The 230,686-nt window shown below is 32.4% G+C and carries 195 protein-coding genes (2 of these 195 running past the window's edge); 96 read left to right on the top strand and 99 right to left on the bottom strand.

Features of this window, described 5'->3' with window-relative positions:
* The 6 genes from AC3IPI_RS23595 to AC3IPI_RS23570 form a co-directional block, all read right to left on the bottom strand.
* Window positions 1-1,434, bottom strand: the 5' portion of a protein-coding gene (locus AC3IPI_RS23595) for a hypothetical protein (protein WP_489156191.1). It extends 45 nt beyond the left edge of the window; only the first 1,434 of its 1,479 coding nucleotides appear in the window; it begins with the start codon at window positions 1,432-1,434; its stop codon lies beyond the left edge, outside the window.
* Between the two features lie 18 nt (window positions 1,435-1,452).
* Window positions 1,453-2,457, bottom strand: coding sequence for a hypothetical protein (locus AC3IPI_RS23590; RefSeq protein ID WP_489156189.1), 1,005 nt, complete (start codon window positions 2,455-2,457; stop codon window positions 1,453-1,455).
* 9 nt (window positions 2,458-2,466) lie between these two features.
* On the bottom strand, window positions 2,467-3,495 hold the full coding sequence (locus AC3IPI_RS23585; RefSeq protein WP_489156187.1) for a hypothetical protein: 1,029 nt from the start codon (window positions 3,493-3,495) through the stop codon (window positions 2,467-2,469).
* A 92-nt stretch (window positions 3,496-3,587) separates the two neighbouring features.
* Entirely contained in the window at window positions 3,588-4,568 is a 981-nt protein-coding gene (locus AC3IPI_RS23580; RefSeq protein WP_489156185.1) for a hypothetical protein, read from the bottom strand.
* Window positions 4,569-4,574: 6 nt separating this feature from the next.
* Entirely contained in the window at window positions 4,575-5,681 is a 1,107-nt protein-coding gene (locus AC3IPI_RS23575) for a hypothetical protein (RefSeq protein ID WP_489156183.1), read from the bottom strand.
* Window positions 5,682-5,687: 6 nt separating this feature from the next.
* Window positions 5,688-6,638 (bottom strand): hypothetical protein, encoded by a 951-nt coding sequence (locus tag AC3IPI_RS23570; RefSeq protein ID WP_489156181.1) that lies wholly within the window; start codon window positions 6,636-6,638, stop codon window positions 5,688-5,690.
* Window positions 6,639-6,922: 284 nt separating this feature from the next.
* Here AC3IPI_RS23570 and AC3IPI_RS23565 point away from each other — a divergent pair, with 284 nt between their 5' ends.
* Both AC3IPI_RS23565 and AC3IPI_RS23560 read left to right on the top strand, forming a co-directional pair.
* Window positions 6,923-8,113, top strand: a complete 1,191-nt coding sequence (locus tag AC3IPI_RS23565) for a DUF5009 domain-containing protein (RefSeq protein WP_489156179.1) — start codon at window positions 6,923-6,925, stop codon at window positions 8,111-8,113.
* Between the two features lie 71 nt (window positions 8,114-8,184).
* The gene (locus tag AC3IPI_RS23560) at window positions 8,185-8,826 is read left to right on the top strand and encodes a DUF4272 domain-containing protein (RefSeq protein WP_489156177.1); all 642 of its coding nucleotides are present in this window, start codon (window positions 8,185-8,187) and stop codon (window positions 8,824-8,826) included.
* Between the two features lie 75 nt (window positions 8,827-8,901).
* Here AC3IPI_RS23560 and AC3IPI_RS23555 read toward each other — a convergent pair whose 3' ends face one another.
* Both AC3IPI_RS23555 and AC3IPI_RS23550 read right to left on the bottom strand, forming a co-directional pair.
* Window positions 8,902-9,291: a hypothetical protein gene (locus AC3IPI_RS23555; RefSeq protein WP_489156175.1), complete on the bottom strand. Its 390-nt coding sequence runs from the start codon at window positions 9,289-9,291 to the stop codon at window positions 8,902-8,904.
* Between the two features lie 20 nt (window positions 9,292-9,311).
* The gene (locus AC3IPI_RS23550) at window positions 9,312-9,896 is read right to left on the bottom strand and encodes a hypothetical protein (protein ID WP_489156173.1); all 585 of its coding nucleotides are present in this window, start codon (window positions 9,894-9,896) and stop codon (window positions 9,312-9,314) included.
* A 314-nt stretch (window positions 9,897-10,210) separates the two neighbouring features.
* On the opposite strand from AC3IPI_RS23550, the gene AC3IPI_RS23545 reads away from it, so the two are divergent.
* From AC3IPI_RS23545 to AC3IPI_RS23475, 15 genes are all read left to right on the top strand, one after another.
* Window positions 10,211-11,422: a hypothetical protein gene (locus AC3IPI_RS23545; RefSeq protein WP_489156171.1), complete on the top strand. Its 1,212-nt coding sequence runs from the start codon at window positions 10,211-10,213 to the stop codon at window positions 11,420-11,422.
* Between the two features lie 26 nt (window positions 11,423-11,448).
* Window positions 11,449-12,612: a glycosyltransferase family 2 protein gene (locus AC3IPI_RS23540; protein WP_489156169.1), complete on the top strand. Its 1,164-nt coding sequence runs from the start codon at window positions 11,449-11,451 to the stop codon at window positions 12,610-12,612.
* A gap of 83 nt (window positions 12,613-12,695) precedes the next feature.
* Entirely contained in the window at window positions 12,696-14,036 is a 1,341-nt protein-coding gene (locus AC3IPI_RS23535) for a dihydrolipoamide acetyltransferase family protein (protein ID WP_489156167.1), read from the top strand.
* 165 nt (window positions 14,037-14,201) lie between these two features.
* On the top strand, window positions 14,202-14,972 hold the full coding sequence (locus tag AC3IPI_RS23530; RefSeq protein ID WP_039119983.1) for a 3'-5' exonuclease: 771 nt from the start codon (window positions 14,202-14,204) through the stop codon (window positions 14,970-14,972).
* A 92-nt stretch (window positions 14,973-15,064) separates the two neighbouring features.
* Window positions 15,065-15,676, top strand: a complete 612-nt coding sequence (locus tag AC3IPI_RS23525; RefSeq protein WP_039111211.1) for a fumarylacetoacetate hydrolase family protein — start codon at window positions 15,065-15,067, stop codon at window positions 15,674-15,676.
* Complete coding sequence (locus tag AC3IPI_RS23520) at window positions 15,676-16,020, top strand: Hpt domain-containing protein (protein ID WP_035625977.1); 345 nt, start codon at window positions 15,676-15,678, stop codon at window positions 16,018-16,020. Before AC3IPI_RS23525 ends, AC3IPI_RS23520 begins: the two co-directional genes overlap by 1 nt.
* 198 nt (window positions 16,021-16,218) lie before the next feature.
* Window positions 16,219-17,472 (top strand): CinA family nicotinamide mononucleotide deamidase-related protein, encoded by a 1,254-nt coding sequence (locus AC3IPI_RS23515; protein ID WP_489156164.1) that lies wholly within the window; start codon window positions 16,219-16,221, stop codon window positions 17,470-17,472.
* A 71-nt stretch (window positions 17,473-17,543) separates the two neighbouring features.
* Complete coding sequence (gene rpmB / locus AC3IPI_RS23510) at window positions 17,544-17,780, top strand: 50S ribosomal protein L28 (RefSeq protein WP_007805815.1); 237 nt, start codon at window positions 17,544-17,546, stop codon at window positions 17,778-17,780.
* 27 nt (window positions 17,781-17,807) lie between these two features.
* On the top strand, window positions 17,808-17,990 hold the full coding sequence (rpmG, locus tag AC3IPI_RS23505; protein WP_017495179.1) for a 50S ribosomal protein L33: 183 nt from the start codon (window positions 17,808-17,810) through the stop codon (window positions 17,988-17,990).
* A 72-nt stretch (window positions 17,991-18,062) separates the two neighbouring features.
* Complete coding sequence (locus AC3IPI_RS23500) at window positions 18,063-18,215, top strand: DUF4295 domain-containing protein (RefSeq protein ID WP_007805819.1); 153 nt, start codon at window positions 18,063-18,065, stop codon at window positions 18,213-18,215.
* A gap of 328 nt (window positions 18,216-18,543) precedes the next feature.
* Window positions 18,544-19,497, top strand: coding sequence for a signal recognition particle-docking protein FtsY (gene ftsY / locus AC3IPI_RS23495; protein ID WP_039111208.1), 954 nt, complete (start codon window positions 18,544-18,546; stop codon window positions 19,495-19,497).
* A gap of 517 nt (window positions 19,498-20,014) precedes the next feature.
* Entirely contained in the window at window positions 20,015-20,458 is a 444-nt protein-coding gene (locus AC3IPI_RS23490; RefSeq protein ID WP_086896004.1) for a lipocalin family protein, read from the top strand.
* A complete protein-coding gene (locus AC3IPI_RS23485; protein ID WP_039111206.1) occupies window positions 20,439-20,735 on the top strand; it encodes a DciA family protein in 297 nt (98 codons plus the stop codon). The genes AC3IPI_RS23490 and AC3IPI_RS23485 overlap by 20 nt, the downstream gene beginning before the upstream one ends.
* Before the next feature lie 17 nt (window positions 20,736-20,752).
* Window positions 20,753-21,226: a hypothetical protein gene (locus tag AC3IPI_RS23480; RefSeq protein WP_039111205.1), complete on the top strand. Its 474-nt coding sequence runs from the start codon at window positions 20,753-20,755 to the stop codon at window positions 21,224-21,226.
* A 304-nt stretch (window positions 21,227-21,530) separates the two neighbouring features.
* Entirely contained in the window at window positions 21,531-22,250 is a 720-nt protein-coding gene (locus AC3IPI_RS23475; protein ID WP_323488961.1) for a hypothetical protein, read from the top strand.
* A 106-nt stretch (window positions 22,251-22,356) separates the two neighbouring features.
* Here AC3IPI_RS23475 and AC3IPI_RS23470 read toward each other — a convergent pair whose 3' ends face one another.
* The 3 genes from AC3IPI_RS23470 to bshC form a co-directional block, all read right to left on the bottom strand.
* The gene (locus AC3IPI_RS23470; protein WP_035625955.1) at window positions 22,357-22,776 is read right to left on the bottom strand and encodes a nucleoside-diphosphate kinase; all 420 of its coding nucleotides are present in this window, start codon (window positions 22,774-22,776) and stop codon (window positions 22,357-22,359) included.
* A 164-nt stretch (window positions 22,777-22,940) separates the two neighbouring features.
* Window positions 22,941-24,212 (bottom strand): acyltransferase family protein, encoded by a 1,272-nt coding sequence (locus tag AC3IPI_RS23465; RefSeq protein ID WP_489156158.1) that lies wholly within the window; start codon window positions 24,210-24,212, stop codon window positions 22,941-22,943.
* A 222-nt stretch (window positions 24,213-24,434) separates the two neighbouring features.
* Window positions 24,435-26,024, bottom strand: coding sequence for a bacillithiol biosynthesis cysteine-adding enzyme BshC (bshC, locus tag AC3IPI_RS23460; protein ID WP_039119974.1), 1,590 nt, complete (start codon window positions 26,022-26,024; stop codon window positions 24,435-24,437).
* 525 nt (window positions 26,025-26,549) lie between these two features.
* Here bshC and AC3IPI_RS23455 point away from each other — a divergent pair.
* From AC3IPI_RS23455 to AC3IPI_RS23425, 7 genes are all read left to right on the top strand, one after another.
* Window positions 26,550-27,827: an MFS transporter gene (locus AC3IPI_RS23455; RefSeq protein ID WP_489156155.1), complete on the top strand. Its 1,278-nt coding sequence runs from the start codon at window positions 26,550-26,552 to the stop codon at window positions 27,825-27,827.
* A gap of 791 nt (window positions 27,828-28,618) precedes the next feature.
* The gene (locus AC3IPI_RS23450) at window positions 28,619-29,395 is read left to right on the top strand and encodes a hypothetical protein (protein WP_086894083.1); all 777 of its coding nucleotides are present in this window, start codon (window positions 28,619-28,621) and stop codon (window positions 29,393-29,395) included.
* An 8-nt stretch (window positions 29,396-29,403) separates the two neighbouring features.
* Window positions 29,404-30,795, top strand: a complete 1,392-nt coding sequence (locus tag AC3IPI_RS23445) for an RtcB family protein (RefSeq protein WP_489156153.1) — start codon at window positions 29,404-29,406, stop codon at window positions 30,793-30,795.
* 14 nt (window positions 30,796-30,809) lie between these two features.
* Window positions 30,810-31,415: a hypothetical protein gene (locus tag AC3IPI_RS23440; RefSeq protein ID WP_489156151.1), complete on the top strand. Its 606-nt coding sequence runs from the start codon at window positions 30,810-30,812 to the stop codon at window positions 31,413-31,415.
* Window positions 31,403-32,092, top strand: coding sequence for a peptide chain release factor H (prfH, locus tag AC3IPI_RS23435; RefSeq protein ID WP_489156149.1), 690 nt, complete (start codon window positions 31,403-31,405; stop codon window positions 32,090-32,092). The genes AC3IPI_RS23440 and prfH overlap by 13 nt, the downstream gene beginning before the upstream one ends.
* Window positions 32,093-32,127: 35 nt before the next feature.
* Complete coding sequence (locus AC3IPI_RS23430; protein WP_489156147.1) at window positions 32,128-32,652, top strand: hypothetical protein; 525 nt, start codon at window positions 32,128-32,130, stop codon at window positions 32,650-32,652.
* 125 nt (window positions 32,653-32,777) lie between these two features.
* Window positions 32,778-35,009, top strand: coding sequence for a B12-binding domain-containing radical SAM protein (locus AC3IPI_RS23425; protein ID WP_489156145.1), 2,232 nt, complete (start codon window positions 32,778-32,780; stop codon window positions 35,007-35,009).
* Between the two features lie 313 nt (window positions 35,010-35,322).
* On the opposite strand, the gene AC3IPI_RS23420 is transcribed toward AC3IPI_RS23425, so the two are convergent.
* Both AC3IPI_RS23420 and AC3IPI_RS23415 read right to left on the bottom strand, forming a co-directional pair.
* Window positions 35,323-36,012 (bottom strand): response regulator transcription factor, encoded by a 690-nt coding sequence (locus AC3IPI_RS23420; RefSeq protein ID WP_086894090.1) that lies wholly within the window; start codon window positions 36,010-36,012, stop codon window positions 35,323-35,325.
* The gene (locus AC3IPI_RS23415; RefSeq protein WP_489156142.1) at window positions 36,009-37,271 is read right to left on the bottom strand and encodes a sensor histidine kinase; all 1,263 of its coding nucleotides are present in this window, start codon (window positions 37,269-37,271) and stop codon (window positions 36,009-36,011) included. Before AC3IPI_RS23415 ends, AC3IPI_RS23420 begins: the two co-directional genes overlap by 4 nt.
* 170 nt (window positions 37,272-37,441) lie before the next feature.
* On the opposite strand from AC3IPI_RS23415, the gene AC3IPI_RS23410 reads away from it, so the two are divergent.
* Window positions 37,442-37,849, top strand: coding sequence for a DUF1573 domain-containing protein (locus AC3IPI_RS23410; protein WP_039111192.1), 408 nt, complete (start codon window positions 37,442-37,444; stop codon window positions 37,847-37,849).
* Between the two features lie 161 nt (window positions 37,850-38,010).
* The gene (locus tag AC3IPI_RS23405) at window positions 38,011-39,591 is read left to right on the top strand and encodes a L,D-transpeptidase family protein (protein ID WP_489156140.1); all 1,581 of its coding nucleotides are present in this window, start codon (window positions 38,011-38,013) and stop codon (window positions 39,589-39,591) included.
* A gap of 105 nt (window positions 39,592-39,696) precedes the next feature.
* Here the strand turns inward: AC3IPI_RS23405 and AC3IPI_RS23400 are convergent, their stop codons facing one another.
* Window positions 39,697-40,203 (bottom strand): C40 family peptidase, encoded by a 507-nt coding sequence (locus AC3IPI_RS23400; protein WP_489156138.1) that lies wholly within the window; start codon window positions 40,201-40,203, stop codon window positions 39,697-39,699.
* 292 nt (window positions 40,204-40,495) lie between these two features.
* Between AC3IPI_RS23400 and AC3IPI_RS23395 the strand changes: the two genes are divergently transcribed.
* Window positions 40,496-41,098, top strand: coding sequence for an HdeD family acid-resistance protein (locus AC3IPI_RS23395; protein WP_489156136.1), 603 nt, complete (start codon window positions 40,496-40,498; stop codon window positions 41,096-41,098).
* Window positions 41,099-41,278: 180 nt separating this feature from the next.
* A complete protein-coding gene (locus AC3IPI_RS23390) occupies window positions 41,279-42,235 on the top strand; it encodes an aldo/keto reductase (RefSeq protein WP_086894096.1) in 957 nt (318 codons plus the stop codon).
* 131 nt (window positions 42,236-42,366) lie between these two features.
* Here the strand turns inward: AC3IPI_RS23390 and pepT are convergent, their stop codons facing one another.
* Together pepT and AC3IPI_RS23380 are read right to left on the bottom strand one after the other, a co-directional pair.
* A complete protein-coding gene (gene pepT / locus AC3IPI_RS23385; RefSeq protein ID WP_086894097.1) occupies window positions 42,367-43,644 on the bottom strand; it encodes a peptidase T in 1,278 nt (425 codons plus the stop codon).
* 125 nt (window positions 43,645-43,769) lie between these two features.
* Window positions 43,770-44,909 carry a formylglycine-generating enzyme family protein gene (locus AC3IPI_RS23380; RefSeq protein ID WP_489156133.1) on the bottom strand — a complete coding sequence of 380 codons (1,140 nt, stop codon included), beginning with the start codon at window positions 44,907-44,909 and terminating at the stop codon, window positions 43,770-43,772.
* A 155-nt stretch (window positions 44,910-45,064) separates the two neighbouring features.
* On the opposite strand from AC3IPI_RS23380, the gene AC3IPI_RS23375 reads away from it, so the two are divergent.
* Window positions 45,065-46,084 carry a quinone-dependent dihydroorotate dehydrogenase gene (locus tag AC3IPI_RS23375; RefSeq protein ID WP_489156131.1) on the top strand — a complete coding sequence of 340 codons (1,020 nt, stop codon included), beginning with the start codon at window positions 45,065-45,067 and terminating at the stop codon, window positions 46,082-46,084.
* On the opposite strand, the gene AC3IPI_RS23370 is transcribed toward AC3IPI_RS23375, so the two are convergent.
* Together AC3IPI_RS23370 and AC3IPI_RS23365 are read right to left on the bottom strand one after the other, a co-directional pair.
* Window positions 46,070-46,783 carry a DUF3307 domain-containing protein gene (locus AC3IPI_RS23370; protein ID WP_039119949.1) on the bottom strand — a complete coding sequence of 238 codons (714 nt, stop codon included), beginning with the start codon at window positions 46,781-46,783 and terminating at the stop codon, window positions 46,070-46,072. The two genes, AC3IPI_RS23375 and AC3IPI_RS23370, sit on opposite strands and share 15 nt — an antisense overlap.
* Window positions 46,780-47,391 (bottom strand): hypothetical protein, encoded by a 612-nt coding sequence (locus AC3IPI_RS23365; RefSeq protein ID WP_039111183.1) that lies wholly within the window; start codon window positions 47,389-47,391, stop codon window positions 46,780-46,782. The genes AC3IPI_RS23370 and AC3IPI_RS23365 overlap by 4 nt, the downstream gene beginning before the upstream one ends.
* 359 nt (window positions 47,392-47,750) lie before the next feature.
* Here AC3IPI_RS23365 and AC3IPI_RS23360 point away from each other — a divergent pair, with 359 nt between their 5' ends.
* The 4 genes from AC3IPI_RS23360 (at window position 47,751) to guaB (ending at window position 52,365) form a co-directional block, all read left to right on the top strand.
* Window positions 47,751-48,617, top strand: a complete 867-nt coding sequence (locus tag AC3IPI_RS23360; protein ID WP_086894101.1) for a hydroxymethylglutaryl-CoA lyase — start codon at window positions 47,751-47,753, stop codon at window positions 48,615-48,617.
* 81 nt (window positions 48,618-48,698) lie between these two features.
* Window positions 48,699-49,250 (top strand): hypothetical protein, encoded by a 552-nt coding sequence (locus AC3IPI_RS23355; protein ID WP_039119946.1) that lies wholly within the window; start codon window positions 48,699-48,701, stop codon window positions 49,248-49,250.
* Window positions 49,247-50,647, top strand: coding sequence for a DUF5723 family protein (locus AC3IPI_RS23350; RefSeq protein ID WP_489156128.1), 1,401 nt, complete (start codon window positions 49,247-49,249; stop codon window positions 50,645-50,647). The genes AC3IPI_RS23355 and AC3IPI_RS23350 overlap by 4 nt, the downstream gene beginning before the upstream one ends.
* A gap of 245 nt (window positions 50,648-50,892) precedes the next feature.
* Window positions 50,893-52,365, top strand: a complete 1,473-nt coding sequence (guaB, locus tag AC3IPI_RS23345; RefSeq protein WP_039111178.1) for an IMP dehydrogenase — start codon at window positions 50,893-50,895, stop codon at window positions 52,363-52,365.
* 575 nt (window positions 52,366-52,940) lie between these two features.
* On the opposite strand, the gene hypE is transcribed toward guaB, so the two are convergent.
* From hypE to AC3IPI_RS23325, 4 genes are read right to left on the bottom strand one after another with little or no spacing between them, the layout of a single operon-like run.
* Window positions 52,941-53,957 (bottom strand): hydrogenase expression/formation protein HypE, encoded by a 1,017-nt coding sequence (gene hypE, locus AC3IPI_RS23340; protein WP_489156126.1) that lies wholly within the window; start codon window positions 53,955-53,957, stop codon window positions 52,941-52,943.
* A gap of 9 nt (window positions 53,958-53,966) precedes the next feature.
* Entirely contained in the window at window positions 53,967-54,203 is a 237-nt protein-coding gene (locus AC3IPI_RS23335) for a HypC/HybG/HupF family hydrogenase formation chaperone (RefSeq protein ID WP_039111175.1), read from the bottom strand.
* A gap of 4 nt (window positions 54,204-54,207) precedes the next feature.
* Window positions 54,208-55,059: a hydrogenase nickel incorporation protein HypB gene (gene hypB / locus AC3IPI_RS23330; RefSeq protein WP_489156124.1), complete on the bottom strand. Its 852-nt coding sequence runs from the start codon at window positions 55,057-55,059 to the stop codon at window positions 54,208-54,210.
* Window positions 55,060-55,065: 6 nt separating this feature from the next.
* Window positions 55,066-55,407, bottom strand: a complete 342-nt coding sequence (locus tag AC3IPI_RS23325) for a hydrogenase maturation nickel metallochaperone HypA/HybF (protein ID WP_489156122.1) — start codon at window positions 55,405-55,407, stop codon at window positions 55,066-55,068.
* Between the two features lie 196 nt (window positions 55,408-55,603).
* Between AC3IPI_RS23325 and AC3IPI_RS23320 the strand changes: the two genes are divergently transcribed.
* The 8 genes from AC3IPI_RS23320 to AC3IPI_RS23285 are packed head-to-tail and all read left to right on the top strand — an operon-like array spanning window position 55,604 to window position 64,503.
* Window positions 55,604-56,731 carry a hydrogenase small subunit gene (locus tag AC3IPI_RS23320; protein ID WP_489156120.1) on the top strand — a complete coding sequence of 376 codons (1,128 nt, stop codon included), beginning with the start codon at window positions 55,604-55,606 and terminating at the stop codon, window positions 56,729-56,731.
* 18 nt (window positions 56,732-56,749) lie between these two features.
* The gene (locus AC3IPI_RS23315; RefSeq protein ID WP_039111171.1) at window positions 56,750-58,486 is read left to right on the top strand and encodes a nickel-dependent hydrogenase large subunit; all 1,737 of its coding nucleotides are present in this window, start codon (window positions 56,750-56,752) and stop codon (window positions 58,484-58,486) included.
* 15 nt (window positions 58,487-58,501) lie between these two features.
* Window positions 58,502-59,269, top strand: coding sequence for a Ni/Fe-hydrogenase, b-type cytochrome subunit (cybH, locus tag AC3IPI_RS23310; RefSeq protein ID WP_039111170.1), 768 nt, complete (start codon window positions 58,502-58,504; stop codon window positions 59,267-59,269).
* Window positions 59,270-59,277: 8 nt separating this feature from the next.
* Window positions 59,278-59,793: a HyaD/HybD family hydrogenase maturation endopeptidase gene (locus AC3IPI_RS23305; RefSeq protein ID WP_240474642.1), complete on the top strand. Its 516-nt coding sequence runs from the start codon at window positions 59,278-59,280 to the stop codon at window positions 59,791-59,793.
* A 3-nt stretch (window positions 59,794-59,796) separates the two neighbouring features.
* Complete coding sequence (gene hypF, locus AC3IPI_RS23300; RefSeq protein WP_489156117.1) at window positions 59,797-62,070, top strand: carbamoyltransferase HypF; 2,274 nt, start codon at window positions 59,797-59,799, stop codon at window positions 62,068-62,070.
* Between the two features lie 3 nt (window positions 62,071-62,073).
* The gene (locus tag AC3IPI_RS23295; protein ID WP_489156115.1) at window positions 62,074-62,700 is read left to right on the top strand and encodes an FKBP-type peptidyl-prolyl cis-trans isomerase; all 627 of its coding nucleotides are present in this window, start codon (window positions 62,074-62,076) and stop codon (window positions 62,698-62,700) included.
* A 1-nt stretch (window position 62,701) separates the two neighbouring features.
* Window positions 62,702-63,778 carry a hydrogenase formation protein HypD gene (gene hypD, locus AC3IPI_RS23290; protein ID WP_489156113.1) on the top strand — a complete coding sequence of 359 codons (1,077 nt, stop codon included), beginning with the start codon at window positions 62,702-62,704 and terminating at the stop codon, window positions 63,776-63,778.
* A gap of 5 nt (window positions 63,779-63,783) precedes the next feature.
* Window positions 63,784-64,503: an urease accessory protein UreH domain-containing protein gene (locus AC3IPI_RS23285; protein WP_489156111.1), complete on the top strand. Its 720-nt coding sequence runs from the start codon at window positions 63,784-63,786 to the stop codon at window positions 64,501-64,503.
* Between the two features lie 10 nt (window positions 64,504-64,513).
* Here AC3IPI_RS23285 and nudK read toward each other — a convergent pair whose 3' ends face one another.
* The 6 genes from nudK to AC3IPI_RS23255 all read right to left on the bottom strand — a co-directional run bounded on the left by nudK (window position 64,514) and on the right by AC3IPI_RS23255 (window position 71,895).
* Window positions 64,514-65,095: a GDP-mannose pyrophosphatase NudK gene (gene nudK / locus AC3IPI_RS23280; protein WP_489156109.1), complete on the bottom strand. Its 582-nt coding sequence runs from the start codon at window positions 65,093-65,095 to the stop codon at window positions 64,514-64,516.
* 57 nt (window positions 65,096-65,152) lie between these two features.
* Complete coding sequence (locus AC3IPI_RS23275) at window positions 65,153-66,424, bottom strand: adenylosuccinate synthase (protein ID WP_039119937.1); 1,272 nt, start codon at window positions 66,422-66,424, stop codon at window positions 65,153-65,155.
* Between the two features lie 106 nt (window positions 66,425-66,530).
* Window positions 66,531-66,986, bottom strand: coding sequence for a Fur family transcriptional regulator (locus AC3IPI_RS23270; protein WP_035618963.1), 456 nt, complete (start codon window positions 66,984-66,986; stop codon window positions 66,531-66,533).
* Between the two features lie 92 nt (window positions 66,987-67,078).
* On the bottom strand, window positions 67,079-69,301 hold the full coding sequence (locus AC3IPI_RS23265) for a RelA/SpoT family protein (RefSeq protein WP_039111166.1): 2,223 nt from the start codon (window positions 69,299-69,301) through the stop codon (window positions 67,079-67,081).
* 241 nt (window positions 69,302-69,542) lie between these two features.
* Complete coding sequence (locus AC3IPI_RS23260; RefSeq protein ID WP_489156106.1) at window positions 69,543-71,087, bottom strand: serine hydrolase; 1,545 nt, start codon at window positions 71,085-71,087, stop codon at window positions 69,543-69,545.
* Window positions 71,088-71,097: 10 nt separating this feature from the next.
* The gene (locus AC3IPI_RS23255) at window positions 71,098-71,895 is read right to left on the bottom strand and encodes a TrmH family RNA methyltransferase (protein ID WP_489156104.1); all 798 of its coding nucleotides are present in this window, start codon (window positions 71,893-71,895) and stop codon (window positions 71,098-71,100) included.
* 178 nt (window positions 71,896-72,073) lie between these two features.
* Here AC3IPI_RS23255 and AC3IPI_RS23250 point away from each other — a divergent pair, with 178 nt between their 5' ends.
* From AC3IPI_RS23250 to AC3IPI_RS23180, 15 genes are all read left to right on the top strand, one after another.
* Entirely contained in the window at window positions 72,074-72,679 is a 606-nt protein-coding gene (locus AC3IPI_RS23250; RefSeq protein WP_039111163.1) for a trimeric intracellular cation channel family protein, read from the top strand.
* 32 nt (window positions 72,680-72,711) lie between these two features.
* Complete coding sequence (locus AC3IPI_RS23245; RefSeq protein WP_489156101.1) at window positions 72,712-73,689, top strand: GNAT family N-acetyltransferase; 978 nt, start codon at window positions 72,712-72,714, stop codon at window positions 73,687-73,689.
* The gene (locus AC3IPI_RS23240; protein ID WP_489156099.1) at window positions 73,686-74,786 is read left to right on the top strand and encodes a DegT/DnrJ/EryC1/StrS family aminotransferase; all 1,101 of its coding nucleotides are present in this window, start codon (window positions 73,686-73,688) and stop codon (window positions 74,784-74,786) included. The genes AC3IPI_RS23245 and AC3IPI_RS23240 overlap by 4 nt, the downstream gene beginning before the upstream one ends.
* 286 nt (window positions 74,787-75,072) lie before the next feature.
* Window positions 75,073-76,068 carry a hypothetical protein gene (locus AC3IPI_RS23235; protein ID WP_489156097.1) on the top strand — a complete coding sequence of 332 codons (996 nt, stop codon included), beginning with the start codon at window positions 75,073-75,075 and terminating at the stop codon, window positions 76,066-76,068.
* Window positions 76,069-76,078: 10 nt separating this feature from the next.
* Window positions 76,079-76,531: a T9SS type A sorting domain-containing protein gene (locus AC3IPI_RS23230; protein WP_489156096.1), complete on the top strand. Its 453-nt coding sequence runs from the start codon at window positions 76,079-76,081 to the stop codon at window positions 76,529-76,531.
* A gap of 7 nt (window positions 76,532-76,538) precedes the next feature.
* Window positions 76,539-83,360 (top strand): RHS repeat-associated core domain-containing protein, encoded by a 6,822-nt coding sequence (locus AC3IPI_RS23225; protein ID WP_489156095.1) that lies wholly within the window; start codon window positions 76,539-76,541, stop codon window positions 83,358-83,360.
* Window positions 83,350-83,877, top strand: a complete 528-nt coding sequence (locus tag AC3IPI_RS23220; RefSeq protein WP_489156093.1) for a hypothetical protein — start codon at window positions 83,350-83,352, stop codon at window positions 83,875-83,877. The genes AC3IPI_RS23225 and AC3IPI_RS23220 overlap by 11 nt, the downstream gene beginning before the upstream one ends.
* Before the next feature lie 76 nt (window positions 83,878-83,953).
* On the top strand, window positions 83,954-84,466 hold the full coding sequence (locus AC3IPI_RS23215) for a hypothetical protein (protein WP_489156091.1): 513 nt from the start codon (window positions 83,954-83,956) through the stop codon (window positions 84,464-84,466).
* A gap of 647 nt (window positions 84,467-85,113) precedes the next feature.
* Window positions 85,114-86,103 (top strand): hypothetical protein, encoded by a 990-nt coding sequence (locus tag AC3IPI_RS23210; RefSeq protein WP_489156089.1) that lies wholly within the window; start codon window positions 85,114-85,116, stop codon window positions 86,101-86,103.
* 153 nt (window positions 86,104-86,256) lie between these two features.
* Window positions 86,257-86,451 carry a DegT/DnrJ/EryC1/StrS family aminotransferase gene (locus AC3IPI_RS23205; RefSeq protein WP_489156087.1) on the top strand — a complete coding sequence of 65 codons (195 nt, stop codon included), beginning with the start codon at window positions 86,257-86,259 and terminating at the stop codon, window positions 86,449-86,451.
* 1 nt (window position 86,452) lies between these two features.
* Window positions 86,453-87,727 carry an O-antigen translocase gene (locus tag AC3IPI_RS23200; RefSeq protein WP_489156085.1) on the top strand — a complete coding sequence of 425 codons (1,275 nt, stop codon included), beginning with the start codon at window positions 86,453-86,455 and terminating at the stop codon, window positions 87,725-87,727.
* Window positions 87,728-87,731: 4 nt separating this feature from the next.
* Window positions 87,732-88,760: a glycosyltransferase family 2 protein gene (locus tag AC3IPI_RS23195; protein ID WP_052250163.1), complete on the top strand. Its 1,029-nt coding sequence runs from the start codon at window positions 87,732-87,734 to the stop codon at window positions 88,758-88,760.
* A 108-nt stretch (window positions 88,761-88,868) separates the two neighbouring features.
* Complete coding sequence (locus AC3IPI_RS23190; RefSeq protein ID WP_489156082.1) at window positions 88,869-89,954, top strand: glycosyltransferase family protein; 1,086 nt, start codon at window positions 88,869-88,871, stop codon at window positions 89,952-89,954.
* A 151-nt stretch (window positions 89,955-90,105) separates the two neighbouring features.
* On the top strand, window positions 90,106-90,933 hold the full coding sequence (locus AC3IPI_RS23185; RefSeq protein ID WP_489156080.1) for a glycosyltransferase family 2 protein: 828 nt from the start codon (window positions 90,106-90,108) through the stop codon (window positions 90,931-90,933).
* Window positions 90,923-91,342 carry a sugar 3,4-ketoisomerase gene (locus AC3IPI_RS23180; RefSeq protein WP_039119924.1) on the top strand — a complete coding sequence of 140 codons (420 nt, stop codon included), beginning with the start codon at window positions 90,923-90,925 and terminating at the stop codon, window positions 91,340-91,342. The genes AC3IPI_RS23185 and AC3IPI_RS23180 overlap by 11 nt, the downstream gene beginning before the upstream one ends.
* Here the strand turns inward: AC3IPI_RS23180 and AC3IPI_RS23175 are convergent.
* The 3 genes from AC3IPI_RS23175 to AC3IPI_RS23165 are packed head-to-tail and all read right to left on the bottom strand — an operon-like array spanning window position 91,329 to window position 93,811.
* Window positions 91,329-92,264, bottom strand: coding sequence for a glycosyltransferase family 2 protein (locus tag AC3IPI_RS23175; RefSeq protein WP_489156078.1), 936 nt, complete (start codon window positions 92,262-92,264; stop codon window positions 91,329-91,331). The genes AC3IPI_RS23180 and AC3IPI_RS23175 overlap by 14 nt on opposite strands.
* Before the next feature lie 6 nt (window positions 92,265-92,270).
* Complete coding sequence (locus AC3IPI_RS23170; RefSeq protein ID WP_489156076.1) at window positions 92,271-93,128, bottom strand: glycosyltransferase family 2 protein; 858 nt, start codon at window positions 93,126-93,128, stop codon at window positions 92,271-92,273.
* Entirely contained in the window at window positions 93,128-93,811 is a 684-nt protein-coding gene (locus AC3IPI_RS23165) for a cell division ATP-binding protein FtsE (protein ID WP_039119235.1), read from the bottom strand. The genes AC3IPI_RS23170 and AC3IPI_RS23165 overlap by 1 nt, the downstream gene beginning before the upstream one ends.
* Window positions 93,812-94,048: 237 nt before the next feature.
* Between AC3IPI_RS23165 and AC3IPI_RS23160 the strand changes: the two genes are divergently transcribed.
* The 8 genes from AC3IPI_RS23160 (at window position 94,049) to secDF (ending at window position 109,786) form a co-directional block, all read left to right on the top strand.
* Window positions 94,049-97,063: a tetratricopeptide repeat protein gene (locus AC3IPI_RS23160; RefSeq protein WP_489156073.1), complete on the top strand. Its 3,015-nt coding sequence runs from the start codon at window positions 94,049-94,051 to the stop codon at window positions 97,061-97,063.
* 88 nt (window positions 97,064-97,151) lie between these two features.
* Window positions 97,152-98,924, top strand: coding sequence for a TonB-dependent receptor (locus AC3IPI_RS23155; RefSeq protein WP_489156071.1), 1,773 nt, complete (start codon window positions 97,152-97,154; stop codon window positions 98,922-98,924).
* Between the two features lie 272 nt (window positions 98,925-99,196).
* Window positions 99,197-99,646: a hypothetical protein gene (locus AC3IPI_RS23150; protein WP_039119238.1), complete on the top strand. Its 450-nt coding sequence runs from the start codon at window positions 99,197-99,199 to the stop codon at window positions 99,644-99,646.
* 223 nt (window positions 99,647-99,869) lie between these two features.
* Window positions 99,870-101,546, top strand: a complete 1,677-nt coding sequence (asnB, locus tag AC3IPI_RS23145) for an asparagine synthase B (RefSeq protein ID WP_489156069.1) — start codon at window positions 99,870-99,872, stop codon at window positions 101,544-101,546.
* A gap of 161 nt (window positions 101,547-101,707) precedes the next feature.
* Window positions 101,708-103,324: an asparagine synthase B gene (gene asnB / locus AC3IPI_RS23140; protein WP_039111146.1), complete on the top strand. Its 1,617-nt coding sequence runs from the start codon at window positions 101,708-101,710 to the stop codon at window positions 103,322-103,324.
* A gap of 257 nt (window positions 103,325-103,581) precedes the next feature.
* On the top strand, window positions 103,582-105,525 hold the full coding sequence (gene gyrB, locus AC3IPI_RS23135; protein ID WP_039111145.1) for a DNA topoisomerase (ATP-hydrolyzing) subunit B: 1,944 nt from the start codon (window positions 103,582-103,584) through the stop codon (window positions 105,523-105,525).
* A 122-nt stretch (window positions 105,526-105,647) separates the two neighbouring features.
* Window positions 105,648-106,583 (top strand): malate dehydrogenase, encoded by a 936-nt coding sequence (gene mdh, locus AC3IPI_RS23130; protein ID WP_039119242.1) that lies wholly within the window; start codon window positions 105,648-105,650, stop codon window positions 106,581-106,583.
* A 224-nt stretch (window positions 106,584-106,807) separates the two neighbouring features.
* On the top strand, window positions 106,808-109,786 hold the full coding sequence (gene secDF / locus AC3IPI_RS23125) for a protein translocase subunit SecDF (protein WP_489156066.1): 2,979 nt from the start codon (window positions 106,808-106,810) through the stop codon (window positions 109,784-109,786).
* Between the two features lie 481 nt (window positions 109,787-110,267).
* Here the strand turns inward: secDF and lgt are convergent, their stop codons facing one another.
* The 6 genes from lgt to AC3IPI_RS23095 all read right to left on the bottom strand — a co-directional run bounded on the left by lgt (window position 110,268) and on the right by AC3IPI_RS23095 (window position 122,908).
* Window positions 110,268-111,197 (bottom strand): prolipoprotein diacylglyceryl transferase, encoded by a 930-nt coding sequence (lgt, locus tag AC3IPI_RS23120; protein WP_489156064.1) that lies wholly within the window; start codon window positions 111,195-111,197, stop codon window positions 110,268-110,270.
* A gap of 63 nt (window positions 111,198-111,260) precedes the next feature.
* Window positions 111,261-111,509 carry a membrane protein insertion efficiency factor YidD gene (gene yidD / locus AC3IPI_RS23115; protein ID WP_082001743.1) on the bottom strand — a complete coding sequence of 83 codons (249 nt, stop codon included), beginning with the start codon at window positions 111,507-111,509 and terminating at the stop codon, window positions 111,261-111,263.
* Between the two features lie 83 nt (window positions 111,510-111,592).
* Window positions 111,593-113,074 (bottom strand): cysteine--tRNA ligase, encoded by a 1,482-nt coding sequence (gene cysS, locus AC3IPI_RS23110; RefSeq protein ID WP_489156061.1) that lies wholly within the window; start codon window positions 113,072-113,074, stop codon window positions 111,593-111,595.
* 137 nt (window positions 113,075-113,211) lie between these two features.
* Complete coding sequence (gene folE / locus AC3IPI_RS23105; protein ID WP_039111141.1) at window positions 113,212-113,883, bottom strand: GTP cyclohydrolase I FolE; 672 nt, start codon at window positions 113,881-113,883, stop codon at window positions 113,212-113,214.
* Between the two features lie 412 nt (window positions 113,884-114,295).
* Complete coding sequence (locus tag AC3IPI_RS23100; RefSeq protein WP_489156058.1) at window positions 114,296-121,390, bottom strand: T9SS type A sorting domain-containing protein; 7,095 nt, start codon at window positions 121,388-121,390, stop codon at window positions 114,296-114,298.
* Window positions 121,391-121,711: 321 nt separating this feature from the next.
* Window positions 121,712-122,908, bottom strand: coding sequence for a pyridoxal phosphate-dependent aminotransferase (locus AC3IPI_RS23095; protein ID WP_039111139.1), 1,197 nt, complete (start codon window positions 122,906-122,908; stop codon window positions 121,712-121,714).
* Between the two features lie 121 nt (window positions 122,909-123,029).
* On the opposite strand from AC3IPI_RS23095, the gene AC3IPI_RS23090 reads away from it, so the two are divergent.
* The 4 genes from AC3IPI_RS23090 (at window position 123,030) to AC3IPI_RS23075 (ending at window position 130,239) form a co-directional block, all read left to right on the top strand.
* A complete protein-coding gene (locus AC3IPI_RS23090; RefSeq protein ID WP_489156056.1) occupies window positions 123,030-124,352 on the top strand; it encodes an aspartyl protease family protein in 1,323 nt (440 codons plus the stop codon).
* Window positions 124,353-124,503: 151 nt separating this feature from the next.
* Window positions 124,504-127,146 carry a T9SS type B sorting domain-containing protein gene (locus AC3IPI_RS23085; protein WP_489156054.1) on the top strand — a complete coding sequence of 881 codons (2,643 nt, stop codon included), beginning with the start codon at window positions 124,504-124,506 and terminating at the stop codon, window positions 127,144-127,146.
* A 23-nt stretch (window positions 127,147-127,169) separates the two neighbouring features.
* On the top strand, window positions 127,170-128,105 hold the full coding sequence (locus AC3IPI_RS23080) for a PorP/SprF family type IX secretion system membrane protein (protein ID WP_489156051.1): 936 nt from the start codon (window positions 127,170-127,172) through the stop codon (window positions 128,103-128,105).
* 10 nt (window positions 128,106-128,115) lie between these two features.
* On the top strand, window positions 128,116-130,239 hold the full coding sequence (locus AC3IPI_RS23075) for an OmpA family protein (RefSeq protein ID WP_489156049.1): 2,124 nt from the start codon (window positions 128,116-128,118) through the stop codon (window positions 130,237-130,239).
* Window positions 130,240-130,702: 463 nt separating this feature from the next.
* Here the strand turns inward: AC3IPI_RS23075 and AC3IPI_RS23070 are convergent, their stop codons facing one another.
* Window positions 130,703-131,086, bottom strand: coding sequence for a DUF1573 domain-containing protein (locus AC3IPI_RS23070; RefSeq protein ID WP_489156047.1), 384 nt, complete (start codon window positions 131,084-131,086; stop codon window positions 130,703-130,705).
* Window positions 131,087-131,326: 240 nt separating this feature from the next.
* Between AC3IPI_RS23070 and AC3IPI_RS23065 the strand changes: the two genes are divergently transcribed.
* The gene (locus tag AC3IPI_RS23065) at window positions 131,327-133,960 is read left to right on the top strand and encodes a valine--tRNA ligase (RefSeq protein WP_489156045.1); all 2,634 of its coding nucleotides are present in this window, start codon (window positions 131,327-131,329) and stop codon (window positions 133,958-133,960) included.
* 357 nt (window positions 133,961-134,317) lie between these two features.
* On the opposite strand, the gene AC3IPI_RS23060 is transcribed toward AC3IPI_RS23065, so the two are convergent.
* From AC3IPI_RS23060 to AC3IPI_RS23045, 4 genes are all read right to left on the bottom strand, one after another.
* Window positions 134,318-135,631 carry an APC family permease gene (locus tag AC3IPI_RS23060; protein ID WP_489156043.1) on the bottom strand — a complete coding sequence of 438 codons (1,314 nt, stop codon included), beginning with the start codon at window positions 135,629-135,631 and terminating at the stop codon, window positions 134,318-134,320.
* A gap of 316 nt (window positions 135,632-135,947) precedes the next feature.
* Entirely contained in the window at window positions 135,948-138,206 is a 2,259-nt protein-coding gene (locus AC3IPI_RS23055; RefSeq protein ID WP_489156041.1) for a TonB-dependent siderophore receptor, read from the bottom strand.
* Window positions 138,207-138,416: 210 nt separating this feature from the next.
* Window positions 138,417-139,139: a DUF4198 domain-containing protein gene (locus tag AC3IPI_RS23050; protein ID WP_489156039.1), complete on the bottom strand. Its 723-nt coding sequence runs from the start codon at window positions 139,137-139,139 to the stop codon at window positions 138,417-138,419.
* A gap of 46 nt (window positions 139,140-139,185) precedes the next feature.
* Window positions 139,186-141,606 (bottom strand): TonB-dependent siderophore receptor, encoded by a 2,421-nt coding sequence (locus tag AC3IPI_RS23045; RefSeq protein WP_489156037.1) that lies wholly within the window; start codon window positions 141,604-141,606, stop codon window positions 139,186-139,188.
* 276 nt (window positions 141,607-141,882) lie between these two features.
* Here AC3IPI_RS23045 and AC3IPI_RS23040 point away from each other — a divergent pair, with 276 nt between their 5' ends.
* A complete protein-coding gene (locus AC3IPI_RS23040) occupies window positions 141,883-143,043 on the top strand; it encodes an MFS transporter (RefSeq protein ID WP_489156035.1) in 1,161 nt (386 codons plus the stop codon).
* 520 nt (window positions 143,044-143,563) lie between these two features.
* On the opposite strand, the gene AC3IPI_RS23035 is transcribed toward AC3IPI_RS23040, so the two are convergent.
* The 5 genes from AC3IPI_RS23035 to AC3IPI_RS23015 all read right to left on the bottom strand — a co-directional run bounded on the left by AC3IPI_RS23035 (window position 143,564) and on the right by AC3IPI_RS23015 (window position 149,197).
* A complete protein-coding gene (locus AC3IPI_RS23035) occupies window positions 143,564-144,013 on the bottom strand; it encodes a DUF4844 domain-containing protein (RefSeq protein ID WP_489156033.1) in 450 nt (149 codons plus the stop codon).
* A gap of 2 nt (window positions 144,014-144,015) precedes the next feature.
* Entirely contained in the window at window positions 144,016-144,492 is a 477-nt protein-coding gene (locus AC3IPI_RS23030) for a DUF6265 family protein (protein WP_086894566.1), read from the bottom strand.
* Between the two features lie 268 nt (window positions 144,493-144,760).
* Entirely contained in the window at window positions 144,761-147,064 is a 2,304-nt protein-coding gene (locus tag AC3IPI_RS23025; RefSeq protein WP_489156030.1) for a type IA DNA topoisomerase, read from the bottom strand.
* Window positions 147,065-147,262: 198 nt separating this feature from the next.
* Window positions 147,263-148,264 (bottom strand): IS110 family transposase, encoded by a 1,002-nt coding sequence (locus tag AC3IPI_RS23020; protein ID WP_489155974.1) that lies wholly within the window; start codon window positions 148,262-148,264, stop codon window positions 147,263-147,265.
* Between the two features lie 333 nt (window positions 148,265-148,597).
* The gene (locus AC3IPI_RS23015) at window positions 148,598-149,197 is read right to left on the bottom strand and encodes an REP-associated tyrosine transposase (protein ID WP_489156028.1); all 600 of its coding nucleotides are present in this window, start codon (window positions 149,195-149,197) and stop codon (window positions 148,598-148,600) included.
* Window positions 149,198-149,497: 300 nt separating this feature from the next.
* On the opposite strand from AC3IPI_RS23015, the gene AC3IPI_RS23010 reads away from it, so the two are divergent.
* Window positions 149,498-150,499 carry an IS110 family transposase gene (locus AC3IPI_RS23010; protein ID WP_489155974.1) on the top strand — a complete coding sequence of 334 codons (1,002 nt, stop codon included), beginning with the start codon at window positions 149,498-149,500 and terminating at the stop codon, window positions 150,497-150,499.
* A 65-nt stretch (window positions 150,500-150,564) separates the two neighbouring features.
* Here AC3IPI_RS23010 and AC3IPI_RS23005 read toward each other — a convergent pair whose 3' ends face one another.
* The 10 genes from AC3IPI_RS23005 to AC3IPI_RS22960 all read right to left on the bottom strand — a co-directional run bounded on the left by AC3IPI_RS23005 (window position 150,565) and on the right by AC3IPI_RS22960 (window position 157,644).
* Complete coding sequence (locus AC3IPI_RS23005; protein ID WP_489156026.1) at window positions 150,565-151,302, bottom strand: XAC2610-related protein; 738 nt, start codon at window positions 151,300-151,302, stop codon at window positions 150,565-150,567.
* A 20-nt stretch (window positions 151,303-151,322) separates the two neighbouring features.
* Window positions 151,323-151,808 (bottom strand): hypothetical protein, encoded by a 486-nt coding sequence (locus AC3IPI_RS23000; protein WP_489156024.1) that lies wholly within the window; start codon window positions 151,806-151,808, stop codon window positions 151,323-151,325.
* Between the two features lie 277 nt (window positions 151,809-152,085).
* Window positions 152,086-153,165: an acyltransferase family protein gene (locus AC3IPI_RS22995; RefSeq protein WP_039111125.1), complete on the bottom strand. Its 1,080-nt coding sequence runs from the start codon at window positions 153,163-153,165 to the stop codon at window positions 152,086-152,088.
* 210 nt (window positions 153,166-153,375) lie between these two features.
* On the bottom strand, window positions 153,376-153,900 hold the full coding sequence (locus tag AC3IPI_RS22990; protein ID WP_489156021.1) for a GNAT family N-acetyltransferase: 525 nt from the start codon (window positions 153,898-153,900) through the stop codon (window positions 153,376-153,378).
* 203 nt (window positions 153,901-154,103) lie between these two features.
* Window positions 154,104-154,262 (bottom strand): hypothetical protein, encoded by a 159-nt coding sequence (locus AC3IPI_RS22985; RefSeq protein WP_165572080.1) that lies wholly within the window; start codon window positions 154,260-154,262, stop codon window positions 154,104-154,106.
* Between the two features lies 1 nt (window position 154,263).
* On the bottom strand, window positions 154,264-154,731 hold the full coding sequence (locus AC3IPI_RS22980; protein ID WP_039111122.1) for a DUF6934 family protein: 468 nt from the start codon (window positions 154,729-154,731) through the stop codon (window positions 154,264-154,266).
* An 80-nt stretch (window positions 154,732-154,811) separates the two neighbouring features.
* Window positions 154,812-155,240, bottom strand: coding sequence for a copper resistance protein NlpE N-terminal domain-containing protein (locus AC3IPI_RS22975; protein WP_039111121.1), 429 nt, complete (start codon window positions 155,238-155,240; stop codon window positions 154,812-154,814).
* 199 nt (window positions 155,241-155,439) lie between these two features.
* On the bottom strand, window positions 155,440-156,513 hold the full coding sequence (locus tag AC3IPI_RS22970) for a serine hydrolase domain-containing protein (RefSeq protein WP_489156018.1): 1,074 nt from the start codon (window positions 156,511-156,513) through the stop codon (window positions 155,440-155,442).
* A 68-nt stretch (window positions 156,514-156,581) separates the two neighbouring features.
* Window positions 156,582-157,019: an ankyrin repeat domain-containing protein gene (locus AC3IPI_RS22965; RefSeq protein ID WP_489156016.1), complete on the bottom strand. Its 438-nt coding sequence runs from the start codon at window positions 157,017-157,019 to the stop codon at window positions 156,582-156,584.
* A gap of 118 nt (window positions 157,020-157,137) precedes the next feature.
* Window positions 157,138-157,644, bottom strand: a complete 507-nt coding sequence (locus tag AC3IPI_RS22960; RefSeq protein ID WP_489156014.1) for a hypothetical protein — start codon at window positions 157,642-157,644, stop codon at window positions 157,138-157,140.
* 219 nt (window positions 157,645-157,863) lie between these two features.
* Here AC3IPI_RS22960 and AC3IPI_RS22955 point away from each other — a divergent pair, with 219 nt between their 5' ends.
* Window positions 157,864-158,202, top strand: coding sequence for a hypothetical protein (locus AC3IPI_RS22955; RefSeq protein ID WP_489156012.1), 339 nt, complete (start codon window positions 157,864-157,866; stop codon window positions 158,200-158,202).
* Window positions 158,203-158,279: 77 nt separating this feature from the next.
* Here the strand turns inward: AC3IPI_RS22955 and AC3IPI_RS22950 are convergent, their stop codons facing one another.
* From AC3IPI_RS22950 to AC3IPI_RS22935, 4 genes are all read right to left on the bottom strand, one after another.
* Entirely contained in the window at window positions 158,280-158,705 is a 426-nt protein-coding gene (locus AC3IPI_RS22950) for a hypothetical protein (RefSeq protein ID WP_489156010.1), read from the bottom strand.
* Window positions 158,706-158,964: 259 nt separating this feature from the next.
* The gene (locus AC3IPI_RS22945; protein ID WP_489156008.1) at window positions 158,965-159,810 is read right to left on the bottom strand and encodes a hypothetical protein; all 846 of its coding nucleotides are present in this window, start codon (window positions 159,808-159,810) and stop codon (window positions 158,965-158,967) included.
* A gap of 215 nt (window positions 159,811-160,025) precedes the next feature.
* Complete coding sequence (locus AC3IPI_RS22940) at window positions 160,026-160,907, bottom strand: DUF6602 domain-containing protein (protein ID WP_489156006.1); 882 nt, start codon at window positions 160,905-160,907, stop codon at window positions 160,026-160,028.
* A 520-nt stretch (window positions 160,908-161,427) separates the two neighbouring features.
* On the bottom strand, window positions 161,428-162,075 hold the full coding sequence (locus AC3IPI_RS22935; RefSeq protein ID WP_489156004.1) for a hypothetical protein: 648 nt from the start codon (window positions 162,073-162,075) through the stop codon (window positions 161,428-161,430).
* 453 nt (window positions 162,076-162,528) lie between these two features.
* Between AC3IPI_RS22935 and prfA the strand changes: the two genes are divergently transcribed.
* Window positions 162,529-163,605: a peptide chain release factor 1 gene (prfA, locus tag AC3IPI_RS22930; RefSeq protein ID WP_489156002.1), complete on the top strand. Its 1,077-nt coding sequence runs from the start codon at window positions 162,529-162,531 to the stop codon at window positions 163,603-163,605.
* Window positions 163,606-163,693: 88 nt separating this feature from the next.
* On the opposite strand, the gene AC3IPI_RS22925 is transcribed toward prfA, so the two are convergent.
* The 12 genes from AC3IPI_RS22925 to AC3IPI_RS22870 all read right to left on the bottom strand — a co-directional run bounded on the left by AC3IPI_RS22925 (window position 163,694) and on the right by AC3IPI_RS22870 (window position 171,737).
* Window positions 163,694-164,530, bottom strand: coding sequence for an IS3 family transposase (locus AC3IPI_RS22925; protein WP_489159212.1), 837 nt, complete (start codon window positions 164,528-164,530; stop codon window positions 163,694-163,696).
* Complete coding sequence (locus AC3IPI_RS22920; RefSeq protein WP_489153903.1) at window positions 164,527-165,045, bottom strand: transposase; 519 nt, start codon at window positions 165,043-165,045, stop codon at window positions 164,527-164,529. Before AC3IPI_RS22920 ends, AC3IPI_RS22925 begins: the two co-directional genes overlap by 4 nt.
* Before the next feature lie 309 nt (window positions 165,046-165,354).
* Window positions 165,355-165,696 (bottom strand): hypothetical protein, encoded by a 342-nt coding sequence (locus tag AC3IPI_RS22915; RefSeq protein WP_039111111.1) that lies wholly within the window; start codon window positions 165,694-165,696, stop codon window positions 165,355-165,357.
* Between the two features lie 32 nt (window positions 165,697-165,728).
* Window positions 165,729-166,082, bottom strand: a complete 354-nt coding sequence (locus AC3IPI_RS22910; protein WP_039111110.1) for a hypothetical protein — start codon at window positions 166,080-166,082, stop codon at window positions 165,729-165,731.
* 39 nt (window positions 166,083-166,121) lie between these two features.
* Entirely contained in the window at window positions 166,122-166,379 is a 258-nt protein-coding gene (locus AC3IPI_RS22905) for a YtxH domain-containing protein (protein ID WP_039111109.1), read from the bottom strand.
* Between the two features lie 37 nt (window positions 166,380-166,416).
* Window positions 166,417-166,569, bottom strand: coding sequence for a lmo0937 family membrane protein (locus AC3IPI_RS22900; protein WP_117590099.1), 153 nt, complete (start codon window positions 166,567-166,569; stop codon window positions 166,417-166,419).
* A gap of 35 nt (window positions 166,570-166,604) precedes the next feature.
* Window positions 166,605-167,258 carry a porin family protein gene (locus tag AC3IPI_RS22895; RefSeq protein WP_489155999.1) on the bottom strand — a complete coding sequence of 218 codons (654 nt, stop codon included), beginning with the start codon at window positions 167,256-167,258 and terminating at the stop codon, window positions 166,605-166,607.
* Window positions 167,259-167,308: 50 nt separating this feature from the next.
* Window positions 167,309-167,809 carry a DUF4142 domain-containing protein gene (locus AC3IPI_RS22890; RefSeq protein WP_489155997.1) on the bottom strand — a complete coding sequence of 167 codons (501 nt, stop codon included), beginning with the start codon at window positions 167,807-167,809 and terminating at the stop codon, window positions 167,309-167,311.
* Window positions 167,810-168,011: 202 nt separating this feature from the next.
* Window positions 168,012-169,799: a CHASE3 domain-containing protein gene (locus AC3IPI_RS22885; RefSeq protein ID WP_489155995.1), complete on the bottom strand. Its 1,788-nt coding sequence runs from the start codon at window positions 169,797-169,799 to the stop codon at window positions 168,012-168,014.
* A 10-nt stretch (window positions 169,800-169,809) separates the two neighbouring features.
* Complete coding sequence (locus AC3IPI_RS22880) at window positions 169,810-170,259, bottom strand: response regulator (protein ID WP_039111106.1); 450 nt, start codon at window positions 170,257-170,259, stop codon at window positions 169,810-169,812.
* Window positions 170,260-170,270: 11 nt separating this feature from the next.
* A complete protein-coding gene (locus tag AC3IPI_RS22875; protein WP_039111105.1) occupies window positions 170,271-170,825 on the bottom strand; it encodes a helix-turn-helix domain-containing protein in 555 nt (184 codons plus the stop codon).
* Between the two features lie 438 nt (window positions 170,826-171,263).
* Window positions 171,264-171,737 carry a Dps family protein gene (locus AC3IPI_RS22870; RefSeq protein WP_039111104.1) on the bottom strand — a complete coding sequence of 158 codons (474 nt, stop codon included), beginning with the start codon at window positions 171,735-171,737 and terminating at the stop codon, window positions 171,264-171,266.
* A 154-nt stretch (window positions 171,738-171,891) separates the two neighbouring features.
* Here AC3IPI_RS22870 and pyrF point away from each other — a divergent pair, with 154 nt between their 5' ends.
* The 3 genes from pyrF to AC3IPI_RS22855 all read left to right on the top strand — a co-directional run bounded on the left by pyrF (window position 171,892) and on the right by AC3IPI_RS22855 (window position 175,528).
* A complete protein-coding gene (pyrF, locus tag AC3IPI_RS22865; protein ID WP_039111103.1) occupies window positions 171,892-172,713 on the top strand; it encodes an orotidine-5'-phosphate decarboxylase in 822 nt (273 codons plus the stop codon).
* A 123-nt stretch (window positions 172,714-172,836) separates the two neighbouring features.
* Window positions 172,837-173,634, top strand: a complete 798-nt coding sequence (locus AC3IPI_RS22860) for an ABC transporter substrate-binding protein (RefSeq protein WP_489155991.1) — start codon at window positions 172,837-172,839, stop codon at window positions 173,632-173,634.
* A gap of 400 nt (window positions 173,635-174,034) precedes the next feature.
* The gene (locus tag AC3IPI_RS22855; protein ID WP_489155989.1) at window positions 174,035-175,528 is read left to right on the top strand and encodes a catalase; all 1,494 of its coding nucleotides are present in this window, start codon (window positions 174,035-174,037) and stop codon (window positions 175,526-175,528) included.
* Between the two features lie 329 nt (window positions 175,529-175,857).
* On the opposite strand, the gene purU is transcribed toward AC3IPI_RS22855, so the two are convergent.
* The 9 genes from purU to AC3IPI_RS22810 form a co-directional block, all read right to left on the bottom strand.
* The gene (purU, locus tag AC3IPI_RS22850; protein WP_039111100.1) at window positions 175,858-176,712 is read right to left on the bottom strand and encodes a formyltetrahydrofolate deformylase; all 855 of its coding nucleotides are present in this window, start codon (window positions 176,710-176,712) and stop codon (window positions 175,858-175,860) included.
* A 132-nt stretch (window positions 176,713-176,844) separates the two neighbouring features.
* Complete coding sequence (locus AC3IPI_RS22845; protein ID WP_086894586.1) at window positions 176,845-177,564, bottom strand: DUF4197 domain-containing protein; 720 nt, start codon at window positions 177,562-177,564, stop codon at window positions 176,845-176,847.
* Between the two features lie 504 nt (window positions 177,565-178,068).
* Complete coding sequence (locus AC3IPI_RS22840; RefSeq protein WP_409417113.1) at window positions 178,069-178,941, bottom strand: hypothetical protein; 873 nt, start codon at window positions 178,939-178,941, stop codon at window positions 178,069-178,071.
* Between the two features lie 23 nt (window positions 178,942-178,964).
* The gene (locus AC3IPI_RS22835) at window positions 178,965-179,321 is read right to left on the bottom strand and encodes a hypothetical protein (protein WP_086894588.1); all 357 of its coding nucleotides are present in this window, start codon (window positions 179,319-179,321) and stop codon (window positions 178,965-178,967) included.
* 93 nt (window positions 179,322-179,414) lie between these two features.
* The gene (locus AC3IPI_RS22830; RefSeq protein WP_489155985.1) at window positions 179,415-180,062 is read right to left on the bottom strand and encodes a hypothetical protein; all 648 of its coding nucleotides are present in this window, start codon (window positions 180,060-180,062) and stop codon (window positions 179,415-179,417) included.
* 250 nt (window positions 180,063-180,312) lie between these two features.
* A complete protein-coding gene (locus tag AC3IPI_RS22825) occupies window positions 180,313-180,879 on the bottom strand; it encodes a PTS ascorbate transporter subunit IIA (RefSeq protein WP_039111095.1) in 567 nt (188 codons plus the stop codon).
* A 16-nt stretch (window positions 180,880-180,895) separates the two neighbouring features.
* The gene (locus tag AC3IPI_RS22820) at window positions 180,896-181,156 is read right to left on the bottom strand and encodes a hypothetical protein (RefSeq protein WP_123912089.1); all 261 of its coding nucleotides are present in this window, start codon (window positions 181,154-181,156) and stop codon (window positions 180,896-180,898) included.
* Between the two features lie 303 nt (window positions 181,157-181,459).
* Window positions 181,460-181,816 carry a hypothetical protein gene (locus AC3IPI_RS22815; RefSeq protein WP_489155982.1) on the bottom strand — a complete coding sequence of 119 codons (357 nt, stop codon included), beginning with the start codon at window positions 181,814-181,816 and terminating at the stop codon, window positions 181,460-181,462.
* Window positions 181,817-182,867: 1,051 nt separating this feature from the next.
* Complete coding sequence (locus tag AC3IPI_RS22810) at window positions 182,868-183,482, bottom strand: WG repeat-containing protein (protein WP_489155980.1); 615 nt, start codon at window positions 183,480-183,482, stop codon at window positions 182,868-182,870.
* Window positions 183,483-183,718: 236 nt separating this feature from the next.
* On the opposite strand from AC3IPI_RS22810, the gene AC3IPI_RS22805 reads away from it, so the two are divergent.
* Both AC3IPI_RS22805 and AC3IPI_RS22800 read left to right on the top strand, forming a co-directional pair.
* Window positions 183,719-187,144: a methylmalonyl-CoA mutase family protein gene (locus AC3IPI_RS22805; protein WP_489155978.1), complete on the top strand. Its 3,426-nt coding sequence runs from the start codon at window positions 183,719-183,721 to the stop codon at window positions 187,142-187,144.
* Window positions 187,145-187,305: 161 nt separating this feature from the next.
* Window positions 187,306-190,017 (top strand): P-loop NTPase fold protein, encoded by a 2,712-nt coding sequence (locus tag AC3IPI_RS22800; RefSeq protein ID WP_489155976.1) that lies wholly within the window; start codon window positions 187,306-187,308, stop codon window positions 190,015-190,017.
* A gap of 135 nt (window positions 190,018-190,152) precedes the next feature.
* On the opposite strand, the gene AC3IPI_RS22795 is transcribed toward AC3IPI_RS22800, so the two are convergent.
* Window positions 190,153-191,154 (bottom strand): IS110 family transposase, encoded by a 1,002-nt coding sequence (locus AC3IPI_RS22795; RefSeq protein ID WP_489155974.1) that lies wholly within the window; start codon window positions 191,152-191,154, stop codon window positions 190,153-190,155.
* A 511-nt stretch (window positions 191,155-191,665) separates the two neighbouring features.
* Here AC3IPI_RS22795 and AC3IPI_RS22790 point away from each other — a divergent pair.
* Entirely contained in the window at window positions 191,666-192,868 is a 1,203-nt protein-coding gene (locus tag AC3IPI_RS22790) for a hypothetical protein (protein ID WP_489155972.1), read from the top strand.
* An 84-nt stretch (window positions 192,869-192,952) separates the two neighbouring features.
* On the opposite strand, the gene AC3IPI_RS22785 is transcribed toward AC3IPI_RS22790, so the two are convergent.
* Together AC3IPI_RS22785 and AC3IPI_RS22780 are read right to left on the bottom strand one after the other, a co-directional pair.
* A complete protein-coding gene (locus AC3IPI_RS22785) occupies window positions 192,953-193,333 on the bottom strand; it encodes a T9SS type A sorting domain-containing protein (protein WP_409417101.1) in 381 nt (126 codons plus the stop codon).
* A gap of 400 nt (window positions 193,334-193,733) precedes the next feature.
* On the bottom strand, window positions 193,734-194,138 hold the full coding sequence (locus AC3IPI_RS22780) for a T9SS type A sorting domain-containing protein (RefSeq protein ID WP_039111083.1): 405 nt from the start codon (window positions 194,136-194,138) through the stop codon (window positions 193,734-193,736).
* A 187-nt stretch (window positions 194,139-194,325) separates the two neighbouring features.
* Here AC3IPI_RS22780 and AC3IPI_RS22775 point away from each other — a divergent pair, with 187 nt between their 5' ends.
* The 4 genes from AC3IPI_RS22775 (at window position 194,326) to AC3IPI_RS22760 (ending at window position 199,668) form a co-directional block, all read left to right on the top strand.
* Entirely contained in the window at window positions 194,326-195,198 is an 873-nt protein-coding gene (locus AC3IPI_RS22775) for an AraC family transcriptional regulator (protein ID WP_489155968.1), read from the top strand.
* Window positions 195,199-195,577: 379 nt separating this feature from the next.
* The gene (locus tag AC3IPI_RS22770) at window positions 195,578-197,617 is read left to right on the top strand and encodes a M13 family metallopeptidase (RefSeq protein WP_489155966.1); all 2,040 of its coding nucleotides are present in this window, start codon (window positions 195,578-195,580) and stop codon (window positions 197,615-197,617) included.
* 505 nt (window positions 197,618-198,122) lie between these two features.
* Window positions 198,123-198,986 (top strand): alpha/beta hydrolase, encoded by an 864-nt coding sequence (locus tag AC3IPI_RS22765; protein ID WP_489155964.1) that lies wholly within the window; start codon window positions 198,123-198,125, stop codon window positions 198,984-198,986.
* A 166-nt stretch (window positions 198,987-199,152) separates the two neighbouring features.
* Window positions 199,153-199,668, top strand: a complete 516-nt coding sequence (locus tag AC3IPI_RS22760; RefSeq protein ID WP_489155962.1) for a hypothetical protein — start codon at window positions 199,153-199,155, stop codon at window positions 199,666-199,668.
* Between the two features lie 191 nt (window positions 199,669-199,859).
* On the opposite strand, the gene AC3IPI_RS22755 is transcribed toward AC3IPI_RS22760, so the two are convergent.
* Together AC3IPI_RS22755 and AC3IPI_RS22750 are read right to left on the bottom strand one after the other, a co-directional pair.
* Entirely contained in the window at window positions 199,860-200,828 is a 969-nt protein-coding gene (locus tag AC3IPI_RS22755) for a TerC family protein (protein ID WP_489155960.1), read from the bottom strand.
* 501 nt (window positions 200,829-201,329) lie between these two features.
* Window positions 201,330-202,346, bottom strand: a complete 1,017-nt coding sequence (locus AC3IPI_RS22750) for a glutamine synthetase beta-grasp domain-containing protein (protein ID WP_039111076.1) — start codon at window positions 202,344-202,346, stop codon at window positions 201,330-201,332.
* 413 nt (window positions 202,347-202,759) lie between these two features.
* On the opposite strand from AC3IPI_RS22750, the gene AC3IPI_RS22745 reads away from it, so the two are divergent.
* The 10 genes from AC3IPI_RS22745 to AC3IPI_RS22700 all read left to right on the top strand — a co-directional run bounded on the left by AC3IPI_RS22745 (window position 202,760) and on the right by AC3IPI_RS22700 (window position 213,408).
* Window positions 202,760-204,949, top strand: a complete 2,190-nt coding sequence (locus AC3IPI_RS22745) for a glutamine synthetase III family protein (RefSeq protein ID WP_489155958.1) — start codon at window positions 202,760-202,762, stop codon at window positions 204,947-204,949.
* Window positions 204,950-205,349: 400 nt separating this feature from the next.
* Window positions 205,350-206,039, top strand: coding sequence for a hypothetical protein (locus tag AC3IPI_RS22740; RefSeq protein ID WP_039117749.1), 690 nt, complete (start codon window positions 205,350-205,352; stop codon window positions 206,037-206,039).
* 110 nt (window positions 206,040-206,149) lie between these two features.
* Complete coding sequence (locus AC3IPI_RS22735; protein WP_086894609.1) at window positions 206,150-206,632, top strand: hypothetical protein; 483 nt, start codon at window positions 206,150-206,152, stop codon at window positions 206,630-206,632.
* A gap of 40 nt (window positions 206,633-206,672) precedes the next feature.
* The gene (locus tag AC3IPI_RS22730) at window positions 206,673-207,371 is read left to right on the top strand and encodes a CsgE family curli-type amyloid fiber assembly protein (RefSeq protein WP_489155955.1); all 699 of its coding nucleotides are present in this window, start codon (window positions 206,673-206,675) and stop codon (window positions 207,369-207,371) included.
* A gap of 82 nt (window positions 207,372-207,453) precedes the next feature.
* The gene (locus AC3IPI_RS22725) at window positions 207,454-207,900 is read left to right on the top strand and encodes a curli assembly protein CsgF (protein WP_039111072.1); all 447 of its coding nucleotides are present in this window, start codon (window positions 207,454-207,456) and stop codon (window positions 207,898-207,900) included.
* A gap of 69 nt (window positions 207,901-207,969) precedes the next feature.
* Window positions 207,970-209,346 (top strand): CsgG/HfaB family protein, encoded by a 1,377-nt coding sequence (locus tag AC3IPI_RS22720; protein WP_489155953.1) that lies wholly within the window; start codon window positions 207,970-207,972, stop codon window positions 209,344-209,346.
* 64 nt (window positions 209,347-209,410) lie between these two features.
* A complete protein-coding gene (locus AC3IPI_RS22715; protein ID WP_489155951.1) occupies window positions 209,411-210,901 on the top strand; it encodes a carboxypeptidase regulatory-like domain-containing protein in 1,491 nt (496 codons plus the stop codon).
* 155 nt (window positions 210,902-211,056) lie between these two features.
* The gene (locus tag AC3IPI_RS22710; RefSeq protein WP_323489053.1) at window positions 211,057-212,235 is read left to right on the top strand and encodes an AIR synthase related protein; all 1,179 of its coding nucleotides are present in this window, start codon (window positions 211,057-211,059) and stop codon (window positions 212,233-212,235) included.
* A gap of 175 nt (window positions 212,236-212,410) precedes the next feature.
* Window positions 212,411-212,767, top strand: a complete 357-nt coding sequence (locus tag AC3IPI_RS22705) for a hypothetical protein (protein WP_039111068.1) — start codon at window positions 212,411-212,413, stop codon at window positions 212,765-212,767.
* 44 nt (window positions 212,768-212,811) lie between these two features.
* Window positions 212,812-213,408, top strand: coding sequence for a GNAT family N-acetyltransferase (locus AC3IPI_RS22700; protein ID WP_086894612.1), 597 nt, complete (start codon window positions 212,812-212,814; stop codon window positions 213,406-213,408).
* Window positions 213,409-213,961: 553 nt separating this feature from the next.
* On the opposite strand, the gene AC3IPI_RS22695 is transcribed toward AC3IPI_RS22700, so the two are convergent.
* Window positions 213,962-214,582, bottom strand: a complete 621-nt coding sequence (locus tag AC3IPI_RS22695; RefSeq protein WP_039111066.1) for a M949_RS01915 family surface polysaccharide biosynthesis protein — start codon at window positions 214,580-214,582, stop codon at window positions 213,962-213,964.
* 291 nt (window positions 214,583-214,873) lie between these two features.
* Here AC3IPI_RS22695 and AC3IPI_RS22690 point away from each other — a divergent pair, with 291 nt between their 5' ends.
* A complete protein-coding gene (locus tag AC3IPI_RS22690; protein WP_489159251.1) occupies window positions 214,874-217,180 on the top strand; it encodes a GH92 family glycosyl hydrolase in 2,307 nt (768 codons plus the stop codon).
* Window positions 217,181-217,885: 705 nt separating this feature from the next.
* Window positions 217,886-218,329, top strand: a complete 444-nt coding sequence (locus tag AC3IPI_RS22685; RefSeq protein WP_489155948.1) for a hypothetical protein — start codon at window positions 217,886-217,888, stop codon at window positions 218,327-218,329.
* Window positions 218,330-218,401: 72 nt separating this feature from the next.
* On the opposite strand, the gene AC3IPI_RS22680 is transcribed toward AC3IPI_RS22685, so the two are convergent.
* The 10 genes from AC3IPI_RS22680 to AC3IPI_RS22635 all read right to left on the bottom strand — a co-directional run bounded on the left by AC3IPI_RS22680 (window position 218,402) and on the right by AC3IPI_RS22635 (window position 227,826).
* Window positions 218,402-219,613, bottom strand: a complete 1,212-nt coding sequence (locus tag AC3IPI_RS22680; protein WP_489155946.1) for a peptidylprolyl isomerase — start codon at window positions 219,611-219,613, stop codon at window positions 218,402-218,404.
* Window positions 219,614-219,652: 39 nt separating this feature from the next.
* Window positions 219,653-220,747, bottom strand: a complete 1,095-nt coding sequence (locus AC3IPI_RS22675; RefSeq protein ID WP_086894615.1) for a peptidylprolyl isomerase — start codon at window positions 220,745-220,747, stop codon at window positions 219,653-219,655.
* A 23-nt stretch (window positions 220,748-220,770) separates the two neighbouring features.
* Window positions 220,771-221,418 (bottom strand): gliding motility-associated peptidyl-prolyl isomerase GldI, encoded by a 648-nt coding sequence (gldI, locus tag AC3IPI_RS22670; protein ID WP_489155943.1) that lies wholly within the window; start codon window positions 221,416-221,418, stop codon window positions 220,771-220,773.
* Window positions 221,419-221,424: 6 nt separating this feature from the next.
* Entirely contained in the window at window positions 221,425-222,429 is a 1,005-nt protein-coding gene (locus AC3IPI_RS22665; protein ID WP_489155941.1) for a DHH family phosphoesterase, read from the bottom strand.
* Window positions 222,430-222,672: 243 nt separating this feature from the next.
* Window positions 222,673-223,899 (bottom strand): voltage-gated chloride channel family protein, encoded by a 1,227-nt coding sequence (locus tag AC3IPI_RS22660; protein WP_489155939.1) that lies wholly within the window; start codon window positions 223,897-223,899, stop codon window positions 222,673-222,675.
* Between the two features lie 208 nt (window positions 223,900-224,107).
* Window positions 224,108-224,494, bottom strand: a complete 387-nt coding sequence (locus AC3IPI_RS22655) for a RidA family protein (protein WP_039111058.1) — start codon at window positions 224,492-224,494, stop codon at window positions 224,108-224,110.
* A gap of 341 nt (window positions 224,495-224,835) precedes the next feature.
* Window positions 224,836-225,753 (bottom strand): phytanoyl-CoA dioxygenase family protein, encoded by a 918-nt coding sequence (locus AC3IPI_RS22650; protein ID WP_489155937.1) that lies wholly within the window; start codon window positions 225,751-225,753, stop codon window positions 224,836-224,838.
* 44 nt (window positions 225,754-225,797) lie between these two features.
* Entirely contained in the window at window positions 225,798-226,310 is a 513-nt protein-coding gene (locus AC3IPI_RS22645) for a hypothetical protein (RefSeq protein ID WP_489155935.1), read from the bottom strand.
* A gap of 297 nt (window positions 226,311-226,607) precedes the next feature.
* Window positions 226,608-226,913 carry a chaperone modulator CbpM gene (locus tag AC3IPI_RS22640; RefSeq protein WP_489155933.1) on the bottom strand — a complete coding sequence of 102 codons (306 nt, stop codon included), beginning with the start codon at window positions 226,911-226,913 and terminating at the stop codon, window positions 226,608-226,610.
* A complete protein-coding gene (locus AC3IPI_RS22635; protein WP_489155931.1) occupies window positions 226,906-227,826 on the bottom strand; it encodes a DnaJ C-terminal domain-containing protein in 921 nt (306 codons plus the stop codon). Before AC3IPI_RS22635 ends, AC3IPI_RS22640 begins: the two co-directional genes overlap by 8 nt.
* 290 nt (window positions 227,827-228,116) lie before the next feature.
* Between AC3IPI_RS22635 and AC3IPI_RS22630 the strand changes: the two genes are divergently transcribed.
* Complete coding sequence (locus AC3IPI_RS22630) at window positions 228,117-228,830, top strand: hypothetical protein (protein ID WP_489155929.1); 714 nt, start codon at window positions 228,117-228,119, stop codon at window positions 228,828-228,830.
* Window positions 228,831-229,774: 944 nt separating this feature from the next.
* On the opposite strand, the gene AC3IPI_RS22625 is transcribed toward AC3IPI_RS22630, so the two are convergent.
* Window positions 229,775-230,686 carry the 3' portion of a sialate O-acetylesterase gene (locus AC3IPI_RS22625; RefSeq protein WP_489155927.1) on the bottom strand. The gene runs 177 nt beyond the window's last position, so the window shows 912 of its 1,089 coding nt (coding positions 178-1,089); the start codon falls outside the window, past its right edge; its stop codon occupies window positions 229,775-229,777.

Below are 230,686 nucleotides of genomic sequence, written 5' to 3'. Positions count from 1 at the left end.
TAATAATTTTTCATTTTGCTTTTCAAGTTCAATGATTTTATTATTTTGAGATTTAATGTTTTTTTCTTGAGCAATACTATAAAGCGTCAATTCTTCAATTTTTTTTAACAAACTCATATTCATTTCGGCAAGCATAAGCCCATTTTTTTCAATTTCTTTTGCCGATGGAATTTCTGGTAAATGACTGTTTTGTTTGATGAATTCTTCTACTTCTTGTAATGATTTTAGCTTGTAGTCGTTTGCGAAGACATAATCGGGTACGGTCATGGGATATGCTAGGTCAATTCTAACTTCTTTAGCATGAATTTTTCCGTTTACGGTAAGTTTTTCGTCGGGGTTTGAAGTTCCAATCCCCACATTGGCATTTGATCCTTTTATTGTTAAAGCATCACTATAGAAACTTTCAAATTCTGATCTGCTTGCAGTTGTTTTTACTTTAAAAGTTAGATTTCCAAAATTAGTATCAGTATCATTTAAAACTATTTTTGCAGTCAAAACATTTCCAGTACTCGAAGTCCTTGTTAGTGCCATTCTAGCATCAAATGGAGTACCATCTCCAGTACCACCATTAATGTTTAGTTTTTCAATAGGATTATTGGTGTGAATACCAATATATGCATTAGCTCCTTTTATAGTTAAGGCATCGGAATAGAAACTTTCAAACTCTGATTTACTAGGAGTTGTTTTTACTTTAAAGATTAGATTTGCAAAATCGGTGTCTACATCACTTAAAGCTATTTTTGCACTTTGGACATTTCCTGTACTTGATACTTTTGTTAATGCCATTCTCGCATCAAACGGAATACCATTTCCAGTACCTCCGTTAATGTTTAGTTTTTCAATAGGATTATTAGTTCCAATACCGATATACGCATTAGCTCCTTTTATGGTTAAGGCATCGGTATAGAAACTTTCATGCTCTGATTTACTAGGAGTTGTTTTTACTTTTAAGATTAGGTTTCCGAAATCGGTATCAACATCACTTAAAATTATTTTTGCACTCTGGACATTTCCTGTGCTAGAAACTTTTGTTAATGCCATTCTCGCATCAAATGAGGCACCATTTCCAGTACCTCCGTTAATGTTAAATTTTTCAATAGGATTATTAGTTCCAATACCTATATTCCCATTAGGTAAAAATGACATAAATTGATTGTCGAAGTCAGTTCCTATAAAACCATTGGTAAAACTAGATGTTCCATTTATTGATTTTCCATTAGCCCCGATTGAAAATAAATGTTGTAAACCGGTTTCATTAGAAACAAAAAAACCTCTACTCCAAGTCCCATTATATCCTGGGAAATTGGTTTTTATATTTACACCCCATGCAGGATCATCTAATCCAATAGCAACATTATTGAATGTTGTGTTTTGTGCATTTATAAATAGTAAATTACTTAATATAAGTAGTCCGGTAAATATTCTCTTTTTCATTTTATAGCTTCGTTAATTTTACTTTGAAGTAGATTCTATTTTTTTTACTTTTTGTTCAAGAATCAAAATTTTGTTATTTTGTTTTTGGATTTCTTTATTCTGCTCAATACTATAAAGCGTCAATTCTTCAATTTTCTTCAGCAAGCTCATATTCATTTCAGCAAGCATAAGCCCATTTTTTTCAATTTCTTTTGCTGATGGAATCTCAGGTAAATGACTATTTTGTTTAATGAATTCTTCTACTTCTTGTAATGATTTTAGTTTGTAGTCATTGGCAAAAACATAATCGGGAACAGTCATAGGATATGCTAAGTCTATTCTAACTTCCTTAGCATGGATTTTTCCGTTTACGGTAAGTTTTTCGTCTGGAACTATTGTTCCAATGCTAATGTTTCCATTAGAATTAATTCTCATGCGTTCTTGTCCAGAAGTTCCCAAAACAATATTTTGATGCATATCTGCTAGGGTTGAGGAACCAGACAATTCAATATATGATTTAGTAACATTATTAGTGCCACCCCCAGCTGACAATCTAAGAAAACCATCATCATAGGCGTTTCCATTGCTACTATAGCCTCTAATTTCACCATTTAACAATGTTCCAGATGTAATTAAAGGCCTGATAGAAGCATTTGTTCTTCCACCATCAATAATTATTGATTCTTTAATTATCAGTTTCTTTGCAGTAAAATCAGAATTGATATTATTAAGATTTCCTGAATGCCAAAGCTCATTCCATGAATTCCAAGTATTGCTATCTCCATTTCTTGTTCTAAAGCTAATATGTTTACCTAAACTATGCTCTGAGCTAATCTGACAATCGTATTGATTTGAAAAACCACCATAACTTATAAGGGCACCATTCCATGGTGTTCCAGCAGTTGAATATGAAAAAGTATAACCTCCTTTGAAACTATCTGCCAGATTAGATTCGGAAATTGCATGCGTTGGATTTAAGGTTTGTGCTTGTACTGAAATTATAGAAGACATTATAATTATAGCACTTAATGTGATTTTTTTCATTTTATATAATTATTTTAATTGATTTTCAAGTCTAAAAAGTCTTTCAGATAAAGATTTAAACCCTTCGTTTTCTTTCTCTAATTTTTCAACTTTTTGTTTGAGATCTAAATTGCTTTTATTCTGTTCAATACTATAAAGTGTCAATTCCTCAATTTTCTTCAATAAACTCATGTTCATTTCGGCAAGCATCAATCCATTTTTTTCAATTTCTTTTGCCGATGGGATTTCTGGTAAATGACTATTTTGTTTGATAAATTCTTCTACTTCTTGTAATGATTTTAGTTTGTAGTCGTTTGCGAAGACATAATCAGGTACAGTCATAGGATATGCCAAGTCAATTTTAATTTCCTTAGCATGGATTTTTCCGTTTACAGTTAGTTTTTCGTCAGGGTTTGTTGTACCGATTCCTACCTTGCCTTGAAAAAATGCTAATGAGGTATAATCTACTTCATTATAGCGTTGTATGAATTCTTGATTGATTCCACTATTGTTCCAAATAGTTTGCAATGTCAAACTATATCCGGGGTTACCAGCAGACCACTTTTGGGAGTTATATCTTCCTTGTGCAGTTACTGGTGAATAAACATCTAGTATCGCTGATGGAGTAGGTGTACCAATCCCTACATTTCCATTTTCTAAAACCGAAACTCCTGAATTACTAAAAGAGGGTAATAATGAACAAACTATCCACCAATCTTTACCTGTAGATTTATAAGTATCAAACTCTGATTGACTTAAAATTACAGAACTGTAAGATGAAAAGTCGTTATTATCAAAAGGTTGATCGAAATAGTTCCCTTTTATTACTGCTTGAGGATGCCATGCATAATTTATTTGATGTATAGCATTATATTCCAAATCATTTACACCATCCCATTTAATTACATTAACTGTAAAACTTTTACCAGGATTTCTAGATGCTACAATTGCATAACCAGTTGCTCTAGCATTTTGTTGTTGTAACGCTGTTAACGTTTGAGCATTTGTATTAAAAATAAAAAACAAACTAATGCATACTATCTTGAATAAATTTTTCATTGATTTTATATTTTATTTGAGAAGAAAGATTAAGAATTGATAATTAAAGGATACTTTCCTTGTCTATTTTGTTTTCAAGATTTATACTAATCTTATCTCTTTATTTTATGAAATGTTTTAATCTCATTTTTCAACATATTCATTTCATTTTTTAAGTCGTCTATATCCATTGCCATTTTTTGAGCATTCTTTTCCTGCTCAATACTATAAAGTGTCAATTCCTCAATTTTTTTCAATAAACTCATATTCATTTCAGCAAGCATAAGCCCATTTTTTTCGATTTCTTTTGCCGATGGAATTTCGGGTAAATGGCTATTTTGTTTGATGAATTCTTCTACTTCTTGTAATGATTTTAGTTTGTAATCATTTGCGAAGACATAATCGGGAACAGTCATAGGACTAGAAAGATCAATCCTAACTTCTTGAGCATGAATTTTTCCATTTACAGTTAGTTTTTCGTTTTGGGCGGTTGTTCCAATGCCAATGTTACCATTAACATCAATATTAAAAAATGGTTTAGTTTGATTATCAGACCAGTTGTAGATAGAAAAACTAGATTCTGTAACCATGTTTGTACCAGAGCTTATTGCCCAAGTTTTACCAGCAGGATTTCGAATAAACAATTTTGTAGTGTTTCGATTTACACTTCCACTTCCAATTGCTATGTCACCGTTAATGTCTAATTTATTTATTGGATTTATTGTTCCAATCCCAACGTTGCCATTTTCATTTTCCATGAGAATTTGTCTCCATGTACCCCATTGTGAATCTAATGGAAATGCATTTCTATAAAAAATTCCTCCATTATTAAAATTAAGTTGATGATTTTTATCCCCCGTATTATCTGTGCTAGTCCACTGTGAAAAGGTTAAGTTAGTTGACCAAACTCCTTGCCCAGGAACGCCTATAATGTCCCTGTTTTTAAAATCTGCTTTTATTCCATTGTAAGAAGCATTTGGTAAATCGTTAACAGATCTTGTGTCACTAATTAAAAGGGAACTTGCTACTTGAGCTTGAATTGTATTGGCTAAAAATAAAGTAACTAATAGTAGAGGTAGAGATATTTTTTTCATGATGTATTATTTTAATTGATTTTCAATTTTAGAAAGTCTTTCAGATAAAGATTTAAACCCTTCGTTTTCTTTTTTTAATATTTCTATTTCTTGAATTGATTTCTCGTCTTGTTTTTCAAGAATTAGAATCTTTTTATTTTGCTCAATCGTATAAAGCGTCAATTCCTCAATTTTTTTCAATAAACTCATATTCATTTCGGCAAGCATAAGACCATTTTTCTCGATTTCCTTTGCCGATGGTATTTCTGGTAAGTGACTGTTTTGTTTTATGAACTCTTCTACTTCTTGTAATGATTTTAGTTTGTAATCATTAGCGAAGACATAATCAGGAACAGTTGTCATAGGACTTAAAAGGTCAATTCTAACTTCCTTAGCATGAATTTTCCCGTTTACAGTAAGTTTTTCATCAGGAACTATTGTTCCAATGCCAATGTTTCCGTCAGTAGTAATTGCTAGTCTGGTTATGTAGCTTAAATCTTGATACTTATCCGACGGATTTGCAGTTTGTATTTGTAAACCTTTAATTCCGGAATCGATATTTGAGAAGAATCTCACACCATATGATTGATTGTGGTTTGTATGATTAATAAATTCTAATCCTCCAGCGCCATTTCCGTATTGACCTAGTTTTATTTCTTCAAAATTATATACCCCAGGGATACTTATTTTGGAGCTTTGGTTATTGTTGAATTCGCCAATTTGTAACTTTTCTAAGGGGTTAATAGTACTTAATCCAATATTACCGTTAGATTGGATTGTTAATTTCGAAGATGAAAGTAATTGTGTTGTTCCTATAGAATATTTTTGATTACCAGATTCATCATATAAAATTCCAGAATTCCAATATTCCGTACCAGTTTGTTTGTATGATGTAATTGCAGGTCTATTAAATCGTCCAGAATTTATTGTTAGGTAAGCTCCTTCTTGTCCAGAATTTTCGATTAAAAAATTAGCAGTTGGTGTTTTAATATGTAATGAAGCAGTTGGTGAGTTTAATCCGATTCCTACAAAGTTATTGTTAGTAGAGTTTCCTTGTATTGTTCCATATATCTGAGCTTGAATTGAGAGTATAGAAGACATTAAAATCAAAGCACTGAGTATAGTTTTGTTCATGATATATTATTTTAATTGATTTTCAATTTTTGAAAGCCTTTCAGATAAAGATTTAAAAGCTTCATTTTCTTTCTTAAGTTTTTCGATTTCTTTATTTGATTTTTTGTTTTCCTCTTTTATTGTCTCATTTTCTTTTTTCATTTCAATCATATACAATGTCATTTCCTCAATCTTTTGTAGTAATTTGATATTCATTTCAGATAGATTGATACCATTTTCCTGCATTTCTTTGGCAGAAGCGATTTCTGGTAAATGTTTGTTTTCTTTAATGAAAGTTTCTACAGAATTCAATGAGGGTAAATCGTAATCATTCTCAAAGACAAAATCGGCTCCAGCATTTACGGTTACTCTTACTTCACGAGAATTGATATCGCCTGCAACAGTTAGTTTTGCTGTTGGGTTTGTAGTTCCGATCCCTACGTTGCCTTCAGGGTTTACAACAAGAGAAGATTTGTTGTTTATTCTATTATATAATTCAAAATTTGGACCTGATAGTATTCCTGTTCCTAGTTCCCAACGATATTGACCCCCACTTACAAATTGAATTGACGCATTATATCCAACATCAGATGATTCTATACGTAAGTGAGTTGTTTGGCTTTTAAGATGTAAATTTACCAAAGGAATTTCAGTTCCAATACCTATATTTCCATTAGGTAAAAAGGACATGAATTGGTTTTTCCAGTCAGTTCCAATAAAACCACTGGTAAAGCTGGAAATACCATTTACTGAATTTCCATTAGCGCCGATTGAAAATAAATGCTGTAAGCCATTTTCATTAGAAATAAAAAAGCCTCTGTTCCAACTTCCAGTAAGCCCTGGAAAATTAGTTTTTATATTTACTCCCCAGTCTGGGACATCTAATCCAATAGCAACATTATTGTATGTTATGTTTTGCGCATTTGCAAGTAGTAAATTACTTAATATAAGTAATCCTGTAAATATTATTTTTTTCATTTTATTATAGTATGTTATTTTAACCTTTAATTTCTTAGTATTTTAAGAGCAATGTCGCAAAGATAACTTTTTGACCCAAACAAAAATCCCCGTTTCTATTGATATTTAACATAAATCAACAAGTTTGTCAGTCTTTTAAATACTCCTTTGATTTCTCCTTGAATATTTTATATTTGTTAATGTTAATACTGTAATGAATTATGAAATCGGCATGATTCGAAATCATAATTCATAAAAAAGAATGACGATACCATATTCCTTTAAAAAACAAATATTATCTGCGTATGAAAATAAAAGAAGATTTATTCAATAAAAGAATTATTTCTATAGATGCTTTTCGTGGAATTACTATTTTTATCATGATTTTTGTCAATGAACTGGCAAGCATAAAGAATGTACCACAATGGATGAAACATATGCCAGCCGATGCTGATGCAATGACCTTTGTCGATTTGGTATTTCCTGCATTTTTATTTATTGTCGGGATGTCTATTCCATTTGCATTTAACGCTAGATTAATTAAAGGCGATACACCTAAAACAATCTGGACACATACTTTAAAAAGAGCATTGGCACTTATTATTATTGGTGTTTATATGGTAAATGCCGAATATGGTTATGATGCCTCCAAGATGGTGATTTCTGCAGCCTTTTGGGGACTTTTGGCGTATTCAATGCCAATTCCTATTTGGAATAAATACGATAAATCATTTCCTAAAGTCACTAAAAATATTTTACAATATGGCGGAATGTTGGTTCTGGTGGCTTTATACTTTTTATACGTTCAGGAAAATGGAGAGATAGGAATCACTCCAAAATGGTGGGGGATTCTAGGACTTATAGGTTGGGCGTATTTAATTACGGTAGTCTATTATTGGCTTGTTAATGGAAAATTGATAGCCATGATTGCGTTTCTTTTTGTTTGTCTTGCGGCAAATATTTTAAATCAAATTGAAGGCTCTTTTGTTCATGAAATAAAATGGATAGGTTTTATTGCTGGACATATGACGCACGCTACACTTGTTTCAGCTGGAGTAGTAATATCTCTTTTGTTTTTTGAAGGAAAAATATCCGAAAAAATCAATTGGAAAATAATAGGCTTTGGAGTGCTGTTTTTTGTACTGGGGTATTTATTGCGACCATACTATGAAGTTTCTAAGGTAAGAGGAACACCTTCTTGGGTATTATATTCTGCGGGTATTTGTACCGTAATCTTTTATTTCTTGTATTGGCTAATGGAAATTAAAAAACAAACAAAATGGAGCAACTTTTTTATGCCAGCAGCTGCAAATCCGCTTCTTATTTATATACTTCCAGGGATAATATATTACTTCAATTTAGCATTCAAAATACATATAATTCCGGATTATTTCCGTGAAGGAACGCCTGGAATTATCTGGTCTTTAGTATTCTCGACGATTATGTTATTTGCCATGCGAATTTTTAATAAATATAAAATTCAGTTGCATTTGTAAAGTTTCAATTGAATCAGTTTGTGTTGAAAGAAATTATTTATATTTTCGGTTATATTTTGAAAAATTACATTATGACTGAAGAACAACGCCGACAAATTAAAATTGATAATGATACAATTATTAAACAAAAAGAATATCGTGTAAATGATTGGTTGCCGATTCTGGATACGCCAAAACTAAGGTCTCTGGAAGAGATTAAGGGAAGAATGTCGGTTATGAATGCTTTGATAAACATCGCGTTTGAGGCTCCAACTTATATTATTAAAGAATGGATAGAGAATCATGATTTAGCTAAATATCTATCAGATTCAGAAAAAAAAATACTAGATAAGGAAAATGATGATTTAACCGAATTTGAAATTAATTCTTTAAGATGGTATCTAGAATCATTGTGGGCTTTTATGTGGGTAACAGAAATGATTCCGGGACTTGAAGCCGAAGAATATATTGGAGATAATATGGCATCGCTATTGCCAAATCTAGAGCAAGGAGATGGCAATGAAAAAATGGAAAGTTTACAGAATTTAAAATCTGAAGTTGAGATTTATACCATGCTTGATTATTATTACCGACTGCATTGGTATTGTGTAGATGAAAGACTAAACGGTCGAGAAGCAAAGCTAAATGGAGGTCTAGTATATGAAAGACGCAAATCGTTGGAATGGATTTACAACCGAGCCGATGATTGGGATAATGTAGAAATGGGAACATAAAATATAGTAAAAGGGAGTTAATGATCACATTAACTCCCTTTTACATTTTACAAAAATCATCTCACAAGAAAAAAATCATCTCACACGTTTAAAAGCAATAGGACCTTCTCTTTTTTTGTTGTCTTTGTAAGTGCCTTCGAGTGTATTACCGTCTTCAGATAATGTCAAGGCATGTGTTCCTTGAGTTGCCCAGCCTTCTATAGGTAAAGTTACATCAACTGTATATTCTATCGTGTTTCCGGTTCTTTTTCCGATGCCACTTTCTACAAATTTTTGTCCTTTCCATTCCAGATAATGTGAGAAAATCACCTTTCCGTTTTGTTCAGAGATAATCACAACTGCATTTTCTAACCCCGAATTAATATCGGCCCAAACACCATTAATGTCGACCTTTTTATTTTGACTATAAGTAAGATTAGAAAAGAACAGTATTAGAAATAAGAATTTTAGAATTTTGATTTTCATAATGTTGAGGTTAGTTAGTTTTATGGATTTAAATTTTGAATCTGTACTTCAGTTATTTCTAATATAGCGCCAGAAACAGGATGATAATTCACAAAATTAAATTTGCAAAGATTATGAATGTTTACAGATTTGCCGTTTAGTTTAAAATCCGTCCAAGGAATTTTTATTGTAGAAAATTTATCGGGAGAAGCAGGTAAATCAGCCATTGCATGAGTTCCTCCATGTATGCATCCATTTCCGGAATCATTCCCTTCGCGAGCTTGGATTTTTATAGGTTGTGATGATTTATAAGTAATACTAACAAAGCTAGAATTGCTAGGTAAATTGGTTGGTTTTCCGTCGTTAGATTCAGATTGAGTAATCATTACATTCAGTTCGATTTCTCCAACAGGCGAGTCGTTTGCTGTAACAAGAATGCGATGTTCTTTTATTCGAGTATTGTTTATTGTTTCCTGATTTTCTTTGGTTGGCCCGGCAATGTACCAAGTGTTTGAGACAACCAAATCAGAATTAGTATGTTGTATAGAAGTTATTTTGCAGCTTAAAAATAAGATTATAATAAAACCAAGTGGTAAAAATCTATTAGTGATTGTTTTATATTCCATAAAGAGAAAGCTATTTTTTGCTAAAATAAATAATTAAAGGTTTAGTATTCAGTTGTAGTCACAGTTTTTAGTAGCAGTATTTAGTAACAGTAGTCGGTTTCAGTTTTCATCTCTCATCTCTCATCTTCCTTTTTTCATCTCACATCTCACATCTCACATCTCACATCTTGCATCTTGCATCTCTCATCCTGCATCTCCTATTTTTCATCTTCACATCCCACATCTTTTTGTAAGAATCTTTATTGATAAATTCGAGAGTAAATGAAATTTTAGTTTTATTTTTGTTAAGAGAGTGTGTTTTAAAACAATTAAAAATGAGTAGCTTACAATTAAAAAGTGTTTTGTCTTTTCTTTTTTTTAGCTGTTTTTGCTATTCGCAAAATGACTCCATCACGTACAAAAAAGATTCTCTCAAACATAATAGCAGAGATATTATCGATGTGTATAAAAGCATATTTTCTAAAAATGATACCGTAAGGCATGATGCCAAAAAGAAGATAGCTTTCTCATTATCTCCAATCCCGGTAGAGGGTAATGGAAATGCCAGAATAATTATTTCGTTTCTGAGTACTTTTTACCTGGGTGATGATCATGAAAAAACTACAATGTCACAAGTTGTTTTTTCACCTTATTTTAGTTTTTCTAATCAATATGTATTTCCAATTCAGTCCTATATATATACTAAGGATGATAAGTATAACTTTACAGGAGATTATCGGTTTATGATTTATCCGCAGCCTACATATGGTTTGGGAGATCATCATCTCGACGACGAAATGTCTATCCTGAATTATAAACAATGGCGTTTTTATGAATATGTAACGAGAAAGGTCAAAGGCAATTTCGGACTCGGATTAGGAGTTTTGTTTGATAGTTATCAAAATATTTCCGAAGATTCTAAGATTGATGGAGAAACTGATTATTTTAAATATATGAGCGGAGATTATTCTGATGATGTTTCCTTTGGAGTTGCAATTCAAGCACTTTATGATTCCAGAATTAATAATATCAATCCAGAACAAGGAACATATCTAGAAGCCAATTTCCGAATGAATACCAATGGAGGTCTTGATAATAAAGGGTGGCAATCCTTATATATAGATGCTCGAAAATACCATTCATTTAGCGATGTAAAACATAAAGTTTTGGCATATAGAGCTTTTTATTGGTCAACAATAGGAGGAGGAGATCCACATTATCTCGACTTACCGAGTATTGGTTGGGACCGACAGCAAAAAACAGGACGAGGTTTTACAAGAAATCGTTTCCGAAGCAATGCATTATTATATTTTGAAACTGAATACAGAACAGATATTTCTGCCGATGGTTTTTGGGGAGCAGTATTTTTTACCAATATTTCATCAGTATCTAAATTTCAGACTTATCAATTTACCAAATGGAATCCTGCAATTGGTACAGGATTGCGCATAAAATGGAACAAACGTAACAATAGTAATCTTGTAATGGATTTTGGAGTTAGTAAAAATGATTGGTCATTACGGTTCGGTTTAGTAGAAAATTTCTAACTTTCGAACTTTCAAGACTATTTTACATGCAATTATCGGTTATTATCCTCAATTATAATGTACGTTATTTTTTAGAACAATGTGTTTTAAGTGTGCAGCAGGCACTTAAAGATATTGATAGCGAGATTATTGTAATAGATAATAATTCTCCAGATGATAGTTGCGACATGATTCGTAGTCGTTTTCCGGATGTAAAATTAATCGCGAACGCCGAAAATTTAGGTTTCCCTAAAGGAAATAATATAGGTGTTTCACAAGCTCAAGGAGATTATATATGCATTTTAAATCCTGATACAGTAGTTGCCGAAGATACATTTACAAAAGTATTGGCTTTCGCCAAAGTACAACAGGATTTAGGAATAGTAGGAGTAAATCTTATTGATGGAGCAGGGAATTTTCTTCCCGAAAGCAAGCGTGGAGTTCCGACACCTTGGGTTGCTTTTACTAAAATAACTAGTTTATATAAGGTTTTTCCAAAGTCTAAGTATTTTAATAGATATTATGCGGAACATTTAAACGAAAACCAAACTGGTAAAGTCGAAATACTGGTAGGTGCTTTTATGGTAATGAAACGAGATTTATATAATGAAGTCGGCGGTTTTGATGAAGATTGTTTCATGTATTCCGATGATATCGATTTATCGTACATGGTTCTTAAAAAAGGCAAGGCTAATTACTATTTAGCTGAAACTACGGTAATTCACTATAAAGGAGAAAGCACTATAAAGGACGAGAAATATATGAAACGCTTTCAGGAAGCGATGAATTTCTTTTATAAAAAACATTTTAAAGTATCTTTTTTGTTTTCACTTTTTATGAAAATTGGAATTATATTTTTTTCTATCGTTAAAATGATTCAGGGAAAAACGACGATAAAAACAATTCCAAAAGAATATTTTTTATACTCCATGAATCATAATTTAAGTGAAAAATTGAGTTCAATTTTGCAAAATAAAGTTACATTTTACGATTTAAAAAAAGAAAAAATGGTAAATTCGTCGCTGATTTACATAGGAAAAGGAGCAGAGGTAATTTTAGATAATCAATACATATCATTCAAGAAATGTATCGATATGATAAAATCTGAAAGGCATAAGAAGATTACTTTTAAAATTTTACCCAAAAACACCACTTTCTTAATCGGAAGTGATTCAAGTAATGATAGAGGTAAAATCGTTAAAATCACATAAAAATTATATTTAATGTAATTTATATTTAAAAATTTCAGTAATTTCGCAATCTGAAAATCAAAATCACCTTTTAGGTTAACAATATGGCAAGATTTGAATTAAAACTTCCTAAAATGGGAGAAAGTGTCGCTGAAGCAACAATCACAAACTGGTTGAAACAAGTTGGAGACAAAATTGAAATGGATGAAGCAGTACTGGAAATCGCTACAGATAAAGTCGATAGCGAAGTGCCAAGTGAAGTTTCTGGTATTTTGATTGAGCAATTGTTTGGCAAAGACGATTTGGTACAAGTAGGGCAAACTATTGCCATCATTGAAACAGAAGAAGGTTCGTCATTTTTAGTTGATAAAGTAACTGAAGAAACGATCGTTCCTACAGAAGTTGTTTTTGTTGAAAAAACAATCGAAGCTGCTAAAGAAGCGGTTGCAACACCTGCAGATTACACTACTTCGGATAAATTCTTTTCACCATTAGTAAAAAATATTGCTAAAGAAGAAAATGTTTCTATTGCAGAGCTAGAAAGTATAAATGGTTCAGGAAAAGATGGTCGAGTGACCAAAGAAGATATATTGGCTTACGTTGTTAATAGAACAAACAAAGTAGAAGTTCCAAAAGTAGAAGTGAAAGTAGCTGTTGAAGTTCCTGTGCCTGCACCAGCGGTGGTAAAAGTACAAGAGCCATTAGTTTCAAAAGCGGCACCAGTTTCTGTAAATGGAGGTGATGAAATCATAGAAATGGACAGAATGCGTAAGCTTATTTCCGGATATATGGTAGCTTCAGTTCAAACTTCAGCACACGTACAATCATTTATTGAAGTTGATGTTACAAATATTGTAAAATGGAGAGATAAAGTTAAAGCTGCTTTTGAGAAAAGAGAAGGTGAGAAATTAACTTTTACCCCAATTATGATGGAAGCAGTTGCAAAAGCATTAAAAGACTTCCCGGGAATGAATATTTCTGTTGATGGGGATTATATCATCAAAAAGAAAAATATAAATTTAGGAATGGCAGCTGCATTACCAAACGGAAACTTAATTGTTCCGGTAATTAAAAATGCAGATCAGTTAAATCTTGTTGGAATGGCAAAAGCTGTTAATGATTTAGGTAATCGTGCAAAAACAGGAAAACTAAAACCAGACGATACACAAGGCGGAACTTATACAGTAACGAATGTGGGGACTTTTGGAAGTGTTTTTGGAACGCCAATTATCAATCAGCCACAAGTAGGGATTCTAGCTCTTGGAGCGATTCGTAAAGTGCCAGCGGTTATCGAAACTCCTGAAGGAGATTTTATCGGAATTCGTCAGAAAATGTTCCTTTCGCACAGTTATGACCACCGTGTTGTAGATGGAGCTTTAGGAGGAAGTTTTGTAAAAAGAGTTGCTGAGTACTTAGAGGCTTTTGATATAGATAGAGATTTCTAGAAAAAATCTATCTTATAAATAATTAACCCTTTTAACGTTTTAAATGTTGAAAGGGTTTTCTTTTTGCAGCATTATTGCATTACAGGTAGTAATCGGCAACTTTCTGAAAAAAACAGGTGAAATTCGTGTTTAAAAATTATATTTGTAAACTTATAAAATTAAAAAATGGAACTGAAACTCAACAAACCAATTTGCTTTTTCGATCTAGAAACTACCGGAATAGACATCGGAAAAGATCGAATAGTAGAAATTTCAATATTTAAAGTTTTTCCAAACGGAAATAAAGAAAGTAAAACTTGGTTGGTGAATCCTACGATTCCAATTCCTCCACAAACTACGGCCGTTCACGGTATTACTGATGAAAAAGTAGCAAATGAACCTACATTTGCAACTCTGGCGCCACAGGTTTACAATATGATAAAAGATAGTGATTTGGCAGGGTTTAACTCCGATCGTTTTGATATTCCGTTATTGGCAGAAGAATTGCTTCGTGCAGGAGTTGATTTTGATATGAAAAATAAATGCTCAGTCGATGTGCAAACTATCTTTCATAAAATGGAAGAAAGAACATTAAGCGCTGCTTTGAAATTTTATTGCGGAAAAAGCCTTGAGAATGCACACTCTGCAGAAGCTGATACAATGGCGACATATGAGATTCTTAAAGCACAATTAGATCGTTATCCAGAATTGGAAAATGATATGAAAGCGTTATCTGAATTTACAACCAGAAAAAAAATAGCCGATTTTGCAGGAATGATTGCTTTTGATAAAGATGATGAAGAAGTTTTTACCTTCGGAAAACATAAAGGAGCAAAAGTAGAGAAGGTTCTGGAAACAGAACCAGGATATTTTAGCTGGATACAAAATGCGGATTTTCCTTTATATACCAAAAAAGTATTGACGGCAATTAAATTAAGAAAATTAAATACTAAATAAGGTTCTGAGAAACTAAGGTTCTAAGGTTCTGAGTTTTTTGTGCTTAGTTTCTTAGCGACTTAGTAGCTTAGTGACTTAGCAACTTAAAAAGAATGAAAATAATCTGTATCGGTAGAAATTATACCAATCATATCGAAGAGTTACAAAACGAACGCCCAACAGAGCCAGTTGTATTTATGAAGCCCGATTCGGCAGTTTTATTAAAGCAACATCCATTTGTAATCCCCGAATTTTCTGAAGATATTCATCACGAAATTGAGCTTATTGTTAAAATTAATAAGGTCGGGAAATATATAGAGCCAAAGTTTGCGCACAAATATTACGACGAGATAAGTGTAGGTATCGACTTTACAGCTAGAGATTTACAAGAAAAACTAAAGCAAAAAGGATTGCCTTGGGAGAAAGCAAAAGCTTTTGATGGTTCGGCTGTAATAGGTGATTTTTTGCCTAAGACGCAATTTAGTTCATTGGAAAATATTACATTTGAATTAACAAATAATTCTAAGACCGTTCAAAAAGGAAACTCTAATATGATGTTGTGGAAAATTGATGAGCTTATTTCATATGTTTCTCAATACTTCACGCTAAAAATTGGAGATATTATTTTTACAGGAACTCCAGAAGGAGTTGCGGCTGTAAAGCCAGATGATGTTTTAGAAGGGTTTTTAGAAGGAAAAAAATTATTCAGAATACAAGTAAAATAATGGCTTTAAAATATAACCTTTCAAAAGTGTACGCACTTTCAGACAACGATCCCGAATTTGTAAACGAAATTCTTAATTTGTTTGTAACCGAAGTTCCTGAGGATTTAAAACAAATTAAAGAAGGGATAAAAAAGAAAGATCATAAGCATGCTTATGCGTATGCACACAAAATAAAGCCTACGCTTGATTTATTAGGGCTTAATGTTGCTTTTGAGGAGATTCTTCAAGTCGAAGCCTGGACAAAGGCTGAGGGTAAAAAGAAAGCCATAGAAGAAACATTTAAAAGCATAAAAAATCAAGTTAAAGAAGCAATCAAAGAAATTAAGAAAGACTTTGATTTGTAAAACTTCATAGATTGCCAGCCTGAATTTTCAGGCTAGGCTATCTTCTCCAAATACAATTTGCTTTGTAAATTAATTATAATACAAGTAAATTGATTTTTTCTTTCTTCCGTTTACTTCGCGATAAAAAGGATTTTCATTGCTATTCCCCACGCAATTCCTTGCGATAAATAATCTAGTAGTAATTTGAATTTTAGATACATGAAAGCAACAATAATTACAATTGGTGACGAAATCTTAATAGGACAAATTGTAGATACAAATTCTGGTTTTATAGCTAAATCTTTAGATAAAATCGGAGTCGAAATTCACGAAATGATTTCGATAAGTGATGATAAGCAGCATATTTTAGACACATTTTCTCAATTACAAAACAAAGTCGATTTGGTAATCGTTACAGGAGGTTTAGGGCCTACAAAAGACGATGTGACCAAAAAAACATTTTGTGATTATTTTGAAGATGAATTGGTTGTTAATCCCGAAGTTCTGGCGCATGTCACAGAACTAATCGAAGGTTTTTATAAGCGACCGATTACCCAAATGAACAAAGATCAGGCGTTAGTTCCTTCTAAATGTACGGTGCTTCATAACCAGATGGGGACGGCACCAGGAATGTGGATGAAGAAAGAAAATACCGTTTTTATTTCGCTTCCGGGAGTTCCTTATGAAATGAAATATTTGGTAGAAAGCGTAATAATTCCAAAAGTTGTAAAAGAATACGAGCGACCATATATTATTCATAAAACGATACTTACATACGGTCAGGGCGAAAGTTTAGTAGCTGAGCGTATCGAGGACTGGGAGAATAATTTGCCTGATTTTATAAAACTAGCTTATTTACCAAATCCAGGAAGAGTGCGTTTGCGACTTTCTGCCCGAGGCACAGATAAAGAAATGCTTGAAGCGGCTATCGAGGCCAATGTGCAATCACTAGATGCAATCATTCATGATATTATTGTAGGCTTCGATGATAATGAAACTCTTGAAGTAGTAATAGGAGAATTACTAACAAAAAAAGGAAAGACAGTTGCGACTGCCGAAAGTTGTACTGGAGGAAAAATCGCATCACTTTTAGCGGCAGTTTCTGGTGCTTCAAGCTACTTTAGAGGTAGTGTTGTGTCCTATGCAACCGAGGTAAAGACTACTGTTTTGGGCGTTCCGGCTGATTTAATAGAAGAAAATTCTGTAGTAAGTGCTGCAGTTGTTTCATCGATGGCTTCAAGCGTAAAACGCATAATGAAAACTGATTACGCAATCGCGACAACTGGGAACGCCGGACCGACAAAAGGAGACTCAAATGCGGAAATTGGTACTATTTTTATTGCAATTGCCACACCAGACGATGTAATAGTCGAAGAATTTAACTTTGGTCAACCACGTGAAAAAGTGATAGATAGGGCTGTAATTAAAAGTTTAGAAATGTTACAGAAAGAAATTTTAAAAAATGTACACTAATTTTTTGTTTCAATCGTTTATTTTTCTTTTCTTTGCACCCTGATTTTGAATAACGATAAAACATAAGTATAATGTCAAGAGTTTGTGACCTTACAGGTAAAAGAGCGATGGTAGGAAATAACGTTTCTCACGCTATGAACAAAACTAAGAGAAAATTTTCTGTGAACTTAGTTAAAAAGCGTTTTTATCTTCCAGAAGAAGATAGATGGATTACTCTTAGAGTAGCAGCATCTACGATAAAAACAATTAATAAAAATGGAATTTCTGCGGTTTTGAAAAAAGCGCAGTCAGAAGGATTTATCAAATAATCTTTTCCAAAATAAATATATAGCAAGATGGCAAAGAAAGGTAATAGAATCCAAGTAATTTTAGAATGTACTGAACACAAGACTTCTGGTGTAGCAGGAACTTCAAGATACATTACAACAAAGAACAAAAAAAATACTCCAGACAGATTAGAGATTAAGAAATTTAATCCAATCTTGAAACGTGTAACAGTTCACAAAGAAATTAAGTAATAATTAGAGATTTTATAAATCTCAATGGTTTTCCATTAGAGCTTTATAAAAACTTCAAATAACATTTGAATCATGGCAAAGAAAACCGTAGCATCGTTACAAACATCTTCTAAGAGATTATCAAAAGCCATCAAAATGGTGAAATCTCCTAAAACTGGTGCATATACATTCGTAGAATCTATTATGGCTCCTGAAGAAGTTGATACTTTCTTGAAAAAGAAATAATTAACAATTACAATATATAGAAAAGCTACTTTCATTCGGAAGTAGCTTTTTTATTTTTTATATTTGTCTCAAAATTTAGAGAAGCCAAACAAAAGTTCTTTTTTTAATCAAAGTTCCTGCTTTTGCTGCGATCTTTTGTTTTATCTCGAGCTTCGGGACCAGAACAAAAGGGTATTGCTACAAACGTAGTTCACTGAACTCCTATAAAATTGGAAAGTATGTGAAGTAATGGGGGTAATTAAAGACACTTTGCTTTTTTAAACTTTAGAATTGTTGTAGATTGTGAGAAAAATCTAAATAATTCGAAAAACTAACAACCTATATAAAAATGAGTTTTTTTAAAAAAATATTTTCTTCCGATAAAAAAGAGACATTAGACAAAGGTCTTGAAAAATCTAAAACCAGTTTCTTCTCTAAATTAAGTAAAGCCGTAGCCGGAAAATCTAAAGTTGATGACGACGTTTTAGATAATTTAGAAGAAATTCTTGTTTCTTCGGATGTTGGAGTAGAGACAACCCTCAAAGTTATTACCCGAATAGAGAAACGTGTAGCAGCCGATAAATATCTTGGTGTCGATGAGTTAAACCAAATCTTGCGAGAAGAGATTGCAGGTTTATTATCAGAGACTAATACAGGCGAAGCGACTGAATTTGTAGTTCCTATACAAACAAAACCATACGTTTTAATGGTTGTTGGAGTAAATGGAGTTGGTAAGACTACTACAATCGGTAAATTAGCTTATCAGTTTAAAAAAGCTGGTTATAAAGTAGTTCTAGGAGCAGCAGATACTTTTCGTGCAGCAGCGATTGATCAATTGCAAATTTGGGCTGATCGTGTAGGTGTGCCAATCGTAAGACAAAATATGGGGAGTGATCCTGCATCTGTAGCTTTTGATACCTTACAATCTGCAGTAGCACAAAATGCCGATATTGTAATTATTGATACAGCAGGTCGTTTGCATAACAAAATCAATTTAATGAACGAATTGACTAAAGTAAAACGTGTAATGCAAAAAGTTGTAGCCGATGCGCCTCATGATGTACTTTTGGTTTTGGATGGTTCTACTGGGCAAAATGCTTTTGAACAAGCTAAGCAGTTTACCGCTGCAACTGAGGTAACGGCTCTGGCTGTAACCAAACTAGATGGTACTGCCAAAGGTGGTGTTGTGATAGGTATTTCGGATCAGTTTAAAATTCCTGTAAAATACATTGGTGTAGGTGAGGGAATTGAAGACTTGCAGGTTTTTAATAAATATGAGTTCGTAGATAGTTTCTTTAAATAGTTTTCAGATGAGTTTTAGTAATATCCCGCCGATTTATTTTTATTTTGGTAGTATCCTGTCTTTTGTTTTATCTAATGTTTTTAGAGAACAAAATCTAACATTGTATTACGTTTTATTAGTAGTAGGTGTTATTTTATTTCTTTTAGGTCTTCTTAGAAGGATCCAAACAAAAAAATAATCTGGCAGCATAATTTTCGATTAAAGGTTTTATGATATAAAACTTTTATAATTAGAATAATGGCTGTTCAATATATAAAAACCAACGAATGCTTTTAGTATTCGTTGGTTTTTTTGTTTTATAAGTAAATCAAAATCTATAAAATAGTTTAATGGGTTTTGGCAATTTTTTCTTCTTTATCAATTATATAAAGTTAACTTTGTAACTCACAAAAATAAAATATTTATAGTACCGTGAAGCTTTAGCCCTGATAGAAGCGGTATCCTTTTTTGTGGATTTTTCTTCCACAAAAAGATATAGCGGATAGCAGGAAATAGCTCCTAAAAAATAAAATTTATAATGAAAAACGTATTTAAAATTCTCTTAGTATCATTTTTGTTTGTTGGATGTCAGCAAAAAATAGAACCTGCAGATATTGCTAAATTAAATGGATATTGGGAGATTGAAAAAGTAGTTTTTGATAAAGGTGAAGATAAAGATTACGGGATGAATGAAAGCTATGACTTTTTTAAGATAGAGGCCGATAATAACGGTATTCGTCAAAAAGTAATGCCACAATTAGACGGAACTTTTATGACAAACGATTTACACGAAACGGTAAAAGTTAGATTTAAAGACGGTAAGGCTTTCTTAGATTATTCGACTCCTTATACAAAATGGACGGAAGAGTTAATTGCTTTAACAGACGATAAATTAGTGCTGCTTAACGCCGAGAAAAAAGAATATCATTATAAAAAAGCAGGACCAATTAATATTATAGATAATGGCAAAAAGACTAAATAATCAGAGTAGTGTTGGGGATATTTTGCAAAGGATTATCCAGGTAAATAAGCTCCAACCCGGAATGGATCAGATTGATGTAAAAGAGGCATGGCGACAACTGATGGGGAATGGTGTAAATAGTTATACCCGAAATGTAGTTTTAAAAGGAAGTACGCTTTATGTAGAGCTTACATCGTCTGTTTTAAGAGAGGAACTCACTCATGGAAAATCAAAAATCATTACGATGATTAATGAGGAATTGCGAAGAGATGTTGTTCGAGATGTAGTTTTGCGTTAAAATTAAAAGTTATTAATATGATAAGTATAAAGTCTAAGTTTAAAACACCTCCAGTTTTTATTGCTATAGTTTCAATTGTTTTGCCGCCTTTGGTTGTTTATTTAAGTTTTACTTCTCCAACAGCAGGAATGTTTTTGCCTATTTTATTTTTACTACTTGTTGTCTTTTTTTGGTTGACAATGTTTAGAACAAGAGCGCATAAATTAACTATTGATGATAGATACATCATTGTTAATCGTTATTTTGGATTAGGAAAATCTAAAGTATATGAAATTAATAATTTAGACGGTTTTATAGTTCTTTTTGAGGTTGGAAAAGAAGGTATGGCAGAGTTCCTTTTTATACTCGAAAATGGTAAAAGAATAGCTTCTATTTCTACTTCTTATCATAGTAACTATAACGAACTAAAAGATGTTTTAAGAGAAAAAATACGAGACTTAGGAGAGAAAGTATATGTCTCTAAGGAGGAAAGTGCAGAAATGCTGAAATAAACAAAACCCGCTTCATTGAAGCGGGTTTTTATTTTACAAAAAATGACTAGGTAATAATCTTCAATCGAGAATGAATCAGATTTATTTAAAAGATGGATGGCAGCAACTGGTGGTAACGACGTAAGTAGTTATGCCAGAAGTGTAGTTTAGTTTTAGATTTTTTTTTGATCTTTGAATGGACTACGAACATTAGATTTTAATCTTGAAATTAAATTAACGTTCCTGTCTTAGAAATGGATTTTTTATGATATATTTGAATTGTAAGTATTTTTTTAATAATTATAAACAATCAAATAGAAAAAAAATGAAGAAAGTATTATTTATTTTAACCGTATTATTTGCTTTAAATAGCTATTCACAAAAGAAAAAGGTGGCGGTTGTTGGTTTTTACACAGACAAAACAATTGATCTTTCTGATTTGGGGCTTAACAGTTTGGCTGCAATAGCTGATTTGGGCAACAATCCAAACTTTAATCTTAGTCCTATTTTAGAGAAATACCATAATGCTTTTTTTAATGTTTATTCTAAACAATTTCCATTTGATTTAATTCCTGAAAATGAAGTGATTCAAAAACAAGAATACATTGATTTTTCTCCTAAATATGCTAAAGATGAAGTAGGAGAGAAAACTATAATAAATTACCCAGGATATAAATATATTTATGAAGGAACGGCTGGTCAAGCAAATGAAGTAGGAACTGCGACTATTTTTAAAGAAATTGCAGATGGTGTTTTATTTACAGAAATACATTTTACTTTAGTAAAAGGATTTGCTGTTGGAGGAACAGGAACCGTTAAAATGAAAGCTTATGCTAGAATCTCTTTGTATGATAAAACCGGAAAGAAAGTATTTGCTATAAATGAAGGGGCAAGCTCTAAAAAAACGGGTGTTATAGTAGGTGGAATTCCTGTTTTAACTCCTGAAAAAGTACTGCCTATGTGCGAAAGTGCTTTAGACGAATTGCTAAAAGATTTAGATCAAAAAATTAGCAAAATAATTAAAAAGAGTGCTGCTAATTTCTAATGTTTTTATAAGTAAAAAAGGAAAACCCGCTTCATTGAAGCGGGTTTTTATTTTAATCTAAGTCAGTCTAAGTAGTCTGAAAATCTAACTATCTAAGTAGTCTAAATTAGAATTGCTCTCTTCCAGCAAAATGGAATGCACCTTCGATAGCAGCATTTTCGTCGCTATCAGAACCGTGAACTGCATTTTCTCCGATAGAAGTTGCGTATGCTTTACGAATTGTTCCTTCAGCAGCTTCAGCAGGGTTTGTAGCTCCGATTAAAGTTCTGAAATCTTCAACAGCGTTGTCTTTTTCTAAAATTGCAGCAACAATTGGTCCACGAGACATAAATTCTACTAATTCTCCGTAGAAAGGTCTTGCAGCGTGAACAGCATAAAATGCTTGAGCATCAGCTACAGTTAATTGAGTTAATTTTAATGAAACGATTTTAAATCCTCCATTAGTAATCATTGCTAAGATATTTCCGATGTGTCCGTTTTGAACTGCATCTGGCTTAATCATTGTAAAAGTTCTATTTGTTGCCATTTTTATTTTTATTAAATTTTGTGCAAAAATAGACTTTTTTTATGAATTGAATTTAATAAATTCATAATTATAACTATCCAGAATACCTTTATGATAATTAATTATGAGTAATGACGTACAGCAGTAGAGACGCACCGCAGTGCGTCTTATACAAGTTTTAAAATTTAAACCTTAAAAATAAGTTTGTTCTTGTAGAAAAGCCATAAAATAAACGTCCAAATTCCAACATAAGTTAGTGCTCCAGCTAAGGAAGCTGTCATTGGATTACTGAAAAAAGGTGCAATCCCAAAGCTATATAAATAATTTAAAAGATTGATTTGTTCGCCTGGACTATGCGGGTTCTCAAACTGAACCATTACTAATCCTTGTGGGATTATTTGCGAGAAGAAAAATACAATCATTGGGTTAACGCCCCAAATTAAAAATATTTTGATTCCTTTTTTTAAGTTTAAAATATCAATAAGGTAATATAATAATGCCAGACAAGTAGTTGCTAGTCCTGCTGTGTATAATGTGTATGTACTTGTCCAAAGTGATTTGTTAATAGGGAAAACGATACTCCAGATTTGAGCAACTATAATTAATGCGATACCTGCGATTGCCATTTTTTTTGCAATTTCAATTTTTGGTATGGCACAGTGTAATAACTGACCTATAAGTAGTCCGATAATTCCGGTTCCGATGGATGGGATAGTACTTAATATACCTTCTGGATCCCAAGTTATGGTTCCGCGATACATATGTCCTTTTAGTAAGATACTATCTAGCCAAGAAGCAAGATTGGTTCCTTTATCAAAATTTGCTTCTCCAATTCCTGGAACTGGTATTAAAGCCATTATTGCCCAATAGACTAATAATAAGATTGTGGCGACTATTATCTGTGTTCTTTGGTTTGATTTTAAGTACAAAAGGGATACTACAAAATATACGATGGCTATACGTTGTAAAACACCTGGTAATCGTACGTTTTGATACGCTTCGATGCCGCTATAGGCCAAGAAGAGATAAATAAACAGGATTGAAAAGGCAAGAATATTTTTTACTTTAGAACTAAAATTTCCCATTAAGGCATAACATACCGCAATAGTTATAATTAATCGACCTATAAGTAACGGAATTCCGTCGAGTCCAAAAAGTTGTATTTTGGCAAAAAAATTAAAGAAGATTCCTAAGCAAAACATTCTTAATGAGCGTACTAGTATTTTGTTGAATGTAGTACTGTCGAAAGTTTTTGTAGGCATTGCAAATGAAATAGCTACTCCCATTATGAAGATGAAAAAAGGGAAAACCAAATCGGTTAGTGTGCAGCCATGCCACTCAGAGTGTAATAGAGGAGGATAAACAGCGTCCCAGCTTCCAGGATTATTGACAATTGTCATTAATAAAATAGTTAATCCTCTGAAGACATCTAGTGAAATCAAGCGCTCTCTGGTCATAATTTTTTTGTAATAGGTTAGTTCTTGTTTTTTAAAGTTAATAATTTGGTTTAGAGAGTAATAATTTCAGAAGTAAGTGGTTATTTGTTTCTTATGATTATTACTTTATTTTTTTCGCCATAGATTTAGAAGATTCTTACAGATTTCTGAATATTCAAAAAAAACATTTTAATCCTTTAAATCTGTGGCTCTTATTTTTTAGTCAATTACAAGTATAGTCATTTATATAGTAATAACATTAAAATTAGATTCTAATGGTTTTAATTCTTTAATAAGAAGGGGGATTAATTCCTCTCCTTTTTCCAGATAAAATTCTGAAAAATTGGCTTGACGTTCCTGCAAGCTTTTATTTGGAAATAGTTCATTTTGCAAGTCGGTAATACGTTGCAAAATGTCATTTAATTTTCTTTTTTGTGCTTTTAAGAGTCTTTTTTCAAGGTTTTCGAGTCCTTTTATTTGTTTAACTTCTTGTGCTTTTACTGCTCCGGTAAACGATTTATCTGTTTGATTTGCTAATTCATAAAGATATTCGAATTGCTTATGCAAAAGTTCTTTTTGAGGCGTTAAATCAATAGAAAATGGTGATAATTCTCTTGTGCTTTTGTTGATTAAACTGTCTTGTTTTGAGAATAAATCGCTCCATGATAAATTTAATTGATCCGCTTTTTTTGCCTGTTTTTCGGTAGCCAAAAGCACGGAATTTCTAATTAAAAGCATCGGAAAAGTAATCTTTGCAGTATCAAAGAATGATTTTAATTCTAACCAATACGCGATTTCTCCACCTCCGCCAATGTAGCATAAATTAGGCAAGATAATTTCTTGATATAACGGACGCATAATTACGTTCGGACTAAATTTTTCGGGATTTCTTTCTAGTAAATCAAAGATTTCTCTTCCTGAAAATTCAATTTTTGTATTGTTAACTTTATATTTTCCGTTTTCAAAAATGATACGTTCGCGTAAATTATCTTCGATATAAAATAAATTGATTTCGCGCGGATTTACCTGAACTGTATAATCTTTCAGTTTTTCGATAGTTTCCTGAACGGCTTTATAGGCAGATTGAGATTCTAATTCTTCTTTTATGTATGGAATAAAAGCACGCTTTAAATTAGCATTGTCTGCATCTAGAATTACTAAGCCTTGTGATGCAAATAAACTATTGGCAAGATAACGTGTTGCATCTGCTAGATTATTGTGTTTTAGATAGGCATCTTTAAATATTTTTTTCAAAACATTGGCATTGATGCTTGAACCTAATTCTAAAGCATATATTTCGAAAAAATCTTCAAGTCCTTTGGTTGATAATCTTCCTACCGGACCTGTACTTTCGGCATTCCATCGGAACTTTTTGCCTTTAAAATTAAAATAATTAATTTCTTCAAAATCATGGTCTTCAGTCGCCATCCAATAAATGGGAACAAAGTTATGCGAAGGATATTTTGCTTTTAATTCGTTGGTAAGATTTATCGTTGAGATTATTTTATACAAGAAATATAAGGGACCGCTAAATAGGTTTAGTTGATGTCCTGTTGTAACTGTAAATGTATTTGGGAGCGCTAAGGCTTTGATATTTTGTTTGGTCGAATCCGAAAGTTCAATTTTGGCATATTGTTCTTTTAAAACCGAAACTAATGGAATTCTGTTGTTATTATCGAAATTTTGTTGCTTTTCGATAATTTGTTTTTCAAAGTTTTCCAGTGTTGGAAAATTATTATATAATGGTTTTAAATCTGATTTTTGTTCTAAATAATCATGTATCAAAGTTGAGAAATATCCTGAGTTTTGGTAGCTGATACAGTCGGTTGGCATAAGTATTGTTTTTTTGATAGCTGTAAATTTAATCAAAATTTGTACTTAAAAATGGATTTAACTATTGCTTATGATTTGAATTTTAAAAATAGTTACAAATCATTGATAATCATGTAAATACTTTCAATATAGGAAAATACTTGTTTTTTAATTTATTTGAAAAATAATTCACAGAATTTGAATGTGTTGATGGGTTTTTTTGGGGTTATGAGGATTATGATTTTTTAAACTAATTTCTTAAAAAATGGGAATTTAATATTTGCTATTTTCAAAAATTAAACCCATTTTTATATCCTATTTTTAACCCGTTGGGTGCAATTCGTAAAAAAAAAAATTTAACACATAGAAACATAGATTTTATGTGTAAAAAAGAGTACAAAAAGAAATATATTTCTTTCACATAACTAGCTATGTGCATTTAAAACAAGTGAAACGCCTTTTTTGTGCGTAGAAGACCTATGTTTCTATGTGTTAAAATTAATTGCACCCAACGGGTCTTATTTTTATAAAAACTATATCAACCACATGAAAAATAATTCTACTAAGGAAAACTCCTTGAAACATGTTCTTTTTGGGAGCTTAATAGGTACGACAATTGAATTTTTTGATTTCTATATTTATGCTAATGCAGCTGTATTGGTGTTTCCGCAATTATTTTTCCCAGGTGCTAGTAGTACTAATTCGACCCTTGAATCTTTGGCAACTTTTTCGATAGCCTTTTTATCAAGACCTATTGGTTCTGCTGTTTTTGGTCATTATGGAGATAAAATAGGACGTAAAGTTACTTTGGTAGTGGCTTTGTTAACCATGGGATTATCAACAATTGCCATTGGATTTTTACCGAGTTATGCAAGTATCGGCATCGCTGCACCGATTTTATTGATGTTATGTCGATTTGGTCAGGGAGTTGGTTTAGGAGGCGAATGGGGTGGTGCTGTTTTATTAGCGATAGAGAATGCACCTCCGAATAAACGTGCCTGGTATGGAATGTTTCCGCAATTAGGAGCGCCTATTGGATTGCTACTTTCAGGAGGAACTTTTTTAATTTTAACAGATACTATGACCAGCGAAGATTTTATGGATTATGGCTGGAGAATTCCGTTTATAGCAAGTTCACTTTTGGTAATTGTTGGATTTTATATTCGTTTAAAAATTAGTGAAACTCCTGCTTTTGAAAACTCTAAATTGGAACAAAAAGAAGTGAAAATCCCATTTTTTACTTTGCTTAAATCATATAAAAATCAATTGATTTTTGGGACATTATCTGCAATTACAACCTTTTTGGTATTTTATTTAATGACGGTTTTTACCTTAAGCTGGGCTACTTCAGATTTAGGTTTTACCAAAAGAGATGCTTTGTTAATACAATTGTTTTCTGTATTATTTTTTGCTGCTTTTATTCCTGTTTCGGCTTTGGTTGCCGATAAAATAGGTCGCAGAAAAATATTAATTTTCACGACTTTAGCTATTGCTGCTTTCGGTTTTTTCTTTTCGTATTTTCTTAATTCAGGAAGTCCTTACATGGTAACAGCTTTCGTTTGTATCGGAATGTCATTGATGGGTTTTACTTATGGCCCATTGGGAACTTTTTTATCTGAATTATTTCCTACGACAGTTCGTTATTCTGGAGCATCTTTAACTTTTAATATGGCAGGTATTTTGGGTGCAGCTTTTGCTCCAATGATTGCAATTTGGTTGGCAACGACTTATGGTTTGAGCTACGTAGGATTTTATCTAACTGCGGCTGCTTTAATATCTTTAGTTTCATTTTTAGTAATTTCTAAGAAAGTACATCAGTTTTAAGAGGAAATCTACTGACACAATTTTTATAGTATTAGTAAACGAAGCTCTTTGGGTGTAATTACTGCATCTTTTCGCTTCGTTTGAGGTGTAAAAATTTAATTTAACACATAGAAACATAGATTTTATGTGTAAAAAAGAACGCAAAAAGAAATATATTTCTTTCACACTAGTTTAGCTATGTGCATTTAAAATAAGTGAAACGCCTTTTTTTTGAGTTTACAAGACCTATGTTCCTATGTGTTAAAATTAATTGTGCCTAACAATCAAATGTTTTGTAAATCTTGTGATAAAGTTATCTAAGTTCAGTTGCTTTTTTAACTATCTAATAGTTTTTGGAGCAAGAATAAGAGAGTTTATTACTAAAATTATTGATTATTTTGATTTTAAAATTTAGTTTAATTTGTTTTAAATCAGTGTTTTAATTTTAAAATAAGAAAATACTTGTTTTAAAATTTGTTTATTTCAAAAAAAAATCACAAAATTTGCATCAGAAAATAAATCATTAACCAAATTAATAACGAAGACAATGTTTGTATTAAACTTTACCTCTCAAAACATCACATCAGGATTAGATTCTGTTGGTATGTGTCTTCGTGGCTTTTCGCAATCATAGCAAATCAATTTTAGATATATGAACAAGCCCGAAGGAAATTAACTTTCGGGCTTTTTTTATTCTAGACACTTCAAAAAATTCCCGATACCCCGAACTCAATTTATCTATTGGAGATAAAATGCTTTTGCCTTGTATTTTCTAATACTTGGCAGGAAAACTATAATTTAAATTTTTTTAAATGGACAATTATCTTTTAGATGATTACATCTTGTGTAGTCGTTTGAAGAAAAAAAAGCAAAAGAAGAGTGCAGTTAAAAAAGATTTTGAGAAACAATTAATTCAGTTAGATAAGTTCGAGGATGAGCTATTGCATAAACGTAGAGCTTTACCATTAGTGCCTTTGGCAACACCTTATCAAAAAGGATGGGAACGCAATTTTGTACTTAGGGAAGATATTGCGAGATCTAAAGAAGCATTGTTCTATAAAACATTATTGGAGAAGATAAATACGGTGCAATATTCTTCTGAGAAATCTTTTAAGAAAAAGAAAAAGAAGAAAAGAAAGCATGTATACGTCGAGAAACTTCAGATTGTAAAAGAATTTTCAGAATCGGAATGGAGAAGTCCAAAACTAACATTAACAGACAAAGAAAAAATACATTTTTATAAAAGGGAACGATGGTGTCCTAATTGTAAACGCTATAAGATCCATTATATATTTGATGAGCCTTGGCGATATGTATTGCGTGTGAGACCAAATATGATAACACATACTAAAATGGTCGATGGTGTTTTGGAAAGTGAAATTGCTAGGATAAGTAATTATATCACGAATCATTTTCTTCGAAATTCAATGATAAAAATTGCACACGGAAGTGTGAACTATTGGAGATGGAATACTAAGAAATTGAAATATCTAAATCCATTGAACAATAAACAGATTCATACCGTAATGGATGAATATTATAAAGAAATAGAATATCTAAATAAAGAGTCATTAGAACTCATAAGATAAAAAATATAATGGGAAATAAACTATCTGGAAAAGACCTGATTAAAATAGGCTTTCCAAAAAATAATAGTATCAACATTGCCTTGGGGCAAATAAACAGATACAGAAAACGAGAAAAAAAAGAGAGTATATTAAACGAAGCCAAAGAAGTTTTACTATCTCCTGAAAAATTTACCGGACATGGTACTTGGGGCAAAGTTGCTGAAGGATTGGTAAATCCGGTACAAGTAAGAATGCATCAGCTTAATAATACAAGAGCACCTTTTTCCATATTTGGAGAAAACGAAATTGATGAGCAAGCTAAATATCAGTTATATGATGCTTTAAAATTGCCAATTTCGGTTGCTGGAGCTTTAATGCCCGATGCACATTCTGGTTACGGACTGCCAATAGGTGGTGTACTGGCAACAGATAATGTTGTGATTCCGTATGGAGTAGGAGTAGATATTGGTTGTAGAATGAGTTTGTCCATTTTTGATATTCCTGCGTCTTTTTTTAAAGGAAAAGACCATCAGTTACAAGCAATCTTAAAAGATAATACCAAGTTTGGAATGTATGAAACACATACCATACGAGCAGATCACGAAGTGTTTAGCCGAAGTGAGTTTCAGGATATTCCGCTTATAAAAAGTTTATTGAGTAAAGCCTACAAGCAACTTGGTACTTCGGGAGGAGGAAACCATTTTGTAGAGTTTGGAATTGCTAAAATTACCAACCCGCTTAATGAATGGAAAATAGGAGTAGGTGAATATTTTGCTGTGCTTTCGCATAGTGGTTCAAGAGGTTTGGGAGCTAATATTGCTAAACATTATACGTACTTGGCAACAAAACAATGTCCGTTACCTAAAAATGTACAGCATCTGGCTTGGTTAGATTTAAATACGCACGACGGACAGGAATATTGGCTGGCTATGAATTTAGCTGGTGATTATGCCAAGGCTTGTCATGATGATATTCACCGCAGAATTGCTAAAGCGATTGGCAAACGTGTGGTTGTAACTATTGAAAATCACCACAATTTTGCTTGGAAAGAAATGGTAAATGGCAAAGAAGCTATTGTACATCGTAAAGGCGCAACTCCAGCTAATGTGGGTGAACTGGGTATTATTCCTGGGTCTATGACTGCACCTGGATTTATTGTTCAGGGCAAGGGAAATACGGAGAGTTTAAACTCTGCATCTCATGGAGCTGGACGACTTTTTTCTCGTAGAAAATGCAAGGAATCGTTTACACAAAGTGAGATTAACAAAGTCTTAAAAGCAAACGACGTAAGCTTGATTGGTGGTAATATAGATGAAGCGCCAATGGCATATAAAGACATTAATAAAGTAATGGCTAATCAAACGGAATTGGTGGATGTGTTAGGCACGTTTACACCAAAAATCGTTAGAATGGACAGATAAAGAAGTTCAAGATTATGGAAAGGTTTAAAGATGAAAATAAATGGTTAGGCAGTTTTGGAAATGAAATTTTGGTAAAATGTCCAAAATGTGCTTCTCAAGCAGTTGTTAGGAGAGCTTTGGAATCTGAACTTTATTATAGAGATAAAAGAATTTTAGAATGTAAAAATTGCTATTATTCTTTAAAAGAAGGGATGGTAAAATACATTGCTTATGTAGATACTTATTGCTGTAATAATGAAGACAAAATAAATTTTGAGTCGCAATTACTGAATGAAAAACCAGAAACAATCAAGCTAAAATGTTCTATATGTAATGAGATTAAAGAGTTTAAGCCTAATATAAAAGAAGTTCCTTTTGTGTTAGATACTGATAAATCATTACAAAGAGTAGGTGCTTTTAATGCTGAAATATGGTATCAGAAAGAATTTGACCAATCAATTTTTTGGGCTTATAATTTGGAACATATCAATTACTTAGAGAGATACATTAAAGCTGATTTGAGAGAAAGAAACAATAACGGAAGTGGTAACGGGACAATGGTTTCCAGACTTCCGAAATTTGTAAAAGAAGCAAAGAACAGAGAAAAACTGTTGAAAATTATAGAGAAATGGAAAAAATAATTCAAATAACATCAGGTCGTGGCCCAGCAGAATGTAGCTGGGTTGTGGCTCAGGTTTTAAAGACTTTTCTGGAAGAAGCCAATGATAATAAAATAAAAACAACATTGCTTCAGAGAGAAACAGGAATTGAAAATGGTACGGTCGAAACGGCTACAATTTTATTAGAGAGTAATAATCTTAATGAGTTTGTAAACTCTTGGATTGGAACAATCCAATGGATAGGGCAGAGTCAATTCAGGAAATTTCATAAACGTAAAAATTGGTTTATCGGGATTTTTGAAATTGATAAAGCTACTACAACGCAAATTTCTGAAAATGATATTCAGTATCAGGCAATGCGTAGTTCGGGTGCAGGAGGACAACATGTAAATAAGGTGAGTTCGGCAGTAAGAGCAACTCATATTCCTACAGGAATTAGCGTTGTGTCGATGGATTCACGGTCGCAGCATCAGAATAAAAAACTAGCCACAGAGAGATTATTACAGAAGTTTAAGGATGAAACTGTAAAGCAGTTTAAAGCCGAATTTCAGGCTCAATGGATGAATCAATTGCAAATTCAGCGAGGAAAACCAATTCGGGTTTTTCAGGGTTCAGATTTTAAAAAACAAAAACAAACAAAAAATTACAAACAGGAAAGGCAAAGATTAAAAAGAGAAGATTATTTAGATAATGATTAATCTCTAAATCTCTGAATTTCTAAACAGAATAAACTATGAAAACAGTAGATAAATATCTTTTTCAGGCATTAGATAGTTATCCATATTCGCTGGAAGAAACCATCGAATCATTGGATTATGCTTTGTCTTATGATGATAAAAATACAATGGCTTTGTGTTTATATGGGCAGGTTTTAAGTGACCAGTTATTTAAATATGAAGAAGCCAAAGAATATTTTCAGCAGGCTATCTCAATTAATATTAATGCAATCGAAGTGTATACTTTTTACATTCATACTTTAATTTTAAATGAAGATTATGAGGAAGCCGTGAAGTTGATTGATTTTGCATTAACAATTAAAGGAATTAATAAAACAGAAATTCTTCTGAAAAAAGTGATGCTTTTTGAAAGTCAACAAGAGTTTAAAAAAGCCTTGAAAGCAATGAAAGAGGCTAAACTTGCAACTTTAAATTCAGCTTATGATTATGGTATTGAAGAAACCGAAAAAAGATTAAATAAAAAATTTGATAAAGATTCTGGAAAAAGTAAGTCAGATAAGAAGAAAAAGAAAAATAAGTAAAGAATAAAGGATGCTGTAATTGGCATCCTTTATTGTTTCTATTCAAAAAAGCAGTAAAAACAACCACCAAATCTTTTTATAAAAAGTCCCTAAATATGCCTTATTTTTGCACAAAACATTTCCCTTTGAAAACTAAGCTTTTTATAATCACTCCTCCTTTTACACAACTGAATACACCGTATCCAGCAACCGCCTATATCAAAGGGTTTCTGAATACTAAAAATATAGAATCGGTTCAGGCAGATTTAGGTATTGAAGTGATTTTAGAATTGTTTTCGAAAGAGGGATTGAAGAATTTGTTTAAAGCTTATGAAGATAAGGCAGAAGCAAGAAGCAAGAATGGGCAAGTGTTGGCTGATGCTGAAAAAATCTCGGATAACTCCAAACGTATTTTTGCTTTACAAGATGAGTATCTTAAAACGATTGATGCTGTTATTGCTTTTTTGCAAGGAAAGAACCCAACATTAGCATTGCAAATTTGTCAGGAAGATTTCTTGCCTGAGGCTTCTCGATTTGTGCAATTGGAAGAACTAGATTGGGCTTTTGGAACAATGGGAACGCAGGATAAAGCAAAACATTTGGCGACATTATATCTTGAAGATATTTCGGATTTTATAGTGGAATGTGTCGATGAGAATTTTGGTTTTAGCCGTTATGCTGAACGTTTAGGTCGAAGCGCCAATTCTTTTGATGAATTATACCAAGCCTTACAACAAGAACCAACTTATATTGACAGGGTTTTAATTTCCATTTTAAAAGAGAGAATAGAATCGGTAAAACCAACTCTATTTTTAATTTCAGTTCCTTTTCCTGGGAATTTATATAGTGCTTTTAGATGTGCACAATGGGTAAAACAGAATCATCCTGAAATTAGAATTTCGATGGGTGGCGGTTTTCCAAATACTGAATTACGTTCGTTATCAGACGCTCGTGTTTTTGAGTTTTTTGACTTTATCACTTTGGATGATGGGGAAGTACCTATTGAATTGATAGTTGATAATTGTGAATTGAAAGTTTCTGATGAGTATAAAAGAACTTTTTTACTCGAAGAAGGGAAAGTTGTTTACAAAAACAATTCGTTGCGACATGATTATAAACAATCTCAGGTTGGAACACCGGATTATTCTGATTTGCTTTTGGATAAGTATATTTCGGTTATCGAAATTGTTAATCCGATGCATCGTATGTGGAGCGACGGACGCTGGAATAAACTCACCATGGCGCACGGTTGTTATTGGGGAAAATGTACGTTTTGTGATATTTCATTAGATTATATAAAGGTTTACGAACCTGTTGCAGCCAGTTTGTTGTGTGACCGAATGGAAGACATGATGAAGCAAACGGGGCAAAATGGTTTTCATTATGTAGATGAAGCTGCTCCGCCTGCACTTATGCGTGCTTTGGCTCTTGAGATTCTTCGAAGAAAATTAGCGGTAACATGGTGGACAAATATTCGTTTCGAGAAAAGTTTCTCTGCCGATTTATGTTTGTTACTGAAAGCTTCGGGATGTATTGCCGTTTCTGGTGGTTTGGAAGTTGCTTCGGATAGATTATTGAAACTAATAGATAAAGGTGTTACGGTTGAGCAAGTGGCAAAAGTTACCCGCAATTTTACCGAAGCAGGTATTATGGTTCATGCCTATTTAATGTATGGATATCCAACGCAAACAGTTCAGGAAACGGTTGATAGTTTGGAAATGGTACGTCAGTTATTTGAAGCTGGAGTTTTACAATCGGGATTTTGGCATCAGTTTGCCATGACAGCACATAGTCCGGTTGGGATGTATCCAGAAAAGTTTGGTGTGGTTAAGGAAACCGAAGCCATTGGAACTTTTGCTAATAATGATATTAATTATACCGATAAAACAGGAATAGATCACGATAAATTCAGTTTTGGATTAAAGAAATCTTTATTCAATTTCATGCACGGAATCTGTTTTGATTATGAACTTCAGGATTGGTTTGATTTTAAAATTCCTAAAACGAAAATTGGATCCGACTTTATTTATGATGCTTTACAGGAATCTGAAGATTTTAATATAAAGCCTACTGCCAAAATTGTTTGGCTGGGAGGAAAGCCTTTTACAGAAGCTTTTACCAAATCTAAAAAAGGAAATTCATGGGAAATGCTAACGCTTACTTTTCATGATAAAAAAGAAAGCTTCAGTGTTCAGACCAATAAAAATGAAGGAGAATGGTTAGTTGAAATACTACAGAAAATTTCTTCTTCTAAAACTAAAACCTATACATTTCAGGAAGTAAAAACTGATTTCGAAACCAATTTTGAGGACTTTGAGTTGTTTTGGTATTCTAAACCTGTAAATACTTTAAGGGAATTTGGATTGTTGGTGTTGTAGTAGATTATTACGCAAAGTTTCACAAAGAGAAAACGTAAAGGGTTATTGTATAAAAGGCCTTCTTCCGTCCCTAAGTTTCGGGATTGGGACGTTCAGGATGATAAAATTGAGATGTTTAGCAAATAGACGAAACAAGTCAGCGTAAGATAGATAACGATTAGTTTTAATCGTTGTGGAATTATATTGAGAAGACGCACTGCGGTGCGTCTCTACAGGCATTGCGTAATAACTGTTGAGTTTTTACTTTTTAATCTTAGTTCCTCAGAACCTCAGTAACTTCCTTTGAACCTTTGTCGCTCTGTCCCTCTGCACCTTAAGAATCAACCTTAAACCTAAACCCAATTCCGTGTAAGTTCTCGATAACAATTCCTTTCTCGTTTACTAATATTTTGCGTAGGCGTGAAATAAAAACATCCAGACTTCGTCCCATAAAATAATCATCATCACCCCAAAGAGAAGTAAGGATTTGTTCCCTTTTTAAAACGGTATTTTTGTTGTCGATAAACAACTTCAGAAGTTCTGACTCGCGTTGTGTAAGACTTGTTTTTTCATTTTCATTGTATAAAATGAAATTTTGAATGTCAAAATGGTATTTCCCAATTTTATAAACCGATTTATCTATGGTGTCATTCTTTTGCGAACGCTTTAAGAAAATTTCAATTTTAAGGAGCAATTCTTCAATACTAAAAGGTTTCACGAGATAATCATCGGCACCCAATCGTAATCCTTTTATTCTGTCCTCTTTTAGTGTTTTTGCCGAAAGGAAAATAATAGGAATATCGGAGTTGATTTTTCGTATTTCGGTAGCGAGTTCAAATCCGTCTATTTTTGGCATCATAATATCCAGAATACAAATATCGAAATTCCCTTTATTAAAGGCTTCCAAACCTAATTCTCCATCACAGCAATGTGTTACCTCATAATTATTTTGTTCCAAATTATCTTTGGTAAGAAACGCCAAGGTTTCATCATCTTCAGTGTAAAGAATTTTGAAAATACTCATTTTTTGTACGGAATTAAGATGGTTATGGTTATCCCTTTTTCGGGATTGTTAATAGCATTGATTTTCCATTGATGCAAGTTGCAAATCTTTTTTACATAATACAAGCCCAATCCAAAACCATTAGATTGCGTACTTTTTTCATTTGGAATCCTATAAAACTTATCGAAGATAAAAGAAATATTTTTGTTAGCAATACCAATTCCGTTATCTATAAAAGCAATTTTTAATAGCTGGTTTTCAGTAGTTAAACGAATTGTGATTTTTGGCTTAGTATCACAATATTTTATGGCATTATCAAGAAGGTTGTAAACAATATTTGTAAAATGAAAAACGTCGGCAACAATATGATAATTTGTGGTAGCAGATTCAATTTTTATGTCAGTTTCGGGATATTTTAGTTTGATGTTTTCTATTGTTTCCTCAATAGCAGGAATAATTGAAATCTCTTTTAATTCGAGCTCCAAAGGAGTGTAATCAGACTTTGCAATGCTCAAAATCTTCTCGATATGATTATTTAATTTACCACTTTGACTGATAATGATTTCGGTATATTTTTCGAGTTTCTTGTCTTCCTTAATCGGATTCTGTTTAATTAAATAATTAGATGCGATTAAAATAGAAGCCAAAGGTGTTTTAAACTCATGGGTCATATTATTAATAAAATCGCGTTGTAACTCAGAGTATTTCTTTTGCTGTAAAAGCGTAAAAATCGAATAGATATAAATTAGTAAAATGACAATAAGCATTATCGAAAGCACAAACCAAAAACGCATGGAGCTGAAGATATAGCTGGTTTCATTAGGAAAACGAACAGCGAAGTAATAGACTAGATTTTTGTGTTTCGGGAAATAAACTGACTGTTTTTCTTTTGAATTTTTGGATAAAGAAACATGATTTCCATAAACCATTTCATTGCTTTGACAATTGTACATAGCATATTCAAAATCGGTTGTAATATTCATTTTTTTGAATTCCGATTTCAAATAAAACTCTAAGATGTCCGGTTCAAAATCATTTTCGATGTTTACAACATAATAGTCATTAGATATTTTTTGGATAGGACTTTGTGCAGGCAATTCGTTACTACTACTTTCATGTAATTTTTTGGCAACTTCAAGTAATGCAATATGTGTTTTCTGATTCAGTTTTTTTTGCTCAAGCATAAAAGCTTCCTTGGTCCATAGTAATTGTGCGACCAATATGCCGATAATTGCTATAAACCCCAGAAGGATAATACTGTTGAGTCTGTTTATTTTCACTTAAATAGAATTTTTAAGGTGTAATATTAATCAAAAATATCTTTAAATATAGCGATTAACAAGTCGTTAACAAACATTTGAGATCGATTAACAGCGTTCCGTTTTTATGTGATTTACATTTGTAATGTTCAAAATATGAAAAACCAAATAATCATTTAAATTTTAAACTTATGAAAATTATCAGACCTTTATTATTAGTATTTACATTAGGATTAATGTCTTTTTCTGCAATTGCTCCAGTGCAATCATTAGTAGAAAATAATGTTGTAGCTGCAGCAGGAATTGCATGGAAAGCTGAAACGATTGATGTGGGACAGATCCCTCAGAATGTACCAAAAGCAATTGATTTTGAATTTAAAAACACAGGAAAAACAGCTGTAGTTATTACAAGTGTTCAAGGTTCTTGTGGATGTACAGCAACAAATTATACAAAAGAACCGATTCTTCCTGGAAAATCGGCAAAAATTACAGCAACATACAATGCTGCTAATAAAGGTGCTTTTTCTAAAACTGTTACAGTTGTAACAAGTGCAGAAACAACACCAAAAGTACTTACTTTGAAAGGGATAGTTTTATAATAAGTAGTTTTATATCTCTGAACTCCAAACAACTCAACTTGTTTGGAGTTTTTTTATGTTTATTTCTGAAGTAATTATAGGTAGATTGTAAAGCAAAGATTAAATTTTTATAAATGGTTTGTTTCTACTAAAACTTTTCTATTTTTATTAAAAAATATATTATGAAAGTTTTGTATCCACTTGTAGCTGTTGCCATTTTTTTGGTTACTATTTCTTGCAATAAAAAGTCAGAAAAGAAAGAGGGAGAGTCAAAAAACACTTCAGAGAAAGTAGTTCCCGAATTAAAAATTACAATAGATAGTTCAAGTATTATTACTTTTTATCAAGCATACCCTAAATTGCTAAAATTCCAGAATGATGTTTTGGCATTATACAAGAAAAATAAGTCTACTCAATTGTGGTTGGATAATAAAGGAGTTGTAGAGTTCGCACATACATTATTTAATAAGTATAATGGATTGGATCAGGAAGGCTTAAAAGCTAATTTTCCTTATAGTGACAAGATTAGTCCTATTTTTGAACATACTTCAGAAAACCAATTATCACAAGTAGATACAGATTTAATGATTACGAATCTATATTTTTATTATGTTCAGAAAGTATCTGGGGTAGATGAAAAAACAACTAAATCATTAGAATGGCTTTTACCTCGTAAAAAAGTGAATTATCAGGTTTTTACAGATTCAATTTATAAAAAATCTACTATAAGTGATGACAAAAAGAACAAAATGTTCAGCCAGTATTACAAACTTCGTGATGCACTACATCAATATAGAGAAATTGAAAAAAAAGGAGGTTGGAAATCAATTGAGGCAGGTGATGATTTTAAAAGTCTAAAAAAAGGAGATTCAGCACTTGCTGTTGCGCAAATTAGAGAGCGATTGTTTATAACTGGTAACCTTAAAGAGGATAATAAGAGTTTAGTTTTTGATGATGTTTTGGTCGAAGGGGTTAAAAATTATCAATCACACAACGGGAATACTGTAAATGGGAAAATTACATTGGAGCATATTGCAGAAATGAATATTCCGGTATCTGACAGGATTAAAACCATAATTGCTAATATGGAGCGTTGTAGATGGATTGATCCTGAACTCGAAAAAGGAAAAGAATATATAGAAGTTAATATTCCGGAGTTTAAATTGTATTTAATTCGTGATAACGAAATTGCTTTTGTATCGGCTGTTGTTGTGGGAAAAATGATGACTCAAACTGTTATTTTTAGCGGAATGATGAGTTATATTGTTTTTAGTCCGTATTGGAATGTCCCTACAAGTATCATTAATTCAGAGATTAAACCAGGAATGGCCAAAGACAAAAATTATTTGGCAAAGAAAAATCTGGAATGGAATAATGGAGCTGTTCGTCAGTTACCAGGAAAAAATAATTCACTTGGTTTAGTGAAGTTTTTATTTCCAAACTCAAATAATATTTATTTGCATGACACTCCTGCAAAAAGTTTGTTCGAAAGAGAAAATAGAGCTTTTAGTCATGGTTGTGTGCGTGTAGCAAAACCAAGAGAGTTTGCAATTGGGTTATTAAAACAAGATCCTAAATGGACTCCTGAGCGAATTGATAAAGCAATGCATACAGGTAAAGAAAGTTGGTATACGCTAAAGAAGAAAATCCCTGTTTATATTGGTTATTTTACCGCTTGGGTAGATCGTGATGGGAATTTGAATTTTTATAAAGACATTTATAAAAGAGATGAAAGTCTTATAAAGCTACTTACAGAAGAATAAGGTTTTGTGTAGAATAGAACGCGAATCTGTGTCATCCGCGTTCTATTCTAGGTAATCCTAAATTAGCACAATTTAATTAGTGAAGATTTGCAACAAAAACGTTATTTAGGGCAATACATTAATACACTTATAGAAGCGCTTGCTATAATGATCGGAGTCCAAATTACTAATGGTTACACTACCAGCTTTGCCAGAAGAGGCATGTATGAATTTTGATTTCATACCATTGGCTTCACAAATGATTCCTACATGCCCAACTATAGTTTTGTTCTTGTAACCGTAAAAAACTAAGACGTCTCCAACTTTAAAGTCTTCGGCTTTTTTAGTAATTCCCAGACTTTTATAACCGCTTGAGCTCCGCGGTACGTTCACATCAAAATGTTTAAAAACATAATTAACAAAACCGGAGCAATCAAAACCTTTATTTGGATTATTCCCTGCATATAAGTAAGGTGTTCCCAGATATTGTTTAGAATATGTAATAATAGAATCTCTATCTATTGCGGTTTGTATTTTCTCAACTTGATTTATTCTAATTTTTTCTTCTTTCTTTATAGTAAAAGAAGAGAATAAAATAGCTGCTGCAAATAATATATAAATTTGGGATTTCATTTTTTTGAGAGGGAAGTAATTTAATTTATAAAGATATGTGGTTACTTTTTAATATCAAAGAAATGCTAGATCAAAGGGTTGGAAAGCATTTTTTGAATAGGATTTATATACTTATTTAAGAGAAGAATTAAAGGCTGCTTTATGAGTTATTTTTTACAAATAGGGGGTTTTATTTCTTATCTTTGAGAGACTTCGTAATAAAATAGCTTAAATATGGCTACTTTATGATGAGGTTAACCATTAAAGGTAAGCTGAAAACTTTATAGAGTAGGCATGATTTAAAAATATACTTATGGAAAATTCTTTATTTAAAAAAGTAAAAAAAGCTATTGATTACTGGTACATTCCATTATTAGTGGGGTTGCTTTTTGTGGGAATCGGAATTTGGTCTTTTATAACTCCCTTAGCAGCTTATTTAACCCTTGCGCTTATCTTTAGTATCTCGTTTTTGGGAAGTGGAATTTTTGAAATTATTTTTGCACTTTCTAACAGAAAAAAAATTGATAATTGGGGTTGGACATTGGCTTCAGGAATTTTAGGATTAGTTGTAGGGATATTATTAATCTCTAATCCGTTAATTTCTATTACGATACTTCCATTATATGTAGGATTTGTAATTTTATTCCGATCTATAATGGCAATAGTTATTGCTTTTGATTTAAAGAGTTATGCCGTACCTGATTGGGGAAATCTTGTAGCTTTAGGAATACTAGGGATTATATTTTCATTTATATTATTGTGGAATCCTATTTTTGCAGGGCTTTCACTAGTATATTGGACCGCTTTTGCTTTTATAGCAATTGGTGTTTTTTATATTTATTTCTCTTTCAAGTTGAAAAAAATACATGATATCCCCGAAAGGTTACATGATTTAGAAGGTAAAATCAATTCATAAAGATTAGTGTTTTTTTGGTTATTAGGAAAACGAACCAAAAGCATAAAACTATAAATCGAAAGTATTTTCAATTAGTATAAATTAATTGTATAATACTTTCGATTTCTTATTTTTACAAAAGTAGAATTTATGTGCTTTGTGATTTTAAATTCTTTAATTTTCAATCTTTAAATCAAAAAAATGAAATACAATAGATGCGGAAAAAGCGGATTGTTATTGCCGCAAATTTCTTTGGGATTATGGCATAATTTCGGTTCGGTAGATAATTTTGAAAATGGTGAAAGCATTATCAAAGAGGCTTTTGATAAAGGAATTACGCATTTTGATTTAGCTAATAATTACGGGCCAGTTCCGGGTTCTGCCGAAGAAAATTTCGGAAAAATATTGTGGCACAATTTTCAAGGAAATATGCGTGATCAAATCGTAGTTTCTACTAAAGCTGGTTATACGATGTGGGACGGACCTTATGGCGATTGGGGTTCTCGTAAATATTTGTTATCAAGTTTAGATCAGAGTTTAAAGCGTATGAAACTCGATTATGTAGATATTTTTTACTCCCACCGTTTTGATCCTGAGACTCCGCTGGAAGAAACGATGATGGCTTTGGATTATGCTGTAAGAAGCGGAAAAGCATTGTACGCTGGAATATCTAATTATAATGCGGAACAAACTCGAGAAGCAACATCAATTTTAAAACAATTAGGTACGCCTTGTTTAATACATCAGGTAAAATATTCGATGTTTGTACGTGAAGCCGAAGCTGGTTTACTAGATGTTCTCGAAGAAAAAGGAGTAGGTTGTATCGCGTTTTCCCCTTTGGCACAAGGACTTTTAACGGATAAATACCTGAAAGGAATTCCAGAGAACTCTAGAGCATCAAATCCGAATGGACATTTGCAACTCGAGGAAGTATCAGAACAAAAAGTGCAAAAGATAATTGCTCTAAATGAAATTGCTCAAAACAGAAATCAATCTTTGGCACAAATGGCATTGGCTTGGTTATTAAAAGATAATCGAATTACATCAGTTTTAATTGGCGCAAGCTCAGTAGGACAGTTAAATAACAATATAGATAGTTTACAAAATCTTGACTTTTCTCAAGAGGAATTAAAAGTAATTGAAACTATTTTAGGATAGGAGTACTGTAGAGATGTATAATTTTTTAGTATTCAGTTGCAGTTTTCAATCTAAAATTAAAAGCAAAAATCCCAATCTAAAAATTTTTAGATTGGGATTTTTTATTGTTTTTTGGCTTAAGCCTAATAAAATTATTTCTTTTTTGCAGGTTTCGCAGGCACATCAAAAATACCTGGAATTGCAGTTAACTCAGCAATTTTTACAATAACGTCAGTTGCTTTTTGCATGCTTTCTACAGGAACGTATTCGTATTTACCATGAAAGTTATGACCACCAGCAAAAATATTAGGGCAAGGCAATCCTTTGTACGATAATTGAGAACCATCAGTTCCACCTCTAATAGGTTTTATTAATGGTTTTATATCTAATTCTCTCATTGCTTTCTCTGCAATATCAACAATATGTTTTACAGGCAAGACCTTTTCTTTCATATTGTAGTATTGGTCATTTATTTCGGCAATTACGATTGGTTCTCCGAATTTTTTGGCAAATTTATGATTGATTTTTTTCGTAATTCTCTCAATCAATTTTTTACGTCTTTCGAACCTTTTTGCGCTATGATCTCTAATGATAAGTTCCAGAACAGTTTCTTCGATACTTCCGGTTAAGTGGTGTACGTGAAAAAATCCTTCATAACCTTTAGTTTCTTGAGGTGTTTCTCCCTTTGGTAATTCATTAATAAACTCATTAGCAATAAGCATCGAGTTAATCATTTTTCCTTTGGCATAACCAGGATGTACACTTTTACCTTTAAACGTAATTTTTGCACCAGCAGCATTAAAGTTTTCATATTCAAGTTCTCCAATTTGGCTTCCGTCCATGGTGTAAGCCCATTCGGCACCAAACTTATCTACGTCAAAATGATGTGCTCCACGACCAATTTCTTCATCGGGTGTAAAACCAACTCTAATTTTTCCGTGTTTAATGTCTGGGTTTTTAATTAGGAATTCCATTGCCGAAACAATTTCTGTAATTCCTGCTTTATCATCGGCACCCAATAAAGTAGTTCCGTCGGTTGTTATTAAGGTTTGCCCTTTATATTGTAATAAATCTTTAAAGTAACTTGGAGATAGAATTATGTTTTGCTCAGCGTTTAATACAATGTCTTTACCGTCATAATTAGGGATAATTTGAGGTTTTACATTAGCTCCCGAAAAATCTGGAGAAGTATCAAAATGTGAGATGAAACCAATAGTAGGAACAGTATGTTCTACATTACTTGGTAAAGTTGCCATTATATAAGCCTTGTCATCTATAGTAACATCTTGCATACCGATGTTTTTTAGCTCTTCGACAAGTTTATTAGCAAGATCCCATTGTTTTGGAGTACTTGGTGTAGTTTGTGAATTTGGATCAGACTCTGTATCAATTGTTACATAACTAATAAATCGATCTATAATATGTTGCATTTCTATTTTTTTAAGCAACAAATATAGACATTTTTTTTAGCTGTCTTATTTTAGATTAAAACATACTATTACAAACAAAAAAGGATTCTATTTAAGTAGAATCCTTTTCGTGTTAATTTTAATTTTTAAATGCTTTTAACGCATCTAAACCCAAGATGATTTGCTGCAGATCGTACTTCGCCTTTTCCTCTTGTACCTACCATATAACGAGTACAATATTGGTCGGTACACAAAAATGAACCACCACGATGTACTTTTTTTAGCTGTCCTGGTTCAGATGGATCATTGCTTGTAGTTGGTCCCTGAGGATTTTTAGCAACATTACCATTTTCTGATAATGATTTGTAATAATCTACGCTATACCAGTCATTAACCCATTCCCATACATTTCCTGCCATATCATATAATCCATATGCATTTGGGGCAAATTGTGCTGTTGGCGCAATCCCTTTAAAGCCATCTTCACCAGTATCACCATCCTTAATCGGGAAATGACCTTGATAGATATTAGCTTGGAATTTTCCTTTAGGTTTTAAAGTATTTCCCCAAGCATATAATTCTCCTGTTTTGCCGCCTCTTGCTGCAAATTCCCATTCAGCTTCGCTAGGAAGTCTTTTTCCTGCCCATTTTGCATAAGCAGTAGCGTCTTCATAAGCGATTTGTACAACAGGGTATTTTTCTTTTCCTTTTATAGTACTTTCTGGTCCCTGAGGATGTCTCCAATCTGTTCCACCTACATAAGACCACCATTGCAGGAAGTTGTTTAAGTTTACAGATGTTGGGGTAGGAGTAAATACGACAGATCCAGTAATTAAATCTTCTTCGTTAGCGGTAGGAAACTCTTCTTTCGTAGGTTTTTGTTCGGCAACGGTTATATATCCAGTTGCTTTTACAAACTGCTCAAATTGTTCATTAGTAACCTCAGTTTCATCCATCCAATATCCATCTATATATACACGATGTATTGGGGCGGCATCTTTGGTAACTCCTTTTATACTACACAAACTTTCGTCGGCAACATTACTTCCCATCGAGAATTCTCCGCCTGGAATCCAAACCATACCTTTTGGAGCTTTGGATGGAGCTGCTTTTTTATTAACGATTGTAGGTTCAAATTTAGATTCTGATGAAACCATTTGAACTTCATTACAATCCTGAGTAGTTTTTTCTGTAGTTGGCTTTATAAATTTTGCATAGCCAAAGCTAATAAATAGAATACCAGCGGCTATTGTCCCAAATAACCAATATTTGTTTATTTTTTTCATTAATTCGACTGTTTTTGTATAGTTTGTGTTTTCAACAATAAAAATACAATAAAAAGTTAAAACTGATCAAATTAAGAAGTTGTTTTTTTATATAAATTGGGTGCATTTTAGCATATAATAGCTAAATTTGCACCCACAAAAACAACAACACACTTATGTACAAATTGCTTATTCGTCCGATACTTTTTAGGTTTGATCCAGAAGAAGTTCATTATTTTACTTTTTCATTTGTTAGATTTATTTCAAAAATACCAGGAGTTTCATCGATTATAAAAGCAATTTATAAAGAAAATGACCCTCGATTAGAGCGAGAAGTTTTTGGGATAAAATTTAGTAATCCCGTTGGTCTTGCAGCAGGATTTGATAAAGATGCTAAACTATATAAAGAACTTACAGATTTTGGTTTCGGATTTATAGAAATAGGAACTGTAACACCAGTAGGACAAGAAGGAAATCCTAAAAAGAGATTATTTCGTTTAAAAGAAGATCAGGCAATTATTAACCGTATGGGATTTAATAATGGTGGTGTTATCGAAGCTGTAGAACGCTTGAAGCAAAATAAAGGAGTTTTAATTGGTGGAAACATTGGGAAAAACAAAATAACCCCAAATGAAAATGCAGTCGATGATTATATCATTTGTTTTGATGCCTTATTTAATCATGTAGATTATTTTGTGGTGAATGTCAGTTCTCCAAACACGCCAAACTTAAGAGCGTTACAAGATAAAGAACCATTGACGCAATTATTGCAAACGTTACAAAATAAAAATCTAACGCATGCAAAACCAAAACCGATATTATTAAAAATTGCTCCAGATTTGACAGATGAGCAATTATTGGATATTATCGATATTATAAAAACGACTCAAATTGCTGGTGTAATCGCAACCAACACTACTATTTCCAGAGATGGATTGCAATCGGTAAATAAAGAAGAAATGGGAGGTTTATCGGGTAAACCTTTAACCCAAAGATCAACTGAAGTAATTCGTTTTCTTTCTGAAAAAAGCAACAAAGCATTTCCTATTATAGGAGTAGGAGGAATTCATACTGCACAAGATGCTATCGAAAAATTAAATGCAGGTGCAAGTCTGGTTCAGTTATACACAGGTTTTATTTACGAAGGTCCAGCTTTGATTAAAGAAATAAACAAAGAGATTTTAAAAGGTTTGTAATAACATAACTTGAGCAATCAAGCCAGTAAGTAATGCAATACCAAAGCTTAAAAGAGTTCCTATAAGAACATATTCAGTCAGTTTACGATCTTTGGCTTCTTTTAAGTCACCAAATCTAAAAATAGATTTTGCTGCCAGTAAAAAACCAATGGCTTCAAAATGTCCGGTGATTATAAAACAAAATACAAATAGACGTTCTAGTATGCCAATGTAATTTCCTGCATTGGCAAGAGAATTGTCGGTTCCATTTTTATTTTCGGGAGTCCAAATCGAGATCAGGTTTCTGATGCAAATAGAAGTTGGTTTTGTTAAAAATAAAACCCCCGTTACTATAATCCAGAATTGACTGTTAAGCCAATGCAAGTATATTCTTTGCTGACTGTATAAAAATGCAATGGCTATCAAAACTATCAAATGTGCAATTTGGTCACCAATAAACCAAGCTCTTTTGGTAGTATCTTTTTGGAAATGAAGTTTTAAAAAATCAATAAAACCATGTGTTATTGCTAATAATAGCGCATACCATCCAAAGGACAATTCACCAACCAGAATCCAGGCTATAATACCATGCAAGGCTATATGTATATATAGGTAAATGCTTTTTTGTTTTTTGGTTTCTTTATCAATAACCCACGAATTAGGCTGAAATATAAAGTCACCAAGTAAGTGTGCCAAAAATAATTTTACAAATAGTATCATAAAGTAAATTCTTTTATTTGTGATCTAAAATATTGGTCTAGATCCATCATTAAATCATATTGTGCACGTTTCTGTCTTCGACTTACGGCTGCTTGGTTAATGCCTAATTTTATCCCGATTCCTTCCTGTGATAATGTCGGATTCTGAATTGCAATTACTATAAATTTAGCAGCAGGAACCAGCCAGTTATCCATAAAAGTAAGACTTAAACGTAACATTAAATTGAGTTTTGTATCAAAATCAAGATTTCCGGATTTTAATGCCAAAGTTGTTTTTTGTTTTTTCAAAGTTTCAAAAAGTTCTCCGGAATTTACAAAAGCAGTTCCGTTACTTTCGGATATTTTCTTTGCTGTATAGGTCTTGTCTCCAAAACCAATACTCATTCTGGCATCCAGTTTTATAGATCTCAAATAGGCTTTTATCAATAAAGTTGCTAATAGAGCTTCTTCAGGATTTTTAATTTCTATCTGGAATTCATCACCACGATAAATCTCCCATTCGCTCGGATTTTTGCCGAATTGAGAAAATAGCTTTTTTAAATTCTCAATCCAATCTTTGGATTTTAGTTGTCTGGAACCTATAATATCCCCTGTGATTACGCTTATCATATTCAAATATAATTAAAAATTAAATAGCTTTTTTGTTTCAATTGGCTACATTTCTTTGGTTTACCTATTATAAAATGTCCCTTCGACTCCGCTCAGGTGGACATATAAAAGTTTGTCAGGCTGAGCGTCCCGATCCCGAAACTTCGGGACGGGAGAAGCCCACATTTATTATAAATGCTCAAATCGATTAACTTTACTCATAGGAGTTTTAATATTACAAATATAAGGAATATTATTTATTATTACGTTTTTGTGTAATATTTGTAATTATTACTTTTTTATGTAATAAAATAAACGAGGAAGATATTTTTTATTTATATAAAAAAGACAGTAACTTAGCATTCAGAAACAGAACTGCTTTGAGTAAAGAAATTAAGATTATCGAATGTCCGCGAGATGCTATGCAAGGCATCAAAACATTTATTCCTACCAAGAATAAAGTTTCTTATATCCAGTCTTTATTGCGAGTAGGTTTTGATACCATTGATTTTGGGAGTTTTGTTTCTCCAAAAGCAATTCCGCAAATGCAAGATACAGCTGAGGTTTTGGCACAACTAGATTTGTCTCAAACTACCAGTAAATTATTAGCAATTATAGCCAATACACAAGGAGCAGAAATAGCTTCGGAGCATAAAGAGATTCAGTATTTAGGATTTCCATTTTCGATTTCCGAGAATTTCCAAATGAGAAATACACATAAAACTATAGCCGAATCTATAATTACGCTTCAGGAAATATTAGAAATTGCTGATAAAAAGAACAAAGAAGTGATTACCTATCTTTCGATGGGATTCGGGAATCCGTATGGTGACCCCTGGAACGTTGAGATTGTTGGGGAGTGGACAGAGAAATTATCCAAAATGGGTGTGAAAACACTCTCACTTTCTGATACCGTAGGAAGTTCAACTCCAGATATTATTACGTATTTATTTTCGAATTTAATTGCACAATATCCTCAAATCGAGTTTGGCGCACATTTGCATACCACACCCAATACTTGGTTCGAAAAAATAGATGCTGCTTTCCTTGCAGGTTGTCGCCGTTTTGATGGAGCGATTCAAGGTTTTGGAGGATGCCCAATGGCTACCGATAAACTAACAGGGAACATGCCAACAGAAAAAATGGTGTCGTATTTTACAGCGCAAAAACAAGATACCAATGTAAGGGCTATGAGTTTTGAAAGTGCTTATAATGAAGCATCTAAATTGTTTGGAGCATATCATTAAATCATTAATGTCTTTTTCTTTTAATTACAACAATTAATCAAAATCGTTGTTCTCATTACATCAAATTAAAATAATTTTGCAATGAAATTATATCAATACAATATGTTTTTCAGGCTCATAATCGTTGCGTTATTGTTTTGTTCGTGCGCTAGTGATTTAGATTTTGACCAAACCAAAGATCTTAAATTAGAGCCTGTTTTTGTTGCTAATTTAACCTACTTTGATGTTAAAGCAAATACATTTGTTGATAATGGAGAAGAACAAGATGTTGTTTTTAACGTACAGGATTTTGATGTGTTTAGGGATAGTTTTTTTAGAGACAATTTAAAGAAAGCCGAGTTCAATTTCGAAATTGATAATACGATTGCTAGAGCCTACATAGTTAATTTTGTTTTTCTTGATGTCGATAATCAGGTGGTTCATCATACCGAAATAGATGTTCCAGCTTATGCAAATACACCAAATATTGTAAAGTATACAGATGTTTTTGAAAATGAGACATTAGATTTATTAAAAAAATCAGTTAAACTAGAAATAGGAATTACCATGCTGCCAGGAACTCCATTAACTCCAGATAGCCCAGGAAGATTAAAATTACGTTCGGGAGCAACTGTTTACTTCGAAATCAAATGAGAAAAATCTATTTAATTTTCTTGTTGGCAATGACTATTTCAGGATTAGCACAGAACAAACAAGTGTTGTATAATTTCTCTTCAATTCCGCAATCGTTGCTTGTAAATCCAGGAACAGATATTTCGTATAAGTATTATTTTGGAGTCCCATTGTTATCTGGTATTTCGGCAAATCTTGGTTCAAGCAGTTTTTCGGCTTATGATTTGTTTGCAAATAACGGAGTCGACTTTAATACCAAGTTGAGAAATGCAGTAAACAAAGCATCCAAAAATGATAAGGTTTCTGTTAATCAGCAAGTCGAATTGTTTTCAGGAGGATTCAAGGTTGGAGGTAGAGAAAGTAAAGCTTACATTTCATTTGGAGTGTATCAAGAAGCTGATTTTTTTATGTATGTACCTAAAGATTTGGCATTATTAGCATTAGACGGAAATAAAAATTATATCGGAAAATCGTTTGATTTAAGTCAGTTAACGGCCAAGGCCGAAGTAATTTCTGTTTTTCATGTTGGATATCATAAAAAAGTAAGTGATAAATTAGTTTTAGGAGGTAGAGCAAAGTTGTATTCTAGCGGATTAAATGCGACTACTACCAAGAATTCAGGATATATTTATACAGGAAACTCTAATACAACAATGTATAATCAAATTATATCTTCTAATTTAGAACTAAGGACCTCTGGAATTGCCGAATTTCGTAAAGATGATTATAATGGAAGCGTAGCTTCGGATATTGCAAAAAACACTTTTTTGGGTGGAAATTTAGGGCTCGGTTTTGATGCAGGAATAACTTATTATCCTAAAAAAAATATTCAGCTCACAGCAAGTGTAATCGATGTTGGTTTTATTCACCATAGCAAAGATGTCGAAACGATTACTTATAAGGGGTATTATCAATATGAAGGAGTAAATCCTAATTTTACGAATCCCGAAAAACCAGAAAATGTATTCGATGAGTTCGAAGCAGCAATTCCGCGTGACACAGTTTATGGTAAATACACTACTTGGCGACCAGTAAAATTTAATGCATCATTTCAGTATTCTTTCGGTGAATCCAGATCCGACGAAGAATGTAATTGTGTATCAAAAGGAGAAACTGAATATCTTAATGGGGTAGGAGCGCAATTATTTGCAATGTCTACACCAAGAACACCATTGGTAGCTTTAACGGCTTTTTATAGACGTACTCTTTTTGAAAATCTTCAAATAAAAGCAACTTACACCATAGATTCTTTTTCTTCAAAAAACATAGGATTTGGACTTTCAACAAATCTGGGTAAGTTCAATTTATACGCCATGGTCGATAATATTCTGGAATACAAGGATATCACAAAAGCCAATAGTGCTACGTTTCAATTTGGACTTAATTTTATTTTCAAAGAAAATTCTGAATACTATTAAGTTATTTTTTATAAGAAGCTAATCCGGCTATTCGCTATAATCTTTATTGTTTTAAAGGAAAACAATAAAGGATTTCCGCTGCTATCCGGGCTAGGAACGAGGTAGATTTCAGGAGCTTTTTTTAATAGAGATTAACTATAGGAATTTATCCCGAAGCGTCGGGACTAAAAATTTCTGAATAGTATAATGTAAAAGTTTTCAATTTATTCACTATATTTGCACGCAATTCAACTAGAAATTGCACCATGATAGCACACAACTCCAAGATTATCGGCGAAGGTTTAACTTACGACGATGTATTATTAGTACCTAACTACTCGAATGTGCTTCCTCGCGAAGTGAGTATCCAATCAAAATTTTCTCGAAACATAACGCTAAACGTTCCAATCGTATCTGCTGCTATGGATACCGTTACCGAAAGTTCAATGGCAATTGCTATGGCGCAAGAAGGTGGAATTGGTGTTTTGCATAAAAACATGACCATCGAGCAACAAGCTGCCAAAGTACGTAAAGTAAAGCGTGCAGAGTCAGGAATGATTATCGATCCAGTTACATTACCATTAAGTTCTACAATTGCAGATGCTAAAATGGCAATGAAAGAATTCGGAATTGGTGGAATCCCAATCGTTGACGAAAACAGAATCCTTAAAGGAATTGTTACCAATCGTGACTTACGTTTCGAAAAAAATGGAACAAGACCAATTGTTGAAGTTATGACAAGTCAAAACTTGGTAACTGTAGCCGAAGGAACTTCATTAGAGCAAGCCGAAGTAGTTTTACAAGGTCATAAAATAGAAAAATTACCAGTTGTTAATGCAAACTATGAACTAGTTGGATTAATCACTTTTAGAGATATTACTAAACTTACCCAAAAACCAATTGCTAATAAAGATGTTTTTGGTCGTTTAAGAGTAGCTGCCGCAATTGGAGTTACTGGTGATGCAGTTCAAAGAGCAGAAGCATTAGTTGCTGCAGGAGTAGATGCCATTATCATTGATACCGCTCACGGACATACAGAAGGTGTTGTAAATACCTTAAAAGAAGTAAAATCAAAATTCCCGCAAATAGATGTAATTGTTGGAAACATTGCAACTCCAGAAGCTGCTAAATATTTAGTAGAAAATGGTGCCGATGGTGTAAAAGTAGGAATCGGACCTGGTTCAATCTGTACAACACGTATCGTAGCAGGAGTTGGATTCCCTCAATTCTCGGCAGTATTAGAAGTTGCTGCAGCAATAAAAGGATCTGGCGTACCAGTAATTGCCGATGGTGGAATACGTTATACAGGAGATATCCCTAAAGCAATTGCTGCTGGAGCCGATTGTGTAATGTTAGGTTCATTACTAGCAGGAACAAAAGAATCTCCAGGTGAAACGATTATCTTCGAAGGAAGAAAATTCAAATCTTACCGCGGAATGGGTTCTGTTGAAGCTATGCAAACGGGATCAAAAGATCGATATTTTCAAGATGTTGAAGACGATGTTAAGAAATTAGTTCCAGAAGGAATTGTAGGTCGTGTTCCTTACAAAGGAGAATTAAACGAAAGTATGCTTCAGTTTATCGGAGGACTTCGTGCAGGAATGGGATATTGCGGTTCAAAAGATATTCCGACATTACAAGAGTCAGGACGTTTTGTTAGAATCACTTCTAGCGGAATCACAGAGAGTCATCCTCATAATGTAACAATTACCAAAGAAGCTCCAAATTACTCAAGATAATCAAGAGATTTCTATATAAAACAAAAGGCATAAGATTTAGTTTCTTATGCCTTTTTTGCGTTTGATGGTTTTTATTAAAAAATAAATAAATCATTGTTTGTCATTTTCGCAAAGAAAATTAAAGAGCTTTACAAAGAATTATTTTACTGCAAAACATCCACAATGGTGTCTTTCTGACGCAAGAAGACATGAGTTTTCAATGTCATTAAGTTAAGTTTTTGAGTTATTTTTTTTTAAAGAAGTAAAGATTAAACATAATATTGTCATTTCGACGGAGGAGAAATCTCAATAAGTAACTCCGCAATGAGAACCCAATTTTTGTAGAGTTTCTCGCGGAGATTTCTCCTCCGTCGAAAAGACAAACCTTTGCTCCCGAAGCCTTAGGATTACATCTTTGTGAGAGATTTATTTGGTAAAGTATTACAATTGTTTCCCTTGCTTAATAACATTGCACAATAGCTTCTGACTAAGATTCTTTCTGGGTCAGAAAGACAAGTTGATGACGGCTACTCTACAGGTTTTAGGATTGACCTCTTTTATTTTAAAAAAGCATCTATTATATCTTAACCTAGGTATTAGCAAATTCGAGGTAATTGTTCCCCAATTAATGGAGATAAAACCCTTTTACCGCCAAATGCACTCTCGGTGATAATTTTTAAAGGATGGTCCTCGGTTATAAAACCTATGCAAGAAGCATGAGGATTCTTTTTTTGTAAAATTGCTAAAGCTCCGTCTTTAATTTCAGCATCAACAATACACACAAATATGCCTTCATTGGCAACATATAAGGGATCTAAACCCAGTAATTCACAGGCACTATTTACTTGATTTTCTACTTTTATATTTTCATCATAAAGATTCACTCCAAAATTGCATTCAGTTACAATTTCGTGTAATACCGATGCTAGACCTCCACGTGTTGCATCTCTTAGAAAATGAATTTTAGCACCATATTTTTCTATCAATTCAAGTGTAATCTCGTTTAAGTTTGTAGTATCACTCAATATATCACTGTCAAACTGAAGACCTTCTCGTTCCGACATGATTGCCATTCCGTGTGATGCTATCGGACCATTTATAAGTATGGCATCGTTTTTAAGAATATTCCCAATTTTTATATTTGCTTTTTCATGTACAATTCCAACTCCAGAAGTATTGATGTAAATTTTATCTCCTTTTCCTCTTTCAACTACTTTAGTGTCTCCGGTAACAATAAAAACGCCAGCTTTGTCGGCAGCCGATTTTATAGATTTAATAATCTGGGTAAATTCATCTAAACTAAAACCTTCTTCAATTATTAATGATAAAGAGAGATATTTAGGAATTGCTCCACACATAGAGAGGTCATTTACGGTTCCGTTTACAGCAAGCTCTCCAATGTTTCCTCCTTTAAAGAAAATGGGAGAAATAACATAACTATCAGTAGAAAAGGCAAAATTTCCTTGTAAATTTATAAAGGCGCCATCATGTCGAACATCTAAAATATCGTTTTTTAAAATCTTTAAAATAACATCATTTAATAATTGCGTCATGTGTTCTCCACCGCTTCCGTGATGTAGATAAATTGCTTCTGAATTTTTAGAATTATTCATTTTTAGAATTTAAATTTCTTCCCCCATTTCCTTTAAAACTGCCATAGTACGTTTGGCTTCTTCTTCGTCTATAATACCTATAGCAGCACCAACATGTACTAAAACATAATCGCCTTCTTTTGCTTCGGGAACAAGCGTTAGATTGACTTCTTTAATAATTCCTTCAAATGAAACGTTTCCAATTCTAAAAGTTTCATCGAGTTGCATTGTTACTTTTTTAAGTTGACCAGGGACTGCTAAGCACATACTGTTATTGGTTTATTGATTGGGTTAAATAGGTATACCATGCTTCTAACCCTTCTCCAGATGTGGCCGAAACTTCAAAGAATTCTAATTGAGGATTTACTTTTCTGGCATATTCTTTTAATTTCTCTAAATCAAATTTTAAATATGGTAATAAATCTATTTTATTGATAATGCATATTTGCGAACCATAAAACATATCAGGATATTTTAAGGGTTTGTCCTCACCTTCGGTCACAGATATAATTACAATACGTTTAGATTCTCCTAAATCAAACATCGCTGGACAAACTAGATTTCCAACATTTTCAATCATCATAATCGAATCTTGTTTAGGTTTCAATTCTTTAACAGCTCTCGAGATCATTTCGCTATCAAGATGACATCCTTTTCCAGTATTTATTTGAATTACAGGAACATTAAGTTTGTGAATCCTGTCAGCATCATTTGTGGTTTGTTGATCCCCTTCGATAACTGAAAAAGTTATTTTACTTTTTAAATCAGTAATTGTTCGTTCCAGTAATGATGTTTTTCCTGATCCAGGAGAACTCACCAGGTTGATTGAGAAAATATTTAAAGCTTCAAAGAAACCTCTGTTTCTCTCGGCAGTTAATTGGTTTTTATGTAAAATATCTTTTTCTAATTGTATAACACTTATCTCGTGATTATGACTATGATGATGGCTGTGGCCATGATTATGGTCATGAGTATGTTCGTGGTCATGTTCATGATCATGTTGTAGTTCATTATCATGATGGTGATGATGAAAATTACTATTGCTAGAATGATTCTGTTTTTCGCCCATTTTAGTATATCTTATTTCATTCTCATCAGAGCTACATCCGCAGGTGGTACACATAATTTTCTATTTTATAATTAATTTTTTAATTTTTAGTTCTTTCCCTTCTAAAATTTCTTTAAAAGGACTGTTGCAATTGGGGCAGGAATCAAATATTTTTTTGATAATAAAGGTGTGATTACATTCTGCACATTTTGCCCTCCCGACAGGTTCTTCAATAAATAATTTGGAACCGTCCAGCACACTGTTATTAGTGCACAATGGCCATACGAAATGAAAAGAATCTATCTCGACGCCAGATAGTTTTCCTATTTCGAGATAAATTTCTAAGACCTTTTTTCCTTTTATTTTCTCTACTTCTTGATGAGCAGTTTTTACAATAGAGGAGACAATAGAAAGTTCATGCATATTGAGTTTGCTTTTAGGACAAAATTTAGGGGTCAATTTAAGTTTATTAAACCTTTCATAACATGATAATTATCATAAAATTGTAGGAAAAATAAAATAAAATTTGAAGTATTGATATTTAATGAAAGTATTGGTCTGCAATGTTGAGTATTCTAAATCAAATAGACCATGAAGTGTTTTAAAAACTAACGTAAGGATGGAGGATAAAGTCAAAAAGAATGAGACTTATTATAATAGTATCGAAAGACAAGGTTATAGTAGGAGAGATTTTTTAAAATTTGTAGCATATATAGGGGCTTATATGGGTGTTGAAAGTTCTGCAATAGGACAGATCACAAAAGCATTAGAAAGGACACCCAGATTACCCGTTATTTGGGAACATTTTCAGGAGTGTACCTGTTGTAGTGAGTCGTTTATTCGTTCGGATCATCCTATTGTTGCCGATATTATTTTAGACAAAATATCATTAGATTATACGCTAACGCTAATGGCCGCTTCTGGGCATCAAGCCGAAGCAGCTAAACAAGCAACAATGAATAAATACAAAGGAGAATACATTCTTTGTGTTGAAGGCTCTATACCTCTTGGTGCCGACGGAAATTATTGTTGTATAGGAGGCCGTAGCGCTGTTGATATACTAAAAGAATCTGCTGCAGGGGCAAAAGCGATAATTGCTTGGGGAAGTTGTGCAACATCTGGTTGTGTACAAGCTGCAAAACCAAATCCTACAGGTGCAGTACCTATAAACAAAATCATTACCGATAAACCAATTATCAATGTTCCGGGATGCCCTCCTATAGGAGAGGTAATGGCTGGTATTATTGTACATATTGTTGCCTTCGGGAAATTGCCAGAACTAGATAATGCAGGTAGACCAAAAGCATTTTATTCTAAAAGAGTCCATGATAGTTGTTATCGCCGACCTTATTTTGACGCAGGATTATTTGTCGAAAATTTTGATGATGAGAATGCAAAAAAAGGATATTGCTTATACAAAGTTGGTTGTAAAGGACCTAGTACCTACAATGCTTGCGGTAATATGAAATGGAATGGAGGGGTAAGCTACCCAATTCAATCCGGACATGGCTGTTTAGGCTGTAGTGCCAAAGATTTCTGGAACGCAGGAAGTTTTTATTCGAGAGACTCCTCTGTATCAGCGGGAGATATAGAAGCAAATGCCGATACAATAGGTAAAATTGCCCTTGGGGGAGTTGCTGCAGGTATTGGGGTTCATGCCATCCTCTCTAATGTATCAAAACGAAAAGAGCTAAATCAAAGAATTAATCAGGCAACTGAAAACGAAAAACACTTAGACGATTTATAATCTATAAAAAAATAAAGAATGGCAGAGAGAATAGTGGTAGACCCAATTACTAGAATAGAAGGACATCTTAGAGCCGAAGTAGAAATTTCGGATGGAACTATACAAGAAGCTTTTTTATCTTCGACTATGGTTAGAGGTCTTGAAAACATTGTAAAAGACAGGAATCCAAAAGACGTTTGGGCTTTTGTACAACGTACTTGTGGGGTTTGTACAGCTTCCCATGCTACCGCATCAATACGGGCTGTTGAAGATGCACTTGGAATTGTAGTTCCTCCAAATGCAGAAATGGTTCGTAATATTATGCTAGGAGCTTTATACTTACATGATCACGTAGTTCATTTTTATCATCTCCACGCATTTGATTGGGTAGATGTAATAAGTGGCTTGAACGCAGATCCTGTAAAAACTTCTCAAATAGCACAATCTATTTCAAATTGGCCAAAAAGTTCACCAGGTTATTTTTCGGATTTACAAAAAAGACTGAAAAAATTTGTAGAGAGTGGTCAATTAGGAATTTTTGCTAATGGTTATTGGGGACATCCACAAATGAAACTACCACCCGAAGTTAATTTAATGGCAACTGCACATTATTTGGAAGCCTTAGAGTGGCAAAAAGAAATTGTGAAAGTGCATGCTATTTTTGGTGGTAAAAATCCACACCCCAATTTTTTAGTTGGAGGAATGGCTTGCTCTATTAACCTTGATGATGCAAGTGGATTAAATGCCGAAAGACTTGCCCACGTAAGACAACTTTTAGAAGAAGGGAAGCAATTTGTAGAACAAGTATATGTTCCAGATGTTCTTGCCATTGCAGGATACTATAAAGACTGGGGGGCTATTGGAGGGTTTCATAATTTTATGTCTTCTAGAGAATTCCCAATGCAGGGGCATAATAATACAAACGATATTAATTTTAAATTCCCGTCGGGAGTTATTTTGAATAAAGATTTATCTAAACTTCATGACTTAGATTTAAGAGATTTAAAAACAGTAGAAGAGTATGTAAATAATTCCTGGTATGATTATGAAGGAGATGGTAATTTAGGAAGACAACCGTGGAGCGGAGAAACCAAAATAAATTACACAGGTCCTAAACCACCTTATACACATTTGAATGTTGATGAAAAATACAGTTTTATCAAAACACCAAGATGGAAAGGTCATGCGATGGAAGTAGGTCCGCTTGCTAGAATGTTAGTTGGATATGCGTCCGGAAGAGAAGAATTTAAAGAAACTATTGATTCTACATTATCAAAATTGCAAGTTCCAGCTGCAGCACTGTTTTCGACTTTAGGAAGAACTGCCGCAAGAGCTTTAGAATCAAAATTAGTGGCAAACTGGAATCTGGAATTTTTTGATACTTTAATTGAGAATATCAAAAAAGGAGATACCAATATCGCAAATACAGAAAAATGGGAAACGTCTACCTGGCCAAAAGAGGCTAAAGGAGTAGGTATTGTCGAAGCACCACGAGGCGCTTTGAGCCATTGGATTGTTATAAAAGATGCAAAAGTGGCTAATTATCAACAAGTAGTTCCTTCGACATGGAACGCTTCTCCCAGAGATCCAAAAGGACAACGATCTCCTTACGAAAGTAGTTTGCTAAATACACCAGTTGCAAATCCAGAATTACCATTAGAAATAATTAGAACGATACATTCATTTGATCCTTGTATCGCTTGTGCAGTTCATTTATACGATGAAAATGGAGACATTATTAAAGAAGTAAACGATATCACAATTTGTAATTCTTAATTTAAATTGTAAAGCATGCCAACAAAAACCAACGATTATAAAAGAGCTTATATATGGCAATTACCCGTGCGTATTTTTCATTGGGTAAATGCTTGGGCTATTACAGGATTAGTCGCAACAGGATTTATTATTGCAAATCCGCCCGGAATTATCTCCAGCAAAGAAGCTACAGAACAATTTTGGTTTGGCTACGTTCGCGAAATCCATTTTATATGTGCCTATCTATTGGTAGCAGTGATGATTTTGAGGGTTTATTTTGCTTTCAAAGGGAATAAATACGCTAATTGGCGTGTATTTCTTCCTTTTAAGAAAGAAGGATTTAAAAGGATGTGGCACGTTATTAAATACGATATTTTTTTGCAAAATGAAGAAACAAATAATTCCCCTACAGGAGCTGTAGGACATAATAGTGTCGCTGCAGCTTCTTATTTGGTTATGTTTTTTATGGGACTTGTTATGATAGCCACTGGGTTTGCAATGTATGCTCCCACATCGACCTGGTTTTTACCAAAAATGTTTGGTTGGGTTGTAAACTTGTTAGGAGGAGATTTTAATGTTAGGACTATTCATCATATTACTACCTGGACTTTTATCTTGTTTGCAATCGTTCATGTTTATTTAGTATTCTTTCATGATTGGTTAGAAGGATTAGGTGAGACATCGGCTATGGTAAGTGGATATAAATTTGTACGAACCGAAAGGGTTAGAAAAGATGAAATTGCCGACGATGTAAAAGAAGTTGTGATAAATACTGGAAATCAAGAAGAAAATAAAAAAATATAAAAGCAAAGATGATTACAGAAAAAGTCAATATGCCATATAAATATGATGAGTTTCACTCTAATGGAAATGAAATTTTAGTACTTGGTATTGGTAATTATTTAATGGGGGATGAGGGGGTTGGAGTACATTTTATTAATAGGATTGAGAAGACCGATTTTCCCGAAAATATCTCTTTTATTGATGGAGGAACAGGAGGATTTACATTAATTCCATGCATCGAGAACCATAAAAAAGTAATTATTGTAGATGCAACAATGGATGGAAAAGAAGAAGGGACTATTACACTCTTAACACCCAGATTTTCTAATGATTTTCCGATTTCTTTAAGTGGTCATAATTTTGGATTAAAGGACATGGTCGAAATTTTGACTATGCTTGATACGATGCCCGAAATTTATTTGTATACAATTACGATTTCTAAAATGGAACCAATGCTTATGGAACTTTCTCCAAAAGTCGATGGAGCGATAAAAGAAGTAACAGAAAAAATTATTCAATTAATTGAAAATTTTAATAAAAACTAAACCTTGAATCATTCTTTTCAAATAATCATTTCTGGACGTGTGCAAGGTGTTGGCTTCCGCCCTTTTGTTTATAATTTAGCTACTGAATTTGGACTGACTGGTTATGTTTCAAATAATGAATTTGGACTGATTATAATAGCAAGTGGAGAGCCCGAAAGAGTATTTGAATTTCACAAAACGATTAAAAAAAAATATCCTAAGAATGCTAAAATAACAGCGATTAAGATTTCAGAATTTACTACAAAAGAAAAATTTGAAAATTTTTATATAAAATCAACAACAGAAAACATTTCGGCAAATTTACCTTTAACACCAGATTTTGCAATTTGCGAAAGTTGTAAAGATGAGGTTATAGATTCTGAGAACAAACGTTATTTTTATCCTTTTACTACTTGTACTCAATGCGGTCCTCGTTACGCTATCACCAGGAAATTCCCTTTTGAAAGAGAAAATACGAGCATGAATGAATTCCGAATGTGCCAAGCATGTTCTGAAGAATATCGTAATCCCAAAGATATTCGTTTTCATTCGCAAACAAGTTCATGTCCCGATTGCGGGGTTCAACTTTCTTTTACTGATAAAGAAAATAAGAAAATTATAGGTACAAATTTGCAAATTTTCAAACGTATTTCAGATGAATTAAAAAAAGGGAAAATTATAGCTGTAAAAAATATTTCGGGATATTTATTACTATGCGATGCTAGGAATTCAGAGGCTATAAAGGAATTAAGAAGTCGGAAAAGACGTTTGAAAAAACCTCTTGCAGTCTTATTTCCAAATTTCAGTCAGGTTGTTGCTAATTTGAATTGTAATAAAATAGAAGAGAAACAATTAAAATCTGTTGAAGCACCTATTGTTATTTTAAATTTAAAAGATCAAAATAATCTGGCAGTAGATGAAATTGCTCCAGAAATGAGAACAATTGGAGCAATGCTTCCTAATTCAGGCATTTTACAATTAATTTCATTTGTTTTTAATGCTCCTTTAATAGCTACTAGTGGTAATTTTCACGGGGCACCAATTTGTACAAACGAAAAAGAGGCTACAACTATTTTAAAACCTATTGCAGATTTTTTTCTCCATCATAATTTAGAGATAGAACATCCTCAAGATGATAGTGTAATTAAATTTTCGGAAAAGAACAAAGTAAAAATAATCCTGAGACGATCCAGAGGTTTTGCTCCAAATTTTAAAACAGATTTTTGTAATGATATCAATCAAAAAATAGTTTGCTTAGGCGGAGATTTGAAAAATACTATTACTATTAGTCCTAACAATCAATGTTATGTTAGCGAATATAATGGAGATTTAAGTAATTATGATGTTTATGATCGATTTGATAAAAAAATAAAAAAGTATCTGCAAATTTTTGATTTCTTGCCAGAGGTTATTATTTGTGATAAACATCCAAATTATCATAACAGTCAAATTATTAGTGATTTTACAGATACAAAAAATCAAAAAGAAATTCTGAAAGTTCAACATCATGAAGCTCATTTTGCAGCAATTTTAGGAGAGAAAAAGCTATGGGGAAGAAAGAATGTTTTAGGTGTTATTTGGGATGGAATGGGTTTTGGAAATGAAAATGAAATTTATGGAGGAGAGTTTCTACGCTACAATGCTAATAAGATTAAAAGAGTTGGTCATTTAGAATATTACCCATGGATTATGGGAGATAAAATGTCAAAAAACCCAAAAATTGCTGCATTTTCTATAAGTGGGAATAATACTTTTTTTCGAAATTTTTTTGATGAAAACGAATTGAAAATTTATAAAAATGAGATAGGGCTCGCAAAAATAAAAACATCCTCTATGGGGAGATTATTCGATGCTGTTGCCTTTACTTTAGGCTTTCTGGATAATATATCATTTGAAGGAGAAGCAGGTTTATATCTTGAAAATTTGGCTCAAAGAGGATATAATAAACCTGTTTTAGAATTAGAAGATTATTTAAAAAATGAGATAATTACCAACCTGGTTCCTGTAAGAAGAATTTTATTGCAAATTATTACAGCTCGTAAAAAGAATGTTGATCTAGAAATTATCGCTCTTAATTTTCATTATACTTTGGTGAAATGTATTGAAAAAGTTGCAAAATTTTCAAAAGCAAAAGAATTAGCATTTAGCGGAGGAGTTTTCCAAAACTCAGTACTTATAGATTTGATTGTTGATCATTTAAAACCAAAATATAAACTTCATTTTCATAAAATAGTTTCTCCCAATGACGAAAATATTTCATTTGGACAACTCAATTACTATTTACATATAAAAAAATAAATCATGGATATTTTAGAATTATTAGGGCATGTTGGTAAAACAGAAGAGAAAGATAAAATCTCTTATTCTGCGGGAGTGGTGATGGCATTAAGTCTAAAAGATATAGGTTTTGACGAAATAAAATACGAAGATTTTGTAGATGGAATGCAATCTGTATTTGGAAAAGCAAGCTCAAAGATTTCTCCTAAACGATCTATCGAGATCTTTAATAATTATGTAGCACTTTTACAAGAAGAATTGAAGATTACGAATGCAGAAATTGGAAAAGAATTTTTGGATAAAAATTCTAAAAAGGCAGGAATAATTTCGCTTTCAAGTGGATTGCAATACGAAGTTTTAGTTGAAGGAAATGGAAGTATTCCTAGAAGAACAGATACTGTAAATGTTATTTATGAAGGCTATTTGCTGAATAAAAATGTTTTTGATTCGACTAAAGAAACTGGTGCGCAGAAAATTAAATTATTGCAGACTATACAAGGTTGGCAAGAAGCATTGCAATTAATGCCAGAAGGCTCTCGCTGGAAAGTTTATATCCCACATCATTTGGCATACGCCGAAATTGGAGCACCTCCGATGATTCAGCCCAATTCAACCTTAGTTTTTATAATTGAACTTTTAAATATTGTTTGACATGAAGTATCTCTCAGAGTACAGAAATCCTGAATTGGTAAAACAGTATATTACCGAATTGCATAAAATAACCACAAAGCCTTGGAATATAATGGAAATTTGTGGTGGACAAACGCATTCATTAGTAAAAAACGGTTTGTTGGATTTATTGCCTTCAAACATAAGAATGATTCATGGGCCTGGTTGCCCTGTATGTGTAACTCCAATTTCTTTAATAGATAAGGCAATAGAATTGATGAAGCAAGATGTAATTTTGTGCTCATTTGGGGATATGACCCGAGTACCAGGTTCTTCTCAAAGTCTGTTGCAAGCTAAGGCTGAAGGGGGAGATTTACGTATTTTATATTCCCCACTGGAGGCGGTAAATATAGCTGCACAAAACCCTGATAGAGAAATTGTATTTTTTGCAGTAGGATTTGAAACGACAGCTCCAAGTATTGCTTTAGCAGTAATTCATGCTCAAAAATTAGACTTGGGTAATTTTAGTTTATTAGTCTCGCATGTACTTGTGCCACCTGCTATGGAGACTATTTTATCTGATGAGTTTTGTACTATTGATGCTTTTTTGGGAGCCGGACATGTGTGTACAATAGTAGGATTGGAAGAATATTATCCCATTTCTGCAAAATATAAAATTCCGATTGTAATTTCTGGATTTGAACCTGCCGATTTGCTTCGGGCTATTTATCATGCTGTACTACAATTAGAAGCGGGAAAATTTGAAGTTGAAAATCAATATACCCGACTAGTAAAAGAAGAAGGGAATATAAAAGCTAAAGAGGTTGTAGACGCTGTTTTTACAATTGGAGATCAAGAGTGGAGAAGTATTGGCGTAATCGAAAATAGTGGATTGGTGATGAGAGAAAACTATAGAAAATATGATGCTAATTCTCGATTTTCGATTAACAGTAGTAATAAAAAGACTGACCAAAATTGTATTGCAGGAGAAATTTTAAGAGGAACTAAAAAACCAAACCAATGCCCCGAATTTGGAAAAAAATGCAAACCGTCTAATCCATTAGGAGCACCAATGGTTTCTTCTGAAGGAGCGTGTGCTGCATATTATAATTATTTGTAGTTGTTATGATTGGAATAATAATAACACTTTATGCAGGATTAGAACATGCTCTTGAAATGGATCATTTATTGGCTGTTAATAATTTAGTAACTAATAGAAAAAATATAAAGAAAGCTGCCAAAGATGGGATGTATTGGGGAATAGGACATACCCTTACCATTTTTGTGATAGGTGTTGTTATGATTGGTTTTAAGGTAATTATAAAGGAAAGTGTTTTTAGTTATCTTGAAGGAACTGTTGGTTTAATGTTGATTATACTAGGTGTTTTTCGTTTGTTTAAGTTATTTAAAAAAAATACCCATACTCATACCTACACGCACTCACATGAACATACCCATAGTAATGGCGTTACCCACACCCATTTGCATTCTCATACATATACCCATTCTCATCCCATAGATTTGTTTGAGCATGAACATCCAGATGAATCTAAGGGATATCGGGCAGCATTTGGTGTAGGATTAATTCATGGATTGGCGGGCAGTGGCGCTTTGGTCGTATTAGTAATCTCTCAGATGAAAACGGTTTTAGAAGGATTAATGTATATCTTAGTTTTTGGATTAGGTTCAATTTTCGGGATGTTTTTAGCCTCTGGATTATTCAGTATTCCTTTTGCTAAAAATGTACTCAAATCTCAAAAACTACAATACGTATTAATCATAATTTCCTCGCTGCTTTGTATTGCTTATGGATTTAAAGTAGTGTATGAAAATTTCTTTGCATAAGGAACAAATATTAAATCAATCCTTTTATCTTGGCGTGTTGCAATAATAAAATTGTTTTGGCATCTTTTATTTCTCCAGTTGCAATCATATTGTAAGCTTCATCAAAAGTCATTTCTAGTACTTCGATGTTTTCATTTTCAATGTCGAGCCCGCCACCGTCACTAACTTTCATGCTTTCGTCATATTCGCCTGTAAATAAATATAGAATTTCGGTTACCGATCCTGGTGACATATAGGTTTCGATTACTTTATCTACATTCTTTAATCGATATCCTGTTTCTTCTTCCGTTTCACGGATGATACATTCTTTAGGATTGTCTTTGTCTAAAAGTCCAGCACAAACTTCAACCATCATTCCAGATTCATTTCCGTTAAGATAAGTTGGCATGCGAAACTGTCTTGTTAGGACTACTGTTTTCTTTTCAGAATTATAAAGTAATATTGCTGCGCCATTCCCTCTGTCATATACTTCTCGGCTATGGGTTTCTTGCTTTCCGTTATTCTTTTGATAATCAAACGTTACTTTGTTTAATACATACCAATTATCAGATAATAATTTAGTCTCAGTTATATTTATTTTAGGATTGCTCATGTGTGAAATATTTTTTTGGCAAAAAAAACGCCCTGGATTTCAGAGCGTTTAATGTTTTTATTTAAGTATCGTTTGTTTTCTGTCTGGACCTACAGAAACAATCTTGATAGGCACTTCGACTTCTTTCTCGATAAACTCGATATATTCTTTTAATTCAATCGGTAATTGATCATAAGTTGTCATTCCAGTTAAATCAGCTTGCCATCCTTTAAACTCTTTGTAAACAGGAGTTACATTTTCTGGCTCAATATTATAAGGGAAATGAGAAATGTTTTGTCCTTTGTAGTTGTATTCAGTACACACTTTTAAAGTTTCGAATCCAGAAAGTACGTCACCTTTCATCATCATTAATTGTGTAACACCATTTACTTGAACAGCATATTTTAAAGCTACTAAGTCTAACCATCCACAACGTCTTTGTCTTCCTGTAACAGATCCAAATTCGTTTCCGATTTTTGCCATTGTAGCTCCAACTTCGTCAAAAAGTTCAGTTGGAAAAGGACCGCTACCTACACGAGTAACATATGCTTTAAAAATTCCGTAAACTTCTTTAATTTTGTTTGGCGCAATACCTAAACCAGTACATGCTCCTGCAGCAGTAGTATTAGATGAAGTTACGAAAGGATATGTTCCAAAATCTACATCAAGTAAAGATCCCTGAGCACCTTCGCATAAAATAGATTTACCTGCTTTCTGAGCTTGGTACATATATTCTTCACTATCAATAAAATCTAATTTTTTTAGTTCTTCGATAGCTTCAAAGAATTCTTTTTCAAGTTCTGCTAAGTTGTATTGAATAGCAACATCATAAAAAGCAATCATAGCTTCATGCTTGTCTGCCAATGCTCTGTAACGTTCTTTAAAATCTTCTAATTCTATATCACCAACACGTAAACCGTTTCTACCAGTTTTGTCCATGTAAGTTGGACCAATTCCTTTTAATGTAGAACCAATTTTTGCTTTTCCTTTTGATGCTTCAGAAGCTGCATCAAGTAAACGGTGTGTTGGCAAAATTAAGTGTGCTTTTCTAGATATAATTAATTTGCTTTTGATGTCTAAATTAAATTTCTCTAGACCTTCAATTTCTTTTTGGAAAACCACTGGGTCAATTACAACTCCATTACCAATAATGTTAATAGACTTTTCATGAAAAATTCCTGATGGAATTGTTCTTAAAACGTGTTTTATTCCGTCGAATTCTAAAGTATGTCCTGCATTTGGTCCACCTTGAAAACGAGCAATAATGTCATAATTAGAGGTAAGAACGTCTACAATTTTCCCTTTACCTTCATCTCCCCATTGTAATCCTAGTAATAAATCTACGGTCATTCTGTTTTTAATTTTAATGTCGAGGCAGTTTTTACCGCCTGCTCAGATTAATTTGTTATCTATTTTTATTTAAATATTTTTGAGAACAATCTTTTTTAGCGATTGTCTATTTCTGTTTTTTGTTTCCGTAAAAATATAAGGAATGATTCGTGATTTCGATATCAAATATTTCTTCGATTGTTTTTTTTATGGTCTGAATTCTAGGGTCGCAAAATTCGATTACCTCACCAGAATCAGTCATAATGATATGATCGTGTTGCTTGTCAAAATACGATTTTTCGTAGTAGGCTTGATTTTGCCCAAATTGATGTTTACGAACCAAAGCACAATCTAATAATAATTCGATTGTATTATATAAAGTGGCTCTACTTACACGATAATTTTTGTTTTTCATTTTGATATACAAGTTTTCAATATCAAAATGTTCTTCACTATCGTATATTTCCTGAAGTATTGCGTAGCGCTCAGGTGTTTTACGATGCCCTTTTTGTTCAAGATATAATGTAAAAACATTTTTTACAATTTCTTGATTTTTGTTGTTGTCAGTTGAAATGAGTGTCATATCCTGCAAAGATAATTTATTATTTTTAAATGAATAAAAGTTTCCTGTTTAAAGTTTCACGTTCAAATGTTTAATCGTGAAAATTCAGACACTTATGTTCTATATTCTCTGGTTACTTTATCTACACCGTCAATTTTTTTGATATTATTAATCATTTTCTTGAGTATAGAATTATTTCGTACGATTACTGCAATCTGACCATGAAAAATCCCTGCATCGGTACTCAAAGAGATGCTCTGAATGTTCACGTTCATGTTGTTAGAAATCACTTTTGTTAATTGGTTTGTAAGTCCTAAAACATCCATTCCTGTAATATTGATAATAGCTTTAAATTCTTCTTGAGATGAATCAATCCATTTAGCAGTCATTATGCGATACGCATAGTTGGATTGCATTCCGATGGCATTAGGACAGTCTTTCTTATGAACTTTTATCCCTTCGTTTATCGTTACAAATCCAAAAACATCATCTCCAGGAATTGGGTTACAGCATGGAGATAATTTATAATCTAGTTTATCGTGCTCAGTTCCAAAAACCAACATATCATAATTACTGCTGATTTCAGGTTTATGAATATCGGTATCAGCTGTATTGCTGTTATTACGTTTTATTTTGTTTTTGAAGAAATTAATAAACGTGTTACCTTTTTGGGCAGCATAATCTTTTAATTGTTGATTTTCGATTGCGCCAACACCAACTCTGTAAAATAAATCTAAACTCGTTTTAAGTTTAAAGAAGTTAACCAACTCGTTTATAACTTGTTCGCTAATCGTAATTTTTAAGTGTTTAAGTTTGCGAGTAAGTAATTCTTTTCCTTCTTCTGCAATCTTTTTGGTGTTTTCGTTTAAAACGTTTTTAATTTTATTTTTAGCTCGGGATGTGGTAACATAATCCAGCCAGTTGACGGTTGGCTTTTGGTTTTGAGAAGTAATAACTTCTACCTGATCACCACTTTTTAATTCGTAGTTAAGAGGAACTAATCGTCCGTTAACACGAGTTCCACGAGTTTTTATTCCTATTTCGGAGTGAATACTAAAAGCAAAATCTAATGAGGTTGCACCTTTTGGCAATGATTTAATTTCTCCTTTTGGAGTAAATACAAAGATTTCTTTTGAATATAAATTCATTTTAAAATCCTCAACAAAATCTACCGCATTGGTTTCGGAATTTTCTAAAGCTTCACGAAGTAAGTTTAACCAAACATCCAAACCACTTTCTTCGGTGGCCCCGTTTTTATATTTGTAATGTGCTGCATATCCTTTTTCTGCAATTTCATCCATACGTTCGCTTCGAACTTGTACTTCGACCCAGCGTCCTTTTGGTCCCATTACTGTTATGTGCAAAGCTTCGTATCCAGTAGATTTTGGTGATGAAATCCAGTCACGTAATCGGCTAGGGCTTGGTCTGTAATGGTCTGTTACGATAGAATATATTTTCCAGGCAAGAAATTTCTCGTCATGGGGATTCGATTTATATACAATTCGAAGTGCAAACTTGTCATAAACTTCGTCGAAGCTTACGTTTTGCGCACGCATTTTTCTTCGAATAGAATAAATAGATTTCGGACGACCTTTTATAATATAATCGATTCCTTCTTCATCCATAGATTTTTTAAGAACATCAGAAATGTCTTTGATGTAAGCATCTTGTTCTTCTTTGGTTTCGCGAATTTTGCTTACAATATCATTGTAAACTTCAGGTTCAGTATATTTTAATCCTAAATCTTCAAGTTTAGTTTTAATGTTGTACAATCCCAATCGATGTGCAAGTGGAGCATAAATGTATAATGTTTCGGATGCAATTTTGGTTTGTTTGTATTCAGCCATCGAATCCATAGTTTGCATATTATGCAAACGGTCGGCTAATTTTATCAAAATTACACGAACATCATCATTTAAGGTAAGGATCATTTTACGGAAGTTTTCCGCTTGCATTGATGCATTTAAATCCCTTTGAACCATCGAAATTTTAGTTAATCCCTCTACAAGTTGTGCAACTTTAGGATTAAATAAACGCTCAATGTCCTGAACAGTCAGTGGAGTATCTTCGACAACATCATGCAATAAGGCAGCAGCAATCGAGGTGGCTCCCAAACCAATTTCGGAAGCTACAATTTTTGCAACAGCAATAGGATGGAAGATATATGCCTCGCCTGATTTTCGTCTTTGTTCTTTATGAGCATCAACAGCAACATCAAAAGCCTTTCGGATTAGTTTTTTATCTGTAGGACTTAAAGTCTGATAACTAATTCGAAGTAATTCTTTGTATTCCTGTGCAATTGCTTTATTCTCTTTTTCAATATCTATCTCTATCATATATTCGCCTGGTTCAATTCCCTAAAAATAAGAATAAGTTTCAATATACACAAGGGAATGAGGTGTTGATTTTAGATTTTAGTATCGAAGTTCCTAGATAAATTTTAGAAAGGACATTAACAGTTTTTATCTAAAAGGAATTATTTAGCAAAGTTTCACAAAGAGACACCAAGCTACGTAAAGTTTATTCTTTTTTTAACCTTTGTTTCCTTGTGTCTCTGTTCCTTTGAATCTATAAAATTTACGGAATTTTAATAAAGTCTAAGTCTTGAAAATCGTAACTGAAATCAGTTAATTCAGAAATTGCTTGCATTTTTAAATTAGTAGCTTTTCCGTTAGAATCATATTTAAAGAAAAGGTGTGCGTCTGCATGAAAATAGGCATTATCCCATTTTACTACATAATTTCCATCTTTATAAAAGAATGCTTCACCTACTAATTGAGGAGAACGTTTGGACGCAAAATATACCTTTCCTTTTTTTTCTGTAATGGTAACTTCTCCAAACCAATTGTCTTTGTAAGTTCCAGTAATTTTGGTAAAATCAGTTTTTAGTTTATCTTTTTTATTTTTAGCAACAACAGCCCAAACTTCATCGGTTACTTTGTCTGCTGTTTCTTCATTTGCTTTCATTTTGTTGCTGTATAATGCAACATAATCTTCAGATTTAATGCCTAAATAGCTGTCTTTTATAGTATTTGTAATTGCAGTAAATGCTGCACCTGATTGCTGATTTGTTAAGACGATAATTCCTAATTGTAGCTCAGGAATTAAAGTTACCTGAGTTACAATGCCTTCTAATCCACCAGTATGAGTAACCTGCTTGTATCCTTTTACATCACTTAGGAACCAGCCTAAACCATATCCGCTAAAATGAGTATTGTATGGAGCTCTGGTTCTTGCTGGGATAATAGTTTGCAACTGCCACATCTCGTCATGTTCTTTTTCTGAAAATAATTGTTTATTGTCAGATCCATATTTACCGTTATTCATTTGCATAATTGCCCATTTGCTCAAGTCATTTACGCTTGAATAAATACCAGCAGCTGCATCAAAAAGTTGATTTTTATATCTGCTAATTACTTTTAATTTTCCGTCAATAGGTACGTGTGGAGCAATAATATTTGTAGAGTCTTTTAAGCGCAAAAATGAAGCTGCACTATGATTCATTTCTAATGGTTTCATGATGCGTTCTTCAACAAAATCGCACCAGCTTTTTCCGCTTACTACATGCACAATTTCGCCGGCAACGATATACAATAAATTGTCATAATCGTATTTGGTTCTAAAGCCTGAAACAGGTTTTAAATACTGTAAGTTTTGGGTAATATCTTGTGCAGTAAAGTCACTACCGTCAGGCCAAATCATTAAATCTCCTGCTCCAAGCCCAAGTCCGCTACGGTGAGTTAATAAATCTCGAATCGTAAATTCCTGCGTCACATATTCATTGTACATCTTAAAATTTGGAAGATATTTTACCACTTTATCATCCCATTTTATCTTTCCTTCATCAACTAACATTGCAAGGGCAGCACTTGTAAAAGCTTTACTGTTAGACGCAATTCCGAAAAGGGTATTTGCATCGACTTTCTCTTTTGTTATGATAGATTTTACACCATAACCTTGAGCCTGTACGATTTTTCCATCCTTAATAATAGCAACAGCAATTCCAGGAACGTTAAATGTTTTTAGAGTGTTTTCTACCAGTGCATCAACTTCTTGATTGGTGATTTGTGCAGAAACCGTAAAACCGAATAATAGTGTTAAAAGTGATAATTTATAGTTCATACTTTAAATTTTATAATTGATTAAAACCTCGTTGTCTTTTTGCTTCAAAAATTAATATGGCTGCTGCAACCGAAACATTCATGCTGTCTATTTCACCTTCCATCGGAATAATGATATTTTGTGTCGCTGCATCTCTCCATTCCTGGGTTAATCCGGTAGCTTCGGTACCAACGACCAAAGCTGTTGGTGTTGTGAAATCCTGAGTGTGGTATGAAGTTGAGTTTTGTAATGTAGCGCAGTAAAAATTGATTTTATTTTCTTTTAAAAAAGTAATAATTTCAGAAGTTGTTCCCGTTGCAATCTGGTTGGTAAATAAGCAACCTACACTTGAGCGAACAATGTTTGGGTTGTATAAATCACTTTTTGGGTTGGCAATAATTACAGCATTCAAATTTGCTGCATCGGCAGTACGTAATAATGCACCAATATTTCCTGGTTTTTCAGGAGCTTCGGCAACAAGAATTAACGGATTATCGGATAATTTTAAATCAGATAATTGCAACGATTTGGTTTTGGCTATAGCCAAAACACCTTCGGTTGTATCTCGATAAGCTAGTTTTTGATAGATTTCTTTATTGATTTCGATTAAATTAACTTGTTTGCCAGTTAATTTATTGATTTCGTTTTCAGAAATTAATTCGGGTAAAAACAAAATCGTTTCTATTTCATAGCCGCCTTTTATGGCCAATGAAATCTCGCGTTTTCCTTCTATTAAAAACGTTCCGGTTTGTTTGCGTGCTTTTGCTTTTTCTTGCAATAACACTAATGATTTTATAAATGGGTTTTGTATCGAAGTAATTTGTTTCAAGGGAAAAAGTGCTGAGTTTGTAAGTGGCTAAGGTAATAAGATTTTTTAAATTTTAAATTCAATACTATTTTTTCAAAATGACTACAATTTATTAATTAGGGTTAGCACCTATTTATAATGTGGATTTCTTTATTTTTGTCAGAATACTAGAATTTCATTTCATTTTAAAAGCATATAAATGTTTAGCTTATTAGATATCATTGGGACAATGGCATTTGCAATGTCTGGCGCGTTGACGGCAATGAATAAAAGATTGGATCCGTTTGGGGTTTTTATAATTGCCTTTGTTACTGCAGTAGGTGGGGGAACAGTGCGTGATGTCTTAATTGGGAGAACACCTGTGGGCTGGATGCTTGATTTAAAGTATGTGTATGTTATTATTTTAGGATTTATTTTATCTGTTATTTTTAGAAAAAAGTTTGATAAACTAAGAACATCATTGTTTTTATTTGATACTATCGGCTTAGGAGTTTTTACGTTAATAGGTCTGGAAAGAGGAATAATTACAGGTTTACACCCTATAATTTGTATTGCACTAGGTACTATGACAGCGTGTTTTGGAGGTGTAACTCGAGATATTTTATGCAATGAGATTCCAGTGATTTTTAGAAGAGAAATTTATGCTACCATTTGTATTCTAGGCGGAATTGTTTTTTTTGCATTGAAAAAATTGAATCTCAATGATGATATTTTGTACCTCGTAACTTGCGTTGTTATTATTATCGTCCGATTAATGGCTGTAAAGTATAAATGGTATTTGCCAGCTTTAGAGCATAAACGCTAAATGATTTCTCTAATGAATTCCAATAATAAATCGTGAAAAACTATACCGTAAAATTATATCAGGAAACAGATTATGAAAAGTGGAATGACTTTATCGGTCAAGCTAAAAATGCTACTTTCTTGTTTCATCGTGATTTTATGGAATATCATAAAGACCGATTCGAGGATTTTTCCTTATTAGTTTTTGAAAATGAAAAATTAGTTTCAGTTTTACCTGCAAATAAAGTCGGTAATGTAGTTTATTCTCATCAAGGATTGACTTATGGTGGTTTGGTTTATGATGAAAAAACTAATCTTGTTTCGGTTATCGAAATTTTTAAAAGTATTTTAATTTTTTTGAATGAAAATACTATTGGAAAATTGCATTTGAAAACTCTTCCTTCGATTTATCATTTAAAACCTGCAGAAGAAATACTATATGCTTTATTTTTAGCTGAAGCAAAATTAGTTCGTCGGGATTCCCTTTCGGTTTTGGATTTATCTCAGGAAAATAAAATATCAAAAATCAGAAAAAGAGGTATTCAAAAAGCCATCTCTAATAACTTAATAATTAAGGAAGAAAATAATTTCGAAGGATTTTGGAATGAAATTCTGATTCCGAATTTAGATAAAAGACATAAAGCAAAACCAGTTCATACTTTAGAAGAAATAACCTCTCTGAAAGTTTTTTTCACGGAGAATATTAGACAGTTTAATGTGTATAAGAATAATGAAATCGTAGCAGGAACAACTGTTTTCGAAAGTAATAACGTGGTACATTGTCAATACATATCTAAGAATGAAAACGATGATAATCTGGGAAGTTTGGATTTCTTATTTGAGTCTTTAATAAAAGAAGTATTTGCAGAAAAAATATTTTTTGATTTTGGGATATCCAATGAAAATCAAGGAAAAAAACTAAATGAAGGATTGTCATATTGGAAAGAAAGTTTTGGTGCAAGTACAATTATTCACGATTTTTATGAAGTAGAAACAATAAATTATGATTTATTAAACAACGTTTTACTATGATTTCCTTTTTAGATTTAAAAAAAATAAATGAGCCGTACAAAAAAGTATTTCAGGAAAAGATGGAAGCAGTTTTGGATAATGGTTGGTATATTTTAGGAAAAGAAGTCAAAGCGTTTGAAGCATCTTTTGCAGATTATTGTGGTGTAAAATATTGTATTGGAGTAGGAAATGGTCTAGATGCATTAACCTTAATCTTTAAAGGATATATTCAGTTAGGAAAACTGCAAAAAGGAGATGAGGTCATTGTTCCAGCAAATACATATATCGCCAGTATTCTAGCTATTTTACAAGCAGATTTAGTTCCTGTTTTGGTCGAGCCAAAATTTGAGACATACAATATTGACCCTGATTTGATTCAGGAAAAAATCACATCTAAAACTAAAGCTATTTTAGTAGTTCATTTATACGGACAATTAGCCGAAATGGATGCAATAAATGAGATCTCAACTAGAAATAATCTTTTAATCGTTGAAGACGCTGCGCAATCGCATGGAGCCGTCAGCAATGAGCTTTCAGCGATGAGCGATCAGAATTCAGCTGTAGCTTACAGTTTTTATCCTGGGAAGAATTTAGGTGCTTTGGGAGATGGTGGAGCAATTACGACGAATGATTCTGAGTTGGCTAAGATTTTGTTTTCGCTTCGTAATTATGGTTCCGAGACAAAATATTATAATGATTTTATAGGTGTAAATTCGAGACTGGATGAATTGCAAGCAGCATTCTTGAATGTAAAATTGCCAAATTTAGATGCAGAAAATGAACGACGCAGAATTATTGCAAAGAGATATTTGACTGAAATAAAAAATAAGAAAATAATTCTACCATTTTGGGATTTCTCAGATAATCATGTATTTCATTTATTTGTTATTAGAACTCAGGACAGGAATGATTTGCAAACTTATTTATTAGATAATAATGTTCAATCGATGATTCATTATCCTGTTCCGCCACATAAGCAAAAAGCATTCCCACAATGGAATGATTTACCTTTTCCTATTACCGAAAAAATTCATAATGAAGTTTTAAGTTTGCCAATAAGCCCAGTTTTGACAGATGATGAAGTAAGTTATATAGTTGATATTTTAAATAAATTCTAGCCTTGAACTTCATTAAAAAATATACTCAGACTGATCTATTTAAAATTTGTTCCTTAAAATAAGTTGAGTGTAATATTAAAAATTGGTATTATAAAACCTTGACAAAAATTATAAAAAACTGAGCTGCTATAGCACAGGTTATAAGTCGTTTTCTTTTTCTATTAGCATTTTTCATTTATTTGAGATATAAAATTAATTAGTTAAGAAAATCTTAATTGTTTTTGTTTTCATGCAATTTTATTTAGTATGTTTGAGAGAATTAATCTACAAACAAAACTACAATAAAATGAAACCAACCTTTACTCTTTTGTCTTTAGGAATTTTTATATTAAGTACTATTACTACAAATGCACAAATTAGTACTTCTACAGGTGGTGCAGGAAGTATTTTACCAAATTCACCAACTTCTAATACTAATGTGGGTATTGGGACTACTAATCCAACATCGACATTAGATGTTAATGGAGAAGTCAAAGCAAAATTAGCTGTATTTACAGGTTTGAGTTTACCTGATGGACAATCTTTTGTAGATTATACTGACAGGAATTACAAATGTCAAATTATTCAAGCTGGGTCTCTTGTTTCTGGATCATCAATAGCTAGAATGTTTAATTATTATGATTTTCCTCAATCTAACTTGGATAGCAAATCCAATTTTATTTTTGGATTAGGCGATAGATTAAACTTTAGTAGATTTAGAATTACAGCTCAAACAGGAGGAAGTACACAAATGATAATGTTTAATAAAAGTCAACAAGAATTTTTGAAGGTTTTTGAAGATGGTAATGATATTGTATATATGCAGTTAGGAAAAGCTAACAGTCGAGTTGTTATTGGAGGATATTCAAATCATCCGAATAGTTTAGACCATAAATTGTTTGTACAAGATGGTAGTGCAAAAATAGAAGGAAATATTTTAACAGATTCTAATGTAGGTATCGGAAGTTCAAGCTTTACGGATGGGAATGACACCTATAGACTCTCAGTAAAAGGAAAGATAAGAGCAGAAGAAATAAAAGTTTACAGCACTTGGGCAGATTATGTTTTTAGTAAAGATTATAAATTGCCTAATTTAAAAGAAGTTGAAAAATTTATAAATAAAAATGGTCATTTACCAAATGTCCCTTCGGCTAAAGAAGTTACAGAAAAAGGATTGGCGCTAGGCGAAATGGTAAAAATACAACAGGAAAAAATAGAAGAACTAACTCTTTATTTAATTCAGCAGAATAAAGATATGGAAGAGTTAAAAGCTCAAATGAAGAAGTTAATAGAGAAGAAATAAAAATTATATCATGAAATATTATTTATCACTAGCCTTGTTAGTATTTGCAATGACAATTAATGCCCAAACAAAAATCACGTTTAATTATGATGCAGCAGGTAATCAAATTTTAAGAGAGCTATGTCTTTCAGGTTGCACGGCTAAACTAATTAAAGATATTCCTAAAGAAATAGAAGCAATTACAGATGAGGATTTACAAAAATTCTCACCAGAAGATGTTATATCATATTATCCAAACCCGGTAAGAGAAGAATTATATCTTAAATGGGAACTAAAAGATGATAATCGTGTTTCATCTATAGTTGTTTATGGTTTAAACGGACAAATACTAAAGACCTACCATAAAACCGAAAAACTAAATACTCAAAATATTTCTTTTCAAAGTTATCCTACTGGTGTGTACGTAGTTGCATTGATTTATACTAGTGGAGATCAAAAAACAATAAAAATTATTAAGCAATAAATTATACATGAAACAATTTTACCTACTCATTTTATTTTTTGTTACTCATTTAGCGTTTTCGCAAAACTTTACAGATACCAAAGGAGAATTACAAATTTCAAGCTCAGGTACAGCTACATATAATTTACCTATAGCTATTCCTCCTAGTATAAAAAATGTAGCTCCTGTAATAAATCTTACCTATAGTAGTGGGATAAAAGGAGGTATTGCTGGGCAAGGTTGGAGTATTAATAGTATCTCTACTATTAGTCGTATGGCAACCAGAAGAGATATTGATGGTTTTGTTGATGGCGTTGATTTTGATACAGACGATAAATTAGCTCTTGATGGGCAACGATTATTATTAAAAACGGGAACGTATTGGGCACCCGGATCAATTTATGAGACAGAATATAAAAGCAATACTAAAATTGAATTAAAAACTGAGGGTACTACAACTCATTTTATTGTAACAGCTCCTGATGGCTCAAGAAGTTGGTATGGTTCTCAAGGTTCTGGAAATTTACAAAACTCTGTTTCAGTAAACTCATGGTATATTGTACGCTATGAAGACCCTAATGGAAATTATATTAATTATAATTACACGACAGTTGCTTATAATAGTACCAATCAATTGTATATTGACAATATTACATTTAGTGGAAATGCTACCACAGGAATTGCAACTCAAAATAAAATAGTTTTCGTTTACAAAGATGCAAAAAGGATAGAAAGAGATTATATTAAAGGAGGTGCGGTATATGCAACTAAAATTTTGGATAACATACAAGTTTATGCAAACAATAGTTTATTTAGAAAATACCAACTTACTCAAATAGCAGATCCTGATTTAGGTTACGAAAGAGTGACTCAAATACAAGAATTTAATGCCCAAAGTGAGCCTTCTAATCCCGTTGTTTTTGAGTATGACAAAACAAATACAACAACAACAAGAATAGAAAAAGAATACACTAACGAACTTGCTTTTGATAAGACAGATCTAGTAGGAGATTTTGATGGAGATGGAAGATTAGATTTTGTAGCCAACAATCAAATTTTTACTAATTTATTTAATGGCAATATAGGAAACGCTCCTATTAGTTTGCCTTTTACAATAGTTCCAAGTAAAGTACTTACAGCAACTACATTAACGGATAATAAAATAAACCAATTTCAATCTATAGTAAAAATAACAGAGTCTGCAGATAATCTGGATTTTGAAATTTATAACTTAAAAAATAATTCTTTTGTAAATGCATATTCTAAGAGTATTACTTTTAATAATAAAAGGATAAATAAACAAGATTCCAGATGTAGTAATATGGAAGGAGAACCTTTTACACTTAAAACTAATAATACCTATTTAGAAGGTGATTTTAATGGAGATGGAGTTTCGGATATACTAATTATTGCTACTAAAAATGAAAGAAAAGTGGTTCGCTCCATTGTTGTTAGAGAGGATGATCCTATACATGCAGGAAGATGCATATATGAAGTTATCGATGATGGTTATGAATATTATCTTTTATCTTTAAACCCGAATAGTTCAAATACATTAGGAACATCAAGTTATACAAAAGTTGAAAGCCCTATTCCTCTTATTGGTGCTGATCAATGGAATAAACAATATGTAATGGATTTGGATGGTGATGGTAAGTCTGATATTCTAACATTAAACAATCAAACCAAAACGTACAAAATATTTAGTTTTAAACAACTTAATGCAGCTCCTTGGGTTAAATTAGAAATCATTGGAGAAGGGAGTATGCCTGATCTTGATTTACGAAAACAAATATTATTTGGAGATTATAATGGGGATGGAAAAACAGACCTTATGATTCCAAATACTTTAGGAGGAGAAGGTCATACCCTATGGCATATTTATTATAGTAATCAAAATCCAGCTGGAGGTGAATTTTTCACTAAAGAATCTCATAATATTGTAGAATATAGACCAGACACAAGTAAAGATGGTTCTGATTACACTACACAGGTGCAGTATAGTAATTATTATGCGATTGATATTAATGGAGATGGAAAATCAGATTTAGTACGTGTTTGGAGGAAGTATTACAAACCAAAATGGACAATTAATGATCATGATACGCAGTGGCAAGTAACTGCGTTTACTAATAATATCGGAAACAGTACTAGTGCAGTAACCTTTCCTTTAACTTATAATTCGGATTTTAAACTTCCAATTGGAGGGTATGTTCATTTCCAATCTAATTCTCCAGACATTCCAATTCCGATAACCTCAAATTATAGATATAATGGAGCAAATACCGAGTTGGTACTTATCAGAGGACATTACAATAGAATCGAATACTATCAATTCAATAAAAATGTCAATACCGATAACAGACTAAAATCGGTAACGGAGGCTAGCGGAAATATCAAGCAAACCATCGAATACAAACCGATGGAAGCTATTGAAAGTGGTTTAGGGGATATATCTAGTGATTTTTATTCTTCCAGTGAAACTGCTCTTTATCCTAATGTAGAAATTATCCGAAATCCAGAAAGCTTTTTAGTTTCTAAACTTACAGCAACAATAAATGGCGTTTCAAAGTATCAGGATTTCAGGTACAGAAGTTATATATCCAATTATAATTATGGTACGGTAGGTTTTGCCAGAACTACCAGAAGTAGCTGGTACGTATCATCATCTGATGCTAAAATATGGACTACTCAATATAATGACCCCAACCTTAGAGGTGCTAATACCATTACTTGGTCAAGTACAAACCCATCAACTGTTTTTGCGACTGTACCATCTGGGTTATTGAGCACTAAAACTAACGTGTTTGCTACCTATTCCAAAGGAGGTGATACACCATCTACTCCATTACCTAGTGACATAAACATTGTAAATCCTGTAACTACAAGTGAAACTACCAAAGCGAGTAATTCGATTACAGCTTCATCTGTTATAAACAATGATCTAAATGTTAATTATCAGGCACAGCAAATAATTTTAAAACCAGGATTTACTGCAAAAGCAATTGGTAATAGTGTGTTTAGAGCCTATCCATTTTCGGAAAGTGAAAACGCACCAACAACAAACAGTAGTGTTTACAATGTATTGTTGACCAAACAAACTACCGAAGATCATCTTGCGGGAGTAAAAAACGAAACCAGTTTTACTTATGATGGCACTGTGGAGAGTACAAATTATTACGGTTTGGAGACACAAAGCATATCGAGACAATATAGCGGAGGAACTTTACAAGGTACAACAATTGTCAATACACAATATGACAACAACCCCACAGGAGTTGGTAACGGGTATTATATAGGAAGACCTAAGAAGGTAAATTCTTCTGCCACTATTTATACAGGAGATACCAGAACATCTGAGGAAAAATATACCTACACAGGAACCAATTTAACCCAAACAGAAAAAAAAGGTCATAATACCTATGCTATAATAGAAGATATGACCTATGATACAGTAGGAAATTTATTGACCAAAAAAGTTAGTGCTCCCGCTGCTCCTATTACTGTTCCGGCACGAACTATTACCGATGAATATGATGCTACGAAACGATTTGTAATTAAAAAAACAGATCATCAGGGATTCGTTACTAGTTATAGTTACAATATACTAGGACAAGTAACTAAATCTATTGATTATATGGGAGTCGTTAGCGATTTTGTATATGATAATTGGGGTAAATTAACCACTAGTACTATTACCAATGCTTCTCAAACACCTCTTGTTACAAACATTGTGTATGAAAAACAGTCAGATGGCGGATATACCACAAAAAGCACAACTAATATGGGGTCTGAAACTATGACCGTATTTGATGTATTAGGAAGAGCAGTTATTAATTTAACTAAAGGTTTTGCTGCGAATTCTCAGGTATCAAAACAGACTGTTTACGATGGATTAGGGAGAAAAACCAAAGAAAGTGAACCTAGCTTATCATCCCCTAACAAATGGACTTCGTATGAATACGATTATTTAATGAGACCAATAAAAGTTACATTACCTACTGATAAAATACAAACAATAAAATACGAAGGATTAAAGACAATTAGTACTGATGATGGAAGAATAACTACAGCTACTGTAGATGCATTGGGTAACAAAATACAAACCACCGATCCCGGAGGTACTATCAATTTTGTTTATTATGCCAATGGGAAACTTAAAGAGTCTAATTACGAAGGAAATAAAGTAGAGATAACCATTGATGGTTGGGGAAATAAAACAGCCATGACCGACCCCAGTGCTGGTACCTATACATACTCTTATGATGCGTTTGGGCAAATGAAAACAGAAACGACACCTAACGGAACTACTTCATTTGTGTATGATGATGCAGGAAAAACAATTGAAAAAACAATTGTAGGCACCAATACCAATAGTAAAACTACTTATGCTTATAATGGTTTAAACCAAATTACAAGCAGTATTTTTACAAACACATTTGAAAGCAGTGTTATTACCAATAACTATGACTATGATAATTATAAAAGAGTATCCAGAACTATCGAAACGACTCCTTATGCTACTTTTACAAAAGAACTAACCTATGACACTTACGGAAGAGCCGATAAAGAAACTTCTATAGCCTTTGCAAGTGGAAAAACAAGTGCTAAAACAGTAAAGAACACCTATCAAAATGGTTTCCCCTGGCAAATAGTCGATGATGCTACTCAGCAAGTATTGTGGCAAACCAATGCTGTAAACGAAAGAGGACAGCTTACTGGTGCTTCTCTAGGAAATGGTATCGTGATTAACAATACGTATGACCAATATGGTTATGCCGAAAAGTTCAAACATGATAAAGCAGGAACAACACCGGTGAATATTATGACGTTAACAACCTCTTTTGAACCCAAAAGAGGTAACCTGACTAACCGAACAAATAATTTATTTAATTGGAATGAGAATTTTAGTTATGACGAATTAGATCGTTTAACAAGTTATTACAATGCACAGGGCGTTCCAGAAACTCAAAATTATGATGCCAAAGGTAAAATTTCTCAAAATAGCGTAGGAACATACAACTATACAGTTACAGGTAAAACATACCAGAATAATTCGATAACGCTGACCCCTGAAGCTTTAACTTATTACCAAAACAGAGGCTCTGGAGCAAACACAGCTCCTAAAATGGGAGTAGAAGTTACTTACAATACTTTTAAAAGTCCTGTAAGAATAAAAGAACTAGGTCGTGATGGAACTTACAACGATTATATAAATTTTGTCTATAATGGTGGTAATGACCGTAGTACTATGTTTTATGGCGGATTACAAGATGATAAATTACAACGTCGCTATTACAAGCATTACTCTGCCGATGGATCGATGGAGATTAAAGAAGATAAAACAACAGGAGCAGTAGAGTTCGTAACCTATATAGGAGGTGATGGCTATTCAGCACCAGTTGTATTAAAATCGGATGATATAAATCCTGCAAATTATTTATATTTACATCGTGATTATCAAGGTAGTATTGTCGCTATTACAGATAATAGTGCAACTATTGTTGAAAAGCGTCTTTATGACGCTTGGGGAGCGATAATCAAAGTACAAAATGGTGCTGGTGTAACTCTGGACGGGTTAACCGTTTTGGATCGTGGGTATACGGGACATGAGCACATACAAAGTATGGGACTCATAAATATGAATGGCCGTTTATACGACCCAAAATTACACCGTTTTTTACAACCAGATAATTACATACAACAAGTAGAAAATACACAAAATTACAATCGGTATGCCTACGTTCTTAATAACCCGTTAAAATATACGGATCCAAGCGGGGAAGAATTTATTACTTTAGGGGCTGCAGTTATTATAGGAGCGGCTATTGCACTCACAACATACACTTTGACTGCTTTACTAGCCGATGTGCCGTTTACTTTAGGCGGTGCTACAAAAGCTACATTTATAGGTGCAGCAAGTGCAGCTGTAACTTTTGGGATTGGTAGTGCAGCAGGAAATCTGTTTAGTAATTTCTTTTCGCAAGCAGCATTTCAAGCAGCAGCACATGGAACTTTTCAAGGAGGAATGACAGCAATTTCAGGAGGTAAGTTCTGGAGTGGTTTTGCTGCTGGAGCCTTAAGTAGCATTGCAGCGAGTGTATGGAGTGGTGGTTCTAGTATGAGTGAGGCTGGAAAAAATGGAGTTGCTTTAGCAAATACTGGTATGAGTGGAATTGGATCAGGTACTGGAAATTTAGGTATGATTGCCTTTGGTACAGTTTCTGGTGGAGCTGGTGCGGCACTTACTGGTGGTAATTTTTGGCAGGGAGCAGTAACAGGATTAGTAGTTTCAGGATTGAATCATTATGTACATATGATACAATTAAAAAGTGAAATTGAGAGTAAATATCCAGAACTCTATAAAACTCTTTCAAAATTAAGATCTTATGTGAAAAATAATTCTGAAGTTTTACAATCTATGTCTGAGACAAGTGGATATAGCAAACCAGAATTATTAAAATTACTTTCGCTAGGTAATCTTGTTAAGTTAGTTAAAGTTGGAGATACAAGTGGAGAATGGGGAATGTTTAAAAGAGCTTGGCCAGGAGATTTTGACCCGTATCATGTCTATATTAATGATAAATTTGTATCTAGCCTAGAAAGTGGTGGTTACAAAAATGATATTACAAAAACGTATGAAAGTCTGAATGGCACATCTTTTTTCGCTGGGGTTACAGTTTTACATGAATTAGTTCATTATGGAAGATTTTGGAATGGTCTTTCAAGCAATATTACTATTGGCAAAATTACTGACTTTGAAGCTGGTCAAATTTTTGAAACTAATGCGTTTCAAGGGATACAAGCAATTAAAGGTTCAACACAAAATGCAACACAAAATGGATGGTAAATTAAAAATGATAATATTGATTGTTTTATTATGGAGCTGTAAAAATAAAAATGATTTAAACAATAATAATCAAGTTGTCTCAGATAATAGTGGTAGAGAATTTATAATTCAAAATATAAATACTTTAATAGACTCTATCGAAAGATTTGATATGAGTAAAATACCACGTTCTGGAAAATTTAAGGATATTAAAATCGAAAAAATTAGAGTTGGTTTACTAGACTCAATTTTAATAAACACTAATCAAATAAATGAACAAGAATTTTTGAGATTTAATTTACATAAAAGTGATTTAATCCATTTTAAATCTGAATATAAAATTAATATTGTTAAGTTAAACAATTATGATGGCAATGTTTTATTTGTAAGCTTTTCTAATTTCAAATTAAGTAATATTGATGCTAGTATTGATGTGAAAAAAATAATAGGTATAAGTATGATTAAAGAACGATATTATTTTGAAAAACAAAATGACATTTGGATCTTAAAAAAGAAAGAACTCATAGGAATGGGTTAACCCAACTAGTGCTGAGAAATTCTTTCCGTGTTCGCAACAATGAAATGTTAAATAAACAATAACAAAAATAAAAGTCATGAAACAAATTATTACCTATCTCCTTTTGATATTATCGTTAACATCTTTTTCGCAACAACTCACTTATAAAAGTGGAGGAACTGTTTATAATTATGAAAACAAAAAAATATCACCCGATGAAGTTCGTAAACTATTGATTAACAATAGTGAAGTATTAGGGCTTTATAATTCAGGACGAAGTAAAAAAACATGGGGAAATGTTCTTTTTTATAGTGGAATAGGACTAGTAGCAACAAACCTAATTATTGGTATGAACACCGACAATAGTACAACATCTTATTCTGGAAACGGGTATTATCCATCTGTAAAATCCGAACGAACAAATATGACCGCAGCCATCATTGGTGGAGCACTAATTGTTGCTTCTATCCCTATTAAAATTGGTTATCCTAAAAAAATCAAATCAGCACTTGCAAAGTATAATAACGGTTTAGTCGAAGATTATAAACCAGCTCCCAAAACAACTTTATTGGCAAGTACAAATCAAATAGGTCTTAGAATCGAATTTTAAAACTATCTAAAAAAGTATAAACACCTGCAATAAAAAATATTACAGGTGTTTAATTAAATATATTTGTCTAATAATCTGTATCGATTATTTAGGACTAGTCAATTACAACAACTTATGGACAAATTTTTGGTTGTACAAATTTTGATGATTTAGTTTTTTTAGATAATGGTCTATTTATTAATAAAAATCATGGAAAAGGCAATTATAAATTGCATTATTCTCTAAGTAGAACAGAAAACTATTAAAATCAGATAATAGATTGATTTATCTCTAATTCCTATCAAATAGATTATACTTTTAAGAGAGTATTAAAATCGATTTTGGATAAGGATTAAAAATACAGTTATAAATCTATTTTAGAATTAAGTGTAAATATGTATTTTCTGGAACGTATATGTAATCCTGTAAACACGGAATGAATTCTGCACTACCATTTGCGATAAAAATAATATCTATATGCTTGAACTATTTTAGGTTTTGGAGGAATTATTACAGTACTGTTTTTAGGGAAGTTCTTTTTATTTGTTAATGTATTCTTTTATTATAAGAAAGAATTTGATTTAGTTAAAAAAATCTTAAAATCAATCCGTTTCATTAGGTTTAATTTGATATTTTTACAAGAACTAATCTACTAAAAAGCACTAAAAATGAAATTACCTTTCACTTTTTTATTTTCTGGAATATTTATATTAAGCAGCATTACTATAACCGCACAGGTTAGTACGGGTACAGGCGGTGGGAGTATCTTACCGAACTCACCAACTTCAAATACTAATGTAGGAATTGGGACAACTAATCCAATTGCTAAGTTAGAGATTAGTGGATTCCCAGCAATTAATAATACTTATACATTTTTGGATCTTAGTGATTTGTATACCAAAAGTATTTTATTAAATATTGGAACTTTAAGAGAAAATTCTGCCTCTGCAGTTGTACAAGGAAAAAGGCTCTTAACTTTTTATGATATACCTCCCTCTAATATTTTATCTAATGCCCAAACAATGTTGGCAATAGAAGATAGAAATGATGCGAATAGATTTAGGCATACTGCAAAAGCCAATGGTGATAGTTCATTCAAACTTAGTGATAGAAATCAAAAAACTGTTTTAGAACTATATGAAAATGATGAAGCTGGAATTTTAACCTTGAATAAACCAGATTCCTACTTTACAATTGGAGGTATGCAAACTTGGCCAGTACCTTATAGACTTATGGTGAAAAATGGCGCTTCAAAATTTGAAGGAGCTGTATATGTCGATACAAATTTAGGTATAGGGACTTCAAACTTTACGGATGGAGCAGATACTTATAGACTATCGGTAAAAGGGAAGATAAGAGCAGAAGAAATAAAAGTTTACAATACTTGGGCTGATTATGTTTTTAATAAAGATTATAAATTACTTAATTTAAAAGAAGTTGAAAAATATATAGCTAAAAATGGCCATTTACCAAATGTGCCTTCTGCTAAAGAAGTTACAGAAAAGGGTTTAGAGCTTGGAGAAATGGCAAAAATACAACAGGAAAAAATAGAAGAGTTAACTCTTTATTTAATTAAGCAAAATAAAGAAATAGAACAGCAAAGTAAAGATATTCAAGAGCTTAAAAATCAAGTAAAGGATTTGTTAGGAAAAAAATAAGCGTCATTATTTAAATTTGATGTTTTTGAAAAACTATATAAATGACTTTATTATGTTTTAATCTAGCTTTAGGGGATTAATTGTTTAGGTTTGGCTGTAGTTGTTGCAGATGGCTCAATGTTTCAAGATTATTAAAAAAAACAAAATATCTTTTTGATATTGATAAAAAATATTGTATTGACTAATTATCTTACTACTTTGCATAAACGAGAGGTTTTCCAGGAATGGAAAAATCTATCTTTCCCTATTACGAATAAGATTCATAACGAAGTTTTAAGTTTACCAATTAGTCCCGTTTTGACTGATGATGAAGTTCTTTTTGTTATTTCAATTTTAAATAAATACTAAATTGAATTTTGTAAAAAAAATAATACAAACAGATCTTTTTAAAATCACTTCTTTAAATAGTTTGAGTGTACTATTAAGACTAGGAACAGGTCTGATTACTTCAAAACTACTTGCTGTTTTTGTTGGTCCAAGTGGAATGGCTTTAATCGGTAATTTGCGTAATTTTATAAGTTCGGCTGAAGGAGTTTCTACATTAGGATTTCAAAACGGTATTGTAAAGTATATTAGCGAAAATGAAAATAATAAAAAAGAGTTAGAAAAGATAATTTTTACTCTAGTAATCAGTTTTTTGGTAGTGACTTCTCTTTTAAGTACACTAATTTTTCTCTTTTCAGATTATTTTTGCTATAAGATTTTTGGAAACAATTTACAATACGCAATAGTTTTAAATGTAGTTGCATTAGTTTTACCTTGGAATGCCATTTCGATATTGTTTTTGTCCATTTTAAATGGATTAGGCAAGTATAATAAAGTAATTTATGCCAATATTAGTGCTAATATTTTATGCACATTACTTTCTTTCGTGTTAATATTTTATTTTAGAACAATTGGAGGATTTTTTTCTATTGTCTTAGTTCCTGTTATTTTAGTTTTTACAACGTCCATTTATTTACCAAAAGAAATTAAAACTTTTAGAAGGTTAAAATTTTATGAATTTGATTTTAAAATTTTAAGGAACTTTTCGTCTTTTTCTTTAATGGTTCTTCCGCCAATAATATTAAGTCCGATTTTTAAATTGAAAACAAGAATTTTTTTGATAAATAATATTGGATTAGATCAAGCCGGATTTTGGGAGGCTATTACAAAAATCTCTAATTTATACTTACTATTCGTTGGTACAATTGTAAGTGTCTACTTTTATCCACAATTAATAAAAGCTAATGGAATAATTGAAACAAAAAAGATACTTAGGAGTTTTTATAAATTCATTCTTCCTATTTTTATTTTAGGTACGTTTTTAGTTTATTTTTCAAGATCTATAATTATTAAAATACTATTTACTGATGAATTTTTACCTGTTTCTGAATTGTTTTTTTTGCAATTAATAGGGGATGTTTTTGGAGTTTGTGGATTGATTTTAGGCTTCTTATTAATTGCACAAAAGAGAACTTTTCACTATATAATTATTGAGGTTTTGGCCATATTTTTTTTATACTTTGCAAGTATATTTTGTATAAAAATTTTCGGTCTTCAAGGGGCTTTAATAGGTCAATGTTTGGAGAGTTTATTGTATTTAATCGTATTAATGGTATATTTTAGAAAATATTTATTTTAAAATTATGATTCAAGATTTGCTAGTAACGATTTTTGTACCAGTATATAATGGGGAGAAATACTTGAACGAAACTTTAACATCGATTAAAAATCAAACCTATAGGAATATAGAAGTTTTATTGGTCGATGATTCTTCGACTGATAGGAGTAAAATTATTTTAGATGGATTTGCTAATAATGACGATAGATTTAAAGTTTTTAGAAAGAAAAACGGGGGAATGGTTTCAGCATCCTGGAACTTTATTATGCCTGAAATAAGAGGTGTTTATGTGTTCTATTCTTCTCAAGATGATATTTTTTCGAAAGATCTTATTGAAAAAATGATCGAAAAACAAAAAGAGACCGATGCAGACAGCATACTTCCAGATATGGAGTTTTATTTTGAGAACAAAAATAATAATAAAAAAATAGTTGGTTTAAACGGTAATAGAGCTGTTATATTGAGTGGAAAAGAAGCCTGTATAGCATCATTAGACTGGACTATTCATGGTTTTCCATTAACCAAAACAAATTTATTGCGAGATGAATTTTTTTTTGAAGATGCTTTTGATACCGACGAGTTTATAAGCCGAAAGCTATTTTTGAAAAGTAACAAAGTTGTTTTTTGTGAAGGAGTGTTTTATTACAGGCAAGATAATTTGGATGCCATAACTAAAACTTTTACTGTTAAAAATTTTTACATTCTAAATACTTTATTCAGAATCTTTAATTTACTTAAGGATAATAACTTTGATAAAAGTCTAATTATAAATACTCAATATTCAATACTTAGCAGTTATATACAATTATCTTCCAGATTTCAATTTTATAATTTTAAAAATGAGATTGATAAAGAAAAAGTAAGATTCTACTTGTCTGATTTTAAAAAAAATAAATTAGATAATTCTTTTTATTTTTTAACTTTTGATTATGCAATATTGTCAATGAGGTTAAGATATGTTTTGTTGGTAATCGTTTTTAAAGTACCTGCTTTTCTCGATCTTTTGATAAATGTTAATGAAAGAAAAATAAGAAAACAATATTATATTCGTTGAATCAATTAAAATTAAGTAAACATTCGTTAGTTTAAAAAAACAACAAAACAAATCTGACTCGTTTATTAAAAGTTATTTTTACTAATTGGAATTAAGAACTAAAAAAACATGAAAATTCTTTTACTAGGTGAGTACAGTGCTCTTCATTCTACATTAGCAGATGGGTTAAGGGTATTAGGGCATGAAGTTACTGTAGCTTCTGATGGATGTAAATGGATGGAAAATGATAGAGATATTGATTTGTTTCGCCCTAGATATGATTTTTATAACTCAATTAAATATCTAAGAAGAATACATAATATTTTCAAAAAATTTAAAGGTTATGATATTGTGCAAATTAAAAACCCTTCGTTTTTAGATTTAAACATAAAAAGAAATCTTCATTTTTATCGGTTTTTGTTAAAAAATAATTCAAAAGTTTTTTTAGGAGCATTTGGGACTGATTATTTTTGGGAGAAATTATGTATAGAAAATAAAACACTTAAATATTCGGATTTATTTGTTGGAGAAAAACCTCTTGATATATATAAGTGTGAGTGGTTAGGAAGTCAATTTCAAGATGCAAATATTGAAGTTGCGGAAACGTGTAATGGCATAATTTCATGTTTGTATGAGTATTATAAAGCATATGAGCCTTATTATAAAAATAAATTAGAATATATTCCTTTGCCTATTAATACTGATTTGCTTCAGTATAAACAAAAAGGAATTCAAGAGGGTAAAATCAAGTTTTTTATTGGTATTCAAAAACTTAAATCTAAATTAAAAGGAACTGATTTATTTCTTGAAGAAGTAATGAAAATTCAGAAAGCTTATCCCAAAGAAGTTGTGGTAAATAAAGTTACTTCCTTACCTTGGATGGAGTATGTGAAAATAATGTCACAATCAGATGTAATATTAGATCAACTCTATTCTTATACTCCTGCAATGAATGGTTTGATTGGCATGGCTAATGGTTTAGTTTTAGTAGGGGGAGGAGAAACAGAAATGTATGAGCTATTAAAAGAAAATAATAATCATCCAATTGTTAACGTATTTCCTTCAAAAGAAGATATTTATACTAAATTAGAAATGCTAATACAAAATAAAAAAGCTATTCCTGAAATTTCAAGTAATAGTAGAAGATTTGTAGAACAGCATCATAATTATATCCAGGTGGCTCAACAATATGTTGATTTTTGGAATAGCAAATAGTAATAATTAAATGAAAAAACTATTTGAAATTCTGTATGGTTTTAATAAGCACAATTTATTTCAGTCAATAGCTCTCTACTTCTTTTCCTATGATTATTGTCTTAAATTTTTATTTCAAAAAAAAGTTATATTTGTGGGTATAAAATAAAAAATGGTAAAGGTTTTTACAGAAAATGATATCGAGATTTTGATTTCTACAATGAATCAGGATAGTCTTGATTTTTTATTTCAAATGTTCCCTTTAAAACACTTTTCCAATTACAATATCCTTGTAATTAATCAGTCTAAAACCGCAAATTTATCATCTGAATTCCCTTCAGTTAGGGTAATTAATAGTTTAGATGTTGGCTTATCAAAGAGTCGGAATTTAGCAATAGAAAATGCAATTGGAAAAATTTTATTAATTGCGGACGATGATGTAATTTATCAAAATAATTTTATCAAAATAATTATTGAAGCATATAATAAATTTAATAAAGCAACAGTAGTTAATTTCTGTGCGATTAAAGAAAAGGGAGTTTGTCTAAAAAAATACCCTAGAGGCTCTAGGTTGCAATTAAATAGTTTGGAAATTTTAAATATCAGTTCTATTGAAATGACTATAAATAAAGAAAAATTAGATTTAATAGGGATTCGATTTGACGAGAATTTTGGTTTGGGAAGTAGTTTTGAAATGGGGGAAGAAGCTGTTTTTTTGTTTGATTTAAAAGATAAAAACCAACAAATAGCTTTTGAAAACCAGGTAATTGTAAAACATAAAGGCTTAACTTCTTCTGATAAAATAGATAGTTTACATAAATATCATATTTATGGGGCAATATTAGGTCGTATTTTAATAACGAATTATATATTTTGGTTAATGAGAAAGATATTCTTTGATATTAAACAAAAAAAATTAAAAATTAGTTTCTTTTTCAAGGCAATTGATAATGCTAATAAAGGTCGAAAAAAGATTGAACTCATTAATTATGGAAAATAGAAATAGTAAAATAAATCTGATTTCACTTCCTAAAATAGAAGACAGGAGAGGGAATTTATCAGTAATAGAAAATGATACAATACCCTTTGAAATTAAAAGAGTTTATTATGTGTATGATATTCCTAGTGGATCAGAGCGTGGTGGACATTCGCATAAAGATTTGCAGGAGTTTTTAGTGGCTTTAAGTGGAAGTTTTGACGTTATTTTGAATGATGGTATTTCAGAAAGAATTGTGGCATTAAACAAACCTAATATTGGGCTGTTAATACCAACGGGGATTTGGAGAGAACTAAAGAATTTTTCTTCAGGAGCAGTATGTTTGGTAGTTGCTTCTGATGTTTATATTGAGGATGATTATATTAGGGATTTTGATGAATTTATGTATTCAAAAAAGACTACTGATAAATAGAAAAATCAAAACCTTTTTTTCTCAAAAGTTTTTTTAATTTTAGTAAAAAGATTAATATATATCTAGGTAAAAAGTATATGAACTTAGTTTTAAAAGAAATGTTTTCTTTTAAAATGTTCTTAAATAATTCTTTAGACTTTTTGTTCTCGCCTGCAATCTTATATTGCAATGCATATTCTATTCTGTAAATGTCAAGATATTTTTTTAGACTCGGATTGCTTTCTTCTTGTTGTTTGTAGTCATTAAAGTTTTTTAATTTTTTTTCAAGTATTGGGGTTTTTGAAAGACTATTTTCGATGTAATGTAAATAAGAGGCTGTAACTTTATTACTAATTGCAACAGGGTATTTTGATGCAATTCGAATCCACATATCAACATCTTGTCCGCTGGATATGTTAGGTTTAAAGCAGCCTATTTCTTTAAATACATATTTAGGGATTGCGATTGAAGATGATGTAGCAATAGGATAAGTTAAACTGGTTTCAAAATAATCAGGAATAATGCCTTCAAAATTGATAGGAGTTCTTTTAAATTTAGGAATGTGATTTTTTCCATTACTAAATACTAATTCATAACGTGAAGCAAAAATACCAACATTTGGAAAATTTTGGATTAAAGTTTTCAATGTTTCCAAATGATTAGGCATCCATAAATCATCTGCATCCAAAAAGGCGATATAATTATATTTTGCTTTTTCAATCCCAAGATTTCTTGCTACAGATGCACCTTGGTTTTGTTGGGTATAAAGCTGTATGCGTTTATCATTAAATTCTAGGACTTTTTCCAAGCTATTGTCTGTAGACCCATCGTTTATAATAATAATTTCATAATCTGTAAAACTTTGATCGAGAACACTTTTTATAGTGTTTTCAATATAATAGGCTTTATTGTATAATGGAATAACAATAGAAAAAAATACCATATCATTTTAGCTTTTTAAATTACAATAATATCCCAATTTGTATAGGTCAAATAAAAATAAAGAAGGTTTTTGAGAAAGAAGGTTTTTTTTTATTCTTGTTTGATTTTTTCTGAAAAGAAAAGCTGTAAAATGATTTGTTTTGAGTTTTTTTAGAAATTTATAAGTTTTAATTATTTTACTTTCGTCAGAAGTGATTTTATTGGAATTATAAAGTAATTGAAGATTCTCTAAAGCTATATTGGTTTTGTTTAGAAATAGGATTGAAGTCTCCAGATTCAAATGATATGTGGGGTTTTCAATGCGTAAAATTTCAAAATTATTTGCTTTTAAAACGGAGAAAAAACACAAATCTTCATAACCATACTTTATAATTGCTTCATCAAAAGGATATTGAAGAAAAACTTCTTTTTGAATTAATAAATTTGAAGTTAGAGTTGATTTGGTCTCTCTTTTCTGTCCATAGATCCATCGTAAATATTGTTCTTTCGGAGGTTTTTTATTTTCATAAATAATTCCACCGAAAAATATTTGTTTTGCTGAATCTGAGATAATATCAATGTATTTTTTTATAAAATGACTTTGCGTAGGAAAAGTATCGCAATCTAAAATCAATAACCAATCATACTTTGCTATGCAAGCTAATGAATTAATGTTTTTGCCTCTGCCAATATTGATATTATTAATATTAAAAAAGCAATTGTTAAGAGTACTGATTTTTTGATTATAAATATTTTGCTCAGAATTAGATCCATCATCCTGACAAATAATTTCAAACTCTATTCCAGATTCCAAGCATTGTTTGTGTAGCTCTGTAACAAGAGGATAAATGTTGTAATTATAAACAGGAATAAGAATAGAAAGCATTACACCGTTCTCTGAACCACTTCAAAAATCCTGGCATCTTCACATTTTAATGTTTTCGAAGGGAATTTCATTAATAATGCATAATCATGAGTTGCCATGATAACAGTTTTTCCAAGTGCATTGATGGTTCTTAAAACTTCAAGAACTTCCGAGCTTGTTTGTGGGTCTAAGTTTCCTGTAGGTTCATCGGCAAGGATAAATTCAGGGTCGTTTAGTAAAGCTCTTGCAATTGCTACACGTTGTTGTTCACCACCAGAAAGTTGGTGTGGCATTTTTTGAGTAAACTCTTTCATACCAACTTTATCAAGAACTTCATCAATTTTGCGTTCCATACCTTCTTTGTCAACCCATCCTGTTGCTTTTAGTACAAAAAGCATATTGTCTTTTACAGTACGGTCTGGAAGTAATTTAAAATCTTGGAATACGATTCCGATTTTACGTCTCAAATATGGAATCTCACTCTCTTTTAAAGTTGCCAAATCAAAATCAACAATATGACCTTCCCCTTCAGTTAAGGGTAAGTCACCATATAAAGTTTTCATGAAACTACTTTTTCCTGAACCTGTTTTTCCGATGATATAAAGAAACTCACCGTGTTTAACTTCTAAATTTACGTGAGATAAAATTTTTCTTCCTTCTTGATAAATAGTTACATCTTTAAGAGACAGTACGGTTTGTGACATGATAAAATTAATTTGAATGGTAAAAGTAATAAGTTAACGGCTGTATTCAAAATAAATTTTCCTCAATTAAGGAAATAGTCCTTTATATGTCTTTATTTAAGACAATAAGTGTGTGGTTGTTGGGTTTTATAAGTGTGTTAAATCATGATAGTTGGTTTTTTGTTTATAATAAATACCAAAACGGTTTCGTTATACCCAGTAGAAAATGATACATTTGAATATTAAATTAAAATCACAATGCATAAACTTTCACGGTTATTTTTTATACTAGTTCTTCTTTTATCGATTAAGGTTTCGGCACAAAAGTCGGCTATTTACACCTACGATCTAAAGGATTTCGACAAAGCACTTTCCTTATATAATGACAAACAATATACATCGGCTCAGATTATTTTTGAAAAAGTAAAAGAAAAAGAGACGAGAGAAGAGGTAAAGGCAGACTGTGCTTATTACATCGCCAATTGCGCCATAAGAACCAATCAGCCAAATGCTGATGAGCTTATGGAGCGTTTTGTAGAGGATTACCCAATAAGTACCAAGCAAAATCAAGCATATATAGAAGTTGCTCATTATTTTTTCGACCAAGCTAATTACCCAAAAGCATTGCAATGGTTTGATCGTGTAGATGAGAACTATATGAGTAAGAGTGATTTGGATAAATTCAACTTCCAAAAAGGATATAGTTACTTTAATTCTAAAAAGAAAAAAGAAGCTACAACCTATTTTAACAAAGTAGTAAATTCTCCTGAATATGGTTCTCAAGCCAAGTATTATCTTGGGTTTATGGCTTATGAAGGTGATGATTACAAAGAAGCTACTAAATATTTTGATGAGGTTTCGGGCGAAGAAAAATACAAAGAGAAACTTTCGTATTATCAAGCTGATATGAACTTTAAGTTAGGTAATTTCCAAAAAGCAATCGATTTGGGACAAAAAGCAATGCCTAAATCTAATGAAATCGAAAAATCGGAATTGAATAAGATTATCGGAGAAAGTTACTTTAATTTAAAAGCGTATGATAAAGCAATTCCGTTTTTAGTACAATATAAAGGTAAAAAGGGAAAATGGAATAATACCGATTTTTATCAATTAGGATATGCTTATTATCAGCAAAAAGATTATGAAAATGCCATTTCACAATTCAATAAAATCATTGAAGGAAAAGACTTCGTGGCACAAAATGCATATTACCACTTAGGTCAGAGTTATTTAAATACCGATAAAAAGCAACAAGCATTAAATGCATTTAAAAATGCTGCCGAAATGGATTTTGATAAAGCAATCCAAGAAGATGCAAGTTTAAATTATGCTAAGCTGAGTTACGAAATCGGGAATTCATACCAAACTGTACCAACAGTTTTACTTGATTTCTTAAAGAAATATCCAAATAACTCCAGTAAATCTGAAGTTGAAAAACTATTAATAGACTCTTATATTTCTTCGAAAAACTACAGTGAAGCACTAACTTTATTAGAGAAAAATAAATCTCCAGAAAATAGATTGGCTTACCAAAAAGTGCTTTTTTACAGAGGTTTAGAACTGTATAATGATAACAATTATCAGGAAGCTTCTAAGATGTTTATTAAGTCTCTTAACGAACAAAAAAGCCCGGAGTTTACGGCTCGTGCAACTTTCTGGAAAGGAGAAACGGAATATCTTAATGAAGATTTTAAAAACGCATTAATCAGTTATAAGCAATTTGCAGGTTTGGCAGTAGCCAAAACAACGCCTGAGTTTAAAAATGTGAATTATAATATTGCTTACACCTATTTTAAATTAAAAGAATATGATAATGCTGCAAATTCATTTCAGGCACAAATCGATAATACCAAAGATGATGCTTCAAGATTACATGATTCATATTTAAGATTAGCCGATTGTCGATTTGTAACTTCTAAGTATACTTCGGCGATGGAAGCTTATACTAAAGTTATGACTTTTAAAGGTGTCGATGCTGATTATGCCTATTTTCAAAAAGCCATTTGTTATGGTTTTATGAATAAAAATGATAAAAAAATCGAAGAACTTAACGGGTTTCTTCAGATGTACAAAAAATCAGAATATCGTGACGATGCCATGTTTGAGCTAGCAAATACGTATGCTGCCGAGAAAAAAACAGAGCAGGCAATTAAAACTTATGATCAATTGGTTGCAGAATTCAAGAATGGAGCTTTCACTGCAAAATCTATTTTGCGCGAGGGATTAATTTACTATAACTCCGATAGAGATCAATTGGCTTTGGTGAAATTTAAAAAAGTAGCTGCCGATTTCCCTAGAACTCCCGAAGCTCTTGAAGCAGTTTCTACAGCGAGATTAATTTATGTAGATAATGGAAAAGTAGATGAATACGCTACTTGGGTACGTACGCTAGATTTTGTAGCTGTTACAGATGCCGATTTGGATAATGATACTTTCGAAGGAGCAATAAAACAATATGAGCAAAATAATAACAAACAAGCTATTGTAGGTTTTAGTAATTACGTAAGCAAATTTCCAAAAGGAATCCATGCGCTTGAGGCGAATTTTAAATTAGCCCAAGCGTATACTACCGAAGGTTCTGAGAGTAAATCGATTCCTAATTATCAATATGTAATCGAGCAACCTCGTAGTGAATATACAGAGCAATCTTTAATGCGTTTAGCGCAGATATTCTTGAAATCTAAAGATTGTGATAAAGCAATTCCGGTTTTATCTCGTATAGAAAACGAAGGAGATTCTTCGCAAAATAAAACATTTGCACAAGCTAATTTGATGAAGTGTTATTATGATAAAAACGATTATAGTAACTCGGTTGTGTATGCAGAAAAAGTATTGCAAAACCCTAAAACGGATGAAAATGTAAAAAGCGATGCGCAAATTATTGTGGCAAGAGCAGCAATTAAATCTGGAGATGAGGATAAAGCTAAAACGGCTTACGCAAAATTAGCTACAACATCCAAAGGAGAATTGGCTGCAGAATCATTGTATTATGATGCTTACTTTAAAAATAAAGAAAATAAATACGATGCGTCGAATGCAACGGTACAAAAACTAGCTAAAAACTATTCATCATTCAAATATTTTGGTGCCAAAGGATTAGTATTAATGGCAAAGAATTTCTATGGCTTAAAAGATAGCTATCAGGCAACTTATATTTTAGAGAATGTAATTCAGAATTTCACTGCTTATCCAGATGTAGTTTCTGAGGCCGAAAAAGAATTAAGTGCTATAAAAGCAGAAGAGTCTAAAACGAATTCATCGATTACAAAGTAGAAAATAGAGCAAAAAGAGTATAGATAATAGAGACAAGAAAAATAGATAAGTCTTTTCTCTTTAATCTTTGCTCTCAAAAAAATAAAATATGAAAATCAATTTCCAAAATAAATATATCGCTTTTCTTTTGCTGCTAACTTCTCAGTTGACTTTAGCGCAGAAAAAAGACGAAACAAAAAAGAAAGAAGAAACAATTGGTACCGAGGAAGTAAATGTGGTAAAAGCATATTCGCCTACAATCTCGGATGCTTTTAAAGTAAAAGAAATTCCTTCATTAAATGATGAAGGGAATGCTGCTAAAGAAACGATTAAATACACCATTTTTTCTTTTCCGGTAGCATCTACTTTTACACCTTCAAAAGGGAATGCTCAACTGGTTGATAAAGCTAAAAAAGAGCATTTGTTTACTAATTATGCTACTGCAGGAGTTGGTAATTACGGTAATTTAAATGCCGAATTATTTGTAGCGCAGGAATTAGGAAACAATGATTATGTAGCAGGAATGTTCAAGCATCAATCTTCGCAAGGAGGTATTAAGGATGTAGATTTAAATGATAAATTTTACGATACATCACTAGATTTAATTTATGGAGTAAAAAATAGAGATATGTCCTGGAATATTGATTTAGGATATCAAAACCAGATTTATAATTGGTATGGTTTACCAGTAGATTTTGGTTCAACATTAACTCCTCAAGACCGTGGAATACTAATTAATGGTATAAGTCCAAAGCATTCGTATAACGGAATTAATCTTGGCGGAAATATCGATTTTAGTGATGGTATTTTTACTAAGGCAAGTATGAAGTACAGTCATTTTTCGGACGGTTTAAAATCTTCTGAAAATAGATTTTATATAAAGCCATCTTTTAAAGTCGAAATAATGGATCAATCTATAAATACAGATGTAATTGTAGATTATGTTGGAGGAAGTTTTGAAAATAATTATGAGAAAACAAACTTACAGCCTATAAAATACGGATTTACCAATTTTGGACTATCACCAAGTTTTGTAATGCAACAAGATGATTGGACGCTTAATTTAGGAGCTAAATTGTTTTATAGTTTAGATAATGAAAATAGTAATAGTAAGATTTTAGTGTATCCAAATGTAACTGCTTCGTATAAAGTAGTTGGGGATTTAATGATTTTTTATGCTGGAGCAGAAGGAAATTTAGAACAAAATACCTATATGGATTTTGTAGATCAAAACCCGTTTTTATCACCAACACTGAATATTAATCCAACGGATATGCAATTTAATATTTTTGCTGGATTAAAAGGGAAACTAGCTAATAATGTAAGTTATAAAGTTCAGGGATCTTATGTAAACGAAAGAAACAAAGCTTTGTTTAAGAGTAATGACTATACAGAAGATATAACTAATGAAAATTACGCTTTCGGAAATTCATTTCAAGTTGTATATGATGATATGACAACAATGCGTTTTTACGGAGAGTTAAAAGCTGATTTCTCAGAGAATGTTTCTTTTGGAATCAACGGAACTTTTAATAGCTACAGTAATGATCATCAGAGCGAGGCTTGGAATTTGCCAACAATGAAATTAAGTGCTAATCTTGATTTTAATATTACCAAACAATGGTACGCAGGATTCAATTTGTTTTATGTAGGAGAAAGAAAAGACGAACAAGTAAATACAAGTTTAGCTATTGATGCTAGCCCGATTACATTAAAAAGTTATTTTGATTTAAATGCTCATGTAGGATATAAGTACAGCGATAGATTAACATTTTATTTAAAAGCAAATAATATTACTAATCAAGCCTACCAGAGATGGTTAAATTACCCAGTTCAAGGTTTTCAGATTATGGGTGGAGCTAATTATAAATTCGATTTTTAGGTTTATTTAACCGCAAAGACTGCAAAGTTTTACGCAAAGTACGTTAGGATTATTTAACCAAAAAAATACAAGATTCGCTAGATCTTTTTTAAGATTTAGCGAATTTTGCTTTTTAATTAATGTTAATCTATATCTAGTAAATAAACTTTCTTTGTGGTCTTTGTGTGAAACTTTGCGTTCTTCGTGGTTAACTCCTCAAAGTTCATATTAAATAAATTCTTTTTTGCGACCTTTGCATAAAACTTCGCGCACTTTGCGGTTAATATTTTATTATGACTTTCAAGCAAAAAATACACGCCTATTATTTACAAATGGTTCAGGATCGAATAGATGTTTTTAAAGACATGATTTCAGCATTGACCGAGGATTCTAAAAATGATGCAAAAGGTTCGGCAGGTGATAAGCACGAAACAGCTTTGTCGATGATGCATATCGAACAGGAAAAGCTAACCAATAAATTAAAAGAAGCGATTAGTCAAAAAGCTATTTTGGATCGAATAGATGCTGAGTCTGTGGCTTCGACTATTATTGTAGGGAGTTTGGTTCAGGCAAACGGTATTTATTTGTATCTAAGTGTTGCTCTGCCAAAAATAACTATCGATGGTATTAATGTAATTGCATTATCTCCTCAATCTCCACTTGGGAGTAAATTAATGGGGAATGCTGTAGGTTTTGAATTTGATATTAATACAACTCATTACATAATAGAGAGTATTTGCTAGGCTTAAACGCTTCAATTATTCGTGACTTACTTTGGTTTAATGTGCTCAAATTAAAATCTATAACCAGCATTCTGTTTTTTGTATATTAAAAATTACATTTTTATTGTAAATAGTTTATTTTGGTTTTAATTTATAACTAAAATAGCTATTTGTGTTTTGTATATGTAACTATTATCGCATATTTGCCTTATCAAAATAAACAAAACATCAAAAATATATAGTTATGTGCGGAATAGTATGTGCCTTTGACCTAAAACAAAAAGCAGAAACCTTAAGACCTCAAGTATTAGAAATGTCAAAAATCATTCGCCACCGCGGACCAGATTGGAGTGGTATTTATAGTAATGATAAGGTAATTTTGTCGCATGAGCGTTTGGCAATTGTAGATCCTGCTTCAGGAAAACAGCCTTTGTTTACTGAAGATAAGAAATTAGTTCTGGCTGCAAATGGCGAAATATACAACCATAGAGAATTACGTAAACAATTTGAAGGGAAATATAACTTTCAAACAGAAAGTGATTGCGAAGTTATCTTAGCACTTTATAAAGAAAAAGGACCTCATTTTTTAGATGAAATGAATGGTATTTTCGGATTTGCAATATATGATGTAGAAAAAGATGAGTATTTTATTGCTCGTGATCATATGGGAATTATTCCGTTATATATTGGATGGGATCAACACGGAACTTTTTACGTAGCTTCAGAATTGAAAGCTTTAGAAGGATATTGTACAAAAATACAGTTGTTTCTTCCAGGACATTATATGACAAGCAAAGACGGCGAATTTGTACAATGGTACAAAAGAGACTGGATGGAGTATGATGCAGTAAAAGACAACGAGACTAGTATTCCTGCGATTAAAGAAGCGTTAGAAGCTGCGGTTCACAGACAATTAATGAGTGATGTTCCTTACGGGGTTTTACTTTCAGGAGGTTTAGATTCGTCTATTACTTCGGCTGTAGCCAAAAAATTTGCGCAAAAACGTATAGAGTCTGATGATACTACAGATGCTTGGTATCCGCAATTACACTCTTTCTCAGTAGGATTAGATGGTTCTCCTGATTTAGCAGCGGCTCAAATCGTAGCAAAACACATCGGAACAATTCACCACGAAATTAAATTCACCATTCAAGAAGGCTTAGATGCAGTTCGTGATGTGATTTATAACCTAGAAACGTATGATGTAACTACAGTCAGAGCATCAACTCCAATGTGGCTAATGGCAAGAGTTATTAAGTCAATGGGGATTAAAATGGTATTGTCTGGTGAAGGTGCAGATGAATTATTTGGAGGGTATTTGTATTTTCATAAAGCGCCAAATGCGAAAGAGTTTCATGAAGAAAACGTTCGTAAACTAGGTAAATTGCATATGTATGACTGTTTGCGCGCAAACAAAAGTTTAGCAGCCTGGGGAATTGAAGGACGTGTACCATTCTTAGATAAAGAATTCATGGATGTTGCCATGCGTATTAATCCACAAGATAAAATGATCAATAAAGAACATCCTATGGAAAAATGGGTTGTTCGTAAAGCTTTTGAAGATATGTTGCCGGAAAGTGTTGCTTGGAGACAAAAAGAGCAGTTTTCTGATGGAGTAGGCTATAGCTGGATTGATACTTTGAAAGAAGTGGTAGCAAAAGAAGTTTCGGATGAACAATTGGCAAATGCGAAATACAAATTCCCTTTGCAAACACCAACTTCTAAAGAAGAGTATTATTACCGATCTATTTTTGCAGAACATTTCCCGAGTGATGCTGCGGCTTTATGTGTACCTCAGGAAGCAAGTGTGGCTTGTAGTACAAAAATTGCATTAGAATGGGATGAAGCATTTAAAAACATGAACGATCCTTCAGGTAGAGCAGTTGCAAGTGTTCATGATGATGCTTATGTTAAAGCATAAAAAGGAGCAATTGTTTTAGAGTGAAATAATATAAAAGAAAACGCTCTCAATTTTGAGGACGTTTTCTTTGTGAATATAAAACTATTGATTCAATGGGGTGAAAAGAAATTTTAACCATATTTGTTATCGCAAAATTTTAAAAGTATTAAAAAGATATAGTTATGTGTGGAATATTAACCATTATTGGAAAAGGAAAAGACCCGCAACTTGTAAAAGAACTTTCAGAAAGAATGTCACATCGTGGTCCAGATGAAAGTGATTTGCATATAATGGAAAAAGGGCATATCATGAGTCATGAACGTCTTTCTATTATAGATTTACATTCGGGAAAACAGCCTATTCAGGGAACATCTTCTGCTTGGATGGTTCATAATGGTGAAATATACAATCATCAGGCTTTAAGAGATGGTGTTTTAAAAGGACATACTTTTAGAACAAAGTCTGATTCAGAAGTAATTGTTCATTTGTATGAAGAGTTTGGTTATGATTTTTGTAACATGCTGGATGGAGATTGGGCTTTTGTAGTGATCGATGGAGATGATTTTATTGCAGGAAGAGATCCGTTAGGAGTAAAGCCTTTGTATTATGGGTTGGATGAAAGAGGAAGAATCTATTTTTCATCAGAAATGAAACCTATTGCAGATCAATGTAAGTCATTTTCGACGTTTCCTCCAGGACATTATTACACACCAAAAACTGGATTTGTAAAATACTATCAACCAGAATATGAAGATTATTTAAAGGCAGATCAAAATTTAGATTTAGACTTAATCAGAGAAACTTTAACAGAGGCAACTCGTAAGCGTTTAATGAGTGATGTACCAATCGGAGTATTACTTTCAGGAGGGTTAGATTCATCTTTAACATCGGCAATTGCTTCAAGATTATTGGCTGAAAGGGGTGAGAAACTACATTCGTTTTCTATCGGATTAGATGCTGATGCTCCAGATGCAAAAGCAGCTAAAAAAGTGGCTGAGTTTTTAGGAACTGAGCACCACGAAATACATTTTACGATAGAGCAAGGGATTGAAATCCTCGATAAATTAGTTTGGCATCTGGAAACTTATGATGTAACATCAATTCGTGCAAGTACGCCAATGTATTTCTTGTCTAAAGCAATTACTGATATGGGAATAAAAGTAGTGCTTTCAGGTGAAGGAGCAGATGAGATTTTTGGAGGATATTTATATTTTAGAAATGCTCCATCTGCTGAAGAATTTCAAAAAGAAACAATCGAAAGAGTTCAGAAATTATTTACTGCCGATTTGTTAAGAGCAGATAAGTCAACAATGGCTCACGGATTAGAGGCTAGAGTTCCGTTTTTAGACAAAGCTTTTCTTGATGTGGCAGTTCGTGTCAAACCAGAAGAAAAACAGCCTAAAACGTACGATGGTAGAGAAAAATATATTTTAAGAAAAGCTTTTGATACACCAGAAGATCCATATTTGCCTGCAGAAGTATTGTGGAGACAAAAAGAACAATTTTCTGATGGAGTAGGTTACAACTGGATTGATCAATTAATAGAGTATTGTTCATCTAAAGTTACAGATGAACAATTGGCTGGAGCAGCTGTTGAGTTTTCTTATAATTCACCAACTACAAAAGAAGCTTATTTTTACAGATCAATATTTCATAAATACTACCCACAGGTTAGTGCAGCGCAAACTGTTAGAAAATGGATTCCAAAATGGCAAGAAAACCAGGATCCAAGTGGTAGAGCAAATGCAGCACACGTAAAAGCCGATACAGAAATTGCTAAATCGGGAGTTGCAGTTTAGTAAAACGAGTTTCATTTTGAGTTAGAAATATTAATTAAGTCAATTAGCAAAATTTCAAAACAACATTTTTAATGTGCGTTTTGGAATTTTGTCGTTTATAAGAGTTAGGGTTTTTGTTTTTTATGCTTTTAAAAACTTGATTTTTTAATAATATGTTAATAACTTAAGTGCTTTAAATGGTATTTTAACGGATATATAATTTGCGTTTTTATATATTTGCGTGTTAGACAAATATTACATTTTTTAGAATAAATTATATGAGCGAAGAAATCAAGAAGAGCAATTATTCAGCAGATAGTATTCAGGCATTAGAGGGAATGGAGCATGTAAGAATGCGTCCATCGATGTATATTGGAGATGTGGGTGTTCGAGGACTACATCATTTGGTTTATGAAGTAGTAGATAACTCTATTGATGAGGCCATGGGAGGGCATTGTGATACCATAGGTGTTGCGATAAACGAAGATGGATCTGTAAGTGTAGAAGATAATGGTCGTGGTATCCCAGTAGATATACATAAAAAAGAAGGTGTATCGGCATTAGAAGTTGTAATGACTAAAATTGGTGCTGGAGGTAAATTTGATAAAGATTCATATAAAGTTTCTGGAGGTTTGCACGGTGTTGGGGTTTCGGTAGTAAATGCCTTGTCAAATCACTTACGTGCAACTGTTCACAGTAGTGACGGAAAGGTATATGAGCAAGAATATGAGAAAGGAAAAGCTTTATATCCAGTTAAACAAATTGGAGAAACTACAAAAAGAGGAACTATTGTAACCTTTTATCCTGACGAAACAATTTTCACACAAACTACAGAGTTCTCATATGATACTTTGTCAGCTCGTATGCGTGAGCTTTCTTTCTTAAACAAAGGAATCACAATTACATTTACTGATAAAAGAGAAGTTGATGAGAAAGGTGAGTTTAAAACAGAAATATTCCATTCTGACGAAGGATTAAAGGAATACATTCGTTATCTGGATGGAAATCGTGAGCCGATTATTGCACACGTTATTTCTATGGATCATGAAAAAGGAGAAATCCCTGTAGAAGTAGCTTTAATTTACAATACAAGTTATACAGAGAATATTTTCTCTTATGTAAATAATATTAATACACACGAAGGAGGAACGCACCTGCAAGGTTTTAGAACTGGATTAACCAGATCGTTAAAGAAATATGCAGATGCTTCTGGAATGTTAGACAAATTAAAGTTTGATATTTCTGGAGATGACTTCCGTGAAGGACTTACAGCAATTATTTCGGTAAAAGTAGCTGAGCCACAATTTGAGGGGCAAACAAAAACTAAACTAGGAAATAGAGAAGTTGTTTCGCCAGTAAGTCAGGCTGTGAGTGAAATGATTGAGAATTATTTGGAAGAAAATCCAAATGATGCTAGAATCATCGTTCAAAAAGTAATTCTTGCTGCTCAGGCACGTCACGCTGCTAAGAAAGCACGTGAAATGGTACAACGTAAAACCGTAATGGGTGGAGGCGGATTGCCAGGAAAACTTTCAGATTGTTCTGAGCAAGATCCGGCACGTTGCGAAGTATATCTTGTCGAGGGAGATTCGGCGGGTGGAACTGCAAAACAAGGTCGTGATCGTGCATTTCAGGCAATTTTGCCATTACGTGGTAAGATTTTGAACGTTGAAAAAGCGATGCACCATAAAGTGTTTGAAAACGAAGAGATTCGTAACATATTTACAGCTTTAGGAGTTACAGTTGGTACTGCTGAAGATAGTAAAGCATTGAATTTAGAAAAACTACGTTACCATAAAGTAATTATTATGTGTGATGCCGATGTCGATGGTAGCCACATTTCTACTTTAATATTAACATTCTTCTTCCGTTTTATGAAAGAGCTAATAGAGGAAGGGCATGTATATATTGCTGCTCCACCTTTATACTTGGTTAAAAAAGGAAATAAAAAAGAATACGCATGGAATGATGTTCAACGTGATCAAGCTAACGAAAGAATGGGCGGAAGTGCAGCAATTCAACGTTATAAAGGTCTTGGGGAGATGAACGCAGAGCAATTGTGGGAAACTACAATGGATCCAAGTTTCAGAACATTACGTCAGGTAACAATTGATAGTTTAGCAGAAGCTGATAGAGTTTTCTCTATGTTAATGGGGGATGAGGTTCCGCCACGTAGAGAGTTTATCGAGAAAAATGCAGTTTATGCAAAAATTGATGCTTAAAAAAGTTTAATTGTTTATATTTTTAATTGACTGTTGCTTATATTAGCAGCTAAGTAAATTGATTTAGAGTAAACAATTAACCCGAAAAAAAAATTAACTAATAACCGAATAAATTTTAAAATATGAAAGTTACCATTGTAGGAGCAGGAAACGTTGGAGCCACTTGTGCAGACGTTATTTCTTATAGAGGAATTGCAAGCGAAGTAGTATTGTTGGATATCAAAGAAGGTTTTGCTGAAGGTAAAGCTTTGGATATTATGCAATGTGCTACAAATACAGGTTTTAATACCAAAGTATCTGGGGTAACAAATGATTATTCTAAAACCGCAGGTAGTGATGTAGTAGTAATTACATCAGGAATTCCTAGAAAACCAGGGATGACACGCGAAGAATTAATTGGAATCAATGCTGGAATTGTGAAAACAGTTGCAGAAAATGTATTGAAACATTCGCCAAATACTATTATTGTTGTAGTTTCAAATCCTATGGATACAATGACTTATTTAGCATTGAAATCAACAGGATTACCAAAAAATAGAATTATTGGTATGGGAGGAGCGCTTGATAGTTCTCGTTTTAGAACTTATTTATCTTTAGCCCTGGATAAACCAGCCAATGATATTTCGGCTATGGTAATTGGAGGTCATGGTGATACAACTATGATTCCGTTAACACGTTTGGCTTCATATAATGGGATTCCAGTAACGGAATTTCTTTCAGAAGAAGTTTTACAAAAAGTAGCTGCCGATACTATGGTAGGAGGAGCTACACTTACTGGCCTTTTAGGAACATCGGCTTGGTATGCACCGGGTGCTTCTGTTGCTTATTTAGTTGATAGTATTTTAAATGACCAAAAGAAAATGATTGCATGTTCTGTTTTTGTTGAAGGCGAGTACGGACAAAGTGATATTTGCATTGGTGTGCCATGTATTATTGGTAAGAATGGTGTAGAAGAAATTTTAGACATCAAATTAAATGATCAGGAAAAAGCATTATTTGCTAAGAGCGCCGATGCGGTTAGAGGAATGAATGACGCTTTAAAATCGATTTTAGTATAAGATTTACGAGTAAATAGGAAAAGACTGCACTTTTGCAGTCTTTTTTTTGAGATTAATTAATAAATAAATTGGTTAATCTTTTCGTTAATTATATATTTGCTCGGTTTAAAAAAAATAATGTAATTCGTGATTCCGTTATTTAGATATAAAAAATAGCTTAACAGCTTGATTTTGTGGAATTTAAAACAAAACAAACTATAAAACATAATTAATTTTTAGTAATAATGCAGAATAAAGGACTTATTAAATTTTTCGCAATTCTATTTGCATTGGTAAGTATTTACCAACTTTCCTTCACTTTTGTCGCTGATAAAGTAAAAAGTGATGCGAAATCTTTTGCAGGAGATAATCCTGATAAAGAATTAAAATATTTGGATTCTATTGGTAAAGAAAAAGTTTTCAATCTAGGATTTACTAGTTTTACTTTTAATGAAGTAAAAGAAAAGCAAATCAATAAAGGTCTTGACTTAGAGGGAGGAATCAACGTTATTCTTCAAATCTCTGTTAAAGATGTTTTAAAAGGATTGGCTAATAATTCTAAAAATCCAGTTTTTAATAAGTCATTAGCTGATGCAACTGCAAATCTAAAAGGAAATCAAACGTATTTAGATGCGTTTTTTGAAGCTTTTGAGGCAAACTCAAATGGAACAGTAAGATTAGCTTCTCCAGAAATTTTTGCTAACAGAAGTTTGCAAGGTGAAGGTGGTATCGATTTTCAAATGAGTGATGCTCAGGTGAAAAAAGTTATCAAAAGAAAAGTTGATGAGTCTGTAGAAAGTGCTTTTGGAGTACTAAGAAAACGTATCGATAAATTTGGTGTAACTCAACCTAATATTCAAAAAATTGGAGAAACAGGAAGAATTCTTGTTGAACTTCCAGGTGCGAAAGATGTTGATAGAATCAAGAAATTATTGCAAAGTACTGCTCAATTAGAGTTTTGGGAGACTTACAAAATTGAAGAAATGGGTAATTTCTTAATGGCTGCTAATGATGCCTTAAAGAAAACCGAAGTTAATAAAGTTGAAACTAAAGCTGTAGTAAAAGATTCATTAAATGATTTACTTACAGGTGGTAAAGATTCACTTGCTACTAAAAAAGGAAACAATCCTTTATTTGACAAAATGATAGGTCAGGGTGGAGGACCAGTTTTAGGTCTTTTCTCTCCAAAAGATACTGCTGTTGTAAACGGTTATTTAAAAAGACCAGATATCAGAGTATTATTAGGTGCTGATCAGCATTATGCAAAATTTGTTTGGGGAAAACCAACAGATGTTAAAGATGCAAAAGGTAAAGAAATTGAAGCTGTTGAATTATATGCTTTGAAAGGAAATAGAGATAATGTTGCTGCTATGGGCGGTGGTGTTGTAACTGATGCTAAAGATACTTTTGACCAAATGGGTAAACCAGCTGTTTCTATGCAAATGAACAGTCAAGGTGCAAGAGCTTGGGAAGAATTAACAGGTAGAGCTTATACTCAAAAAAGCAATATCGCTATCGTTCTTGATGATATCGTATATTCAGCTCCAGGAGTTTCTAGTGGTCCAATTTCAGGAGGAAGATCAGAGATTTCAGGTGTATTTGATGTTACAGAAACTAAAGATTTAGCTAACGTATTAAGAGCTGGTAAATTACCTGCTGCTGCAGATATTGTTCAGTCAGAAGTTGTAGGACCATCCCTAGGACAAGAAGCTATTGATAATGGTACAACATCGGCTATCGTGGGATTACTTTTAGTATCTCTTTGGATGATGATTTATTATGGTAAAGCTGGTTGGTATGCAAACCTTGCGTTAGCAGTTAACTTACTTTTCTTATTCGGTATTTTGGCAAGTTTAGGTGCAGTTCTAACTTTACCTGGTATTGCAGGTATCGTATTAACAATGGGTACAGCAGTAGATGCGAACATTATTATATATGAAAGAGCAAAAGAAGAATTGCGAGCAGGTAAAACACTTGATGAAGCAATTAAAACTTCTTATAGCTGGAGAGGTGCGATGTCATCTATTACAGATGCAAACGTTACACATATTTTAACAGGAGCGGTATTATTTATATTTGGTTCAGGACCAATTAAAGGATTTGCTACTACATTGTTAATTGGTATTATAACCTCTTTATTTACTTCTATTTTTATCGCTAGAATATTTATTGATAGAAATATTAGCGGAAAGAATGATTTAACTTTCGTTACTAATTTCTCTAAAAATATGTTTAACAACTTCCATTTTAATTTCTTAGGAGCTAAAAAATGGACGTATTTATTCTCAAGTATCGTTGTTGTAGTGAGTATTACATCATTATGTATTAACGGACTTGATCAAGGTGTGGATTTCGTTGGAGGAAGAACATTCCAGATACGTTTTGAAAAACCAGTAGAGGCAGAAGTTGTTAAAGATGAACTAGCAGTAGTTTTTGGTAGTGCCGAAGCAAAAGTTTTTGGTAGCGATAACCAATTGAAAATTACTACTAAATATAAAGTAGAAGAGCACGGTATTAAAGCAGACGAGGAAGTAAACAAATTATTGTTTGAAAACTTGAAAAAGCACTATTCTGAAGGATTAACTTATGATAAGTTTGTTAACTCTTTCGAAGGTAATGGAGGTAAGAAACTTGGTACCTTACAAGCTTCTAAAGTTGGACCTACTGTTGCTGAGGATATCAAAACAAATGCATATTGGGCTGTACTTGGAGCAATGGCAATTGTGTTCTTATATTTAATGATTAGTTTTAGAAAATGGCAATTTAGTTTAGGTGCGATTGCAGCTATTGCTCATGATGTTATCTTCGTATTAGGTATTTATTCATTATGTTACAAATTCATGCCATTTGGTATGGAAGTAGATCAGCACTTTATTGCGGCGATCCTTACTGTAATTGGATACTCGATGAATGATACTGTAATTGTATTTGACAGGGTTCGTGAATTCTTAGCAGGGAAAACAAAAGGTTCTTTTGAGCAAATTGTAAATGACTCTATTAATACAACAATGTCAAGAACAATCAATACTTCATTAACGATGATTGTGGTATTATTGATCATGTTTATTTTTGGTGGAGAATCAATTAGAGGATTTATCTTCGCTATGTTGGTAGGTATTATCGTAGGAACATATTCTTCGTTATTTATCGCAACTCCAGTATTGGTAGATTCTATCTCTGCAGCTGATAAATTATCGATTGAAGAAAGACATAAAAACGCATAACAGTTTTTATAACTATATATTTAAAAAGGATTCAATGAAAATTGAATCCTTTTTTTTGTGTAAAAAAATATAGTTTCAAAAGGGTAAAGAGATAAAAGAGTTGTGATGTATGAGTAGCAAAGGACTGAAAGTAGCAAAGGTTAAAGGTCACAAAGGATTAAGAGGTTGGGTAAAGAATAATGAATATTTGAAATAGTAAAAAGCCTTGAGCTTTTAAGTAGTATGGAATGCTAATTTTATTCATAATACAATTCAATCTTATCTTTCTTCAGAAAGAATCTTTGCAAGTAGCTCGTTAATAGAAAAGGCATGTGCTTTCTTAGGGGGAATTAAAAGACAGCTTATCTGGCAAGTCGTTGAGAGTAAAATTCAAATTAGGAGGAATGCCAAGTTTCTGAAATGGGTAATTAATACTGAAGTAAAAAAAAGACCCGATACTTTCATATGAATGTATCGGGTCTTCTTATTAAGTATGTTTTATTTAGCTTTTTAAGGCTTTTTTATTGGCTCTAATCATAAAGTAAGCTCCAACTATTATAAAGGGAATACTTAGCCATTGTCCTGTTGAAAATAAGCCTAATTCGTTTTCAAAACCACCTTGACTTCCTTTTACAAATTCGACTATAAAACGAACTACAAATAAAAGAACTAGAAACAAACCGAATAAAAATCCAGGTTTTTGGCTTGCATTTGTTTTCCAGTATAAATAGTAAAGGATTGCAAACACAAAGATGTAGCAAAAACCTTCATATAATTGTGCTGGATGTTTTACGGGAACTTGTGCTAATAAGTTGGCAAATTTTGGATCTGTAGCAATAGCAGTATATGCGTCTTTTGGATTAGCAATCTGAGTTTTGTTTACTGCATCATTTTTGCTGAAATATTCATGTAAAAAACGAATTCCAAAAATAGAGTCGGTCTCATTTCCTGTAATTTCTGAATTAAAGAAATTACCTAAACGTACAAATATTGCTCCACTGGCAACAGGAATTACCACCCTGTCTAATATCCATAACAAAGGACGTTTTAATATTTTTTTGCTGTAATAGTACATTGCAATTATAATTGCGATTGCTGCACCATGACTAGCTAATCCTTGGTATCCTGTAAACTCAAAATTTGGACTAAAGCGGAATGGTAAAAAGATTTCAGAAATATGATTTCTATAATATTCCCAATCGTAAAATAATACGTGACCTAAACGTGCTCCAATTAAAGTAGCTAAAACTGTCCAGATAAATAAAGAATCTAATTTGTCGATTGGTTCATTTTCACGTTCGAAAATTTGTTTCATTATGTACCATCCTAATCCAAAAGCAATTACGAACATTAGGCTGTAATAACGAATCATAAAAAAACCTAAATCAATTCCCTCCGAAGGATTCCAAACAATGTTTAAAGCGTGTATCATGTAGTAATATATTTTTATTTTGTAAAAATAAATATTTAAAGTAAAGTTATACTTTATAAAAAGTTAATGTTTGTGATTGCATTTCTTTTCAGGAACAGGATCGTAGCCACTTCTTCCCCACGGATGGCAACTCAATATTCGTTTGATGCCTAAATAGCCGCCATAAAATAAACCATGGGTTTGTAATGCTTCAATCATATAACTCGAACAGGTTGGCTCAAAACGACAAGCTGCCGGAGTAAATGGAGAAATAGCATTCTGGTAAAACCGAACGAGTAAAACAAATGGATATATTAATATTTTTGATATCATATGCTCAGTAATTCAGTGTCGCTATTAAAAATATCAATACAAGACTATTTTCTAATGTTCATATGCAGAGTACTAAAAACTCTTTATTGAACACTAAATAAAGTTCCATCTTTACCATCTTTCAATTGAATACCTAGTTCAATCAATTGATCCCTGATTTGATCAGAAAGAGCAAAGTTTTTATCGGCTCTGGCTTGATTTCTCATTCCGATTAGCATAGTTACAACACCTTCTAATTTATCATTATTAGAGTCAGACATTTTCTCGTCTTTTAATCCTAAAACATCAAATACAAAAGCTCGTAAAGCAGTTGATAGGTTGTTTAAGTCTTCAGAAGTTATGGTTTCTTTATTGTCTTTTAATAAATTGACATAACGAACAGCTTCAAATAATTGTGCGATTAAAATAGGAGTATTAAAATCATCATTCATGGCATCGTAGCATAATTGTTTCCAACTTGCTATATCAATTGAAGAAGAAGTGCTTGGAACAATTGTATCCAATGAATCCATAGCTTCCATCAATCGTTTATATCCTTTTTCGGCAGCAACAATTGCATCATCCGAAAAATCTAAAATACTTCTGTAGTGTGCCTGCAACATAAAAAAACGAGCTACCGAAGCAGAAAAAGGTTTGCTAAGGATAGTGTTTTCACCACTCAAAATCTCGCCTGGTAAAATATTATTTCCAGTAGATTTTGCCATTTTCTTTCCGTTTAAGGTAAGCATATTAGCATGCATCCAATAATTTACTGGACTTTGACCTGTACAAGCTTCATTTTGTGCAATTTCACATTCGTGGTGTGGGAATTTTAAATCCATTCCGCCACCGTGAATATCAAAATGATTACCCAAGTATTTGGTACTCATTGCTGTACATTCAAGATGCCAACCAGGGAAACCATCACTCCAAGGCGAAGGCCATCTCATTATATGTTGTGGTTCTGCCTTTTTCCAAAGAGCAAAATCCTGTGGGTTTCTTTTGTCCGATTGTCCATCAAGATCACGAGTATTGGCTAACATATCTTCGATATTTCGTCCGCTTAATATACCGTAATTATTGGTTTCGTTATATTTTACAACATCAAAATATACAGATCCATTAGCTTCGTAGCCTATTCCTGTGTCGATTATTTTTTTGACAATCTCAATTTGTTCAATAATATGACCAGTAGCTGTAGGTTCAATACTTGGAGGTAAAAAATTAAAAGCTTTAAGGATATCGTGAAAATCTACAGTATAACGCTGTACAATTTCCATAGGTTCTAATTGCTCTAAACGCGCTTTTTTTGCAATTTTATCTTCACCTTCGTCAACATCATCCACAATATGACCAACATCAGTAATATTTCTTACGTAACGCACTTTATAGTCCAAATGCGAAAAATACCTAAAGATTACGTCAAAAGACATAAAAGTTCTAACATTTCCTAAGTGTACATTGCTGTAAACTGTAGGCCCGCAAACATACATTCCAACATTTCCCTCATGAATAGGATTGAAATTTTCTTTTTCACCCGAAAGTGAATTGTATATTTTTAGATGTTGACTTGTATATAAAGGCATATTTTTTTACTGTTTGATTGTTTATTTGAAGCTATTCCTGCTGTTCGCTATATCTTTTACTGGCTAAAGGAGCCAGAAAAAGGATGTCACTTCCATCAGGGCTAGGTTATAAATATAGTTTGAAAAGATGTTATAAACTAGAATTGTGTTTCTAACTTAATGTAATCCAAAAATTCTCTTCTTGTTTGAGGATCTTTAAATTTACCACCAAATTCAGATGTTACTGTACTGCTTTCGATATCTTTAATTCCTCTTGAATTTACGCAAAGGTGTTTTGCATCAATAACGCAAGCTACATCTTCAGTACCAAGAGCTTTTTGTAATTCCTGAACGATTTGCATAGTTAATCGCTCTTGAACCTGAGGTCTTTTTGAGTAATACTCAACAATTCGGTTCATTTTTGATAGACCAATTACTCTTCCGTTAGAAATATAAGCAACATGAGCTCTTCCTATAATTGGTAATAAATGGTGTTCACAGGTAGAATAAAGCGTAATGTTTTTTTCAACCAACATTTCGCCATATTTATAATTATTATCAAAAGTAGATGCTTTTGGTTTTCTTATAGGATTAAGTCCGCCAAAGATTTCTTTGACAAACATTTTTGCTACTCGGTTTGGAGTACCTTTTAAACTGTCGTCAGTCAAATCCATTCCAAGTGTAAGTAGAATGTTTTCAACATCTTTCTTTATTTTTTCTATTTTTTCATCGTCAGTAATTGCAAAAGCATCTTCTCTGATTGGATTTTGCGCACTTGAACCGATATGATTGTCACCTATTTCGTCTAAAAAATCTTCGTTATTTATCATTAAAAACTACTATTATATTGGGTATATCTTTTTGAGTGCGTAAAGATAATTAATAAAAGGGAAACATTTTCTATCGTTTCTACTATTTAATCTTCACTTTTTAGATTAGATGCACGTAGTTGCCTAAAACAGAAATAACAACAACTTTTGATTGTTGTTATCATTCACACTTTATTAACTAATTGTTTCTTTTGTTGTCTATTATTTTTAGCAATATAGGCTAAAATGTTTTGTTTTAAAGTATTAACTCTGCCTATTAATTCTTCTTTGTTCAAGATAAATGTAATTTGCATTTGGTTTAATCTCATTTTAATCTGGAATAGAAATCTACTGCAGATTTATAAAAAAACCTCTCAGAATTTAATCAGAGAGGTTTTCTTCATTTACATTTCTCAAAAAGAAGAAATCTTTATTATTTTTTAATTAACTTATGTGTACTTACTGTACCATTACCATTTACAATCTTTATAATATAAAATCCAGAATTTAGATTTCCAATATTTACAGTATTAGATTGACTTGTTAAGGTATTGTTCTGTACCAGTTTTCCATCGATAGAGTAAATACTCATCGTTGAATTTACAGAAGCTGTATTCTCTAAGTTTACATTAATTTCGTTATAAGCAGGGTTAGGGTAAATAATTACATGTTGAGCTTCGGTATTTAATAATTCTTCCGAAATATTTGCTGCCGAACGTTTAGTCATTAGGCTACCTTTTACGTCTGCCTTAGACAAAGGCCCCCAGTTATTAGTGGTAAAAGCTCTCGATACCAACGAATAAGTCCCCGAAGAAAGTGTAATACCTTTATTTGTATCGTACAGAAATGCCGATGGAGAAATAACACCATCTTTGCCCATAGGATCTGAACCATCGGTCGTATAATACACTTGTGTTCCTGTATTAGGATTGTTAATTGTAATATGCCCTGTAACAGTTGTATCAAATGGTGCTGCCAGCAAAGTATGAACCATATTGTATTCTTGCCATTTTTGCAATGAATAAGATACCCTTTCAGGTACTTGAGCTATTACTCTGGGTACATCTATATTTTTCCAATAATTGTAGACTTCTCTGTCATAAGACATATAAGCTGCGTCCAGTTTATACACATTATTCAGTTCGGTCACTGTGGTTTTTATCTTAGTCTGCACATTACTCACAGAAAGAGGAGCTGCAACCGTACTTTTTGAATCTCCAAATGCTGCCTGTACATAATCTTTTACGAGTGTTTTAAATTCGAGGTTACCCGTAGTTTGATTCGTATTTGAGCCCATAAAGTTGCCAAATAAGCCACCAGGTCCTAATCTAGATTCCCATAATTCCCATTTTTGTTTGTAATTACCTCCGCCACCAGCAAAGCCTATTGGAGGCATTGTTATTGATGAAGTAGGGGCTGTGAATCCTCCAAAAAACGCACCATCGGTATCATTTATATTCATTTTGGCTTTCATGAAAGTCGGTGCATAATTGTGTACTATGGCAATTGCTTCGTTTTCTGTATCAGTAAACATAAACATAATCTGGAATTTGATTAAGTCTTCAACATCTACCCAATTTTTAAAACTTTGAAAATCTTTGGCTGCTGCGAGTTTTTTTATATTTTGCCAAATGGCAGTACTACCATCGCCTTCCTCAACAACACCTCCTGGGAAATTACCATCCTGTAAATTTACGGTTGTGTAATTATCAGCATCATCTCCAAATACTTCTTCTAAATTATTGGAACTGAAGTCGTTTCTCATGGTTTTAACACCTCTGTATTTACCATTTATAAAGAAATTTACATAACGGGTGTCTAGCGCATATTTGCCTATTTCTTTGCATAGGTTCATTGTCATTTTTTCATCAAAACGTAAGTAACCAGTATTGTAAATATTATTCTGAGGGCCATCTTGTCCTTCTTTCAATGAGATAACTTGTATCTTATTTGTGGTAGGATAAACTTCACCAGGATACGTATCAAAGAAAGGATAGTTTGCCTTTTTAACAGCTGCGTTTTTGTTAAATTTAAATTTAACTCCGCCGTTATATTGTGCTAGACTTGCTTGTCCAAACTGCTTCGTAGTAGAATTTGAGAAAAAGTTGGTATGGTCGCTATAAATATGTTTATCTATATATTCAAACGAGCCTTGTACCCAAAGAGGAGATATCTCTGCATCTGTCGATATAGAAATAATAGGTAATTCAGCTATTGCTTTTGAATATTCGTCGGCTGTTAATATATAAGTTTTATTATACCATTGCGCATAACTGGTAGGTAATTCGTTCTTATAATTGTCTTGCAATACGTAAGTGTGGGATGCTACTCCTGAATTACCTGTTGCGTCATAAGCATATACTTTAAGTACACATGATTGTTTTATAGAAACGGGAACGGTATATTTTGTTCCAACTGTTTTTGAAGGAAACTTACCATCTAATGTATAATTTACGGTAGTACCTGCGGGAGCTGTGATTGTAACATCAAAGCCTGTTGGGTATACACCTCTTTCTTTACTGAACGACAAAGCCAATGTTTGTTGCCCCACACTATTAGATATATTGTATGTAGGATTGATAAAAGCCGCTAAAGTAGTTGATGCATCTGTGCTTCGTCCGTAACTTGTATTGTATGGAGTTTCTAAGTATTTTAATTCATCCAAAGAAGTTGTTTTTTTACCTACTAAAGTCGATAAATAGAGTGTACCTCCTGTATTTTTCAAATCGAAATTAAGATGGAAGTCTCCCTTTTCTGGTTTTTTATCTGCTATTAGTACAGCAAATCCTTTAGCAGGAACAAGAATGTTTTTTAGTATATTAAGATCTTTTTTAGTGTCTTTATTTGATACGGAAACATTACTATCGATAAGAACCATTTTATCAAGACTGTTATATATCTCTATCCAGTCTTCCTTTTGATCCGTAGTACCTTGTGCCGATACCTCGTTAATAACAAGTCCGGTCATTTGCGATGGAGTAGTTATTACATTGTTTAGCGTACTAATTACAGATGCTGCATTCGGTCCTTTTTGATTGTCTTTGTATTTAATTACTAGACGAGGTCTATACATATTACCTGCTTCGTAAGCGCGTACACGGGCAAAATTTGACGACACACCCTTGCCTTCAAATAAGAATGCTAAGCCTTGTCCGGATTCCCATCCTCTCAAACGGTTTTCGTCGATCAGTTTTTTAATATCTACTGTACGGTTTTGTGCATAATCGTTACGTGTGTCCGTATTCCATAATTCAGTATTTTCGGTATAAGTACGGCTTGAAATATTATTTTTTATCGGTGAATAAATTTGCGCATCGCCTATCTCTGATTTTATAGATACAGTAGTTGCATTACTTGAACCGTAGGCATAAAATTCGATGTATGCTTCTGTTATTTCGGCATTAGCAGGAAATTCAACAGCTTGAAAGCGAATACCTGTTTTATAAGAATCGGGTTGTCCAGCTAGTGATAAATAAGCGTCACCCAAATATATGTTACCATCCGTATTTTCGCGTCCATCATCATATCCATTGGTTACAATCGAAACAGAGGTTTGTGTTTCTGTTGGGTTTGTCACCATACTTGGTCCTGCACCATTGTTAGCATATTTTATTACTAAGCGTGGTTTATAAAGTACTGAACCTTCATAAGCATAAGCTCTTGCTCCATCGTTTATACCTAGTCCATTGAATTTGAATGCGATATTTTCGCCTGATTTCCATCCATTTAAACGAATTTCATCGATAATATTTCTCAGATTAGGAGTTCTATTTTTTGCCAAATCAGTATTCCAGGCTTCGGTTACCCAGTTGATTTTATTATTAGAGTACTGGCGAGCCGTAATGCTTTTAGGGTCATATGTATAAGGTGTTTTTTGGTTTACCTCGGCATATATATCTACAGTTGTAGCGGGGCTTGTGGCGTAAGCGTAAAATTCAATATAAGCATCTTTAATTTCTGAATTTGCCGGAATTTGAGCATTGCGAAAAATATAACCACTGTCACTACCATCAGTACGTCCGCTCAAAAACATATAACCATCTCCTAAAGCCATATTGCCGTTGGTAAATTCTCTTCCATCATCATTTCCGGTAGATACAATCGAAGCTTCAGTTTGTATTTCGTTAGGGTCAACCACTATACTTGGTCCAGCACCGTTAAGAACATATTTTATCACCAAGCGTGGTCTGTAAAATGATGATCCTTCGTATGCATAAGCTCTTGCCCCATCGTTTAAGCCTATTCCATTAATCTTGAATGCGATATTTTCGCCAGATTTCCATCCGTTCAAACGAATTTCGTCAATAATATTTCTCAGATTTGGAGTTCGGTTTTTTGCAAGATCGGTAGTCCAGTTTTCGGTTACCCAATGGATTTTATTATTGGAATATTCACGAGCCGTAATGTTTTTCGGGGTATAGGCATAAGGTGATTTTTGGTTCATCTCGGCATATATATCTACAGTTGTAGCAGGGCTTGTGGCGTAAGCGTAAAATTCGATATAAGCATCTTTAATTTCTGCATTTGCCGGAACTTGGGCATTGCGAAAAGTAAAACCACTATCGCTGCCATCAATACGTCCGCTTAAAAACATAGCGCCATCTCCTAAAGCCATATTACCGTTTGTGTATTCTCTTCCATCATCATTTCCTGTATTGATAATGGAGACATAGGTTTGTACTTCGTTCGGATCAACCACTATGCTTGGCCCTGCACCGTTGTTAACATATTTTACTACCAAACGTGGTCTATAAAGTGTAGATCCCTCGTATGCGTAAGCTCTTGCACCGTCATTTAAAGCTTGTCCATTGAATTTAAATGCAATATTTTCGCCAGATTTCCATCCGTTTAAACGGATTTCGTCGATAACATTTCTTAGATTAGGAGTTCGGTTTTTTGCCAAATCACTGGTCCATGCTTCGGTTGCCCACTGAATGTTATTGTTGGTATACTCGCGAGCTGTTATGCTTTTAGGATTATTTGTATAAGGTAAATTTTTGCTTTTCTCAGCATATATATTTACGGTTGTAGCAGGACTTGTGGCGTATGCATAAAATTCGATATAAGCATCTTTGATTTCTGCATTTGTTGGAATCTGGGTATTTCTAAAAATAAAACCGCTGTCGCTGCCATCAGTACGTCCACTTAAGAACATAGCACCATCTCCTAAAGCCATATTGCCGTTTGTGTATTCTCTTCCATCATCATTTCCTGTATTGATAATGGAGACATAGGTTTGTACTTCGTTCGGATCAACCACTATGCTTGGCCCTGCGCCGTTGTTAACATATTTTACTACCAAACGTGGTCTATAAAGTGTAGATCCCTCGTATGCGTAAGCTCTTGCACCGTCATTTAAAGCTTGTCCATTGAATTTAAATGCAATATTTTCGCCTGATTTCCATCCGTTTAAACGAATTTCGTCTATGATATTTCTCAGATTAGGGGTCCTTTTTTTTGCAAGATCGGTAGTCCAGGCTTCAGTCGCCCAGTGAATGTTATTAGTGGTATATTCGCGAGCCGTAATACTTTTCGGATTATAGCTGTAAGGTGATTTTTGGTTCTTCTCTGCATATATATTTACTGTTGTAGCAGGACTTGTGGCGTAAGCGTAAAATTCGATATATGCTTCTTTGATTTCTGCATTTGGAGGAATATGGGTATTGCGAAAAGTAAAACCACTGTCGCTGCCATCAGTACGTCCGCTCAAAAAGATAGCGCCGTCTCCCAAAGCCATATTACCGTTAGTATATTCTCTTCCATCATCATTTCCTGTAGACACAATCGAGGCAGAGGTTTGTATTTCGTTCGGGTCAACTACTATGCTTGGGCCCGCACCGTTGTTAACATATTCTACGACTAAGCGTGGTCTGTAAAGTGTTGATCCCTCGTATGCATAAGCCCTTGCTCCATCGTTTAAGCCAGTTCCATTGAATTTGAATGCGATATTTTCGCCCGATTTCCATCCGTTTAAACGGATTTCGTCGATAACATTTCTTAGATTAGGAGTTCGGTTTTTTGCCAAATCGCTGGTCCATGCTTCGGTTGCCCACTGAATGTTATTATTGGTATACTCGCGAGCCGTAATGCTTTTAGGATTATTTGTATAAGGCAAATTGTTGCTTTTCTCAACATATATATTTACGGTTGTAGCAGGACTTGTGGCGTATGCATAAAATTCGATATAAGCATCTTTGATTTCTGCATTTGCTGGAATCTGGGTATTTCTAAAAATAAAACCGCTGTCGCTGCCATCAGTACGTCCACTCAAATGCATATAACCATCTCCCAAAGCCATGTTGCCATTGGTATATTCTCTTGCATCATCATTTCCAGTTGATATAACGCTTGCTGAAACTCCATTTAACGGATTTGTTTCGACATTAGGTCCATTCCCTTCTGTTTTGTACTTGATTACAAGACGAGGTTTATATAATTCGCCCATTTCATTAGTACTTGCAGTAGCTCCATTATTTTGCAAAGTCCCAACAAATTTAAACCCGATTGCTTGACCTGATTGCCATCCTGATAGACGAGTTGCATCTATAATGTTTTTAAGATCTGGTGTTTTTTGTTGTGTGTTACTAATAGTCCAAGATTCGGTAAACCAATTGACTGTGTTCGCAGAATAGTTTCTTTTGGTAATATTGCCTGAAGTGGTTGCGTATGTAGCAGCATTTGCCAACTCAGTATAGATGTTTACGGTACTTGCAGGGCTTGTTCCATAGGAATAAAACTCTATGTAAGCTTCTGATATTTCTGCTTTTACTGGTATTTCGACAACAGGAAACCTTACAACACTATTACTAGAGTCAGATCTTCCTCCTAGGTTGATGTAGCCATCTGTTAGGTACATTGATCCATTGGTATTTTCGCGTCCATCATCGGTATTAGCTAACACGGTAGTTGTAAAAGTGCCGTAAGCCGATGTAAAAGTTATTTGTAACTTGGGAGCCATAGCAGCGTTTCCGTCAAAAGACCACATAACAAATGAGCCTTTTTGATTTCCTGCTAGTTTAAAAGCAACATTGGCATTTCCTACACCAGCAGGAAACATATCCTGTAATAAGTTTGTTACATCGGGTGTTGTGTACTCTTTATTTGCTACACAAACAGGGGTATTCCATGTTACGGAATCGAATGTGTATTGGCGTCCTTTTATTGAAGTAGCGGTGGTTGTTGCGGTAGAGGTAGGATATGCATCCGAATTACCTCTTTCGCCAAAAATAGTAACGGTTGTACCCACTGTACTGGCAGTTCTTCCATAAAATATAAGATTAGCACTCTGTATAACAGCATCTGCTGGTAATGAAATTCCTTGGAAACGGATGTATGTTTCTGTAGGTGCAGCGGTAGTTCCACCCTCTAAATATAAGCCTGTACTCGTATAGTTTACAGCGTTAGATGAAGTTGTAATTGCAACATCATTGTAGCTGCCTTTGATAGGTAGCTGTGTCTTTTGTTGGGCATTTAAGTAGCCACCAATGAGGCACAGTGAAGCAAGAAAAAGGTGTAGTTTTTTTTTCACGATGATTAGGTATTTTATTATAAATCAATATTTTGAGTATCGTGCAAAGGTATGGATATGCTCATGTGGTGTTTTCCCAGATAAGTTTTTATTGTAACATGATAAGTTTTTATTGTATCATTTAGAGTAGAAGATAAAAAGATTGTTGTATAAGGTTAAAATTAAACACACAGAATGATTAATTTTTTTTTGTAACTGATCTAGTAAACAAGATTTGTTTAAGATTATGATTTAAATTTTGAATAAAAAAAAGCTAGGAATTCACAAATTAACATTGGCTAATTTGCGAATTCCTAGCTAAAGGATTTGAAGATTGTTTTATTACTTCTTGTTATAAACTAAAAGCGCTTCTTTTAATATGTTTACAGCAGTAATTAAGTCTTTTTTATTTAAGACGTAAGCAATTCTTACCTGATTTAATCCCATTCCAGGAGTCGAATAAAATCCTGCGGCAGGAGCAACCATAACAGTTTCTCCGTTTAAATCATAGCTTTCTAAAAGCCATTGTGCAAAATCATCGGCATTTTCTATTGGTAATTGTGCGATGCAATAAAATGCTCCTTTTGGTTTTGTCACAATTACGCCATCAATTTTATTTAATTCGGTTATTAGAGTATCGCGACGACTTTTATATTCTGATATAACTTCATCAAAATAACTTTGTGGTGTGTCTATAGCAGCTTCACAGGCAATTTGCTCTATTGTTGGCGGACTCAAACGTGCCTGAGCAAATTTCATTACTGTTGCCAGAACATCTTTGTTCTTGGTAACCAAACAACCAATTCTTGCGCCACACATACTGTAGCGTTTGGAAACTGAATCGACCATAATTACATTTTGCTGTACATCTTCAAGATTCATTACTGAATAATGTACATCGTCTCCATCGTATAAAAATTCACGATAAACTTCATCGGCGATTAAATACAAATCGTGTTTTTTAATCAAAGTAGCCAATTGTTTAATTTCGGCTTCAGTATATAAATAACCTGTTGGATTACCAGGATTACATATTAAAATTGCTTTAGTTTTAGGCGTAATTAATTTTTCGACAGTTTCAATGCTTGGTAAAGCAAAGCCGCTTTCGATTGTGGAAATTACAGGAACTACAGTTGCACTTGTTGATGATGCAAAAGCATGGTAATTAGCATAAAAAGGCTCTGGAATAATAATTTCATCACCAGGATCTGTTATCGTGGCCAGTGCAAACAATAAGGCTTCAGAACCACCTGTAGTAACAATGATGTCTTCTGAGTTAACGTTTACATTTTGGCGTTGGTAAAATTTTGCTAGTTTTTTTCTATAACTTTCATATCCTGCAGATGGACTGTATTCAATAATAGTTAAATCAATATTTTTTACCGCCTCGATGGCCACTTCGGGTGTCTTGATATCCGGTTGACCAATGTTTAGATGATACACTTTGTGTCCTTTTTGTTTTGCAAGATCTGCAAAAGGAGCAAGTTTACGTATCGGTGATTCGGGCATGTTTCTGCCTTTGTGTGAAATTGTTGGCATGTGTTTTATTATTGAAGTGCAAATTTGCATTTTTTTTTCGAATTTAACGTGAACAATATTAGCACATGCTTATTTGTATTAATTAACTAAAATTTTAGTATTTTTATAAGAAATACTCTTAATGAAAAGAAAAATTACTTTGTTTTTTTTGCAAATAGTCACCTTTACTGCATTTGCACAAGATGGATTTGTTATCGATGGACATACTAACAAGATTAGTATTCCCTTTAAATTAATAAATAATTTAATATTTGTACCTATAAAGGTAAATGGAGTCGAATTAAATTTTTTATTAGACTCTGGAGTCGATGACACCGTGCTTTTTAGTTTAGAAGATAAAAAGGAAGTAAATTTTTTTAATGTCGAAAAAATAAGACTTAGAGGTTTAGGAGCCGAAGAAGCAATCGAAGGTTTAAAATCGACAAATAACACATTAGATATAAATGGATTAAAATCGACCAATCATTTATTGTATATAATATTGGATCAGGATTTTAATTTGTCTTCTCATATAGGCATTCCTGTAAATGGTATTATTGGGTATCAGTTTTTTAGAAATAATTTAGTTGAGATTAATTATCAAAAGAAAAAAATTATTGTCTTTAAATCGAATGAACAAAATCGAATTAAATTTGAGAAAAAATTCAAGTCTATTCCTATTACTATAGAGAAATCCAAACCATATCTTTATTCTACTGCAGTTATAGACAGTATTGAAACCCCTGCCAAACTTTTAATTGATATTGGTAATAGTGATGCTTTTTGGGTTTTTCAAAACTCAAGAATAAAAGTACCTAAGAAAAACTTTGAAGATTATTTAGGAAAAGGATTTAGTGGAGATATTGAGGGAAGGCGAGCCAGAGTTTCTTCGTTTTCTATTGGAGATTTTACTTTTAAGAATCCTATAATTGCTTTTCCAGATTCAAGTTCTATTCGTAATGTAAGGATGGTTCCAGATAGGATAGGTTCTGTAGGAGGGGAGATATTAAAAAGGTTTACATTGGTTTTTGACTATGCTGATAAAAAAATATACCTCAAGAAAAATAGAGATTTCTCTCATCCTTTTACTTATAATAAAAGCGGAATTATAATTCAGCACAATGGCTTGCAATGGGTACAAGAAACTGTACATCTTGAAACTGTCCCTATGATGGGAGATTCATTTGATTCTAAAGGAGAAAAAATGAGTAATGATTTTAGATATAAATTTCAATTAAAACCCGTTTTTGAAATAGCTAATATTCGAAAAAAATCTGCTGCTGAGCTTTCAGGTCTAAAAAGCGGAGATATTATTATTAGCATCAACGGAAATAAAGCCTATAAATACTCTTTGCAACAAGTAAATGCATTGCTAAAATCTGAAGATGATATTTGGATAAGTTTAGAAGTTGAGAGAGAGAGTCAAATTTTTAAATTTCGTTTTAAATTAACAGATGAATTATAAGGTGCTTGGATTTTGATATTTGTTATTGTTGGATATTGATACTAAATGTGTTAAAATATATTGTTTTTAGATGCTAAATTGCTAAATAAATATGTTTTTTTGGTGTTAAGGAATTGTTTTGTTAGTTTTATTAGAAATTTAATAATAATATATGGTCAAAAACTACCTTGTTACATTAAAAATACTTTTATTTTTTATTGTTTTATTCTTATTGCCATCCCAAAGTATTGCACAATGTGCAGGTATAGATACTGACGTAAAAATATGTGATATTGAGAATCCAGTACATGAATCAATTAATCTACTAGGATTATTAGATGGTAATCCAACTGCTGGAGGAAAATGGACAGATGATAGTAACACTCAAGAACTAGATACTATAACGGGTATTTTATATGCACAAAATATTAGTAGGGGTGGTGTTTATCAGTTTACCTACACAGTTCCAGCTACTCCTGGATGTGTAAGTACTACAGCAAAATTAAGAATTACTATAGGTGCTTATGCAGGAGTACCAGCTCCTTATGCTACGCCATGTAGCGATAGAGAGACTTATAATCTTTTTGAAGCATTTAATGGTACCGTTATGGGGCCACATAAAAACGGAACCTGGACTAACGGTGCAGGTCAAATTGTTAGCTCTTCGTTTCCAATTAAAAGACTACAAGGAACTTTTCAATTTACATATACTGTACCCCCAGTACCTGGTTGTGTACTATTAATACCATCAGTAACGGTATGGATAACAGTTGTTAGAGCACCTGAACCAGGAATAGCAAATAATTTATTGTTGTGTGGTAGTACAGATTTAGCGGCTTATACTAATTATAATTTGTATGATTTGCTTTCTGCTCAAGATGCCGGAGGTGAGTGGAGTGGTCCTGGGTTAACTTCACCAGCAGATCATAATGTCAATTTTCAGGAATTGTTTGATGCACAGGGTGCGGGAGATTATGAGTATACTTATACTGTTTTTGCACCAACTCTTAATGGTCATAGGCCATGTTCTAATAAATCGGTATCAGCAGTAATTACACTCGAAAAAAGTTTAGATTTTACAGGAGCTACCCTCGTTGTCGATTCAGATATATGCGAGACCGAAATTGCCAGTGCGACTTATTTGGCAACACTTACAAGAGGACCAGAAGTTATTCCTAATGGTAAATATAAGATTACTTATACCATATCGGGACCAACAGCGACATCAGTTAAGACCGAATCAGTAATCTTTAATAATGGTGTAGTAACTTTTCCATTAGAGGCTGTTAATTTTCAGGAAGTTGGGGCTTTTAAAGTTGAAATTACGAGTATAGTTGCCGAATGGAACAAAGGTGTTTGTAAAAATATAGTGGATAATCTATCGGATATTTTAAACATTTATCCAATTCCCAATTTAGATTTAGCAAAATTAAAAATTGACCCAATCTGTCAGAAAGAAAATGCTGTAGTACAGATTACCGGAGCTTCAAAACTTTTAAACGGAACTTATGATATTGTCTATAAGCTTAGTGGAGCCAATACTGCAAATGCCCAAGGAGCATCGATAACTGTTGTTAATGGAGTTGTGTCTGATTTTATAATTCCAGCAGCTTTAATTAGTAAAGATGGAAATACCTCTGTGGTAATTACAAAGATTACAAATAGCGTTACTAAATGTACTAATACAGCTAATGTTATAGGTAATATTGTGGTTAAGCCTTTGCCTAATGCAACTAATTTTAAGGTACAAATAGATGATTTCTGCTTAAATGAACCTGTCCCTGTTACTATTTCTGGATTAGGAACTTTAAAAGATATTGCAATTTCGTACACGATTTCGGGAAGTAATTCGGCAACGACGCAAACAATCAATTTATTAGTAACAAATGCAAAAGCGAGTTTTATAATTCCGCAAAATTTACTCCTTAATACAGGTACAACCAGACTTACAATTACAAAAGTTACCAATAATGAAACTACTTGCGGTATTGCACCTACAGGCTTATTAGATGATTTTTTAATAAATGCTATTCCTACTGCACCAACAACTAATCCCCAGTTTTTTTGTAAATCAGATGAAGCAACAGTTGCTAATTTAGTGCCAAACGGAACTCAATATAAGTGGTATGATTCAGTCACGGCTACAACTCCTTTAGCAGCCTCAACCATATTGGTATCGGGAAATTACTATGTTAAAGTAACGGCACCTGGAGGATGTGTATCACAAGAAAGTTTAAGTGTTGTTACTGTAAATGATACACCTGCACCAGTATTAATACCTAAAGGACAAGATTTTTGTGGAATAAATAACCCTACAATTGCCGATTTATCTAATAATACAAATGTTTCGGCTTCGGTAGTTTGGTATGATGCTCCAGATAATGGAAATCAGTTAACTAAAGCAACTTTATTAGAGGACAATGCAACTTATTATGGGTTTGATTTCTCGAGCACTACAAATTGTTTTTCTAATGATGTGCTGATAGCAAAAGTTTCACTTACAAATTGTACTAATGAAGAAGAGTATGCTGATTTCTTCATTCCCGACGGATTTTCGCCAAACGGAGATGGTACAAATGATACTTATACAATTCCAGATATAGACTTTTTATACCCCGATTATACACTCGAAATTTATAACAGATATGGAAACTTAATGTTTACAGGTAATAAAAATAAACCAGAATGGGATGGTAAGAATTCCGATTCCAAAGTAATTGATGGAGTTGCACCAAATGGCGTTTATTTTTATGTTGTCCATTTCAATAAAGATAACAGATCGCCTTTGCAAGGTCGTCTTTATTTAAATCGATAATTCCTATTTAATATAATTTTCAGATGAAAAAAATAATACTAATTATAAGTTTTCTTTTCTATGTCGTTCACGCTTCTGCGCAGCAAGATCCCGAATACACACATTATATGTATAATATGAGTATTGTAAATCCAGCCTATGCAACAGGAACACCAGCAATGCTAAATTTAGGAACTTTATATAGAACACAATGGGTAGGAGCAGTTGGCGCACCTAAAACATTTAACTTTTTTGCACATACTTCTTTAAGTGATAAAATAGAAGTGGGAGCCTCATTAATATCTGATGATATAGGTGATGGAGCCAAAAAAGAGAATAATTTCTATGCCGATTTTGCCTATATACTAGAGTTAGGAGGAAACAATAAACTGTCGTTAGGACTAAAAGCAGGATTAACCTCTTTGCAAACTAATTTTAATGGATTCCAGCTTCAGAGTGGAGATGTTACTACCGATTTAGCTTTTGCTGAAAATGTAAATGTAACCAAACCCAATATAGGTTTAGGAGCTTATTATTTTACAGATAAATTTTATGTTGGATTATCGGCTCCAAATTTATTGAAGTCTAAACATATCGAAGAGAAATCAGGAATAAACGCGTATGGTTCCGAAGATATTCATACGTTTTTAACTGCAGGATATGTATTTCAGCTTAGTGATGTGTTCAAACTAAAACCAGCTTTTATGTCAAAATTTGTGGTTGGAGCACCAGTTTCTGTAGATATTACTGCGAATGTTTTGTATAACGAACGATTTGAACTAGGTGCTGCTTACAGGGTCGATGATGCAGTAAGTGTCTTGATGAATGTAAACGTAACCAAAGCAATTAGAGTAGGTTATGCTTATGATTATACCACAACCAATTTTGGACAGTTTAATTCTGGAACGCACGAGATTATGCTTCTTTTTGATTTGGATTTATTAGGTAAGGGATATGATAAATCACCAAGATTCTTTTAAAATGAAAAATATGAAAAAATTACTAGTTATTATATTCGTATTTTCAATACAGTTTATAAATGCTCAAGATCAGGATTTGGCTCGAGCAAAACGTTTCTTTGATAAAACATATTACAGCGAAGTTATTCCGTTGTACGAAAAAATAGTCTCCGAAAAGCCTTCGGCGGAAGCCATAAAAAACTTAGCCGATTCGTATTATTATACCAATGATTTAAAGAAAGCGCAACAATATTATAGACTTCTGATTAAAAGTTATGATAAGGATTTAGATAGAAACTACTATTTTAAATATGCTCATACGCTTAAAGCGACCAATAGTTATGAAGAAGCAAATGAAGTTTTAAAACAATATTATTCTAAAAACAGTCAGGATTATTTAGACTTTGAAAATGCTACTAAAGAATTAGAGAATATTACGGCTATTGGAGAGAGATTTATTATTAAAAATCTAGCGATAAATACCAAAAACTCCGAGTTTGGAGCAGTAAAATATAAAGATAGTTTAGTTTTTGCAGCAGTAAAGAAGAGACCAGGAATATTTGATAAAATGTACAAATGGGATAATGAAACGTATCTTAACCTAGTTTCGGCACCTATAAACAAGATAAAAGCAGGAGATTCGATTGCTTATTATTTTGCAAAGGAATTAAAAACCGGAATGCATGAATCGAATGCTGTTTTTACAAAAGATGGTAAAACCATTTATTTTACAAGGAATAATTATAAAAACGGAAGAAGAGGAAAAAACGATGATAAAATTTCGAATCTTCAGATTTTTAGAGCCGAACTTATAAAAGGAAAATGGAAAAATGTAGTATCACTTCCATTTAATAGTGAGAATTATTCTGTAGAACATCCAGCATTAAGTGCAGATGAAAAGACATTGTATTTTGCTTCGGATATGCCAGGAACATTAGGTTCATTTGATATATTTTCGGTGGCAATAAACGAAGGTGCGTATGGTAATCCTCAAAATTTAGGCGCATTAATTAATACTGATAAAAGAGAGCAGTTTCCGTTTGCATCAAAAGATAATAAACTCTATTTCTCCTCCGATGGGCATTTAGGCTATGGTTCACTCGATGTTTTTGTATCCGATATTAAAGAGGGAACATTTACAAAACCCTTGAATGTAGGTTTACCATTAAATTCAAATTTAGATGATTTCTCTTTTAATATAGATTCAGATACCAAAGAAGGATATTTTGCCTCGAACAGAGTAGGAGGAAAAGGGAGTGACGATATCTACCAGTTAAATGAAATTAAACCATTGTTGATTGAAGATTGTAAGCAACTTATTGCAGGGATAATTACCGATGTTGATACAAAATTACCGCTAGAAAATGCGGTGGTTATACTTCAGCAGGAAGAAAGCAAACAATTGCGTACGATTGTAACGGCTGTCGATGGAAAGTTTAATTTTAAAGTAGCTTGTGAGTTAGCCTATACAATTTCGGCATCTAAAGAAAATTATACGAGTAATTCCAGAATCTTAGTTCTTGATAAAACAAGAGGGAAAAGTAACGATGCATCGATGGCGCTTAAATCTCTTGAGGTCGTAAAACAAGAAGAAAAAGAACTTGAAGAGCAGAAGAAACAAAAAGAAGCTCTAGAGTTGGTAGCTTTAAAAGCAAAAGAGGCAAAAACTAAAGCAAATGAATTAGCACAAGCTGAAATCAAGAAAAAAGAGAAGGCAGATAAAGTTATTACAGATCAAAAAGAAAAAGTAGAGAAGATTATTGCACAGGAAAAAGATGTTATAAGAGATAAAGACAGATTAATTATCAAGACCGATCCTATTTATTTTGACTATGATTTATGGTATATAAGGAAAGAATCTAAAGTTATCCTAAACAGAGTTTTAGAATTAATGAAGAAATATCCTGATATGGTTATCGAGATTGGTTCTCATACCGATTCCAGAGGTAATGAAAAGTACAATGCCGATTTGTCTCAAAAACGAGCACAATCAACCAAAGAATATTTGGTAGATTCCGGGATTGATACAAAGAGAATTGTAGCCAAAGGTTATGGAGAATCTGTGCCGATTATAAAATGTAAAACGGATGATGCTTGTAATGAAGAACAACATGAGTTAAACCGCCGAAGCGAATTTGTGATTAAGAATTTATAAAGTGGGGAAATTAACCGCAAAGGGCGCAAGGGTTTACGCAAAGTTCGCAAAGTTTTAAATCAGTTTAATCTTTTAATCTGTGGCTAAGAAATTAACCGCAAAGGGCGCAAGGGTTTACGCAAAGTTCGCAAAGTTGGAAAATCCTTTTAATCTCTTTAATCTGTGGCAAAAATTTTAACCGCAAAGGTTCAAAAGAAGGCTCTTAGGTTTTGAGGTACAAAGTGACAAAGGTTTGGTTTGCGTGTAAAAGGGAACGCGGATGAAACGGATTCGCTATCGCGAAAACACAGATAAAAACTGATTTTCTATCTATTGTTTTTAAAAATCTGTTTTATCAGCGTCTTTACTTTAGTAAATCCGTTTCATCCGCGTTCCTTTGTAGCCAATTCGTGCCAAACTAAAAAAAAATCGCTTCCTAAATTTTAGGAAGCGATTTGTATTTATAAGAAGTTTGATTTGAATGTTAGTTCGCTACTTCTCCTCTAATTTTTAAAGCTACACGACCCTCAGGGTAGTTTACTGCATTAGTTTCTACAGTAATTGTTTTTCTTATTGGCCCTGGAGCCATATTAAATTTAACTTCAATTTTTCCTGATTTTCCAGGCATAATTGCCGCACTTGGTTTAGATACAATACTAATACCTGTTGTAGACTGTACTGATGTAATCATTAATGGTGCGTCTCCAGAGTTAGTAAATTCAAAGGCTTTGGCCCCGTTATCACCTTTACTTACTGTACCATAATCAATCGTATTGTCCTTGGCAGCAAAATCAATTTTTGGGCCGTTTTGAGCAAGACCGATGGTTGTTACCATAAGGATTGCTATAAATGAGGCTGCTTTCTTCATTTGAAATTGTTTTAAGTTATTAAGTAAATATACTTTCTTTTAATTAATACACAAATTATTAATTCGCTTTTTATAGTGTACTTAATTATTTACTTTTGTTCTCTATTATAAATACAAAAATCAAACCAAAGTATAAAAGGGTTATTTGTTAAGCTGCCTGATCGGTTATTTTGCTGAGGTAAAAACGATTAGACAATTTAGTAATTAAACAAATTAACGATAAAACATATCCAAGATAAAATGACAATTCCAGCACAATTTGACGCTAAAACAATCGAGAACAAATGGTATGACTATTGGATGAAAAATAATTATTTTCATTCAGAGCCAGATCATAGAACACCTTATACTATTGTAATCCCTCCACCTAACGTTACAGGAGTCTTGCACATGGGACATATGCTTAACAATACCATTCAGGATGTATTGATAAGAAGAGCACGTCTTAAAGGGTTCAATGCTTGTTGGGTACCAGGAACAGACCATGCATCGATCGCTACTGAAGCTAAAGTTGTTGCTAAATTAAAAGCCGAAGGAATCAATAAAAATGATTTGACTCGTGAAGAATTCTTGGCTCATGCTTGGGAATGGACAGATAAATATGGTGGTGTAATCTTGGATCAGTTAAAAAAACTAGGAGCTTCTTGCGACTGGGAAAGAACTAAGTTTACTATGGATCCAGATATGTCAGCATCTGTAATTAAATCATTTGTAGATTTATATAACAAAGGATTAATTTATAGAGGTTACCGAATGGTAAACTGGGATCCTGAGGCAAAAACAACTTTATCTGATGAAGAAGTTATTTATGAAGAACAGCAAGGAAAATTATTTTTCCTTAAATATAAAATCGAAGGAACTGAGGAATTTTTGACCGTTGCCACAACGCGACCTGAAACTATTTTCGGAGATACTGCAATTTGTATTAATCCAAATGATGAGCGTTTTACACATTTAAAAGGTAAAAAAGCTATTATTCCTATTTCAGGAAGAGTTATTCCTATTATAGAAGACGAATATGTAGATGTAGAGTTCGGAACAGGATGTCTTAAAGTTACTCCTGCGCACGATATGAATGATAAAGCGCTAGGAGAGAAGCATAATCTGGAAATTGTAGATATCTTTAATGAAGATGCTACGCTTAATAGTTTCGGATTGCATTATCAAGGAAAAGATCGTTTTGTAGTTCGTACTGAGATTGCAAAAGAATTAGAAGAAATTGGTGCTTTGGCGAAAACTGAGATACACCTTAATAAAGTAGGAACTTCTGAAAGAACGAAAGCAGTTATCGAACCAAGATTATCAGATCAATGGTTTCTTAAAATGGAAGATTTAGTAAAACCAGCAATTAAATCTGTTTTAGTTGATGGTGATATTAAATTACACCCAAAACGTTTTGAAAATACCTACGCGCATTGGTTAAATAATATTCGCGATTGGAATATCTCTCGTCAGTTATGGTGGGGACAACAAATTCCAGCTTATTTTTATGGAGACGGAAAAGAAGATTTTGTAGTTGCAGAAAACATAGAAGACGCTTTAAAATTAGCACAAGAAAAAACGGCTAACAATTCACTAAAAACATCTGACTTAAGACAAGATGTTGATGCACTAGATACTTGGTTCTCCTCTTGGTTATGGCCAATGTCGGTTTTTGGTGGAATAATGGATCCAGAAAGCGAAGATTTTAAATATTATTATCCAACAAATGATTTGGTTACAGGTCCGGATATTTTGTTTTTCTGGGTTGCCAGAATGATTATTGCAGGGTATGAATATGCAGGCGAAAAGCCATTTACAAATGTATATTTAACAGGTTTAGTACGTGATAAGCAACGTCGTAAAATGTCTAAATCATTAGGTAATTCACCTGATCCTTTAGATTTAATAGATACATTTGGTGCCGATGGAGTTCGTGTAGGATTGCTTTTAAGCGCTTCTGCAGGAAATGATATCATGTTTGATGAAGAATTATGTAATCAAGGAAAAGGATTCTCTAATAAAATATGGAATGCCTTTAAATTGATAAAAGGATGGGAAGTTTCGGATACTATTCCGCAACCAGAATCATCAAAAGTAGCAATCGAATGGTACGAAGCTAAATTGCAACAAACATTGGTTGACATTGAAGATAATTTTGAGAAATATAGAATTTCAGATGCTTTAATGGGGATTTATAAATTAGTTTGGGATGATTTCTGTTCTTGGTTCCTTGAAATGATCAAGCCAGCATACCAACAACCTATTGACAGTGCTACTTTTGCGAAAGCAATAGAAATGTTAGAAAGTAACTTGAAGTTATTACATCCTTTTATGCCTTTCTTAACGGAGGAAATTTGGCATATAATTGCTGACAGAGCTCCAGAAGAAGCCTTGATAGTTTCGACTTGGCCAGAATTAAAACCATTTGATGCTAAATTAATTGCTGATTTTGAAAACACAAGCGAGGTAATCTCAGGAATAAGAACAATTCGTAAAGACAAGAATATTCCGTTTAAAGATGTTATCGAATTAAAAATTGTAAACAACGATAAAGCTTCTACTTATTTTGATTCGGTTGTAACCAAATTAGGGAACATTACTTCATTAGAATATGTTTCGGATAAAGTAGATGGAGCATTATCTTTTAGAGTAAAATCGAATGAATATTTTATTCCGATAACAGGAAATATTAATGTTGAAGAAGAAATTGCGAAACTTACTGCAGAGTTGGTTTATACACAAGGATTCTTGAAATCGGTTCAGTCTAAATTGGCAAATGAGAAATTTGTTGCAGGTGCGCCAGAGAAAGTTTTGGCAAACGAAAAACAAAAGGAAGCAGATGCATTAGCAAAAATTGCTACAATTGAGCAAAGTATTGCTGGTTTGAAATAAGAACTAGATTTTCTTTTAATATAGAGAGACTGTCCCTTAAAGACAGTCTCTCTATATTTTGCTATTATTTGTTTTTATAGTAGGAGAAAAGAAGTGAAAATGAATTTAGGAAGTAACGCCATGAGCAATTCAGCAAGTAATTCTATAAAGTAGACACAATATTGTCTTTCTGAGGCACGAAGAATCTCCGCGAGAAACTCTATAAAGATTGAATTCTTTTCTATGCGGAGCTACTTATGGAGATTCTTCGTACCTCAGAAAGACAAGTTTGAGAGTATTGGGAACGTGTAAAATAGGCTCTATATACTTTGTTAGAAATGACTAGTTTATGCCCATATATGGATATAAATGAATCTTTTACTTCTTTCTAGTTAAAACTAAAAATAAAGGATAAGAAACCAAGGTGATACCAACTATAATTATAAAGCTTTTAGGGTCGCTATATACAAATCCGATTAATAGTGCGAATGAAACCAAAATAGCTAAAATAGTAGTCCATGGATACCAAAAAGAACGATAAGTTCTTGGTAAATTAGGTTCTGAAGCTCTTAGCTTAAGAAGCGAAAAATAAGCCAATCCCCAAACAATAATAGAGGTGAAGGCTGCAAAGGAAAATAAGACTTCAAACGAGCCGATACAAATTAAGAATAAACTAAATAATGAGGAAACCAAAAGAGCAACAATTGGAGTTCCACCTTTGTTTACCGCTGTTCCTTTTTTGATAAAAAAACCATCACGACTTAATCCGTATAAAATTCTTGGCGGTATCATCATAAATGCGTTCAGGATACTAATTAGAGAAAAAATAGAAATGACTGTGACTATTATAGCACCATTTTTTCCGAAGATAATATTTGCTACATCGGCAGCAACCAAATTAGATTTTGCTACAGTTTCAAGCGGTAAAACATGTAAAAAAGCAATGTTTACTAAAACATAAATAGCAATTACAAGCAGTACGCCGCTAAATAATGATTTCGGAATGTTTTTACTCGGATCATCATTTTCTTCTGCAAAAAAGCAAACGCTATTCCAGCCGTTATATGTTCCGATAATAAGTTGAAGTGATTTAAATAATCCAAATAAAATACCAATCTGAAAGATAGAATTATCTTTTTGAATCGGAGCTAATTTTACTCCCGAATACATAAAACAAGCAACCACTAAGGCAACAAAACAAATTACTTTAATGAAGCTAGTAATTTGTTGGATAATACTCCCGTTTTTTACGCCACTTAAATGTAATAATACAAATGCTATTAATAGTGAGATGGCAATTGTTGTTGAGTAGTTTTGCAGACTTGGAAACAAGATGATGATATATTCACTGATAACAATGCAGTAAAAAGCAGGCGGAATTACATTGGTAATATAATCAAACCAACCCGAGAGAAAACCTGCATAGTTGCCAAAAGCTCTTTTTATATAATTATAGGATCCTCCAGCTTTAGGGAGCATAGTAGCTAGTTCGGCATAGGAATTGGCTCCAATTAAGACAAACAATCCACCAAAAAGCCAAGAAGCAATAATGAGCCAGTAATTATCTAATAATCCCACAATCGTACCTGGTGTACGTAAAATTCCAACTCCGATTGTGCCTCCAATTAATACCGCAATATTAAAACTTAGTCCTAGACTTTTTTTTAATTGGTTCTTTTTGGAGTCTATCATATTTAGAATTTTTGTCGGATGTTGAGGTTCGGATTATTTGCTTGGCAAAAGTAATACAATTAATGTACTTTTCTTTAAAACAAAAAACCTCGTTTAGTAATAAACGAGGTTGAATCTTTATGATAAGGAATAGGAATTAAGCTAGTAAAAACAAGAATGTAAGCAGAAAAAACGTTCGATGCTAGTTTCTAATTTCTGAATTTAAAGCTAACCTTGGTTGAATATTTATATTTGACTAAAATAAAAAACCTTTTTCTGATTTTCATTAAATGAAAATTTCAGAAAAAGGTTTTTATAAAGAGAAACTAAATGTTTCTTAGAATTTATATCTTAAGCTTGTCATTACTTGACGAGGTGCAATTGGATTCACACTATAATTCTCGTGAACTGTATAGTTTAACTCATTTGTTATGTTTGATAATTTACATAAGATTGAGATTTTTCTCCAAGTATAACCTGCTGATACATCAATTGTAGTGTAGGCGTCTAAAGGAATTTCTCTGTCGTTGATTCCATTTGGTTTCTTAGAGTCGTATTGACTGTTCCAACCACCAACTCTATCTCCAATGTAATTTCCAATTGCTCCAACAGAAACACCTTTTAGTAAACCGTCTTGTACAGTATAAAAGAAACTTAAGTTTGCAGTATTAGCTGGAGTTCTTACTAAACGATCTCCTTCGATAAAACTACCATTTGCTCCAGAAGTTTTTGTGTAACGCATATCGTTATAGCTATAACCAGCGATGATACTTAAACCGTCAACAGGTTTAGCAGTAATGTCAATTTCTATACCTTTACTTTTAGTTTCTCCACTTAAAACTTTAATAGTTGAATCTGTGTTAGCAGATCCGTCAGCTTTAAATTCGGCAGTTTGCGCTAAATTACTATTAGTAATTTGGTAAACAGTAACATTGGTACTTAATAAACCTCTCCAGAAATCTTTCTTCACACCAAACTCATATTGGTCAATGATAGAAGGTTTTATAGCTTGCATATCTACAGTTGTACCTGTGTTAGGTGTAAACGAGTTAGAGTAGCTTCCAAATAATGAGATGTCTTTTGTTGGTTGAAAAACAAGACCAACTTTTGGAGAAAAGGCTTGATCTGTAAGTTTATCACCTTTAGGTAATCTAGATGGATTTTTTGAATAATCAATTGTTTCTGCTTGAGTTTCTTGCCATGACCAACGTAATCCTGCTAGAACCTTAAATTGTTCTGTGATTGAAATTAAATCCTGGAAATAAATTCCAAAACGATTAGAATCTGTGTTTACAAGTTTAGTTGCTTTTGCATTTGGGATGTCCATACGTTGTCCTGCATAAGTAAGATCGTAAATATTTACACGATCGTATGCATTTGGAATGTAATTTCCTTTAGCATCCTCTTCTGCTTGTTCGTTGAAAGCATAAGTATACCCTTGTGCAAATGAATTTTCGAAATCAACACCTGTAAAAAGTTGGTGTTTTATTCTTCCAGTATTGAAAGTTCCTTGTAAGCTTAATTGGTCTCCCATTATTTGTTCAAAATTATCATTTTGACCTAATGGACGAATATAATCACCGTCTACATAATTTGGAATAGTAGTATCAATAGATACACGTTCAGTGCCTTTAGAAGTTCTGTGGTAATTTTGGAAAGAAGTATTAAAGTTTAATTTCCAATTATCATTAAAATCGTGGTTAACTAAAGCCGAAATACTTGTTTGAGTTGTTTTTCCGTTTGACCAAAGTGCTCCTAAATATTTACCTCTTGGTACATCTGCAAGTTCTTTACCAATTATTCCTGTTCCAAAATCTGGAGTCCAGTCGTAGCTTAAATAATCTCCTTGTAATGTAATTTGAGTTTTGTTGTTTACTTTAAATAAGAACGAAGGGTTTATATAATAACGCTCATTTTTTACAATATCTCTAAAGCTTTCAGAGTTTTCGTATGTACCTGTAAAACGATATGCGATGTGTTTGTTTAAAGGTCCGTAAACATCTACAGATGGTTTGTAAAAAGAGTTACTTCCCATTTGCATAGATACCTCGCCACCATGTGTAAATTGTGGAGTTTTAGTAACCATATTAATAATTCCACCAGGAGCAACGTTTCCGTATAATAACGCAGCACTTCCTTTTAAGAACTCTACTTTATCTAAAGAAGAAACTTCGGGCATAGATCCACTGCTGTAACGAAATCCGTTTTTGAACATATTATTTGTTGACATGTCGTAACCTCTAGAGAAAAAAGATTCCTGAGCGCCACCACGAGCCGATCCTACATAAACACCATTCATGTTTTTTGTAACATCACTTAATCTAATAGCTTGTTGTTGTTCGATTACTACATTGTCTATTACTTGTACACTTTGTGGAAGATCCATAACTTTGATGCCTGAACGTACTGCAGTTACGGGTTTTCTTTGTTTATTGGCTGTAATTACAACTTCGTTAAGAATTTCTCCTTTTTTGTTTTTTACAGTATCAGTAATTGCTGTGGCAGTATCACGATTTTCGACTGTGTTTGCTCTCCCTTGTGCAAAACCTGTTAGACCGAATAATAAGCCTAGAGTAGGCAATAAAATATGTTTCATGTTTGTTTATTTGGAATAAAAAAAAATAACGCCGCAAAAGTAATGTCTATGATTGAATAATCAAAGCTTATTTAGATTAATTACGTATAGTTTTTAACAAATTTTTAAGGTTTGGTTTAGCGTATAAATAATAAAACCCTGTTTATACAAACAGGGTTTTGCTTTTTTATATAAAAAGATGCTATAAAAACTCTTTTTTAAGGAATTAAGTTATTTAACTTCAATTGAGTAAGTTGCCATTTTCCAGATTTCATCGTATTTTTTCCCATTATGTTCACCAGCACTTTTTTCTGTGTGAGCAAATTCTACCATATATTGTCCAGACCAAATAGGAGTAAATTCAAATTGTCCTTTTTCGTCAGTATATAATTCTTTTTCCCAACCGTTTGGAGCTATTACTTTTATTTTTTGCTTTTTGGCAGCAGCACCATCATATAATGCAAATCCAGATATTTTTACATTTTTCTTAGCGATATCGGCATTTTCAGAAAACACACCGATTGTATTTTTGTTTGCTGTAGCATTATTACCTGCAGTTTTGTTCCCAACAACAACATTGGCGCTTGAGTTATAATCTAATTTCATTGTGCCGTATACATCCTTTACAGTATGTTGCATTACTACTGTATAAACTCCATCTTCCTCTGGAGTAAAAAAGGCTTGGTATTTTTTCTCTAAAGCTGTTGGAGTTAATTTGATTTCTTTTTTAGATGGGCTTATCAATACTAAAGAGAAATCTTTTAAATCCGAAAACCATTTAGCAGCAGGAGTAATATCATTATCTGAGAATTCGCCAAAGTATATTGAAATTTCTTGTGGTTTTCCTTTTGTTCCAGTTGCTTTAGTTTCGATCCAAAGAGCGTGAGCAAATAATTGTGGGCTTAGTATAAGAGTTAATAATACTAATAGCGTTTTTAAAGAGCTTAATTTCATGATGTAAAATATTTAAGTTAATTTTTGTTTTTAATTTTTATGGTGATTAAAATTTATAGGCAACAGTTAAACGTGCATTAGTTCCTGCTTCGGTTTGCCAATCATAGTAACCGTTATAGATTCCTCCTGAATATAGGTATTTGTTTAAAATGTTGTTTACTATTACGTTAAAAGAGATTTTTCCTTTTTGGTAAGTAACACCACCATCTAAACGGAAATAATCTGGTAAGTTTTGTTGAGAACTATTAGATACAAACCAAGGAGATCTGTCTATTTGATATTGGTATCCTAATGAAAGTCCAAAACCATTTAATACGCCGTGATCCATTTTATAATTAATCCAAGTGTTTTGGATGTGTTTTGATGTACCTGGAACTTGTGTACCTACTAAAGCGGGGTCTGAATCTTGAGTAACTTTTGCTTGAGTAAAGGCATAATTGATAACTACATCTACATTACGAATAATTTGCCCTCTAATATCAAGGTCAAATCCTTTTACTTTTTGTTGTCCGCTTTGTCTGCTATATTGTTTAGCACTAGTCGAATGTTCAGGATCTGCAGTTAGTACATTATTTTTAGTGATTTGGTAAGCCGAAATTACAGAATTCCATTTACCGTTTAACCAATCTCTTTTTAATCCTAACTCTATGTTTGTCCCTGTTTGAGGGTCAAAACTATTCCCTTGCCAGTCGGTTCCGTAGTTTTCGGTAAAAGCTTCATCTCTTACAAAGTAAGCGGCAGTATTTTTATCGATAGAATAACTAATTCCTAAACGTGGAGTAAATTTACTATCTTTAAAAGAACCTGTATAAGCAGTTGAAGTTTTTAAAGTTGTATAGCGCCCTGCAAGTGTTACACGAAGTTTATCTTCAAACATTCCAAGTTCATCTTGTACATAAAATCCGGTGTATCCATTTTGGTATTGAACACCTCTTTCTCTAATATCTTTGCTTCTGTCGAATTTAGGCATTTTATCTGCAGGAACATTCCCGTGTATCGGGTTGTAAATATCAAAAGGAACAATGTTTCCATCGGCATCATAACCATTAAGATCCGCAGATTGGCTCCAGTCATGATAATATAATTTATCGCTCATGTCTAAGCCACCTAATATTTTGTGGTTTATAGGTCCAGTTTTTACTTCGCCATTTACAAACATTTGTCCCGTTTTGGTTATTCCTAAAACATCCCATATAGAAACTTTACGATGCAAAATACCACTTTTAACGCCTAGGCTAGGATCTGGATCGAATGCATTCCAGGCTGGCCACATCGACATTCCTTCTTGCTTGTAATTAAAATAAGCACCTTGAGCAGTGAATTTCCAATTTTGATCAAGTTTATGTTCTAAAATAGCCAAAATGCTTTTGTCATTCATGTTGGTCGGGTCAAAATTAGGTTCCCCAGTTGTGAAACTCCTAGGCAATTCGGCAAACTGTTTATTAGAGAAAACATAGTTAGAACCAATTATATTTACTTGCGAGAATTGTTGAGTATATTCTAAAGTAATAGATGTTTTATCGTCAACAAGATATTTTAATACAGGCGCAATAGAGTAGCGGTTGTTGTAATCATAATCACGGTGACTTTCTTTCATTTGTCCCATTACATTGATTCGATACAATAATTTTCCATCCTTAGATAATTTTCCATCAAGATCAAGAGTTCCTCTATACATATCAAAGCTCCCCAAAGTAAGATTCATTTCTCCTTTTGTACGTCCGCTTGGTTTTTTGGTAACCACATTATAAAATCCGCTTGGGTTTCCGTTAGCCATCATAAATCCAGCTGGTCCTTTTACAAATTCAATACGTTCTACCATACTCATATCTTCAGTAAGAGGTCCCCAATCGGTACTTACGTTCATACCATTTCTAAAAGCTGCAACCTGGCTACCTCTCATCATGATATTGGCATAAGTGTCCCAATGTTCTACCCTTGTTACACCACTTACATTACGAGTAACTCCTTCGAGCATATCATAAATTTGTTGATCTTGAATTAATTTTCCAGTAATAACCTGAATGTTTTGCGGGATTTCTATAATTGCCGATTGTAAGCGAAGTGATGATGAAACCCTGTTAGTCTTAAAAGCACTTTTATTACTTAAAACTACAACTTGGTTTAGCTCCGTATTAGATAAAGTAAGTTGAACATTTGTAGTAATCGTTTCTCCAGCAGCAACAGTAACTTCTTGCTCAACATCATTATATCCTACCAAGGTTATAATTAATGTTTGTGTTCCTACAGGTACTTTTTTTATTTCGAAAACACCATCATTATCTGCGATAGTTGCTTTGTTTACCCCTTTAATAGAGATAGATACTCCTTCGGCAGGTTTGTTGTCGTTTGTAAGGACTTTTCCTTTGATATTACCAGATTCCTGAGCAGAAACGGCTGTTATTGCAAAGAAAAATAAAACTACAATAAATAATATTTTAGTTATTTGTTGGTTTGGATATTTCATTATTTAAAATATAAAATTTGGTTTTAGGTTTAAATTGTGTTTGGTTTTTGAAATATGCAGCAAATGTAAAATTTAATATTTGTTTAACAATGCTTATTTAGACTAATTATTAATAATATTTTGAAATATTTATATAAAAATTTTAATGTTGAATTAAAAAAATAGGCGAATTATATTTTTATTTATGAGGTAGTTACTTCTTTTACTTTCAGTAAGCAATGGGATAACACTTAATAAAGCTTAATTTTGCAGCTTTTATAAATTGAAATTTGCAAGATGATTGTATCGTATTTTAAGAAATTACAGAATTCCCCAAAAGGATTTAGACTAGCCAATACCGTATTTTTCTTTGTATCAGGATTCGGATATTCATCTTGGGCGTCTCGTATCCCAAATATAAAAGCACAATTAGGTTTAAGCGAAGCAGAGTTTGGAGCAGTTTTATTTGCATTTCCGATAGGCTTAATGTTTACAATGCCATTTACAGGAAAGTTATTAAATAAATACAGTAGTAGGTATTGTATGCTTCTTGGAGCAGTTTTATTTAATATTGTTTTGGCATTACCAGGTTTTAGTGCTTTTGTTTGGCAGTTGGTAATTATCCTATTGATATTTGGAGCTTCGCGAAATATTCTCAATTTATCGATGAATGCGCAAGCTTTAGAAGTTCAGAAACTGTATCCAAAATCGATTATGACACGATTTCATGCTGTGTGGAGTTTGGCAGGATTTGCAGGAGCAGGTTTGGGATATGTTATGGTTGCACAAAATATAGCACCATCGTATCATTTACTAGGAATAAGTGTTGCTATGATGGCAATTACAGCCTGTTTTTACCCAATGAGTATCCATACAGAACCAATTCCGGATAAAAAGAAATTCTTTTCGATGCCTGATAAAAATTTGATAAAGTTTGCTTTAATCTGTTTTGTTTCGATGGCATGCGAAAATACGATGTATGACTGGAGCGGAATATATTTCCAGAATGTATTACACGCTTCGTCAAAACTTACTACGGCAGCATTTGTGTTTTTTATGACAGCTGTTACTTTAGGTCGTTTTTTTGGAGATTATGCAGTACAAAAACTAGGTGTAAAACGCATCTTGTTTTACAGCGGAATTTTTATCACAATAGGATTTTTAATTTGCTTTTTATTCCCTTTTATTTACCCAACAATATTTGGCTATCTCTTAATCGGGATTGGAGTTTCTTGTGTTGTTCCGTTGGTTTTTAGTATTGCCGGACAATCAAAAACCTTGAGTAATGGCTCAGCATTAACCTCTATTTCGACTATTGGATATCTTGGATTTTTAATAGTACCACCAATGGTTGGTTTTATATCCGAATTTCTAAACATGAAATGGGCCTTCTTGATTATGGCTTGTCTAGGCGGACTTATGATTTTTATGGTCAATAAGATCGGGGAGGAGGAATAGTTTTTTAAAGATGCTAAGATTCTAAGTTGCTGAGGTTCTAAGTGAGAAAGTTTTTTTTGAAGCATCAGAGGTACAAAGAATCTAAGCTATTAAACTACAATATCTTTGAATGCTAACTAACGATTTCAGATTTCGTGTGAATAAATAAAAAAAATATCTTCTTTACATCTGAAATCAAAAACCGTTAGTCAAAAATCTTAAATCATTTCTTTAGCGCTTTAACAAGTTCGATGATTCCGTATATAATTAAGTGTAGTATTAGAAATACTAAACCATAAAATAAGACGGATAAGGAACCTCCATATTTAAAATTTTCTTGATTCGAAAAAATATAAATCATGAAAAGGGTATAGACTGAAAAGACTATTAAATTTATCTTGAAGTTTTTCTTTTTGGTTAAGAAGAATCCTAAACTAAAATAAAGAAACACAACAATATAGCTTAAATACAAAAATGAGAATTCGGAGTCAGTTGGAAACATTCAAAATGTATTTATTAATGTTGAATTTCAGGTTTATGCTTATTCTTTATATTTGGTTATATCAAAATTATACATGAAGTTATTTAATTGACCATTAGAACTTTCAAGACCAACAATATCCATAAGTTCTTCAAAATAATGGCATATTCTTTCCCGATTTTCAGTGTCAATTTCAAGATAAATTTCAGAGAATCTTTGAAGAGCTTTTTTTATGGCATTTTGATAATCCTCATCAGTTGCATTTTTTGATCCTGCAATTTGTTTAAAATCATCTGTTGCCAAATTAATTTTGTCAGTTAAAATAGGTTTCAATTTTTCATCGCCTATTCCTGGATAAAAAATTGTCATATCTTCTATAAACTTTTCTTTGTTTTTAAATTTTTCAAACTTACTCATTGCGTCAGTGGGCGTTTTAATTTGACTTTGTCCACAGGATGAAAATATAAGAGTTACAAATACTAAAAAGATATTTCTTATTTCTTTCTTCATTACTACTTCTTCACCATTACAAACTTCTCGGAAGCTAATTTTCCTTGTAGTTTCCCTGAAATTTCTGCGGTTAAAGTATTGTTTGCATCTTTGGTATAGCTAATTTTTTGTGGATAATCGTGTTTTGGATTTTCAAAAACTAATTCTTTCTCGGTCGAAGTAGTTAACTCAAAAGCAACTGCTTGATCATTATTTTGTCCTTTTACAGTAGCGTTATAAGTTAAGTCTTCGCCTTTTTGTTGTAGTTTAATCGATTCAAAATGAATGGTGTCTTTTCCTTTTATAAAATAAGAACTCCCTTGAAAAGTACTATCGTTTACTTTACTCCATGTTTCGGTTAAGGTTCCTTGTGGAGAAACGTTTTCCCATTTTCCGATAAGCCAATCGGCAGTTTTTATTTTGTCTTTTTCTGGAGTTTCAGCATTTTTACAAGAAACAACAGCCAATAAAAGTAGTATGAAAGTAATTTTTTGAGTCATTATATATTTATGTTTGATGTTATTTGGAAGTACTAAAGTATGAAAAAAAAGTTAGCCACAAATTTCACTAATTTATTTTGAAACTTGTCACAGATTTAAAGGATTAAAAAGAATTATTGTTTCACGCAGATTTTGCAGATTAAGGCAAATTTAATTTTGATTTAAAATTATATAAATCTGTGAGTATCTGCTTAAATCTGTAGAATCTGCGTGAAAAAAATCGTGACGAAAAAATCTTTTTAATCTATTAAATCTGGTGGCAAAAAAACTAAACGTTTTCTTGTAAAATAGCGTAAACTAACTCTTTAGTAGGTTTTTGATCTTTTAGTTTTTCTCTAACTACATCAAAAGTTACTTTAAAATCACAACCCAGTTTATAATCACCACAACCATAAGCGGTTTTCCCTTTCATGATTGTTCCTTTTTTACATTTAGGGCATATTAATGAGTCGGGTGTCGCTGCTGAAGCTGCTTTTGGTGTTGCTTTCTTAGGTTCTAGTTTTAGTTTGTAATTTTCCTCAAAACGAATTAAACCTTCTACTGTACCAGCATCGGTTTTAAAGCCTTTTATGTTTACTGTTGATCCTTTTTGGACTAATCTTAAATATTGGTTCTCGGATATTTTTTTGTCAGCAAAAGTATAAGGCAATACAAAATCACAACCTGCTTTATAATTGCCACAACCGTAAGCAGATTTTCCTTTTATAAGTGTTGCTTTTTGGCATTTCGGACAGGTTTCTGCCAAGATTCCTGCTGCTTTCTTTTTCTCGACTGTCGCTACTTGTTTTTGAATACTTTGTGCATGCGAAATATTGGCGTGTCTGGTTTCGCTTCGAACTTCATATACCAAGGCTTCAACCATGCGTTTCATATTGATAATAAAAGCACCAGCGGTAAAAGTTCCTTTTTCGATATCTTTCAACTGTTTCTCCCAAGAACCGGTAAGTTCTGCCGATTTTATTAATTCATTCTGAATCGTATCAATAAGCTGAATTCCTGTTGGTGTTGGTAAAACCTGTTTTTTGTTTCGAACAATATACTGACGTTTAAACAGCGTTTCGATAATATTAGCTCGGGTAGATGGGCGTCCGATGCCGTTTTCTTTCATTAATTCGCGTAAATCTTCATCATCAACCTGTTTACCTGCGGTTTCCATGGCACGTAATAATGTTGCCTCAGTAAACTGATTGGGTGGTTTGGTTTCTTTTTCTAAAAACGAAGGTTCATGCGGTCCTTTTTCTCCCACAACAAAACTGGGTAATAAATCGGCTTCTTTTTCTTTTGCGTTAGGATCTTCAAAAACAACACGGAATCCTTTTTTTAAGATTTCTTTTCCTGTGGTTTTAAAGTGCACTTCGGCTGCTTTTCCTATTACTGTTGTATTGGCAACCAAACAATCATCATAAAATACGGCAATAAATCGTCTTGTAATAATATCATAGACTTGCTGCTGATTGTATTGTAAATTAGATTGTACGCCAGTTGGGATAATTGCGTGGTGATCCGTTACTTTTTTATCGTTGAAAACCTTAGGCGATTTTTTAATCTTTTTTTCTAAAAGTGGTTGGGTCAATGCGGCATAATTGGTTAAATTTTGCAGAATACCAGGTACTTTCGGATAAATATCATTTGGTAAAAATGTAGTATCAACTCTGGGATACGTAACTACTTTTTGTTCATACAAAGTTTGCACAATCTTAAGCGTTTCATCTGCCGAGAATCCAAATTTGGTATTGCAATATACTTGTAAACCTGTTAAATCAAATAGTTTAGGTGCAAATTCGTTTCCATTCTTTTTTTCAACCGAAACAATTTCAAACTCGCTTTCTTTGACTTTATTGGCTAAGAGTTCTCCATCTTCTTTTTTTAAGAAACGCCCTTCTTCATAGCTAAAAAGTGTTTCTCTATATAAAGTTTGTAGTTCCCAATAGGGTTGAGGTTTAAAATTCTCGATTTCTTTCCAGCGATCTACAACCATTGCCAGTGTTGGCGTTTGTACCCGACCAATAGACAATACTTGCTTGTAACCACCATGTTTTACGGTGTACAAACGAGTGGCATTCATACCCAATAACCAGTCGCCAATAGCTCTGGAAAATCCGGCATAAAATAAATTATCGTAGTTGGCAGATGGTTTTAAGTTTTCAAAACCTTCTTTTATGGCTTCGGTAGTTAAGGACGATATCCATAAGCGTTGTACTTCGCCTTTATAGTTGGCTTCATTCATCACCCAACGCTGAATGAGTTCTCCTTCTTGTCCAGCATCCCCGCAGTTTATAACTACTTCGGCTTTGTCAAATAAACTTTTTACAATCTTAAATTGTTTCTGGATTCCTGAATTTTCCACCACTTTGGTCTCAAATTTCTCGGGAAGCATAGGTAGGTTGTTCAAATCCCAGCTTTTCCAGTGTGGTTTGTAATCGTTAGGTTCTTTTAAGGTACATAAATGCCCAAAAGTGTAAGTTACGGCATATCCGTTGCCTTCATAATACCCATCGTGTTTGGTATTGGCTCCTAAAACGGATGCGATTTCGCGTGCTACACTTGGTTTTTCAGCAATACAGACCTTCATTTTTCTCCTTCTTATTTGAGGGCAAAATTAACGATTTTTTATAAGAAAGGGGCAAAGGTTCTTAGGAACAAAGGCACAAAGGTTCTTTTTAAATATCGTAGAGGCGCAATTTTTTTGTTTCACGCAGATTGTTAAAAGATTAGAGCAGATACTATGCTGTGCATTCTATGATGAAAAACAAGTAAAAAGAGTTAAAATTCAAGATGCAAATTTATAAGTATTTATATAGGGAGTTTCTCTAGTTATAACAGCGAAAATTCTGCTTATAAGTTTGCATCTAATATTATTTAAAACCAACATTGAGTTTTTACCTTCCGCTTTTTTCTTTTTGTAATATTCTTTTAATTGTGGATCATATTTTAATGTTGTCATAGCACACATTTGCAATAATGACTTCATTTTTTTATCTGCCATATGATTTACTCTTGTCCTTCCTTTTACACTCGAACCTGAACTATGTTCAAAAGGCGCAACACCAGAATAACAGGCAAATTGTCTCCAGTTTTTAAAAGCTGTAAATCCTTTTGTTGCAATAATCAAATATACGCTGGTTTGTTCTCCCAATCCAGGAATCGATTTGATAAGTTGAGCTTGCTTAGTTAATTGATCGTTTGCTTTGATGACTTCTTTAATTTTTGACTCAATTTTATGGATGGAATTTTTAATAGATTTGACAAGAGTTTGGTTAATTTGTGATACTTCTTTAAAAATTATTTTATCCGTGAAAGCTTTACTTTCCTTAGTCGCTTGTAGAAGTAATAACGCTTTTAGCATTTTCTCTCTTTCAGTATAAAGAATTTTTAATTTCTGAATATCCATGCTTGCGAAAGCGAATAGTTTTAATTTATCTATATTTCTATAACTGTAATAAGAAATATCTTTAGCATCAGTTTTGTCATTTTTTCCTCTTGAAATTCCTTTAGATTTTTTTATTTCAATAGCGGGAACAATCCATAAATCTAGATTAAGTTTCACTAAAACACTTGATAAATGATTGGTATAAACACCTGTGTTCTCGCAACAAAAAAGAGTACATCCTTTATCAACTTTTCTATCCAGTTTTTTAATAAAAATAGAAATACTCTTAATATTGTTTTCTATGATAAAATGCTCTGATTTAAGAGTTAAAGAATCAAGAATATTAATATCCAATTTTGCTTTTGATACATCAATACCAACATAAAATAAATACTTTTTCATAACTTTGAATTTAAGATGAATAAAAATGTTGAACTTCTTTAGAGCCTTTATTAGACCGCCATGTCTATCATTCTATTTGAAGCAATTCAACGGGATTCAAGGAGAAGGCAGAGGACTAATGCACAGCATGGTTCTTAACTAGCGAAGTCTAAAGTTCACCTCTGCTTTCCTTTGAATAAAATTAAAGTTTTTTATCTAATCCAAAGTAAAGGCAAAGTCTCCTGACTTCGTACCCTATATAAAATAACTCAAAGTTTTTTAATGTTTTTATGGATGCTGTGCGAAGTCTCCCGACTTCGTACCCATTATTAATTTCCGCAACAGTTTTCAAACTTAATACTGATTGTATCGAGCAAAATTATTCAAATTTTGTGTGTCAACGATAGGAATATCAGCTTTTACAATTTTTAATAAGCCTGTATCAGAAACATAATTACTGGCACTGGAATAAGTATAATGTGATGCTTTTTCGACAATTCCAGCACGAACAGGATTAAGATGAATATAATCCATCTTTGACCACATAAATTTATTACTATAAATTTCTTCGGGATGACTGCCGTATTGCCAAAACTGATAATTTTTGTTTCTAGAATGACTTTCGGTTGCTAATATAAAACGTTCCAACATCCATTCTCTTCTACTCTCAGGTTCAGATTTTATCTTTTCTATAATTTTTGTAGCAGTAAATTTTTTAAAATCTCGAAGTAAATCCGACAATTTTCCATTGTCAGATTGCACTATCATATGGATATGATTACTCATAATCACATAACCATAAAGAACCATGGATTTGTTAGTAATGCAGAAATCTAAACATTCTATTATGATATCTCTGTAGTTTTTTCTAGTAAAAACATCAACCCAATCAACAACAGTTATTGTTATAAAATGTGGTAAAGTTTGGTTTCTTATTTTATATCCGCCTTGCACAATTTTTTATTCAAATGTAGTGTTTTTTCTTACATTTGTTAATATTGGTAGTTGCTTATTGGAATGGGTGCGAAGTCGGGAGACTTCGCCTTTACTTTGGATTAGATAAAAAACTTTAATTTTATTCAAAGGAAAGCAGAGGTGAACTTTAGACTTCGCTAGTTAAGAACCATGCTGTGCATTAGTCCTCTGCCTTCTCCTTGAATCCCGTTGAATTGCTTCAAATAGAATGATAGACATGGCGGTCTAATAAAGGCTCTAAAGAAGTTCAACATTTTTATTCATCTTAAATTCAAAGTTATGAAAAAGTATTTATTTTATGTTGGTATTGATGTATCAAAAGCAAAATTGGATATTAATATTCTTGATTCTTTAACTCTTAAATCAGAGCATTTTATCATAGAAAACAATATTAAGAGTATTTCTATTTTTATTAAAAAACTGGATAGAAAAGTTGATAAAGGATGTACTCTTTTTTGTTGCGAGAACACAGGTGTTTATACCAATCATTTATCAAGTGTTTTAGTGAAACTTAATCTAGATTTATGGATTGTTCCCGCTATTGAAATAAAAAAATCTAAAGGAATTTCAAGAGGAAAAAATGACAAAACTGATGCTAAAGATATTTCTTATTACAGTTATAGAAATATAGATAAATTAAAACTATTCGCTTTCGCAAGCATGGATATTCAGAAATTAAAAATTCTTTATACTGAAAGAGAGAAAATGCTAAAAGCGTTATTACTTCTACAAGCGACTAAGGAAAGTAAAGCTTTCACGGATAAAATAATTTTTAAAGAAGTATCACAAATTAACCAAACTCTTGTCAAATCTATTAAAAATTCCATCCATAAAATTGAGTCAAAAATTAAAGAAGTCATCAAAGCAAACGATCAATTAACTAAGCAAGCTCAACTTATCAAATCGATTCCTGGATTGGGAGAACAAACCAGCGTATATTTGATTATTGCAACAAAAGGATTTACAGCTTTTAAAAACTGGAGACAATTTGCCTGTTATTCTGGTGTTGCGCCTTTTGAACATAGTTCAGGTTCGAGTGTAAAAGGAAGGACAAGAGTAAATCATATGGCAGATAAAAAAATGAAGTCATTATTGCAAATGTGTGCTATGACAACATTAAAATATGATCCACAATTAAAAGAATATTACAAAAAGAAAAAAGCGGAAGGTAAAAACTCAATGTTGGTTTTAAATAATATTAGATGCAAACTTATAAGCAGAATTTTCGCTGTTATAACTAGAGAAACTCCCTATATAAATACTTATAAATTTGCATCTTGAATTTTAACTCTTTTTACTTGTTTTTCATCATAGAATGCACAGCATTGAGAAATTAGAGTGGTTTTTTATTCAAACTTCTTGTAGTTTTTATTCCAATAGTTCTCTATATAATCCCATTTGTCGCTGTAGTAACCAGGTTTTCTTTTTTCAGAGTATATTCTTTTTCTCGAATCTCCTTTTGTTTTATAAATGAATATGCCATTTTCTTTTTCTTCTTCACATCCAATTCCTTCAATTTCTCCAATCTTGATTACTTTAAAGTTTTCAATCTTAAATAATTCACTTCCCCAGTTTATATCAGCACATCCGCTTCGATGGTAAGAATACCAATATTTTGTGTTCTTGATTTTAGTTGGATTTGGATAATTAGAAAAATCTTCGACAGCTTTAAAAATTTTATTGTTTTTGTCATAAAAAATCAACTCACTAACTCCACCAACATTAGTGATTTGGTCAAGTCTTATATCTAATATGCCATTATTATCAAAATCTTCAAAGTTAAAACCATTTGTAGCATAAGTATCATGCACATAAATAGTATCCTTTTTACTATTTAATATAGAAAGGTTCATTTGTTTATCGTCTCTTGGGTCATTTTGGATAACAATAAACTTTTGCAAATCAATTTTTAGCGTATCAATTAGTACCGGATATGTTTCATGCGTAGAATCTGGTTTTCTTTCAGCCACATTTTTTATCGGTTTACTATCTAATTTTTGAAAGGCCTTAGCGGCTTGCTTATTTTGATTTTGATGGCAAGATGCTAATATGAATAAAATAAGGACCCTATATATCTTTATCATTTCTAGATTATAATGGTTTGTTATGCTTTAATTTTTTCAAGTTGTTCAATGTCTAATACGTCACTCAATTTATTTAGGCTTGATTTAGAAAATCTTCTGAAAGCTAATTCAATAAAAAAATATCGAATCATAACTACTTGAAGAATAGCCACGACAACAAAAATGATTGTAAATTTTTCTTCACTAAATATAATTTGAGAAATTAGAGCTAAAAAAGGAAAGCATAAAAATATACTTAATATAATTCGGAAGGCTTTATTTATTTCTACATGTACTTGTCCGTTTTGGTTCTTAATTTCTCCCGTTAAAACACAAAAAGCGCCTCTTCCAATTTCTGATGAGATTATCCTAAATGAATTATTTTTAACGATTCCTCGAAATGATTTGTCGGTTATTTTTGAAGTCAAGTTTTTAGAAAATTCTGTTCTTCGTTGTAATCGATCAAGGGCATTAGTTTCTTCTCCAATTATTTTGAAAGTGTAATCGCTTGTTGGAAATAGTTTCATTTTTTTATTTATAATTGAGTTTAGCATTGTGATGTTTTCGCGAAGGCGAGAAGCTTCAAAGTCTTTAGAAATTGTTTTATCCTGTCTTGATGTTTTGGTATGTTCTGCCGACAATATTGCAAAAAATATTCTGATGAAAACCGAACACCTAGCCCTGATGGGAACGGCATCCTTTTTCTGGCTTCTTTAGCCAGGAAAAGATACAGTGGACGACAGGAAATAGCTCCTTAAGGTTTTAAAAGTGAGAACGTTTTAAGTTAACAATCGGTTTCTAAAATTACTCTTTTTTTCTTCTATCTGTTAGATATTTTCGAACCGGAATATCATATAAAACCATTGTAAGATAGGCGATACCCACCAGAAGAATTGTTCCTATGATTATAATAAAAGTGAGTTGGCTTGTATCTGGTTTGTATTTTGTGTAATAGCCTGCAAACATCCACATTACGGCATAATGCGTCATGTATAAAGGATATGATATTTTCCCGAAGAAGATGCATAGTTTTTTGAATACTGGTGCCAGCGTTGCTCCAGCTCCTAATACGATTAATAAAGGGAAATAGAGTAATACAACGATAGGTTCTGTAAGCCAATTCCAGCTTGAAAACGGTACTAAAAAGGCTAGAAGTAGTAATACGGATAAACCTATGAATCCTAGTTTTGATTTAATAATCCAATTAGATCGATAAATAAGCATTCCTGCCAAAAAGGAATACGAAATACGAGCACATCCATCCCAAAAGTTTTCTCCGCTCCATCCGCCCATTAACGAACCTCCCGCACGATGACTGACAAAACAGATTCCTGCTGCAGCAAAAATGGTTAGTAAAAACAGGGAACGACGGCTTAATTTATATAAGAAAAGTGCATATAGAATATTGGCTACATATTCCCAAAACAGAGACCAACCTGGTGCATTTAAACCAAATAGATTAAAATAACGATCTGCCATTACGGGGAAAGGAATAAGGAAAACGGAAGCCAGAAATATGAGAATCAGCTTGCTTGTTTCGTAAGTTCCAGATTGACTGCCAAAAGGATCGAAAAGGAAAGCCAACAATCCTAACACTGAACCAAAAATAACTAAAGGATGTAACCTGATAAGTCTTAATGTGAAAAAATCGGTAATTTTCATTTTATCAATTCGGTCATGATACGCATAAGCAATAACAAACCCAGAGAGACAAAAGAAAAAATCGACTGCTAGAAATCCGTGGGCGATGAAGTTTTCGTTGGGAGGATAAACTATTTCCATAAAATGAAAAATTACTATTGCCACTGCGGCTATTCCTCTTAATCCATCAAGGATTTCAAAATGTTGTTTTGGTTTTAAAACGTTGGTTTCTGGTTTTGTCATGGTTAATAGTGTGGTATTTTAATAATGTGGTTTATAAACTCAATAATAAGAATTTACAATCTGTTTTCACAAAGATTGATTTTTTCTGTTTATAAAAAAAGCTACAGAAATTATTTTCTTGTAGCTTTTTTGTGTTGTGTTTTAACTTCGATTCCTTGCATTTTCACGAAAGTGAAAATTGCAGCAGTTGTGACTTTAAAAAGCGGAGTATTATTTTACTGATTTATCAATTTCATTTAGGTCAAGTTTATATAACCAATATCGTTTTCCGAGGCGTTGGTCTATTTCTTTTAAAATTTTAAATCCTAAACTTTCATAAATATGCCTTGCTTTATCCATAATCTCCGAAGTATGAAGGGCAATAACTTTTTCATTGTTCTGTTGTGCAATGTTAATGCATAAGGTTGTTAGTTTCTTTCCAATTCCTTGCCCTACAAAGGTTGGGTCGACGGTTACGAAACGGATATAAGACCATTCTTTGTCATAAATATCAGTTGGGTTGCCTTTAGGAACTAAAAACGCCATTCCTACTATTTCGTTTTTGTCTGTCGTGCTTACTATGCAATGTGATTTGTCAAGTAATTCGGTATAGGTACTATCATCCATCAAGGTATCAGATAAATTTCCCCAATTTTCGGTTGTTAGGTTTTTCTCAAATTGTCCCCAAGATTTTACAGCCAATTTTTTTAAACCCGCTAAATCGGTTTTAGTTCCTTTTCTATAAGTTATATCCATTTTTATTTAACTGATGTTATTTGAGCTTGTTTATAGTTTATAAACCATTTTAAATATGTTTTTGAAGCTTGATCCTCTACGAAGTCGGGAGACTTCGCAGAGCGGAGATTTAAATAAAATTCATAAATAAAAACCGCTACAAGAACACTCTTGCAGCGGTTTAATTAATTTGTAATATGCATAGTTTTTTATGGCAGAACAATTTATTTGAAACTTAATTTAAATTCAACTTTACTTATTTCTTCAGGTTTATTAGATGTAAATTTTATATTTTTTATTTTATCTAATTCTACATCTATTTTTACCGTAGAATTTACTTTTGCTTTTTTAATAACTGCAGTATTTTTAATTAGTGTTTTCATACTATTTTCTTTTAATAATAAATCCGTAAAAATCACCGTTTGAATCAAAAGGAACATCAAAAATATCTCCATTTTCATCTTCCATTGCACCAAAGATATGAAATGTTTCAGACAATTCTTTAAGATTTAGCGATATAGCTCTTCTGTATAATCGTGTTCTTGCTTTAGTACTACCTCTAATAAAAATATTTCTGTCTGGATATATTTCGGAAAATGTATAAGCAGATTTGGCAACAGTAGCTAGAACTACATTTCTATCTCCATTATCACTTACAGCTAAATCATCAATGATATATCTATTTTGGGCTGGGTCAAAAATTAAATCTCCAAAACCTAAATTGTATAATGTTTTATTTTTTGTCTTTGTATAAGCAATGCCTTTAGATATTTCGCCACTAGTTCCAATACTTTCAAATCTGAAGAGAGTTGAATCTGTGTTTGTAAGCAAATCATATTTTGGAATATTCATTATTAAAAATTAGTATCGCAAAAATACATTGTTTTTTATAAATATTTACTTACAAATAAATTTGTTCGATTTTGAGATTTTTATACTTTAAAAACATCAAGTTTTTTGATCCAGAAAATTCCTGATTCTAGAAACGTAAGTTTAGTTTTAATTACCTGATCTGTTTTATCTCTAGGGTTTTTGGTTATAAATCTAGCTTTAGAATTATTAAAATCCAATGTATATTTTTCATCAAAGTCTTCTTTTTTATCTGAAGAAAAAGTGATTACATTGTCTTTTGCATTCCATTTTCCTTTTCCGTATTTATCTACTTCAGGAGGATTTCCGCCTTTAATTTTTGAATAGGAATGAAATAGGAAAGTTCCGTCTTGATTTAAGGTTAGTTTATATTCGATTTCATGTTTTCCTTCTTCACTAAGTGTACGATTATAATCGCCAACGAACGGAGTCGATTGTGCAAATAATGTCAGGTTGAAAATTAAAAGTAAGGTGGTAATTAATAGTTTCATTGGTTTGGTTTTATTGGTGTTAAAAATGGATTGTTTATGTTGTCGTATTATTTTGATTTGGTGTTAATAAATAAAAAAAGCCTATTTTAAGAGGTTTCATATATCTGAAATCAAAAATCGTTAGTCAAAAATCTTAAATCATTTTAAAATTATTGCTTAGCTTTATGACTGCTCACGCCAAGAGTCATCATTATGTCCTTTATTTATTATCCGTTAGATATAAATTTGCAATATCTTCTATAAAATGTTGTGGATTTCCTCCTTGTAAATTGGTCAAAATAACTACTGAAACATCATCTTTGGGATAAATATATAAAGCGTTTCTAGCCCCGCCTAAAGCAGTAATTACAGGGTTTTGATCTCTTAAATTGGTATCAAAACCAATTGCGATTCCGTTGGTTGAATCGGCTGGACCTGGTTTTTTTCCATTGTTTAATAGAGTAGGAGTCCAAAGTGTTTTTAGGGTTTCGGCTTTAAGTAAAGTATTGCTTTGTAAAGCAATAACCCATTTTGCCATTTCGGTCGCGGTAGAATATATACTTGCTGCTGGATATAAATTTGTTGGTATAACTTCGTAAACATTGGTTAAACTACCATTTCTGAAATAAGAATAAGGTCTGGCTGAGTGATTCACTATTTTATAATAATCTCCTAAACCGGCTTTGATGGTATTTTTCATACCTGCTTTTTCAAATTGATTTTCTACAAGGAATTGCTCATACGATTTTCCGCTTATTTTTTCGATAATCATTCCAAGCAGCATGTAATTTGTTTGGTTGTATCTTCGATCTTCTCCGGGCTGAAAAACCACAGGTAATTCTGTTATCTTTTTGAATAAAGTTTTACTGTCTTCAGACAACATATGTTCTGGCGATTCCCAAATATCAGGAACTCCAGATGTGTGGGTTGCTATTTGTTTTACGGTAATGTTTTTCCAGGAGTTTGGCAGACTGTCCAGATATTTAGAAATAGGATCTTCTAGTTTTAATTTACCCTTTTCTACCAATTGCATAATGGCAACACCCGTAAAAGCTTTCGCCATCGAATTAATGCTAAAAACAGTTTTATTGTCAACACGTATGGAATCCTGAATACTCGCTAAACCATAATGATTTTTTTTAACGATTTTATTGTTTTTGATTACTGCCAATTGTAAACCCACAATTTTATTTTTTTGCATCAGCTCTTTTATTGCAAGATCAACCTCGTCTGATTGGGAATGAATGGAATTGCTAAGGGCAAAAAATGATAGTAAAAACAGTTTTTTTTTCATGGTTTTGGTTGGTTTATTTGGTTAGTTTTTTATGGTTTTAAAAACTGATTGTTTACGGAGGGAAGAAACTATTTTAGAAGTTGAATTATTTCGTTATTCTTTGTTTCTTCTGCGGCTTTTAAAGCTGTCATTCCGTTATCATCTTTGATGTTTTTATCGGCACCTTTATTTAATAATAATTTTGTTAGCTCTATGTTTTGGTTTGCTGCTGCCCACATTAAGCATGTCATTTTAAAACCATCTGTTTTGTTGATATCAGCACCATTTTCGATTAAAAATTTTGAGATTTCAAGCTCATTATTCATTACAGCTTGCATTAATACAGGGATATAAAATGATTGGTTTATTTTTCGGATATAATTAGCTTGCGATTTATCTTTTTCTACAATCTTTTTTACAGCATCTAAATTATGTTCAAAAATGGCTTTAAAAAGTTTTTCTCCAGATTCCTGAGAATACGTGCTTATTGAATATCCTAATAAAATTAAAAGTAATAATTTCTTCATCGAAATGGTTTTTGTGAGGTTTGTAAATGTTGGTTAATGTTTGGTTTCTTGGTTATTAGTGGTTTATTGTGAGTGATTTACGAACGAAAGACAGATAAAGATAACGGGTGAAAATTTTTTAAATCGTGAGATTTGTATTTTTAACGATAAAATCAATTGCCAATTTTACTTTCTCAGGTTTTGTCAAGGTAAAAATCTTTTTTCTATTACTATCATTTTTATCGATCATTAATAGAGTAAAACCAATTACTGAATGATTTAAATCAGGTTCCCAATTATGAAATTCTTCAATGTTGTATGAATAGGCATAATTCGTTGAAAATTTTCCTTTAGCTATAAAAATTTGTTGAAAATTAGATGTCTCAATTAGCTTTTTTGTTAAAGTAAATCCAAACAAAAAAACAACCTTATAAAGTTTTTGATTTTCTATTAACAAACCTTTCTTCGTAAATAAAATAGCAATGAACAGTAGATTCAAAAGAAATAAAATTATTTCAATAGGATAATAAGATTTAAAATCAACCGAGTTTAACATTCCAAGAAAAAACATTCCAGTAATAAATGTCAAAATAATCAAATTTTGAAATTGTCTAAAGTCTAATTTTTTTTCTAAAATAACTTTCATTTTATAAATCTTTAATTAAATCGCTTGGATTTATCAATACCGATTGATTTTTAGAGATTTAAAATTATGACGAATATAAAGTTAAAATTTCTAATTTAATAATCTTTTTTTTATGCGTTCAGTTGAATACAACCGATTGTATACGATCACATAAAAGTAATCTGTTACTTGTAATTTCGTCTATGTAAAAAATAAGATAAAATCAATTGAAATTCAATCATGGAAATAAAACATAAAGAATCGGTTGCAGAATTATTAAATTCAATGAATAAAGTAGAATATTTCAAAAAACTAAAACCTGAGAATGGTATTGACAATTTGTTTAGCGTAACACTAAAAGTATCTTGTTATAACGAGCTAAATTTAATGGTTTCAGACCTTCTTAAAGCAAGTATTATTTTGCTTAATGAAGATGCTCGAAATTTATCAAGTTTAACAACTGTAGCCGATATTAATGTAATGACTTTGCTTGAAATTGCTTTGCAGCTTTTGCCTGAGGAAGAAATGGAATTATTGGATGATTTGCATAAGATTCATTTGAAGGCTATTGCAGAATAAATATTATTGAAAGGCAAATCATTAAAATTTATAATGTTGTAAGAAGTCAGGAAACTCGAACAGTGAGGAGTTAAAAATCAGTCTTCTTTAACACTGGATAAGATGCCAATTCCTCTGATTAAGCCTTCCATTTCAGATGAAGTATTAACGCTTTCCAAACCTCTGAGCTGACTTTTGTCATATTTATCAAATATCATTTTGGCTCTTTCATATGATTCGGGAAAATCTTTTTTATTTTGTTCGAGAAAACTTAATGAAGCTAAAATGAAACCTTCATGAGTAAAATTATCACTTTTTTGTTCAATTAATAAGCTAGCAGATTTAGAAATTTTTTCAGCTCTATTTATTTTAGAGTTTTGATAATATATGTATGTTGACAAAAAAAGTAAAATTATTGTAAAAATAATTTTTATTAACGTTTTATTTCTCCATTCTACTGGAAAGAAAAAAGCAACTATTCCTAGTAAAGCACTTAAAAAACCTAATATTGATATTGTATCCATAATTTAATAGTTATTTGTTTAGCGAGATGTAAATGTAATGACTTTACTCGAAATTGTTTTGCAACTTTTGCCAGAGGAAGTGATGGAATTATTAGATGTTTTGCATAAGATTTATTTAAAGATTGATGCAATTGTCTCTAGATGATTTACTAAAACCTGAATATCTTTATAAAATAGAAAAAGGTACAGGATTAAGCTGCACCTTTTTGAATTCTTAATTTTGATTATTCTGCTTGTGTCGGTAAGATGAAAGACTTAGTTATTCCAAGGACTTCATTGACTTCAAGAGAAAAATTATTTGTTTTTCATGATCATTAAAAATTTGTGTAATGACCGTCACAGGTATTTGATCATTTTTTAGTTGCTCTAATACCATTATCCCATGTGGGTTTCTGGCATCTTCATTATTAAATCTATGAACGTAAAAGGAGCAGCTTTTCATATTTATTCTTCGGAGATTGTCATCATCAATGTTGCAAATTGCCCTAATGTGATTTCTCCAAACTGCACCATTTTTTGACCATTTGGGAATTCCATGGGCTTCAAATTTTTCGTTTTCCCAGCCTTTAGCAATGAATCCTTCATTATCAGGATACACATCTCTACCAGCTCTATTATAGATAGGGTTGTTAGAGTATCTTCCAAGTAATTTGAAATTTGAACCTTCATGTTTATATAAACTTACTCTACCGCTACCATCCGATTGGATAAAGAAGTCATGAAATATTTCACGAATGTTATCACTACATAATTTATAATATTCTGCCTTAACCGCTTCAAATTTTCTATTTGCTGAATTGAGTTCGTTATAAATCAATTCGTAAGATTTCTGCTTTTCTTTTTCAAAATAGGTCAACAAAATGCTGACAATAGCAAGTACAATTCCAATAGCTACCAGCCAATTATTAATATCATCCCAAGATTTATTAAGTATAACTTTATTAGAGCTTCCATTTTTTATATCAGCAAGCAAAAGTATATATCCAGAAGACAATGTAAAAAGCTCTGCTTTATGGTTTAAAAAGATATTTCTAAAAAAGGGAATTGCCCATAGAATTAATATTAATATGATATAACCTAAAATAAAAAAAATATCTACTGACATATTCAAAAATTAATTGTGCAAACATAATATATTTCTTAAAAGATATTAGTTCATAAAAGGGAATTTTTCTGAGTTTTAGTTAACTTGTTTATATGTCTTGTAAGACCTTGTTAACGAAGCATCTCGACTGTGAAGCTGTTCTATATTTCAAGCTTATTTTGTTTGTAATTAGCAATCGAAGTCGGGAACTTCAATGAATTGGTTAAAAAAAAGATTTATCTATGTTTTTTAAGGTCTTTACCAATTCCTCCACTAAGAAATAATGCATCATTAATATTTAAGTATCTATTAAAAGTATTTATAGGAACAGTTCTTCCACTAGAAATTATTTGAATAAGTATTCCTAAAAGAAATTCAAAATTATCTTTTGGCCTAGGAAAAAAACATATCGAATCAGCATCTTTGATAGTATGTACAATTTTGTTTTGTTCTTTATCTATATACAATAATAGACCATCATTTAATATACTTATCAGATTTATTTCCTCACCAATTATTGTTTTGTCTAAGTGATTTTCAAATTTATCTATTAAAGTGTTAGGTTTTAATTCTAATTTACCACATAAAGCAAAACAGAAAATCTGATCTAATAGCTTACTATTTTGGTCAAAATTTTCAGAAGGAGTGCATTCGATGGAAATTTTAGAGTTATAACTCCTAAATGAATAATATGCTTGATTAGTTAAAATACCAATTGTTTCTTCAGAATGTCTTTTTAATTTTTTTACTGATATTGCCTTTTCAAATATGTTTTCTAATTCTTTTGAATTTAAGGTAGTTTTAATTTCTCCAGCAGCAATAACACCTTCGCAAGGATAATAAGTAGTTTCTGCAGATTCGTTAATGCAAAAAACTGGACAAAATTCTTTTTCATAAATAATTACATCCATTTGTTTACTGGTATTGCCATAACTATCGATAATACATCCAGAACCAATTCCTACAGAATTAGGTAATAACATCTCTAATTTTCTTATAACTTCTTTTTCTTTTGCGCTCCCTTTAAGCACAGGTGTTGTGGCATTACTTGCAAAATCAAAATTCCTAATTAACTCATCAGCAAGATGATTAATATATTTTTTAAAATCGAATGTCATGTTCTTTGATGTTAGTTAATTGATTACGGTTTTTAAAAAAACTCGCTTTATAGCACGGATTTTTAATCTGTGTTTATAAATATTATTTTTTACTTTGAATTCCTTAATAGGTGTTCACAAAGTTTTTTTGTGGTTTGAAATATCTATGTCCATCAGTCGGGTTACATTGATAGTCTGAATTGCTCGATTTTTTGTCCCGATAGCGCGGATTTGAAATCCGTGCCCACAAAGATTGATTGTTTCCTCTTTGAGTATTAGTATTATGTGTCTCACTGTTACGGGCACGGATTGCAAATCCGCGCTATCAAACGTAAAGATATATCCGCGGCATCTGGGTTATATTGTAAATCTGTATAATCGGGTAGATAATTCATAATATTAACTTGGTTGTCTATTGGGCTCTCTTGTCTTATAGCTGTTTATGAACTTTAAAATCAAGTCTTTTTGGCTAAATTAACACACGAATTAAACCTATTATTTTACAAAATTTGAAATATGACAAGTATGTTTTACTCAGTTTTTATTCTGTTCCAATGGGTTTTATATGTGTTTCTTGATTTTTAGATAGCTCTTCTTCAATTTTATTTTTCTGATTTTCTAGTCTTTCTTTTTCTATTCTCGAATTCCAAATTAGAAATAGTTTGATTATATTAGAATAGTTTTTTTTATTTGAAGATAATGGTAAAATAATAGGTAAGTATCTTTTAACTGAAATACAGTATGTATGGCCAATTGATAAGTATCCAATTTGTTCGTCTGCGACTCCACTAACAAAAAACAAAGAAAAGCTTTCAAGGGGATTTAATAATTTTGCAATATCTAATGAAAAAATTTTTGTCTTTTCTTCATCATTTTCGAACACTGGAAAAGTTAGAATATCATTACTTGTAATAGTAACTTTTGTTCTTTCAAAAAATTTGATTTGATTTTCTTTTACTTTTGTATCTAAAGTATTGATCAATGGAATTATTTGGTCCATATAGTACGTGCATTTTTCAGCTGCAACTTTAAAAGCATCTCTTTTTGAGTTTAATATTCTACTTTTTCTAGCTTCAATTACTTGGTTACGAGATTCTTTTATTTGTTTTAATCCTAAGAAAGCAAAGACCGCGATTATTGGCCCACTTAATAAGTAAATAATTTCTAAAACGTCTTTGAATGTTTGCATTATAATTATTTTTTTTGATTCTTCATTTAAATTGAAGATAGTTTATATAATTAAATAAGATTTCCTAAATCTATATAGAATAGGATGTATATATGAAGTTTTATTTCATTTTTGTTATCTCTTCAAATATATAAATTAACAACGATAATACTAATAAAAAGAGTATAATTTAAAATATTTCCCAAAACTATCGAGTTTTAATTTAAGAATTTTACTGAAAACCGTAAAATCTCTTTTTATTACAAATGTCCTAGCCCTGATAGAAGTGAAAATCCTTTTGTGAAGCTTTAGCGGAACAAAAGATTGAAACGGATAGCAGGATAAAGCTCCTAAAAAAGGCTGTAATTGGGTTAAAAATTGTTGTGAAATTGTGGTTAAAAAACTCAGAACTTTAATGATAGAATTTTAAACAAAAATTTTGTAATTTTGCAGTCCAAATAAAGGACTTATAAAATGTTAGATAGACTTCAAATAGTAAAACAACGTTTCGACGAGATTTCGGATTTAATCATCCAACCGGATGTTATTGCGGATCAGAAACGTTATGTGCAATTGAATCAAGAGTACAAGAACTTAAAAGCATTGGCCGAAAAACGCGACGAATACGTGCTTTTGATGGCAAATATAGAAGAGGCAAACGAAATTATTGCAGACGGTAGCGATGCCGATATGACCGAAATGGCAAAAATGCAATTAGACGAAGCTAAGGAGAGATTACCTGAACTGGAGGAAGAAATTAAGTTTATGTTGATTCCTAAGGATCCTGAAGATGCCAAAAATGTTATGGTAGAGATTCGTGCTGGTACGGGTGGAGATGAGGCAAGTATTTTTGCTGGAGATCTTTTCCGTATGTACACTAAATATTGTGAGAACCGTGGTTGGAGAACTTCGGTTGTAGATATGAACGAGGGTACATCAGGTGGTTTTAAAGAGGTTATCTTTGAGGTTACTGGTGAGGATGTTTACGGAACATTGAAGTTTGAAGCTGGTGTGCACCGTGTACAACGTGTTCCTCAGACTGAAACTCAAGGTCGTGTGCATACATCGGCAGCTACGGTTATGGTGCTACCAGAAGCCGAAGAGTTTGATGTACAAATTGATATGAACGATGTACGTGTTGACTTTTTCTGTTCGTCAGGACCTGGAGGACAATCGGTTAATACAACTAAATCGGCTGTGCGTTTAACGCATATTCCAACTGGTTTGGTGGCTCAATGTCAGGATCAGAAATCACAACATAAGAATAAAGATAAAGCGTTAAACGTATTGCGTTCTCGTTTATACGAACAAGAATTAGCCAAAAAAGAGGCTGAAGATGCTACTAAGCGTACTTCGCAAGTAAGTTCGGGTGACCGTTCGGCTAAGATTCGTACGTATAACTATGCGCAAGGTCGTGTAACCGATCACCGTGTAGGTCTTACTTTATACGATTTGGGTAATATCATGAATGGTGATATCCAAAAGATTGTAGATGAATTACAATTGGTAAATAATACTGAGAAATTAAAAGAAGCTTCGGAAGTTTTTTAAAAAAAGGTACTGAGGTACTAAGTTTCTAAGATATGAAAAAGCCGAATTACTTTGTAGACTGCACCCAAAAGTTTGGACAAATTTATAATTAAGTTTGATAATAATGAGCTCGATATTTTATCGGGCTCATTTTGTTTAAATTTGATTTAATTCTTTCGTTATTGTAATATATTATATACTTATTAATTTCTTTTTTTAATTGTTCTATTGATTTGAATTTTTGGGTATAAAACATTTCAGATTTTAATATTCCAAAGAAGTTTTCAATAATTGCATTATCTAGGCAGTTTCCTTTTCTTGACATGCTTTGTTTGATTCCTTTTTGTTTTAATAAAAGTTGGTAATGATTCATTTGATATTGCCAGCCTTGGTCTGAATGAAGTATTAAATTTGTATTATCTGGTATTTTTCTAAAGGCCTTTTTCAGCATCATAACCACTTGATTAAACACTGGTCTCTCTGTGAGTTCATAGCTGATTATTTCCTGATTAAATAAGTCAATTATTGGTGATAAATATAATTTGTTTCCAGCTACATTGAACTCTGTTATATCAGTTGCCCATTTTTGATTTGGAGCTTTTGCTTTAAAATTTCGTTCTAGTATATTTGGAGCTATTTTACCATTTTCACCTTTATAAGACTTATACTTTTTTACTCTAATAACACTTTTTAACCCTAATAGATTCATCAATCTAAGAACTGTTTTATGATTGATAACCAGTCCTCTGTTTTGTAATTCATCGGTTATTCTTCTGTAACCATAACGCCCTTTATGTCTGTGATAAATGACTTTAATCAACTCTTTAATTTCTTTATATTTATCAGGTGACTTACTTTGTTTTTGATGATAATAAAAACTGCTGCGTGCCATATTTGCAAGGTTCAAAAGTAATTCCAAACCAAATTTATGCCTTAATTCGTTTATGGCTTTGGATTTTTCCTGGCTTGAATTAAGGCTTGCAGCTTTTTTAGCAATTCATTCTCACAGCGAAGTCTTTCGTTTTCTTTTAGCAGTTCTTGCTCTCTTGTCAGGGGTTTCTCTGATTTACTTTTTTTGCCTTTATTATTACTCATCGATACGGGTCTGCCTCTTTGTTTTGGTTGTAATCCTACTAGTCCAAAGTTAGCAAAATCTTTTTTCCATTTTAAAACTATGGAAATATCGGGAATATTAAATCTTATACCAGTCTGCATTAAGGTAAGGGATTCCTTTTCTATGATATTGAGCACTTTTAGCTTAAATTCGGCTGAATAGCTTTGATTCATTCGTGACAATAAACCAATTTTACCATATGCCTTATAAAAACTGACCCACTTACGAATATTCCATCTTGCAGTCTTTTTTAATTTTGAAACATATCCATCTGAATAATGCTTCTTTAAAACCAATTCTACACATTCTAACTTAAATGCATAGTCATACCTTGCTTTTCTTTCCATAAAAAATGCCCCAAATAGTGTCTAACTTTTTGGGGCATGTTCATTGTAATTCGGCTTTTTTTTTGGTGGTATTTTTTTGAAAAAGGTTCAAAGGTACTAAGGTTCTGAGGTTCAAAGGTTTTTAAAAACGGTTCTATCCCGAAGCTTCGGGACTGAGTCGCTAAGTTTTTTAAAGAAAGACAAAATAAAAACTTTACAATCTTTTTGGATAAAGCTTTGCGACCTTTGCGTATCCCGATAGCTATCGGGACTGCGTACTTTGCGGTTAAAAAAACTTTGCGGTTAAATTGCGGTTAAAAAACTTTGCGTTTAATCTTTACTATGCGCAGCGGTTTTTCTCGAAATAAAATTAGTTACTACTAACTGAAATATCGAGCCAAAGAATTTTGTAACCTTATTATGTGTGGTTCCTACCAATATGCGTTTGGATAAATATCCTGCGCCAATACTAAAGATAGATTGAAGTAAATTACTTTTTATATCGATACCGCTATTAATTTCCTCTAAGGTATCTTTTATTATATTCAGCGGTTTTAAATGCTCTTTTAGGTCATGAAATTTATCTTTTAAATCAATCCATTCGGCTTCTTGCTGATTTTTTAATTGCAAAATCATCTGATTTAAATCATCGGTTGCGTTATTGGTTTTCATGATGAATTATTTTAAAATTAATTTCAAATCATTTAACTCCTGTTTTTTAATAAAAGCGAAATTATGATGTTTCCTATTGGTTTCTTAATCCATTTATTCTGATTTTTATACAGTACGATTGCAAGAATTAAATAAGCAAATGCTAGTACAAAAAAGCCATAATAATATTCGCCAAGGAGCTGGCCAATTAATAAACTAAGTCCAATGTTGAGGAATAAACTAAAAAAAACAACAACAACAGCAACAATAATTTGTGATGTTAGGGATGATAGTACATCGGCGGATACAGATACCGATTTAAGCTTGAATAGTTCAAAGCTTGTTTTGGTATAATTTTCGGCCTTATCAAAAAGTGTATCTGTTGTTGTTGTCGTTTTAGTTTCCATCTGATTGTGTTTGCTTATTAAATAAAATCACACTTCTTCTTAATTAGTTACGTGCTCAATTCCGTCGCTTACTTCGGCTTTGGCATTATTGTATTTGGCTTTTCCTTGATTCATAAGATCTTTTCCAGTACTTACGATATTATCTAATTTGCCTTTAAATTCGTCTTTGTAATCTTTGCTTTTGTCAGCTATTTTTTGTCTCGTTTTTGATCCTTTATCTGGTGCAAACAATACTCCTAATAATGCTCCTGCTGCTGCAGCTCCGATAATTCCTAAAATGGTGTTACTAGTTTTCATAATATTTGTATTTAGTGTTTAATAATATAACTTGTTTCTAAACTTCTTTACCTTTAATCAATCTGAATAATACTGCGATAATTGCAATAACCAATAAAATATGAATAATACTTCCCAGGCTATAAACAAAGAATCCCAGAGCCCACATAATGACTAAAATAACGGCGATGGTGTATAATAAATTCGACATGGCATATATATTTAAGGGTTAATAATGAAGAATGCTTAGTTTAATTTATACGCAACGTATAAGCTTAAATTGCTATTCTTGGCATCTGGAAAAGTGTAGTTGGTTCCTAAGAAACTGCGTTCTTTTCCTACGGTTGTTAATCCGTAATTATAACGTAATCCTATGCTAAGTGGGTCAAAGTCGACACCGACACCTGCTGATAATCCAGCATCAAATCGATTAAAATCATCGGCATTGATGTTTTCTTCAAAGTCAAAAGCAGTACCAGCACTAGATTCGTTTGTAACCTTTCCGTCGACCAAATAAGAGGCGTAACCACCTACATGTACATTGAAGTTTTGTGTTACTTTAAATTTTACTAATAAGGGAACTTCGATATAGTTAAGTCTAAAACGACCTACACCACTCACAAAATTGCTATTGTATTCTAGCTCTGCACCCTTGGTAGTATATAATATTTCGGGTTGTATGAAGATATTATCTGCAATAGGAAATGCAGCATAAACTCCGACGTTAAAACCATATATGGCATTTTTGTCATCGACTTCTCCAGAATAAAGGTTAGACATATTTGCTCCTCCTTTTATCCCGAATTCGGCATTTACGGGAGTGTTTTGGGCTTGTAATATTCCAAAAGAAGCTGAAATAAATAATGTCACGGCATGTAATAATTGGGCTTTGTTTTTCATAGTTTTAAAATTTTAGGGCTTATAAATTACGTTGTTGCTATTTTAAATAATCATGATTCTTTTTTTATCGCTTTTGCTGTGTCCAGAAAGCGGTATTGTGTTGGCAAATATTTAATCGATAATTTTATTATATCAGTATCATTGGTTTCTCTTGTTATCGATTTTAATAATTCAATCTGATCGCTTATAGATTCGATTATTAAATCTATGTATGCTTTATCAAAATCGGCCTTGGTTGCATCAATCAAAGAATATAAATCGTTATTAGTTTCCTTTTCGTCGGTGTTTATAATAATGATTAGCTTTTGATTGGCCATTCTGGCTATTTCATGAAGCAATTCATTCTGATTGGTTTCTATTTCACTGCTTAATTTTTTTATTTTATCCTCTTGACATTTTTGCTGTGCGATTTGGCTTTTTGATATTATAGCTTTACTAATATTAGCTGTAGCTATTAAAAAATAAGCATCAATTTCTTCTGAAGCCGTTTTGCTAAAAACTTCATTATCTGATGTTTTTTCAAGCGCTTCGTTTTTTTTGCATGAAAGCATTGTCGTCAGAATTAAAAAGACAAAAATTGCTCTAACAAGCAAAAATTTAGAGGGGAACAGTGGGTTAATTTTCACTTCATAAAAGTTTATATTACAAAGTTGCAACCTAAATACAATTAATACTTTACAGCATAAAAAAGAATCGTTATATAATTCCCATAATATGAATTATATAACGATAAAAGTTAGTTTTTTGAGGGGATTATTCGGGCAGAAAAATGGTAAAAATAGATCCTTTGCCCGGTGTACTGTCGGCAATGATATGACCTTTATGGTTTTCGACTATTTTTTTGCAAATAGCCAGACCTATTCCAGTTCCGGGATATTGATCTGTTTTAGAATGTAAACGCTGAAACAATACAAAAATGGTTTCTTTAAACTGAGGGTCAAATCCCATCCCGTTATCGGTAAACGTAATTTTGTAATATTTTTTTATAGATTGTTCTAGCAAATCAGGAAATTCTGTAGCATGAATTTTGGTACACGAAATATTGATTTTTGGTAAAACATCTGGTTGGTCATACTTTAAAGAATTGCTAATTAGGTTAATAAATAGCTGTTCTATTTGGTACGGAATAACATGCAGTTTAGGTAGTTTATCCGATAATATAATGGCGTTTTTCTCCTGAAGTACCTCTGTGAATTCTAGTTTTACTTTTTCGAGTAAGTCGTTTAAATTCGTTTTTAAGAATTCTTTCTTGGTAGTATTAGTTCTGGAAAACAACAATAAATCATCGATTAAAATACGCATTCTTTTAGCAGATACTCCAATCTTGTTGATGTATTCTCGCCCGCTTTCAGATAAAGCTGCTTTGTCGTTATCAGAAAATCTCGAAATAAAAGTTTGAATTTTACGAAGTGGTTCTTGCAAATCGTGACTCGCCACATGGTTAAAGGATGCTAGTTCCTTATTCGTTTTTTCTAGTTCTTTGTTACGTTCGTAAATTGCAATATTCTGAAAATGTTCTTCGGTAATGTCAAACGTTATTCCTAACATGATTTTACTTCCTTGCTCATCTATTAAAAGTTTACCAATAGACTTAAAGTATCTGATGTCGCCATTTTTTCGAATAATTCTATAGTATATAAGCGGAAGTTGTTTATTCTCGATAATCCCTTGCATTAGGTTTGAGAAAGCTTCTTTATCTTCGGGATGTACAAAATCCAGAAAGGTATCTTTTTCTGGAACAAAATAGTTTGGCGGATAGCCTAATAAGCGATATTGATTATCTGAGTAAACCATTTTATCGGTTCCTAAATCCCATTGCCAAGTGCTAAAAGCTCCAATTATTTCGGACTCAGCCATTAGTTTGCTAGAAATTAATAGCTTTTTGTTAAATACACGCAAGCGATCAATATCATTACTAATTTGTCTGTATGAAAGTAAAATAAGCGAAAGCGCTACCAGAAATAAGGATATGGTAAAGACAGGAGTTAATGAAATCTCGCTTTGGTATATTTTTTGTCTTTTTTGTAAGATGTCTTTTTCAAAATCATTCATTTCATCTATCTGAAAACGAATGTTTTCCATTACAATTCTTCCTCCAAACATACAGTTGTCGAGTTTCCTTTTGTCGTAGGTTTTTTCGTTGCTGTATTTTAATGAACCTTCAAGATAGGTATAACGCTGGATGATTAAATCGAATAGATTTTTAAGATTTTTTTGTTGCTTAGGATTGTCTGCCGTTAATTTCCTAAGTGCAATAAAGGATCGATTTACTTTATCGCGAGAAAATAGGTAAGGGGCAAGAAAACGGCTGTTTTTGGTTATTATATAACCTCTTTGTCCCGTTTCGGCATCTTTTACAAACGAAAGTAGTCGCTCTAATTGAATGTTTATTTCATAGGTATGCATCATTAACTTGCTAGAATTCTGCAAGTCACGATTGTGTTGATAGGATACCGATGAAATAAACAATAAAATAAATATCGATATTGCAAAAATAATCCTCAGCGCACGTGGGGAATTAAAATTGGGTATCAATTTCATCCGATTTTAATTATTTTAAGCGTAACAAAAATGTATCACGGTTTAAACCAGAAGTGTGATAATGCCAATTTAAAGTTACAACTTCATTAATAATCTTTTTTAGAGCATTAAAATTGCTTGGTTTTTTAATGTAAATATTTGCTCCTTGTATAAAAGTATCTTCAATATCTTCCTCTGATGAAGAAGTAGAGTAGATAGCAATTATAAGGTGTTTTAAATGATCTGTTTTTTTTATTTCCATCAAGCATTCTTTACCTGTTTTTTTAGGCATATTTAAATCCAGAAATAAAATATCGGGTAATATGGTATCAGGATGCATTAAGTGCTCCATCAACTCTATTCCGTCATGAGCAAATTGTACTTGTGTCTGTATTTTTACTTCTTCAAAGGCGTCTTTGAAAAAAAGGCGATCATCTTCATCATCATCTGCCAGTAAAATATGTAATGCGTTTTTTTGCATTTATAAATTCTTTATTTTAGGTTTTCGCGTCGTTTTTTTATGATTCTCTGAAAGGCCGAAGGAGTGATTCCTGTTGTGTTCTTAAATTGTGTGCTTAAATGCGCAACGCTAGAGTAATTGAGTAAAAATGCAATTTCGGTCAAGCTCATTTCATTTATAATAATGAGATGTTTGGCTCGTTCAATTTTTTGTAAAATGATAAAATTCTCAATAGACGAATAAGTAACTTCCGAAAATACGTTTGATAAGTATCCGTAACTATGATTTAATTTTTCGGCTAGATAAACAGAACTTTTTAAGTTGTTCCCGTTTTCATCCATAAAAACCATTTCTATAATAGCATCTTTTATTTTTTGTACTAAAACACTCTTCTGATTCTCTACAATTTCTAACCCAAAAGGCTCTAACTCATTCTTCATGCTATCCAATTCTTCGGATGTTAGGTTTTTGTCCAATTCAATTTCTCCAAAACCCAACGGTGTATAATTTATTTGGCGTTCGCCTAATTTCTGTTTCAGAAATTGGGTGCAAACTGTATTAATGTCAAACTTAATAAATAACTTCATCGTTTAAAAAATATTGCTAAAGATAGATAAAAAATTATTGCTAAGTAGTAATAAAATGAGCAGTAAAGTAAGTGTAGGGGAGTGATTGTTATTATTTTAGTAATTAACAAAAAAATACCGCCTAATATAAAATTAGACGGTACTAACTGAGTTAAAAAGAATTTACAAATCAGATTGATTTGATTCTCTACTTTTTTTGATTTCCCTAATTTTTGCTGAAGTCTTAAATAATAATTTCGACTTCCTCACTTCAGCAAACATCAAATCATCATCTGAAAATGTAGTGCGTAATATTTCAACTTTTCTTTATAGCCCGTTTTCTTTATTTTAATTTATTTACACTTCGAAAAGTATAGTATGTAAATGTACAAAATATTGAGAGTTAAATAGTTATATTAAAACGGGTATTTGTTGCAGAATTCCCATTTTAGTAAAAATTTAACTTAGATAACGTCTTAATATCCAGGACATTTTTTCGTGTTGTTCTAATAAACCAGTGATAAAATCGGCAGAACCAATATCATGATTTTCATTTTCGAAAGCAGGAATGTATTTTCTAAATTCAGTAATAACCTGTTCGTGATTTTCTAATAACTCACTTAGCATTTCTTTTTGCGACGGATACTTATTAGGAAACTCCTTTAATGTCGAGTTACCAATAAATTCTGTCATGGTTCCGATTGTTTTTTCGCCAAGCTGATTAATTCTTTCTGCTACTTCATCAATGATAGTTTCCAGAACACCATATTGATCCTCAAATAGTTTATGTAACTCCATAAAACTGTTTCCAGATATATTCCAATGAAATTTTCTTGTTTTTACATATAAGATCATTTCATTTGATAAAATTGAGGTTAAGATGTCGGCACTTTTCTTTAAATCTTTTGGAGCTATTCCTATATTGGGTTTCATGTAATTTACTTTAAACGTTGTTTTCCAAATTTAGTTTTAACAACAGCTTGACTTGTTACACAATTACCGCTCTGTTTTATAAGAATTCTATGTTTGCCGAAATTCGAATACCAATAATATTATTTGTAATTTTGCCGCACTAGCAAATTACAATATGACAACACAACAACTACACGAACAAATTCTTCAAAAAAAATCATTTTTATGCATCGGTTTAGATGTCGATTTAACCAAAATTCCACAACATCTTCTAGAAACCGAAGACCCAATTTTCGAATTCAATAAAGCAATAATTGATGCCACACACGATTTGGCAATTGCTTACAAACCCAATACAGCTTTTTATGAAGCTTACGGAATAAAAGGTTGGTTGTCGCTGCAAAAAACGATTAACTATATCAACGAGAAACATCCTGATATTTTTACAATTGCCGATGCCAAACGTGGCGATATTGGTAATACATCGAGCATGTATGCCAAAGCTTTCTTTGAGGATTTAAATTTTGATAGTGTAACAGTTGCACCTTATATGGGGAAAGATTCAGTAGAGCCTTTCTTAGCTTTCGAAAATAAGCACACTATAATGTTGGCGTTAACATCTAATGAAGGCGCATTCGATTTCCAGACTTTAATTACCAATGGTACCGAATTATACAAGCAAGTTCTGGAAACTTCTAAAACATGGAAAAATAGCGAAAACCTAATGTATGTTGTTGGAGCTACCAAAGCCGAATATTTTACTGAGATTCGTAAGATTGTACCCGATAGTTTTTTATTGGTTCCAGGAGTTGGCGCTCAAGGCGGAAACTTAGCAGAAGTATGCAAATACGGAATGAATGATAAAGTAGGATTACTTATTAATTCTTCTCGTGCTATTATTTATGCTTCTAAAGGAACTGATTTTGCTGATAAAGCAAGAGAAGAAGCTTTGAAAGTACAACAAGAAATGGAAGAGATTATGAGTTCAAAGGTTTAATTTTTTAACCGCAAAGAGCGCTAAGATTTACGCAAAGTCCGCAAAGCTTTGTGTTCTTTGCGTAACCCTTTGTAACCTTTGCGGTAAAACTCTCAAACTAGAGCAACTTTAAACTTTAAACAAATGAAAACCCTAATAGACCAAATCGGTACTTCACATTCTTTCGAAACTGCACCAAAACGAATTATTTCGCTTGTTCCTTCGCAAACCGAATTACTTTATGATTTAGGTCTCGAAGATAAAATCATCGGAATAACCAAGTTCTGTGTTCACCCATATCATTTTAAATCAACAAAGAAAATGGTTGGCGGAACGAAGAAAGTGCATTATGAGAAAATCCGATTATTGAATCCAGATATTATCATTTGTAATAAAGAAGAAAACACAAAGGAAATTGTCGAAAAATTATCAGAGATATGTCCGGTTTGGGTTACTAATATCTTGACTATCGAAGATAATTTTCAAATGATTACCGATTTCGGACAATTGTTTAATTGCCGTACCGAAGCTCAAAAGTGGAACGATAAATTAGCTTTTGGGTTGCAGGATTTTAAATCTTTTATAAAAGACAAGCCGTTTAAAAAAGCAGCTTATTTTATCTGGAAAAATCCTTTTATGGTTGCAGGTTCAGATAATTATATCAATGAGCTACTCAAGCTCAATCACTTCACAAACATATACCTTGATAAAGGACGTTATCCTGAAATAGAAATTAAGAAAATGCGTTTAGAGGGCGATCCAGATGTCGTTTTATTATCCTCCGAACCTTATCCTTTTAAAGAAGAAGATGCATTCGAGATTGGTCGATTTACACATCATGCCAAAACTGTTTTTGTCGATGGCGAAATGTTTTCTTGGTATGGAACACGTTTGCTAAAAGCATTCTCCTATTTTAAGCAAATGCACGAACGCCTGCAATAATATTTTTTTATAGAGAATTTCCATTAAAATAAAAGTGCTCCTAAAATCTCAATAGGAAGCATTGGTTTTTGTATGCTTTAAAATGTAGGAAATTATAAGGCAAAAAAAAGCCGACATCTAACAGATGCCGGCAATCATTTAACTAACCAAAACCAAAATAATAAATAACCAGTTTATTACATTGCAAAGATCAGACATAAGCCAATGTTATCCTGTTAAGGTTTTGTTATTACTTTGTTGTACATAAGTTAACTTTTTTTTGATTACTTTTAGGTAAATTAAAAATGTACTAATTTAAAACTTTTTAATAGTTTGTAGTTATCAGAATATAAAAACAATCAATTTTGTTTATACATACAAGTACGTTACCTTTGAATATAATCATTAAAATTTGTTACTTATGGAATCGAATGACAAACTTACCACGGCAACAGGAACGCCTGTACCAGACAATCAGAACATAATGACTGCAGGACCTCGAGGTCCGGTATTATTGCAGGATTTTTGGTTTTTAGAAAAAATGGCACATTTTGACCGAGAGGTAATCCCAGAAAGAAGAATGCACGCCAAAGGATCTGCAGCCTACGGAACATTTACCGTAACTCATGACATTACTAAATATACTAAAGCAGACATTTTTTCGGAAATTGGGAAAAAAACAGACATGTTTGTTCGTTTTTCTACAGTTGCTGGCGAAAGAGGCGCTGCCGATGCAGAAAGAGATATACGTGGTTTTGCCATGAAGTTCTACACCAATCAAGGAAACTGGGATTTAGTAGGAAACAATACGCCAGTATTCTTTTTCCGTGATCCAATGAAATTTCCTGATTTAAATCACGCCGTAAAACGTGACCCACAAACCAATTTAAGAAGCGCAGATAACAATTGGGATTTCTGGACATTACTTCCAGAAGCATTACATCAGGTAACAATTGTAATGAGTGATAGAGGTATTCCTAAATCATACCGTCAGATGCACGGATTCGGAAGCCACACTTTTAGTTTTATCAATGATAAAAACGAAAGACATTGGGTTAAGTTTCACTTTGTAACACAACAAGGAATTGAAAACTTATCCGATGAAGAAGCTGCAAAATTAGTTGGAGCAGATAGAGAAAGCCACCAAAGAGATTTATTTGATGCTATCGAAAGAAAAGATTTTCCAAAATGGAAATTGTCTGTGCAAATCATGACCGAGGAGCAAGCCAAAACCTATAAATATCATCCATTCGATTTAACCAAAGTTTGGTTAAAAGGAGATTTTCCACTTATTCCAGTTGGAGAGTTTGAATTAAACAGAAACCCAGATAACTATTTTGCCGAAGTAGAGCAAGCAGCTTTTAATCCAGCCAATATAGTTCCAGGAATAGGATATTCTCCAGACAAAATGTTACAAGCACGTTTATTCTCTTACGGAGATGCTCACCGTTACCGTTTAGGAGTTAATAATGCTCAGATTCCTGTAAATGCAGCAAAATGTCCAGTAAATAGTTTCCACAGAGATGGCGCAATGCGTGTAGATGGAAACTACGGAAGCAAAAAACATTATGAGCCAAATAGTTTTGGAAAATGGCAAGAACAACCAGAATTTAAAGAACCACCTTTATCAATTCACGGAGATGCGTATGCTCACAACTTTAGAGAAGACGATAACGATTATTTCTCTCAACCAAGAAAACTATTCCGCTTAATGACCGATGATAAAAAGCAATTTTTATTTAAGAATACTGCTGCACAAGTAGGAGGAGCGCAAAAGTTTATTCAGGTAAGACATATTCGTAATTGCTTTAAAGCCGATCCAGCTTATGGAGAAGGAGTTGCAAATGCATTAGGAATGACAATGGATGAAGTAAATAACTTTAGTGATCCAAGATTATTAATAGAAGTTAAATAAGTCTTTTTTAAGTTGCAAAGGTTCAGAGTTACAAAGGTTCAAAGAGCTTTAAAGAACGCTTAATCTTAGATTTTAAATAAAAAACCCGTCAGATTTTTAAAATCTGGCGGGTTTTTCGTTTTAAAGGTATTGAGGTACTAAGTTGCAAAGGTTTTTTAAAAAGGTACTAAGGTACTAAGGTTCTAAGTTACAAAGGTTCAAAGGTTTTTAAAAAGGGACTATCCCGAAGCTTCGGGACTAAGTTACAAAGGTTCAAATAATTAAAACTTTGCGACCTTTGCGTAAATCTTCGCGCACTTTGCGGTTAAACCCTTTTACGTTTAAACCAATTAAGAAAACACAACCGTTTTATTACTATAAACCATTGTTTTACGCTCAGCATGTAATTTTATGGCTCTTGCCAGAACAATGCGTTCCAGGTCACGCCCTTTCATAATAAAATCATCTACCGAATGTATGTGCGATACACGTGCAATATCCTGCTCGATAATCGGACCTTCATCTAGTTCCTCAGTTACATAATGACTTGTTGCCCCGATAATTTTCACCCCTCTTTTAAAAGCTGAATGATACGGTTTTGCTCCAGGAAACGCGGGTAAGAATGAATGATGTATATTAATAATTTTATTTTCGTAAAGCGCAATCAGACTAGGTGTGATAATTTGCATGTAGCGCGCCAGAACAATAAAATTTATATCGTATTTTTTTAATAATGCAATTTGTTGTTTTTCGCCTTCTTCCTTAGTGTCTTTTGTAAAAGGAACACAATGAAACGGAATATCAAAACGTTCGGCAATCGATCTTAAATCATTATGATTGCTTATAATTACCGGAATTTCTACCCCCAGTTCATCAGCACTATAACGTCCTAAAATATCAAACAAACAATGATCGTATTTAGAAACAAATAAAGCCATTTTAGGTTTTTGTTCCTGATTGTATAATTGCCATGACATCTGGAAATCGGTTGCGATAGTAGTACTAAAGTCGGTTTTTATATCTTCAATACCAATATTACGATTAGTAAGTTCGCATTCCAATCGCATAAAGAATACATTTTGCTCCACATCTACATGTTGGTCAATGTAAGTAATGTTTCCTTCAACTTTTAGGATAAAATTGGTTACAGCCGCAATAATACCTTTTTGGTCCTTGCAGTGAATAAGAAAAGTTATTTTTTGCATTTTATTTTTTGGTTAATCGGTTAGCTGTTTATTTGTTTAATTGCTTAATCGTTTTTTTTAATCGGTTAGCTGCATATATTATATTCAGTTTTTTCAATTAAACAAAAAACGATTAAACGGTTAAACGTAAAATTACTTCTTATCCTGCAAAGCAAAAACACTTTTTAATAAAGGCGTAGTTCTTTCGCTTATATCAGTTCTAATGCCTTTTTCTTCTACAGCAATCATTTTAAAAACTCCAGCAAGAGCTTGGTTAGTAGTATAATCTGTTAAGTCAGGATTTACTTTTTTAACAAGCGGGATACTATTGTATTTAGCAATAATGTTCGACCAGATTACGTCGGCACCAACTTTACTAAAAGAGTTTTTAATAACAGGATTAAACTTGCTGTATAAAGCTGTAGTAGTGCTAGATTGTAAATAAGTTGTTGCAGCATTCTCATTGCCTAACAAAATAGATTTAGCATCGTTAAAAGACATGTTTTTTACAGCCGAAACAAATATAGGAGTAGCTTCTTTTACAGCATCTTCAGCAGCACGGTTCAATACTTTGATACCTTCATCAGCCAGTGACGAAAGACCAATTTTTCTTAAAGTAGCATCTACTTTTTGCAATTCGGCAGGCATAAGAATTTTAACTGCTTCATTTTTATAAAACCCATCGGTAGCTGTTAATTTTGTTACTTGTTTAGATATTCCTTTATCCAAAGCTTCTTTTAAGCCCGATGCAATATCTGCGCCGCCGCCCAAAGTTTGTATTTGCGAAGATAATTCATTTAAATTTTTCGGTATTTTTATTTGTGCACAAGCAGTTAGAGAAAATGTCAACGCAAGGAGTAAAATCTTTTTCATTAAATATTAGTTTTATAAGTTTCAAAAATACTACTTATTCAAAAACAAAGCCACAATTTTATTTTAGGAGCAGAAACATTTTGTTTTATTAGTAACAATGTTCCCGCTGTACACTATATCCGCGCCAAAAAGAGCGCGGGATGCCGTTTCCATCGGGGCTAGATTAGGAAAAATAGTTTGTATTAGGAGAGAATTTAAGATGTGAGAGAATAGAAGCAAGATGATAGAGGCAAGAGAATAGAGGCAAGATGATAGAAGTAAGAGAATAGAAAAAATGGTAACGATTATTTTGTATGTAAATAGAACTGCAAAAGATTTTACCGCAAAGTGCGCAGTCTCGATTGCTATCGGGATACGCAATCCCGAAGTGTCAGGAGCAAAGTTTTAATTCTTTGAACCTTTGTAACTCAGAACCTCAGTACCTTTTTTTAAAGAACCTCAGTACCTTCCTAAAAACCTTTGTCCCTTTGAGCCTTTGAACCTCTGAATCTTTTTTTTAAATCCTCATCTATGTATCTCAATTGGATAAATAAATACATCATTAGGTTCAAATAATACTCTTAGATCTTTATTATAAAATGCTTTTCTGTTCTTGAATATTCCTTTTTTTGTATACGGACTTTTCACTTCAGTAAAATCATTTGGGTAGATAAGCTTTTTATCTTTACTCGAATAAATTTTAGTTTCTTCAACGTAAATATCTATAGTTGTGGCCGAGTTGAGTTTGATTTTTTTTAATTTATTCTTTTTGCCAAAAGTTAGTTTAAAATCTTCCCAGACCTGATATTTTTTTTCTTCTTGTAAAGGCAATTTTCCTATCAATTCCTTTATTTCCTTTTTCGTCATGCCAAATTTCAAAAAATCTAAACTTACTCCAGGTTTTAAAACGGAATTAAGTGCTAGTTTTTTACCAGGTCCATAAATGTTATTATAAGTTCTGCCCGAAACAATTTCTTTTTCTTCTTTCTTCTTTTTGTTTTCGGAATAAACGGCAATTTGGATTATTTCATAAGGAGACAACAGACCACTAATCATCATGTTTAAATCGGTGAATATTAAATCTCGATTTACAATATATGGGTTGTGTTTTGATAAAAAGAGGTTTTTTTCGTCCTCATTACCTATCGTATATTTGGTTTTGTCTATTTCGATACTAGTAGCATCGTTTAAAATTATAGTTTTTAATTTATCATTTTTAAAGTAAAAATAATAACCAAATTCTTTTGTTGAGCTTAATGTAAAACGAGATCCATTTGTATATTTCTCATACTCTCTGAATTCGTTTTTTTGTTTTAATATTTTCTCCACTTCATTAGGATTCATATCTATTTTATAATCATCAATCCCGTCTTTATATATTAAAAAAGTATTTTTCATTTGTAGTTATTAAATTTTGGTAACTAAGCTTTTTCCATGTAGTTTATAACAAAAAGTTCTTGCAAGATTCCGTCTGTATTCTCATCATTCAAAAGTAATTGCGGTTCCAGTTTTTTATCCGGATTTACATTTCCGTCTAAGATTCCTAAGACATCTACAACAGTTTCTGCAATCGTATTTTGTATAATTTCAAAAAACACCTTTTGGTTTTCTTTAGACAAGCTATTAAATAAATTTAAAGCCGATTTGTAATAGGGGATTAACTCATCGGTTACAGTAGTTTTTTCGTATATCTCTTTGTATAAATTAGTGCCCAATAAAACTACATCCTCATATAACATATCCAAAAAATGTTCGCTCATTTCTTCCGTCGTTTTCATATTATCTATTGGTTTTAAATTAATCTATTTGAATTATAAATATCAAAATCGATAAAACCCATTGTATGACTTTATCGATTTTGATCATTGTGTTTATTTTATATCTGCGTAATTATCGGTAAAAAGGCGTCCTTCGCCTATAGATATTAAAGTATTGTATGGGTCTTTGTAATCATCAGACATGATTGATGCCATTTGTAGATTTTTGATGCCCTTAATTTTATTGTCCTGAACATCAAGTTCACCAGAAAGAATAATCAGATTTTGATATTTTGCAATATAAGCCCCTTTATCTAGCTCGCCATTACTATGAAATAGGATAGTGAATTTATTGCCTTCGCCAGATATAAAAGTACCTTTTCCTTCCCATATTTCATTATTGCTATCATAGGAATAAATTAGAAAATTTTTGAAATCGATACTTAATTTAGCCGTATTTTGGTTAGAGAGCGTAAGAGTCGATGTACCGAAAGTAGTTCCTGATGCAAGATCTGCAAAGTTGGATTTAGCACAATAAAACGGATCAATGGTGTAAACACCTTCTACCAGAGGTGGAGTAGTGCCTTTGTGTATGGTAATCCCTAATTGGTCAATCGATTTTTGCATGGTACTATTTATATAGTAATCGTACAAGATTTGTTCTGGTAGTACTGGACGGTCTTCATTATCATCACTAGATGAACATGCGGTAGTAGCCATTACAATACATAAAAGAAATAACTTGATTGTGGTAATTTTCATAGCATTAATAATTTTGGAATTAATAGTGATAAGAAGTATTCTCAATAAGAATGTTTGTAACCAAAACAATTACAATTAAATGCACTTATTGAGAAATAGTTTCAGTTTAGTTATATGCGAATATCATTTTTATTAAAGTTATTTCAGACTATTATAAGTTTAAAAACGAGTATTTTAGGGTAATGTTTTTAGATTTTATTGATGATGTTTATTTAGGAAATAGAACAAAAAAGCTTATTAATATGATTAATTAAAGAGTTGTTTTTGGGTAAGATTTTGCTCTGTTTTTAATATGGATAATGGTTTTTCCTGTTGTTGCATCAATCTCAAATCTCTCCTCGCTTACTCCATGAGGAGTAAATTCGCATGGAATAATAATAAAATACTTCATTACTTGTGAGTTTCTAGATACAGACGAAACATAATTATTAGTCTTGATTTGGTCATTTTCATTCATAAGATCTATATCATATTCCTGTTTCATTTTCTTAACCAAATCTTGCCAACTAAATTTAAAAGGCTTGTCATTATTTATCTCCTTTATAAGTTCTCCTTTTTCATTAAATTCTCTTCGGAAACCAATAATGCAATCATAAAAGCTTTCTATTTCTTTTGTTACATTTAAAGTTTTCTTATCATACAAATGCCTTTTTTTTATAGGTGTATTTAAGTATGTTACTGTTTGTTGGTAAGAATCTGTATGTTCCAAGAGATAAATTTCAAGGGCATTACCATTACTATCTGTAGTTATATATCGGCAATAAGTAGCGCCGTTTTTTTTGTGTTTGTAAAATGATTCTAAATCAAATTTTCTCATGGTATTTTTTTTATAATTACAATTGGGTATAGCGAGAAATTTTTATTTTTCTGTCAGATGGTATATGATTTGTCCTGGTATAGCCCCAAAGAATAAATTCTAACTCTAGGTATTGAGCATCTTTTTTTAAAACGGTAGTTGAGTCTGGAATAATTTTAAATGAGTCAGTTTTTTCATCTTCAATGATTGAACTATTAGTGTTATCCTTTAAATCTTGATGATTGTTTTTACAATTAGTAAAAAAAATGCTAAGAATTAATAGTTGCCAGCTTTTCATTTTGCATTGCCTATTAGGCTTTGTTAACAGTGTCAATAACATGATGATTGAGTAATGTTTTGTAATTAAAAATGAACAAAACAGTCTTTGTCTGAATGTTTTTTGACTTATTAAATAATAATTTTGTCGAAACAACAAAGGTTCTCTTAATTAATGGCGATTAATACTATTATAAGTTTTAAAACTACTAGGTTAAGGTAATATTGAAGTGAAAATGATTGTAGAGACTGGGAGCCAGCTTATGGGGAAATTCATAAAGTTGAATTTTATGAGTTCTGTGTACAGAATTATTTGTTTTGACTTTTATGCAAATTGCAAATAATGAAGATCAGGAGCATAAACAGGGTTGTTTTGTTCTAGGTCATTTAGTATTATTTGGGTACAATCTTTACCGCCAATTATATGATAATACAACGAGCTAATTGTATGAATTGGGCCCAAAGGAAGTCCCCACCAGCCGAAAATTAAATTTAGCATAAAATAATTAAAAGAGTACTTGAGTGTATTCTCGTTAGGGCGAACAAAATAAATTGGGGACTCTTTTTTATAAGATAAAAAAAGAGCAGAAACGGTGTAAGGAAATGCAACAAATTTTCCTCCTTGCTGTATTAGTTGTTTTATTTCAAAAAGTGTAAGCCCTTCAGTGTTATTCGTTTTCATTTTTAGATTTTTTATAAGTTATATTTCAGAAAAGAAAATTGACAGGGTAATCCTTAAAGCGAAAGAATCTTTGACCCTAATAGTAAATAAGTCGTAATCGAAAAAACTGCGATGATAAATAGTAATGAAATCCATCCGAAGATGTGTCTTTTATTATAGTAAACTGCTATTGTTGATAATATAAGTGCTGCTAAAAGCGTGAGAGGAGTAATTACAACGATAGAAAATTTGCAGAAATCCTCAATTTTTGCTGGAGCAATAATAAAAATGATTATCAGTATAAGAAGAGTACTTAGGGATGTGAAGCCTAAAATTTGGACGCTTTTTTGTTTACTTTGCATCAAATGGTATTTTAATAATTAAATAAAAATTTGATTCTGTTTTAAAAGTATTGTGACTAAGAAATTTTAATCACATAAAAATTCGCATTTATTTATTGTTTAAAATATAACTACTTCTAATTCAGTATTTTTTGCGATTCAAGAAAAGTCATATGTAACTCTTAAATCAAAGTGCAAAGGTCTGTTTAAAGAAAGCTGTTTTACGCCACTAGAAGTTTTAAAATTAGCAAGTTAGGGTAGTTTTTTGCTGTTTTTGGCAATAGAGAATTGATAAGTAAGAATACTATTATAAGTATGTGATTTCGTAAAAGAATTTAATCTGAAAAGAATATAATAACTCGCTGGGTGTAATTAATTTTAACACATAGAAACATAGGTCTTGTACGCACAAAAAAGGCATTTCACTTGTTTTAAATGCATCCCGTCCCGATGCTTCGGGATCGGGACTAGCTATGTGAAAGAAATAGATTTCTTTTTGTACTCTTTTTTACACATAAAATCTATGTTTTAAATAATTTTTTCACGACCCGAGCGAAGCGAATAGACGCAGTAATTGCACCCAACGGGTTATAATAGTATTAGATTATAATGTACTTGATCTTTTATGTTTTAATAAAAAATCTTTATTCTTAAAATGTTTATGGATACTTTAAGTTAAATAGATATTTAATAGTAAGGTGTTTATAATAATTAAGAGTCGAATATATTCATTAATTTACTTTAGGTTTGTCGATAACGAACCATTTGTTATTTATCATAACCATGATTTTATCTTTTGAAAAAAAACTTGCCATATCATCATATTCAAAAGGAACGATGGTTTCTCCGTTTTTATTTATCATTCCCCATTTACCATTCAGAACAACTTTGGCTAAACCATCTTCAAAAGCATTTGCCAGTTTATAGATAATCGGAATTATAATTTTGCCGTTTTTGTTTACATATCCATATTTTTCATTTTTGGATACTAACGCTAAGCCCTCAGAGAAAAAACTTGAAGAAAAATCGGCTGGGTCATATATTAACGGAATAACTTCTTTTCCTGTCGCATCAATAAAACCACTTTTATTATTTAGTTCAACATAAGCCATGCCTTCGCGAAAAGCGGCTATGTTGTCATATTTTAGAGGTGTAATTTCATTTGCAGTTGCGTTTATAAAGCCCCATTTGCCATTTAGTTTTACAGCAGAAAATCCCCCTTGATAAGCCTCTATTTTATCATACTTTAATAAGGAATCATCAGTTTGCGTAGTTCGGTTTTTCATGCATCTGGCAGAAAGAAGTCCGACACTAATTGCTGTAATAAATACTATTATTTTTTTCATACACTCTATATAATTGGATAAATGTCTATTTAGGTTTAAGTAAAATCAAATATATAAGAAAAAACGTATATTTTAATACTTTTGAGTAAGAAAAAATGAACAGAATAAGTTTTTTTTTCCGTATATAACTTGAGCCTGCTTTAAAAAGAGTATTTTTTTGATAAGGTTTAAAACTAGATTCAAGAATCATTAAATTTTTTTGTAAATTGCTCTCCTAAAATTATCATATTCTCAAAATGGAACCACATATACCTTATATTCCTAAAAATAAAGTAAGAATTGTTACCGCAGCATCACTTTTTGATGGACATGATGCGGCAATTAATATAATGCGTCGTATTATTCAATCCACTGGAGTTGAGGTAATTCATTTAGGTCACGACCGTAGTGTCGAAGAAGTTGTAAATACAGCTATTCAGGAAGATGCAAATTCTATTGCGTTAACTTCTTATCAAGGTGGTCACAACGAATATTTTAAATATATGTATGACTTGCTTCATGAAAAAGGAGCTGGACATATCAAGATTTTTGGTGGTGGTGGTGGTGTAATCTTGCCAAGCGAGATTGCCGAATTACATGAATACGGAATCACAAGAATTTATTCTCCAGATGATGGGCGTTCTTTGGGATTACAAGGAATGATTAATGATTTGGTAGAACGTTCTGATTATCCTATTGGAGATAAACTTACAGATGAAATAAATCATATAGAAGATAAAAATCCAACGGCAATTGCACGTTTGATTTCTGCAGCCGAGAATTTCCCTGAAATTGCAAAACCTGTTTTTGATAAAATACATCAAAACAATACAACTTCTAAAATTCCTGTTCTGGGAATTACAGGAACTGGTGGAGCAGGAAAATCATCTTTAGTAGACGAATTGGTACGTCGTTTTTTAATTGATTTTCCAACAAAAACTATCGGAATCGTATCTGTAGATCCATCAAAACGTAAAACTGGTGGAGCACTTTTAGGTGACAGAATCCGAATGAACGCTATTAATAACTCCAGAGTTTATATGCGTTCGTTGGCAACTCGTCAATCAAATCTAGCTTTGTCTAAATATGTTGCCGAAGCGATTCAGGTTCTTAAAGCAGCTAAATATGATATTATCATTTTAGAAACTTCGGGAATTGGTCAGTCAGATACAGAGATTATGGATCATTCAGATGTTTCCTTATATGTAATGACACCAGAATTTGGAGCAGCTACGCAATTAGAAAAAATCGACATGCTTGATTTTGCCGATTTAGTAGCATTAAACAAATTCGATAAACGTGGTGCACTAGATGCTATACGCGATGTAAAAAAACAATACCAACGCAATCATAATCTTTGGGATAAAAATCCTGATGATATGCCTGTTTTTGGAACAATTGCTTCACAGTTTAATGATCCGGGGATGAATACATTGTATAAATCTATCATGGATAAAATTGTAGAAAAAACGGAATCAGATTTAAAATCGACTTTCGAAATTACTCGTGAAATGAGCGAGAAAATATTCGTAATTCCACCACACAGAACAAGATATTTATCTGAAATTGCCGAGAATAATCGTAAGTACGATGATACTGCTTTGTCGCAACAACAAGTGGCACAAAAATTATACGGTATTTTTAAAACTATCGAAAGTGTTACGGGCAAAATTCCTGTAATTACAAAGGCAGGAATAGATGATAGTGTTATTGTGGGAGATGATGAAAATCGTGTTTTCCTGAATCTTTTACTAAATCAGTTTGATAAGGTAAAAATGGATTTAGATCCATACAATTGGGAGATGATCCTAACTTGGGATGAAAAAGTAAATAAATACAAAAATCCTGTTTACAGCTTTAAAGTTCGTGATAAGGAAATAAAAATAGCAACACATACCGAAAGTTTATCGCACCAACAAATCCCAAAAATAGCTTTGCCTAAATACGAAGCTTGGGGAGATATCTTACGTTGGTGTTTGCAAGAAAATGTTCCAGGAGAATTTCCGTTTGCATCAGGATTATATCCTTTTAAACGTGAGGGCGAAGATCCATCACGTATGTTTGCCGGAGAAGGTGGACCAGAAAGAACCAACAAACGTTTTCATTATGTAAGTGCAGGATTGCCTGCAAAACGTCTTTCGACAGCTTTTGATAGTGTAACATTATATGGTAATGATCCCGATGTACGACCAGATATTTATGGTAAAATCGGAAATGCCGGAGTTTCTATTTGTTGTCTGGATGATGCTAAAAAATTATATTCAGGTTTTGATTTAGTTCACGCTTTAACATCTGTGAGTATGACTATTAATGGGCCAGCACCTATGTTGCTTGGTTTCTTTATGAATGCAGCAATCGATCAGCAATGTGAGTATTACATTAAAGCCAATGATTTAGAAAAAGAAGTAGAACAAAAAATCATCAAACTATACAAACAAAAAGGAGTTACAAGACCTAAATACCAAGGCGATTTGCCAGCGGGAAATAATGGTTTAGGATTAATGCTTCTGGGAGTTACAGGTGATGAGGTTTTACCTATTGAGGTTTATAATGATATAAAAGCCAAAACACTTTCGCAAGTACGTGGAACAGTTCAAGCTGATATTCTTAAAGAAGATCAGGCACAAAACACTTGTATTTTCTCTACCGAGTTTGCTTTACGATTAATGGGAGATGTTCAGGAATATTTTATTACGCAAAACGTACGTAATTTTTATTCGGTTTCTATTTCAGGATATCATATTGCCGAGGCAGGAGCAAATCCAATTACGCAATTGGCATTTACGCTTTCTAACGGTTTTACTTATGTAGAATACTATTTGAGCCGCGGAATGAATATCAATGATTTTGGACCAAACTTATCATTCTTTTTCTCGAATGGAGTAGATCCCGAATACGCAGTTATTGGTCGTGTAGCGCGTAAAATTTGGGCAAAAGCCATGAAGATTAAATATGGTGCTAACGAAAGAGCACAAATGCTTAAATACCATATCCAGACTTCGGGGCGTTCATTACACGCACAAGAGATTGATTTTAATGACATTCGTACGACATTGCAAGCTTTGTATGCTATTTATGACAACTGTAATTCATTGCATACCAATGCGTATGATGAAGCAATTACAACACCTACCGAAGAATCAGTTCGTCGTGCTATGGCAATACAATTGATTATTAATAAAGAATTAGGTTTGGCGAAAAACGAAAACCCAATACAAGGATCGTTTATAATCGAAGAATTAACCGACTTGGTAGAAGCGGCTGTTTTACAAGAATTCGACCGAATTACTGAGCGTGGCGGAGTTCTTGGTGCAATGGAAACAATGTACCAACGTTCTAAAATTCAGGAAGAGAGTTTGTATTATGAAACATTAAAACATAACGGAGATTTCCCAATTGTGGGTGTAAATACTTTCCTGAGTTCAAAAGGATCTCCAACAGTTATTCCAGCTGAGGTTATTCGTGCAACAGAAGAAGAAAAACAATATCAGATAGATATGTTGAACAACTTACATGAGTATCATAAAGAATCGGTAAAAGACCATCTTAATACTTTGCAAGAAGCAGCTATTAAAAACGAAAACTTATTCGCCCATTTAATGGAAGCTACAAAGGTTTGTTCGCTTGGTCAAATTACTTCGGCATTGTTTGAAGTAGGAGGACAGTATAGAAGGAATATGTAATTATTACGATTTTATAGATTTAGGAAACCTCTCTGATTATGAGAGGTTTTTTTGGTTTTACTACTATTAAAATTTCAATATTAATGATTTTTCTTATTTTATTGTTTATATATTAGCCCAAAATATTAGTAACTATTAATTCTCGAAATAATATAATTAAAATGATATTTATAAATAAAAATCAAAAATTTATTAAAGTTTTTACAATTGCTTTAGCATTTAGTTTGATCTTTTTAAAGCAAATTAGTGAGATATTAATAAAAGTTGGTAGCGTTATTGATTATAATGATATTACATTTAAAGTTGGATATTTTTTAATTTCCTGTTTTCTCATTATTTCATATATTTTTCTGTTAAAGAAAAAATTTATACATAACGTTCAAACTAATTTCTTGATTATATATATAACAGTAATTTACATATTATTAAGATTCGTATTTTTCAATTTTATCTATTTTAAATCTTCAGATATTGTATTTATTAAGTACGCTGATATAATAATTTTGATAGCTTTTCTTCATTTGTTAAATTTATTTTTTGAAAGTGAAAAAAATAATTTGATAAAAAAAAGAGATCATAATGATTCCTTTTTTTTGGAAGACAAATTATATGTAGATAGTGAGATAGATAATGAAAAAATTTTAAACAGATTATTTGAAGTAGTCTCAAATTTTAAGCCTGATGTGGCTTTTAGTATCGGTATAAATGCTGTTTGGGGGTATGGTAAAAGTAGTTTTCTACATAGATTTAAAAAAAAATATGAGAGTACAAACCCTAACGGTATTATCTTTTGGAATAGAATTTGGAAAAATAAAGGTTCAATCGCTATTATTGAAAATTTCTTTGAAGAGTTAAAGGATAATTTGAAACCATATTCTGGCGAAATCTCAGATGATATTAATAAATATGTTGATTCAATTTTAAGTTTGTCTAGTTCAGATTTAAAAAAAATCATAAATACTGGTAAAGATGCTCTTTCCGAAAATTCCACTTTGGAAAAATTTTATTATGATATAAATGAAAATATTAAAAAAATTGATCGGCAAATTGTAGTTTTATTAGATGATTTAGATCGATTAGAAAAGCCAGAGATATTAAATACTCTTAAATTGATTAGAACATTATCAGATTTTAATAATGTAATTTTTATTGCGGGTTATGATAGGAAGTATATTGTTGAAACGATTGATATGCCAAAGGATAATTATTTGGATAAAATTTTTAACGTTGAGATTAATTTGCTTCCTTTTGATGAGCAACTTATTATAGATGAACTTTTAAGGCAAGTAGATGTTGCTTTTCCAATAGTAGTTGGGGAATCAGATTTAGTAGGTTTCAATAATGCTTTTAAAAATCTTTTTGCAAAAAAAATAAATACTTCGTCTGAGGTAAGTTTAAATGTGTTATTAGATCAAAATAATTTCAGTTGCACTAGTTATACATTAAAATATCAAGATTTTTTAAAAACATATCGTGATGTTAAGCGTTTTGTAAATGAATTTAAATTTAATGCTTTATTTCTTGACAGCCAAGAAGATGTTATAGCTGAAGAATATATTTTATTAAAATTACTGACTTATAAATATAGAGAATTACAAAATGAAATTTTTGTATCGATTAAGTCAATTTTTGATAAGGGATATATTGATGATGTAAACAATAAAATTCAGCAGTTTGGAGGATCAAGTTCTAATAGTGTTTATTTATATAATAAAGAAGTTCAAGAGAAAGTTAATACAATACTCGAAAAATATTCATCGAACGATAAAGAAATAATAAATGCTACACTTTACTTATTATTTGGAAAAAAAACACTAAAATTTTATGAGCTAAATCAAAACTCAATTTCTAAAATATATTACACTGATATTTATATTAAAAATAATATTGTAGGTGGTCAAATTTCTATTACTCAATTGCAAAGTGCTTTTGAGAAAGGTGGATTGTTTATAATTGCAAAAGATCTTTCAGATTCTCAACATCAGTATCAATTTCAGCTTGCTAATGAAATAAAGCAGTTTATTTTTAATAATGAGTTCAATACAATAGATCAGTTTAAAGACATTCTAAAAACGTTGAATTTTATAATACTTAATACTAGTTATAATGATAATCAGAAAGTAATAGATTTACTTACAAAAGGGTTTGAAACTTTTTATGAAGAAGATAAAAAAACTTTTTTAGATAATTTACTGATAATAATAAATAATGATTCTATTGGTTACTTAGATAATCTTTTTAGTTCAATAAATATAAATATAAAAAGAAAAGAGAGTAAATCATTTTATGTTGATGGAATAAACAATTACAAGAATAATCACTTAACTGCTCCGGATTTAAAATATTTACTATTAGAAAAGTTAAAGAATGCTATTGGATCATTGAAGTCTCCAGAAGTTATTTTTTCTATATATAATTTAGATCTAGAACTTATCACAATAGATAAAAAAATGGTGCATTCAAAAGAAGCAAATCAAGCTGTAAGAGAAGATATCAAATTTAGATTTATAGATTATATAAAATCTCCTTTTTTTTCAACATTAGTTGAGCGCATAGATGAAATTACAGTAGAAATGATAGAATATGAGCCTAGTTTCTTATTATCTCAAATATTTTCAAATCCAAAAGCTTTAGATTTATTAATTAAAAATCCAGAAGATATTAATTTATTTGAAGAATTACAGAAGGAAGGATGGCAAAATTTTCTCTTATTTTTAAATAAAATTGATGGCGAAATGACCTATGTTGGTAAAATTGATAGAGAACTATTAAAAAGAATGAAAAAAATTGTAAATGCTTATATAGATAATAACTATGAGGCATTGGACAAAACACAATATGATGAAATTTGGAAAAAAAGGATCTTGCTTTAAAAGTTCTTAGCTCACGGTTAATGTAAAAAAAAAACAATACTTATTTAATTATTTTTAATTAAATAATTCCACTCCACGAAGTGTTCGCAATTGCTGTGCATTCTATGATGAAAAACAAGTAAAAAGAGTTAAAATTCAAGATGCAAATTTATAAGTATTTATATAGGGAGTTTCTCTAGTTATAACAGCGAAAATTCTGCTTATAAGTTTGCATCTAATATTATTTAAAACCAACATTGAGTTTTTACCTTCCGCTTTTTTCTTTTTGTAATATTCTTTTAATTGTGGATCATATTTTAATGTTGTCATAGCACACATTTGCAATAATGACTTCATTTTTTTATCTGCCATATGATTTACTCTTGTCCTTCCTTTTACACTCGAACCTGAACTATGTTCAAAAGGCGCAACACCAGAATAACAGGCAAATTGTCTCCAGTTTTTAAAAGCTGTAAATCCTTTTGTTGCAATAATCAAATATACGCTGGTTTGTTCTCCCAATCCAGGAATCGATTTGATAAGTTGAGCTTGCTTAGTTAATTGATCGTTTGCTTTGATGACTTCTTTAATTTTTGACTCAATTTTATGGATGGAATTTTTAATAGATTTGACAAGAGTTTGGTTAATTTGTGATACTTCTTTAAAAATTATTTTATCCGTGAAAGCTTTACTTTCCTTAGTCGCTTGTAGAAGTAATAACGCTTTTAGCATTTTCTCTCTTTCAGTATAAAGAATTTTTAATTTCTGAATATCCATGCTTGCGAAAGCGAATAGTTTTAATTTATCTATATTTCTATAACTGTAATAAGAAATATCTTTAGCATCAGTTTTGTCATTTTTTCCTCTTGAAATTCCTTTAGATTTTTTTATTTCAATAGCGGGAACAATCCATAAATCTAGATTAAGTTTCACTAAAACACTTGATAAATGATTGGTATAAACACCTGTGTTCTCGCAACAAAAAAGAGTACATCCTTTATCAACTTTTCTATCCAGTTTTTTAATAAAAATAGAAATACTCTTAATATTGTTTTCTATGATAAAATGCTCTGATTTAAGAGTTAAAGAATCAAGAATATTAATATCCAATTTTGCTTTTGATACATCAATACCAACATAAAATAAATACTTTTTCATAACTTTGAATTTAAGATGAATAAAAATGTTGAACTTCTTTAGAGCCTTTATTAGACCGCCATGTCTATCATTCTATTTGAAGCAATTCAACGGGATTCAAGGAGAAGGCAGAGGACTAATGCACAGCATGGTTCTTAACTAGCGAAGTCTAAAGTTCACCTCTGCTTTCCTTTGAATAAAATTAAAGTTTTTTATCTAATCCAAAGTAAAGGCGAAGTCTCCCGACTTCGCACCCACTCCAATAATCTGCAAAGAGAATCAAAAAGATAAAATTGGAACAGAGAAATCTTCGCGAGAAGCTCGACTAAGATTGAACTTTCGTTGTGGAGTTACTTGTGAAGATTTCTCCTTCGTCGAAAAGACAATATTGTGGTTGAGGTTTTATGTGCGTCATGATCAAAAACTAGAATGCATGATTTTGAGATTTTGGAAATAAAAATTACTACAACAGAAATAAAGATATTAGTTCAAAACCTTTCAAAGATGAAAGGTTTTTTTATATTTTAGTGTTATGAAAAACACTACCTATTATATTCTGTTTCTTTTTGTTACGGTTTGTAGTTATGCTCAGGATAAGCAATTGTTACAAACGGGAGTTATTATCGATTCGGTGAAAATTGCAACGACTCCATCAGAATCGTATGCAATTTATTTCCCAAAAAAGTATGATGCCAAAACTCCAACGGCATTGGTTTTTATTTTTGATCCAGATGCAAGAGGAAAAATAGCAATTGAGCCGTTTATATTGGCTGCAGAAACGTATAATTATATTTTGGTATGCTCTAATACTTTAAAAAATGGATCTACCCAAGTTAATATTGCAGTTGCTAATAGATTATTTGATAATGTATTGCAAACCTATCCTATTGATACTTCCCAACTTTATATTTCGGGCTTTTCGGGTGGTGCCAGATTAGCTAGTTTTTACGGAATATCTTCGGGTGCTTTTCAAGGTGTTATCGCTTGTGGAGCTTCTTTTAATGGCATGGATAAGCTTATTCCTCCTTCTAACAATTTTTCTTATGTAGGTATGGTTGGAGATAGAGATATGAATTACCTGGAAATGATAGCAAATAAAGAATGGCTGGATAATGCAAAGATTGTAAATACACTTTTTATTGCACATGAGGAACATGTTTGGCCTAAACAAGCCGAGATGCTTCGCGCATTTGACTGGTTGGAAATTCAGGCATATAAAAAAAATATCAGACCAAAGAACGATACCATTATTAAAAGGATTTACGATAAAAATTTGCGAATATCAGATAGTTTAAAGGCTAATAAAGAAATGGTTTCTTCGGTGAGTGCGTATGAAAAAGGAATTACTTTTTTTAATACAAATGAAGATAATTTTATAAGAACCAAAATTGCCGAAATCAAAAAAACTAGAGAGTATAAAGATGAAGTTGCAAAAATGAAGAAGATAAAGGTTCAGGAAAATGAAATTTTAGATAAACTTTCGCTTCGTTTTGATCAAGAATTAAAATCGGCTAAGGGGAACACTAATTTTAAGTTTTGGAATACCGAAATGAAGAAGTTGAATGCGATGAAGCTCGATAATAATGATATTCCAACCCAGAATATGGTAATTAGAGCATTATATTGGTTTCAGGTTATAGTTTATGAAACTGGAGAGGAAAATAAAAGAAACCAACAAAAAGATAAAGCTGATTATTGTACCGAATTGTATAAAATTATTACGGAAACAAATTAAAGATAAAAGCCCAATTCTTAAAGAGAATTGGGCTTTTTATAATAACTAAATTGTAATTGTTTTGCTTAATAAAAAGCAGATAAATTAACGACGAAAAGCTGGGCTTTGATTATAAGATTCGTCAGTTGTTTTGTTTGCTTTTGAAGATTTTACGATAATTTCGTGTTTTACTTTTTTAGCATTGTCTTGAAATTCTAAATAATAAGTTCCCGCAGGGTATTCTTCTAAACTTAATGTTTTTGAAGTTTCTAATTCATTAGTTGCTATTCCTTTATATATCAAATGACTTTCGTTATCAATAATAGAGAAATTTGATTTCTGTTCTCCATTCAAAGTAAAACTAACTACTTTGCCATTTCCAGTTTTTATATTCAAGATATAATCCCCTTTTCCATCAATTGCATAAGTACTCATTGATGTCAAAAAAATAACCAATACTAAGCTTAATCCTAAAATCTTCTTCATGTCTTTGTTTTTGTTTTTTAATTTTCAAATCGCGGTGCGCAAAACTACAAATAGTTCGCTAACTACAAAATATTTTTTATATTATTTTTAGTCCTAAGTCGTTGACTTAAAAGTGTTTCGGCTGAACTCGTGATTATATACGGATTTATAAGATTCTTGGATGTTATTTTTATAACTTTTGTCAAATCAGTATTTTGCATTTTTGTAGTGGTTGACGCACAAAAGATAAATTTAGAATAAAAAATGATCGAAAAAATAGCTCTCTTTTGAATATTTGACACTATTATAAACAAAAAAAAACAGCTCTTTTAACCATAAAAGGGCTGTTTTTAAACGATGACGTTTTTAACTTTACTAACTAAATTAATTCATTTTTATAAATGAGTGGGAATGCAATTTTCTAACGTGATGCTACAGCTGTATTTTTAGCATTAGTTGTTTTGTATGTTTGTGAAATAGATTTGTTAGACAATGTAGATTCTCCATTGGTAACATTAATTTCATATCTCAATTTTTTTACGTTGTCTTCAATATCCAGAAAATAAGTTCCTTCTGGAAACTCTGTCAGATCAAATGCTTTTAAAATTCCGCCTTTACCTGTTGCGTTTTCAGAGTAAATTAAGATACCATCTTTATCATAAATAGAAAGATTTGCTTTTGATACATTGTTTAAAGCAAATGTAATTAGTTTACCGTCGCCTTTTCTTACATGAAGTGCAAAATCGGTATTTCCATCAATTGCATAAGTACTCATTCCTGTAAAAAGTACTGCACATACTAGACTTAATTTTAGAATCTTTTTCATGGCTTTAGTTTTTTAATTATTAGTTCTAATTCTCTGATGCTAAATTACTTTAAGAATATATTGTTTTACACATCTCTATTTGCCAATTTCTATGCTATATTCTCATTTACGAAAGCGTTATAGGTTAAAGTTTAAATTATATTAGGTGTTTTAGTTAAATTTGTTTTTATTTTTCAAAGAACTTATCATGAAGAACACCGCCCCAGCTCTTGAAGTGATATCAAACTCCTACGGAAGCTCTTTTAGCTATATTAAGCATGTCGAAAAGACCAATAGCAAATCCCATTTATGGCATTATCATCCCGAAATCGAATTGGTTTATGTAAACGGAGGTGCGGGAAAACGACAAATAGGAAGTCATGTTTCATATTACACCAATGGCGATTTGATTTTAATAGGAGCCAATTTGCCTCATTGTGGTTTTACCAATGAACAAACTGGGAATAAAAACGAAATCGTTATCCATATCAAACCAGAATTTTTAGGAAATGATTTTTTTGGAGTTCCCGAAATGAAAAAAGTTCAAAATGTTTTTGGTCAAGCCAAAGCAGGAATCGCATTTGCAGGAGAAACCAAAGAACGAATTGGTAAGAAAATAGAAATGATGGAAAACCAACTTCCATTAGAACGATTGCTAACACTCCTGAGTATTTTAGACGAATTAGAATCTTCTGAAGATTATACGGTGCTTAACGCCGATGGGTTTTCGTTAGAATTATACACTCAGGATAATGACCGTATTAATGTTGTTTTTAATTATGTAAAAGACCATTTTCAGGAATCGATTGCTATCGATGAGGTTTCGAGTTTAGTAAGTATGACTACACCTTCTTTTTGCAGATATTTTAAAAAAATCACCAATAAAACCTTTACTACATTTGTTAATGAATACCGTTTGGTACACGCTTCGAAGCTTTTGGCAGAAAAGCCTATTAGTATTAATGAGGTTTGTTATGAAAGCGGATTTAATAATTTTAGTCACTTTAGTAAATTATTTAAGACCTATACAGGGAAAAGTGCGTTGCAATACCGTCAGGAATTAAAGACTGTGATTAAGTAATAGAAATTAACCGCAAAGAGTTTAACCGCAAAGGGCGCAAAGATTTTATAAGTGAGATTCTATAAAAACGCAAAGTTCGCAAAGCTGTATGTTTTATCGGCTTTGTGAACTTTACGTAAAACCTTTGCGTGCTTTGTGGTTAATTTTTAAGCTGAGCAAATCCGTGTCATCTGCGTTCCCTTTTAGACAATCTTTATAATTTGAGTTCTATCTAAGTCTTTGTCAGAGTACTGTACGGGACAGTAATAATCCATTTTTTAGAATTGAAGTTTCATTTTGTATGTGAGAAAAAATTATATTTACATTCTTGTTTTTCGAATATTGTAACAAACAAGTGGTAATTAGTTAGATTTAATCAAAACAATCAAAATTATACTTAATGAATTTATTTAGAACACTCATCGTATTAACACTTACGGGAATAGTTGTTTCAAGCTGTGGCAAAAAAGAACCAGCAGTATTTCCAGATCCTTTAATAACCAATCGTGATACAACAATAAATCCTGCGGATGATTTTTTTAACTACGCCAATAATGGTTGGTTTAAGAAACATCCAATTCCGAGTACCGATAGTAGCAACGGTATTGGGAGAATTGTTATGGATACAATTAATGAACAAATAAAAAGTATTTGCGAAAAATCAGCAGCAGATGAATCGGCTGCAAAAGGAAGTAACAAACAAAAAATAGGCGATTTTTATGCTTCAGGAATGGATACAATTGCCATCGAAAAAGCAGGTTTATCTCCGCTTAATAGCGAAATGAAAAAAATTGCAGCTATAAAAGATGTTCCTTCTTTGGTAAATTCTATAGCGCATTTACAAACTCTTGGTACAAGTCCGGCTTTTTCATTTTATGTAGGTCAAGACGATAAAATAAGCACAAAATATGCGTTGTTTTTTGGTCAGGGCGGATTAGGAATGGGGCAAAGAGATTTTTATCTTGATACCGATAAGCGAAATGAATCTATTCGTAAGGAGTATTTAATTCATCTTAAAACGATGATGAAATTTACAGGCGAAGACGAAGCAACGGCTGCCAAAAGCGCTGCAACTATCATGAAGCTGGAAACTGATCTGGCAAAATCTTCTCGTAAACTAGAAGCACTTAGAGATCCAGTAAAAAATTATAACAAACTTACTGTTGAGCAATTCAGCAAAACGACTCCAAATATTGATTGGAAAACAGTTTTACCAATTTTGGGTATTTCCAAAGCTGATACGGTAATTGTAGGTCAGCCTGAGTTTTTTACTTCATTAAATAAGTTATTAAAAACATATCCTGTTGAGGAATGGAAAACTTACCTTAAATGGAATCTGGTAAATTCTTATGCTGAATATTTAAATGCAGCGGTTGAGAAGCAAAACTTCAAATTCTTTTCGACAGTAATGAATGGAGTTAGTACTCAAAAACCACGTTGGAAAAGAGTTGTTGGGCAAACAGACAGCTATTTAGGTGAATTAGTAGGACAAGTATATGTAGCCGAATATATGCCAAAAGGGGTTAAAGAAAAATTACTAGAAATAGGTAATAACATACGTGATGTATTTGCGGTACATATCAAAAAATTAGATTGGATGAGTGATGCCACAAAAGAGAAAGCATTACAAAAATTAAATAAAATCGTAATGAAAGTTGGATATCCAGATAAATGGAAGGATATGAGTAAGCTTTCTACTGATAGAAGTTCATTTTGTAGTAATGTATTAAAAGCTAATTCTTGGCATTACAATGATATGGTTAACAAATACGGTAAACCTGTTGATAGAACTGAATGGAGTATGCAACCACAAACATATAACGCTTATTATAATCCTAGTAATAACGAAATTGTGATTCCGGCTTGTAATATTATCGTTCCAGGTTATGAAGGAAGAATGCCTGATGATGCTATCTTATACGGAATTCTTGGAGGTTCTTTCTTTGGACATGAAATCACGCATGGTTTCGATGATCAGGGAAGTCAATATGACGATAAAGGAAACCTAAATAATTGGTGGACTGCCGAAGATTTGAAAAAATTTAAATCTAAAACGAAGTTGATTGTAGATCAATATAATAAGTTTACTGTACTTGGTAAACACGTTAACGGAGAAGCAACACAAGGAGAAAATATTGCCGATTTAGGTGGTGTTGTAGTAGGTTATGAGGCATTTAAGAAAACGGCTCAGTATAAAAATAATGAGAAAATTAGCGGATTAACGCCAGATCAACGTTATTTTCTTTCTTATGCTTATTCTTGGATGATTAATAGAAGAGATGAGTCTAAGATTAATCAAATCATGACCGATGTACATTCTCCAGAGCAATTTAGAGTAAATGGGCCATTAAGCAATATGCCAGAATTCTATAAAGCATTTAATGTGAAAAAAGGAGATAAAATGTATCAGCCAGATAGTTTACGTGTAGTTATTTGGTAGGTTTTTTTAAGGTTCAAAGGTTTAAAAAAGGTTCAGAGGGACAGAGGTTTCCTGTAGGGACGCATCACAGGCATCTTTTTGGAGGTTCAGAGTTTTTTTATAAGGTTTAAAAAAGGTTCAAAGGTTTTCTGTAGAGACGCACCGCAGTGCGTCTTTTTGGAGGTTCAGAGTTTTTTATAAGGTTTAAAAAAGGGACAGAGGTTTTCTGTAGAGACGCACCGCAGTGCGTCTTTGTCAAAGAGAGTCAAAGAGTTTTGAACACAAAATAAACATAAACTTATTTTTTAGAGATAAGAGTAATCTCCGCAAGGAATTGACACAAACTAGTCAGTTTCTTATGGAGATTCTTTTTTTGGAAGAAAAAAGTTTGCGTTTGCTGTATGTTCAATCCAAACCTTTGTCCCTTTATAAAACCTTTGCACCTCTGTGGCTTTTGAATCTTTTTTTATATCTTAGAACCTTAGTCTCTCAGAACCTAAAAAAAAAACCTTTATCTAAAAAAAAAATGAAAAACTTTAAAATTATATTGTTGGCTGTTTTTTTATGCAGCTCCCTTTTATCTTATGGAGCCAAAGTAGATACGCTACAAATAGAGAGTGTTGCAATGGGAAAAACATATAAAGCAGCAGTTGTTTTACCAAATTCGTATGCCAAAAGTAAAGCTTCGTTTCCTGTATTGTATTTGTTGCATGGTGCTTACGGACATTTTGGAGATTGGCTAAAAAACACACCAGATAAAAAATTAGTGCAAAATTTATCTGATCAATACAATTTGATAATCGTAATGCCCGAAGGAGAAACATTTAGTTTTTACTTAGATAGTCCAGTAAATAAAGGAAGTCAGTTTGAGACTTATATAACCAAAGAAGTAATTCAGAAAATAGATAAAACCTACCGTACTATTAATGATAAAAAAGGAAGAGTAATCTCGGGGCTTTCGATGGGAGGTCATGGAGCATTGTATTTATCATCCAAGCATCCAGATTTGTTTTGTGCAGCAGGAAGTATGAGTGGCGCAGTAGATATGGGCGGAATGCTTAATCGTGACGCAGTACAGGTAACTAAATTAATGGAACCCGTTTTTGGTAAAGAAGGAGTGCCACAAGAAGTATATGCATCATATGCTGTACTTGGTATGGTTGATAAAATGAAAGCCAATAAACTGGCATTGATAATTGATTGTGGAGTAGATGATTTTTTAATTGAACCGAATCGTGAACTACACCGAAGATTGGTTTACAGTAAAGTAGATCACGATTATACCGAAAGACCCGGAGCGCATACTTGGGAATATTGGGAAAACTCATTGCCGTATCATGTATTGTATTTTAGTAAAGTATTGGCTAAAAATGGAGTTGTGGTACATTAAAACTATACAATTCTAAAAAATAGCCTTTTATGATTTAAATGTTATGTGTTGAAAATTAATGATTTGTATGTGATTGTGTAATTTTTTTTCAAGAAAATAGTACATATTATTTTTTTTGGTTTGATTTTTGGAATACCTTTATGTATAACTTAAAAAATAAAAAAACATGAAAAAGATAATTACACTTTTTGCAATAGTAGGATTGATAGTATTCTCTAGTTGCGAAGGAGATGAAGGACCTCCAGGACCTCCTGGTCTACTTGCAGAAGTTATTCAGGTAAATTATTCATTTCAACAGAGTAATAATTTTAGACTTCGTTATGATTTGAAACCTGAAATTTTCCCTGGTGATATGGTTTTAGTCTATAGATTAGTAGCAATTGAAGACGGGGTAAAAGTTTGGAATCCGATACCAGAATCGGTTTTTGATAGCAATGGTGCTTTCGATTTTAGTTATAATTTTGAATTTTCAAGATTTGATGTCGATATTTTTATGTTAGGGTATGATTTAGGCACTGTAACACCTGGCCTAAGATTGGATCAAACATTTAGAATAGTTATTATTCCAGGAGATGGTATTAACTTAACTGCTAAAAAATCATCAGTAAATTTAAATGATTACAACACAGTTATCAAAAAATATAATATTGATGACAGTAATGTTAAAAGTGTGGAATTGTAATTAATTTGTATAGTACAATAAAAAAGGGAATCGTAAGATTCCCTTTTTTATTTTCTAAAAAAAAAACATTTAATCCGTGTTTTCTCTTTAGCGAATCCGTATCATCCGCGTTCCATCTACATTTAGGAGAGAGTTAGAGGATTTTTAATGAACCTTAATCTCTTAATGGTTCGAAAAAAACTGATGTATTTCTATTCTTCTGTTTTAGAAATTTTCTCTTTGTTTTTGCTTAATCGCAATGAAACAATAATTCCTATAATTAGTGAAAGTCCGATAAAGGTAAGTGAGCCCCATTCGGGTACTTCGATATAATCGTGGAGTAACATTTTAAGACCTACGAAACTTAAAATAGCAATTAGGCTGTATTCTAAATAACTGAATTTAGCCAACATATTAGCAAGGAAAAAATACATCGAACGTAATCCGAGAATAGCAAAGATATTAGAGCTAAATACTAAAAAAGGATCTTTGGTAATGGCAAGAATTGCAGGAACGCTGTCGATTGCAAATAAAACGTCCATAAACTCAATTACTATTAAAGCAACAAATAGCGGAGTGGCAGCTTTTGTTCCTTTTTCAGTTAAAGTGAAAAATTTTTCATGCTCCATGTGAGAGGTAATCGGAATTACTTTTCCTAATACCTTATATATAAAAGAGTCTTTTGGATGAAAATCTTCCTCTTTGCCCGAAAATAACATTTTCATTGCTGTAAACAGTAAGAAAGCACCAAATACATAAGTTGTCCAGGTGAATTTATTGATAAGCATAACGCCAAAGAAAATCATCAATCCGCGGAAAATGACAGCGCCTAGAATTCCCCAAAATAAAACACGATGCTGGTATTTTTGTGGAATCTTGAAAGAAGCAAAAATAATAGCAATCACAAAAATATTATCTACGCTTAAAGATAATTCGATTAGATATCCGGTAATGAATTTTATTGCGGCAGCAGCTGGTTTTAGTCCGTCGGGATTTTCTATATAATCAGTACCATATAACCAATATATTACGCCAGAGAATAAAAACGAAACACTTACCCAGATAAGAGTCCACCTGCTAGCTTCTTTTGTGCTTATAATGTGTGGTGTTTTATTAAATACGCCAAGGTCTAGAGCAAGAATAAGTACTATTGCTATTAAAAAAAGTATCCAGACTATCATAAGCCGATTTTTTTAGTGAATTACAAAGATAGTTTTTGATTTTATACCTAAAAAGCATATTTCCAATATTTTAACGATGCTTTTGGATTGTGTAAAAGAGAAAAGTAAAAATTTTACCATTAAGAGATTAAGGGGGATTAAGTTTTAATCTGTGGCAATAAAATTAACCGCAAAGGGCGCAATCCCGAAGCGTCGGATACGCAAAGGTCGCTAAGTTTCAAATTCTATGCGAAGGGGACGCGGATTAAACGGATTCGCTAAAGCGAAAACACGGATTAAACGGATTTTCTATCTGTTGTTTTTAAAATCCGTTTTTCATCCGCGACTTTACTTTTGTAAATCTGTTTAATCTGCGTCCCTTTATATAGACAATTTAAGATTTGGTACTATTCTTAAATTTTCTTAATTTCTTAATGGTAAAACTTTTTTACAAAAATAAAGAGCATAAAAAAAGTGCCTACATATATATGAGGCACTTTTTGGTTTTATGAAGCTATGAGATTACAATGCTGATTTTACAGTTTTGATAATTCTTGCAGCAATTTTATATGGGTCGCCGTTAGATGCTGGTCTTCTGTCTTCTAACCAACCTTTCCAACCTTTTTGTACTGTAATTAATGGGATTCTTATTGATGCTCCTCTATCAGAAATTCCATAAGAGAAATCATGGATAGAAGCAGTTTCATGTTTACCAGTTAAACGTAAATCGTTGTAAGCACCGTAAACTGCAATATGCTCAGCAGTAACAGGACGGAAAGCCTCACAGATTCTTTCGTAAGTAGCTTGATCTCCACAAGTTCTTAAAACTTCGTTAGAGAAATTAGCGTGCATTCCAGATCCATTCCAATCTGTATCACCAAGTGGTTTTGGGTGATATTCGATATAGTAACCATATTTCTCTGTTAAACGATCTAGTAAGTATCTTGCAATCCAGATTTCGTCACCAGCTTTTTTTGCACCTTTAGCAAATAATTGAAACTCCCATTGTCCGCAAGCAACCTCTTGGTTGATACCTTCAAAGTTAATTCCAGCTGCGATACATAAATCTGCATGTTCTTCGACTAATTTTCTTCCGTGAGTATTTTTCCCACCTACAGAACAGTAGTACATACCTTGTGGAGCAGGATAACCTCCAACAGGGAAACCTAATGGCAATAAAGTTTTAGTGTCCATGATGAAATATTCTTGTTCGAAACCAAACCAGAAATCATCATTATCATCATCAATAGTAGCTCTACCGTTAGAAGGATGTGGAGTTCCATCAGCATACATAACCTCAGACATTACTAAGTATCCATTAATACGAGTAGGATCTGGGTAAATTGCAACAGGAACTAATAAACAGTCAGAAGATCCACCTTCGGCTTGCTTTGTAGAAGATCCATCAAATGACCAATTACCAAGTTCTTCTAGTGTTCCTTTAAAATTTTCGTGTTCTTCAACTTTAGTTTTGCTTCTAAGATTTTGAGTTGGTTCATATCCATCTAACCAAATGTACTCTAACTTTATTTTAGCCATAATAATATAAATTAATTTTTCTTTTTTTTTTGGATTTTTTTGTTGGGTCAAATATATATTTATTTTTTTATTGCTAGAAAAACGGGGGTAGTTTTTATTTAGGGTAATGTTATTTTTTGCATAAGCTTAATTTTTGCGCTCTAAATTTAAAAATAGGTAATTTTAGAGGGGGATAAAATATAATTTCGCAATTATGGGTGGTTTTTTTGAAAATGAGCAAGGTTTCGCGATTGGCAAATTGTTTTATAAATACCGAAAAAGCTGCTCTTTTGTTAAATTACTTCGAAAAGACAGGGGTGTAGTTTGGATTAGTTTCATAAAATGCACAAAGGGGGCTATAATAAAGGGGATTAATTATTATATTTGCACTTTATTATCAAATCTAAATTAATAATAACTTAAAATTTGTCTGCATGTCAACATTACGTTTTCAAGCTTTAAAAGAAGCTTCAACAAGAAAATCTGTTCAGTTTGAAGAAACCGACAGAAAATCAACCATTTTTGGATCTAATGTATTTAACGATAAAGCGATGAAGCAGTATTTGACTTCGGATGCATTTAAAGGAGTACAAGGAGCAGTTCAGCATGGAACTAAGATAGACAGAAAACTGGCCGATTATATTGCGATGGGTATGAAAGAATGGGCACTCTCTAAAGGGGTTACTCATTATACACACTGGTTTCAGCCATTAACAGGAACAACTGCAGAGAAACATGATGCATTTTTTGAGATTTCTTATGATGGTAGTGATCCAGTTGAGAAATTTGGAGGAGCACAATTAGTACAACAAGAACCAGATGCTTCTAGTTTTCCAAACGGAGGAATAAGAAACACATTTGAGGCAAGAGGATATACAGCTTGGGATCCTACATCTCCAGCATTTATTTTTGGAACTACTTTATGTATTCCTACTGTTTTCATATCTTATACAGGAGAAGCATTAGATAATAAAATACCTTTATTAAGAGCATTATCTGCAATTGATGATGCAGCAACAGATGTTTGTAAATATTTTGATAAAAATGTAAAGAAAGTTACTGCAACCCTTGGATGGGAACAGGAATATTTCCTTATAGACAGATCTCTTGCAGAATCTCGTCCTGATCTTATGATGACAGGAAGAACCTTGTTAGGACATACATCTGCTAAAGGGCAACAATTAGATGATCATTATTTTGGTTCTATTCCTACTCGTGCTTTATTATATATGAGAGATTTGGAGCAAGAATGTATGTTATTGGGTATACCAGTAAAAACACGTCATAATGAGGTAGCACCAAATCAGTTTGAGTTGGCGCCGATTTTTGAAGAAACAAACCTGGCAGTAGATCATAACTGTTTATTAATGGATGTAATGCAAAAAGTGGCAGAACGCCATGACTTTAAAGTATTATTTCATGAAAAACCTTTTAAAGGAGTAAATGGTTCAGGTAAACACAATAACTGGTCATTGGCAACAGATACTGGAGTAAACTTGTTAAGCCCAAGCAAAACTCCTATGAGCAACTTACAGTTCTTAACTTTCTTTATCAATACAATTAAGGCGGTTAATGATTATGAAGAACTATTAAGAGCAGCAATTGCTACAGCAAGTAATGACCACCGATTAGGGGCAAATGAAGCACCACCGGCAATTATCTCTGTATTTATTGGTGAGCAATTAACAAAGGTTTTGGCTGAATTAGAAGGTGTAACAACTGGAAAATTATCTCCAGAAGAAAAAACAGATTTAAAACTAAATGTAGTAGGTAAAATTCCAGATGTATTATTAGATAATACTGATAGAAACAGAACTTCACCATTTGCTTTTACAGGAAATAAATTTGAGTTTAGAGCTGTAGGTTCATCTGCAAACTGTGCAAACTCAATGACAACTCTTAATGCAATTGTTGCAAAACAATTAAAAGACTTTAAAATAGAAGTTGATGCATTGATTGAGTTAAAAGACATGAAGAAAGATGATGCTATCTTTAATGTTTTAAGAGAGTATATAAAAGTTTCTAAAAAAATCCTTTTTGAAGGAGACGGATATAGCGAAGCATGGGAAATCGAAGCTACCAAAAGAGGTTTAAGTAATCATAAAACAACTCCAGAGGCATTAAAAGCCAGAGCATCTAAAAAAGCTTTAGATTTATTCTCAGAATTGGGTATCATGAACCATGTTGAGGTTGAGGCGCGTTACGAAATTGAATTGGAAGAATACACTAAGAAAATTCAAATAGAAGGAAGAGTTTTAGGAGATATTTCTAAAAATCACGTTATACCTACAGCTATTCGTTATCAAAATACATTAATAGAGAATGTAAAAGGATTAAAAGAAATCTTTGGAGATGAATTCCTTACTATAGCAAAAGAGCAAATTGTATTGATTAAACAAATTTCTGGACATATCGAAGGAATCAACTCTAAAGTAGAAGCGATGACAAACGAGAGAAAGAAAGCAAACCATCTTACAGATGCACAAGAAATGGCCGAAGCATATTGTAATAACGTAAAACCTTATTTTGAGGATATACGTAATCACTGCGATAAATTAGAGCTACTTGTAGATAATGAAATTTGGACATTGACCAAATATAGAGAGCTTTTGTTTACAAAATAAGAGCTTAAAGCGCATTATAAAAGGGTCTGGCATTTTGCCAGACCTTTTTTGTATAATAAATTCAAAAATGGGGTTTAAAATGCATTTTTTAGAATGAAATTCAAATCTGAATATTGATTTAATGATTAAGTAACTTTTTTCTGATAGTAATTTAAGATAAAATTAGCATTTCGTCGTTATTGTTTTGCAGTTCATCGAAAAGGTGATTAACTTATTGAAAAATAGGTGGTTGTATTTATTTCGTTAGCAGAAAGTTCTTTAAATTTGAATCGTAATTAAGAAATAAAGCTTCACACTTTCCCCTTTATTTTAACATATCAGTAATTACAATTTTGCAGTGATTCCCCGTCACGAAACCTACATAATAATTTGTATTAATAACCAATTAAATATATTTATTATGAAAAAAGTAGTTTTAAGCATCTCCGCGATGCTATTTGTTGGTACAGCTGCAATTGCGCAAGCTAATGTTAGTGATGTAGATCAAACAGGCTGGATAAATGGAGCCTTGGTATCTCAGGTAGGTTATTCAAATGATTCACAAGTTACACAATTTGGTTTGGCAAATTTAGCATTTGTTAGTCAAACTGGAGATGATAATGAGTCAGATGTTTCACAAGCAGGTATTTTTAATATCGCAGCTGTAAATCAAAACGGAGATGATAATAGTGCAACTATAGCACAATTAGGTCTGGCAAACGTGGCAACAATCGACCAAATGGGAGATGATAATGATGCGTTAACTGTACAATTAGGAGCATTTAACTCCGCTTCAACTATTCAATCTGGAGATAACAATAGTGCTACAACATTACAATTCTTTGTAGGTAACTCATCAACTATTGAACAAGATGGGGATGGAAACAATGCACTTGTTGTACAATCTTATTGGTTTAACACCTCAGATATTTATCAATTAGGAGATGGAAACACAGCAATTACAGCACAACTTGGTTATGACAATACATCTAGTGTTTACCAAGATGGTACTGCTAACTTTGCGTTAACACTACAATTAGGAAACGACCACATGAGTACAATTACTCAAACAGGTATTGCAAACGGAGCTATAGTTTTCCAATCTAACTAAGCTTTACTTGAAAAGAGTAGAATTTAATTCTGCTTACAATTCAGTTTATACCAGTTTTATTTATGAAACTGGTATAAATTTTTAAAGAAGATTTATTTTAAAAATATGTCATGAAACCAGCAGTGTATTTAATATTATTTTTATTTACAAATATTGCTTTCACACAGGAGTTAAATCCTTTAGATGTATATGCTATAAAAGCATTAGAAAGCAATAATGACTATAGAAACCAAAATGCAAATCTGTTTGTTCAAAATAATAATATTGTAAAAATTATGCAAATTGGAAATTACAATGCTACAGATGTAAGTATCATTAGTAATAAATCCAATGTAGTTCTTAATCAAATTGGTAATGACAATTATATAAATATGTATAAGAAAGCATCTGAAATTAATCAATCAGTTGTTCAGTCTGGAAATAACAATATGGTAAGCGACTTTTCTTTATACTCCAGTGGAGCTATAAATATGTCGATTAATCAAAGAGGAGATAATCTGACCATTTTTAATAATGGCTCAAACTCAATATCAGAGGGAATGAGAATTACCCAAACCGGAAATTCAGGCACTATTTATATTTTCAATCACTAATATTATGGAGCGATATAATCTAAATATTATTTTAATTATTATGATGTTAGTAGTGCAAAACACATTTGCACAAGTGGTTTATACAGAGGTAAAAGCTAAAATTGAAATTGAACAAATCGAAAATTCATTAGCAATTACCGGAACTGCAGAAAATTTAAAAGCAGAGTTTAAAAACATCTCCTATAAATTATCAGTTTTAAAAGTAAATAAATCCAATACTAATAAATCCAATAATGCACAAGACGGCAGAGTTACACTAGAACCAATTCAAAAAGTAAACCTCTCCAAAACACAAGTGAATTTTACTAAAGACGACGAAATAATTATTCTATTATTAATTTATGATGATAATAATGCAGTAGTAGGAAAAGACAAAGTAATATTTGGAGGAAAAGATGAATCTAAAACAGAGATTCAAACACCTACAGACGGATTAGAAATGATTGGTATAGTTTCTAACGATACCAAGACTAAGTTGGGCAATGATTTTTACGATTATTTTTATTCAGAATATTCGAAATTAAAAATCAAATCACATAAGATCGTTACAGTTCGAGAAGAATTAACCTTCGGGAGAACAACTAAAATAATGATAGATGTTGATGGAGAAATAATTGATGAATTTATTTCAAGACCAGACGAAGATTTTTTAAAATACATGGCAGAATCATCTTCGGCCAAAATTTTCAAGTATTTTAAAAATATCGAAAGACAAAATAAATTGATCACTCAGTATTAAGTTGTGCATTTAATTAGTTGACATTCGAATAGATTAATTAAATGTTTTTTGGCAGTTATTTTTAAACCCTAAAAATACCAAAATGAAGACAATAACTTTACTATTTTGTTTACTAGGAATATGTTTTACTTCGGTTGCGCAAGATTTGGCCTATAAACCTATCAACCCAGCTTTTGGCGGAGATACGTTTAACTACAATTGGCTACTTAGTTCAGCGCAAGCACAAAACGACTACAAAGAAGATAAGACAACTGGATTCGAACAAAAATCAGATTTACAACGTTTCAAGGAAAATCTTAACAATCAGTTACTAAACAAACTTTCTAATTCATTATTCGAGGATCAGTTTGGTACAGGTACAGGAGGAGGTATAGGTACTGGTGGTACAGGAGGAGGAATAAAACCGGGATCTTATGTCTTTGGGACACTCTCTGTAGATGTTTATGACTCTAATCTTGGGCTTGTTGTAGATATTCTGGATATAGAAACAGGAGAACAAACGCAAGTAATTGTTCCTGGAAACAATTAGGATTAATTTTTTATTCCTAGTAATAAGTTTTACATTTTTTATCGCTAATAAGTTAATAAAAAATCACTTATGAATCAAAAATCACTTTTTGGAGTCCTAATAGCTATTTTATTCTCTGGTTGTGGTGCTTATTTTAATCAACCTGTTGGAGTACAAAAAGCTGTTTATGGAGAGAATACACCAGCTACCTCGGCATTAACCAATATCCCTAAACCCAAAGAACAAATTGTTGTGGGGGTTTATAAATTCAAGGATCAAACAGGGCAATACAAAGCCGTAGAACTAGGTAGTACATTTAGTACAGCAGTTACACAAGGAGCAACTTCTATCTTGATAAAAGCCCTTGAAGACTCAAAATGGTTTATTCCAATTGAACGAGAAAACTTGGGGAATTTGCTTAATGAAAGAAACATCATTAGATCCACAAGACAAGAATATGCTACCAAACCCAATGAAAAAGAAGCCCCATTAACGCCTCTTTTATTTGCCGGAGTTTTGCTGGAAGGAGGTATTATATCCTATGACACAAATATAATTACAGGAGGATTTGGAGCCAGATATTTTGGAGCCGGAGCTTCGGTAAGATATAGACAAGATAGAGTTACAGTTTATCTAAGACTTGTTTCAACATCAAATGGTAAAATCTTAAATACCGTTTATGTTTCCAAAACAATTTTATCACAAAGTGTCGATGCCAATTTATTTCGATATGTAAACCTAAACAGACTTCTGGAAGTCGAAACAGGATTTACCCGAAACGAACCCATACAATTAGCCGTTACCGAAGCTATAGAAAAAGCAGTCGAAGGACTTATTGTAGATGGTATCAAAGACAAATTGTGGGAAGTAAATGCCCCACAAACCCAGGTAGATAATTTTATTGCCAATTATGATAACGAAAAAAGCGAAGCCGATTTAGCACAACTATACGGAAGAAACCTAGTCGAAAAAAGAGGTCGTTTTGGTATAGAAGTAGCAGGAGGAGCAACCCTTATGAAAGGAGATTATCCTAGTCCGGTTGCAAAACCAATGGGAAGAGGAGCCGTGAAATATTTCTTTACACCAAATTTAGATATAAGTGCCTCGACAAATGTTTTTAAACTCGGTAATAAAGATAAGCTAGATGTTGGGTATGCAACCCTCGATCTAAATCTAGAATTATTGGTATTGCCCTATGACAACTTTACGCCTTACATATTTGGCGGCGGCGGAATAGGATTTAATTCTAAATATGAAAATAGGCATAGCAAAGTTCAGTTTGGAGGAGGAGTAGAGTATTTGGTAACGAGTAATCTTGGACTCAAACTGTACGGAGAATACAATATAAATTTCACAGATATGATAGATTATGTCGATAGCGGAGTCAGGGATGATTATTACTGGCGTTTCGGATTAGGGGTAACATATTACTTCCCGAAAAACTATCACAAGAAAAAAAAGATGTAAAAAAATATCATTCAAAAAATTCGTCGAATAAACTCGATAAAGTCTAACAAAATAAAATCTACAAATGAAAATAGGATTAAGAATTTTAGTGTGTTTTATTCTTTTGATTTCTTGTAGTGAAGAACAGCTAGAGGATGGAGCAAGTGGAACTGTAAAAGGAAGAGTAGTCGAATCGGGAACATTTACTCCCATCGAAAATGTACGAATATCTTCGAGCCCTGCAACAAGTACGGTATTTACAGATAAAGACGGTTATTTTACTTTAGAGAAAGTGTTGGTTGGAGATTACTCCTTTCAGGCTCAAAAAGACGGCTATATTGCCAGATTCGAACCCGGAAAAGTTACTGCCGATGCAACAATACAAATTATATTCGAATTGCAAATTTCTACAGCAAACAACAAACCGCCAGATATTCCGGTTTTAACAGCTCCGGTAGATAATGCAAAAGACCAACCGTTAAATTTAAATCTAACCTGGACAGCAGCCGATAAAGAATCTGATTCTTTAACTTATACCGTTACCTTAAAAAATGGAACGACCGATGAGATTAAAACATATCCAGATCTTAAAGAAAAAACGCTGGCGATAAAAGATTTAAACTATAGTACAAAATACTATTGGCAGGTAGCCGTTTCAGACGGAATTAATAAACCAACTAATAGTGTAACCAATTCATTTACAACATTGGCATTTCCAAATCCAAGATTTTTATTTGTCAAAAAAATAAATAATAACAACGTAATTTACACCGCAGACGAAGCAGGGAATCAATTACAACTAACATCATCAACTGTTAATAGTTTTAGACCAAGAAAAAACCTAAGTGTAAATAAAATTGCGTACCTTAGTTCTGATGGTTCTCAGAGTCAGATATATACGATGAACCCGGATGGATCTGGAGTATTTAGAGTTACAAATTTTGTACCCGTTGCAGGATTTAATATGGAGTATGTAAATTACTGCTGGAACACAAACGGAAGTCAGATAATTTATCCAAACTTTGATAAACTATATCGTATAGATTCAGATGGAGGAGGACTCATTCAGTTATTTCAAACACCAAACGGAAAATTTATATCCGAATGCGATTGGAGTCAGGATGGATCACAAATAGCATTAAAAGTAAACGACAGATCAGGATATAATGTAGAAATTTATGTGATCGATATGGCGGGAACAGTTTTATATACAATACAAACAGGTTTAAGTGGTGCAACAAGCGGATTAAACATTTCTATAGATAATCAGAAAGTGATTTTTACAAGAGACGTTTCCGGTTTTGAAAACACAACATACCGAAGATTAGATTCTCGAATTTTCATGTACACACGTTCAAATAATACTGCTGCAGAATTAACAACTCAAAAACAGAATGGTTTTAACGATTTAGACGTGAAATTCTCACCAAATGAAGCCGAAGTTATTTTTGTAAATACATCCAATGATGGATTATCAGCACAAAATGTACAAAAAGTAAGTATTAATAGTGCAAGTGGTTCCGCATCGTCAAGAACCACACTATTTCAAAACGCATCAATGCCCGAATGGAAATAAGCGTGGTATGGATCTAGATTTCCAAACACTTTTTTCTAAAAATCCGATAAGAGTCTCAAACTTATCGGATTTTTTTATGTTTCAGACAGCCATAAAACCCAACAATTAAAAAAACTGGTTATCTTTGCACCACATCAACAACACAAACTAATTTCATGAGTTCAGATTCTAGCAAAAGGTACGCACAAAGAGGAGTTTCGGCATCTAAAGAAGACGTACACAACGCCATAAAAAATATTGATAAAGGATTGTTTCCACAAGCATTTTGTAAAATCGTCCCAGATTATTTAACCCAAGATCAGGATTATTGCCTTATCATGCACGCCGATGGAGCAGGTACAAAATCATCTTTGGCATATATGTACTGGAAAGAAACAGGCGATATATCAGTATGGAAAGGAATTGCACAAGATGCACTAATCATGAATATAGATGATTTGTTATGTGTAGGAGCAACCGATAATATCCTACTTTCATCAACAATCGGAAGAAATAAAAACCTAATTCCAGCCGAAGTAATTTCAGCAATCATAAACGGAACCGAGGAATTAATAAAAGAACTAGACACCTTTGGCGTAACCATCCATTCCACAGGAGGAGAAACTGCCGATGTGGGCGATATCGTTCGTACCATAATCGTAGATTCTACTGTAACAGCAAGAATGAAACGTTCAAATGTAGTAGATAATGCCAACATCAAAGCAGGCGATGTAATCGTAGGATTAGCTTCATTTGGACAATCAACTTACGAAAAAAGCTATAATGGTGGTATGGGAAGCAACGGACTAACATCTGCACGTCATGATGTTTTCGGTAAATACCTGGCAACCAAATACCCAGAAAGTTTTGACGCAGCAGTTCCCGAAGAATTAATTTATTCAGGACAAGTAAAACTTACCGATGCTGTCGAGAATAGCCCGATAGATGCAGGACAATTGGTGCTTTCGCCAACAAGAACCTACGCACCAATTATCAAGAAAATATTAGATAAATATACACCAGAACAAATTCACGGAATGGTACATTGTAGTGGAGGAGCACAAACAAAAATCCTTCATTTTGTACAGAATTTGCACATTATAAAAGATAATTTATTTCCAGTTCCACCATTGTTTCAGCTTATTCAGGAACAATCTAAAACCGATTGGAAAGAAATGTACCAAGTATTTAATTGCGGTCACCGTATGGAATTATACGTTCCCGAAGAACTTGCAGAAGACATAATTGCTATTTCAAAATCATTCAATGTCGATGCACAAATCGTAGGAAGAGTAGAAGCAGCCGACGATAAGAAATTGACAATTACCAGCGAATACGGTACATTCGAATATTAATATTTTAAGGTAGTAGAGACGCACCGCAGTGCGTCTAACATTGCCTTTTAATATTAAAGACATCATTAAAATAATAGCTTTTTTTAGGAGCTAATCCCGCTATCCGCTATATCTTTTCGGGCGAACACCGCCCAAAAAGGATGTCGCTACTATCGGGGCTAAAAATCACGTTATCATGTACGAATTACTTTTTTGGAGATACTCAGAAGGAATTTATTTAAACCATCACGAAGTTTACGAAGCACTTATCGAAGAGCAAGAAGTCGACGGTTTAGAAGAACTTCCAGTTACTGTAATCCTAAACAGGATAGGTTCATTGTTTTCCAAATGGGAAAAAGTCGATGATAATAGCTGGAAAAACAACGAAGGAAAAGGAGCATTTCAAGTTATAACTACACCGCAAAGCGTTAGAATAGACTGTTACGGAACCCAAGGAAAAGCCATGGATATTCTGGTAGGCGCCTTAGAAGAATTTAAATGTCCGCTTTACGACCCGCAAGTTCCAGAGCGTTACGACGAAATGAGTGAATAACAAAAAGAGTTTTTAAATAGATTATAAAATTATTTTTTTACAAAATGGATTTCAATTTCTCTGAAAATATAGTACTCGAAGACGATTTGGTTTTATTACGTCCGTTACAAAAAACAGATGTAGAGAATTTATTAGAAATTTCTATCAACGAGCCCAATACTTGGGAATATTCGTTAATTCGTGCCAACGGAAAAGAAAACCTAGAGAACTATATAGACATTGCCTTAAAAGCAAGAGAAAAGAAAATAGAATTCCCATTTATAGTCTTTGATAAAAAATCAGGAAAATATGCCGGAAGCACCCGTTTTTACGATATGCAACTTCAGTTTAAAACCCTGCAATTAGGATATACCTGGTATGGTTCGGCCTTTAGAGGAACAGGACTAAACAAACATTGTAAATTCCTGTTATTACAATACGCATTCGAAACCATGGGAATGGAACGAGTAGAATTCCGCGCCGATAATAATAACCAACGAAGTATAGCAGCCATGAAAAGTATTGGTTGCAAAGTCGAAGGAGTTTTACGTAATCATATGCCTACTTTTGGCAGCGAAGTACGCCGAGATTCAATTATCTTGAGTATTCTGCGAGAAGAATGGTTTGATGAGGTAAAAGAAAACTTGAGGAAAAAGCTGTAAAATAAGTTGTTGGTAAAAAAATTAACCGCAAAGTTTTTAACCGCAAAGCACGCAATGATTTACGCAAAGCACGCAAAGGATAAAAAATCCGTGTAATCTTTTAATCTGTGGCTAAGGAAAAGGTACTAAGATTTTTAAGTCGCAAAGGTTCAAAGGTTTTATTGATAAAAAACTTTTTCAGAGAGTTTATCACAAGATAACCTCAATATTGTCATTCTGAGCGGAGTCGAAGAATCATAAGAAACTCCATTATCTTTTTAATTGTTGCTATGATTTAACCGCAAAGTTCGCAATGGTTTACACAAAGCAAGCAAAATTTTAAGTTTATAGTTAAAAAACTTTTTTACAAAGTTTATCACAAAACAACCACAATATTGTCTTTCTGAGGAACGAAGAATCTCCGTAAGAAGCTAACATAAAGTATTTCTAGATTGGCGAGCTACTCGCGGAGATTCTTCGTTCCTCAGAAAGACAAGTTTGCGATGGCTATTCCACATCTTTTATGATCAATCTGTTATTTTTTAGTTTAGCAAAAAGCAATTAAAACTTGTTTCTAACCATCAGCAAGAATAACATTTTGCTCTTTCCTAATTTTTACAACTAGCTTATCAATATGTGTTTTTACTTTTGTAGGTAATGAATTCCAGTTTTTATCTTTTTTAAAGCTTCTGCAATAATCTAAGTCACATTCAACAGCACGTATAACATACTTTTTACCTTTATAAAGAGTAATGATTTTAATACGTCTTAAGTCACCAACATCTGTTTTTGTGCCATAAACAAGTACTGGTTCAATATAACCATCATCGTCTAAATCTTGAGTGCTACAATATTTTGTCCAGAACCAAATAGAAGTTTCTTCAACTTCGGCACTTTCAATTAAATCATTTATTTTCCATTTTTCGATATAACCACCATGATCGTTTAAATAGCAAACAGCTTCAATTTTGGTATTTAGCGTATCCTTGTCCGAAATTACTTTTTGGTTTTCGCTTAGAACCAATTCATAAACACCACCTTTATCTTGATATTCATAGGCTCTAAAAATAGGGAATTTACCACCATCTAAATCTCTTTCGGTTATTTCGGTTTGGCTTAATACTTTACTTTGTACAGCTTGCGAAAAACTAATTGTAGAATAAAAGAAGAAGAATAATAAAATGAAATTTTTCATGAGATCAATTACTTTTTTGAATACTCAAAGATATTCATTTTTAGCCTTATTAAAAACAAGAGAATATATGATAGTATATCAGAGCTAATAAAATTCAGTAACAATTTTCATTAATAGAATTCGCAAAGTAATTTTTAAAAAACCAATATTTATTGTAATTTTCTAACCTGAAATTGTTATTAAATCGTTTTAGTAAAAACGAATAATGCTATAAACACAAAACCATAAACTAAAAAAGACCTGATGAATATTGTAAATTATAAAAGTTTCCTTTTCGGATTATCAGTTTTAATGCTCAGTCATACACATAAAATGATTGGGCAGGAAAAAACGAATAAACTCAAAGATTTAGTTCAATATGTAGATCCTATGATAGGAACTGCCAAGATGGGGCATACCTATCCGGGCGCAACAGTACCTTTTGGGAGCGTACAATTAAGTCCTGAAACCGATACAATTCCTTATGCAACAAATGGCAAGTACAACAAAGATGTTTACAAATATTGCGCAGGCTATCAATACGAAGATAAAACCATTGTTGGATTTAGTCATACCCATTTTAGCGGAACAGGACATTCCGATTTAGGAGATTTCCTTATTATGCCTACAACAGGAAAATTACAATTAAATCCTGGTACAGCAGCGCATCCTGAAACAGGATATCGATCAGTATTCTCGCATAAAACCGAAAAAGCAGAACCAGCTTATTATAGTGTTCTCCTGGAAGATCATAATATCAAAGCCGAACTTACTGCAACAACCAGAGTTGGAATGCATCAATATACATTTCCAAAATCAGATCAAGCGCATATAATCTTAGATCTTACAGCAGGAATTTATAATTATGATAAAAAGAATGTCTGGACATTTGTTCGCGTAGAAAACGACACTTTAATTACAGGATATCGTCAAACAAATGGTTGGGCAAGAACAAGAACAGTATATTTTGCGATGTCATTTAGCAAGCCAATAAAAGGATACGGACAAGCTACACCCGAAAAAAGTGTGTATAAAGGTTTTTGGAGCAGATTTGATCAAACCAAAAACTTCCCAGAAATGGCAGGAGCAAACCTAAAATTATACTTTGATTTTGATACAAATGAAAATGAAAAAGTCAAAATAAAATTTGCTATTTCTCCAGTAAGTACCCAAGGAGCTTCGGCTAATATGAAAGCCGAAATTCCGGATTGGGATTTTGAAAGAGTTAAAAAAGAAAGTCAGGAAGTTTGGAACAAAGAGCTGAATAAAATTCAGGTACAAACCATCCAAAAAGAAGACATGGTTAATTTTTATACTGCAATGTACCATGCTTTTCTAGGACCAACAGTATATATGGATACCGATGGGAACTACAAAGGATTAGACGGAAACGTTCATAAATCAACTACATTCCAGAACTACACAAGTTTTTCATTATGGGATACCTATAGAGCTTTACATCCTTTATTTAATCTGGTTCAGCCCAAAAGAAACTCCGATATGATTAATTCTATGTTGGCGCATTACGACCAAAGTGTACATAAAATGCTGCCAATCTGGTCACATTATGCCAATGAAAACTGGTGTATGATTGGGTATCATAGCGTTTCGGTAATTGCAGATGCGATAGTAAAAGGTAACACCAATTTTGATGTAGATAAAGCACTTCTTGCAACTGTAAATACAGCCAAAGTTCCTTATTATGACGGATTAGAGTATTATATGAAAAAAGGATTTGTTCCAGAGGACAAAAATGGTTCATCGGTATCTAAAACTTTAGAATATGCTTATGATGACTGGGCAATTGCACAAGCAGCAAAAAAGTTAGGAAAAGAAGATATCTATAGCGAATTCTCTAAAAGAGCAACAAATTATAAAAACGTATACGATGCCAAAACAGGTTTTATGAGACCCAAACTCGATGATGGAACATTTAAGAAAGAGTTTGATCCATTAGACACACACGGGCAAGGATTCATCGAAGGAAATTCTTGGAACTACAGTTTGTATGTTCCTCAAGATCCTGCCGAAATGATAAAAATGATGAACGGTACAGATGCTTTTACAAGAAGGTTGGATTCTCTTTTTTCTATGCACTTACCGGATAAATATTTTGAAAATACTGAGGATATTACCAAAGAGGGAATAATAGGGAATTATGTGCACGGAAACGAACCTTCGCATCACGTGGTTTATTTATACAATTGGACAAAATCTCCTTGGAAAGCGCAAGACAAGATTAGGATGATTCTTAAAAGAATGTATAAAAATGGTCCTGACGGATTAGGAGGAAACGATGATTTTGGACAAATGAGTGCTTGGTATATTTTTAGCAGTCTAGGATTTTATCCCGTAGCACCAGGATCAGAAGATTATAGTTTAGGAAGCCCGCTAGTAGCAAATGCTATTTTTAATCTTGAAAACGGAAAAACATTTGAAGTTGCTACAGTAAATCAATCTGATAAAAATGTATTTGTGAGTAAAGTGCTTTTAAACGGAAAACCATTAACAAGTCCTGTTATAAAACACAGTGATATTGTAAACGGAGGAAAGATTACATTTTATATGAGTAGTAAGCCAAATAAGAAAATATATCTGGAAAAGGGACTAAGAGACTAAGGTTCTAAGATGCAAAGGTTCAAAGGCTCAAAGATTCAAAGGCTCAAAGATTCAAAGGTTTTACGCAGAGAGTGTAAAGCTTTTAAGTGTGAGATAATTAATTGATTAGGTGGTTCGCGTTCGCAGTTGTCCTGCAAGGTCTTTTTTGACCTTGTAGGTATTAAGACTTATGAGGTCAAGTTTTTGTTTTTTATTACAGATTTACTTCGCCTGTTTGTTATTGTTAGAGTAGCAGATTTTTTTGGTATAAAAAAATATTGAGTAAATACTCTATAAGCTCCAGCGGAGCGAAATGTTTATAGCTAATATATACGTTCTTGCTGTAAAAGCTCCAGCGGAGCGATACCTACGATTATTTTCTAATTGTGAAGCATGTCACCCCGATGGGGTTCTTTAAAAAATAATTAAAATTTCTATAAATATAACGTCCCGCTGGGACTTACTTTATTGTGATTTAATAAAGAGTTAGATAAGGGTAGGAGAATTTTTTCACATTGTTAGGTATTAAATTCAGACCTACAAGGTTAAAAAAAGCCTTGCAGGAATAGAATTTCTAAGAAGATTTGAGGTCAGCTCTTAATTTTCCTTAATTTCTTAATGGTTCGGTTTCTTGTCTTTAATTTTTTATTGAATTAAAATAGAAACATAATGCAGTTTGTAAAAAACTTCACGAAATTTGCCTTTTAAATTAATAGAAAGAGACACATGAAAATAAATCCAAAGAACGGAATAGACAAGTTGTTGTTCGGTATGAAACAGAACGATGTTACAGCTATTTATGGCAAACCAGATAGAAACTATAAAGACGAAGATGATAATGTAATTTTTGCTTACAACAAGCATAAAATAAGATTGACATTCTATCAGGAAGAAGCTTTAAAATTGGGCTATATTGTGGCATCAAGTCCAGATTTAGAAATCTTTGGTTTTAAAATTATAGGAAGAAAAATTGCTGATGTAAAAAAAGATTTGGCAACCAAAGAAATTACAAAATTCACGCAAGAAGAGTTTGATACTTTCGAGAATTACTTTAACGAAGAAAACTGGATTATCTTCCAGACAGAATTTGAAGAAGTAGTAAAATTTGAAATCGGAGCAATCATCAATAATAAAGATGAATTCGATTGGAAGTTTCCAACTAAAAAATAAAATAAAAAAGAGTATAAAAAAAACCGATAGTTCTAACTATCGGTTTTTTTTATGATATATAATTTAAGGAAATTATTGTTTTGGTGTTGGTTGATCTTTGTAGATTTCCAATTCAAAAACAAGTGTTGTATTTGGAGGAATCACATTACCTGCACCTCTTTCTCCATAAGCAAGTTTTGAAGGAAGGAAGAATACTGTTTTCTCACCATAAGACATAAGATCTAAACCTTCGATAAAACCAGGAATCATACCGTCTTTTTTACCAGCCTGAAAAGGAAATGCTTGGTATCCTCCTTGAGCGGCACGATTTGTATCATGTTTTCCGTAAGTTTTAGCGATTTCTTCGATACTACTATCAAAAAGAGTTCCGTCTTCAAAATATCCTGCATATTTAAAATAGAAAGTAGCACCATTTGCAGGTTTTTCTCCAGTACCTTTTTGAATTACTTTATAACTTAAACCAGATGGAGTAGTTGTTGCAGTTACTTTAGCAGTTTCTAGATACGCTTTTTTAGCAGCAATTACAGTCGCGTATTTTTCTTTGTAAAGACGTTCTTGTTCAAGAGCAGCAGCTTGTGCTTGTTTGGTCTTTTCAGCCTCAATTAAAGCTTGTTTTTTAGCATCTTCTGCTTTGTTTTCATAATAAGCAGCAAATACCTTTGGAGCATCAAATTTCTTAGCCATAGCTCCTTTACGAGTAATCGTTACAGTAAGCATTACATCATCCTGAAGAATAAGATTAACAACATCCATTCCTTGTACAACGTGACCAAATATACTGTGTTTATCGTTTAACCAAGGTGTTTCTTTATGAGTGATAAAAAATTGACTTCCGTTTGTAGTTGGACCAGAGTTTGCCATTGCAAGAATTCCGCCTTTATCAAATCTAAGATCAGATACAAACTCATCTTTAAATGCATATCCAGGACCTCCAGAACCATTTCCGTCAGGATCACCACCTTGAATCATGAAGTCATTAATAACTCTATGAAATTTTAAACCATCATAAAAAGGTTTTCCTTTTAATTTATCAATAGTCACATAAGGATTAGTTCCTTCTGCCAATGATACAAAATTAGCAACAGTAATAGGAGCTTTTATGTATTCTAGTTGCAATACGATATTTCCTTTTTTTGTTGCAATTGTAGCAAAAATTCCTTCGTTAACAGAAGGCTTAGTTTCAACTTTTGTAATTGTTGTTTTTTTGCCTGGAACAGGCTTTTTAGTCTGCGCTTGTAGGTTAAGTACACCCAAGCAAAATAAAAATAGAATTTTTAATTTCATCTTATTCGATTTTAAAATCTGTTAATTTCTAAAATAAACTTATTGTTGTGGCATTTTTTCCAACAACTGTACTTCAAATATAATATTTGCATTTGGCGGAATTACACCTCCTGCACCAGCTTGTCCATAAGCTAAATGAGAAGGGATAAAAAGTACTGCTTTATCTCCAAAAGAAAGTTTCTCGATACCTTCGATAAAACCAGGAATCATACCTTCTTTACTGCCAGCTTGAAATGGTATTGGGTTGTATTGCTTAGCTTCAGCTCTGGCTGCGTCAAATTTCCCAAAAGTTTGAGCTACATTTTCTATACTAGTATCAAATAAAGTTCCGTCTTCTAGAAAACCAGCATAATGTATAAAAACTTGTGCTCCGGCAGCAGGTTTTTTACCTGAACCTTTTTCAGTAATTACATATTCTAAACCTGAACTAGTTTTTGTAGCTTTTGATTTTAAACCAGCGTAGTAAGCTAATTTCTCGTCACGAACTCCTTTAAATTTAGATTCAAATTCGCTTTTTTGTTTCGCTTCAGCAGAAAAATAATCATGAAAAACCTTAACAGCATCAAATTTCTTAGCTGCCTCACCATTTCTGATAATAGTTACTTTCTTGATGTAATCATCTTGTTTAACTTGGTTAACAACTTCCATTCCTTTGTCTACAACATGACCAAAAATAGTATGTTTTCCTTCTAACCAAGGAGTCTCAACATGCGTGATAAAAAATTGACTACTATTTGTAGCAGGTCCGTTATTTGCCATTGCAAGAACACCACCTTTGTCAAATTTTAAATCGCTAAACTCATCTTTAAATTTGTATCCAGTATCTCCAGAACCAGTTCCTAATGGATCCCCAGTTTGGATCATGAAACTTTCGATAACTCTATGAAATTTTAATCCGTCAAAAAAGTGTTTCTTTTTTAATTCAGGATTAGTAACAAATTCGTTTTTGCCCTCTGCAAGCGTTACAAAGTTGGCTACAGTAATAGGCGCTTTTTGATAATTTAATTCAACAATGATATTTCCTTTATTTGTTTCAATTTCGGCATATAAACCATCAGGTAAATTGCTATGTTCGTCTTTACAAGAGTAAAGAGTTGTAATTGCAAGTAATAATAATATGAGGCTTTTTTTCATTTTAAAAATATTAGTTGTTTTTATTAATTTAATGAATCTTTCTTTATTGCAGGAGCTGCAGGTGTTGTAGGTTTAGGAGTCTCAGATTTTGGTTTTTTTGTTTCCATTTGTCTTCTATAAGCAGTTTCAGAAACAAAATTGTGTAACGTAACCGTACAGATTAAAGGCTGATTAATTCCAATTCTTTTTTCATCACCATGATAACCATAAGCCATATGAGATGGGAATAAGAAATTTACAGTTTCATTCTTGTGCATTAATTTAATACCATCACGCAACCCCATCATGATTTCTTGTTTATCTACAAAATAAGTTTGAGGTCTTAATTCCATTTCACTATAAATAATATTTCCTTTTAAGTCTTTTATTTCATAGTCAAAAAAAGCAACATCTCCTTTTTTAGGAGTTATAGTATCTGTAGTATTTTGGTTTTCGTAAGCGTACCAATATCCTTTTGTCGAAGCAATATATTTTATTTTAGGATTGTTTTTTATAACAGCCTTAATTTGTTCTTCTTCAGTAGCTACAAGTTTTTTATTTCGCTCGATAGATTTTTTCATGAAAGTTCCCGAAGAAATAGAAATGGGTCTTCTGGCATCTTCATGTTGCTTACAGCTCGAAACTAAAACGGCTAAAACAATAGCTGAAGCAAATATTTTAGGATAGTTCATGGTAGGTTATATTTTTAGTTTGGTTACTAAATCTTCAAATTTTTTCAAAGTTTCTTGCATCGAATCAACTGATTTTCCTCCAGCAGCATTGCTATGTCCGCCACCATTAAAATGAGCTCTAGCAAACTCATTTACATCAAAACCACCTTGAGAACGGAAAGAAATCTTGATTATTTTCTCGTCTTTATTTTCAATAAATATAGCAGTAAAAACGATACCTTTCATACTTAAACCGTAATTTACGATTCCTTCAGTATCACCTTTTACATAATTAAACTCATCTAATTCAGCTTGAGTTAAAGAAGTATAAGAAGTTTTATGCTCAGTTAAAATCTTCAGGTTTTGCAATGCTCTTCCAAGTAATTGCAAGCGACTGTAAGAACTGTTGTCATAAAGCAGAATCGGAATCTGCGTGTTTTCTACACCCAAATCAATAAGCTCAGCTATAATACGATGCGTGTTTCCTGTTGTTCCAGGAAAACGGAAAGAACCAGAATCGGTTAAAATTCCAGTATAGATACAAGTTGCGATAGTTTTATCTAAATCTTCTTTTTTGTCTAAGAAAGAAATGAAATTATAAACCATCTCACAAGTAGATCCAAACGAAGTATCAGAATAAGTGTAAGCGGAGTAATCATCAGGTTTTTGGTGATGATCAATCATTATAAATGGAGCTTTTAGCTTTGCCAAAGTATGTTCCATTTCGCCAGTGCGATGTAAAGCATTAAAATCTAGTGTAAAAATAAGCTCAGCTTCTTCAAGAATTTTAGTGCAGTTATCGATATCTTTTTCGAATACTTTTACAGTTTCAGAACCTGGTAACCAAGCAAGGAAATCAGGAAAATCATTAGGCGCAATTACAATTGGCTCATGATTATTTTTTAATAAAAAGTGGTATAAACCTAAGGTTGAGCCCATGGCGTCTCCATCGGGACCTCTGTGCGGAATTATGGCAATTTTTTTGGGAGTTGCAAGTAACAACTTTATGGCTTGAATGTCTTGTATTTTCATAGTGTGCGAATTTACATTTTTTTACTGTAAACCTGAAAACATTTTAGACATTAACATGCTTTTATATCTTCTTATTTTTAGTTGATAGTTGTTGGTTTATAGTTGTTAGTTTATAACTTTAAGTTTTCAGTCGCAGTTGCGGTTTTCAGTGAACAACTTTAGATTTGATTTTTTAACTGCAATCGCAACTAAAAACTGAGACTGGTACTGAGAGCTGCAACTGAATACGTAAAAAAAACTATATCAAAACCATTTCTGATACAAATCATACTTAGGACCTTTTACAATTTGCGATTTGTAAATGCCTACAGAACCCGATGATAAGTAGGCTATAACACAGGCAATGGCAATAAAAATTCCGCTTTCAATACCAAAAAGTTCTATTCCCATAACGGTGCAAGCAATAGGAGTGTGGGTTGCACCAGAAAAAACGGCAACAAAACCCATTCCGGCAAGAAGCGCAATTGGCATAGGAACAATGAGAGATAAAGCACTACCAAAAGTTGCGCCTACAAAAAACAGGGGAGTAACTTCTCCGCCTTTAAAACCAGCACCTAAAGTAAATCCAGTAAAGAGAATCTTGAGTAAGAAATCATACCAGGCATTAGTATTTGTAAAAGCGTCAACAATTACTGGAACTCCTAATCCTGAGAATTTTGAAAATCCGAAACCAGCAATAGCAATTGCCAGAATGATTCCGCCAACAAAAGGACGAAGTGGAGGATATTTTATCGTTTTAGAGAATAACGAACCCCAAAAATGTGTGCTACGGGAGAATAATAAAGCAGCAAACCCAAATAAAGCTCCACAAATTAAAGTATAAAATAGATTAGTCGCGGTGATTTCCGGCACAAGCGGAATACTATAATGAGTGTGTTTTACCTGCCAAATTTCGACAGTAAAATAAGCTGCGTAAGCCACTAAAAAAGAAAGCAAAATACTTTTTAAGTTAATTTTACTAAAATATACGACTTCAAGGGCGAAAATAGCACCAGCTAATGGTGTTCCAAAAACAGATGCAAAACCGGCACTAATTCCTAAGATAATTAATGTTTTTCTTTCAGAATTATCAAGTTTAAAGATTCGGGTAAATTGATCAGCAATTGCACCGCCCATTTGTACTGCAGTACCTTCGCGACCAGCCGAACCACCAAATAAATGAGTGATTATAGTTCCAAAATAGACTAAAGGAGCCATTTTTAGCGGAATAATTTGCTTAGGATTTTCATATTCTTCGAGCAATAAATTATTACCTTTTACAACATCTTTCCCTAAGTAATAATAGCTAAAACCTACAAGTAATCCGCCAATTGGCAGAAGCCAGATAATCCAATCGTGTAGGATTCTATATTGAGTAACAAACTCTAAAGTGATTAAAAAAAACGCCGAAGCAGATCCCGATAAAATACCTATTAAAACACAAATGAAAATCCATTTGAGAATGAGAAGTATAGTTGTTTTTAAATTCATTAAAGAGGGTTAACTGTGCTTGTGTGGGTACAAATATAATAAATCAGTTTTGAACACAAATTTCACTAATTACCACGAATTCTAAAGACTAACTTAGTTTGTGATATTAATTTCACAAATGAATTTGTGGTAATTAGTGAAATTACTTCGTATGTTCGCTCTTTCAGGCTCGAGTCGTGTTTGATTTTTATAATTTAATGATTGTTTGTTATTCTACAATTACAGCAGTAAATTCTATTTCTACCAAGTATTCAGGAGATACAAGTTTACTAATTTCGTAAAAACCAGTTGTTGGTTTTATATCTTTAAAAAACGCCGAATGGGCTCCTGCTACAGATTCAAAAGTCGAAATATCGGTGGTGAAAATTCGTGTTCTAATTACGTCTTTCATGCCGATTCCTAAATCTTCCAATACTTTTTCGACTCTTTCCAGTATGTTCAAAGTTTGTGCGTAAGCATCATCTGCTTTAACTTTGTCGCCATCAACAATTGCAACAGTTCCCGAAACTTCTACGATGTTACCAATGCGAACTGCGCGACAGTATCCCATTTTGTCTTCCCATGGTGATCCTGTCAAGATGTTTTCTCTTTTCATTATAAGGATGTTTTGTGTGTTTTCGAACTGCTTTTTTGTGGTTTTAAAGAGCAATTCATAGTTAGATTAATATGCTGCAATTTATAAAAAATGCACAAGAAAATCTGTAAAACACCACTAATAATTCCTTATAAATAATCAGTTTTTGTGATAAAATTTCATGATTTGGGCGTGTCCCTCCGGGTCGGGCTGTTCACTGCAAGTCCTCGCACTTCCTTCGTCAGGCTGTGGGCTTTCTGTTGCCATCCCTCACGCGAGATTGCGAATAAGAGAAACTTCTTAAACCAATTAACGATTGTTTTTTAACACAAATAAGAAAGTGTTTTATAACATATTGTGACCTATATCCATTTTTCGTTGCTAGTATAATCATTAGGAAAATAAGTAAGATATTGTACCATTCTAGGAGATGTACCTCGGTTTGCAGATGCACAATGAGGCAATGTATTTTGCCAAATAATAAAGTCGCCTGCATTTGCAACAATTGGCACAGGTTGAGTTATTTTAAATATTTCCTCTCGAGGGTTTATATCAGACTCAAGGTTTTTTAACCAAGAATCAATTTTGTTATGAAATCCAGGAACACAATGAAAAGCACCATCTTGAGCGCCACAATCAGTTAGATAAAGTAGTCCTTGCAAGCCAAAACTAATAGGTAAACTTAAACTAACATCCCAATGAAGAGCGCCGCCTAAAAAAACAAATTTCTGAGTTTCTGGCGGATTAAAGCTTACTTTATCAATCGTTTTATATATATTGTTAGTTTTATAAAGCTGTTCATACGCTTTTTTTATACGAGGAGAAAGTCTATTTCTATTCAACGTTTCATGATTAGAAAAATTAAGCATCAATCCTTTTTGATCCTGATGATTGTTATACCATGATTCCTTTTTATCAGGATCCATTTTTAAGAAATCCCAAATAGCAAGTTGTGTGTCTTTGCAATCTTTTTTAGAAATAGCATTTTTTACAATAACATAACCGTTTTTATTCCAAAAAGCGAGATCATCATCAGATAGTACATTTTCAGTAAGGTCCTCAGGTTCTAAAGTTTTGTCTTTCTTATTTTTGTTAATCCAAATTTTAAAAGCTTCAAAATCGGGTTTCTCAAAATACAGATATTGTAAAGTATCTTCCATGCTAATTCCAAATTGGTAAAGCATTTCAATTTCTTTATCCCAAGTTATATTTTCATTAGTAGTAAACGTATTTGGGTTTAAAGTACGATTCCATAGATTTTCAAGAATATTCCAAGGCATAGTTTAAAATGTAGATGTGGTTTAAAATTAAGGAAATAAACAGATTACTGTATCATTTCATGTGGTAATTGGTCAAAATAGACTTGTAGTATAAAATCACCCACTACAATATCATTTACTAACAATAAGTGACCATTTGGACTATTGTCCCATTTTATGTTTGTCGAAATATGAGGTAAGCTACCTTTCTGATTTTTAATACTAAGATTATCTATTTTTAATGATTTTCCGTTTTTATCAACTATTTCCTGTCCAGAAAAAAGTTTGTCGGCTCTGGTATATTTTCCATTCGGGAGTAAAAAAGGCAAATTAGAGTTACAAACTAAATAAGGAGTATCATTACGATCTAAAGTCATATATACCATTTTATTCGATTGGTATTGATTGCCTGCACTAAAAGAAATTTTTGCTTTAGATGATGATAATTTGATTTTCCCTCTGTATAGTTTTACTGATATTGCCGATACAGCATCACCTTTTTCAAAATGATCTATTGGTTTTAAACCTCTGGGAATCGTAATTAAAGCATTGGAAGTTGGGGTGAAATTGTTTTTCATAGTGCATTTTTTTTAGGAAGTTGTAGACTGTATTAAAAAAAATATGACTCAAAATTAATGTATTTAAAAATCTAGTCGTTACGTATAAATACCTGTTTTAAGAGTATAAAAAAACTAATTGAATGAATCCATTTATTTCTTGTCAGCGTAATTTGAAAATAAAAAGACTTCTTGCATTTAGTTAAGTTTCATAAAGAAAATCACTAAAAGCAAGAAGTCTTTTAGAATTAAGGGAATATTATTCCGAAGAATATATTCGTATAAGCAACATCATTATAATTAAGTATACTAATTAAATCAGTCAACTTGATATTGTTCAAAAAGGCGGAGCTTATTTTGGGTCGCAGTAAGGTCTTTTTGTAATGCTTCTATTTTATTTAATAAATGAGCAATAGCATCAATACCTTCTAGATTAATTTTGAGATCATAATGCATTCGTATCATTTTTTCTATAGCTGGTAATTGTTCAGGTTGCAAATATTGTTCTTCTTCCAGAACAATAATTTCTACTAAACCATAATTATTTAGTTTAGCTATAAAGGTGTCTTCAATTTCATGATATATACAAAATTGCTTTATCTGGATTAAATTTTCACTATTCATGATTTCTTATTTTAGCTAATTCTTGGAATAATTCTTTTTCCTTTTCGGATAAATTTGTTGGAATTTTGATGGTATAAGTAATATACAAATCTCCAAACTGATTGTCTTTTTTATATACAGGAAAACCTTTTCCTTTTAGTTTAACTTTAGTTCCGGGTTGAGTTTCTGCAGGAACTTTAATTTTTACTTTTCCATCAAAAGTATTTACTAAAACTTCGCCTCCTAAAATTGCCGTGTATAAATCAAGATCAACATCGGCGTATAGATTATTTCCTTCTCTTTTAAAATCTGAATCGTTTGCAATTACAAACGTAATATACAAATCGCCATTTGGGCCACCATTTGCTCCAGGACCACCATGACCAGGGATTTTTATAATTTGTCCGTTTTCTACCCCAGCAGGAATTGTAATTCTGATATTCTTACCGTTCACAGTCAGATTCTGTTTGTGAGTAGTATAGGCTGATGCCAGATCTAATTGTAATTCGGCATTAAAATCTTGTCCTCTGTATTTTGCCTGATCTCTGGAACTTCTTCCGCCAGAACCGTACATAGAATTGAAGAATTCAGAAAAATCACTTTCCGAAAAATCACCTCCGCCAAAACCAGAATAATCGGGATTACTTTGTTGTTGTCTGGAATATTGTTGCTGGTTAGGATCATATCCTGCTTTTTCAAATTCCTCAGCATGTTTCCAGTCTTTTCCGTATTTGTCGTATTTTTTACGATTCTCCGGATTGCTTAAAACTTCATTAGCTTCGTTTATTTCTTTGAATTTTTGCTCGGCTTCTTTATCATTCGGATTCAAATCAGGATGGTACTTTCTAGCCAGCTTTCTATACGCTTTCTTGATTTCGGCTTCAGTCGCAGATTTTGTGATTCCTAATGTTTTATAATAGTCTATATAATCCATTTTTATGAGGTTTTGATAATGGTAAATTAAAGCATTGAAGTTATGAATAAGTTATTAATTATCAAAATAGTATATTTTTTTATATTAAAAATTTGAAAGAAAAGTTTTAATATTATGTAATATCAATTAAGTCTTTTATAATTCTTTGGCAGGTTTTTTGCATCTAAAAATTAGCCTAATATATTGTTATAAAACTCTTAAAGTTGTAGAGCCCATTTAAATTATGCTATTTTTGCGTATACTCTCGATTTTAAAAAATCTAAAAATTGATTCCATAATATTATACCCGAATGAAACAGCTTTTATTTTTTATACTATTAATCACAACTGTTACAGCATCAGCTCAAGCAGAATTTAATACTAAGTTTAAACCAATTCCTCCAGCAAGTTTTGGCATTAAGCCTAAAAAAATACCGCCTGCGGGAACAATCCCGCCGGAAATACCTAGTATAAAAGCACCAAATGTTTTTAATAGCACAAGTATTGCACCTGTACAATCACAATTAAACTCCTCTTATCAAATAGGTAAAAAAGATAGTTTTACAATGACGCCTTCTGATGAATTTGCAAATCCAGGTGACCGATACATACCAGGAATGGAAAAAGATTTGAATAAAACCCTAAAAGATCAAGGCTTAAAAGAAGGAAGAGGAACGTTGCTTAAACAGAATATTTCGTTTGGAGATTTTAAAACCAAAGCAAATTATTTTATTATCAGGCTTAGAGATTTTGGAGCAATTGATGGCGATTTGGTTAAGGTAACTTCAAATGATAAAGTAATACAATCGGAAATATTTTTGGATGTTAATTTTAAAGACATCAAAATCATTCTCGAAAAAGGATTTAATAAAATGGAATTTGAAGCACTTAATATTGGAACTTTAGGTGGTAATACTGCAGAAATCCAAATACTAGATGATCAAAAAAATGTGATTGTTCATGACTATTGGAACAATCTTGCAGCAGGTTTTAAAGCATCTGTAGTAGTTACTAAAGAGGAGTAGGTCTTTTAAAGGTTCAGAGGTGCAAAGGTTCTGAGGTTCTAAGGTTTCTCTTTTTGAGGTTCAAAGTTGCAAAGGCTCCTAGGTTCAAAGGTTTTTTATAGAAATAGACTCCATTCTTGTCTTTTGATGTGGGTAAAACCCATATGATATAAATCAAACAAATAGCTCGATAACGTATTGTAAGCACAAATAATATGTTATAAACATTGCTAACGGTTTCAAGTAATGCGATGTTAATCAGATTAATAGCACAAAAAAAAACATATTGTAAATATTGCCAACGGTTTCAACCGTTGGAGCGCAATGTATTATCGCAATCCGTATCACACGGTTGAAACCGTGCGCTATGATTACAATAAGGTAGAATTTAGTTTTTTAAAGGTACTGAGATACAAAGGTTCTAAGGTTTCTCTTTTTGAGGTTCAAAGTTGCAAAGGCTCCTAGGTTCAAAGGTTTTTTATAGAAATAGACTCCATTCTTGTCTTTTGATGTGGGTAAAACCCATATGATATAAATCAAACAAATAGCTCGATAACGTATTGTAAGCACAAATAATATGTTATAAACATTGCTAACGGTTTCAAGTAATGCGATGTTAATCAGATTAATAGCACAAAAAAAAACATATTGTAAATATTGCCAACGGTTTCAACCGTTGGAGCGCAATGTATTATCGCAATCCGTATCACACGGTTGAAACCGTGCGCTATGATTACAATAAGGTAGAATTTAGTTTTTTAAAGGTACTGAGATACAAAGGTTCTAAGGTTTCTCTTTTTAAGGTTCAAAGTTAGAAAGGCTCAGAGCTGCAAAGGTTTCTTTTAAGGTTTTGCTTTACTGTTTACCTTTATTATATAAAAATCCCTTATTCTGTTTAATCGTTAATTCAATTAAAACAAAATAAGGGATTTATAAAGTAAGAGTTAAGCTAATTTATATTTAGCCTAGCGAAAGAATTTGTAATCGTGAGTAAGATTATACGAATCTATAATTTGTAATTTATATGGGCTGTCGCTTAAAGGCAATTTATCAACCTCTATAGAAAATTTGTTGCTAGTAAGATTATCTACTTCTAGTACTTTACTTCCAGTACTATCATACACAATTCCTGATTTTAAATTTTTATTGGCTGTAACATCAATTTTATCAACAGCAATAGTTTTTGTTGAGTCAATTTGATATTGAACTTCGTGGTATCTATTAATCTTCAAGCCTAATGCGATCTTTTGCATTTTAAGGAATTCATTATAATATCTTGCACCCATTTCTCTTTGGCCAGCAGCATCAAAATGAATATCATCAAAATTATTGTTAGGTTTAGAAATTACAGAAGGGAATTCAGAATCAGCATATCCTGTGTTCATAACTCTATCAGGAGTAGTTTTAATGATTTGCTGTTGTTGCTTTCTTGAAATGTTGTAATTAGCCCAATAAGGAACCATACCACCAAGTATAAATGGGATTTCCTGAATATCTTCCTGATGAATGTCGCTACGCATATCAGCAATCATTTGATCAAGCGTTTTTTGATATTCACTCCATCCAACATTGGCTTCACCCTGATGCCAAAGTATAGCAGTTAATCTACTTCCAGGAATATTATCTAATAGGTAATTTACCCTTTCCATAGCATCTTTATATAAATTCTGGTTTTTTGTCCAGTAAGTAATGCTACTTCCTGAATATCCGCAAGGAATAATTAAAACTTTTCTTTTAGAATTTTTTAAAATGTCATTTACATAAAGGTTAGAAAACGTAGTAGAGAAACTAACTCTGTCATTTGCTCTTGTCCAGAAATCTAGTACTGGTTTTGCAGGTGCAATTCTATAGTTAAGTCCATCTAATCTATAAAGTGA

The organism is Flavobacterium sp. GL_143, from assembly GCF_057834355.1.
Note: the sequence above shows the minus strand (reverse complement) of the source record. Positions and strands in the feature narration are given on the sequence as shown.

Coding starts and splice junctions, on each gene's coding strand:
- AC3IPI_RS22750 (WP_039111076.1), bottom strand. CDS start 202,346: ATGGCTAAAATAAAGTTAGAGTACATTTGGTTAGATGGATATGAACCA.
- pepT (WP_086894097.1), bottom strand. CDS start 43,644: ATGCAACATATTATAGATCGATTTATTAGTTATGTAACAATTGATACA.
- AC3IPI_RS23085 (WP_489156054.1), top strand. CDS start 124,504: ATGGTCAAAAACTACCTTGTTACATTAAAAATACTTTTATTTTTTATT.
- mdh (WP_039119242.1), top strand. CDS start 105,648: ATGAAAGTTACCATTGTAGGAGCAGGAAACGTTGGAGCCACTTGTGCA.
- AC3IPI_RS22825 (WP_039111095.1), bottom strand. CDS start 180,879: ATGAGAAAATTTGATTTAGAATCATTTTACAAACACAAAAAAAACGGC.
- AC3IPI_RS23355 (WP_039119946.1), top strand. CDS start 48,699: ATGAAATTATATCAATACAATATGTTTTTCAGGCTCATAATCGTTGCG.
- AC3IPI_RS23325 (WP_489156122.1), bottom strand. CDS start 55,407: ATGCATGAACTTTCTATTGTCTCCTCTATTGTAAAAACTGCTCATCAA.
- AC3IPI_RS23090 (WP_489156056.1), top strand. CDS start 123,030: ATGAAAAGAAAAATTACTTTGTTTTTTTTGCAAATAGTCACCTTTACT.
- AC3IPI_RS23055 (WP_489156041.1), bottom strand. CDS start 138,206: ATGAAACATATTTTATTGCCTACTCTAGGCTTATTATTCGGTCTAACA.
- AC3IPI_RS23525 (WP_039111211.1), top strand. CDS start 15,065: ATGAAAATAATCTGTATCGGTAGAAATTATACCAATCATATCGAAGAG.
- AC3IPI_RS22705 (WP_039111068.1), top strand. CDS start 212,411: ATGTACGAATTACTTTTTTGGAGATACTCAGAAGGAATTTATTTAAAC.
- AC3IPI_RS22805 (WP_489155978.1), top strand. CDS start 183,719: ATGGAACCACATATACCTTATATTCCTAAAAATAAAGTAAGAATTGTT.
- AC3IPI_RS23400 (WP_489156138.1), bottom strand. CDS start 40,203: ATGAAATCCCAAATTTATATATTATTTGCAGCAGCTATTTTATTCTCT.
- AC3IPI_RS22630 (WP_489155929.1), top strand. CDS start 228,117: ATGAAACAGCTTTTATTTTTTATACTATTAATCACAACTGTTACAGCA.
- AC3IPI_RS23475 (WP_323488961.1), top strand. CDS start 21,531: ATGAAGAAAGTATTATTTATTTTAACCGTATTATTTGCTTTAAATAGC.
- pyrF (WP_039111103.1), top strand. CDS start 171,892: ATGACAACACAACAACTACACGAACAAATTCTTCAAAAAAAATCATTT.
- AC3IPI_RS23095 (WP_039111139.1), bottom strand. CDS start 122,908: ATGCCAACAATTTCACACAAAGGCAGAAACATGCCCGAATCACCGATA.
- AC3IPI_RS22685 (WP_489155948.1), top strand. CDS start 217,886: ATGAAAATAAATCCAAAGAACGGAATAGACAAGTTGTTGTTCGGTATG.
- AC3IPI_RS23195 (WP_052250163.1), top strand. CDS start 87,732: ATGATTCAAGATTTGCTAGTAACGATTTTTGTACCAGTATATAATGGG.
- AC3IPI_RS22695 (WP_039111066.1), bottom strand. CDS start 214,582: ATGAAAAATTTCATTTTATTATTCTTCTTCTTTTATTCTACAATTAGT.
- AC3IPI_RS23480 (WP_039111205.1), top strand. CDS start 20,753: ATGATAAGTATAAAGTCTAAGTTTAAAACACCTCCAGTTTTTATTGCT.
- AC3IPI_RS22700 (WP_086894612.1), top strand. CDS start 212,812: ATGGATTTCAATTTCTCTGAAAATATAGTACTCGAAGACGATTTGGTT.
- AC3IPI_RS22710 (WP_323489053.1), top strand. CDS start 211,057: ATGAGTTCAGATTCTAGCAAAAGGTACGCACAAAGAGGAGTTTCGGCA.
- AC3IPI_RS22775 (WP_489155968.1), top strand. CDS start 194,326: ATGAAGAACACCGCCCCAGCTCTTGAAGTGATATCAAACTCCTACGGA.
- prfA (WP_489156002.1), top strand. CDS start 162,529: ATGTTAGATAGACTTCAAATAGTAAAACAACGTTTCGACGAGATTTCG.
- AC3IPI_RS23050 (WP_489156039.1), bottom strand. CDS start 139,139: ATGAAATTAAGCTCTTTAAAAACGCTATTAGTATTATTAACTCTTATA.
- AC3IPI_RS22790 (WP_489155972.1), top strand. CDS start 191,666: ATGAAAAACACTACCTATTATATTCTGTTTCTTTTTGTTACGGTTTGT.
- AC3IPI_RS23380 (WP_489156133.1), bottom strand. CDS start 44,909: ATGAAAAAAATAAACAAATATTGGTTATTTGGGACAATAGCCGCTGGT.
- AC3IPI_RS22780 (WP_039111083.1), bottom strand. CDS start 194,138: ATGAAAAAGATTCTAAAATTAAGTCTAGTATGTGCAGTACTTTTTACA.
- AC3IPI_RS23035 (WP_489156033.1), bottom strand. CDS start 144,013: ATGAAGAAAGAAATAAGAAATATCTTTTTAGTATTTGTAACTCTTATA.
- AC3IPI_RS23545 (WP_489156171.1), top strand. CDS start 10,211: ATGAGTAGCTTACAATTAAAAAGTGTTTTGTCTTTTCTTTTTTTTAGC.
- AC3IPI_RS22725 (WP_039111072.1), top strand. CDS start 207,454: ATGAAGACAATAACTTTACTATTTTGTTTACTAGGAATATGTTTTACT.
- AC3IPI_RS23580 (WP_489156185.1), bottom strand. CDS start 4,568: ATGAAAAAAATATCTCTACCTCTACTATTAGTTACTTTATTTTTAGCC.
- AC3IPI_RS23065 (WP_489156045.1), top strand. CDS start 131,327: ATGACAATTCCAGCACAATTTGACGCTAAAACAATCGAGAACAAATGG.
- AC3IPI_RS22955 (WP_489156012.1), top strand. CDS start 157,864: ATGGAAATAAAACATAAAGAATCGGTTGCAGAATTATTAAATTCAATG.
- AC3IPI_RS22830 (WP_489155985.1), bottom strand. CDS start 180,062: ATGAAAATTACCACAATCAAGTTATTTCTTTTATGTATTGTAATGGCT.
- AC3IPI_RS22810 (WP_489155980.1), bottom strand. CDS start 183,482: ATGAAAAAAATAATAGTATTTATTACAGCAATTAGTGTCGGACTTCTT.
- AC3IPI_RS22655 (WP_039111058.1), bottom strand. CDS start 224,494: ATGAAAAGAGAAAACATCTTGACAGGATCACCATGGGAAGACAAAATG.
- AC3IPI_RS23485 (WP_039111206.1), top strand. CDS start 20,439: ATGGCAAAAAGACTAAATAATCAGAGTAGTGTTGGGGATATTTTGCAA.
- AC3IPI_RS23490 (WP_086896004.1), top strand. CDS start 20,015: ATGAAAAACGTATTTAAAATTCTCTTAGTATCATTTTTGTTTGTTGGA.
- folE (WP_039111141.1), bottom strand. CDS start 113,883: ATGATAAATAACGAAGATTTTTTAGACGAAATAGGTGACAATCATATC.
- asnB (WP_489156069.1), top strand. CDS start 99,870: ATGTGCGGAATAGTATGTGCCTTTGACCTAAAACAAAAAGCAGAAACC.
- AC3IPI_RS22735 (WP_086894609.1), top strand. CDS start 206,150: ATGAAACCAGCAGTGTATTTAATATTATTTTTATTTACAAATATTGCT.
- AC3IPI_RS23070 (WP_489156047.1), bottom strand. CDS start 131,086: ATGAAGAAAGCAGCCTCATTTATAGCAATCCTTATGGTAACAACCATC.
- AC3IPI_RS22980 (WP_039111122.1), bottom strand. CDS start 154,731: ATGAATATTCCAAAATATGATTTGCTTACAAACACAGATTCAACTCTC.
- AC3IPI_RS23405 (WP_489156140.1), top strand. CDS start 38,011: ATGAAAGTTTTGTATCCACTTGTAGCTGTTGCCATTTTTTTGGTTACT.
- AC3IPI_RS22855 (WP_489155989.1), top strand. CDS start 174,035: ATGGAATCGAATGACAAACTTACCACGGCAACAGGAACGCCTGTACCA.
- gyrB (WP_039111145.1), top strand. CDS start 103,582: ATGAGCGAAGAAATCAAGAAGAGCAATTATTCAGCAGATAGTATTCAG.
- secDF (WP_489156066.1), top strand. CDS start 106,808: ATGCAGAATAAAGGACTTATTAAATTTTTCGCAATTCTATTTGCATTG.
- AC3IPI_RS22800 (WP_489155976.1), top strand. CDS start 187,306: ATGATATTTATAAATAAAAATCAAAAATTTATTAAAGTTTTTACAATT.
- rpmG (WP_017495179.1), top strand. CDS start 17,808: ATGGCAAAGAAAGGTAATAGAATCCAAGTAATTTTAGAATGTACTGAA.
- AC3IPI_RS23190 (WP_489156082.1), top strand. CDS start 88,869: ATGAAAATTCTTTTACTAGGTGAGTACAGTGCTCTTCATTCTACATTA.
- AC3IPI_RS23265 (WP_039111166.1), bottom strand. CDS start 69,301: ATGATAGAGATAGATATTGAAAAAGAGAATAAAGCAATTGCACAGGAA.
- ftsY (WP_039111208.1), top strand. CDS start 18,544: ATGAGTTTTTTTAAAAAAATATTTTCTTCCGATAAAAAAGAGACATTA.
- AC3IPI_RS22950 (WP_489156010.1), bottom strand. CDS start 158,705: ATGGATACAATATCAATATTAGGTTTTTTAAGTGCTTTACTAGGAATA.
- AC3IPI_RS23305 (WP_240474642.1), top strand. CDS start 59,278: ATGATTACAGAAAAAGTCAATATGCCATATAAATATGATGAGTTTCAC.
- AC3IPI_RS23590 (WP_489156189.1), bottom strand. CDS start 2,457: ATGAAAAAAATCACATTAAGTGCTATAATTATAATGTCTTCTATAATT.
- AC3IPI_RS23530 (WP_039119983.1), top strand. CDS start 14,202: ATGGAACTGAAACTCAACAAACCAATTTGCTTTTTCGATCTAGAAACT.
- nudK (WP_489156109.1), bottom strand. CDS start 65,095: ATGAGCAATCCTAAAATAAATATAACTGAGACTAAATTATTATCTGAT.
- prfH (WP_489156149.1), top strand. CDS start 31,403: ATGGAAAAAATAATTCAAATAACATCAGGTCGTGGCCCAGCAGAATGT.
- rpmB (WP_007805815.1), top strand. CDS start 17,544: ATGTCAAGAGTTTGTGACCTTACAGGTAAAAGAGCGATGGTAGGAAAT.
- AC3IPI_RS22720 (WP_489155953.1), top strand. CDS start 207,970: ATGAATCAAAAATCACTTTTTGGAGTCCTAATAGCTATTTTATTCTCT.
- AC3IPI_RS23515 (WP_489156164.1), top strand. CDS start 16,219: ATGAAAGCAACAATAATTACAATTGGTGACGAAATCTTAATAGGACAA.
- AC3IPI_RS23450 (WP_086894083.1), top strand. CDS start 28,619: ATGGACAATTATCTTTTAGATGATTACATCTTGTGTAGTCGTTTGAAG.
- AC3IPI_RS22920 (WP_489153903.1), bottom strand. CDS start 165,045: ATGGAAAGAAAAGCAAGGTATGACTATGCATTTAAGTTAGAATGTGTA.
- AC3IPI_RS23010 (WP_489155974.1), top strand. CDS start 149,498: ATGAAAAAGTATTTATTTTATGTTGGTATTGATGTATCAAAAGCAAAA.
- AC3IPI_RS23335 (WP_039111175.1), bottom strand. CDS start 54,203: ATGTGCTTAGCAGTCCCTGGTCAACTTAAAAAAGTAACAATGCAACTC.
- AC3IPI_RS22760 (WP_489155962.1), top strand. CDS start 199,153: ATGAAAAAGATAATTACACTTTTTGCAATAGTAGGATTGATAGTATTC.
- AC3IPI_RS23060 (WP_489156043.1), bottom strand. CDS start 135,631: ATGATAGACTCCAAAAAGAACCAATTAAAAAAAAGTCTAGGACTAAGT.
- AC3IPI_RS22985 (WP_165572080.1), bottom strand. CDS start 154,262: ATGAAAACACTAATTAAAAATACTGCAGTTATTAAAAAAGCAAAAGTA.
- AC3IPI_RS23440 (WP_489156151.1), top strand. CDS start 30,810: ATGGAAAGGTTTAAAGATGAAAATAAATGGTTAGGCAGTTTTGGAAAT.
- AC3IPI_RS22990 (WP_489156021.1), bottom strand. CDS start 153,900: ATGGATATAACTTATAGAAAAGGAACTAAAACCGATTTAGCGGGTTTA.
- AC3IPI_RS23565 (WP_489156179.1), top strand. CDS start 6,923: ATGAAAATAAAAGAAGATTTATTCAATAAAAGAATTATTTCTATAGAT.
- AC3IPI_RS23295 (WP_489156115.1), top strand. CDS start 62,074: ATGGATATTTTAGAATTATTAGGGCATGTTGGTAAAACAGAAGAGAAA.
- AC3IPI_RS22815 (WP_489155982.1), bottom strand. CDS start 181,816: ATGAAAACGAATAACACTGAAGGGCTTACACTTTTTGAAATAAAACAA.
- AC3IPI_RS23390 (WP_086894096.1), top strand. CDS start 41,279: ATGAAATACAATAGATGCGGAAAAAGCGGATTGTTATTGCCGCAAATT.
- AC3IPI_RS22970 (WP_489156018.1), bottom strand. CDS start 156,513: ATGAAAAAAAAACTGTTTTTACTATCATTTTTTGCCCTTAGCAATTCC.
- AC3IPI_RS23220 (WP_489156093.1), top strand. CDS start 83,350: ATGGATGGTAAATTAAAAATGATAATATTGATTGTTTTATTATGGAGC.
- AC3IPI_RS22860 (WP_489155991.1), top strand. CDS start 172,837: ATGAAAACCCTAATAGACCAAATCGGTACTTCACATTCTTTCGAAACT.
- AC3IPI_RS22770 (WP_489155966.1), top strand. CDS start 195,578: ATGAATTTATTTAGAACACTCATCGTATTAACACTTACGGGAATAGTT.
- AC3IPI_RS23170 (WP_489156076.1), bottom strand. CDS start 93,128: ATGCTTTCTATTCTTATTCCTGTTTATAATTACAACATTTATCCTCTT.
- AC3IPI_RS22845 (WP_086894586.1), bottom strand. CDS start 177,564: ATGAAAAAGATTTTACTCCTTGCGTTGACATTTTCTCTAACTGCTTGT.
- hypD (WP_489156113.1), top strand. CDS start 62,702: ATGAAGTATCTCTCAGAGTACAGAAATCCTGAATTGGTAAAACAGTAT.
- AC3IPI_RS22900 (WP_117590099.1), bottom strand. CDS start 166,569: ATGTCGAATTTATTATACACCATCGCCGTTATTTTAGTCATTATGTGG.
- AC3IPI_RS23165 (WP_039119235.1), bottom strand. CDS start 93,811: ATGTCACAAACCGTACTGTCTCTTAAAGATGTAACTATTTATCAAGAA.
- AC3IPI_RS23160 (WP_489156073.1), top strand. CDS start 94,049: ATGCATAAACTTTCACGGTTATTTTTTATACTAGTTCTTCTTTTATCG.
- AC3IPI_RS23270 (WP_035618963.1), bottom strand. CDS start 66,986: ATGACACTCATTTCAACTGACAACAACAAAAATCAAGAAATTGTAAAA.
- AC3IPI_RS22880 (WP_039111106.1), bottom strand. CDS start 170,259: ATGCAAAAAAACGCATTACATATTTTACTGGCAGATGATGATGAAGAT.
- AC3IPI_RS23315 (WP_039111171.1), top strand. CDS start 56,750: ATGGCAGAGAGAATAGTGGTAGACCCAATTACTAGAATAGAAGGACAT.
- AC3IPI_RS23555 (WP_489156175.1), bottom strand. CDS start 9,291: ATGAAAATCAAAATTCTAAAATTCTTATTTCTAATACTGTTCTTTTCT.
- AC3IPI_RS23375 (WP_489156131.1), top strand. CDS start 45,065: ATGTACAAATTGCTTATTCGTCCGATACTTTTTAGGTTTGATCCAGAA.
- AC3IPI_RS22995 (WP_039111125.1), bottom strand. CDS start 153,165: ATGACAAAACCAGAAACCAACGTTTTAAAACCAAAACAACATTTTGAA.
- AC3IPI_RS23025 (WP_489156030.1), bottom strand. CDS start 147,064: ATGAAGGTCTGTATTGCTGAAAAACCAAGTGTAGCACGCGAAATCGCA.
- AC3IPI_RS23240 (WP_489156099.1), top strand. CDS start 73,686: ATGATTTCCTTTTTAGATTTAAAAAAAATAAATGAGCCGTACAAAAAA.
- AC3IPI_RS23230 (WP_489156096.1), top strand. CDS start 76,079: ATGAAATATTATTTATCACTAGCCTTGTTAGTATTTGCAATGACAATT.
- cybH (WP_039111170.1), top strand. CDS start 58,502: ATGCCAACAAAAACCAACGATTATAAAAGAGCTTATATATGGCAATTA.
- AC3IPI_RS23570 (WP_489156181.1), bottom strand. CDS start 6,638: ATGAAAAAAATAATATTTACAGGATTACTTATATTAAGTAATTTACTA.
- AC3IPI_RS22835 (WP_086894588.1), bottom strand. CDS start 179,321: ATGAAAACGACGGAAGAAATGAGCGAACATTTTTTGGATATGTTATAT.
- AC3IPI_RS22680 (WP_489155946.1), bottom strand. CDS start 219,613: ATGAAATTAAAAATTCTATTTTTATTTTGCTTGGGTGTACTTAACCTA.
- AC3IPI_RS23080 (WP_489156051.1), top strand. CDS start 127,170: ATGAAAAAAATAATACTAATTATAAGTTTTCTTTTCTATGTCGTTCAC.
- AC3IPI_RS23575 (WP_489156183.1), bottom strand. CDS start 5,681: ATGAACAAAACTATACTCAGTGCTTTGATTTTAATGTCTTCTATACTC.
- AC3IPI_RS23585 (WP_489156187.1), bottom strand. CDS start 3,495: ATGAAAAATTTATTCAAGATAGTATGCATTAGTTTGTTTTTTATTTTT.
- AC3IPI_RS23395 (WP_489156136.1), top strand. CDS start 40,496: ATGGAAAATTCTTTATTTAAAAAAGTAAAAAAAGCTATTGATTACTGG.
- gldI (WP_489155943.1), bottom strand. CDS start 221,418: ATGAACTATCCTAAAATATTTGCTTCAGCTATTGTTTTAGCCGTTTTA.
- AC3IPI_RS22635 (WP_489155931.1), bottom strand. CDS start 227,826: ATGGATTATATAGACTATTATAAAACATTAGGAATCACAAAATCTGCG.
- AC3IPI_RS23285 (WP_489156111.1), top strand. CDS start 63,784: ATGATTGGAATAATAATAACACTTTATGCAGGATTAGAACATGCTCTT.
- AC3IPI_RS22755 (WP_489155960.1), bottom strand. CDS start 200,828: ATGATAGTCTGGATACTTTTTTTAATAGCAATAGTACTTATTCTTGCT.
- bshC (WP_039119974.1), bottom strand. CDS start 26,024: ATGCCAACCGACTGTATCAGCTACCAAAACTCAGGATATTTCTCAACT.
- AC3IPI_RS23215 (WP_489156091.1), top strand. CDS start 83,954: ATGAAACAAATTATTACCTATCTCCTTTTGATATTATCGTTAACATCT.
- AC3IPI_RS23320 (WP_489156120.1), top strand. CDS start 55,604: ATGGAGGATAAAGTCAAAAAGAATGAGACTTATTATAATAGTATCGAA.
- yidD (WP_082001743.1), bottom strand. CDS start 111,509: ATGATATCAAAAATATTAATATATCCATTTGTTTTACTCGTTCGGTTT.
- AC3IPI_RS23560 (WP_489156177.1), top strand. CDS start 8,185: ATGACTGAAGAACAACGCCGACAAATTAAAATTGATAATGATACAATT.
- AC3IPI_RS23040 (WP_489156035.1), top strand. CDS start 141,883: ATGATTGTATCGTATTTTAAGAAATTACAGAATTCCCCAAAAGGATTT.
- AC3IPI_RS23410 (WP_039111192.1), top strand. CDS start 37,442: ATGAAAATTATCAGACCTTTATTATTAGTATTTACATTAGGATTAATG.
- AC3IPI_RS22905 (WP_039111109.1), bottom strand. CDS start 166,379: ATGAAAACTAGTAACACCATTTTAGGAATTATCGGAGCTGCAGCAGCA.
- AC3IPI_RS23520 (WP_035625977.1), top strand. CDS start 15,676: ATGGCTTTAAAATATAACCTTTCAAAAGTGTACGCACTTTCAGACAAC.
- AC3IPI_RS23250 (WP_039111163.1), top strand. CDS start 72,074: ATGTTTAGCTTATTAGATATCATTGGGACAATGGCATTTGCAATGTCT.
- AC3IPI_RS23365 (WP_039111183.1), bottom strand. CDS start 47,391: ATGATAAGCGTAATCACAGGGGATATTATAGGTTCCAGACAACTAAAA.
- AC3IPI_RS22730 (WP_489155955.1), top strand. CDS start 206,673: ATGATGTTAGTAGTGCAAAACACATTTGCACAAGTGGTTTATACAGAG.
- AC3IPI_RS22935 (WP_489156004.1), bottom strand. CDS start 162,075: ATGCAAACATTCAAAGACGTTTTAGAAATTATTTACTTATTAAGTGGG.
- AC3IPI_RS22965 (WP_489156016.1), bottom strand. CDS start 157,019: ATGAAGAAATTATTACTTTTAATTTTATTAGGATATTCAATAAGCACG.
- AC3IPI_RS23075 (WP_489156049.1), top strand. CDS start 128,116: ATGAAAAAATTACTAGTTATTATATTCGTATTTTCAATACAGTTTATA.
- AC3IPI_RS23470 (WP_035625955.1), bottom strand. CDS start 22,776: ATGGCAACAAATAGAACTTTTACAATGATTAAGCCAGATGCAGTTCAA.
- lgt (WP_489156064.1), bottom strand. CDS start 111,197: ATGATACACGCTTTAAACATTGTTTGGAATCCTTCGGAGGGAATTGAT.
- asnB (WP_039111146.1), top strand. CDS start 101,708: ATGTGTGGAATATTAACCATTATTGGAAAAGGAAAAGACCCGCAACTT.
- AC3IPI_RS23045 (WP_489156037.1), bottom strand. CDS start 141,606: ATGAAATATCCAAACCAACAAATAACTAAAATATTATTTATTGTAGTT.
- AC3IPI_RS23225 (WP_489156095.1), top strand. CDS start 76,539: ATGAAACAATTTTACCTACTCATTTTATTTTTTGTTACTCATTTAGCG.
- purU (WP_039111100.1), bottom strand. CDS start 176,712: ATGCAAAAAATAACTTTTCTTATTCACTGCAAGGACCAAAAAGGTATT.
- AC3IPI_RS23150 (WP_039119238.1), top strand. CDS start 99,197: ATGACTTTCAAGCAAAAAATACACGCCTATTATTTACAAATGGTTCAG.
- AC3IPI_RS22870 (WP_039111104.1), bottom strand. CDS start 171,737: ATGAAACCCAATATAGGAATAGCTCCAAAAGATTTAAAGAAAAGTGCC.
- AC3IPI_RS22885 (WP_489155995.1), bottom strand. CDS start 169,799: ATGAAATTGATACCCAATTTTAATTCCCCACGTGCGCTGAGGATTATT.
- AC3IPI_RS22715 (WP_489155951.1), top strand. CDS start 209,411: ATGAAAATAGGATTAAGAATTTTAGTGTGTTTTATTCTTTTGATTTCT.
- AC3IPI_RS22645 (WP_489155935.1), bottom strand. CDS start 226,310: ATGAAAAACAATTTCACCCCAACTTCCAATGCTTTAATTACGATTCCC.
- AC3IPI_RS22890 (WP_489155997.1), bottom strand. CDS start 167,809: ATGCTTTCATGCAAAAAAAACGAAGCGCTTGAAAAAACATCAGATAAT.
- AC3IPI_RS23260 (WP_489156106.1), bottom strand. CDS start 71,087: ATGAACTATAAATTATCACTTTTAACACTATTATTCGGTTTTACGGTT.
- AC3IPI_RS23370 (WP_039119949.1), bottom strand. CDS start 46,783: ATGATACTATTTGTAAAATTATTTTTGGCACACTTACTTGGTGACTTT.
- AC3IPI_RS22640 (WP_489155933.1), bottom strand. CDS start 226,913: ATGAATAGTGAAAATTTAATCCAGATAAAGCAATTTTGTATATATCAT.
- AC3IPI_RS23350 (WP_489156128.1), top strand. CDS start 49,247: ATGAGAAAAATCTATTTAATTTTCTTGTTGGCAATGACTATTTCAGGA.
- AC3IPI_RS22795 (WP_489155974.1), bottom strand. CDS start 191,154: ATGAAAAAGTATTTATTTTATGTTGGTATTGATGTATCAAAAGCAAAA.
- AC3IPI_RS22910 (WP_039111110.1), bottom strand. CDS start 166,082: ATGGAAACTAAAACGACAACAACAACAGATACACTTTTTGATAAGGCC.
- AC3IPI_RS23000 (WP_489156024.1), bottom strand. CDS start 151,808: ATGAAACTATTTCCAACAAGCGATTACACTTTCAAAATAATTGGAGAA.
- AC3IPI_RS22740 (WP_039117749.1), top strand. CDS start 205,350: ATGAAAAAAGTAGTTTTAAGCATCTCCGCGATGCTATTTGTTGGTACA.
- cysS (WP_489156061.1), bottom strand. CDS start 113,074: ATGCCTTTATATACAAGTCAACATCTAAAAATATACAATTCACTTTCG.
- AC3IPI_RS23210 (WP_489156089.1), top strand. CDS start 85,114: ATGAAATTACCTTTCACTTTTTTATTTTCTGGAATATTTATATTAAGC.
- AC3IPI_RS22945 (WP_489156008.1), bottom strand. CDS start 159,810: ATGTCAGTAGATATTTTTTTTATTTTAGGTTATATCATATTAATATTA.
- AC3IPI_RS23005 (WP_489156026.1), bottom strand. CDS start 151,302: ATGATAAAGATATATAGGGTCCTTATTTTATTCATATTAGCATCTTGC.
- AC3IPI_RS22960 (WP_489156014.1), bottom strand. CDS start 157,644: ATGAAAGTTATTTTAGAAAAAAAATTAGACTTTAGACAATTTCAAAAT.
- AC3IPI_RS22875 (WP_039111105.1), bottom strand. CDS start 170,825: ATGAAGTTATTTATTAAGTTTGACATTAATACAGTTTGCACCCAATTT.
- hypB (WP_489156124.1), bottom strand. CDS start 55,059: ATGTGTACCACCTGCGGATGTAGCTCTGATGAGAATGAAATAAGATAT.
- AC3IPI_RS22690 (WP_489159251.1), top strand. CDS start 214,874: ATGCTCAGTCATACACATAAAATGATTGGGCAGGAAAAAACGAATAAA.
- AC3IPI_RS23155 (WP_489156071.1), top strand. CDS start 97,152: ATGAAAATCAATTTCCAAAATAAATATATCGCTTTTCTTTTGCTGCTA.
- AC3IPI_RS23420 (WP_086894090.1), bottom strand. CDS start 36,012: ATGAGTATTTTCAAAATTCTTTACACTGAAGATGATGAAACCTTGGCG.
- AC3IPI_RS22940 (WP_489156006.1), bottom strand. CDS start 160,907: ATGACATTCGATTTTAAAAAATATATTAATCATCTTGCTGATGAGTTA.
- AC3IPI_RS23275 (WP_039119937.1), bottom strand. CDS start 66,424: ATGACCGTAGATTTATTACTAGGATTACAATGGGGAGATGAAGGTAAA.
- AC3IPI_RS23235 (WP_489156097.1), top strand. CDS start 75,073: ATGAAACCAACCTTTACTCTTTTGTCTTTAGGAATTTTTATATTAAGT.
- AC3IPI_RS22785 (WP_409417101.1), bottom strand. CDS start 193,333: ATGAAGAAGATTTTAGGATTAAGCTTAGTATTGGTTATTTTTTTGACA.
- AC3IPI_RS22765 (WP_489155964.1), top strand. CDS start 198,123: ATGAAAAACTTTAAAATTATATTGTTGGCTGTTTTTTTATGCAGCTCC.
- AC3IPI_RS23445 (WP_489156153.1), top strand. CDS start 29,404: ATGGGAAATAAACTATCTGGAAAAGACCTGATTAAAATAGGCTTTCCA.
- AC3IPI_RS23500 (WP_007805819.1), top strand. CDS start 18,063: ATGGCAAAGAAAACCGTAGCATCGTTACAAACATCTTCTAAGAGATTA.
- AC3IPI_RS23430 (WP_489156147.1), top strand. CDS start 32,128: ATGAAAACAGTAGATAAATATCTTTTTCAGGCATTAGATAGTTATCCA.
- AC3IPI_RS23020 (WP_489155974.1), bottom strand. CDS start 148,264: ATGAAAAAGTATTTATTTTATGTTGGTATTGATGTATCAAAAGCAAAA.
- AC3IPI_RS23540 (WP_489156169.1), top strand. CDS start 11,449: ATGCAATTATCGGTTATTATCCTCAATTATAATGTACGTTATTTTTTA.
- AC3IPI_RS22745 (WP_489155958.1), top strand. CDS start 202,760: ATGTCAACATTACGTTTTCAAGCTTTAAAAGAAGCTTCAACAAGAAAA.
- AC3IPI_RS22665 (WP_489155941.1), bottom strand. CDS start 222,429: ATGAAAATACAAGACATTCAAGCCATAAAGTTGTTACTTGCAACTCCC.
- AC3IPI_RS23175 (WP_489156078.1), bottom strand. CDS start 92,264: ATGGTATTTTTTTCTATTGTTATTCCATTATACAATAAAGCCTATTAT.
- AC3IPI_RS22675 (WP_086894615.1), bottom strand. CDS start 220,747: ATGAAAAAAAGCCTCATATTATTATTACTTGCAATTACAACTCTTTAC.
- AC3IPI_RS22840 (WP_409417113.1), bottom strand. CDS start 178,941: ATGAAAAATACTTTTTTAATATATAAAGACGGGATTGATGATTATAAA.
- hypE (WP_489156126.1), bottom strand. CDS start 53,957: ATGAATAATTCTAAAAATTCAGAAGCAATTTATCTACATCACGGAAGC.
- AC3IPI_RS22660 (WP_489155939.1), bottom strand. CDS start 223,899: ATGAATTTAAAAACAACTATACTTCTCATTCTCAAATGGATTTTCATT.
- AC3IPI_RS23180 (WP_039119924.1), top strand. CDS start 90,923: ATGGAAAATAGAAATAGTAAAATAAATCTGATTTCACTTCCTAAAATA.
- AC3IPI_RS22915 (WP_039111111.1), bottom strand. CDS start 165,696: ATGAAAACCAATAACGCAACCGATGATTTAAATCAGATGATTTTGCAA.
- AC3IPI_RS23185 (WP_489156080.1), top strand. CDS start 90,106: ATGGTAAAGGTTTTTACAGAAAATGATATCGAGATTTTGATTTCTACA.
- AC3IPI_RS22895 (WP_489155999.1), bottom strand. CDS start 167,258: ATGAAAAACAAAGCCCAATTATTACATGCCGTGACATTATTTATTTCA.
- AC3IPI_RS22650 (WP_489155937.1), bottom strand. CDS start 225,753: ATGCCTTGGAATATTCTTGAAAATCTATGGAATCGTACTTTAAACCCA.
- AC3IPI_RS23030 (WP_086894566.1), bottom strand. CDS start 144,492: ATGACTCAAAAAATTACTTTCATACTACTTTTATTGGCTGTTGTTTCT.
- AC3IPI_RS22975 (WP_039111121.1), bottom strand. CDS start 155,240: ATGAAACTATTAATTACCACCTTACTTTTAATTTTCAACCTGACATTA.
- AC3IPI_RS23550 (WP_489156173.1), bottom strand. CDS start 9,896: ATGGAATATAAAACAATCACTAATAGATTTTTACCACTTGGTTTTATT.
- AC3IPI_RS23465 (WP_489156158.1), bottom strand. CDS start 24,212: ATGACCAGAGAGCGCTTGATTTCACTAGATGTCTTCAGAGGATTAACT.
- guaB (WP_039111178.1), top strand. CDS start 50,893: ATGATAGCACACAACTCCAAGATTATCGGCGAAGGTTTAACTTACGAC.
- AC3IPI_RS23455 (WP_489156155.1), top strand. CDS start 26,550: ATGAAAAATAATTCTACTAAGGAAAACTCCTTGAAACATGTTCTTTTT.
- AC3IPI_RS23535 (WP_489156167.1), top strand. CDS start 12,696: ATGGCAAGATTTGAATTAAAACTTCCTAAAATGGGAGAAAGTGTCGCT.
- AC3IPI_RS22820 (WP_123912089.1), bottom strand. CDS start 181,156: ATGAAAAGCTGGCAACTATTAATTCTTAGCATTTTTTTTACTAATTGT.